Source organism: Streptomyces sp. P6-2-1, from assembly GCF_050613165.1.
In the GTDB taxonomy this organism is placed as follows: Bacteria; Actinomycetota; Actinomycetes; order Streptomycetales; family Streptomycetaceae; genus Streptomyces.
Genome location: NZ_CP192513.1, coordinates 4,590,343 through 4,816,666, shown reverse-complemented (window position 1 = coordinate 4,816,666; position 226,324 = coordinate 4,590,343). Strand labels below are relative to the sequence as shown.

Annotated in this window: 192 protein-coding genes, 5 tRNA genes, 2 pseudogenes and 1 riboswitch (1 of these 200 cut by a window edge); of the genes and pseudogenes, 89 read left to right on the top strand and 110 right to left on the bottom strand. The window is 73.1% G+C overall.

Translation table 11 applies throughout. The features are described from left to right. Positions 1-992: the 3' portion of a GH39 family glycosyl hydrolase gene (locus ACQYWQ_RS20670; protein WP_431036518.1), read on the top strand. Its footprint begins 877 nt before the window's first position; the window shows 992 of its 1,869 coding nt (coding positions 878-1,869); the start codon falls outside the window, past its left edge; it ends in the stop codon at positions 990-992. A gap of 115 nt (positions 993-1,107) precedes the next feature. On the opposite strand, the gene ACQYWQ_RS20665 is transcribed toward ACQYWQ_RS20670, so the two are convergent. From ACQYWQ_RS20665 to ACQYWQ_RS20635, 7 genes are all read right to left on the bottom strand, one after another. Next, complete coding sequence (locus ACQYWQ_RS20665; protein WP_431036517.1) at positions 1,108-2,070, bottom strand: hypothetical protein; 963 nt, start codon at positions 2,068-2,070, stop codon at positions 1,108-1,110. 65 nt (positions 2,071-2,135) lie between these two features. Then, entirely contained in the window at positions 2,136-3,245 is a 1,110-nt protein-coding gene (locus tag ACQYWQ_RS20660) for a hypothetical protein (protein ID WP_431036515.1), read from the bottom strand. Positions 3,246-3,339: 94 nt separating this feature from the next. After that, positions 3,340-6,303: a SpoIIE family protein phosphatase gene (locus ACQYWQ_RS20655; protein WP_431036514.1), complete on the bottom strand. Its 2,964-nt coding sequence runs from the start codon at positions 6,301-6,303 to the stop codon at positions 3,340-3,342. 599 nt (positions 6,304-6,902) lie between these two features. Continuing rightward, positions 6,903-7,310 (bottom strand): ATP-binding protein, encoded by a 408-nt coding sequence (locus tag ACQYWQ_RS20650; RefSeq protein ID WP_431036512.1) that lies wholly within the window; start codon positions 7,308-7,310, stop codon positions 6,903-6,905. A 182-nt stretch (positions 7,311-7,492) separates the two neighbouring features. Then, complete coding sequence (locus ACQYWQ_RS20645; RefSeq protein WP_431036511.1) at positions 7,493-7,885, bottom strand: NUDIX hydrolase; 393 nt, start codon at positions 7,883-7,885, stop codon at positions 7,493-7,495. 165 nt (positions 7,886-8,050) lie between these two features. Beyond that, positions 8,051-8,338, bottom strand: coding sequence for a hypothetical protein (locus ACQYWQ_RS20640; RefSeq protein ID WP_431036509.1), 288 nt, complete (start codon positions 8,336-8,338; stop codon positions 8,051-8,053). Positions 8,339-8,499: 161 nt separating this feature from the next. Next, entirely contained in the window at positions 8,500-9,255 is a 756-nt protein-coding gene (locus ACQYWQ_RS20635; RefSeq protein WP_431036508.1) for a GntR family transcriptional regulator, read from the bottom strand. A gap of 227 nt (positions 9,256-9,482) precedes the next feature. Between ACQYWQ_RS20635 and ACQYWQ_RS20630 the strand changes: the two genes are divergently transcribed. Then, positions 9,483-10,580 carry a threonine synthase gene (locus ACQYWQ_RS20630; RefSeq protein ID WP_431036506.1) on the top strand — a complete coding sequence of 366 codons (1,098 nt, stop codon included), beginning with the start codon at positions 9,483-9,485 and terminating at the stop codon, positions 10,578-10,580. Between the two features lie 70 nt (positions 10,581-10,650). Here ACQYWQ_RS20630 and ACQYWQ_RS20625 read toward each other — a convergent pair whose 3' ends face one another. Next, positions 10,651-11,868, bottom strand: a complete 1,218-nt coding sequence (locus ACQYWQ_RS20625) for a pyridoxal phosphate-dependent aminotransferase (protein ID WP_431039270.1) — start codon at positions 11,866-11,868, stop codon at positions 10,651-10,653. Between the two features lie 82 nt (positions 11,869-11,950). On the opposite strand from ACQYWQ_RS20625, the gene ACQYWQ_RS20620 reads away from it, so the two are divergent. The 5 genes from ACQYWQ_RS20620 to ACQYWQ_RS20600 all read left to right on the top strand — a co-directional run bounded on the left by ACQYWQ_RS20620 (position 11,951) and on the right by ACQYWQ_RS20600 (position 18,940). Then, positions 11,951-12,637, top strand: a complete 687-nt coding sequence (locus tag ACQYWQ_RS20620) for a winged helix-turn-helix transcriptional regulator (RefSeq protein WP_431036504.1) — start codon at positions 11,951-11,953, stop codon at positions 12,635-12,637. A 125-nt stretch (positions 12,638-12,762) separates the two neighbouring features. After that, positions 12,763-14,130: a capsule biosynthesis protein CapZ gene (locus ACQYWQ_RS20615; protein WP_431036503.1), complete on the top strand. Its 1,368-nt coding sequence runs from the start codon at positions 12,763-12,765 to the stop codon at positions 14,128-14,130. 232 nt (positions 14,131-14,362) lie between these two features. Next, on the top strand, positions 14,363-15,739 hold the full coding sequence (locus ACQYWQ_RS20610; protein ID WP_431036501.1) for a capsule biosynthesis protein CapZ: 1,377 nt from the start codon (positions 14,363-14,365) through the stop codon (positions 15,737-15,739). A gap of 234 nt (positions 15,740-15,973) precedes the next feature. Continuing rightward, positions 15,974-17,350 (top strand): capsule biosynthesis protein CapZ, encoded by a 1,377-nt coding sequence (locus ACQYWQ_RS20605; protein ID WP_431036499.1) that lies wholly within the window; start codon positions 15,974-15,976, stop codon positions 17,348-17,350. A gap of 234 nt (positions 17,351-17,584) precedes the next feature. Next, the gene (locus ACQYWQ_RS20600; protein WP_431036497.1) at positions 17,585-18,940 is read left to right on the top strand and encodes a capsule biosynthesis protein CapZ; all 1,356 of its coding nucleotides are present in this window, start codon (positions 17,585-17,587) and stop codon (positions 18,938-18,940) included. A 59-nt stretch (positions 18,941-18,999) separates the two neighbouring features. Here ACQYWQ_RS20600 and ACQYWQ_RS20595 read toward each other — a convergent pair whose 3' ends face one another. The 4 genes from ACQYWQ_RS20595 to ACQYWQ_RS20580 all read right to left on the bottom strand — a co-directional run bounded on the left by ACQYWQ_RS20595 (position 19,000) and on the right by ACQYWQ_RS20580 (position 22,347). After that, the gene (locus tag ACQYWQ_RS20595) at positions 19,000-20,172 is read right to left on the bottom strand and encodes an MFS transporter (protein WP_431036495.1); all 1,173 of its coding nucleotides are present in this window, start codon (positions 20,170-20,172) and stop codon (positions 19,000-19,002) included. A gap of 283 nt (positions 20,173-20,455) precedes the next feature. Then, positions 20,456-20,824 carry a VOC family protein gene (locus ACQYWQ_RS20590; protein WP_431036493.1) on the bottom strand — a complete coding sequence of 123 codons (369 nt, stop codon included), beginning with the start codon at positions 20,822-20,824 and terminating at the stop codon, positions 20,456-20,458. A 126-nt stretch (positions 20,825-20,950) separates the two neighbouring features. Then, the gene (locus ACQYWQ_RS20585) at positions 20,951-21,682 is read right to left on the bottom strand and encodes a VOC family protein (RefSeq protein ID WP_431036491.1); all 732 of its coding nucleotides are present in this window, start codon (positions 21,680-21,682) and stop codon (positions 20,951-20,953) included. Further along, positions 21,679-22,347 (bottom strand): TetR/AcrR family transcriptional regulator, encoded by a 669-nt coding sequence (locus ACQYWQ_RS20580; protein ID WP_431036489.1) that lies wholly within the window; start codon positions 22,345-22,347, stop codon positions 21,679-21,681. Before ACQYWQ_RS20580 ends, ACQYWQ_RS20585 begins: the two co-directional genes overlap by 4 nt. Positions 22,348-22,466: 119 nt before the next feature. On the opposite strand from ACQYWQ_RS20580, the gene ACQYWQ_RS20575 reads away from it, so the two are divergent. Then, positions 22,467-23,648, top strand: coding sequence for an MFS transporter (locus tag ACQYWQ_RS20575; RefSeq protein ID WP_431036487.1), 1,182 nt, complete (start codon positions 22,467-22,469; stop codon positions 23,646-23,648). Positions 23,649-23,694: 46 nt separating this feature from the next. Here the strand turns inward: ACQYWQ_RS20575 and ACQYWQ_RS20570 are convergent, their stop codons facing one another. Continuing rightward, positions 23,695-26,121 (bottom strand): DEAD/DEAH box helicase, encoded by a 2,427-nt coding sequence (locus ACQYWQ_RS20570; protein WP_431036485.1) that lies wholly within the window; start codon positions 26,119-26,121, stop codon positions 23,695-23,697. Positions 26,122-26,198: 77 nt separating this feature from the next. On the opposite strand from ACQYWQ_RS20570, the gene ACQYWQ_RS20565 reads away from it, so the two are divergent. The 3 genes from ACQYWQ_RS20565 (at position 26,199) to ACQYWQ_RS20555 (ending at position 28,650) form a co-directional block, all read left to right on the top strand. Beyond that, positions 26,199-26,579, top strand: a complete 381-nt coding sequence (locus tag ACQYWQ_RS20565; protein WP_431036483.1) for a hypothetical protein — start codon at positions 26,199-26,201, stop codon at positions 26,577-26,579. A 140-nt stretch (positions 26,580-26,719) separates the two neighbouring features. Beyond that, a complete protein-coding gene (locus ACQYWQ_RS20560) occupies positions 26,720-27,670 on the top strand; it encodes an SDR family NAD(P)-dependent oxidoreductase (RefSeq protein ID WP_431036481.1) in 951 nt (316 codons plus the stop codon). A 65-nt stretch (positions 27,671-27,735) separates the two neighbouring features. Then, positions 27,736-28,650 (top strand): SDR family NAD(P)-dependent oxidoreductase, encoded by a 915-nt coding sequence (locus ACQYWQ_RS20555; protein ID WP_431036479.1) that lies wholly within the window; start codon positions 27,736-27,738, stop codon positions 28,648-28,650. Between the two features lie 50 nt (positions 28,651-28,700). Here ACQYWQ_RS20555 and ACQYWQ_RS20550 read toward each other — a convergent pair whose 3' ends face one another. Then, positions 28,701-29,519, bottom strand: a complete 819-nt coding sequence (locus ACQYWQ_RS20550; RefSeq protein WP_431036477.1) for a helix-turn-helix domain-containing protein — start codon at positions 29,517-29,519, stop codon at positions 28,701-28,703. Continuing rightward, positions 29,516-30,592 carry a helix-turn-helix transcriptional regulator gene (locus ACQYWQ_RS20545; protein WP_431036475.1) on the bottom strand — a complete coding sequence of 359 codons (1,077 nt, stop codon included), beginning with the start codon at positions 30,590-30,592 and terminating at the stop codon, positions 29,516-29,518. The genes ACQYWQ_RS20550 and ACQYWQ_RS20545 overlap by 4 nt, the downstream gene beginning before the upstream one ends. Positions 30,593-30,840: 248 nt before the next feature. On the opposite strand from ACQYWQ_RS20545, the gene ACQYWQ_RS20540 reads away from it, so the two are divergent. After that, on the top strand, positions 30,841-31,587 hold the full coding sequence (locus ACQYWQ_RS20540) for a restriction endonuclease (RefSeq protein ID WP_431036473.1): 747 nt from the start codon (positions 30,841-30,843) through the stop codon (positions 31,585-31,587). A gap of 135 nt (positions 31,588-31,722) precedes the next feature. Here ACQYWQ_RS20540 and ACQYWQ_RS20535 read toward each other — a convergent pair whose 3' ends face one another. From ACQYWQ_RS20535 to ACQYWQ_RS20520, 4 genes are all read right to left on the bottom strand, one after another. Continuing rightward, positions 31,723-32,739, bottom strand: a complete 1,017-nt coding sequence (locus tag ACQYWQ_RS20535; RefSeq protein ID WP_431036471.1) for a cation diffusion facilitator family transporter — start codon at positions 32,737-32,739, stop codon at positions 31,723-31,725. 184 nt (positions 32,740-32,923) lie between these two features. Then, positions 32,924-33,805, bottom strand: coding sequence for an acyl-CoA thioesterase (locus ACQYWQ_RS20530; RefSeq protein WP_431036469.1), 882 nt, complete (start codon positions 33,803-33,805; stop codon positions 32,924-32,926). Positions 33,806-33,910: 105 nt separating this feature from the next. Then, on the bottom strand, positions 33,911-35,068 hold the full coding sequence (locus tag ACQYWQ_RS20525; protein WP_431036467.1) for an acyl-CoA dehydrogenase family protein: 1,158 nt from the start codon (positions 35,066-35,068) through the stop codon (positions 33,911-33,913). A gap of 207 nt (positions 35,069-35,275) precedes the next feature. Further along, positions 35,276-35,461, bottom strand: coding sequence for a hypothetical protein (locus tag ACQYWQ_RS20520; RefSeq protein ID WP_431036465.1), 186 nt, complete (start codon positions 35,459-35,461; stop codon positions 35,276-35,278). A gap of 156 nt (positions 35,462-35,617) precedes the next feature. Here ACQYWQ_RS20520 and ACQYWQ_RS20515 point away from each other — a divergent pair, with 156 nt between their 5' ends. Next, on the top strand, positions 35,618-36,250 hold the full coding sequence (locus tag ACQYWQ_RS20515) for a nucleoside/nucleotide kinase family protein (RefSeq protein ID WP_431036463.1): 633 nt from the start codon (positions 35,618-35,620) through the stop codon (positions 36,248-36,250). Between the two features lie 141 nt (positions 36,251-36,391). On the opposite strand, the gene ACQYWQ_RS20510 is transcribed toward ACQYWQ_RS20515, so the two are convergent. Continuing rightward, on the bottom strand, positions 36,392-37,204 hold the full coding sequence (locus ACQYWQ_RS20510; RefSeq protein ID WP_431036462.1) for an alpha/beta fold hydrolase: 813 nt from the start codon (positions 37,202-37,204) through the stop codon (positions 36,392-36,394). Positions 37,205-37,783: 579 nt separating this feature from the next. Between ACQYWQ_RS20510 and ACQYWQ_RS20505 the strand changes: the two genes are divergently transcribed. After that, entirely contained in the window at positions 37,784-39,301 is a 1,518-nt protein-coding gene (locus tag ACQYWQ_RS20505; protein WP_431036460.1) for an MDR family MFS transporter, read from the top strand. 187 nt (positions 39,302-39,488) lie between these two features. On the opposite strand, the gene ACQYWQ_RS20500 is transcribed toward ACQYWQ_RS20505, so the two are convergent. Next, positions 39,489-40,076 (bottom strand): SACE_7040 family transcriptional regulator, encoded by a 588-nt coding sequence (locus ACQYWQ_RS20500; RefSeq protein WP_431036458.1) that lies wholly within the window; start codon positions 40,074-40,076, stop codon positions 39,489-39,491. 176 nt (positions 40,077-40,252) lie between these two features. On the opposite strand from ACQYWQ_RS20500, the gene ACQYWQ_RS20495 reads away from it, so the two are divergent. From ACQYWQ_RS20495 to glmS, 7 genes are all read left to right on the top strand, one after another. Next, a complete protein-coding gene (locus tag ACQYWQ_RS20495; RefSeq protein WP_431036456.1) occupies positions 40,253-41,983 on the top strand; it encodes a carboxyl transferase domain-containing protein in 1,731 nt (576 codons plus the stop codon). 68 nt (positions 41,984-42,051) lie between these two features. Then, positions 42,052-44,058 carry a biotin carboxylase N-terminal domain-containing protein gene (locus tag ACQYWQ_RS20490; RefSeq protein ID WP_431036454.1) on the top strand — a complete coding sequence of 669 codons (2,007 nt, stop codon included), beginning with the start codon at positions 42,052-42,054 and terminating at the stop codon, positions 44,056-44,058. Then, complete coding sequence (locus ACQYWQ_RS20485) at positions 44,055-44,996, top strand: hydroxymethylglutaryl-CoA lyase (protein ID WP_431036452.1); 942 nt, start codon at positions 44,055-44,057, stop codon at positions 44,994-44,996. The genes ACQYWQ_RS20490 and ACQYWQ_RS20485 overlap by 4 nt, the downstream gene beginning before the upstream one ends. A gap of 158 nt (positions 44,997-45,154) precedes the next feature. Beyond that, on the top strand, positions 45,155-46,327 hold the full coding sequence (locus tag ACQYWQ_RS20480; protein ID WP_431036450.1) for an acyl-CoA dehydrogenase family protein: 1,173 nt from the start codon (positions 45,155-45,157) through the stop codon (positions 46,325-46,327). A gap of 166 nt (positions 46,328-46,493) precedes the next feature. Continuing rightward, positions 46,494-46,898, top strand: a complete 405-nt coding sequence (locus tag ACQYWQ_RS20475) for a hypothetical protein (protein WP_431036448.1) — start codon at positions 46,494-46,496, stop codon at positions 46,896-46,898. A gap of 480 nt (positions 46,899-47,378) precedes the next feature. Then, on the top strand, positions 47,379-47,663 hold the full coding sequence (locus tag ACQYWQ_RS20470; protein WP_431036446.1) for a hypothetical protein: 285 nt from the start codon (positions 47,379-47,381) through the stop codon (positions 47,661-47,663). Positions 47,664-47,909: 246 nt separating this feature from the next. Continuing rightward, the gene (glmS, locus tag ACQYWQ_RS20465) at positions 47,910-49,733 is read left to right on the top strand and encodes a glutamine--fructose-6-phosphate transaminase (isomerizing) (protein WP_431036445.1); all 1,824 of its coding nucleotides are present in this window, start codon (positions 47,910-47,912) and stop codon (positions 49,731-49,733) included. A gap of 117 nt (positions 49,734-49,850) precedes the next feature. Here glmS and ACQYWQ_RS20460 read toward each other — a convergent pair whose 3' ends face one another. Then, positions 49,851-50,375 (bottom strand): universal stress protein, encoded by a 525-nt coding sequence (locus ACQYWQ_RS20460; RefSeq protein ID WP_007822581.1) that lies wholly within the window; start codon positions 50,373-50,375, stop codon positions 49,851-49,853. A 1,175-nt stretch (positions 50,376-51,550) separates the two neighbouring features. Between ACQYWQ_RS20460 and ACQYWQ_RS20455 the strand changes: the two genes are divergently transcribed. The 3 genes from ACQYWQ_RS20455 (at position 51,551) to ACQYWQ_RS20445 (ending at position 53,545) form a co-directional block, all read left to right on the top strand. Then, entirely contained in the window at positions 51,551-52,735 is a 1,185-nt protein-coding gene (locus ACQYWQ_RS20455; RefSeq protein ID WP_431036443.1) for a helix-turn-helix domain-containing protein, read from the top strand. 25 nt (positions 52,736-52,760) lie between these two features. Beyond that, positions 52,761-53,357, top strand: coding sequence for an oligoribonuclease (gene orn / locus ACQYWQ_RS20450; protein ID WP_431036441.1), 597 nt, complete (start codon positions 52,761-52,763; stop codon positions 53,355-53,357). Between the two features lie 115 nt (positions 53,358-53,472). Next, positions 53,473-53,545, top strand: a tRNA-His gene (locus ACQYWQ_RS20445). 240 nt (positions 53,546-53,785) lie between these two features. Here ACQYWQ_RS20445 and ACQYWQ_RS20440 read toward each other — a convergent pair. After that, positions 53,786-55,222, bottom strand: coding sequence for an LCP family protein (locus tag ACQYWQ_RS20440; protein WP_431036440.1), 1,437 nt, complete (start codon positions 55,220-55,222; stop codon positions 53,786-53,788). Positions 55,223-55,573: 351 nt separating this feature from the next. Between ACQYWQ_RS20440 and ACQYWQ_RS20435 the strand changes: the two genes are divergently transcribed. Beyond that, the gene (locus tag ACQYWQ_RS20435) at positions 55,574-56,128 is read left to right on the top strand and encodes a peroxiredoxin (RefSeq protein ID WP_030996777.1); all 555 of its coding nucleotides are present in this window, start codon (positions 55,574-55,576) and stop codon (positions 56,126-56,128) included. 3 nt (positions 56,129-56,131) lie between these two features. Further along, a complete protein-coding gene (locus ACQYWQ_RS20430) occupies positions 56,132-56,665 on the top strand; it encodes an alkyl hydroperoxide reductase (protein ID WP_431036438.1) in 534 nt (177 codons plus the stop codon). 134 nt (positions 56,666-56,799) lie between these two features. Here ACQYWQ_RS20430 and ACQYWQ_RS20425 read toward each other — a convergent pair whose 3' ends face one another. The 4 genes from ACQYWQ_RS20425 to ACQYWQ_RS20410 form a co-directional block, all read right to left on the bottom strand. Then, a complete protein-coding gene (locus tag ACQYWQ_RS20425) occupies positions 56,800-58,158 on the bottom strand; it encodes an AI-2E family transporter (protein WP_431036437.1) in 1,359 nt (452 codons plus the stop codon). A 122-nt stretch (positions 58,159-58,280) separates the two neighbouring features. Further along, entirely contained in the window at positions 58,281-59,021 is a 741-nt protein-coding gene (locus ACQYWQ_RS20420) for a lytic transglycosylase domain-containing protein (protein WP_431036435.1), read from the bottom strand. Between the two features lie 469 nt (positions 59,022-59,490). Continuing rightward, complete coding sequence (locus ACQYWQ_RS20415; RefSeq protein WP_431036433.1) at positions 59,491-60,813, bottom strand: PhoH family protein; 1,323 nt, start codon at positions 60,811-60,813, stop codon at positions 59,491-59,493. 500 nt (positions 60,814-61,313) lie between these two features. Further along, on the bottom strand, positions 61,314-62,075 hold the full coding sequence (locus ACQYWQ_RS20410) for an isoprenyl transferase (protein WP_037869300.1): 762 nt from the start codon (positions 62,073-62,075) through the stop codon (positions 61,314-61,316). Positions 62,076-62,187: 112 nt separating this feature from the next. Here ACQYWQ_RS20410 and mgrA point away from each other — a divergent pair, with 112 nt between their 5' ends. Together mgrA and ACQYWQ_RS20400 are read left to right on the top strand one after the other, a co-directional pair. Then, positions 62,188-63,195 (top strand): L-glyceraldehyde 3-phosphate reductase, encoded by a 1,008-nt coding sequence (mgrA, locus tag ACQYWQ_RS20405; protein WP_431036431.1) that lies wholly within the window; start codon positions 62,188-62,190, stop codon positions 63,193-63,195. Positions 63,196-63,690: 495 nt separating this feature from the next. Further along, positions 63,691-64,170, top strand: a complete 480-nt coding sequence (locus tag ACQYWQ_RS20400; RefSeq protein ID WP_431036430.1) for a DUF192 domain-containing protein — start codon at positions 63,691-63,693, stop codon at positions 64,168-64,170. 243 nt (positions 64,171-64,413) lie between these two features. Here ACQYWQ_RS20400 and ACQYWQ_RS20395 read toward each other — a convergent pair whose 3' ends face one another. From ACQYWQ_RS20395 to ACQYWQ_RS20335, 13 genes are all read right to left on the bottom strand, one after another. Next, positions 64,414-65,181 (bottom strand): SAM-dependent methyltransferase, encoded by a 768-nt coding sequence (locus ACQYWQ_RS20395; protein WP_431036429.1) that lies wholly within the window; start codon positions 65,179-65,181, stop codon positions 64,414-64,416. Positions 65,182-65,611: 430 nt separating this feature from the next. Next, a complete protein-coding gene (locus ACQYWQ_RS20390) occupies positions 65,612-66,220 on the bottom strand; it encodes an OmpA family protein (protein WP_431036428.1) in 609 nt (202 codons plus the stop codon). 620 nt (positions 66,221-66,840) lie between these two features. Continuing rightward, positions 66,841-67,437 carry a pilus assembly protein TadG-related protein gene (locus tag ACQYWQ_RS20385; protein WP_431039269.1) on the bottom strand — a complete coding sequence of 199 codons (597 nt, stop codon included), beginning with the start codon at positions 67,435-67,437 and terminating at the stop codon, positions 66,841-66,843. Then, positions 67,434-67,625, bottom strand: a complete 192-nt coding sequence (locus ACQYWQ_RS20380) for a hypothetical protein (RefSeq protein WP_431036427.1) — start codon at positions 67,623-67,625, stop codon at positions 67,434-67,436. Before ACQYWQ_RS20380 ends, ACQYWQ_RS20385 begins: the two co-directional genes overlap by 4 nt. 86 nt (positions 67,626-67,711) lie before the next feature. Beyond that, complete coding sequence (locus ACQYWQ_RS20375) at positions 67,712-68,359, bottom strand: response regulator transcription factor (protein WP_431036425.1); 648 nt, start codon at positions 68,357-68,359, stop codon at positions 67,712-67,714. Beyond that, positions 68,340-69,746 (bottom strand): sensor histidine kinase, encoded by a 1,407-nt coding sequence (locus ACQYWQ_RS20370; RefSeq protein ID WP_431036424.1) that lies wholly within the window; start codon positions 69,744-69,746, stop codon positions 68,340-68,342. Before ACQYWQ_RS20370 ends, ACQYWQ_RS20375 begins: the two co-directional genes overlap by 20 nt. Positions 69,747-69,753: 7 nt before the next feature. Continuing rightward, positions 69,754-70,656, bottom strand: coding sequence for a DUF5936 domain-containing protein (locus tag ACQYWQ_RS20365; protein ID WP_431036422.1), 903 nt, complete (start codon positions 70,654-70,656; stop codon positions 69,754-69,756). A gap of 37 nt (positions 70,657-70,693) precedes the next feature. Further along, positions 70,694-71,638 carry a type II secretion system F family protein gene (locus ACQYWQ_RS20360; protein ID WP_431036420.1) on the bottom strand — a complete coding sequence of 315 codons (945 nt, stop codon included), beginning with the start codon at positions 71,636-71,638 and terminating at the stop codon, positions 70,694-70,696. A gap of 46 nt (positions 71,639-71,684) precedes the next feature. Next, complete coding sequence (locus ACQYWQ_RS20355; RefSeq protein WP_431036419.1) at positions 71,685-73,025, bottom strand: CpaF family protein; 1,341 nt, start codon at positions 73,023-73,025, stop codon at positions 71,685-71,687. Beyond that, positions 73,022-73,606, bottom strand: a complete 585-nt coding sequence (locus ACQYWQ_RS20350) for a TadE/TadG family type IV pilus assembly protein (RefSeq protein WP_431036418.1) — start codon at positions 73,604-73,606, stop codon at positions 73,022-73,024. Before ACQYWQ_RS20350 ends, ACQYWQ_RS20355 begins: the two co-directional genes overlap by 4 nt. Further along, a complete protein-coding gene (locus ACQYWQ_RS20345) occupies positions 73,603-75,216 on the bottom strand; it encodes a TadE/TadG family type IV pilus assembly protein (RefSeq protein ID WP_431036417.1) in 1,614 nt (537 codons plus the stop codon). The genes ACQYWQ_RS20350 and ACQYWQ_RS20345 overlap by 4 nt, the downstream gene beginning before the upstream one ends. A gap of 10 nt (positions 75,217-75,226) precedes the next feature. Next, on the bottom strand, positions 75,227-75,937 hold the full coding sequence (gene cpaB, locus ACQYWQ_RS20340; RefSeq protein ID WP_431036415.1) for a Flp pilus assembly protein CpaB: 711 nt from the start codon (positions 75,935-75,937) through the stop codon (positions 75,227-75,229). A 140-nt stretch (positions 75,938-76,077) separates the two neighbouring features. Beyond that, positions 76,078-77,172, bottom strand: a complete 1,095-nt coding sequence (locus ACQYWQ_RS20335) for a hypothetical protein (RefSeq protein WP_431036414.1) — start codon at positions 77,170-77,172, stop codon at positions 76,078-76,080. 551 nt (positions 77,173-77,723) lie between these two features. On the opposite strand from ACQYWQ_RS20335, the gene ACQYWQ_RS20330 reads away from it, so the two are divergent. Continuing rightward, on the top strand, positions 77,724-78,764 hold the full coding sequence (locus tag ACQYWQ_RS20330) for a chitinase (RefSeq protein WP_431036413.1): 1,041 nt from the start codon (positions 77,724-77,726) through the stop codon (positions 78,762-78,764). Between the two features lie 73 nt (positions 78,765-78,837). Here ACQYWQ_RS20330 and ACQYWQ_RS20325 read toward each other — a convergent pair whose 3' ends face one another. The 4 genes from ACQYWQ_RS20325 to ACQYWQ_RS20310 form a co-directional block, all read right to left on the bottom strand. Further along, the gene (locus ACQYWQ_RS20325; protein ID WP_431036412.1) at positions 78,838-79,527 is read right to left on the bottom strand and encodes a hypothetical protein; all 690 of its coding nucleotides are present in this window, start codon (positions 79,525-79,527) and stop codon (positions 78,838-78,840) included. A 329-nt stretch (positions 79,528-79,856) separates the two neighbouring features. Further along, positions 79,857-80,273, bottom strand: a complete 417-nt coding sequence (locus ACQYWQ_RS20320) for a RidA family protein (RefSeq protein WP_431036411.1) — start codon at positions 80,271-80,273, stop codon at positions 79,857-79,859. A 7-nt stretch (positions 80,274-80,280) separates the two neighbouring features. Next, entirely contained in the window at positions 80,281-81,072 is a 792-nt protein-coding gene (locus tag ACQYWQ_RS20315) for an IclR family transcriptional regulator (protein WP_431036410.1), read from the bottom strand. After that, entirely contained in the window at positions 81,069-82,280 is a 1,212-nt protein-coding gene (locus tag ACQYWQ_RS20310; protein ID WP_431036409.1) for a sugar kinase, read from the bottom strand. Before ACQYWQ_RS20310 ends, ACQYWQ_RS20315 begins: the two co-directional genes overlap by 4 nt. 230 nt (positions 82,281-82,510) lie before the next feature. Between ACQYWQ_RS20310 and ACQYWQ_RS20305 the strand changes: the two genes are divergently transcribed. The 3 genes from ACQYWQ_RS20305 (at position 82,511) to ACQYWQ_RS20295 (ending at position 86,409) form a co-directional block, all read left to right on the top strand. After that, a complete protein-coding gene (locus tag ACQYWQ_RS20305; protein ID WP_431036408.1) occupies positions 82,511-83,857 on the top strand; it encodes an amino acid deaminase in 1,347 nt (448 codons plus the stop codon). 182 nt (positions 83,858-84,039) lie between these two features. Then, complete coding sequence (locus ACQYWQ_RS20300; protein ID WP_431036407.1) at positions 84,040-85,689, top strand: N-acyl-D-amino-acid deacylase family protein; 1,650 nt, start codon at positions 84,040-84,042, stop codon at positions 85,687-85,689. A gap of 105 nt (positions 85,690-85,794) precedes the next feature. Next, positions 85,795-86,409 (top strand): DUF4232 domain-containing protein, encoded by a 615-nt coding sequence (locus tag ACQYWQ_RS20295; RefSeq protein ID WP_431036406.1) that lies wholly within the window; start codon positions 85,795-85,797, stop codon positions 86,407-86,409. Between the two features lie 220 nt (positions 86,410-86,629). On the opposite strand, the gene ACQYWQ_RS20290 is transcribed toward ACQYWQ_RS20295, so the two are convergent. Then, positions 86,630-91,726, bottom strand: coding sequence for a hypothetical protein (locus tag ACQYWQ_RS20290; RefSeq protein ID WP_431036405.1), 5,097 nt, complete (start codon positions 91,724-91,726; stop codon positions 86,630-86,632). A gap of 350 nt (positions 91,727-92,076) precedes the next feature. Here ACQYWQ_RS20290 and ACQYWQ_RS20285 point away from each other — a divergent pair, with 350 nt between their 5' ends. The 4 genes from ACQYWQ_RS20285 to ACQYWQ_RS20270 all read left to right on the top strand — a co-directional run bounded on the left by ACQYWQ_RS20285 (position 92,077) and on the right by ACQYWQ_RS20270 (position 96,969). Then, positions 92,077-93,015: a 5-dehydro-4-deoxyglucarate dehydratase gene (locus ACQYWQ_RS20285; protein WP_431039268.1), complete on the top strand. Its 939-nt coding sequence runs from the start codon at positions 92,077-92,079 to the stop codon at positions 93,013-93,015. Next, complete coding sequence (locus ACQYWQ_RS20280; protein WP_431036404.1) at positions 93,012-94,337, top strand: glucarate dehydratase family protein; 1,326 nt, start codon at positions 93,012-93,014, stop codon at positions 94,335-94,337. The genes ACQYWQ_RS20285 and ACQYWQ_RS20280 overlap by 4 nt, the downstream gene beginning before the upstream one ends. 68 nt (positions 94,338-94,405) lie before the next feature. After that, a complete protein-coding gene (locus ACQYWQ_RS20275; RefSeq protein WP_431036402.1) occupies positions 94,406-95,620 on the top strand; it encodes a hypothetical protein in 1,215 nt (404 codons plus the stop codon). After that, entirely contained in the window at positions 95,617-96,969 is a 1,353-nt protein-coding gene (locus ACQYWQ_RS20270; protein ID WP_431036401.1) for an aldehyde dehydrogenase family protein, read from the top strand. Before ACQYWQ_RS20275 ends, ACQYWQ_RS20270 begins: the two co-directional genes overlap by 4 nt. Positions 96,970-97,061: 92 nt before the next feature. Here the strand turns inward: ACQYWQ_RS20270 and ACQYWQ_RS20265 are convergent, their stop codons facing one another. The 3 genes from ACQYWQ_RS20265 to ACQYWQ_RS20255 all read right to left on the bottom strand — a co-directional run bounded on the left by ACQYWQ_RS20265 (position 97,062) and on the right by ACQYWQ_RS20255 (position 99,510). Further along, positions 97,062-98,099 carry a hypothetical protein gene (locus tag ACQYWQ_RS20265; RefSeq protein ID WP_431036400.1) on the bottom strand — a complete coding sequence of 346 codons (1,038 nt, stop codon included), beginning with the start codon at positions 98,097-98,099 and terminating at the stop codon, positions 97,062-97,064. Then, positions 98,096-98,734: a hypothetical protein gene (locus ACQYWQ_RS20260; protein ID WP_431036399.1), complete on the bottom strand. Its 639-nt coding sequence runs from the start codon at positions 98,732-98,734 to the stop codon at positions 98,096-98,098. The genes ACQYWQ_RS20265 and ACQYWQ_RS20260 overlap by 4 nt, the downstream gene beginning before the upstream one ends. 341 nt (positions 98,735-99,075) lie before the next feature. Then, the gene (locus ACQYWQ_RS20255) at positions 99,076-99,510 is read right to left on the bottom strand and encodes an ATP-binding protein (RefSeq protein WP_431036398.1); all 435 of its coding nucleotides are present in this window, start codon (positions 99,508-99,510) and stop codon (positions 99,076-99,078) included. Positions 99,511-99,605: 95 nt separating this feature from the next. Here ACQYWQ_RS20255 and ACQYWQ_RS20250 point away from each other — a divergent pair, with 95 nt between their 5' ends. Together ACQYWQ_RS20250 and ACQYWQ_RS20245 are read left to right on the top strand one after the other, a co-directional pair. Further along, a complete protein-coding gene (locus ACQYWQ_RS20250) occupies positions 99,606-100,421 on the top strand; it encodes a helix-turn-helix domain-containing protein (RefSeq protein ID WP_431036397.1) in 816 nt (271 codons plus the stop codon). After that, positions 100,418-100,603, top strand: a complete 186-nt coding sequence (locus tag ACQYWQ_RS20245; protein ID WP_431036396.1) for a DUF397 domain-containing protein — start codon at positions 100,418-100,420, stop codon at positions 100,601-100,603. The genes ACQYWQ_RS20250 and ACQYWQ_RS20245 overlap by 4 nt, the downstream gene beginning before the upstream one ends. A 140-nt stretch (positions 100,604-100,743) precedes the next feature. Here the strand turns inward: ACQYWQ_RS20245 and ACQYWQ_RS20240 are convergent, their stop codons facing one another. Both ACQYWQ_RS20240 and ACQYWQ_RS20235 read right to left on the bottom strand, forming a co-directional pair. Then, positions 100,744-101,445, bottom strand: coding sequence for a hypothetical protein (locus ACQYWQ_RS20240; RefSeq protein ID WP_431036395.1), 702 nt, complete (start codon positions 101,443-101,445; stop codon positions 100,744-100,746). 4 nt (positions 101,446-101,449) lie between these two features. Continuing rightward, positions 101,450-102,853, bottom strand: coding sequence for a DHA2 family efflux MFS transporter permease subunit (locus ACQYWQ_RS20235; protein ID WP_431036394.1), 1,404 nt, complete (start codon positions 102,851-102,853; stop codon positions 101,450-101,452). Between the two features lie 134 nt (positions 102,854-102,987). Here ACQYWQ_RS20235 and ACQYWQ_RS20230 point away from each other — a divergent pair, with 134 nt between their 5' ends. Both ACQYWQ_RS20230 and ACQYWQ_RS20225 read left to right on the top strand, forming a co-directional pair. After that, positions 102,988-103,689 (top strand): TetR/AcrR family transcriptional regulator, encoded by a 702-nt coding sequence (locus ACQYWQ_RS20230; protein WP_431036392.1) that lies wholly within the window; start codon positions 102,988-102,990, stop codon positions 103,687-103,689. A 179-nt stretch (positions 103,690-103,868) separates the two neighbouring features. Beyond that, a complete protein-coding gene (locus ACQYWQ_RS20225) occupies positions 103,869-104,615 on the top strand; it encodes a dienelactone hydrolase family protein (RefSeq protein ID WP_431036391.1) in 747 nt (248 codons plus the stop codon). Between the two features lie 44 nt (positions 104,616-104,659). Here the strand turns inward: ACQYWQ_RS20225 and ACQYWQ_RS20220 are convergent, their stop codons facing one another. The 3 genes from ACQYWQ_RS20220 to ACQYWQ_RS20210 all read right to left on the bottom strand — a co-directional run bounded on the left by ACQYWQ_RS20220 (position 104,660) and on the right by ACQYWQ_RS20210 (position 107,286). Continuing rightward, the gene (locus tag ACQYWQ_RS20220; RefSeq protein ID WP_431036389.1) at positions 104,660-105,133 is read right to left on the bottom strand and encodes a carboxymuconolactone decarboxylase family protein; all 474 of its coding nucleotides are present in this window, start codon (positions 105,131-105,133) and stop codon (positions 104,660-104,662) included. A 233-nt stretch (positions 105,134-105,366) separates the two neighbouring features. Further along, entirely contained in the window at positions 105,367-106,461 is a 1,095-nt protein-coding gene (locus ACQYWQ_RS20215; protein ID WP_431036387.1) for an LLM class flavin-dependent oxidoreductase, read from the bottom strand. A 111-nt stretch (positions 106,462-106,572) separates the two neighbouring features. After that, positions 106,573-107,286 (bottom strand): maleate cis-trans isomerase family protein, encoded by a 714-nt coding sequence (locus ACQYWQ_RS20210; RefSeq protein ID WP_431036385.1) that lies wholly within the window; start codon positions 107,284-107,286, stop codon positions 106,573-106,575. Between the two features lie 380 nt (positions 107,287-107,666). On the opposite strand from ACQYWQ_RS20210, the gene ehuB reads away from it, so the two are divergent. From ehuB to ACQYWQ_RS20180, 6 genes are all read left to right on the top strand, one after another. Then, on the top strand, positions 107,667-108,569 hold the full coding sequence (gene ehuB / locus ACQYWQ_RS20205; RefSeq protein ID WP_431036383.1) for an ectoine/hydroxyectoine ABC transporter substrate-binding protein EhuB: 903 nt from the start codon (positions 107,667-107,669) through the stop codon (positions 108,567-108,569). A 90-nt stretch (positions 108,570-108,659) separates the two neighbouring features. After that, entirely contained in the window at positions 108,660-109,394 is a 735-nt protein-coding gene (gene ehuC / locus ACQYWQ_RS20200; protein WP_431036381.1) for an ectoine/hydroxyectoine ABC transporter permease subunit EhuC, read from the top strand. Then, complete coding sequence (gene ehuD / locus ACQYWQ_RS20195; RefSeq protein WP_431036379.1) at positions 109,391-110,032, top strand: ectoine/hydroxyectoine ABC transporter permease subunit EhuD; 642 nt, start codon at positions 109,391-109,393, stop codon at positions 110,030-110,032. Before ehuC ends, ehuD begins: the two co-directional genes overlap by 4 nt. Next, entirely contained in the window at positions 110,022-110,915 is an 894-nt protein-coding gene (ehuA, locus tag ACQYWQ_RS20190) for an ectoine/hydroxyectoine ABC transporter ATP-binding protein EhuA (protein WP_431036377.1), read from the top strand. Before ehuD ends, ehuA begins: the two co-directional genes overlap by 11 nt. Before the next feature lie 277 nt (positions 110,916-111,192). Then, positions 111,193-111,915: an IclR family transcriptional regulator gene (locus tag ACQYWQ_RS20185; protein WP_431039267.1), complete on the top strand. Its 723-nt coding sequence runs from the start codon at positions 111,193-111,195 to the stop codon at positions 111,913-111,915. 61 nt (positions 111,916-111,976) lie between these two features. Continuing rightward, positions 111,977-112,050 (top strand) — tRNA-Lys (locus tag ACQYWQ_RS20180). A gap of 89 nt (positions 112,051-112,139) precedes the next feature. On the opposite strand, the gene ACQYWQ_RS20175 is transcribed toward ACQYWQ_RS20180, so the two are convergent. Together ACQYWQ_RS20175 and ACQYWQ_RS20170 are read right to left on the bottom strand one after the other, a co-directional pair. Further along, a complete protein-coding gene (locus ACQYWQ_RS20175) occupies positions 112,140-112,901 on the bottom strand; it encodes a hypothetical protein (protein ID WP_431036375.1) in 762 nt (253 codons plus the stop codon). A gap of 2 nt (positions 112,902-112,903) precedes the next feature. After that, positions 112,904-113,653: pseudogene (locus ACQYWQ_RS20170) on the bottom strand (peptidoglycan-binding protein); the annotation flags it as partial. Positions 113,654-114,482: 829 nt separating this feature from the next. Between ACQYWQ_RS20170 and ACQYWQ_RS20165 the strand changes: the two are divergent. From ACQYWQ_RS20165 to ACQYWQ_RS20155, 3 genes are all read left to right on the top strand, one after another. Then, positions 114,483-114,556 (top strand) — tRNA-Lys (locus tag ACQYWQ_RS20165). Positions 114,557-115,113: 557 nt separating this feature from the next. Further along, positions 115,114-117,063, top strand: a complete 1,950-nt coding sequence (locus ACQYWQ_RS20160; protein ID WP_431036373.1) for a glycosyltransferase family 2 protein — start codon at positions 115,114-115,116, stop codon at positions 117,061-117,063. Beyond that, positions 117,060-118,997 (top strand): galactose oxidase-like domain-containing protein, encoded by a 1,938-nt coding sequence (locus ACQYWQ_RS20155; RefSeq protein WP_431036371.1) that lies wholly within the window; start codon positions 117,060-117,062, stop codon positions 118,995-118,997. The genes ACQYWQ_RS20160 and ACQYWQ_RS20155 overlap by 4 nt, the downstream gene beginning before the upstream one ends. A 60-nt stretch (positions 118,998-119,057) precedes the next feature. Here the strand turns inward: ACQYWQ_RS20155 and ACQYWQ_RS20150 are convergent, their stop codons facing one another. After that, the gene (locus ACQYWQ_RS20150) at positions 119,058-120,089 is read right to left on the bottom strand and encodes a glycoside hydrolase family 6 protein (protein WP_431036369.1); all 1,032 of its coding nucleotides are present in this window, start codon (positions 120,087-120,089) and stop codon (positions 119,058-119,060) included. A 145-nt stretch (positions 120,090-120,234) separates the two neighbouring features. After that, positions 120,235-120,639: a hypothetical protein gene (locus tag ACQYWQ_RS20145; protein WP_431036367.1), complete on the bottom strand. Its 405-nt coding sequence runs from the start codon at positions 120,637-120,639 to the stop codon at positions 120,235-120,237. A 442-nt stretch (positions 120,640-121,081) separates the two neighbouring features. Here ACQYWQ_RS20145 and ACQYWQ_RS20140 point away from each other — a divergent pair, with 442 nt between their 5' ends. Then, the gene (locus ACQYWQ_RS20140) at positions 121,082-125,545 is read left to right on the top strand and encodes an FtsK/SpoIIIE domain-containing protein (RefSeq protein WP_431036365.1); all 4,464 of its coding nucleotides are present in this window, start codon (positions 121,082-121,084) and stop codon (positions 125,543-125,545) included. 307 nt (positions 125,546-125,852) lie between these two features. Here the strand turns inward: ACQYWQ_RS20140 and ACQYWQ_RS20135 are convergent, their stop codons facing one another. Next, on the bottom strand, positions 125,853-126,173 hold the full coding sequence (locus ACQYWQ_RS20135; protein ID WP_431036363.1) for a hypothetical protein: 321 nt from the start codon (positions 126,171-126,173) through the stop codon (positions 125,853-125,855). Between the two features lie 161 nt (positions 126,174-126,334). On the opposite strand from ACQYWQ_RS20135, the gene ACQYWQ_RS20130 reads away from it, so the two are divergent. After that, positions 126,335-126,601, top strand: a complete 267-nt coding sequence (locus ACQYWQ_RS20130) for a WXG100 family type VII secretion target (RefSeq protein WP_431036361.1) — start codon at positions 126,335-126,337, stop codon at positions 126,599-126,601. A gap of 129 nt (positions 126,602-126,730) precedes the next feature. Here the strand turns inward: ACQYWQ_RS20130 and ACQYWQ_RS20125 are convergent, their stop codons facing one another. The 3 genes from ACQYWQ_RS20125 to ACQYWQ_RS20115 all read right to left on the bottom strand — a co-directional run bounded on the left by ACQYWQ_RS20125 (position 126,731) and on the right by ACQYWQ_RS20115 (position 129,996). Further along, positions 126,731-127,510 (bottom strand): HAD-IIA family hydrolase, encoded by a 780-nt coding sequence (locus tag ACQYWQ_RS20125; RefSeq protein ID WP_431036359.1) that lies wholly within the window; start codon positions 127,508-127,510, stop codon positions 126,731-126,733. 99 nt (positions 127,511-127,609) lie between these two features. Then, a complete protein-coding gene (locus ACQYWQ_RS20120) occupies positions 127,610-128,671 on the bottom strand; it encodes an alcohol dehydrogenase catalytic domain-containing protein (RefSeq protein WP_431036357.1) in 1,062 nt (353 codons plus the stop codon). Between the two features lie 128 nt (positions 128,672-128,799). Continuing rightward, complete coding sequence (locus tag ACQYWQ_RS20115; RefSeq protein WP_431036355.1) at positions 128,800-129,996, bottom strand: ROK family transcriptional regulator; 1,197 nt, start codon at positions 129,994-129,996, stop codon at positions 128,800-128,802. 67 nt (positions 129,997-130,063) lie between these two features. On the opposite strand from ACQYWQ_RS20115, the gene ACQYWQ_RS20110 reads away from it, so the two are divergent. Together ACQYWQ_RS20110 and ACQYWQ_RS20105 are read left to right on the top strand one after the other, a co-directional pair. Then, entirely contained in the window at positions 130,064-131,206 is a 1,143-nt protein-coding gene (locus ACQYWQ_RS20110) for a Gfo/Idh/MocA family oxidoreductase (protein WP_431036353.1), read from the top strand. Next, complete coding sequence (locus tag ACQYWQ_RS20105) at positions 131,203-131,688, top strand: heme-degrading domain-containing protein (RefSeq protein ID WP_431036352.1); 486 nt, start codon at positions 131,203-131,205, stop codon at positions 131,686-131,688. Before ACQYWQ_RS20110 ends, ACQYWQ_RS20105 begins: the two co-directional genes overlap by 4 nt. A gap of 49 nt (positions 131,689-131,737) precedes the next feature. Here ACQYWQ_RS20105 and ACQYWQ_RS20100 read toward each other — a convergent pair whose 3' ends face one another. Both ACQYWQ_RS20100 and ACQYWQ_RS20095 read right to left on the bottom strand, forming a co-directional pair. Then, positions 131,738-132,523, bottom strand: coding sequence for a YidC/Oxa1 family membrane protein insertase (locus ACQYWQ_RS20100; RefSeq protein WP_431036350.1), 786 nt, complete (start codon positions 132,521-132,523; stop codon positions 131,738-131,740). A gap of 170 nt (positions 132,524-132,693) precedes the next feature. Continuing rightward, complete coding sequence (locus tag ACQYWQ_RS20095) at positions 132,694-132,972, bottom strand: DUF6412 domain-containing protein (RefSeq protein WP_431039266.1); 279 nt, start codon at positions 132,970-132,972, stop codon at positions 132,694-132,696. A 111-nt stretch (positions 132,973-133,083) separates the two neighbouring features. Here ACQYWQ_RS20095 and ACQYWQ_RS20090 point away from each other — a divergent pair, with 111 nt between their 5' ends. From ACQYWQ_RS20090 to ACQYWQ_RS20070, 5 genes are all read left to right on the top strand, one after another. After that, positions 133,084-134,148 (top strand): hypothetical protein, encoded by a 1,065-nt coding sequence (locus tag ACQYWQ_RS20090; protein ID WP_431036348.1) that lies wholly within the window; start codon positions 133,084-133,086, stop codon positions 134,146-134,148. Positions 134,149-134,191: 43 nt separating this feature from the next. Then, complete coding sequence (locus ACQYWQ_RS20085; protein ID WP_431036346.1) at positions 134,192-134,647, top strand: very short patch repair endonuclease; 456 nt, start codon at positions 134,192-134,194, stop codon at positions 134,645-134,647. A gap of 429 nt (positions 134,648-135,076) precedes the next feature. Further along, positions 135,077-137,998 (top strand): Z1 domain-containing protein, encoded by a 2,922-nt coding sequence (locus tag ACQYWQ_RS20080; RefSeq protein ID WP_431036344.1) that lies wholly within the window; start codon positions 135,077-135,079, stop codon positions 137,996-137,998. A gap of 85 nt (positions 137,999-138,083) precedes the next feature. Next, positions 138,084-139,058, top strand: a complete 975-nt coding sequence (locus ACQYWQ_RS20075; protein ID WP_431036343.1) for a DNA cytosine methyltransferase — start codon at positions 138,084-138,086, stop codon at positions 139,056-139,058. Between the two features lie 50 nt (positions 139,059-139,108). Continuing rightward, positions 139,109-140,341 carry a DNA cytosine methyltransferase gene (locus ACQYWQ_RS20070; protein WP_431036341.1) on the top strand — a complete coding sequence of 411 codons (1,233 nt, stop codon included), beginning with the start codon at positions 139,109-139,111 and terminating at the stop codon, positions 140,339-140,341. A gap of 12 nt (positions 140,342-140,353) precedes the next feature. On the opposite strand, the gene ACQYWQ_RS20065 is transcribed toward ACQYWQ_RS20070, so the two are convergent. From ACQYWQ_RS20065 to ACQYWQ_RS20055, 3 genes are read right to left on the bottom strand one after another with little or no spacing between them, the layout of a single operon-like run. After that, a complete protein-coding gene (locus ACQYWQ_RS20065; RefSeq protein WP_431036340.1) occupies positions 140,354-141,226 on the bottom strand; it encodes a DUF6339 family protein in 873 nt (290 codons plus the stop codon). Then, positions 141,223-142,191, bottom strand: a complete 969-nt coding sequence (locus ACQYWQ_RS20060) for a hypothetical protein (RefSeq protein WP_431036338.1) — start codon at positions 142,189-142,191, stop codon at positions 141,223-141,225. Before ACQYWQ_RS20060 ends, ACQYWQ_RS20065 begins: the two co-directional genes overlap by 4 nt. Further along, positions 142,188-144,287 carry a helix-turn-helix transcriptional regulator gene (locus ACQYWQ_RS20055; protein ID WP_431036336.1) on the bottom strand — a complete coding sequence of 700 codons (2,100 nt, stop codon included), beginning with the start codon at positions 144,285-144,287 and terminating at the stop codon, positions 142,188-142,190. Before ACQYWQ_RS20055 ends, ACQYWQ_RS20060 begins: the two co-directional genes overlap by 4 nt. A gap of 321 nt (positions 144,288-144,608) precedes the next feature. On the opposite strand from ACQYWQ_RS20055, the gene ACQYWQ_RS20050 reads away from it, so the two are divergent. Beyond that, on the top strand, positions 144,609-144,809 hold the full coding sequence (locus tag ACQYWQ_RS20050; RefSeq protein WP_431036334.1) for a hypothetical protein: 201 nt from the start codon (positions 144,609-144,611) through the stop codon (positions 144,807-144,809). Positions 144,810-144,875: 66 nt separating this feature from the next. Here ACQYWQ_RS20050 and ACQYWQ_RS20045 read toward each other — a convergent pair whose 3' ends face one another. Continuing rightward, positions 144,876-145,184, bottom strand: coding sequence for a hypothetical protein (locus ACQYWQ_RS20045; protein ID WP_431036332.1), 309 nt, complete (start codon positions 145,182-145,184; stop codon positions 144,876-144,878). A 305-nt stretch (positions 145,185-145,489) separates the two neighbouring features. Between ACQYWQ_RS20045 and ACQYWQ_RS20040 the strand changes: the two genes are divergently transcribed. Beyond that, positions 145,490-147,280: a discoidin domain-containing protein gene (locus ACQYWQ_RS20040; RefSeq protein WP_431039265.1), complete on the top strand. Its 1,791-nt coding sequence runs from the start codon at positions 145,490-145,492 to the stop codon at positions 147,278-147,280. A 212-nt stretch (positions 147,281-147,492) separates the two neighbouring features. Here ACQYWQ_RS20040 and ACQYWQ_RS20035 read toward each other — a convergent pair whose 3' ends face one another. Continuing rightward, positions 147,493-148,404 (bottom strand): AraC family transcriptional regulator N-terminal domain-containing protein, encoded by a 912-nt coding sequence (locus ACQYWQ_RS20035; protein WP_431036331.1) that lies wholly within the window; start codon positions 148,402-148,404, stop codon positions 147,493-147,495. A gap of 134 nt (positions 148,405-148,538) precedes the next feature. Here ACQYWQ_RS20035 and ACQYWQ_RS20030 point away from each other — a divergent pair, with 134 nt between their 5' ends. After that, the gene (locus ACQYWQ_RS20030) at positions 148,539-149,336 is read left to right on the top strand and encodes an SDR family NAD(P)-dependent oxidoreductase (RefSeq protein ID WP_431036329.1); all 798 of its coding nucleotides are present in this window, start codon (positions 148,539-148,541) and stop codon (positions 149,334-149,336) included. Between the two features lie 202 nt (positions 149,337-149,538). On the opposite strand, the gene ACQYWQ_RS20025 is transcribed toward ACQYWQ_RS20030, so the two are convergent. Beyond that, the gene (locus ACQYWQ_RS20025; protein WP_431036327.1) at positions 149,539-151,065 is read right to left on the bottom strand and encodes an MFS transporter; all 1,527 of its coding nucleotides are present in this window, start codon (positions 151,063-151,065) and stop codon (positions 149,539-149,541) included. Positions 151,066-151,368: 303 nt separating this feature from the next. Then, entirely contained in the window at positions 151,369-152,925 is a 1,557-nt protein-coding gene (locus tag ACQYWQ_RS20020) for a DUF445 family protein (RefSeq protein WP_431036326.1), read from the bottom strand. Positions 152,926-153,313: 388 nt separating this feature from the next. Here ACQYWQ_RS20020 and ACQYWQ_RS20015 point away from each other — a divergent pair, with 388 nt between their 5' ends. Then, on the top strand, positions 153,314-154,639 hold the full coding sequence (locus ACQYWQ_RS20015) for an SGNH/GDSL hydrolase family protein (RefSeq protein ID WP_431036324.1): 1,326 nt from the start codon (positions 153,314-153,316) through the stop codon (positions 154,637-154,639). An 82-nt stretch (positions 154,640-154,721) separates the two neighbouring features. Here the strand turns inward: ACQYWQ_RS20015 and ACQYWQ_RS20010 are convergent, their stop codons facing one another. From ACQYWQ_RS20010 to ACQYWQ_RS19995, 4 genes are all read right to left on the bottom strand, one after another. Then, the gene (locus tag ACQYWQ_RS20010) at positions 154,722-155,408 is read right to left on the bottom strand and encodes a DUF1707 SHOCT-like domain-containing protein (protein WP_431039264.1); all 687 of its coding nucleotides are present in this window, start codon (positions 155,406-155,408) and stop codon (positions 154,722-154,724) included. A 70-nt stretch (positions 155,409-155,478) separates the two neighbouring features. After that, positions 155,479-156,471: an ABC transporter ATP-binding protein gene (locus ACQYWQ_RS20005; protein WP_431039263.1), complete on the bottom strand. Its 993-nt coding sequence runs from the start codon at positions 156,469-156,471 to the stop codon at positions 155,479-155,481. A 126-nt stretch (positions 156,472-156,597) separates the two neighbouring features. Next, on the bottom strand, positions 156,598-157,446 hold the full coding sequence (locus tag ACQYWQ_RS20000) for an ABC transporter permease (RefSeq protein WP_431036323.1): 849 nt from the start codon (positions 157,444-157,446) through the stop codon (positions 156,598-156,600). Next, a complete protein-coding gene (locus ACQYWQ_RS19995) occupies positions 157,439-158,248 on the bottom strand; it encodes an ABC transporter permease (RefSeq protein WP_431036322.1) in 810 nt (269 codons plus the stop codon). Before ACQYWQ_RS19995 ends, ACQYWQ_RS20000 begins: the two co-directional genes overlap by 8 nt. Positions 158,249-158,468: 220 nt before the next feature. On the opposite strand from ACQYWQ_RS19995, the gene ACQYWQ_RS19990 reads away from it, so the two are divergent. After that, positions 158,469-161,567 (top strand): transglycosylase domain-containing protein, encoded by a 3,099-nt coding sequence (locus tag ACQYWQ_RS19990; RefSeq protein ID WP_431036320.1) that lies wholly within the window; start codon positions 158,469-158,471, stop codon positions 161,565-161,567. Positions 161,568-162,042: 475 nt separating this feature from the next. Here the strand turns inward: ACQYWQ_RS19990 and sugE are convergent, their stop codons facing one another. The 3 genes from sugE to ACQYWQ_RS19975 form a co-directional block, all read right to left on the bottom strand. Then, positions 162,043-162,363 (bottom strand): quaternary ammonium compound efflux SMR transporter SugE, encoded by a 321-nt coding sequence (gene sugE, locus ACQYWQ_RS19985; protein ID WP_431036319.1) that lies wholly within the window; start codon positions 162,361-162,363, stop codon positions 162,043-162,045. 34 nt (positions 162,364-162,397) lie between these two features. Continuing rightward, positions 162,398-162,458, bottom strand: a riboswitch (guanidine-III (ykkC-III) riboswitch). Between the two features lie 112 nt (positions 162,459-162,570). Beyond that, complete coding sequence (locus tag ACQYWQ_RS19980; protein WP_050776883.1) at positions 162,571-162,873, bottom strand: GroES family chaperonin; 303 nt, start codon at positions 162,871-162,873, stop codon at positions 162,571-162,573. A gap of 156 nt (positions 162,874-163,029) precedes the next feature. Next, the gene (locus tag ACQYWQ_RS19975; RefSeq protein WP_431036317.1) at positions 163,030-163,359 is read right to left on the bottom strand and encodes a DUF3618 domain-containing protein; all 330 of its coding nucleotides are present in this window, start codon (positions 163,357-163,359) and stop codon (positions 163,030-163,032) included. A 231-nt stretch (positions 163,360-163,590) separates the two neighbouring features. Between ACQYWQ_RS19975 and bcp the strand changes: the two genes are divergently transcribed. The 5 genes from bcp (at position 163,591) to ACQYWQ_RS19950 (ending at position 167,377) form a co-directional block, all read left to right on the top strand. Then, positions 163,591-164,070 carry a thioredoxin-dependent thiol peroxidase gene (gene bcp, locus ACQYWQ_RS19970; protein WP_431036315.1) on the top strand — a complete coding sequence of 160 codons (480 nt, stop codon included), beginning with the start codon at positions 163,591-163,593 and terminating at the stop codon, positions 164,068-164,070. Between the two features lie 122 nt (positions 164,071-164,192). Continuing rightward, positions 164,193-165,692: an MFS transporter gene (locus ACQYWQ_RS19965; protein WP_431036313.1), complete on the top strand. Its 1,500-nt coding sequence runs from the start codon at positions 164,193-164,195 to the stop codon at positions 165,690-165,692. 135 nt (positions 165,693-165,827) lie between these two features. Next, positions 165,828-166,466, top strand: coding sequence for an HNH endonuclease (locus ACQYWQ_RS19960; protein WP_431036311.1), 639 nt, complete (start codon positions 165,828-165,830; stop codon positions 166,464-166,466). Further along, positions 166,463-167,287, top strand: a complete 825-nt coding sequence (locus ACQYWQ_RS19955) for an HNH endonuclease signature motif containing protein (RefSeq protein WP_431036310.1) — start codon at positions 166,463-166,465, stop codon at positions 167,285-167,287. Before ACQYWQ_RS19960 ends, ACQYWQ_RS19955 begins: the two co-directional genes overlap by 4 nt. Positions 167,288-167,302: 15 nt before the next feature. Next, a tRNA-Leu gene (locus ACQYWQ_RS19950) sits at positions 167,303-167,377 on the top strand. Between the two features lie 50 nt (positions 167,378-167,427). On the opposite strand, the gene rdgB is transcribed toward ACQYWQ_RS19950, so the two are convergent. The 4 genes from rdgB to ACQYWQ_RS19930 form a co-directional block, all read right to left on the bottom strand. Further along, the gene (gene rdgB / locus ACQYWQ_RS19945; RefSeq protein ID WP_431036309.1) at positions 167,428-168,030 is read right to left on the bottom strand and encodes an RdgB/HAM1 family non-canonical purine NTP pyrophosphatase; all 603 of its coding nucleotides are present in this window, start codon (positions 168,028-168,030) and stop codon (positions 167,428-167,430) included. A 34-nt stretch (positions 168,031-168,064) separates the two neighbouring features. Beyond that, positions 168,065-168,457 carry a hypothetical protein gene (locus tag ACQYWQ_RS19940; protein ID WP_431036308.1) on the bottom strand — a complete coding sequence of 131 codons (393 nt, stop codon included), beginning with the start codon at positions 168,455-168,457 and terminating at the stop codon, positions 168,065-168,067. A 150-nt stretch (positions 168,458-168,607) separates the two neighbouring features. Further along, positions 168,608-169,333 carry a ribonuclease PH gene (gene rph / locus ACQYWQ_RS19935; RefSeq protein ID WP_431036306.1) on the bottom strand — a complete coding sequence of 242 codons (726 nt, stop codon included), beginning with the start codon at positions 169,331-169,333 and terminating at the stop codon, positions 168,608-168,610. A 75-nt stretch (positions 169,334-169,408) separates the two neighbouring features. Then, positions 169,409-169,642, bottom strand: coding sequence for a glucose PTS transporter subunit EIIB (locus tag ACQYWQ_RS19930; protein WP_008745947.1), 234 nt, complete (start codon positions 169,640-169,642; stop codon positions 169,409-169,411). 147 nt (positions 169,643-169,789) lie between these two features. On the opposite strand from ACQYWQ_RS19930, the gene ACQYWQ_RS19925 reads away from it, so the two are divergent. After that, complete coding sequence (locus ACQYWQ_RS19925) at positions 169,790-171,082, top strand: PTS transporter subunit EIIC (RefSeq protein ID WP_431036304.1); 1,293 nt, start codon at positions 169,790-169,792, stop codon at positions 171,080-171,082. Between the two features lie 129 nt (positions 171,083-171,211). On the opposite strand, the gene ACQYWQ_RS19920 is transcribed toward ACQYWQ_RS19925, so the two are convergent. Next, positions 171,212-171,964 (bottom strand): MBL fold metallo-hydrolase, encoded by a 753-nt coding sequence (locus ACQYWQ_RS19920; protein ID WP_431036303.1) that lies wholly within the window; start codon positions 171,962-171,964, stop codon positions 171,212-171,214. 219 nt (positions 171,965-172,183) lie between these two features. On the opposite strand from ACQYWQ_RS19920, the gene ACQYWQ_RS19915 reads away from it, so the two are divergent. Further along, positions 172,184-172,630 carry a type II toxin-antitoxin system PemK/MazF family toxin gene (locus ACQYWQ_RS19915; protein WP_431036302.1) on the top strand — a complete coding sequence of 149 codons (447 nt, stop codon included), beginning with the start codon at positions 172,184-172,186 and terminating at the stop codon, positions 172,628-172,630. A 58-nt stretch (positions 172,631-172,688) separates the two neighbouring features. Here the strand turns inward: ACQYWQ_RS19915 and ACQYWQ_RS19910 are convergent, their stop codons facing one another. From ACQYWQ_RS19910 to clpS, 11 genes are all read right to left on the bottom strand, one after another. Beyond that, positions 172,689-173,639 carry a PLP-dependent cysteine synthase family protein gene (locus ACQYWQ_RS19910; RefSeq protein WP_431036300.1) on the bottom strand — a complete coding sequence of 317 codons (951 nt, stop codon included), beginning with the start codon at positions 173,637-173,639 and terminating at the stop codon, positions 172,689-172,691. Continuing rightward, a complete protein-coding gene (locus ACQYWQ_RS19905) occupies positions 173,639-173,917 on the bottom strand; it encodes a MoaD/ThiS family protein (protein WP_431036299.1) in 279 nt (92 codons plus the stop codon). Before ACQYWQ_RS19905 ends, ACQYWQ_RS19910 begins: the two co-directional genes overlap by 1 nt. Before the next feature lie 120 nt (positions 173,918-174,037). Beyond that, positions 174,038-174,142, bottom strand: coding sequence for a putative leader peptide (locus ACQYWQ_RS19900; RefSeq protein WP_010295339.1), 105 nt, complete (start codon positions 174,140-174,142; stop codon positions 174,038-174,040). 158 nt (positions 174,143-174,300) lie between these two features. Beyond that, entirely contained in the window at positions 174,301-174,723 is a 423-nt protein-coding gene (locus ACQYWQ_RS19895) for a Mov34/MPN/PAD-1 family protein (protein ID WP_431036298.1), read from the bottom strand. Positions 174,724-174,805: 82 nt separating this feature from the next. After that, complete coding sequence (locus ACQYWQ_RS19890) at positions 174,806-176,269, bottom strand: amino acid permease (RefSeq protein ID WP_431036296.1); 1,464 nt, start codon at positions 176,267-176,269, stop codon at positions 174,806-174,808. A gap of 207 nt (positions 176,270-176,476) precedes the next feature. Further along, positions 176,477-176,782, bottom strand: a complete 306-nt coding sequence (locus ACQYWQ_RS19885) for a hypothetical protein (RefSeq protein ID WP_431036295.1) — start codon at positions 176,780-176,782, stop codon at positions 176,477-176,479. Positions 176,783-176,938: 156 nt separating this feature from the next. Then, entirely contained in the window at positions 176,939-180,382 is a 3,444-nt protein-coding gene (locus tag ACQYWQ_RS19880) for an ALF repeat-containing protein (RefSeq protein ID WP_431036294.1), read from the bottom strand. 293 nt (positions 180,383-180,675) lie between these two features. Continuing rightward, positions 180,676-181,185: a hypothetical protein gene (locus ACQYWQ_RS19875; protein WP_431036292.1), complete on the bottom strand. Its 510-nt coding sequence runs from the start codon at positions 181,183-181,185 to the stop codon at positions 180,676-180,678. Between the two features lie 28 nt (positions 181,186-181,213). Continuing rightward, positions 181,214-181,750: a hypothetical protein gene (locus tag ACQYWQ_RS19870; RefSeq protein ID WP_431036290.1), complete on the bottom strand. Its 537-nt coding sequence runs from the start codon at positions 181,748-181,750 to the stop codon at positions 181,214-181,216. Between the two features lie 290 nt (positions 181,751-182,040). Continuing rightward, a complete protein-coding gene (locus ACQYWQ_RS19865) occupies positions 182,041-182,628 on the bottom strand; it encodes a DUF2017 domain-containing protein (RefSeq protein WP_431036289.1) in 588 nt (195 codons plus the stop codon). Further along, positions 182,628-182,918: an ATP-dependent Clp protease adapter ClpS gene (gene clpS, locus ACQYWQ_RS19860; protein ID WP_431039262.1), complete on the bottom strand. Its 291-nt coding sequence runs from the start codon at positions 182,916-182,918 to the stop codon at positions 182,628-182,630. The genes ACQYWQ_RS19865 and clpS overlap by 1 nt, the downstream gene beginning before the upstream one ends. Positions 182,919-183,252: 334 nt before the next feature. Here clpS and ACQYWQ_RS19855 point away from each other — a divergent pair, with 334 nt between their 5' ends. Both ACQYWQ_RS19855 and ACQYWQ_RS19850 read left to right on the top strand, forming a co-directional pair. Further along, the gene (locus ACQYWQ_RS19855) at positions 183,253-184,596 is read left to right on the top strand and encodes a nicotinate phosphoribosyltransferase (RefSeq protein WP_431036288.1); all 1,344 of its coding nucleotides are present in this window, start codon (positions 183,253-183,255) and stop codon (positions 184,594-184,596) included. 146 nt (positions 184,597-184,742) lie between these two features. Further along, on the top strand, positions 184,743-185,327 hold the full coding sequence (locus tag ACQYWQ_RS19850; protein WP_431036287.1) for an isochorismatase family protein: 585 nt from the start codon (positions 184,743-184,745) through the stop codon (positions 185,325-185,327). 164 nt (positions 185,328-185,491) lie between these two features. On the opposite strand, the gene ACQYWQ_RS19845 is transcribed toward ACQYWQ_RS19850, so the two are convergent. Together ACQYWQ_RS19845 and ACQYWQ_RS19840 are read right to left on the bottom strand one after the other, a co-directional pair. Beyond that, positions 185,492-185,980 carry a hypothetical protein gene (locus ACQYWQ_RS19845; protein WP_431036286.1) on the bottom strand — a complete coding sequence of 163 codons (489 nt, stop codon included), beginning with the start codon at positions 185,978-185,980 and terminating at the stop codon, positions 185,492-185,494. A gap of 115 nt (positions 185,981-186,095) precedes the next feature. Further along, complete coding sequence (locus ACQYWQ_RS19840; RefSeq protein ID WP_431036285.1) at positions 186,096-188,465, bottom strand: immune inhibitor A domain-containing protein; 2,370 nt, start codon at positions 188,463-188,465, stop codon at positions 186,096-186,098. A gap of 418 nt (positions 188,466-188,883) precedes the next feature. On the opposite strand from ACQYWQ_RS19840, the gene ACQYWQ_RS19835 reads away from it, so the two are divergent. Beyond that, complete coding sequence (locus tag ACQYWQ_RS19835; RefSeq protein ID WP_431036283.1) at positions 188,884-189,132, top strand: hypothetical protein; 249 nt, start codon at positions 188,884-188,886, stop codon at positions 189,130-189,132. Positions 189,133-189,263: 131 nt separating this feature from the next. Here ACQYWQ_RS19835 and ACQYWQ_RS19830 read toward each other — a convergent pair whose 3' ends face one another. Together ACQYWQ_RS19830 and ACQYWQ_RS19825 are read right to left on the bottom strand one after the other, a co-directional pair. Continuing rightward, positions 189,264-190,151 (bottom strand): RDD family protein, encoded by an 888-nt coding sequence (locus tag ACQYWQ_RS19830; protein WP_431036282.1) that lies wholly within the window; start codon positions 190,149-190,151, stop codon positions 189,264-189,266. A gap of 57 nt (positions 190,152-190,208) precedes the next feature. Further along, positions 190,209-192,296 (bottom strand): RDD family protein, encoded by a 2,088-nt coding sequence (locus tag ACQYWQ_RS19825; protein ID WP_431036281.1) that lies wholly within the window; start codon positions 192,294-192,296, stop codon positions 190,209-190,211. A gap of 165 nt (positions 192,297-192,461) precedes the next feature. Between ACQYWQ_RS19825 and ACQYWQ_RS19820 the strand changes: the two genes are divergently transcribed. Continuing rightward, on the top strand, positions 192,462-192,941 hold the full coding sequence (locus tag ACQYWQ_RS19820) for an SsgA family sporulation/cell division regulator (RefSeq protein ID WP_431036279.1): 480 nt from the start codon (positions 192,462-192,464) through the stop codon (positions 192,939-192,941). A 107-nt stretch (positions 192,942-193,048) separates the two neighbouring features. Here the strand turns inward: ACQYWQ_RS19820 and ACQYWQ_RS19815 are convergent, their stop codons facing one another. Next, entirely contained in the window at positions 193,049-194,443 is a 1,395-nt protein-coding gene (locus ACQYWQ_RS19815; protein WP_431036277.1) for an FAD-binding oxidoreductase, read from the bottom strand. A 552-nt stretch (positions 194,444-194,995) separates the two neighbouring features. Between ACQYWQ_RS19815 and ACQYWQ_RS19810 the strand changes: the two genes are divergently transcribed. The 7 genes and pseudogenes from ACQYWQ_RS19810 (at position 194,996) to ACQYWQ_RS19780 (ending at position 201,311) form a co-directional block, all read left to right on the top strand. Continuing rightward, on the top strand, positions 194,996-195,469 hold the full coding sequence (locus ACQYWQ_RS19810; RefSeq protein ID WP_009068340.1) for an Lrp/AsnC family transcriptional regulator: 474 nt from the start codon (positions 194,996-194,998) through the stop codon (positions 195,467-195,469). A 261-nt stretch (positions 195,470-195,730) separates the two neighbouring features. After that, positions 195,731-196,378: an ABC transporter permease gene (locus tag ACQYWQ_RS19805; RefSeq protein WP_431036275.1), complete on the top strand. Its 648-nt coding sequence runs from the start codon at positions 195,731-195,733 to the stop codon at positions 196,376-196,378. After that, a pseudogene (locus tag ACQYWQ_RS19800) lies at positions 196,371-197,684 on the top strand (betaine/proline/choline family ABC transporter ATP-binding protein); the annotation flags it as partial. The gene ACQYWQ_RS19805 and the pseudogene ACQYWQ_RS19800, both read left to right, overlap by 8 nt. A gap of 326 nt (positions 197,685-198,010) precedes the next feature. Next, positions 198,011-198,970 carry an ABC transporter permease gene (locus ACQYWQ_RS19795; protein ID WP_431036274.1) on the top strand — a complete coding sequence of 320 codons (960 nt, stop codon included), beginning with the start codon at positions 198,011-198,013 and terminating at the stop codon, positions 198,968-198,970. Continuing rightward, positions 198,967-200,031, top strand: coding sequence for a glycine betaine ABC transporter substrate-binding protein (locus ACQYWQ_RS19790; protein WP_431036273.1), 1,065 nt, complete (start codon positions 198,967-198,969; stop codon positions 200,029-200,031). The genes ACQYWQ_RS19795 and ACQYWQ_RS19790 overlap by 4 nt, the downstream gene beginning before the upstream one ends. 117 nt (positions 200,032-200,148) lie before the next feature. Next, positions 200,149-200,772: a helix-turn-helix domain-containing protein gene (locus ACQYWQ_RS19785; RefSeq protein WP_431036272.1), complete on the top strand. Its 624-nt coding sequence runs from the start codon at positions 200,149-200,151 to the stop codon at positions 200,770-200,772. Positions 200,773-201,029: 257 nt separating this feature from the next. Next, a complete protein-coding gene (locus ACQYWQ_RS19780; RefSeq protein WP_431036271.1) occupies positions 201,030-201,311 on the top strand; it encodes a hypothetical protein in 282 nt (93 codons plus the stop codon). A gap of 44 nt (positions 201,312-201,355) precedes the next feature. On the opposite strand, the gene ACQYWQ_RS19775 is transcribed toward ACQYWQ_RS19780, so the two are convergent. The 3 genes from ACQYWQ_RS19775 to ACQYWQ_RS19765 form a co-directional block, all read right to left on the bottom strand. Then, the gene (locus tag ACQYWQ_RS19775) at positions 201,356-202,147 is read right to left on the bottom strand and encodes a S16 family serine protease (protein ID WP_431036269.1); all 792 of its coding nucleotides are present in this window, start codon (positions 202,145-202,147) and stop codon (positions 201,356-201,358) included. Between the two features lie 219 nt (positions 202,148-202,366). Continuing rightward, entirely contained in the window at positions 202,367-203,011 is a 645-nt protein-coding gene (locus ACQYWQ_RS19770; RefSeq protein ID WP_431036267.1) for an IclR family transcriptional regulator, read from the bottom strand. A gap of 394 nt (positions 203,012-203,405) precedes the next feature. Then, a complete protein-coding gene (locus ACQYWQ_RS19765) occupies positions 203,406-205,196 on the bottom strand; it encodes a DEAD/DEAH box helicase (RefSeq protein ID WP_431036266.1) in 1,791 nt (596 codons plus the stop codon). Positions 205,197-205,460: 264 nt separating this feature from the next. Between ACQYWQ_RS19765 and hemC the strand changes: the two genes are divergently transcribed. Continuing rightward, positions 205,461-206,387 carry a hydroxymethylbilane synthase gene (gene hemC, locus ACQYWQ_RS19760; protein WP_431036264.1) on the top strand — a complete coding sequence of 309 codons (927 nt, stop codon included), beginning with the start codon at positions 205,461-205,463 and terminating at the stop codon, positions 206,385-206,387. A gap of 148 nt (positions 206,388-206,535) precedes the next feature. Then, positions 206,536-206,865: a divalent-cation tolerance protein CutA gene (cutA, locus tag ACQYWQ_RS19755; protein ID WP_431036262.1), complete on the top strand. Its 330-nt coding sequence runs from the start codon at positions 206,536-206,538 to the stop codon at positions 206,863-206,865. Positions 206,866-207,350: 485 nt separating this feature from the next. Here cutA and ACQYWQ_RS19750 read toward each other — a convergent pair whose 3' ends face one another. Beyond that, positions 207,351-208,076, bottom strand: coding sequence for a 2'-5' RNA ligase family protein (locus ACQYWQ_RS19750; RefSeq protein ID WP_431036260.1), 726 nt, complete (start codon positions 208,074-208,076; stop codon positions 207,351-207,353). Between the two features lie 441 nt (positions 208,077-208,517). Between ACQYWQ_RS19750 and ACQYWQ_RS19745 the strand changes: the two genes are divergently transcribed. From ACQYWQ_RS19745 to ACQYWQ_RS19735, 3 genes are all read left to right on the top strand, one after another. Then, positions 208,518-209,267: a class I SAM-dependent DNA methyltransferase gene (locus tag ACQYWQ_RS19745; protein ID WP_431036258.1), complete on the top strand. Its 750-nt coding sequence runs from the start codon at positions 208,518-208,520 to the stop codon at positions 209,265-209,267. A gap of 51 nt (positions 209,268-209,318) precedes the next feature. Further along, the gene (locus ACQYWQ_RS19740; RefSeq protein ID WP_431036256.1) at positions 209,319-209,462 is read left to right on the top strand and encodes a hypothetical protein; all 144 of its coding nucleotides are present in this window, start codon (positions 209,319-209,321) and stop codon (positions 209,460-209,462) included. 721 nt (positions 209,463-210,183) lie between these two features. Then, positions 210,184-211,005 (top strand): SAM-dependent methyltransferase, encoded by an 822-nt coding sequence (locus ACQYWQ_RS19735; protein WP_431036254.1) that lies wholly within the window; start codon positions 210,184-210,186, stop codon positions 211,003-211,005. A 218-nt stretch (positions 211,006-211,223) separates the two neighbouring features. On the opposite strand, the gene ACQYWQ_RS19730 is transcribed toward ACQYWQ_RS19735, so the two are convergent. Further along, positions 211,224-212,693: an MFS transporter gene (locus tag ACQYWQ_RS19730; RefSeq protein WP_431036253.1), complete on the bottom strand. Its 1,470-nt coding sequence runs from the start codon at positions 212,691-212,693 to the stop codon at positions 211,224-211,226. Between the two features lie 252 nt (positions 212,694-212,945). Here ACQYWQ_RS19730 and ACQYWQ_RS19725 point away from each other — a divergent pair. After that, positions 212,946-213,017 (top strand) — tRNA-Cys (locus ACQYWQ_RS19725). Positions 213,018-213,356: 339 nt separating this feature from the next. After that, positions 213,357-215,960, top strand: coding sequence for an InlB B-repeat-containing protein (locus ACQYWQ_RS19720; RefSeq protein WP_431036252.1), 2,604 nt, complete (start codon positions 213,357-213,359; stop codon positions 215,958-215,960). 139 nt (positions 215,961-216,099) lie between these two features. Here the strand turns inward: ACQYWQ_RS19720 and ACQYWQ_RS19715 are convergent, their stop codons facing one another. The 6 genes from ACQYWQ_RS19715 to ACQYWQ_RS19690 form a co-directional block, all read right to left on the bottom strand. Continuing rightward, positions 216,100-218,391: a xanthine dehydrogenase family protein molybdopterin-binding subunit gene (locus ACQYWQ_RS19715; protein ID WP_431036251.1), complete on the bottom strand. Its 2,292-nt coding sequence runs from the start codon at positions 218,389-218,391 to the stop codon at positions 216,100-216,102. Further along, positions 218,388-220,100 (bottom strand): 2Fe-2S iron-sulfur cluster-binding protein, encoded by a 1,713-nt coding sequence (locus tag ACQYWQ_RS19710; RefSeq protein ID WP_431036250.1) that lies wholly within the window; start codon positions 220,098-220,100, stop codon positions 218,388-218,390. Before ACQYWQ_RS19710 ends, ACQYWQ_RS19715 begins: the two co-directional genes overlap by 4 nt. Continuing rightward, positions 220,097-220,984 carry an FAD binding domain-containing protein gene (locus ACQYWQ_RS19705; RefSeq protein ID WP_431036248.1) on the bottom strand — a complete coding sequence of 296 codons (888 nt, stop codon included), beginning with the start codon at positions 220,982-220,984 and terminating at the stop codon, positions 220,097-220,099. Before ACQYWQ_RS19705 ends, ACQYWQ_RS19710 begins: the two co-directional genes overlap by 4 nt. A gap of 299 nt (positions 220,985-221,283) precedes the next feature. Continuing rightward, positions 221,284-223,017: a beta-N-acetylhexosaminidase gene (locus tag ACQYWQ_RS19700; RefSeq protein WP_431036246.1), complete on the bottom strand. Its 1,734-nt coding sequence runs from the start codon at positions 223,015-223,017 to the stop codon at positions 221,284-221,286. A 183-nt stretch (positions 223,018-223,200) separates the two neighbouring features. Further along, complete coding sequence (locus tag ACQYWQ_RS19695; protein WP_031000749.1) at positions 223,201-223,497, bottom strand: DUF3039 domain-containing protein; 297 nt, start codon at positions 223,495-223,497, stop codon at positions 223,201-223,203. A gap of 61 nt (positions 223,498-223,558) precedes the next feature. Next, a complete protein-coding gene (locus tag ACQYWQ_RS19690; RefSeq protein WP_431036244.1) occupies positions 223,559-224,140 on the bottom strand; it encodes a YqgE/AlgH family protein in 582 nt (193 codons plus the stop codon). Positions 224,141-224,382: 242 nt separating this feature from the next. Between ACQYWQ_RS19690 and murA the strand changes: the two genes are divergently transcribed. Continuing rightward, on the top strand, positions 224,383-225,723 hold the full coding sequence (gene murA / locus ACQYWQ_RS19685) for a UDP-N-acetylglucosamine 1-carboxyvinyltransferase (protein WP_431036243.1): 1,341 nt from the start codon (positions 224,383-224,385) through the stop codon (positions 225,721-225,723). Between the two features lie 190 nt (positions 225,724-225,913). On the opposite strand, the gene ACQYWQ_RS19680 is transcribed toward murA, so the two are convergent. Beyond that, positions 225,914-226,195, bottom strand: a complete 282-nt coding sequence (locus ACQYWQ_RS19680) for an HU family DNA-binding protein (protein WP_008745984.1) — start codon at positions 226,193-226,195, stop codon at positions 225,914-225,916. Between the last annotated feature and the right edge of the window lie 129 nt (positions 226,196-226,324).

Here is a 226,324-nt window from a genome sequence, read left to right as displayed (position 1 = left end):
CCGGCTGGGAGTTCGAGGTGTGGAACGAGGCGAACCTCGAAGTCTTCTGGAACGGTACGCAGGACGACTACCACCGCCTGTACGCGTACGCGGTACGCGCCGTGAAGGCGGCCGACCCGCGCATCCGCGTCGGCGGGCCCTCCTCGGCGGCGGCCGGCTGGGTCGGCGCGCTCCTGGAGTACTGCCGCGCCGAGGACCTGCCCGTCGACTTCGTCTCGACGCACACGTACGGGAACGCGCCGCTCGACTTCCGGCCGCTCACGCGCGCCTACGCCGAGGCGACCGGGCGTCCCGAGCCGGAGATCCTGTGGACCGAGTGGGGCGTCACGCCGACCCACTTCAACCCCGTCAGCGACTCCGTCTTCTCCGCGCCGTTCGTGCTGCGCGGCATGAAGTCGGCGCTCGCGTCGACCGACGCGCTCGCCTACTGGGTCGCGACCGACCAGTTCGAGGAGCTGGGCTGGCCGCCGAAGCTCTTCCACGGCGGCTTCGGGCTGCTCACCGTCGGCAACCTGCGCAAGCCGCGCTTCTGGGCGCTGTGGCTGCTCAACCAGCTCGCGGGCGACCGCGCCCCCGTGGCCGTGAGCGGGGACGGGGCGGACGCGACCGTCGAGGCGCTCGCGACGCGCGCCGAGGACGGCTCCGCCGTGGACGTGCTCGTGTGGAACGGCACGCTCGACCAGTCGAAGGTCGCGGGCGCCGCCGCCCTCGACCGCGCGACGACGGTACGGGTCACGGGACTTGAGCCGGGAGCGCGCTACACGGTGCACGCCTACCGCGTGGACGAGGAGCACGGCAACATCAAGGCCGTGTGGGACGGGATCGGCGGCGGCGACTGGCCGGACGAGACCGAGTGGGCGAAGCTCCGCGAGGCCGACCGGCTGCCCGCCGAACCGCTCGCGCCCGTCCTCGCCGACGCGCGGGGCACGGTACGCGTGGAGGCCGGGCTGCCCATGCCGGGCATCCGGCTCGTGCGGCTGCGCCGCGCCTGAACTAGACCGCTCCGGCGGCCCGTCGACTCCGGGGGCCGTGCACCGCGACCTGACGGTGGTGCACGGCCCCCGGCTCATGCCCGCGCGCGGTGCCGCGTACCGGCGGCGCGTGGTGTCACTGGGCGCCGTGGGCGCCGGTGGGCCGCCGGTACCTGGCGCTCATGGCGTGGAAGACCTCTTTCGGCTCCCAGTGGGTCGCGTCGAGCATGCGCACGACGCCGTAGGAGGCGAGGTCGCGGTCCAGGGGCTTGTCGTAGTTGGCGAAGGAGAACCACAGGGCCGTGTCGACGCCCTCGTCCTCGAAGATGTCGAGCAGTTCGTCGAGGTAGCGCACCTGCTCGCCCTCGTCGGGGACCGCTCCCTCCGGCGGCTGCCAGGCCATGCCACCCAGGTCGCCCGCGCCCCGGTAGGCGCATGTGCCGTACTCGGTGACGGCGAGCGGCTTGCCGTGGGAGCGAAGGGCGCGCAGCCCGGCGCGGAAGTCCCCGGCGTTCCGCGCGGTGCGGTAGGCGTCGACGCCCACGAGGTCGAACGGTGTCCAGTCGACGGGTTCCCAGGCGCCGGACGCGTAGGTGACCTTCCCGCCGAAGTGGGCCCGCACGGTCGTCGCCGCCTCGGCGAGGAAGGCGTTGAGGCGCTCGGGGACCGGCCCGAGCGAGGTCCACCAGGCCAGGTCGGCGGTGGCCATCGCGTGCAGGCGCTCGCGGTGGGTGTCGCCGGGGAGGAAGCCGTCCGCGAAGGCGCTGAGTTCACAGCCCGTGACGAACACGACCTGTGCGCCCTCCGCGCGCAGGGCCTCGGCGCGCCGCGCGCAGTCGGCGAAGAACGCCAGGACGCGCTCGGGCGGGAGGTCGACGGGGAACGGCGAGAACCACACTTCGAGGCCCGCGTCGGCCGCGTGCCGGGCCGCGACACCGAGCCGTTCCGCGTCGCGGCCGGTGACGCGCACGGCGTCGCAGTGCAGGTCGCCCGCGATCACCGCCATGTCGTACCGCACGTGCTCCGGGTCGAAGGTCTTCCGGGTGAACAGGTCGCCGGGGAAGGTCCCGGTGTCGTAGGTGATGCCTCGTGCGCGCACGTCAGTCCTTCCTCAGGGGGGTGGGTCCGTGTGTCCGGCAGGCCGAAGACGCCTCTCGCGCGGCGCTACCCGAGCCCGTTGACCGGGGCGCCCCAATTGTCGCGGTACGCCTTCCAGTCGGCCTCGGTCGCGGCGAAGTCCACGTACAGGGCGAGGCCGAAGCGGATGCGCTCGCGGTCGGTGCGCGCGAGGCCGAGCCGGGCGCCGCGCACGGCGGCGGGGACGGTCTCGGCGGCGGCGCGGTGGCCGGGCTTGTTCTCGTGGAAGAAGGGCATGCCCATGAGCAGGTCGGTCTCCGGCGGGGTGACTTCGAGGGCGAGTTCGGTCTGCTGGGCGACGTAGCCGCCGTACAGGCTCTCCAGGGGCATCGCCGTGTCGTACGACATGACGGCGATCTGGTCGACGCGGCGCGCGACCTGCCCGAAGTACGCCTGGCTCCAGTACTTCTCGTGCCCGCTGACCGCGCCGAAGGCGGTGTGCAGGTCGGGGAGCGGGTCGATCTGGTGCGCGGCGACGGAGAGCGGGGCGTGCCGCGCCGCCGTGAGGGTGTGCAGGCGGGTGAGCAGGCCGAGGAAGTCGCTGTCGCCGGAGTGCAGGGGCTCGAAGTCGAAGTGCAGTCCCTGGAATCCGGCGTCGAGTATCTGCCGCGAGGAGGTGAGGATCGCGGCGCGGGTCGCCGCGTCCGCCATGTGCAGCCCGTCCGGTGTCTCGGTGTCGAGCACGTCGCCGAGCCAGGCCTGCACGCGCAGCCCCGGCAGTCGCGCGTGGAGCCCGTCGACGAGCCGGCCCGCCTTCGGGTACAGCTTCTTCGGCAGCGTGCCGTCGTGCTCCAGAGGGCCCGCGTGCACGTAGAGATCGCGGATGCCGGTGTAGCGGAGCCGTTCGGCGAGCCGGTCGAGGTCGCCCGCGTCCTTGCGCCCGTCCACCCACGCGTGCCCGAGCCACAGCGCGTCCCTGCCGCGCGTGCGGGTCCCGTCCCCGGGTTCCCCCGCGTACGAGAAGCGCAGCCAGGTCCCGGCGGCGAGCACGGGCAGCAGCACGAGCAGGACGACGACGAGCGCGGCCCACCGCAGCGCCCGTACCCAACGGGCCCTCGGCGCACGCGTCTTCGGGTGCGGCCCCGAGGGGGCGTCCCCGGCCCCGCCCGCGTCCCGCTCCACGGTCTCCGTCTGCATCCGCCCGCCTCCCGGCCCACCGAGCCCGGAGCGACCCCCCGGCACGTCGCACAGAGTAACCGACATGCCGAGGGGCGACGGTCACGCGCCGCCGTCAGAAGAGGCTCAGCAGCGCCTCCGCCGCGTCCACCCCGCCCGACTCGCCGTCCGGCAGCCCCAGCTCGAACCACACCGTCTTGCCGTGCGGGGTCCTGCGCGAGCCCCACGAGGCGGCGAGCAGCCCGACGAGCTGGAGTCCCCGTCCTCCCTCGTCCGTGTCCTTGGCCCGCCGCCGCCTCGGCTGCACGAGCCCTTCGTCCCACACCTCGCACACGAGCGTCCTGTCGAGGAGCAGCCGCAGCCTGATCTCCCCGTCCCCGTACCGCAAGGCGTTCGTGACCAGCTCGCTGACGAGGAGTTCCGTCGTGTCGGCGAGGGCTTCGAGTCCCCAGCCGGCGAGCCGTTCGCGCGTGTACTCGCGTGCCTTGCCGACCGATTGCGGGTCGCGCGGCAGCGTCCAGTCGCCCACGTTCTCCTCGGGCAGCCCCTGCACGCGCGCCATGAGGAGGGCGATGTCGTCCTCGCCGTGGTGCGTGTCGAGGCGCCGCAGGACCTGGTCGCAGATGTCCTCCAGCGGGCGCCCGGGGTCGGTGAGGGCGTTGCGGAAGGCGAGCAGGCCCTCGTCGAGCGGCTGGTGCCTGGACTCCACGAGCCCGTCGGTGTACAGCGCGAGCAGCGCGCCCTCGGGGAGTTCCACGGTGACCTCATCGAAGGGCTCCCCGCCGACACCGAGCGGCATCCCCGGGGGTACGTCGAGCAGCAGCGCGGGCCGGTGCGCGCCGCTCGGCTCCAGGAGGACGGGCGGCAGGTGGCCGGCGTTGGCGAAGGTGCAGCGACGGGTCACGGAGTCGTACACCGCGTACACGCACGTGGCGAGGTACACCTCGGCGAGGTCGGTGTCCTGGTCCTGGCGGGCCGCGCGCGTCGTCTGCTGCGGCGAGCCGAGCCCTTGCGCGATCTCGTCCAAGTGCGAGAGCACTTCGGCGGGTTCGAGGTCGAGGAGCGCGAGGGTGCGTACGGCGGTGCGCAGTTCGCCCATCGCCGCGGCCGCGCGCAGCCCGCGTCCCATGACGTCCCCGACGACAAGTGCCGTGCGGTGCCCCGGCAGTTCGATGACGTCGAACCAGTCACCGCCCACCTCGGTCGCCTCGTTGCCCGGCAGGTACCGGCAGGCGATGTCGAGCCCGGCGGCCTCCGGCTCCCCGGGCGGGAGCAGGCTGCGCTGGAGGAGCAGGGCGCGCTCGTGCTCGCGCCGGTACAGGCGCGCGTTGTCGATGAACACGGCGGCGCGCGTCGCGAGTTCGACGGCGAGCGCGCGGTCGCGTTCGCCGAAGGGCTCGCTGCCCTTGGTCCTGGCGAACTGCGCGAGCCCCACGACCTTGTCGTGCGCGACCATCGGCACGGCGAGCGTGGACTGCACGAGGTCGCCGTCCGTGCCGGGGAGCAGTTCGGGCCGCGCGGTGCGCAGCACGCGGGAGCGCGGCGAGTCGGACGGGTAGCGGTGCACGGCGCCGACGTCGACGGAGCCCGCTCCGGCCCCGTGCCGCCGCGCCTCCTCCGGTCCCGGCCCGTAGCCGTACCAGGGCCGTCCCCGTTCCCGCCGTCCCTCACCCGGCGCGCTGGGCCGCCCGACAGTGAACGGCCCGGCGGGCGAGGCGCTCCACTCCCGCATCCGGTCCTCGGGGCTCGCTTCGGTACGGGCCTGCGGCGGCGCGGCCACGGCGGGCGGTACGGACCGCGCGGGGGCGCCCGCGCCCGTGGCAGGAGCGCCCGCACCCGTGCCGGGGGCTCCGCTCGCCGTGCCCGGGACCGCGCCCCCCTCGCGCTGGCGCAGGAACGGCAGGACGTCGGCGACGGCGCTCGCGAAGGCGACCCGCCGCAGCTCGGCGCTCCCGTCCGTCATCCCCGGCGCCTGCTCGTCGCCGCTCAGCAGCGCGTGGTACAGGTCGACAGAGGCGAGGTCGCAGAATCCCGGGACGGCGACGTCGAGGAGTTCGCGCGCCGTGGTCTCCAGGTCGAGCGAGTTGCCGATGCGCGAGCCCGCCTCGTTGAGCAGGGCGAGGTTGCGCCGCGCGCTCGCGGCCTCGCGCGCGGCGGCCTGGCGCCTGGTCACGTCGGTCGCGAGGGCGGCGACGCCGAGCGGGCGGCCGGTGCCGGTGTGCACGCGGTAGAGGTCGATCGACCAGTGCTTGGGGTGCGGCTCACCGGGAGGTGTCCCCGTCAGGCTCAGGTCGTTGAGCGCCCCGCCCTTCTCCAGGACGTGCCGCAGCGCGGTCTCCAGGCGCTCGCACTGCGCGGGCCCGAGGTAGTCCGCGGCCCCGCGCCCCTGGTGGGCCTCGGCCGGGCGGCCGAAAACGGAGGCGAACCGCTCGTTGACCCTCCGTATCCGCAGATCCGTTCCGAAGAGCACGAAACCGAAGGGAGATTGGCCGAAAATCGCCTGCGACGCGGCGAGGTCCGTCTCGATCCCGCGCAGGGTGCGGACGTCCACGGCGATACACACCGCGGCGGGATCGCCGAGTTCGGTACGCGTGGGCATGACGTAGATCTCCGCGACGCCCTCCTGTGCCGGAAGGTGCCCCGAAGCGGAATCCGGGGTGCCGGAACCGGCGCCCGAGGGAGCGGGACCGCCGCTCGCGGGGTCGGGTTCGGGCCCCTCACCGTGCGTGTCCTCGCGCGGGCCACCGCAACTCGCCGGGTCCCGTCTCGCGGGCAGGCGGAAGGGGACGATCCCCGTCCACTCGCGGCCGTCGAGGATCTCGGCGAGCTTGCGATGTCCCTGGCCGCGCAGCCTGGGCGGCACGAAGACCTCGACGGGATCGCGGCCCACGACGTCCTCGGCGCGGATGCCGAAGAGCCGTTCGGCCCGCTCGCTCCACTGGTCGACGGTGCCGTCCGGCCCTATCGAGAAGGCGGCGACCTTGATGTAGTCGTAGAGGGAGCCCGGCGGGCTGCTCTGCCACACGATCTCGTCCGGGGCACGGCGGGAGGCCGCCGTCCTCGCAGGTATCTCGCTCACGCGAACCGTCCCCTCCAGCCCACCGCGACCGGGGGGCGCTCCGGGCGGCGGCTTCCCGCAGTATCCAGCACAGCGGCGCCACACCCAACGGCCTTCACGATCACTGGCCGATCACGACGCTTTCCGGCCCCCGTCACACGCGCCCCCGCGCACACCGACGCGCACGCGGAAGGAACCGCACCCGCCCACGCGCGCGCGGCCCCGACGGCTGCCCTGGGCCCTGACCTGGAGATCGACACTTCCTCTCTCCTAACCAGCCGCCCCCACCTCTAATCCGCCTCGTACGTCCGGGCTGCGCCCCGCGCCGCCCGGCGGCCCCGCCGCGCGCGCGGGCGGGTACGGCGGCGGGCCCGGCGGCCGGTACGCAGGCGGCGCGAAGCGTACGGGTCGCACAGGAGCGAGAACGGGCGCGCGGGGCGGCAAGCGCGGAGGCGTGCGGGAGCACAGGGGCGCACACGGAGCCCCGTACCACCGCTTTCGCGCCGTACGGAAGCGACAAACGCCCGGAATTCGTACGGAGGTTCAGGCGAAGGGCGCGCGCGGGCGGGAGGCGCGAGGGGAACGTGCGAAAGGGCCGCGCGAGAGGGGACGTACGTGGCTCAGGCGACCGGGATCGGGAGTTCGCACCACACCGTCTTGCCCGCCTGCGCGGGGTCCACGCTCGTGCCCCAGTTCCGCGACTGCCTGCTCAGCAGGCGGATGCCGCGCCCGCGTTCCTCGTCGGGTCTGGGTCTGCGTTCGCGCGGGCCCTGCGTGACGGGATCGGACACCTCGACGAAGAGGCTGTCCCTGCGGCGCGAGAGGCGCAGGCCGATGGGGCCGTGGGCGTATCTGAGGGAGTTGGTGACGAGTTCGCTGACGACGAGAATCGTCACGTCGGTCATCGCGGCGAGGCCCCAGTCGGTGAGGCGCTCACGGGTCAGGTCCCTGGCCCTGCGCGCCACACCGGGCTCAGCCGGAAAGGTCCACTCGGCGCACACGCCCTCGGTGTCGATCAAGACGATCACTTCCCCAGAAAGACCGTAGAAGACCCTTGGCGGAGAATCCCTTGCGCCATCAATAGCCCCAAGCCGCGCCTTTCAGACGGAATCACGCGTACTTCCCTGCGGGTTGGCACGAATGGCGCAGCACGGGGAGCCCGCCCGGCGGACGGGGAGGAGGGTGGGGAGGAAGGGCCCGCGCGGACCGCTCAGCCGAGGAGTCCGCGCCGCGCGAGTTCGTCGAAGAGGAGGCGGTCGACGGGCGGGACCTCGGCGCGCTCGGCGAGCGTGAACCAGGCGATCTCCTCGATCTCGCCGCTCGGCGCGATCTCCCCGCTGTGCTCGGCGGTCCAGCAGCTCATCCGCACCCGCGTCCCGGGGGACTCGGGGACGTCCGCCTCGTACGTGCCGAGGTGGCGCGCGCTCGCCGCGTCGAGCCGTACGGTCAGCTCCTCCTCCGCCTCGCGGACGAGGACCTCGACGTCGCTCTCGCCGGGCTCGCGCTTGCCGCCGGGCACGTAGAAGACGTCCTTGCCGCGCGGGCGCGCGCACAGCACGCGCCCGCCCTCGATCCGTACCCAGGCCACCGTGTCGATCAGCACCGCTCGCGCCCCTCGTCGCCGGTCCGCACGCCGGTGCGCGCCATCCGTCCGGCGGACGACTCTAGAGGCTGCTCCGCCGCACGGAGGAGGCCGTCCCGCGAGAGGGGAGTCCCGCCGGAGGAGGTCTTCCCGCCGGGGGGCCGTCCCGCCAGGGGGGCCGTCCCGCTACAGGAGGTCGTCCCCCAGGCTGGGGATGCCCTCGGGGCGGGGGCGGTCGTCGGCGTGCTCGACGACGTAGAGCGCACGGGGTGCGGGGACACGGGCGTTGAGGCCGTCGGCGCGGCGCTCGGCCTCGGCGCGGGTGGCGTAGCTGGCGACGCGGTAGCTGTCCTCTTCGCCGTTGTCACGCCGTATCAACTGCCAGGGCAGCGAGGCGACGGGATCGGCCGTGCCGGCCTTGCGCACCTGGCGTCCCACCCTGGCGACGCCCCCCGTGGAAACTCCGTTTCGCATATGCCCGACCCTACCCCCCGCCTTCACGCACCGCATACGAGTTGGCACGATGCGAGGGGACGAACCGGCCACCGCGGGCCGCGAAGCCGGGGGTGGCAGGGGGGCGCACACGCCCAACGCGCCCCCCTGCACGCGCAGGTGGCGCGCGCGAGGGGCGGAGTCTAGCGAACGGGGAGGTGGTACGCGAGGCGGTAGCGGTCGGCGGGGACGACGAGGTCGGCGGTCTCCACCGCGCGCTGCGAGGCGTAGTACGTACGGGAGATGACGATGACGACGTGTCCAGGGACCCCGCCGAGCAGGCCCAGTTCCTCGGCGAGGCCGGGGCGCGCGCCGACCTCCTCGACCACGTTGTCGACGACGGTGTCGATCGCCGCCATGCGCTCGACGACGCCGCAGCCGCCCAGCGGACCCTCCTCGGGAAGCATGACGGGGGTGCGCCCCGTGAGCGAGAGGGGTTCCCAGGAGGTGGAGAGCATCAGGGGCCGCCCGGACTCGCGGAACACGTACCGGGTGCGCATGACGCGCTCGCCCGCCTCGATCCCGAGCCGCTCCGCGATGTCCTCGGGCGCGACGTCCTGCGCGCTGTGCGCGTCCCAGGAGCCCTGCGCCCCCTCGGCGGCCTGCTCCTGCCGGAAGGCCGTCGACGCCCCGGCCGGGGCCCGGAACCCGGAGCGCGCGATCCGCCGCGGTTCGAGCCGCTCGCGTACGTAGGTGCCCGAGCCCGAGCGGCCCTCCACGAGCCCTTCGGCCATCAGCACCTTGCGCGCCTCCAGGGCCACGGTGTCCGAGACGCCGTACTCCTTGCGGATGCGCGCCTGCGAGGGAAGGCGGGTGTGCGGCGGAAGCGAACCGTCGACGATCTTCTGACGGAGATCACCCGCGACACGCAGATACGCCGGCTGCTCACCGAAAGTCACAAGCCACTCCGATCAGGTTGACAGACGGCCACAGCGTGACAACCGAAAGTTGTCGCCCGCAAGCGGAGGCCAAAGTTTCACCCGATGTGATGAAGAGGCTTTGCGCAGGGACTTCCTGTCCGCTAAAGGCCCCGGGAAAACCCGGCCCCCCGAAGTTGTCCCTCACGCAGCGTGCGGCCCGCACGCCTCGGGGAACCCCGGCGCTCCCAGACCCTAGGCTCACCCCCATGACAGCCACCGCGCTCCCCGACCGCCTGTGCCCGAGCGAGGGCACCCGCGTCCCGCTCGCGGACCCCGCGTGGTGCTGCCCCGTCTGCGCGGGCCCCCTGGATCTCGACTTCCACCCCGTCCCCCGGCCCGCCGCCGGACCCGTGTCCTCACTGTGGCGGTACGCGGACCTCCTGCCGCCCGCCGCCCCCGCGCTCTCGCTCGGCGAGGGCGGCAGCCCGCTCGTCCCGCTCACCGAACGGGTCTCGGCGAAGCTGGACTTCCTCATGCCGACACTGTCCTTCAAGGACAGGGGCGCGGTCCTCCTCGTCGGCCTGGCCAAGCGCCTCGGCGCGGGCGGGGTCCTGGCGGACAGCAGCGGCAACGCGGGGACGTCGGTGGCGGCCTACTGCGCCCGCGCGGGACTGCCGTGCACGGTGTACGTACCGGAGTCGACGTCCCCGAAGAAGACGGAGCAGATCGCCGCGCACGGGGCCCGCGTCGTCCGCGTCCCCGGCGACCGCGAGGCGACGGCGCTCGCGGCCCGCGCCGCCGCGGGCGAGCCGGGCGTCTTCTACGCGAGCCACGTCTTCCACCCGTACTTCACACAGGGCACGAAGACGTACGTGCACGAGCTGTGGGAACAGCTCGGCGGGCGTCTCCCCGAAGCGCTCGTGGTCCCTGTCGGCAACGGCACCCTGCTGCTCGGCGCGGCGCTGGCGATCGAGGAGTTGCACGGAGCGGGCCTGATCAGGCGCCGCCCCGCCCTGCACGCCGTCCAGGCCGCCGCGGTCCCGCCGCTGGCGCGGGCGTGGCGCGAGGGACGCGACGACCTCGCCGGGCACACCCCGGCCGCCCCGACCCTGGCCGAGGGCATCGCGATCCCCCGGCCGCCCAGGGCGCGGCAGATCCTGGCGGCGGTACGGGCCACGGGCGGCGCCTTCCACACGGTCCCCGAGTCCGCGATCCGCCCGGCCCAGGAGGACCTGGCGAAGCGGGGGTTGTACGTCGAGGCGACGGGGGTGGCGTGCTGGGCCGCGGTACGGGAAGGGGCGGTGGGGGACGCCGAGGCGGTGGTACCGCTGTGCGGGGCGGGGCTGAAGACGGGCATGGCCTGAGCCGCCGCACGGGCCGCCGTCGCCCCGCGCGAAGGGCCCCGCCCGGGCCGCCGTCGCCCCCCTGCCCCGTTCAGCCCGCCTGCCGGTACCCGGCGAGGAAGCGGCCGATGCGGCCGATCGCCGACTCCAGGTCGTCGGCGTACGGCAGGGTGAGAATCCGGAAGTGGTCGGGCCTGGCCCAGTTGAACCCCGTCCCCTGCACCACCTGGATCTTCTCCCGCAGCAACAGGTCGAGGACGAACCGCTCGTCGTCCACGATCGGGTGCACCGCCGGGTCGATCCGCGGGAACGCGTACAGGGCGCCCTTCGGCTTCACGCAGCTCACCCCGGGGATCTCGTTCAGCTTCTCCCAGGCCCGGTCCCGCTGCTCGCGCAACCGGCCGCCCGGCGCGGTGAGTTCGCGAATGGACTGCCGTCCGCCCAGGGCCGCCTGAATCGCGTACTGCGCGGGCGCGTTGGCGCAGAGCCGCATCGAGGCGAGCATCTGGAGCCCCTCCAGGTAGTCCCGCGCGTGCTGCCGCGGCCCGCTCACCACGAGCCACCCGGACCTGAACCCGGCCACGCGGTACGTCTTCGAGAGCCCGCTGAAGGTGAGGACCACCACGTCGGGGCCCAACGCGGCGGCGCTGTGGTGCACTTCGTCGTCGTAGAGGATCTGGTCATAGATCTCGTCGGCGAGGACCATGAGCCCGTGCCGCCGCGCGAGGTCGAGCACGCCCTCGACGATCTCCCGCGGATAGACCGCCCCCGTCGGGTTGTTGGGGTTGATGAGGACGAGCGCCTTCGTGCGGTCGGTGATCCGGGACTCCATGTCGGCGAGGTCCGGGTTCCAGTCGGCCGACTCGTCGCACACGTAGTGCACCGCCTTGCCGCCCGAGAGCGTGACGACGGCGGTCCACAGCGGGAAGTCGGGGGCGGGCACGAGGACTTCGTCGCCGTCCTCGACGAGCGCCTGCACGGCCATCGTGATGAGTTCGGAGACCCCGTTGCCGAGCCACACGTCATCGACGGTGACGCCCTCGACGCCGAGCGCCTGGTACCGCTGGGCGACGGCGCGGCGCGCGGAGAGGATGCCGCGCGAGTCGGTGTAGCCGTGGGCCTGCGGGAGCATCCGGATCATGTCCTGGACGATCTCCTCCGGCGCCTCGAAGCCGAAGAGCGCGGGGTTGCCCGTGTTGAGCCGCAGCACGCTGTGGCCCGCCTCCTCCAGCGCGTTCGCCTGCTCGATCACCGGGCCCCGGATCTCGTAGCAGACCCCGTTCAGCTTGTTCGACTGCCGGAACTCCATCGGTGCCTCCACGGAAACTGTGATGCTTGGTTTTACCAAGCGGGCACTTGGAAAGTCCAACCCTGTGTCTAGACTGCGGCTCATGCCACGTCAGACGCAGCCCCGCCGCCGAAGCTACGACCAGTACTGCGCGGTCTCGCGCGCGCTCGACGCGGTCGGCGACCGCTGGAGCCTGCTGGTGGTACGGGAACTGCTCGCGGGCCCGCGCCGCTACACCGACCTGCTCGCCGACCTCCCCGGCGTCAGCACCGACATGCTCGCGACCCGGCTGCGGGACATGGAGCGCGACGGTCTCGCCACCCGCCGCAAACTCCCGGCCCCCTCCGCGGCGTCGGTGTACGAGCTGACCGACCGGGGCCGTGCGCTGCTGCCCGTCCTCACCGCGCTCGCGGCCTGGGGCGCCCCCGACCTCACGAGCCGCCGCCCCACCGACGCGGTCCGCGCCCACTGGCTCGCGCTCCCCCTCATCGCCCCGCTCGCCGCCGCGCTCCGGGGCCCGGCCGTCATCGAGGTCGAACTCCCCGAGGGCCTCTTCCACCTCCGCCCCCACACCCCCCAGGCGCACCCCCCGTACGGCGAGGGCCCCGCGCAGGACCCCGACGCGCGCCTGCACATGAGCGCCGAGACGTGCCGCGCCCTGGCCGAGGGCACGCTGACGCTGTCCGCGGCGGTCGACGAGGGGCTGGTGCGGATCACGGGCGAGAGCGGGACGGCGCGGGCGCTGGCCGGCTCCCGGCAGGGCGGCGCCGTCGGACGTACCAGGGCCTGACCTGCGGCGACAGCCCAGGAGGCATCGGTAAAAGTCAGACAAGACGGCCAGATATATGCTGTCGGCTCGCTTGGCGATGCTCAACGGACACAAGCGGTCAACCACCCTCGGAAACGGGAGCGAAAGTGACAGAAACCGTCGACAGCGCGTACGCGGCACACGACGCGGACTCCACCGAGCAGCTCAGGTCGGAGATCGCACGGCTCGATCGCCGCATCGCCTGGCTGGAGTCGGAACGTGCCACGGCCCGGCGCGCCGCGGGTGCCCTCACGATCGACGAGTTCCTGGAACCGATACGTGTCCGCAGACAGGCCGCGGACCTGCGCCGCGCCACGGGCGAACCGCGGCAGAAGGTCATCAAGGTCGTCCAGCCCTCCGGCATGACGCTCCCCGCCCACTCCCCCCTGCGGCGCGTCCCGCCCCGTAAGCCGGAGGACATGCAGCCCGACTACCTGGAGAAGTACGACAGCCACACCGTCTTCTACGACGTCTTCCAGTCGGGCGACGACATCTGGCTCTGCGGGCCGCCGGTGAGCAACCTCAAGGAGCCGCTGAAGAAGGCGGACTGGCGCGTGGACGGCACCGACGTCGGCCACGCCGTGGAGCTGAACGACTGGGGCCGCACCCAGCGCTCGCGGATCACCGGCGAGGGGCACGGCAGGCACCTCACGCTCGACCTGGGCAGCACCGGGTTCAGCGCGGTCATCGCGCCCGACGAGTCCGACCTGTTCGCGGGCCAGCGGACGATCATCACGAAGTCCCAGGACAACGACCTCGTCTGGATTCAGGACTACCTGCGCTACTACCACGTCGTCCACGGCGTGACCGGCGTCGTGTTCTACGACAACAACTCGACGAAGTACACGCCGCAGGACGTCGCGGACGCCATCGCGCAGGTGGACGGGATCACGACCGCCGTGGTCGTCGACTGGGCCTTCCCCTTCGGCCCCAACGGCGGCCCCCACAAGGTCTGGGACTCGGACTACTGCCAGTACGGGATGCTGGAGCACGGCCACTTCCGCTACCTGAGGAAGGCGGCCGGGGTCATCAGCACCGACATCGACGAACTGATCCTGACCGAGGACGCCCGCACCGTCTTCGAGCACGCCGCCGAGGCGGAACAGGGCGTCGTGGCCTTCTCGGGGGTCTGGATGGCCAAGGCGACGCGGACGCCGATGGACCCGCACCGGCAGCGCCGCTTCTCCGACTACCACCACCGCGTGAAGGGCACGACCACGGTGAAGTGGGCCCTCATCCCCGCGATGGTCGACGACCAGTCGACGCAGTGGCGCATCCACAGCGTCGCGGGCGCGCCCGTCGCCAACACCGAGAAGATCCACCACCGGCACTTCCAGGGCGTCAACAACGGCTGGAAGTACGCACGCGCCGAGACCGTCGTCACGCCGGGGACCCACACGTACGACCTCCGGATGAGCCGCGTACTCGACCTCGTCTTCGGCCCGTCCCCCGAAGGGTCGCCCACGCACCCCTGAGGCCCGCGCCGCGCCTCCCGGGGCCCGCGGCGCACGGCCCCCCTGCGGGCCCGGCACGGCGATCGTTCCGTGACGGGCCCGCTCGCGTCATCCGATCAGCCCCGCGCGTCACCCGTGCGACGTGCCGCGTCCCCGCATCGGCGCTATCAATGGGACCAGTGCGGCAGCGCCCAGGCCCCGCGCCCGGCGCTCCCGTCACCGGAACCCGCACACCGAACCGGCAGGAGCGATCGTGAGCACTGGAACCGACACCGGATCAGCGAACGGGGCCGGACGAGGGGACATACCGCACCCGGACCTCGCGGCGATCGAGCGCAGGCTCGCCCGCGTCGAGGCGGCGCGCGACAGGCCGGCGGGCGCGCGCACGCTCGACGAGTTCCTCCGGCCGCTGCGCGAGGCGCGCGCCGCCTGGGACGTGCGGCGCTCGGTCGGTGAGCCGGAGCAGAAGACCGTCAAGGTCGTACGCCCCTCGGGGATCACGCTCCCCGAGGAGGCGCCGCTGCGCCGCGTACCGCCGCGCAAGCCCGAGGACCAGCAGCAGGACTACCTGGAGAAGTTCGACAGCAGGACGCTGTTCTACGACGCGTTCCGCCTCGGCGAGGACGTCTGGCTCTCCGGGCCGCCGCTCAACAACCTCAAGGAGCCGTTGGAGAAGGCGGACTGGCGCGTGGACGGCACGGACGTCGGCGCCCGCGTCTCGCTCTCGGACTGGGGCAGGACCCAGCGCTCCCTGATCAGGAACGCGGGCCCGGGAGAGCGCCTGACGCTCGGCCTCGGCGACACGCGCTTCAGTGCCGCGATCGCGCCCGACGAGTCCGGCCTGTTCGCGGGTCAGCGGACGATCATCACGAAGTCCCAGGACAACGACCTCGTCTGGATTCAGGACTTCCTCCAGTACTACCACCTCGTGCACGGCGTGACGGGCGTCGTCCTCTACGACAACAACTCGACGAAGTACACGCCGCAAGACGTCGCCGACGCCATCGCGGCGGTGGAGGGCATCACGACGGCCGTCGTCGTGGACTGGCGCTACCCCTGGGGCCCGAACTGCGGCCCCCACAAGGTCTGGGACTCGGACTACTGCCAGTACGGAATGCTGGAGCACGGCCGCTTCCGCTACCTCTCCCGGGCGGCCGGGGTCGTCAGCGTCGACATCGACGAACTGGTCCTGTGCGACGACGCGCGCTCCGTCTTCGAGCACGCCGAGGAGTCGCCGACAGGGACGGTGATGTTCGAGGGCAGCTGGATCGCGAAGGCGACGGCGGAGCCGATGGACCCGGAGCGGCAGCGGCGGTTCGTCGACTACCGGCACCGCGTCAAGGGCACGACCACGGTGAAGTGGGCGGTCCTGCCCGCCCTCGTGGACTGGCGGTCCACGCAGTGGCGGGTGCACAGCGTCGCGGGCTCGAACGCGGAGAAGAACGAGCGCATCCACCACCGCCACTACCAAGGCGTCAACAACGGCTGGAAGTACGACAGGACCGAAGAGGTCGTGCGGCCGGGCACCCACACCTTCGACCTCCGCATGAGCCGCGTCCTGGACGTGGTGTTCGGGCCTCCGGAGGACTTCGAGCCCGCCCCGGCGGACGTGCGGGAGGCGGCCTGGTAGGGGGGCGGGGCGACGGGGGACGGGAGGGTGCCGGGGGGGCGGGGTGGTACAGGGGCGGGGCGGAGGCGGTGCGGGGGCGGTGCGGTGAGGCGGGCGGGCGGTGCCGGAGGGGCGCGGAGCTGTCATATGCTCATCACTTGATCAACTGCGAACCGTCCCCCACCGGCGCGCGCTGCTGCTGGCCGTGACCCGGCGACGCCGAACCGGAGGGCGCGCTCGGAATCGGGAGCAAGAATGCCAACTGGAGCCGCCGGGAACGCCCACGAGCAGGCGCGGCCCTCGCGGGCCGAGGTCGCTCGCCTGAGCCGCCGCGTCGCCGCGCTGGAGTCGGAGCACCGCAGATACGCGCTCGGCGCGGGGGACCTCAGCCTCGACGAGTTCCTCGCACCGGTCCGTGCCGCACGCGGGGCCTGGGACAGGCGGCGGGCGAGCGGGGAGCGTTCACCGAGGACGATCAAGGTCGTCCGGCCCTCCTCGGTGACGCTGCCCGCCACGTCCGGCTTCCGCAGGGAACCGCCGCGCAAGCCCGAGGACAGGCAGCCCGAGTACCTCGACCAGTTCGACGACCGCACCCTCTTCTACGACGCCTTCCAGTACGGCGACGACGTGTGGCTGAGCGGCCCGCCGGTGGGCAATCTCCGGGAGCCGCTCGCCAACGGGACCTGGCGCGTCGACGGCGCCGACGTCAGCGGCGACCTCAGGCTCCACGACTGGGGCCGCACCCAGCGCTCGGTCGTCGCCGGGGCGGGCGCGGGCCGCGAGCTGACCTTCGGCCTGGGGTACGACCGGTTCAGCGCCCTCATCGCGCCCAATGAGTCGGACCTCTTCGCGGGGCAGCGCACGATCATCACGAAGTCCAAGGACAACGACCTCGTCTGGGTCAAGGACTTCCTGCGCTACTACCACCTCGTGCACGGCGTGACGGGCGTCGTCCTCTACGACAACAACTCGACGAAGTACACGCCGCAGGACGTCGCCGTCGCCATCGCGGCGGTGGAGGGCATCACGACGGCCGTCGTCGTGGACTGGCGCTACCCCTGGGGCCCGAACTGCGGCCCCCACAAGGTCTGGGACTCGGACTACTGCCAGTACGGAATGCTGGAGCACGGCCGCTTCCGCTACCTCTCCCGGGCGGCCGGGGTCGTCAGCGTCGACATCGACGAACTGGTCCTGTGCGACGACGCGCGCTCCGTCTTCGAGCACGCCGAGGAGTCGCCGACAGGGACGGTGATGTTCGAGGGCAGCTGGATCGCGAAGGCGACGGCGGAGCCGATGGACCCGGAGCGGCAGCGGCGGTTCGTCGACTACCGGCACCGCGTCAAGGGCACGACCACGGTGAAGTGGGCGGTCCTGCCCGCCCTCGTGGACTGGCGGTCCACGCAGTGGCGGGTGCACAGCGTCGCGGGCTCGAACGCGGAGAAGAACGAGCGCATCCACCACCGCCACTACCAAGGCGTCAACAACGGCTGGAAGTACGACAGGACCGAAGAGGTCGTGCGGCCGGGCACCCACACCTTCGACCTCCGCATGAGCCGCGTCCTGGACGTGGTGTTCGGGCCTCCGGAGGACTTCGAGCCCGCCCCGGCGGACGTGCGGGAGGCGGCCTGGTAGGGGGGCGGGGCGACGGGGGACGGGAGGGTGCCGGGGGGGCGGGGTGGTACAGGGGCGGGGCGGAGGCGGTGCGGGGGCGGTGCGGTGAGGCGGGCGGGCGGTGCCGGAGGGGCGCGGAGCTGTCATATGCTCATCACTTGATCAACTGCGAACCGTCCCCCACCGGCGCGCGCTGCTGCTGGCCGTGACCCGGCGACGCCGAACCGGAGGGCGCGCTCGGAATCGGGAGCAAGAATGCCAACTGGAGCCGCCGGGAACGCCCACGAGCAGGCGCGGCCCTCGCGGGCCGAGGTCGCTCGCCTGAGCCGCCGCGTCGCCGCGCTGGAGTCGGAGCACCGCAGATACGCGCTCGGCGCGGGGGACCTCAGCCTCGACGAGTTCCTCGCACCGGTCCGTGCCGCACGCGGGGCCTGGGACAGGCGGCGGGCGAGCGGGGAGCGTTCACCGAGGACGATCAAGGTCGTCCGGCCCTCCTCGGTGACGCTGCCCGCCACGTCCGGCTTCCGCAGGGAACCGCCGCGCAAGCCCGAGGACAGGCAGCCCGAGTACCTCGACCAGTTCGACGACCGCACCCTCTTCTACGACGCCTTCCAGTACGGCGACGACGTGTGGCTGAGCGGCCCGCCGGTGGGCAATCTCCGGGAGCCGCTCGCCAACGGGACCTGGCGCGTCGACGGCGCCGACGTCAGCGGCGACCTCAGGCTCCACGACTGGGGCCGCACCCAGCGCTCGGTCGTCGCCGGGGCGGGCGCGGGCCGCGAGCTGACCTTCGGCCTGGGGTACGACCGGTTCAGCGCCCTCATCGCGCCCAATGAGTCGGACCTCTTCGCGGGGCAGCGCACGATCATCACGAAGTCCAAGGACAACGACCTCGTCTGGGTCAAGGACTTCCTGCGCTACTACCACCTCGTGCACGGCGTGACCGGGATCGTCTTCTACGACAACGGCTCCACGCGCTACACCGCGCAGGACGTCGCCGACGCCATCGCCGAGGTGGACGGGATCACGACGGCCGTCGTCGTGGACTGGCCCTTCCCCTTCGGCCCGCAGGGCGGCCCGAAGAAGATCTGGGACTCGGACTACTGCCAGTACGGGCTCCTGGAGCACGGCCGCTTCCGCTACCTCTCCCAGGCGGCCGGGGTCGTCAGCGTCGACATCGACGAACTCGTGCTTGCCGACGACAACCGCCCGGTCTTCGAGCACGCCGCCGAGTCGGAAACGGGCGTCGTGATGTTCTCCGGCTACTGGATGGCGAAGGCGACGCGCACACCGATGCCCGCCGACCGCCAGCGCCGCTTCGTCGACTACCACCACCGCGCCGAGGGGACGACCACGGTGAAGTGGGCCGCCGTGCCCGGCCTGCTCGACGAGCCGACCACGCAGTGGCGCGTGCACAGCGTCGCGGGCGCGGAAACGGCGCCGACCGACAAGGTCCACCACCGCCACTTCGAAGGCGTCAACAGCGGCTGGCGGTACGACCGCGCCGAGTCCGTGGCCCGGCCCGGCGTCCACGCCCACGACCCGCACATGAGCGGAGTGCTCGACCTCGTCTTCGGCGCCTCGCCCGGAGACGTCCCGGGCCCCCGCTGACGCGCCTCACGCCTGACGCGCCTCACGCCTGAGGCCGCGCGCCTGACGCCGCGCGCCCCTCACGCCGCCGCTCGCCCGCGTGCCCCGAGCAGCACGCGGGCGAGTACGCACAGGGCGGCGCCGCACCAGAAGGTCCCTCCGTACCCCGCCAGGGCGGCGACGAGCCCGGTGAGGCCGCCCGAGAGCAGCTGGGCGAGCGGGAAGGTCGCCGAGAAGAGCGCGGCCGCCGTACCCGCGCCGCCGGGGATCTCGCGCTGCACGAGCACCATCGGCAGGCTCACGAGCACAGCTGTCCACAGCGCGTTGGGCACCTGGAGGAGCAAGAGGTACGGGCCGGTCGCGGCGAAGGGCATGAGCGCGAAGAACGCCGCGGCGAGCACGGCGGCGGCCCGTACGAGGCGCTCCTCGCCCCACCGCCCCGCGCACCTCCCCACCCCGATGAGCAGCGGGATCTCCAGCGCGGCGCACGTCCCCGCGAGCACGCCGACGAGCGCGGGGCTCAGGCCGAGGTCACGCGTGGCGTGCGGGGCGAGCGCGATGAGGTACATCTGGTCGGCGACGTTGACGGCCGTCGCCGCGCCGAGCAACAGCCAGGTGCGGTACGGAACCCGGGCGAGCGCGTGGCGCAGGCCCGTGGGAGGTGTCCGCGCGCGGGGCACGCGGGGCAGCACCCGGCGGGCGAGCAGCGCGGCGAGCAGGAGGAGCGCCGCCAGGCTCGCGTACAGCGTCCCGAAGCCCGTGCGCGTGAGAAGGAAGAGCCCGGCGGGCGGCCCGAGCACCCACCCGGCCGAGAACACGGCCCGCACGGCGGCGGTCCCGCGCGCGAGCGGCCGCCCGGTCAGCTCGGACAACTCCCGCGAGTACGCGAAGACTTGCGAGGCGTATGTACTGGCGAGGCCACCGAGCAGGGCGCCCGCGGCGCACACGAGCGCGTACTCCCGTACGAGCGCGAAGCAGCCCGCGCCCGCGACTCCGGCGAGCGCCGCCATGACGAGCACGTTCCTGCGGTCGGTGAGCCGGTCCGACCAGCGCCCCACCGCGAGCCCGAGGCCCACGGAGACGAGGGCGCTCAGCACGAAGTACAGACCGACCCGCCAGGGACCGGCGTCCGCCTCGTCGGTGAGGAAGAGGCTCGTCGTGGTGCCGAAGACGGACATGGCGAGCGCGTAGCACGCGGTGGCGGCGCCGAGTGCGGTGTTCGCGCGGCGTGTTCCTGCACGCACGGTCGTCACAGCTCTCCCCTGCCGCTCGGCGCAGCCGGGCGCTGAGGCACCGGCCCCTACGGCAGTCGGCTCTGCGGAGAGAGCGGGCATGCCCTGTCTCACGTGGAGACTAACAAGCGGCGGGGCGGGGACCGTACGGGTTTTCCCCACCGGGAGACCCGCACGGCCCGGTCCCGTACGGTCCATGCGGCGGCGATGCCGTCCGCGAGCGGCAGCCCGCCTCCCCGACCGGCAGCCTCCGGCGGGGGCCGTCCCCGCAGGGGACCTGAGCCGCCGGGGACGCCCTTCGCCGCTACCGCTCGGCGTCCCCCCGCAGCACGCACAGCTCATTGCCCTCGGGGTCCGCCAGGACGACCCAGCCCGAGCCGTCCGGCTCCCGGTGGTCGGCGAGGAAGGCGGCCCCGAGCGCGAGCAGTCGCTCGACCTCCGCGTCCCTGGTGGTTCCGGGCCGCAGGCACAGGTGCACGCGGTTCTTGACGGTCTTGGGCTCGGGCACCTCGTTGAAGTACAACTTCGGCCCCTCCGCGAGCGCCACCGCCGTCTCCCGGTCCCCCGGCGCGCACTCCGGGTCCAGCGGACGTCCCGTCACCTCGCTCCAGAAGCACGCCAGGGCGTACGCGTCCGCACAGTCGATCGCCACGTTCTGCACCACAGAGACCATGCGGGAGAGCCTAAGCAAGCGGGCAGCGCACCGTCACCGCTCCGGCGCACGGCCACCACCCCGGCGCAGGCCACCGCTCCGCCGCACGGGCACCGCTCCGCGCACGGGCACCGCTCCGCCGCGCCGTCACTGCTCCGGCGAGCGGTCCGTCAGGCAGTATTCGATGCCCGCCGTGTCGCGCATCACGTGCCACTCGGCGCCTTCCCGCACGTAGGTGGCGCCCGCGAGTTCGTGGCGCGCGCGGGCCGCCTCGCGGTCGGCCGTGGCGAAGTCGACGTGCGCGCCGGGCGGGCGGTCGGCCGCGAGGCGCTGGGCGAGGACGCGGAAGGGGAACTCCCTTGCCGTACGCAGGTGCTGGTACTCGGGGCGGTCCGTGGGCTCGGCCTCCCAGCCCGTCATCCGCGTCCAGAAGAGCACCTCGTCCTCGTACGCCGAGGGGCCGATGTCCAGCGTCACCTGGTCCAGGCGCGCGCCGCCGAAGCTCGGCGGGGGCACGTTGAGGCCGTCGTCCCGGACGACGCAGAAACCGAGCCCTGCCGGGCTGCGGAGCACGACGAGGCCCGGTTCCTCGTGCTCCGTGAGGGCGCCGAGGCCGGCCGCGTGGCGCGCGAAGCCCTCGACGTCCGCGACGCCGAGATCGAGGTGCGTACCGCCCCTGCCCTCGCGCAGCGACTGGTGCTTGAGCACGGCGTCATAGGGCTCGGGGGGCAGGAAGGTGACGAACTCGCCTTCCGCCCCGCGCGCCTCGGAGATCTCCGTACCGGTCACCGCCGCCCAGAAGGCGCGGTCGCGGCCCTCGCCCGCGCGGGGGCGGTCGACGAAGGCGTACCCCCAGCGAACGGGGCTCTTGCTGCTCATGCGATCGGCTCCTCGGTCGGGTTCTCCGGCGGGCTCTCGGTCCTCGGTCGCGTCGTGAGGTAGAGGGCCATCATGCGGGCCGCCTCCGCGAGGACCCAGTCATCGCCGCGCGGGTCCTCGCGAAAGGCGCGCTGGAGCAGGTCGTCGAGCGCGTCGACGGCCATCGCGACGCGCCGCTCCGCCACCTCCGTCGCGGGCAGCCCGTGGTGCGCGACGAGGGCGCGGTGCACGAGGGCGGCGATGCGCGCGTTCGCGCCGTCGCTCGGCTCGGTGTGCTCGGGGAGGCGGGGCGGCCCGGCGAGCCACAGGCTGCGGAACCCCGGCTCGGTCCTGAAGCGCTCGGCGAAGGCGTCGACGAGACGGCGGATCAGGCCCTCGACGGTCTCCCCCGGCGGGTGCACGGCGGTGTGCCCGGCGACGAGCGCGACGTGGCTGTCCTGGAACTCCCGGGCGAGCGCGGTCGCGATGGCTTCCTTGTCCGGGAAGTACCGGTAGAGGAGCCCGACGGAGATCCCGGCCTCCGCGGCGATGTGCTTCGTCGTGATCTCGCCGTACGGGCGCGCGTCGAGCAGGCGCATCGTCGCGGCCTTGATCCGGGCGACCTTCTCCTTGCTGCGGCGCTGCTGGGGGCGCTCGCGGGCGGCGGGGGGTGCTGTCTCGGCCATGAGGCCAGCGTGGCACAGGGCGGGGGTTGACGGAGCACGGGAAGAGGTCAAACATGAACGCGAGTCACGTTCACCTTTGTGCGCGTGCTCCGCTTCCGTGCTTGATCCAGGGGGGAATCATGGCCACGCTCGCTCCACCACGCTCCCGCGTCCTCGCCTTCCGGCTGCTGTGGGCGTCCGTCACCGTCTCCGCGCTCGGCGACGGCATCCGCTTCGTCGCGATGCCACTGCTCGCCTCGCGCGTCACCGGCGATCCCCGGCTCATCGCCCTGGTCGCGGTCGCCGGGCACGTCTCGTGGCTCCTGAGCCCGCTCGCCGGGCTCCTCGCCGACCGGCTGCCCAGGCGTCCCGTGATCGTCGGCGTCGACGCGGGCCGGGCGCTGCTCGCCGGACTGCTCGCGTGGGCGGTCGCCGCGGGTCAGTCCTCGGTGGGACTGCTCACGGTCGCGACGTTCCTGCTCGGCTGCGGCGAGGTCCTGTACGCGGCGGCCTGCGCGGGCACGGTTCCCGCGCTCGTCGGCACGGAGCGGCTCGCCGCGGCCAACGCCCGTGTCCAGTCCTCCGCGATCCTCAGCGACACGCTGCTCGGGCCGCCGCTCGGCGCCGTCCTGCTCGGTGCGGGCGCCGCGGTGCCGCTCGGCGCCGACGCGCTGAGCTTCGCGCTCGCCGCGGGGCTCGTGGCCTGCGCGACACTGCCCGGCAGGCGCCCTGCCGCACCGCTCAGGGGCCGCGTACGGGCGGAGGCGCAGGCGGGCCTGCGGCTCGTGGCCCAGGACCGGGCCATCCGCCGCTCGCTCCTCGGCAGCGCCGTGTTCTCGCTGGTCACGGACGGTCTCGCGGCGATGCTCGTGGTGTGGACGGGGCGGGTGCTCGGGCTCGGCGACCTCGGGTACGCGCTCCTGGTCGCCGCCTTCGCCGTGGGCGGGCTCGCCGGCGCCGCGGCCGCGCCCCTGCTGCCGGTACGGGTCGTGCTGCGCGCGGCGCCGTGGTGCGCGGCGCTCGCCGCCGCGCTGGCAGCGACGGCGCACGGTGTGTTCCTCGCGGGCCTCACGCTCTTCGCGTACGGCCTCGGCTTCGGCGCCTGGAACGTGCACGCGCAGACGGAGCGGCAGAAGCGGACGCCGGTGGAGCTGATGGGCCGCGCGGGGGTCGCCGGTGCGGCCGTGTGCGGGCTGGCGAGCGCGACGGGAGCGGTCCTGGCGGGCGCGCTGACGTCGGCGGCGGGGCCGCGCGCGGCCTTCGCGGCGGGCGGGGCGGCGCTGGGCGCGCTGGCCCTGTGGTGGGGGCGGCGGGGACGGTGAGGAGGGCGCGGGGCGGGCGGGTGGGCGGCGCCCCGCTCCGTATCCCTCACCCGTCGCCGTCGCCCCGGCCGGTCCCGCCCCCGTTCCCCTCGGCTTCCGCCACGCCGAGCCGCCCCCGTTCCTCGGCCACGATCCGGCGGGCGATCTCGGCGTCGAAAGTGTCCGTCGCCTCCGGGATGCTCTCGGCGATGACGCTGCGGCGCGCGTGCGTGTCGAAGAGGTGGGTGCGCTCCTCCTGCACGCCGAGGAGGTGCGTGTCGATGCCGCCGGGGGTGAGGAGGTGGTGCACCCGTACGGAGCGGGCCTGGCCCATGCGGTGGGCGCGGGCGACGGCCTGCGACTCCAGGGCCGTGCTCGTCTGGGGCTCGCACAGGACGACGACGGAGGCGGCCTGGAGGTTGAGGCCGAGCCCGGCGACGCGGATCGGGGCGAGCAGGACGGCGGGGCCGTCCGTGGTCGTGAAGGCGTCCACGAGGTCCTGGCGCGCGCGGGCGTCCAGCGTGCCGGTGACCGGGCCGTGCACGGGCACGTCGGGGGGCAGGTGCGCGCGTACCGCGTCGAGCACGTCGGGGAAGTACGAGAAGACGAGCGTCTTGCGGCCGTTCGCCGCCGCCTCGGCGACGAGGTCCCGCAGCCGGGCGGCCTTCGCGGAAGGCTCCGGACCTGCGAAGGCCGCCCGCCGCATCGCCGGGAAGCTGCCCGCGACGACGGCGGCGCGGTAGGCGGCGTTCTCGGCGGGGCCGGGCACGAGCCACTCGCGGGTGTGCTGGACGCCGGGGAGTTCGGCGAGGACGTCGGCTTGTTCGCGGCGCAGGTAGACCGGGGCGAGCGCGGCCCTGAAGGCGTGCGGGCTCTCGGGCGCGTACGGCCCGGTGAGGTGCGGCGTCTCGTCGAGGAGGCCGACGAGCGCGGCGAGTTCGGCGGGGCGGTGCTCCATCGGCGTACCGCTCAGGAGCAGCACGCGGCGCGCCTCCTGGCGGGTCCACTCGCGGGCGGCCCCGGCCCGCTGGGTGCGGTGGTTCTTGACGTACTGCGCCTCGTCGAGGACGACGGTCGCGACCTGGGAGGCGTCGGCGAGGGGCAGTTTCGCGAGCGTGGTGTACGTCGTGAGGCCGACCCCGGCGCCCGCGCGCCACTCCTGGTAGGCGTGGGCGCGCCCGGGTCCGTACAGGACGTGGACGGGGAGCGCGCTGTGGGCGGCGAATTCGCGCTGCCAGTTGACGAGGAGGCTCGTCGGGCAGACGACGAGGGCGCGGGTCCCCGCGGCGGAGGGCGGACCGCCGGGGCCGGTGGCGGGCGGCTCGCCGGAGGCGCCGGGCGGGGCGGCCGGCGGCGGGTCCTCGCGGCCACCGGGAGGGTCAGTGGGCGGCGGGTCCTCGCGGGCACCGGGGAAGCCGGTGAGGCGGCGCTCGGTCCCGGTGAGGGCGCCCGCGTCCACCGGCGGCCGCGGCTCGCGCCGCCGGTCCTCGGCCTCGGCCATGAGGTGGGCGAGCACGGCGATGGCCTGCACCGACTTGCCGAGCCCCATCTCATCGCCGAGCAGGACGCGGCGGCGGGCGAGCGCGAAGCGGGCGCCGAAGGACTGGTACGGGCGCAGCGTGACCCGTACGTGCCGCTCGTCCAGGGGCTGTCGGCGCACCTCCTCGGCGATCTCCGCGGGGAGGTCCCCCGCGGCCGCCGCCGAGCCGGGGTCGAGACCGGCGGCCGCGGCGAGCACGGCGTGGTAGTCGGCGGCGCGCAGGGCGAAGTCGAGCCAGGCCGCCGCCTGCGAGCCCGGGGTACGGAGCAGGTCGGCGGAGGTCTGCGCGAACCGTTCGCCGAGCCCGGCCCCGGCGGCCTCGGCGACGAGCGCCCGCAGCTCCGCGAGCGCGGCCCTGGCCGCCTCGCGGGCCCTGCCCCTGGCGGGCACGCAGCGGGCGGCGAGGGAGCGCGCCGCGGCGCGCGGCCAGGCCGCGTCGAGCGGCGCGGCGACGGCGAGCGGTTCGCGCAGCCGCGCGGCCCACTCCTCGGCCTCGGCCACGGTGGCCCGCCCCGCGGTCCCGACGGTGACGAGCGGGTGCAGGGCGTGGAGCAGCGCGGTCGTGCCGGGCGTGGGACGGTCGGCGTCCAGCCGTACGGTCAGCGCCTCGCGCACCGTATCGGCGAACCGCCCGGCGGCCGCGGCGAGCTGCCGCGCGCGCCCCGCGCCGACGCCGGGGACGCGGCGCAGGGCGTGTTCCCCGGCCTCGCGCAGGGCGCCGATCGTGGTGTACCCGGCGGCCTCGACGTCGGCGGTGCGCAACCGGCCGCGCGTGACCTCCTGGAGTCGCGCGAGCGGTACGGGGGCGAGGAGCGCGGCGACTTCGGCGTCGAGCAGCGGGTCGACCGCCGCCCGTACGGAGGTGACGGCGCGGTGCCAGTCGGCGCGCACCGCTTCGGCGGCCCGCGCGAGGCTCCGTGCCCGCGCGTACGCTTCGCGTTCCTCACGTCCCACCGGGCGCTCGCCCCCCGTCTCGCGGGCGGGCGCCCGCGTAGACTCGCATCATCCATGCCGGGCGGGGGGTTGGGCACATGAGTACGTGGTTGTGGGTGCTGTTCTTCGTGGTCGTCTTCGGAGGCGGCGGCATCGGTGAGCGGGCGCGCAGGGCGCTGCGCACGCGGCACCAGCGGCGGCTCGAACTCACGGAGGCCAAGGCGCGGGCCGAGCGGGCGCGCGTCGAGGCGGGGCGGCCTCCCGAGCCGGTGTGCGGCTGCGGCCACCACCTCGCGACGCACGACACGGGGGGCCGCTGCCACGAGACGGTACGGACGGCCGTCGCCTGGGACGCGGAGAGCAGGCCGGAGCGGTACGAGGCGCGGGACTGCCCGTGCCAGCGGTACGTGGGCCCCGAGCCGCTCAACCTGACCTTCGCCCAGGAGCTGACGGATCTGGACCACCACCCGAAGGACTAGGGCCTCCCGGACCAGGGCCCGTCCGGAGGTGTATTCCGAGCCTGGCCCCCGTACTACCCCCCTCGGTGGAGCACTGGCACGCGGCCCGCGGCCGCCGCACGGTGGAGCGACCAGCTTCCCGACTCCGCGAGGACGTACGCATGCCGCTCCTGACCACCCCCTTCGACCGCGATTCCACCGCCGACGACGTGCTCGCCGGTGTGGACCTGCACGGCCGCACCGCGCTCGTCACGGGCGGTTCATCGGGCGTCGGCGCGGCGACGTCGCGCGCCCTCGCCGCGGCGGGCGCGCGGGTCGTGCTCGCGGCGCGCGGCCTCGCGGCGGCCCGTGAGGCCGCGGCGCGTATCACCGCGGAAACGGGCAACGCGCTCGTGACGGCCGCGCCGCTCGACCTGAGCGACCCGGGCTCGGTGCGCGCCTTCGTACGGGCCTGGGAGGGCCCGCTGCACCTGCTCGTGAACAACGCCGGGATCATGGCGCTCCCCACGCTCGACCGCACGCCCAGGGGCTGGGAGCGCCAGTTCGCGACGAACCACCTCGGGCACTTCGCGCTCGCGACCGGGCTGCGGCCCGCGCTCGCCGCGGCCGGGGGCGCGCGGATCGCCGCGCTCTCCTCCACGGGCCACTTCGCCTCGCCCGTCGTCTTCGACGACATCAACTTCGCGCACCGCCCGTACGACCCCTTCGCCGCCTACGGCCAGTCGAAGACCGCCGACGCGCTCTTCGCCGTCGGGGCGGGCAGCCGCTGGGCGGCGGACGGGATCGCGGCGCACGCGGTGATGCCGGGCGGCATCAAGTCCCCGCTCCAGCGGTACGCGTTCGGGCCGGACATGGACGAACAGGCGCGTGCCGTCTACACCTCGTACCCGTGGCGCCGCGCGGACCAGGGCGCGGCGACCTCGGTGCTCGCTGTCGCCTCTCCGCTCCTGGACGGCGTGACGGGCCTGTACCTCCAGAACTGCCAGGAGGCCCCGGTGATCGACCCGGCGCGGGCGGCACGGGAGCCTGAGCCGTTCGGGGTGGCGGCCTGGGCGCGGGACACGGAGGCGGCCGAACGGCTGTGGGACGTGTCGACGGCGGCGGTCTCCTGACCCCGCGGTTTCCCGAACCCGCCCGAACCCATCCGGAACCACCCGACCTCATCCGAGGAACAGACATGATGAAGACACCTTTCGGCTTCTCGTCGACGACCGACGACGTCCTGGCGGGCGTGTCCCTCGCGGGCAGACGGGCCGTCGTGACGGGCGCGACGTCCGGGCTCGGCACGGAGACGGCGCGCGCCCTCGCCGCGGCGGGGGCCGAGGTCGTACTGGCCGCGCGCAGACCGGACGCCGCGGCCGAAGCGGCGGCGGAGATCACCCGTACGACGGGGAACGCGGCGGTCTCGGCGGCCCGCGTCGACCTGGCGGACCTCGCCTCCGTGCGGGAGTTCACCGCGACGTTCGGCGGGCCCCTGCACATCCTCGTGAACAACGCCGGGATCATGGCCCTCCCGGAGCTGCGGCGGACCCCGGAGGGCCGTGAGTCGCAGTTCGGCACGAACTTCGTGGGGCACTTCGCGCTGGTGTCGGGGCTGTACCCGGCGCTCGCGGCGGCGGGCGGGGCGCGGATCGTCTCGGTCAGCTCCCTCGCGCACCTCATGTCCCCCGTGGTCTTCGACGACGTGGACTTCCGTTTCCGCCCGTACGAGCCGTGGGCCGCGTACGCGCAGTCGAAGACGGCGAACGTGCTGCTCGCGGTCGGCGCCGACCGGCGGTGGGCGGGCGAGGGCATCCGCGCGAACGCGCTGCACCCCGGCGCCATCGCGACCCACCTCCAGCAGCACACGGGCGGCCTGCGCACCCCCGAGCACCTGCGCAAGACGGTGCCGCAGGGCGCGGCCACGAGCGTGCTCCTCGCGGCCTCGCCGCTCCTGGACGGCGTCGGCGGCCGCTACTTCGAGGACTGCGCCGAATCCCCGGTCGTGGCACGGCCGGGACCGCTCGGCACGGGCGGAGTCGCCCCGTACGCCCTGGACCCGGCGAACGCGGACCGCCTGTGGACGCTGGCCGAGGAACTGATCACGCCCTGACGCCTGCGGGCCTCGTCGTGGGCGGTCCGGAGCGGGTCGGCGGGGGCCGGTCAGCTCCTGGCGTCGGTCGCGTCCGCGACGAGGCGGCGCAGGGACCGCTCCGACGTGGTGCCGGGGCGCGCCGAGTGGGTCACCAGGAGGGTGCCGGGGTGGGCGGGGACGGCGAAGCGCTGGTACGTGAGGGTGAGAGGGCCGACCAGGGGGTGGGTGAGGGTGAGTTCGCCGACGGGGGGCGGGTTGACCTCGTAGCGCCGCCACATCGCGCCGAAACCGGGGGACTTGGCGAGGAGTTCGTCGCGCAGGGCGCGCACGCGGGGGTCGTCGGGGGTGTGGTCCGCCTGGGCGCGGAGGGTGGCGACCGCGCGGGCCACGAGGGTGGGGGCATCGGCGTAGAGGGTGTTCACCCCGGGTGTCAGGAAGGCCGCGCGGAGGAGGTTCACGCCGGGGCGGTAGAAGGGGGCCAGGGCCGTCGCGGACGGGGTCGCGGCGAGGACGTCCAGGGTGGAGGTCTGGACGACCGCGGGGACGTCCCGCCAGACCTTCAGCAACTCCCCGAGACCCGCGGGGAGTTCGGTGGCCGGGGCCGGCGCCGGGGACAGGTGGCCCGCGAGGTGGTGGAGGTGGCGGCGCGTCGCCGGGTCCAGGCGCAGGGCGCGGGCCAGGGCGTCCAGGATCTCCGGGGAGGGATGCCGGTCGCGGCCCTGCTCCAGGCGTGTGCAGTAGTCGACGCTGATGCCCGCGAGGTCCGCCAGCTCCTCGCGGCGCAGGCCAGGCACGCGGCGCGGGCCCGGACCGGGGTCGATACCGGCGGCCCGCGGCGTGAGGGCGTCGCGGCGGGCGCGGAGGAAGGCGGCGAGGGGGGTGCTCATGGGCGGCCCGGGCCCGCCTCGACGAGCGTGCGGAGGAGGGACTCCGTACGGCTGCCGGGCGCGGCGTGGTAGACCACGAGCAACTGCCCCTCGTCGGGAAGGATGGTGAGCTTTTCGTACGCCAAGTCCAGGGGCCCTGCGCACGGGTGGAGGACACGGGTGCGGCCCGCCGTGCGGGCGCGGACGTCGTGCCGGTCCCAGAGCGTCCGGAACTCCTCGCTCCCCTCCCGCAGTTCGTCGATGAGCGCGGCAAACCCCGGGTCGGCGGGAGCCGGCCCCGTCTGTGCGCGCAACGAGGCGACGACGGAGGCGGCCACCTCGGGCCAGTCCTCGTACAGCGGTCGCACCGCCGTGCCGAGGAACGTCGCGCGCAGCAGGTTGACGCCCTCGCGGTAGCTCGGCGAGAGCGCCGTCGCGAGCGGGTTGGCCACGAGGACGTCGTGGTAGCGGCCCTGCACGAAGGCGGGGGTGTCGTGGCGCGAGAGGACGAGGCGGCGGACCGGCTCGGGAACGGTCTCGGGGGCGTACGGGGCCTGGGCGGCCGGGCGGCCGACGGCGAGGGCCCGCAGGTGGGCGCGGGCCTCGGCGTCGAGCCGCAGCACGTCGGCCAGGGCCTCCGTCACCTCCGGCGACGGGTGCCGGTCGCGGCCGCGTTCGAGCCGCAGGTAGTACGCGGCCGAGATCCCCGCGAGCGCCGCGACCTCCTCCCGCCGCAGCCCCGGCAACCGCCGCCGCCCCGACCCCACGAGCCCGACGTCCTCGGGCCGCACGAGCGCCCGACGCGCACGGAGGAAGGCGGCGAGGGGGGTGGGCGCCGGGGCCGCCGGGGCACGGTGGGCGGCGGGCGGGGTGGCGGCGGAGGCGCGGGGGGCCGCGGGCGCGTGGGCGGCGGGCCGGGTGCGCCGGGGCGTGTGCGCGGGGGCGTTTCGCCCCGTACGCGTACCGGCTTCCGCCGAGGCGCCCCGCGCGCCGCCCGGGCCGCCCCGCCCGCCGCCGGAGGCGTCCGGCTCACTGCCGAAGGCGGCCCGCGCGGGGCCGCGCTCGGGCTCGGGGGTGCGGGCGGAGGGAGGCATTGCCCCAGCGTATGCCGAGGTGGGGGGGGCGGGGAGCGGCAAGGGACCGCGGCCAGGCGGGCGCGTCGGAGGGCATGGCGCCACCGGCCCGAGCCGCCTCGTACGCGCGCTCTCCCGGCCATCCGCACCGGGAACCGGAATCACGGTCACCTACCGCTGTGCCACCTACACGTGGTGTCATGGCGGGGGTGTGCTGTCAGGCGAGGGGGACTCGTGGGCTGGATCGGGAGCTACGTGCGGTGGGACCGGTGACCCGGCACACGCGCACCCGCCGCACACCCGCCCGCCGCCCTCCGGCCCGCCGTGCCCCCACGCGCCGCCGCGCCCCGGCACCTCGCCGCGCCCCCGCCCGCCGTCGGCTCCCCCGCCATGACGACGCCCTCGGCCGCGCCGGTCTCGCCGTCCTGGCCCTCGCGCTCCTCCTCGCCCTTGTCCGCTGGCTGGCCGCCCACTGGTGGGTGCCGCTGGGGCTCGCACTCGCCGGGGCCGCCGCCTGGGCCTGGTGGCTGCGGAGGCGGGCCGAGCGGACACGGGGGGAACGGGCGCGGCAGCGGGCCCTGCGGCTCGGACTCGGCACGCTCGACGCGCTGGATCACCGGCAGTTCGAGTACGCGGTCCGGGACCTGCTGCGCCGTGACGGCTGCCTGGACGCGGAGCAGGTCGGCGGGGCGAACGACCGCGGCGCCGATGTGCTCGCCACGGACCCGTACGGGCGCAGGTGGCTCGTGCAGTGCAAGCACCGCAGGGACGGGGCCGCCGGACCCGCCGTCGGCACCCCCGACCTCCAGCGCGTCAACGGCACGGCCCGTCAGCTCCACGGCGCGGACGTCGTCCTCGTCGTCACGAACGGCCGGTTCAGCGGCAAGTGCCCCGAGCTGGCGGGGGCCTTGCGGATGCACCTGGTCGGCCGGGAGCTTCTGGGCACCTGGGCGAGCGGGTCGCGCCCCCTGTGGGAGCTGCTGCCGCGCGTGCCCGCGCCGCGCCGGGGGGCGTGAGCCGTGGGCCGGGGGGCGCGAGCCGTGGGCGAGGGGCGCGAGCCGTGGGCGAGGGGCGCGAGCCGTGGGCGAGGGGCGCGAGCCGTAGCCCTCATGGCTCACGCCCCTCGCCTTGGAGGCAAGGCCGCTCGGCCATCACGCGCCCGCGTCCCCCCACGGATTCAGCCCCTCCCTCCGCCGCTGTCCCGCCCCCGGTGTCGGGTCCAGGTAGACGCGGGTCACGCGGGGGAAGCGCTCGCGGATGCGGCGTTCGGCGTGTTCGCAGGTCCACTCGATCTGGGCCGCCGTCGACGCGTCGCGGAAGTCGATCTTCGCGGCGATCAGGGCCTCGTCGGGTCCCTGGACGAGCGTGACGAGGTCCAGGACGGCCTCGATGTGCTCCGTGGCGAGGAGTTCGGCGCGGATCGCCGCGCGGTCCGCGGGCGGCAGGGCGCGGCCGGTGAGGAGTTCGGCGTTGGAGCGGCCGAGCACCCACGCGACCCAGACGAGGAGCAGGCCGATGAGCAGTGAGGCGATGCCGTCCCACGTGCCGTCGCCCGTCGCGTGCGCGAGGGCGACGCCACCGGCGGCGAGGACGAGGCCCGCGAGCGCCGCCGAGTCCTCGAAGACGACGGCCTTGACGGTCGTGTCGCTCGTCCACCGCAGGTGCCTGAAGAACGTCGTACGGGCCGCGCGCGCCTCCCCCGCCATTTGCCGGAGGCCCGTCCGCAGGGAGTAGCCCTCCAGGAGGAAGGCGATGGCCAGGACGATGTACGACAGGAGGGGGTTGCCGAGGGTCTCGCCGTGCGTGAGCGTGTGGATGCCGTCGTACACGGAGAAGACCGCGCCGCCGACGAACGTCGCGACGGAGGCGAGGAGCGCCCAGACGTAGCGTTCGTGGCCGTGCCCGAGCGGGTGGTCCTCGTCGGCCGGCTTGGCGCTGCGCCGCAGCGCGAGCAGGAGGAGCAGCTCGGTGACGGTGTCCGCGAGCGAGTGGGCGGCCTCCGAGAGCATCGCGGACGAGCCGCTGACGAGACCGGCGAGGAGCTTCGCCGCGGCGATCCCGAGGTTGGCCCCGGCCGCGACGAGAACGGTGACGGTGCTCTCACCACCGCCGTCGGGCGCGGGGGCGGGCGGCACGGGGGGCTGCGGTACGGGGTCACTGCTGCTCATAGCGGCGCAGTATGCCGAGCGGTACGGGCACGGGCCGGTACGCCCCGCCCGGCGGTACGGGTACGGGCCCGGCGAAAACGCCCCGCCGGACCCGTGCCCACGACACCACCCCTCACGACGCCACCGGGCGGACACCGCGCGCCGCGAACCCGCCCACCACGACACCGCGCACCGCGTTGTCGCGTCACCGCTCGCGCGGCACCCGCATCAAGCCCTCCTGGATGACCGATATCGCGAGCCGTCCGTCCTGCGTGTAGATCCGGGCCTGGCCGAGGCCGCGGCCGCCCGAGGACGACGGGGACTCCTGGTCGTACAGGAGCCACTCGTCGGCGCGGAAGGGCCGGTGGAACCACATGGCGTGGTCCAGGCTCGCGCCGACGATGTCGCCCGTGACCCAGCCGCCGCGCCCGTGCGCGAGGAGGACGGAGTCGAGGAGCGTCATGTCCGAGACGTACGTCGCGAGGACGACGTGCAGGAGCGGGTCGTCGCCCGCGAGCTTGCCGTTGGTGCGGAACCACACCTGCGAGCGCGGCTCGCGCGGCTGCCCCGCGGTCGCGTACGGGGGTGCGTCCACGTACCGCAGGTCGACCGCCTCGCGGGCTTCGAGCAGCTTGCGCACGACCTCGGGGCCGCCGACCGCCTCGCTGTACCTGGGCAGGGCCTCGGGTGCGCTCGGCAGCGACTCGGGGTCGGGCGCGGGCGGCATCGGCGCCTGGTGGTCGAGCCCTTCCTCCCGCACCTGGAAGGAGCACGAGAGGTGGAAGATCGGCTGGCCGTGCTGGATCGCGACGACGCGCCGGGTCGTGAAGGAACGGCCGTCCCTGATGCGGTCCACGCGGTAGACGATGGGCGCGCCGGGGTCCCCGGCGACGAGGAAGTACGCGTGCAGCGAGTGCGCGTACCTGTCGGCGGGCACGGTGCGGCCCGCGGCGACGAGCGCCTGGGCGGCGACCTGCCCGCCGAACACCCGCGGGACGAGCGTGGGCCGGGACTGGCCCCGGAAGATGTCCACCTCGATCCGCTCCAGGTCGAGGAGGTCGAGGAGGTCGTCGAGTGCTTCGCTCATACGGCGTACTCTCTCGTACTCGCGACGGAGCCCGTCGTACGGGAGGCGGCGTCCCTCGTGCGCGCGAGGGACGCCCCCGTCGGTCCCGTCGGTCCGGTCACCGGCTCAGAGCCCCATGCTCTTCGCGATGATCATCTTCATGACCTCGCTCGTGCCGCCGTAGATGCGGTTGACGCGGTTGTCCGCGTACAGGCGGGCGATCGGGTACTCGTTCATGTAGCCGTAGCCGCCGTGGAGCTGGAGGCAGCGGTCGATGACGCGCGAGGCGACCTCGGTGCAGAAGAGCTTCGCGGACGCGGCCTCGGCGGCGGTCAGCTCGCCCTTGTCGTGCGCTTCGAGCGCGCGGTCGCACACGGCCTCGGCCGCGTCGACCTCGGCCTTGCAGGCGGCCAGCTCGAACTTGGTGTTCTGGAACGCGGCGACGGGCTTGCCGAAGACGGTGCGGTCCTGCACGTACTGCTGCGCGAAGCGGACCGCGGCGGCGGCCTGCGCGTAGGCGCCGACGGCGATGCCGAGGCGCTCCTGCGGGAGGTTCTGGCCGAGGTAGGAGAAGCCCTTGTTCTCCTCGCCGAGGAGGTCGCCGACGGGCACCTTGACGTCGGTGAAGGAGAGTTCGGCGGTGTCGGAGGTCTTGAGGCCGAGTTTGTCGAGCTTGCGGCCGACCGCGTAGCCCTCGGACTTCGTGTCGACGACGAGGAGCGAGATGCCGAAGCGGCGGTCGTCCTCCTTCGGCGGCGCGGTGCGGGCGCAGACGATGACGCGGTCGGCGTGGACGCCGCCCGTGATGAAGGTCTTGGCGCCGTTGAGCACGTAGTGGGTGCCGTCGGCGGAGAGCTTCGCGGTCGTCTTCATGCCCGCGAGGTCGGAGCCGGTGCCGGGCTCGGTCATCGCGATGGCGAACATCGTGCGGCCCGAGACGAAGTCGGGGAGCCAGCGCTTCTTCTGCTCCTCGGTGGCGTACGCCTTGAGGTACGGCAGGCACAGCGCGACGTGCACGCCGCTGCCGCCGAGCGAGACACCTGCGCGGGCGGTCTCCTCGGAGAGGATCGCCTGGAACTTGAAGGACTCCTCGCCCGCCCCGCCGTACTCCTCGGGCACCTCGATGCCGAAGATGCCCAGCTCACCGAGCTTGTAGTAGAAGTCGCGCGGCGCCTGCCCCGCGGCCACCCACTCCTCGTGCTGCGGCACGACCTCGGCCTCGATGAAGGCGCGGATCGTCTCGCGGAACGCCTCGTGATCCTCGTTGTAAACGGTACGGCGCACTGACGCCACCCTCCTTCGGCGGCCGGTGCGGGCCGGTCCGCGCGGTACGTACGAAGGCGGGGCGCCGGACATACTAAGCGCCCGCTCACCCTTGAAGTTACCCGCACGTATGGCGGGTGTCCAGATGGGACGGGGAGGTCTGGGGGCGGGGGCACGCGCCGCGCGGGAGCCGGGGCGCGAGGGGGCGCGCGGCGCGGGAACGCGGGCTCAGACCGCGCAGGAGCCGCCGCCCGGGCGCCCGCGCTGGGCGCGCGTGGAGACGAGGAGCGCCGCCATCTCGTCCGGGTCGAAGTCGTCCTCGCCCTCGACGGCGGGGTCCATCCCGACCGGCTCGGGCTCGGCCACGGGAGGCGGCCCGGACTTCAGCTGCCCGAGCGGGAAGAAAGCGGTCATGGGGCACCTCCGGTCGATCGTGCGCGCACAGAACTGACTCGACTGTACGCGGGGTGGCGGGGGGCCGGTACGCGGACCGGGAGCGCGGTACGGCCCGGCGCCGGGCACCCGGCCCGGGCGCACCTTCCCGACCCGGCCGCGGGGCCCGGAGGCACAATGCCCCGCATGGACACGCTCCCGGCCCCCGAAGCGCTCCTCGCCCGCGCCCGCCGCCTCTCCGTCCCCGGCCGCCGGAGTCTGCTGGGGATCGCCGGGGCTCCCGGGGCGGGGAAGTCGACGCTGGCGGAGCGGGTCGTCGCCGCTGTGCCCGGCTCCGTTCTCGTACCGATGGACGGATTCCACCTGGCACAGGCGGAGCTGGAGCGGCTCGGGCGGGCGGGCCGGAAGGGGGCGCCCGACACGTTCGACGCGGCCGGGTACGTGGCGCTCCTGCGGCGGCTGCGGACCCCTGTCCCGGGCGAGGTCGTGTACGCGCCGCTCTTCCGGCGGGAGGAGGAGGAACCGCTCGCCGGGGCCGTGCCCGTCCCGCCGGACGTGCCGCTCGTCGTCACCGAGGGCAACTACCTGCTGCTCGGCGAGGGCCCGTGGTCCGCGGTACGGGACCTGCTCGACGAGGCGTGGTTCCTCGCCCCGGACCGGGAGACGCGCGTGCGCAGGCTCGTCGAACGGCACGTGCGGTACGGGAAGTCCCGGGCGCGGGCGGAGCGCTGGGTGGCGGAGTCGGACGAGGTCAACGCGCGCCTGGTGGAGGCGAGCCGGGGCCGGGCGGACCTGCTCGTCCGGGAGTGAGGCGGGCGGAGGCGTACGCGGGAGGGGAGCACGGCCGACGCACGGGGAACCGGGGAGCAGGGCCGACGCGCCGCGTGCGGGGGCACGGCGAGTCCCCCGCACGCGGCGCCGGGAGCCCGCTGTCCCGGGGAGCGGGTCTCCTCAGCTCCCCGTCTCGCGCAGGAAGTCGGCGGCGACCTGTCCCCAGCCCCGGACCTCATCCGCCGTCCGTGCCACGGACAGGCGGGCTCCCGGGACGCGCTCGGCGACGGTCTCCGCGGAGGAGACGGGGTGGCCGGGGTCGGTGTCCCAGGCGAGGACGAGGGTGGGCACCGTGACGCGGGCGAGGGCCTCGGGGTCCGGGAGGTCGGAGCCGGCGGCGCCCTCCAGGACGGCGGGCAGCAGGGCCGCGCGCACGTCGGCGCCGCCCCCGTCGAGCCCGTCGAAGATCGGCGGGCCCGGGACGGCCGCGAGCAGGGCGGCGAGTCCGGCGGGGTCCTCCGCGGCGAGCGCCGCCATCCGGCGGTAGAGCCCGGCCTGCGCCGCGCGGGTCTCCCAGGCGGTGGGAACGGCGGTGAGGACCAGCGCGGAGAAGCGCTCGGGGGCGCGCAGCGCGGCGTGGAGCGCCGTCGCCGTGCCCATCGACGTGCCGATCGCGGCGACGGGGGCCTCCGGCGAGAAGTGGTCGGCGAGGGCGAGCATGTCACCGGCCAGGGCGCCCCACTCGTACGCGGCCGGTTCGGGCCTGCCCCCGCTCTCGCCGTGCCCCCGCGCGTCGTAGGCCACGAGGCGGTGGTGGGCCGAGACGGGTGTGTAGTCGGCGAGACCGTACCGGGCGTCGTGGGCGCGGCTGCGCGTGATCCCGTGCGCGAGCAGCGCGACGGGCCCCGTACCGCGCACGGTGCAGGAGAGGCGGGCACCGGGGAGGGGGACGACGGGGAAGTCGGCGGCGGGCGCGGCGGGTTGCTGCGTCATGGGGGCGGCTCCTCGGCGAAGGCGAAGGCGAAGCGAAGCGAAGTGACGTGAAGTGAGACGGGGACAGGGCGGGGCGGGCAGGGCCGAAGGTACACCTGCGGGGCGGGGCGGCGCCTTCGCGCGTACGGGGCCAGGGCGCGTACCTGTCGGTGCCGTCGCGCCGGCTTCGGGCGCGGTCACGTAACCGAGCGTGGCACGCGACCGCGCGTGCGGGTCGGCCCGTTGGGGCCGAGGCCGGTACGGGCGGGCGTGGGCGGGCGGGGCGGTGCGCGCGGCCGCTCGGCGCGGGGTGGTTCGCGGGGAGGACGCCGGTGCGGGGCGGTTCGCGGGGAGGACGCCGGTGCGGGGCGGTTCGCGGGGAGGACGCCGGTGCGGGGCGGTTCGCGGGGAGGACGCCGATGTGGGCGCGCGGGCGCCCCCTCGCACGCCTGCGCGTACCGCAGCGAGGTGCGGCGTCGTTCACCCGAGGGAAGCCATTGCCACAGATCCACCAAGGGGGGCGGGCCCACGGGACGGATGCCGACGCCCGCGCCCGTACCGGCGCCGCTCCCCTGCCCGAGAACGAGAAAGGGGGACGTCATGGCCGACACCCCGCGCCAGGACCCCTCTCCTGCCGCCCAAGCCCCCGCCCCTGCTCCCGCCCGCCGCCCCGTGCCCGTCCGCTGGGTCCTGCTCGGCGTCCTCCTCGCCCTGCTCCTGTCCATGCTGGATGGCCTGATCGTCGGCACCGCGATGCCGACCGTCGTCGACGACCTCGGCGGGCTCGACCGGATGTCGTGGGTCGTGACCGGCTACACGCTCGCGACGGCGTGCTCAACGGCCGTATGGGGCAAGCTCGGTGATCTCCTCGACCGCAAACGCGTCTTCCTCGCCTCGGTCGTGCTCTTCCTCGTGACCTCGGTGGCGTGCGGGCTCGCGCCCTCGATGGACGCGCTCATCGCCTTCCGCGTCGTGCAGGGACTCGGCGCGGGCGGCATGGGCGCGGGGGCCTTCGCCCTGATCGGCGCGCTCGTGCCGCCGCGCGAACGTGGCAGGTACCAGGGCATGATCGCCGCCGTCATGGCGGTCGGGCAGCTCGGCGGGCCGCTCGTCGGCGGCTTCGTGACCGGGCATCTCGGCTGGCGCTGGGCGTTCTACGTGAACGTCCCCGTCGGTCTCGTGTGCCTCGCGTGGTGCGGCCTGCTGCTGCGGCTCCCGGCGCGGGAGCGGCAGGGGGCGGTACGCATCGACTGGGCCGGGATCGTGCTGCTCAGCGGGGCCATCTCGGCCTTCGTGATGGCGGCGACGTGGGCGGGCAGCACGTACGCGTGGGGCTCGTGGCGGATCATCGGCCTCGGCACGCTCGCCTTCGCGCTCCTCGCGGGCTTCGTCGTGACCGAACACCGCGCCCCCGACCCGTTGATGCCCCCGCGTGTGTACACGGCCCACCGCAACTTCCCGCTCACCGCTGTGCTGTTGACCGTGACGGGCATGACCCTGTTCGGGGCGACGCTCTATCTCCCCCTGTACCAGCAGGTGGTGCAGGGCGCGACGGCCTCGCACTCGGGCCTGCTGCTCCTCCCCATGATGATCGCGACGCTCCTCGCGACGAGCCTCGCGGGCAAGGTCATGTCGGCGACGGGCCGCTACAAGCTCTTCCCCGTCGTGGGCGCGGCGAGCATGGTCGCCGGAATGGGCCTGCTGTCGACGGCGGGCACCGACACGCCCCACACCGTGACGACGGTCTCCATGATCTTCCTGGGCATCGGCAGCGGCTTCGCGATGCAGATGGCGAACACGATCGCGCAGAACTCGGTCTCGATGCGCGACATGGGAGCGGCGTCGGCGGCGACCAACCTCTTCCGCACCCTGGGCGGCTCTCTGGGCCTCGCGCTCTTCGCCTCGCTCTTCACCTCGCGCGTCCACGGGGCCCCCGCGACAGGCCCCGCCTACACCGAACACGTGGCCCAGGCCACGCACTTGATCTTTCTGGTGGGTGCCTGCGCGGGCCTGGCGGCCGTCGCGGCGGCCCTGGCCATCGAGGAGGTCCCACTACGCGGCCAGGAGCCCCCGAAGCGGGCGCCCGAGGGCGGCGAGGAGGCAGTGAAGGCGGCGTGAGGCGGCAGGCGGGGTGGCGGAGGCGGCAGGGGGGTGGCGTGAGGCGGCAGGGGGGCGGTGGAGGAGGCGTGAGGCGGCAGGGGGCGGAGGCGTGAGGCGGCAGAGGGGGCGGCCCACCGCGACGGCCGGGTCCGGTCCGCGCCGTGCCGCGCGCCGCCGGACACCGACACGCCCCCGAGGGCGGGACTCAGGCCGCCCCGAAGGCCCCCCGCGCCAGCCGGAGCAGCAGCGTGCCCATCTCGGCCCGCCCGATGCCGTCGGCCACCTGGTGCGGGGTCGAGTTGAGGAGCCCGAAGACCGCGTGGACCGTCGCGCGGGCCGTGGGCTCGTCCGTCGTGGGGCGGGCCTCGCGGAGGGTGTCCACCCAGAGTTCGACGTACTCGCGCTGGAGGCGGCGGACCTTGCGGCGGTCCTCGTCGCGGAGGCGGTCCAGTTCGCGGTCGTGCAGGACGATGAGGGCGCGGTCGTCGAGCGCGAAGTCGATGTGGCCCGCGAGGAGCGAGTCGAGCACCGCTTCCGGAGGCCCCTCCGTCGCCGCGAGGCGCGCGCGGCCGCCCGCGAGCAGGCGCTCGCTGATGCCGACGAGCAGTTCCGCGAGCATCGCGTCCTTGCCGGGGAAGTGGCGGTAGAGCCCGGGGCCGCTGATGCCCACGGCCGCGCCTATCTCGTCCACTCCGACCCCGTGGAAGCCGCGCGCGGCGAAGAGGCGGGCGGCCTCCCGGAGGATCTGGACCCGTCTCGTCGGCGCGTCTGCGCTCGCGGGGCTGGTGCTCATGGGAAGTCATTCTAGACAAGGTCGTTAGCGCTCGTTAACCTGAACGGCAGACGTTAACGCTCACTAACAAGCTCGGTTCCGTACGTTCGGTTCCGTACGTTCGGCTTCATACGTTCAGCTTCATACGTTCAGCGACCGCCGGGCGACGGAGCCCGGCCGGCGAGGGGATCGACCGCATGGCGGACCAGATGACGGCGACGAGCGGCGGCGGCACGGGCGGCACGGCCCCGCACCTCCACCGGGCCCACTCCTCCGGGCCCGCGCCCTCCGGCGTCCACCCCACGGCCCCGGCCCAGCTCGCCCCCGTACTCACGACGTCCGCCGATCCCGGCTCCGAGACGTGGCGCGCCAACGTGGCCGCGCACGCGAAGCTCGCCGACGAGCTGCGCTCGCGCCTGGAGCGGGCACGCCTCGGCGGTGGCGAGCGGGCACGCGAGCGGCACGTCTCGCGCGGCAAGATGCTGCCGCGCGACCGCGTCGACGGGCTGCTCGACGCCGGTTCGCCGTTCCTGGAGCTGGCGCCGCTCGCGGCCGAGGGGCTGTACGAGGGCGCCGCGCCCGCCGCCGGGGTGGTCGCTGGACTCGGGATGATCTCGGGCCGGTTGAGCGTCGTCGTCGCCAACGACGCGACGGTCAAGGGCGGTACGTACTACCCGATGACCGTCAAGAAGCACCTGCGCGCGCAGGAGGTCGCCCTGGAGAACCGCCTCCCGTGCGTGTATCTCGTCGACTCGGGCGGCGCGTTCCTGCCGATGCAGGACGACGTCTTCCCCGATCGCGAGCACTTCGGGCGGATCTTCTACAACCAGGCACGCATGTCGGCCGCCGGTATCCCGCAGATCGCCTCGGTGATGGGCTCGTGCACGGCGGGCGGCGCGTACGTCCCGGCGATGAGCGACGAGGCGGTCATCGTGCGCGACCAGGGCACGATCTTCCTCGGCGGGCCGCCGCTCGTGAAGGCGGCGACGGGCGAGGTCGTCACGGCCGAGGAGCTGGGCGGCGGCGAGGTCCACAGCCGCGTGTCGGGCGTCACCGACCACCTCGCCGAGGACGACGCGCATGCGCTGCGGATCGTCAGGAACATCGTCGCGACACTGCCGGAGCGCAAGGAACTCCCCTGGGCGGTACGGGAGCCGGAGGAACCCGCGGTCGATCCCTCCGGGCTGTACGGGGCCGTGCCCGCTGACTCGCGCACCCCGTACGACGTGCGCGAGGTCATCGCGCGGATCGTGGACGGCTCGCGCTTCCAGGAGTTCAAGGCCGAGTACGGGCAGACACTCGTGACGGGATTCGCGCACCTCCACGGCCACCCGGTCGGGATCGTCGCGAACAACGGCATCCTCTTCTCCGAGTCGGCCCAGAAGGGCGCGCACTTCATCGAGTTGTGCGACCAGCGCGGTATCCCGCTGCTCTTCCTCCAGAACATCTCGGGCTTCATGGTCGGCCGCGCCTACGAGGCGGGCGGCATCGCGAAGCACGGAGCGAAGATGGTCACGGCGGTCGCGACCACGCGCGTACCGAAGCTGACCGTGGTCATCGGCGGCTCCTACGGGGCGGGCAACTACTCGATGTGCGGCCGCGCCTACGGGCCCCGCTTCCTGTGGATGTGGCCCAACGCGAAGATCTCCGTCATGGGCGGCGAGCAGGCCGCGTCGGTCCTCGCGACCGTCAAGCGCGACCAGCTGGAGGCACGCGGCGAGGAGTGGCCGGCCGAGGACGAGGAGCGTTTCAAGGCGCCGGTCAGGCAGCAGTACGAGAAGCAGGGCGACGCCTATTACGCGACCGCGCGCCTGTGGGACGACGGCGTGATCGACCCGCTCGACACGCGCCGCGTCCTCGGCCTCGCGCTCACCGCGTGCGCCCACGCGCCGCTGCCCGAACCGCGCTTCGGCGTCTTCCGGATGTGATCCCGGTGCGACGACCCTCCGTACCGAACCCGACTCCCCCGACGTCAAAGGCGACTTCGAAGGTGCCCATGCCAGGAACCGCTCTGTTCGACACCGTCCTCATCGCCAACCGCGGCGAGATCGCGGTCCGCGTCATCCGCACCCTGCGGGCCCTCGGTATCCGCTCGGTCGCGGTCTACAGCGACGCGGACGCGCGCGCCCGGCACGTACGGGAGGCCGACGAGGCCGTCCGCATCGGCCCGGCGCCCGCGACCGAGAGCTACCTCTCGGTGCCGGCGCTCCTGGAGGCGGCCCGGCGCACGGGCGCCCAGGCGGTGCATCCGGGGTACGGCTTCCTCGCCGAGAACGCGGCGTTCGCGCGGGCGTGCGCGGAAGCGGGCCTCGTCTTCATCGGGCCCCCCGCGGACGCCGTCGACCTCATGGGCGACAAGATCCGCGCGAAGGAGACCGTGAGGGCGGCGGGCGTCCCCGTCGTACCGGGGTCGAGCGGCAGCGGCCTCGATGACGAGGAACTCGCGGACGCGGCGCGGGAGATCGGGATGCCCGTGCTGCTCAAGCCCTCGGCGGGCGGCGGCGGCAAGGGCATGCGCCTGGTACGGGACGCGGCGCTGCTCGCCGAGGAGATCGCGGCGGCGCGGCGCGAGGCCCGCTCCTCCTTCGGCGACGACACGCTCCTCGTCGAACGGTGGGTCGAGCGGCCCCGGCACATCGAGATCCAGGTCTTCGCCGACCGCCACGGCAACGTCATCCACCTGGGCGAGCGCGAGTGCTCACTCCAGCGCCGCCACCAGAAGCTCGTCGAGGAGGCCCCCTCGGTCCTGCTCGACGAGGCGACGCGCACGGCGATGGGCGAGGCGGCGGTCCGCGCGGCCAGGTCCTGCGGCTACGAGGGCGCGGGCACCGTCGAGTTCATCGTCCCCGGTCCCGACCCGGACGCCCCGGCCGGGACCGTGCCCGAGGCGTACTACTTCATGGAGATGAACACGCGTCTCCAAGTGGAGCACCCGGTCACCGAGTTGGTGACCGGGCTCGACCTCGTCGAGTGGCAGGTCAGGGTCGCGGCAGGGGAACGCCTCCCGCTCGCGCAGGAGGACGTACGGCTCGAAGGGCACGCTGTCGAGGCGCGCGTCTGCGCCGAGTCGGTGCAACTCATCGACGGGACACCGGCGTTCCTGCCGAGCGGCGGCACAGTGCTGCGGCTTGAGGAGCCGGTGGGCCCAGGGGTACGGGTCGACTCGGGGCTCAGCGAGGGCGTCGAGGTCGGCAGCGCGTACGACCCGATGCTCGCCAAGGTCGTCGCGTACGGCCCCGACAGGGACACGGCCCTGCGGCGCCTGCGCGGCGCGCTCGCCCGTACGGTGACGCTCGGCGTGCCGACGAACGCGGGCTTCCTGCGCCGCCTGCTGGCCCATCCGCAGGTTGTGGCGGGTGAGTTGGACACGGGGCTCGTGGAGCGCGAGGCGGCCGGGTTCGTGGAGCCCGAGGTACCGCGCGAGGTGTACGCGGCGGCAGCGGCGGTGCGCAGGGCGGCGGTCAGGGCGGGCGCGGAGGGCCCAGGCTGGCGTGATCCCTTCGCGGCCGGGGACGGCTGGCGGCTCGGCGGGACCCCCGCGCCCCTGCGCGTACCGCTGCGGGTCCCCGGCCACGAGCCGGTCGAGCGGACGGTGCCCGCGGACGCCGAGGTGAGCGAGGAGGCCGTGACGGTCACCGCGGTGGGACGGCGGCTGCGCTTCGTACGGGCAGGGGACTGGCTCGGGCGCGACGGCGACGCGTGGGAGGTGCGCGACCACGACCCGGTCACGGCCGCCCTGCGCGCGGCGGGGGGCGCGGGCGGCACGGGCTCGCTCACCGCGCCGATGCCGGGCACGGTCACGGTCGTCAAGGCCCAGGAGGGCGACACGGTACGGGCGGGTGAAGGCCTGCTGGTGGTGGAGGCGATGAAGATGGAGCACGTCATCACCGCGCCGCACGACGGGACGGTGACCCGCCTCGCCGTACGGCCCGGCAGCACGGTCGCGATGGACGAAGTCCTCGCGGTCGTCGAACCGTCGACCGCCGAGGAGGCGCGGGCATGAGCACCGGACTCCCGATGGCGTTCCCGCTCGACGGGCTCCCGTCCCGCGTCCGCATCCACGAAGTGGGCGCGCGCGACGGGCTCCAGAACGAGAAGAGCACCGTACCCGTCGATGTGAAGGCCGAGTTCGTGCACAGGCTCGCGGCCGCGGGGCTCACGACGATCGAGGCGACGAGCTTCGTGCACCCCAAGTGGGTGCCCCAGCTCGCCGATGCCGAGGAGCTGTTCCCGCGCCTCGCGGACCTGCGGGAGCAGGGCCTGCGGCTGCCCGTGCTCGTACCGAACGCGCGCGGCCTGGAGCGGGCGCTCGCGCTCGGCGCCGACCGCGTGGCGATCTTCGCGAGCGTCACGGAGAGCTTCGCGAAGGCCAACCTGAACCGTACGGTCGACGAGTCCCTCGCGGTCTTCGCGCCGGTCGTCGCCGAGGCGAAGGCGGCGGGCGCGCACGTGCGCGGCTACCTGTCGATGTGCTTCGGCGACCCCTGGGAGGGCCCCGTGCCCGTCGAGCGGGTCGTGCGCGTCGCGCGGGCCCTCGAAGCGATGGGCTGCGACGAGCTGAGCCTCGGCGACACGATCGGCGTCGCGACGGCGGGGCACGTACGGGCGCTGCTCACCGCGCTCACGGAGGCGGGCGTGCCGCTCCCGACGCTCGGGGTGCACTTCCACGACACGTACGGGCAGGCGCTCGCGAACACCCTGGAGGCGCTGCGTATGGGCGTGACCACGGTCGACGCCTCGGCGGGCGGGCTCGGCGGCTGCCCCTTCGCGCGCAGCGCGACCGGGAACCTGGCGACCGAGGACCTCGTGTGGATGCTGCGCGGTCTCGGCGTCGAGACCGGCGTCGACCTCGATTCCCTCGTGGAGACGAGTACGTGGCTGGCGGGCCACCTCGGCCGCCCGTCCCCGTCCCGCGCGGTCCGCGCCCTGGCCACTTCCTGACCCCGTACGCCCGCCCCGTGCGCACGCGCCACGCCGTACGCCCGCACCACCCCGTACCGCCCCTGCCCGCCCCGCCGCCCGACCGGCGGCGGCGTCCCCTCCCCCGCGTCCCGGCACCCCGGGCGCGCCCCGCTCACCCGTACCGAGGAGTGACCCCCATGCCCCTGGACCACAGGCTCACCGAGGAGCACGAGCAACTGCGCTGTACCGTCGAGGAGTTCGCGCACGACGTTGTCGCGCCGAAGATCGGCGACTACTACGAACGGCACGAGTTCCCTTACGAGATCGTGCGCGAGATGGGCCGCATGGGGCTCTTCGGGCTGCCCTTCCCCGAGGAGTACGGCGGGATGGGCGGCGACTACCTCGCGCTCGGCCTCGCGCTGGAAGAACTCGCGCGCGTGGACTCCTCGGTGGCGATCACGCTGGAGGCGGGCGTCTCGCTCGGCGCGATGCCGATCCACCTCTTCGGCACCGAGGAGCAGAAGCGCGAGTGGCTGCCGCGCCTGTGCACGGGCGAGATCCTGGGCGCCTTCGGGCTCACCGAGCCGGGCGCGGGCTCGGACGCGGGCGGCACGCGCACGACGGCGGTGCTCGACGAGGCGACGAACGAGTGGGTCATCAACGGCTCGAAGTGCTTCATCACCAATTCCGGTACGGACATCACAGGTCTGGTGACGGTGACGGCCGTGACCGGGCGCAAGGAGGACGGCCGCCCGCGCATTTCCTCGATCATCGTGCCCTCGGGGACGCCCGGCTTCACGGTCGCGGCGCCGTACTCGAAGGTCGGCTGGAACGCCTCGGACACACGCGAGCTGTCCTTCCAGGACGTACGGGTCCCGAAGGCGAACCTGCTGGGTGAACTCGGGCGCGGCTACGCGCAGTTCCTCCGTATCCTCGACGAGGGGCGGGTCGCGATCGCGGCGCTCGCGACGGGGCTCGCGCAGGGGTGTGTGGACGAGTCGGTGGCGTACGCGAAGGAGCGGCACGCCTTCGGGAAGCCGATCGGGGCGAACCAGGCACTCCAGTTCAAGATCGCGGACATGGAACTGCGCGCGCACACCGCGCGGTTGTCGTGGCGGGACGCGGCGAGCAGGCTCGTCATGGGGGAGCCGTTCAAGAAGGAGGCGGCGCTCGCCAAGCTGTACTCGTCGACGATCGCGGTCGACAACGCGCGGGACGCGACGCAGGTGCACGGCGGCTACGGCTTCATGAACGAGTACCCGGTCGCGCGCATGTGGCGCGACGCGAAGATCCTGGAGATCGGCGAGGGCACGAGCGAGGTCCAGCGGATGCTGATCGCCAGGGAGCTGGGGCTGCCGACGACGGCCTGAGCGAGCGCGCGAAGCGGGCGGGGCCCCGCCGCGTGGCCGTCACGCGTCTCGGGTAATGTGCCGAGGTTCCGCTCCGTACACCCCTTCGGGAACCGTCCGGGCGTGCGGAGCGAACTTACTGGAGAGGCGCCGCAGGGGGCGGCGCCCACTACCCGGGGGGATCTCCATGCACACCCGACGCCGCACCACCGTCGCCGCCGCTTCCATCGGCCTCGCGCTCAGCCTGTCACTCACGGCGTGCGGCAGTGGCGGGCAGAAGGCGGTGAGGGGGACGCTCGTGCGGACGACGAACACCCCTTCCTCGCTCTACTGCGTCCAGCTCGACGACGTCAACGGGAAGTCGGACCAGGACGGCCGGTGGTACGAGGTGAAGCGGCAGGACTACACCAAGGCGAGCGCTTCCGAGCCGGGCGCCCGGCTGAAGTTCACGCCGAAGGACGACGACTGCCAGAAGTCGTCGAAGGGCTCGTCCTCCTCGTACTCGGGCGGCGGCTACAAGAAGAGCCACAAGAGCGGTTCGAGCAAGAACAGGAGCCGCAGCCGCAGCGGTACGAGCAAGAGCCGCCACTGACGGGAGAGCGGGCCGGGCGTGCGGGGCCGCCCGGCCCGGCGCCGCCCGGCCCGGCCCCCGGCACGTCGTCCGGCCCCGCACGCCCGGCCCCGCACGCCCGCCCCGCCCGGACCGCACGCCCCGCCCGGACCGCACGCCCGGCCCCGGTCCCCGTCCCGGCGCCGTCCGGCGCCGCCCGGCCCGCGTGCGGCGGGCGTCGGGTCCGCGCCGCACTACCCGTTCTCACCCTGTGGACAAACACGGTCGCGCCGCACAACGGCTCACTCTTCGGAGTGAGCCGTTGTGCGACTTCCGCGAAGTTATCCACAGATTCGGGTGCGGAGGGCTCTGGGGGCGTTACGGAGGGTGGGGGGTTGGGATGATGGTGTAGGGGTCGTCCCCCCGGGCGGGAGGGGGCCACCCCGAGCCCACCCACCAACTCCTGCCCGATATCGGGCACATTTCTTGCGAAACCCCACCCCCCTCCCCCAATATCAACGAGTGCAAGAACGCCGGACCGACCCCGACCCGCTCGACGAGCTGCTCGACCACCTCACGCGGAGTACCCCGCTGAGCCGTGGCGAGGCCCACCGCGTGGTGATGGACGTCCTGGCGTTCTACGACGAGACCACCGAGGAGTGGGTCCGCAGGCGGCACCGGGAACTCCAGGCCAAGGGCCTGACCAACCCGGCGATCTTCACGCGGATCTCCGAGGAGCTGCCGCACCGCGCGGTGGCCCCACCCCGGCTGTCCCTGCGGCAGCTGCGGCGCATCGTCTACGGCTGAGCGCGCCCCGGGACGCGCGGGGCCGGACCGGACCACCGAACGGGCCCGGACCCGCGCAAGGGCACGCACCACCCGAGAGGGCCCGGACCACCGGACCCACCCGGACCACCGGGACCCACCCGGACCACCCGGACCACCCATAGGGGCCCGTACCACCGGACCGCCCGTACGACCCGACAGGGCCCGTACCACCGGACCGGCGGGTACCACCGAGGGGCCCGTACCACCACAAGGGGCGGAAGCAATATGTGCGGAATCGTGGGATACGTGGGGCGGCGCGACGTCGCTCCGCTGCTGCTCGAAGGGCTCCAGCGCCTGGAGTACCGGGGTTACGACTCGGCGGGTGTCGTGATCACCAGCCCGAAGGCGAAGACCCCGGGCCTCAAGCTCGCCAAGGGCAAGGGCCGCGTCCGAGACCTGGAGGCGCGCATTCCCAAGCGCTTCGCGGGCACCACCGGCATCGCGCACACCCGCTGGGCGACCCACGGCGCCCCCAGCGACCACAACGCGCACCCCCACCTCGACCCCGCCGAGCAGGTCGCGGTCGTCCACAACGGCATCATCGACAACGCCGACGAGCTGCGCGCCCGCCTCACCGCCGACGGCGTCGTCTTCGCCTCCGAGACCGACACCGAGGTGCTCACCCACCTCATCGCCAGGGCCCCGCACGAGACCCTGGAGGACAGGGTCCGCGCCGCGCTCGGCCAGATCGAGGGCACGTACGGCATCGCGGTGCTGCACTCCGACTTCCCCGAGCGGATCGTCGTGGCCCGCAACGGCTCCCCCGTCGTCCTCGGCATCGGCGACAAGGAGATGTTCGTCGCCTCCGACGTCGCCGCGCTCGTCGCCCACACCCGCCAGATCGTCACGCTCGACGACGGCGAGATGGCGACCCTGACCGCCGACGACTTCCGCACCTACACCACCGAGGGCTCGCGCACGAACCCCGAGACGACCACGGTGGAGTGGGAAGCCGAGTCGTACGACATGGGCGGCCACGACACGTACATGCACAAGGAGATGAGCGAGCAGGCCGAGGCCGTCGACCGCGTGCTGCGCGGCCGGATCGACGAGCGCTTCTCGACCGTACGGCTCGACGGGCTCAACCTCGACGCGCGCGACGCCCGCACGGTGCGCCGCATCAAGATCCTCGGCTGCGGCACCTCGTACCACGCCGGGCAGATCGGCGCGCAGCTCATCGAGGAGATCGCCCGCATCCCCGCCGACGCCGAGCCCGCGAGCGAGTTCCGCTACCGCAACCCCGTCGTCGACCCCGACACGCTCTACATCGCCGTCTCGCAGTCCGGCGAGACCTACGACGTGCTCGCGGCCGTGCAGGAGCTGAAGCGCAAGGGCGCGAAGGTCCTCGGCTTCGTCAACGTCGTGGGCTCCGCGATCGCCCGCGAGACGGACGGCGGCGTCTACGTGCACGCCGGGCCCGAGGTCTGCGTGGTCTCGACCAAGTGCTTCACCAACACGACCGTCGCCTTCGCGCTCCTCGCCCTGCACCTCGGCCGCATCCGCGACCTCTCCGTCGCCGACGGCAAGCGCCTTCTCGACGGGCTGCGGCGGCTGCCCGGGCAGATCGCGGAGATCCTGGAGCGCGAGGACGAGGTCAAGGAGCTGGCGAAGCTGTACGCGGGCGCCCGCTCGATGATGTTCATCGGGCGCGTGCGCGGCTACCCGGTGGCACGCGAGGCGAGCCTCAAGCTCAAGGAGGTCAGTTACGTGCACGCCGAGGCGTACCCGGCCTCGGAGCTGAAGCACGGCCCGCTCGCCCTCATCGAGCCGGCGCTGCCGACGGTCGCGATCGTCCCCGACGACGAACTCCTGGAGAAGAACCGGGCCGCGATCGAGGAGATCAAGGCGCGCGAGGGCCGCGTACTCGCCGTCGCCCACCAGCCGCAGGAGAAGGCCGACGACACCTACGTCGTGCCGAAGAACGAGGACGAGCTGGACCCGATCCTCATGGGCATCCCGCTCCAGCTCTTCGCCTACCACACGGCTCTCGCGATGGGCCGCGACATCGACAAGCCGCGCAACCTCGCGAAGTCGGTGACGGTGGAATAGCAGGGGACGGCGGTACGGGCCGGGGGCGCGTACGGGCCGGGGCCCGCACGGGCCCTGCGGTACGGGGCGTCCCTCGCGAGGGGCGCCCCGTCCGCGTATCCGCCCGGGCGCGTCCCCTCAGGGGATGACGATCACCGGGCGCTGGGCTCGGCGGGCGAGGCGGCCCGACACGGAGCCGAAGATGCGGCCCACGACGCCGTGTGTCGTGCCGACGACGATGGCGTCCGCCTCGTACTCCTTGCCCACTTCCTCCAGCTCGTGACAGATGTCGCCGCCCCGCTCCACCAGGACCCAGGGCACTTCGGAGAGGAAGTCGGCACAGGCCAGCTCCAGGCCGAGCACCTCGGTGCGGTGGTCGGGGACGTCGACGAAGACGGGTGGCTCGCAGCCCGCCCACACCGTGGTGGGCAGCCTGTTGGCCACGTGGACGATGATCAGCGCCGACGCGGCGCGCAGCGCGAGCCCCACGGCGTAGGAGAGAGCCCGTTCACTGGAGGTCGAACCGTCGAAGCCGACCACGACGCCGTGCCGGAAGGCCGGATCGCAGGACGGGCGGTTTTCCTCCAGCGCGAGGGGATCGGCCGCCGTTTCGGCGGTGGGCCGCTTGCGGTCCGCTGGTTCGGGGAATTCGTGACCGGCCATCGGTGTCTCGGCGAGTGAGTCCTCGTGACAAGGAAGACGGAAGAAGGAATCAGGGGAAACGAATCAGGGGGAAACTCGGGGGAAGCGGTGCACGGGGAGGAACAGGGAGCGGCGCGATCACCGGATCGTGCGACTGTCCGGGAATCGCCTTCCCCAGCGCATACCCCCAAGGGTACGACCTCACTCCTCCCCGAAGGGTCCGCCCGAGGCGGTCCGCCGACGCGTTCCAGGGAGCATGCCCGAGTTCCGCCCTCTCTGGCAATGGCCAGTGGCGCGTGCCGCGTTCGGACGCCGGGCGGCAGTGCCGCCACGGGGCGGGGCAGCACCGGTGGGCGGGGTGGGTACGGGGCGCGGGCGGGCGGGAGAGGGACGGGGTGTACAGGAGGGCGCGCGGGCGATGCGGGCGCGCGCTCCGGCGTACGGGAGTGACCGCCCGCGCGGCCGCGCACCGCACCGCCCCCGCCCGCCGTGACGCCGGTCGCGCCGCAGCGCACCGCACCGCCCCCGCCCGTGCCGCCGCCCCGCACCCGGGCCGTCTTCGGCGGCGTCCTGTTTACGGCGGTCCCGCTCGGCCACGGGCCGCGCGCGAGTGGGGGCAGGGGCGCGGCTCCCCGGCACGCGGCGGTGAGCGGCCGTCCTCGCCTGACGCGCCGTCAGCTTGAGCGCCAGTCCGCTCATCTGACGAGGTACGGGCCCCGTACGCCGGGGTGCGCCCCGGCGCCCCGCGCCCTGCGGGGAGCACGGTGCGAGCAACGCACGCCGGGGGCGTGCGCCCTGAGGGAGTGACGCATTCCCGCACACGCCCCCCGTAGCTTTTCAGCCAACTTATCGGTCAAGCGGCCGCGCGCCCCTTACCCCCGCCAACGCCCCGTCCGAGCAGGGTGGAAAGCCTCACGCGGGCGCCACGCACCCTATGGGGATTGGCCACCGGCGAAAGGCGCACTTCCCAGCCGGGCCGCCAAGTGCAACGCTTCGTGATCGAATGCTTTACGCCACGTTGCCATGTCGACATAGTGGCCGGTGGCGAACAGGTCACGCGGGCACCGCGGGACACAGTAGATTCGATCATGACTGTCGTACGGCGGGGGACTCGTGCCGGACCGAGGGGACAAGGTGCAGGAGCGGAACGCCCGACAAGGACGGGGTGCGTCGAAGACCGAGGGGGGCTTAGCGCCATGAGCCAGGATGTCACTGTCGCACCGGAGGCGCCGGGCCGCAGGCTCGCGGGCCGCAGACGTCGCGAGATCGTCGCGGTGCTCCTCTTCAGCGGCGGTCCCATCTTCGAGAGCTCCATCCCGCTCTCGGTCTTCGGCATCGACCGGCAGGACGCCGGGGTGCCGCGCTACCGCCTGCTCGTGTGCGCCGGTGAGGACGGTCCCCTGCGCACCACCGGCGGCCTGGAGCTGACGGCGCCTCACGGCCTGGAGGCCGTCTCGCGGGCGGGCACCGTCGTGGTCCCCGCCTGGCGGTCCATCACGGCCCCGCCCCCCGTCGAGGCGCTCGACGCGCTGCGCAGGGCGCACGAGGAGGGCGCGCGGATCGTCGGCCTGTGCACCGGTGCCTTCGTGCTCGCCGCCGCCGGCCTTCTCGACGGCCGCCCCGCCACGACCCACTGGATGTACGCCCCGACGCTCGCCAAGCGCTACCCCTCGGTCCACGTGGACCCGCGCGAGCTGTTCGTCGACGACGGCGACGTCCTGACCTCGGCCGGTACCGCGGCCGGCATCGACCTGTGCCTGCACATCGTCCGCTCCGACCACGGCAACGAGGCGGCCGGGGCGCTCGCCCGCCGGCTCGTCGTGCCCCCGCGCCGCACCGGCGGCCAGGAGCGCTACCTCGACAGGTCTTTACCGGAGGAGATCGGCGCCGACCCGCTCGCCGAGGTCGTCGCCTGGGCGCTGGAGCATCTTCACGAGCAGTTCGACGTGGAGACCCTCGCCGCGCGCGCGTACATGAGCCGCCGCACCTTCGACCGCAGGTTCCGCTCGCTGACGGGCTCGGCCCCGCTCCAGTGGCTGATCACGCAGCGGGTGCTCCAGGCGCAGCGGCTCCTGGAGACCTCGGACTACTCGGTGGACGAGGTCGCCGGACGCTGCGGCTTCCGCTCCCCCGTCGCGCTGCGCGGGCACTTCCGCCGCCAGCTCGGCTCCTCCCCCGCCGCGTACCGGGCCGCCTACCGCGCCCGTCGTCCGCAGCAGGAGCGTGCCGAGCAGCCGGCGGCCGCGCTCGCGGTCGAGCGGGTGCCCGCGCCGAGCGCGGTCCCCGCCCAGCTGCGGCGCCAGGGCGAGGAGCGCGCCGAGGCGCTCGCGGGGATACAGGGCCGCGGCGTACTGCCCAGTCAGCGGGAGCGTCCGGCGTAGAGGGTCCCCGCGTAGGCTGGGACATATGAACGATCGCATGGTGTGGATCGACTGCGAGATGACCGGTCTCTCGCTGGCGAACGACGCGCTCATCGAGGTGGCCGCACTGGTCACCGATTCCGAGCTGAACATTCTCGGGGACGGGGTGGACATCGTGATCCGCCCGCCCGAGCAGGCGCTCGCGACGATGCCGGAGGTGGTGCGCGACATGCACACCTCCTCCGGCCTCCTCGCCGAGCTGGACGGGGGCACGACCCTCGCCGACGCGGAGGAGCGCGTGCTCTCGTACGTACGGGAGCACGTGAAGGAGCCCCGCAAGGCGCCGCTGTGCGGGAACACGGTCGGCACCGACCGGAACTTCCTCGCGCGCGACATGGCGGAGCTCGAAGGCTTCCTCCACTACCGCATCGTCGACGTCTCCTCCGTCAAGGAGCTGGCCCGCCGCTGGTACCCGCGGGCCTACTTCAACGCCCCGGAGAAGAAGGGCAACCACCGCGCCCTGGCCGACATCCGCGAATCCATCGCGGAGCTGCGCTACTACCGCGAGGCCGTGTTCGTCCCGCAGCCGGGACCCGACTCCGAGACGGCGAAGGCCGTGGCCGCGAAGTACCAGCTCTCCTGACCCCTCTCCACCGGCCCCCGCCGGGGCTCCCGGGCCGCCCGGAAAAAGGTGTGCGCGAGCACCCCCCAGAACCCTGTACACTTTTTCTCGGCCGGTCGGAAAAGCGCCGGTCATGGTGGGTGTAGCTCAGTTGGTAGAGCACCTGGTTGTGGTCCAGGTGGCCGCGGGTTCAAGTCCCGTCACTCACCCTCTCGAAAGAGGCCCCTCACCTGCGGAAACGCAGCTAGGGGGCCTCTTCGTCGTACGGGACGAGGCGGGAAGGGACGAGGCGGGGCGAGGCGGGACAGCGCGCAGCGCCCCCGCGCCCGTACACTCCCGCCCGCACTCCCCGCACTTCCACCGCACCCCACGCGCCCCTCACGCCCCCGCGTGACCCCCATCACCCCGTCACCCCCGTCCGCACTGTCCCCCCCGTCACCGCCCAGTGGTCACCACGTGAACCCCTGCTGCACCGCCATGCACGCCCCCTTGTCCTCGCCGTTGAGCACCGCGGCCGATTCCGGGGCCTTCTTCGGCTGCTTCTCGGCCGGGTAGGCGGTGTCCTCGCGCCAGTCGGTGCCCACGAGCACGGTGATGCGCGAGACGTCGGCCGATTTGCGCAGGAGGTCCGCGGGGATGCCGAGGGCGTGGCCCGCGGCCTGCGCGTCGGCCTTGGGGACCGAGGCGGGGAAGAGGACAGCGGTCTCCTGGCCCGGGGTGAGCTGCGCGTTGATCTCGGCGCCCGTGTAGCCCTTCGCCCTGAGCCGCGCGACGACCTGCCCCGCGCGTCCCTGGACGGGCGCTTCGGCGCCGGCCCCGGTGGCGTTGAGGACCTGGATGTCGAGCGAGGCCGCGGGGTGGGAGGGCGCGGGTTCCTTCTTCGGCCGGGGCTTGGTGCCGCTGCCGTCGAGCGCCTGGTCCTTGCGGACGAGGGAGAGCAGTGCCTCCGCGTCGCCCGGTTTGGGCACGAGCCGGTTGTGGTCCTCGGACCACTGCGCGGTCGGCAGCGTCGTCATGGTGATGTGCTTGCCCGGGACCTTGCGCAGCTCGTTCGAGAGGTCGTAGAGCTTCTTGACGGTGTCGAGCTGGTCGTCGACCGTGAGGGCCTTCGTCGCGGTCTCGGCGAGCGAGCGCATCCTGCCGGGGTTGGTGAGCGTCGCGTTCTCGCGCAGTTCGCGGACCATCGAGGTCATGTACATGTGCTGGGCGTGGGTGCGGCCGAGGTCGGTGCCGTCCTCGAATCCGTAGCGGGTGCGGAGCCACTGGAGGGCCTGCTCGCCCTTGACCGAGGTCGTGCCCGCCTTGAGTTTGAGTCCCGAACCGTGGCCGTCGGGGGTGCGCGAGTACACGTTCTGCTCGACGCAGACGGGGACGCCGCCGATGGCGTCGGCCATCGAGACGACCCCGGTGAAGTCGACCATCATGAAGTGGTCGATGTGGGTACGGGTCAGCGCCTCCCACGTCGCGACGGAGCAGCCGGGACCGCCGTGCGAGAGCGAGGCGTTGGCCATCTCCAGGTCGGCGGCCGGGTAGGTCTTGCTGGTCTCGGGGTCGGTGCACTCGGGGATCGGGATCATGGTGTCCCTGGGCAGGCTCACGACGCTCATGTTCTTCCGGTCGGCCGAGAGGTGCAGGAGCATCTGCACATCGGCGAGCGCGGCCCGCCCGACCTCGTTCTTCGCGCCGCCGAGCTTGAGGTTCTCCGCGCTGTTGCGGTCGTCGGAGCCGAGCAGCAGGATGTTCATCGGCGTCTGGCCCTCGGCGTTGGGCGCGGCCTTCGCGATGCCGTGCTTGCCGAGGTTGAGCTGGTCCTTCTTGATGTTGCCGTTGAGGTGCTCGTAGTACGCGTATCCGGCGGCCCCGCTGCCGAGGACGAGTACGGTCACCGTCCCGGCCGTCCAGCGCAGTACGCGTCCGCCCTTCCTCGCCCCGGTCGCTCCCCTACGCGCCCGCTGCCTGTGCCCGCCGGTCACCCGGTCTCCCCCTCGCGCCGCACTGTCAACTCCCGCCCGCACCCGAGGAGTCGGGCGCGGGACACCTGAGCGTACAGAACCCCCGTTCGAAGCCACGCGGGCCCGGTGGCGACGGAACGCTTCGGTCCTGTTCGGAAACGGACCGTTATTGATCGCCTATTGATCGGTCGCACCTATCGACACGAACCGACTGATCGATTTCCCTGCTAGATCGGCTGTGTGGCACGCTGTGCCCTGTCCAACCCCGCACCATCGGAGGCTTTTGTGCTCACTGTCGGTGACCAGTTCCCCGCGTACGACCTCACTGCTTGTGTCTCGCTCGAAAAGGGCAAGGAGTTCGAGCAGATCAACCACAAGTCCTACGAGGGCAAGTGGCGCGTCGTCTTCGCGTGGCCGAAGGACTTCACCTTCGTGTGCCCGACCGAGATCGCCGCCTTCGGCAAGCTGAACGGCGAGTTCGCCGACCGCGACGCGCAGATCCTCGGCTTCTCCGGCGACTCGGAGTTCGTGCACCACGCCTGGCGCAAGGACCACCCGGACCTGACCGACCTCCCCTTCCCGATGATGGCCGACTCGAAGCACGAGCTGATGCGCGACCTCGGCATCGAGGGTGAGGACGGCTTCGCGCAGCGCGCGGTCTTCGTCGTCGACCCCAACAACGAGATCCAGTTCGTCATGGTGACCGCCGGTTCCGTGGGCCGTAACCCCAAGGAGGTCCTGCGGGTCCTCGACGCGCTCCAGACCGACGAGCTGTGCCCGTGCAACTGGAGCAAGGGCGACGAGACCCTCGACCCGGTCGCGCTCCTGGCCGGTGAGTGACTCATGGCCATCGACGAGCTGAAGTCCTCGATACCCGACTACGCCAAGGACCTGCGCCTCAACCTGGGCTCGGTCATCGGCAATTCGCCGCTGCCCGCCCAGCAGCTCTGGGGCACCGTACTGGCCTGCGCGATCGCCTCGCGCTCGCCCAGGGTGCTCGCCGAGCTGGAGCCCGAGGCGAAGGCGAACCTCTCCCCCGAGGCGTACACGGCCGCCAAGTCGGCCGCCGCCGTCATGGCGATGAACAACGTCTTCTACCGCACCCGCCACCTCCTCTCGGACCCCGAGTACGGGAACCTGCGGGCCGGTCTGCGGATGAACGTCATCGGCAACCCGGGCGTGGAGAAGACCGACTTCGAGCTGTGGTGCCTCGCGGTCTCCGCCATCAACGGCTGCGGCCAGTGCCTCGACTCGCACGAGCAGGTGCTCCGCAAGGCCGGTGTCGAGCGCGAGACGATCCAGGAGGCCGTCAAGGTCGCCTCGGTCCTCCAGGCCGTCGGAGTCACCATCGACGCCGAGGAGCGCATGTCCGCCTGAGGCGGCACGCGGATCGGACACGTACGTGAGAGGGGCCCCGTGGATCGTTCACGGGGCCCCTCTCACGTGTGCGGGTACGCGGCGCGTACGTGGGTACGCGGGCGGCGCGTACGGCGTGTGCCGCGGGTACGGGCCTACTCGGCCGGTACCGTCCCCGCCTCCTCGGCCTTCGGCAGCGGCCCGGCGCCCGGGGCGCCGCCGGGCGCGGGCGGGTGCGCCTCGTGCGCGTACCGCCGCAGGTAGCCGACGACCGTGTTGAGAACGGCGACGAGCGGCACCGCCACGACCGCGCCCCCTATCCCCGCGATCATGCCGCCCGCCGCGACGCTCAGGACGACCGCGAGCGGGTGGACGCGCACCGCGCGGCCGAGGATGAACGGCTGGAGGATGTGCCCCTCGATCTGCTGCACGGCGAGGACCACGGCGAGCACGAGCACGGCCGTGAAGACGCCCTGCGTCACGAGCGCCACGACGACGGCGAGCGCCCCCGAGACGACGGCGCCGACGAGCGGCACGAAGGCCGCGAGGAAGATGATCACCGCGAGCGGGACGGCCATCGGCACGTCGAGGAAGTAGATCCCTATCCCGATGAAGACGGCGTCGATGAGCGCGACGATCACCGTGCCCCGCACGTACGCCGTCAGCGTGCCCCAGGCGCGCGGGCCGGCGCCCGCGACGCCCTCGCGTGCCGCTGCGGGGACGAGCTTGAGGCACCAGCCCCAGATCTTCTTGCCGTCGTAGAGCAGGAAGATCGTGGAGAAGAAGGCGAGCAGCAGCCCCGTGAACAGCTCGACGATGACGGTGACGCCCTCGATGCCCGCCGAGGTGAGCTGTTCGGTATTGGTCCCGACCGCATCGCGCAGGTTCTTCGCGACGTCGTTGATCTGTTTCTCGGTGACGTGGAAGGGGCTGTCGAGCAGCCAGCGGCGCAGGTCCTCGATGCCGTCCTGGACCTGCCGCGAGAGCTGGTCGACGTTCTCCATGATCTGCCAGACCACGAACCAGCCCATGAGCCCCATCATGGCGAAGCCGAAGAGCGTGGTGAGCGCGGTCGCGAGGCCGCGCGGGACGCCGTGGCGGGTGAGCCGGGCGACGAAGGGCTGGAGGAGCGCGCTGACGAGCAGGGCGACGACGAAGGCGAGCACGACGAGCCGGACCGCGCTGATGACCTTCATCAGGACCCACACGGTCGCGGCGAGCACGAGCAGCCTCCACCCCGCCTCGGCGGCCACGCGCACACCCCAGGGCACGGCGGCCGCGGGCTCGGGGCGCGGGGTGGCGGCGGGCGCGTAGGCGGGCGGCGGCGGTACGCGCGCCGAGGTGTCGTCGGCGGGCACGGCGGCCTCCTCGCGGGCGGCGGGCACGGCGGCGACGGCGCGCGGCGGCGGCGGTTCGTCCGGCTCCTCGGCCGCGGCGCGTCTTTCGTCGAGTCTCTGGCCTATGTGTGAGATCCGCGCGCTCGCACGCCCGAACCACTCCGGCATCTTCGGCATGTACGTCCCTGTTCCCCGTCAGTCCTGGGCCACCCCCGAGGTCCCGGGATCAGACCGTACACGGCGGAACCCCCCGCCGGGGTGGGCGAGGGGTTCCGGGGTACGCGCGTACGTGAGCCGGTCTAGTACCAGCTGTTGGCCTGCCAGAAGGACCAGGCGCCGCAGGGGCTGCCGTAGCGGCCGTCCATGTAGTTGAGGCCCCACTTGATCTGGGTCGCCGGGTTGGTCTGCCAGTCGGCCCCCGCGGAGGCCATCTTGGAGCCCGGAAGCGCCTGGACGAGGCCGTAGGCACCGCTGCCCGCGTTGGTGGCGCGGTAGTTCCAGCCCGACTCGTGGCTCACGATGTTGCTGAAGCACTGGAACTGGTCCGCGGGCACGATCTGGCGTGCCATCGCCTGGACATCGGCGACCGAGTAGGAACTCTGGACCGCGAAGGAGGAGGCGTCGCGGGTCGCCGAACGGCTGGCGGCCAGCTCCTTCTCCTTGGCCTCCTGCTCGCGCTGCTTCGCGAGTTCCTCGGCCTTCTTCTTCGCCTCCTCCGCCTTCTTGACCGCCGCTTCCTTCTTGGCGGTCGCGGCCTCGGCGGCGCTCTTACGGGCCGCTTCCTCCGCGGACTTGCGGGCGACGGCCTGGGCTGCGTCCGCCTGGGCGTCGGCCTGCTGGGTCAGCGTGGCGGTCTGTACGCGGGCCTGCTGGCCCGCCGGGATGTCCGCGAGGAGGGTGGCGTCTTCCGCCGCGGTCGCCTCGAAGTCGTTCGAGGTCTGCTGAGGGGTGCTGCCCGAGGCAACGCCCACCACGGCTCCGACGGTGGTGACCGCGGTGGCCGAAGCCACCGCGAATCCCCGGACCGAGATCCGGCTCACACGGTTTCCTTCCAGCGTCGCCCGCTTAGGTGACCTCGCGGGCGCGATCGTGCCCCTGACACTGGCTCCCCCTTGCTCGTGGTCACGGGAAGCACGGACCCGGGGGACGCTGCCCGGCTGCTTCTTCACAGTGGGGCGCCCCGTGGAACACGGGTGGCACACAGCTTCTCTATGGAGTTGCGGGGCCCGGTGCCTCACCCGTGAAGCGGGTGCGGTCCCGAGGCCGTGGAGACACAAGCTGTGTGCGGGGCCTGACGGCTGAGAACTCTGCCGGAACTGGACGCCGCAAGGCAATTCTCCGTTGCGTGGGATAGGTCACACGCCGTTTGGGTGATGTTTCTGCGGGATAAGGCCGCGCGCACGGACGCCGCCCGGCTAGGCTCCTTGGCCTTGTGCCGGGCGGCGTCCTCGGGTCGCTTCGGGTGTGCGGTCAACGCCCCCGCTCAGGGGGCGTGTTGCCGCGTACGGCTCACAGCTCGCGGTCCTCCAGGAGTTCGGTCACGAGCGCGGCGATCTGGCTACGCTCCGAACGGGTGAGGGTCACGTGTGCGAAAAGCGGATGCCCCTTCAGCTTCTCCACGACGGCGACGACCCCGTCGTACCGCCCGACGCGGAGGTTGTCGCGCTGCGCGACGTCGTGCGTGAGGACCACACGCGAGTTGGCGCCGATCCGGGAGAGCACGGTGAGCAGCACGTTGCGTTCGAGTGACTGGGCCTCGTCGACGATGACGAAGGCGTCGTGCAGCGAGCGGCCGCGGATATGGGTGAGCGGCAGGACCTCCAGCATCCCGCGCGAGACGACTTCCTCGATGACGTCCCTGCTGGTGACGGCGGAAAGGGTGTCGAAGACCGCCTGCGCCCACGGGTTCATCTTCTCGGACTCGCTGCCGGGCAGGTAGCCGAGTTCCTGGCCGCCGACCGCGTACAGCGGCCGGAAGACCATGACCTTCTTGTGCTGACGGCGCTCCAGGACCGCTTCGAGGCCCGCGCACAGTGCGAGCGCCGACTTGCCGGTGCCTGCCCTGCCGCCCATCGAGATGATGCCGACCTCGGGGTCGAGGAGGAGGTCGAGCGCGACACGCTGCTCGGCGCTGCGCCCCTTGAGCCCGAAGACCTCGCGGTCGCCCCGTACGAGCCGGATGTCGCCCGAGGCCGTGACACGGCCGAGTGCCTTGCCGCGCTCGGACTGGAGGGTGAGCCCCGTGTGCACGGGCAGTTCGGCGGCCTCGGGGACGCTGACCCGCTCGTCGTCGAAGAGGCGGTCGACCTGTTCCCCGGTCAGGCTCAGCTCCGCCATGCCGGTCCACCCCGAGTCGGTGACGGCGAGTTCCGCGCGGTACTCCTCCGCGAGCAGGCCGACCGATGAGGCCTTGATGCGCAACGGCAGGTCCTTGGAGACGACGGTGACGTCGTACCCCTCGGCCTGGAGGTTGCGGGCGACGGCGAGGATGCGCGAGTCGTTGTCGCCGAGACGGTACCCGGAGGGGAGCACCGAGGGGTCCGAGTGGTTCAGCTCGACGCGGAGCGTGCCGCCGATCTCGCCGACCGGGAGCGGCTCGTCGAGCCGTCCGTAGCGCACCCGGTAGTCGTCCAGGAGGCGCAGGGCCTCCCGGGCGAAGTAGCCGAGTTCCGGGTGGTTGCGCTTGGCCTCCAGTTCTGTGACCACGACGACGGGGAGCACGACCTCGTGCTCGTCGAAGCGGTGCACGGCGTTGGGGTCGGCCAGCAGGACGCTGGTGTCGATGACGTAGGTGCGCCGGTCGGGCTTGCGGCGCTGCGTGCTGGTCACCACGGAGAGACATACCCCCTCGGACGAGGACGGGGAACGGCCGCTCCGCACACCGCCGCGCCGCACACGCGGGCGTGCGGGGTACGGGGAGGAGGAGCGGCCGGGGAATGGGGACCGGGAGAGGCGGTGACAGACGCCAGGGGGGTGACCCTCCGGCCGCGCGGGCCGGTGGTCGGGCCGCTGGGGCCGGTGAGGTGAAGACGTACCGCTCGGTCGTCCTGGCGCAAGGGCCCTCCCGGGCGGGCGGCACCCTGCCACCCGCTGAGATCCGGTGTCCGTGGGTCGGATACCGGCCTGGGTGAGCTATTCCCGGCGCGGAAGCCGGTCATGCGCGAGCGTCTGACGACACGTGGGGGAACGAGGGGTGAAGCCGGGGAGCGACGGGGTGCGCCCGGGGCGTGCGGGACGGGGTCGCGCGAGCGGACACGCGGCGGCGTGAGCGCGACACGCGAGGCCGCGCGGTGCGGCGCGCGGCCCCTCGTACCGGGCGACGGCCCGCCCGCTCAGCCTCCGTAGCGGCGGTGGCGTGCCGCGTAGTCGCGCATCGCGCGCAGGAAGTCGACCTTGCGGAAGGCGGGCCAGAAGACCTCGCAGAAGTAGTACTCCGAGTGGGCGCTCTGCCAGAGCATGAAGCCGGAGAGGCGCTGCTCGCCGCTCGTGCGGATGACGAGGTCGGGGTCGGGCTGGCCGCGCGTGTAGAGGTGCTCGGAGATGAGGTCGATGTCGACGGCCTCGGCGAGTTCCTCGAAGCTCGTGCCCTTGCGGGCCGCGTCGTGCAGCAGGGAGCGGACGGCGTCGGCGATCTCCTGGCGGCCGCCGTAGCCGACCGCGACGTTGACCAGTATCCCCGTGTTGTCCGAGGTCGCGGCCTCGGCCTCCTTGAGGGTGGTACGCGTGTTGTCGGGCAGGATGTCGAGCGCGCCCACGTGGTGGACGCGCCAGCGGCCGTCGGCGGCGAGGGCCCGCACCGAGTCCTCGATGATGCCGAGGAGGGGGATCAGCTCGGACTCGGGGCGGTCGAAGTTGTCCGTGGAGAGCATCCACAGCGTCACGACCTCGACGTCCGTCTCGGCGCACCAGCCGAGGAACTCCTCGATCTTCTCGGCGCCCGCGCGGTGGCCCTGCGCGGTCGTGCCGCCCGAGGCACGCGCCCAGCGGCGGTTGCCGTCGAGGATGAGGCCGATGTGCTTGGGGACCTGCGCGTGGTCGAGGCGCCCTCGCACCCGCCGTGCGTAGAGTCGGTACACGAGGTCGCGCATGTTCACGTCTGTCAGCCCCTCCGTGCGGCAGGCAATGCACTCCGGAAGGCGCCACCCTACCGCCGTTCGAGGGCGGCCCCCGACGCCGGGTCACACGGCTCTCACGTACCCTTCGCGCATGTCAGACAACGCTTTCTTCCAGGCGGCGGACGGCCGTTACGACACCATGCGGTACCGGCGCACGGGCCGCAGCGGCCTGCTGCTCCCCGCCGTCTCGCTCGGCCTGTGGCACAACTTCGGCGACGACCGCACCCTGGACTCGCAGCGCGAGATCCTGCGGCACGCCTTCGACCTCGGCATCACGCACTTCGACCTCGCGAACAACTACGGGCCCCCCGCGGGCTCGGCCGAGCTGAACTTCGGCAAGCTCCTCGCGCAGGACTTCGCCCCGTACCGCGACGAACTGGTCCTCTCGACCAAGGCGGGCTACCGGATGACCCCGGGCCCGTACGGCGAGTGGGGCTCGCGCAAGTACCTCCTCAACTCGCTCGACGCCTCGCTGCGCCGTATGGGCACCGACTACGTCGACATCTTCTACTCGCACCGCTTCGACCCGGACACGCCGCTCGAAGAGACGATGGGCGCGCTCGCGACCGCCGTCCAGCAGGGCAAGGCGCTGTACGTGGGGGTCTCCTCCTACTCCTCGGAGCAGACCGCCGAGGCGGCCCGCATCCTGCGCGAGCTGGGTGTCCCCGCGCTCATCCACCAGCCCTCGTACTCGATGATCGAGCGCTGGACGGAGAAGGACAGCCTGCTCGACACACTGGAGACGGCGGGCATGGGCTGCATCTCCTTCGTGCCGCTTGCGCAGGGCGTGCTCACGGGCAAGTACCTGGGCGGCATCCCGGAGGGCTCGCGGGCCACGCAGGGCAAGTCCCTGGACCCGACGACGCTCACCGAGGAGCGGATCAAGAAGCTCAACGAGCTGAACGAGATCGCCTCCGGCCGCGGCCAGACCCTCGCGCAGCTCGCGCTGAGCTGGGTCCTTCGCGATCCCCGGATGACCTCCGCGCTCATCGGCGCGTCCTCGACCCGGCAGCTCGACGAGAACGTGGCGGCCGTGTCGGCGCCCGCGCTCACGGCGGAGGAGCTGGGGCGGATCGACGCACTGACCGTGGAGTGGTGAGCGGTGGCAGGTGAACGGTGACCGGTGGCCGGTGGCGTGGTGACCGGCTGAGTGGTGAGCTGACGCGCTCGGCGGTGTGACCGCAGGAAGAGCCGCGACGAGGCCGGTGGGGTGCCGTGCCGCCCGGGTCCGCGAGGACCTTGCGGGGCCCCGCCGGCCTCCGGCGTGTCCGGGCAAAGAAAACGGGCCGGTCCGTGGGGGGGGTTACGGACCGGCCCGAGGGGGGGAGTCCCACCATAACCCTTCGTGAGGGAAGACGGCGACATTCACGCCGTACAACTACTCTCCGGGTTCGCGCGGCGACGTGGCGCCGATCGATTCGCTCGCTTCCCGACACCTTGATGCCCGTTTCCGCCGTTTTCTCTCCGAGGGGGGACGGGGCGGGATCGCCGTACGGCGATCCGTGGCGCTTCCCACTCACACGGGCGAAGCCGGTGCGTCCGGTTTGACGAGACGGCGGTACGCGGGCCGCGCGGGGGCATTACGGTCGCCGGTATGACGAGTACGGAGTCTCAGTCCGGCGGCCGTCCGGGCGGGCCCAGCGCCCGGGGGGCCGTGCTGCGGGTCCTCACGCCGGGCGGCGCGCCTGGCCCCGCGGTGCCCCTGGAGGTCGCGCGGACGGCGCGGGAGCGGGGGCGCGGACTGCTGGGGAGGGACACGGTGCGGGGCGCGCTGCTGCTGAGCCCGGCGAGCGCGGTGCACACGCTCGGGATGCGCTTCGCGATCGACGTGGCGTTCCTCGACCGCGAGTGGCGCGTGCGGTCCGTCCGGACGATGCGCCCCGGCCGTCTGGGGCTGCCCCGCCCGTGGGCCCGGCACGTCCTGGAGGCGGAGGCGGGCGCGATGACCCGCTGGGGCCTGGCCCCCGGGGCCCGTATCACCGTCGAGGACGCCGGGAGCGGCGGGAATGGCGAGGACGCCGGGAGCGCTGGGAACGGCGAGGACGTCGGGAGCGACGAGCACGCCCGCGGCTGAGCCCCGCGAAGCCGGACCGGTACCGCGCGGCCCCCTCCACCGCGCGGTACCGGAGTTCGCGTGTTTGCGCACGCGATTTCCGTTGGTCTGAACTTAGGTGATGGATGCCGCCTGCACGAGACCCGCACGATAACGATGCGGAATCAGGCGGTTGTGGGGAACGCCCTGAGCGCCGCGGAGCGCCCGGAGCGCCCGCAGGTGGCCCGCTCCCTCGTACCCGCACTCCCCCGGACGGTCCCAGGATCAGGACGGCTTGCGGGCCTCGATGAGGAAGCGGCTGCTGTGGGCGAGGAAGCGGCCCTCGGCCTCGATCAGCTCGTGGAGGGCACGCAGGCGGTCCTCGTACCGCTCGACGGTGAAGCCGGGGACCATCCACACGACCTTGCGCAGGTAATGGACGACCGCGCCGATGTCGTGGAACTCCATCCGCAGCCGCGCCGTGCGCAGGCCCACGACCTCCAGGCCGGCCGCCTCGGCGGCCGTACGCGCCCTCTCGGGGTCGCGGGCGTTCCACGTCTCCTCCGGCTGCGGCCCGAGGAACCACTCGCTGACCTCGGCGCCGCTCCACGGGCCGACCTCCTGCGAGACGTACGTGCCCCCGGGGGCGAGCACGCGCGCGACCTCGTCCCAGTCCGTACGGACGGGGTGGCGCGCGCTCACGAGGTCGAAGACGCCGTCGGGGAAGGGCAGCGGCCCGCCCTCCCGGCTCGCCACCACGACGATGCCGCGCGGCGCGAGGAGCACGGCAGCCTTCGCCGCGTTCGGGGGCCAGGACTCGGTCGCCGCGGCGCACGGCGGTACGGAGGGGGCCCCTGCCAGGACCTCTCCCCCGCCGGTGTCGATGTCGAGGCTCGCCCGCGCCCGTCCCATCCGCTCGCCGAGCAGCCGCGCGTACCCCCACGGGGGCCGTTCCTCCGTGGCACGCCCCGCGAACCAGGAGAAGTCCCAGCCCTCGACGGGCGAGGTGGCGCCGTCCCTGACGAGGGCGGCGAAGTCATGCGTGGTGTCCATGAGGCGAGCATGTCGCGCGGGGCGCGCGGCGGCCAGCGGATTGCGGGCGGGCCGCTGCCGGTGACCGGCGGAGCGGGGCGCGGCATGGCGTGTGTACGGCGCGAGGCGGAGGAGCGGTCGCGTGGGCGACGTGCTGCGCACGGCCCGGCGCCGCGCCCGCCGCCCTGGCGCAGGCGCGGGCACGGCTGACGGGGAGGGCCGTGGCGGCGTCGGCTGCCTCGAAGCGGATGCCCGGGAGCCGGACACGGTCCTCGCGGCAGCGCGTCGCGCCCCGGACCCCCGCCACCCCCTCGCGCTCCCGCGGACGCGGGAGGACGTGCTCCGCTTCTTCGACGGGGCCGATCTGCTGGGGCCGGGGGCGGCGCCGGGGGGCGCGGGGGTGTACGCGGGGGTGGGGGTCAAGTCCCCCGCGCAGACCTGGGTTCCGTTGTCATCCGGTGCGGGGGAAGGAGACCTCGACGCGGCGGTTCTTGCGGCGGCCCTCCTCCGTCGAGTTGTCGGCGATGGGGTAGTCCTCGCTGTAGCCGCGGACCTCGAAGGTGACTTCGGGGCCGAGGTACTGGGCGAGTTCGTCGTGGACGATGTCGGCGCGGCGTTTCGAGAGCGTTTTGCCGTGGGCGTAGCTGCCGAGATTGTCGGTGAAGCCGAAGACGCGGACGGTGCGGGCCCTTTGTTTCTTCGCCTCGTCGGCGATGGCCTTGATACGGGCCCTGCCGGAGGGGTCGAGTGCGAACTTGTCCTTGTCGAAGAGAACTTCGGCCTGGAGGGCGAATTTCACGTCGGTGTTGGTGTCCTCGCGGCGTTCCTCGCCGCCGAGGTCCTCGACGACGGACTTGATGTCGAGCACTTTCGCGGGGGCGAGCTGCGCGCCGTCGGCGAGACGAAGTCCGGGACTGCTCGAATCGACGTCGGGGGGCGGCGAGGTGGTCACGCTCCCCGGAGGCACGGTGGGCCCGTCATCGGCCGCCGCCACGCCCCCGTTCAGCCCGAACACCAAGGTGGCCGAGGCCACCACCACAGCCACCCCCGCCCGCCCCATCACTGCGCCTCACTGAGCGGAATCTCGGCGGGCGGCATACTCCCGACCTGAAACGTGACCTTCTTGGTGGAGGCCGGAGGAGCAGGAAACTGAGCGAACCAATCGACGGTTTGACCAGCCTTGATTCCCCCAGTGAACTGAGTGCACAAGCACCTGCCCTGCGTGTCACGGAGAATCAAGTACCGCTTCTTTCCGGCTTGATCCACGAGACTCGCACCGGCAATGGAGGATGCATTCTTCGCTAGCTCCGATTCATCACTCTTCCACTCCGTCGGCACCCAAAGATCACCACCCCCATTTGTGACACTACCCTCCACGGTCACAAATCCCGCATGATCACGCAGAGCCGTTTTGACCACGAGGGAAATATCGCCATCTCGACTCTCGGCGAGAGCGGTGTCTCCTGATGGGCTTTCCTGCGGTGGCGAACTCCCTTCGCGGGGAGTATCAGGCCGTGGTGCGGACGCCGAAGGTTTCGAGTTCTCCGACGTCGACCCGTCACCCCCACCACACGAAGTCGCCCCGAGGCCGAGGACGACAAGCAGTGAAGCAACCGCCAAGCGGCGAAGGCGAAATCCCGTCACACCCATTTAGCTCCCCTTTCACAGCAGATCCCTACGTCAAGAAGCAAGGTAAACGTCAAAAATCTTTGACGGGGCCGGGAACTCCAGCCCGCTCAAGTCGGAGGCAGGGAACCGCCGTACTGAGCCGACGCCACAGTCGAGGGTGATATCTCCACCATCTTCTCCGTCCAACGCGCACTGCGACCGCAGGACAGCAGTGGCTGAAGCCTTGGCCTTTCGCGAGGCTGCTCCAGGAATGACCGATGTTCCCGTTGCATAGTTGGTTTCAACAGTGACCTTGAACGCAGGGCTTCCATCGACTGTCGTCCGAGCGAAGGAAGTGACCCGCGAGTGGTTCCGGGCTGCCAGTTCACCAGCGGCGTCGGCCGCTCCCCGACCGACGAGGTTGTCGGCGTCCAGCCATCGCCCCCACCCCTCCATGCCCGGCTCGGCGGCCAGCAAGCCCTGCACCATCTCCTCGCGGCCTGCCTGCGCAGCCGCCAGAGCGGCGGCATCAGCGGCTGTCTGCGCTCCGTTCCTCACAGAGGCAGCCTGCGCGAAAGCAAAGAAGGCAAAAGAAACGAATAACAGAATGCCCGCTACCCACACGAACAAGGGAAGCGTCTGCCCAGCATCGCGCGTCGCTCTCGTCAGCCGCCGAGGACGTTCGACACGGCCCTTCCGACTGCCCCGGAAATCTGACCGTCGAGACCCAGCGCGTCGATGGCGAGGAAAATCCCCGCGATGATGATCAGCAGGCCCGCGTATTCCACGAAACCCGCGCCGTCGTCCCTGCGGAGCTTGTGCAGGAGGGTGGGGAGCCAGGTGGTGGGTTTGGGCATGGTGGTCTCCCGGGTGGGCCGGTGTGGTGGTGTGACCGTAGGGCGACGGAGGGTGGTGGGGGGAGGGTCCGTGGGCCCAAGGGGGGTTAGGCATGGGGGCCTCCCAGGGCGGGGTGGGCCGTGCCGAGCCAGCGGGCTATGGCCTCGCTGCGGGTGGTCGTCTGGAGCTTGGCGAAGATGCGGTTGATGTGGTTCTTCACCGTCTTCTCCGTGATGAAGCACGCCGCCGCGATCTGCCGGTTGTTCAAGCCCGCAGCGATGAGGTTCATGACCTCTTCCTCCCGTGCGCTCAACGGCCCGCCCCACGAGGGTCGCACAGGTGATTGCTTTTGCGAAGGGGTGGGGACCGCAGGCGTCCCGGCACGCAAGTGCCGAACCGCACCGACCAGTTGAGGGACCGTGAAATCCCCGTGCACCAGGCAGCCTGCCGCGCCCATCCGCCGCGCCCGCGCGTGGAGTTCCGCGTCGCGCCCGTACGTGATGACGAGGACGGGCGCCAGGCGGGCGAGGCGGGGCAGGACGGTCAGCCCGTCGACGACCGGCATCCGCAGGTCGAGGAGGACCCCGTCGGGCCGGTGGCGTTCCGTCGCGGTGAGGGCCTGGCGGCCGTCCGCCGCCTCGGCCACGACGACCGCGTCGGCGCGGCCTTCGAGGAGGGCGCGGAGTCCGGCCCGTACGACCGGATTGTCGTCGGCCACGACGAGCCGCAGCGGTTCAGGCGGAGCGATGGGCATGGTCCTCGGGCTCCTCTCGGGCGGGTGGAAGGGTCAGTTCGGCGCGGACCTCGGTACCGGGGCCGCGCGGCGGCGCGCCGATCGTGAGGCGTGCGGGGCACGGCAGGCTCGCGAGGCGTTCGCGCAGGCCGAGCAGTCCGTAGTGGCCGCGCGCGGCGAGTTCCTGGGGCTCCGGGAGCCCCGGCGGCAGCCCGCGGCCGTCGTCGCGTACGGCGAGGAGGAGGCGCCCTGTGGCCGGCTCGGTGCCGTACACGAGGGACACGTGGCGGGCGTCGGCGTGGCGGGCCACGTTCTCCAGGGCCTCCGCCGTCACGAGGAGCAGGGTGCGGGCCGTGGCGGGGGCGAGGAGCGGGGCGGGGGTGGCGGCCGGGCGCGTCGCCGGGGTGCCGGTGCGGCGGGTGTGGGCGGCGAGGAGCGCGTCGAGTTCGGGGGCGAGGTCGACGGGTCCGCCGGGGTCGTCGGTGCGGCGGCGCAGGCCGCCGAGGAGGACGCGGGACTCGGTGGCCGCGCGGCGGGCCGCGCGCGCGACGTGGGCGGCGTCGCGGCGCACGACGGCGGGGTCCTCGGTCGTGGAGAGGGCCTCGGCCGCGAGGGCGACGCCGTGCAGGGTCTTGGCGACGGTGTCGTGCATGTCCCTGGCGAGGCGGGCGCGTTCGGCGGCGAGCGCCTCGGCGACGGCGAGGCGCTCGCGGGTCTCGGCGAGGGTCGTGCCCGCGGCGAGCAGGCGCAGGACGAAGGCGCGCAGCGTCGCGCCGGCGACGGCGGCGGCGAGGCAGAAGCCGCCGACGAGGAGGGCCCCGGGGCGGGCGGCGGGCACCGCGGCGAGGATCGCGAGCTGGAGGGCGGTGAAGAGGACGGCCCAGCGGCGCGTGTACAGGAGGGCGGCCAGGAGCGGGGTCGCGACGGCCGCGTAGCCGAGGGGCGAGGCGGGGGTCGCGACCAGGAGGAGGACGGTCGTCGCCGCGAGGTCGACGGCGAGGAGCGTGGGGTGGGCGAGCAGGAGCGGGACGACACGCTCCCAGTGACGCAGCACCGCGTAGGAGCCGAGCAGGCTCAGGACGGCGGCGGTGACGGCGAGGGCGCGCGAGGCGCCCGGCCCCGCGGCGTGCAGGGCGAAGGGAATGCCGAGGACGAGGACGGCGAGGCGGGCGCCGATGACATGGCGGCAGAGCGCGGCGAGGGCGTGGGCCGGAGCCCGGGAGGGCGGGACGGCGGTGGACGCGGGGCCGGGGCCGGGGCTGCGGGGCGCGCGCGGGTCGGGCTCGTACGGGCTCGCGTACGGGCCCCCGTACGGGTCGTGCGCGCCGTCCGTCTCGTACGTGCCGTCCGTCTCGTACGTGCCGTACCGGCGTACGTGCCGTTCCGGTGTCCCTGTCAGGGGGGTCACGTGTCGCTCACCCGCCCAGGATCGATCCGAGGTCGGACCCGGAGCCGAGGAACATGCCCGTGGCGATGAGGATCATCGTGGCGGGGAGCATGAAGACGAGGGTCACCATCGTGGCCTTGGGGATGGTCTTGGCGGCGCGGCGGCGGGCCTGCTGGGCGTCGGTGCGGCGCATGTCGTTGGCGATCTGGATGAGGGTCTCTGCGATCGGGGAGCCGAGTTCCTCGCCCTGCTGGAGGGCGGAGACGAACTGGGCGACCTGCTCGGAGTTGTTGCGGCGGCGCAGTTCGTCGAAGGCCTGGCGGCGGCTCACGCCCATGTCCATCTGCCGCAGGGTGATGCGGAGTTCGTCGGCCCAGGGGCCCTCGTACTTCTCGGCGACGCGTTCGAGCGCCTGCCGGAAGCCGAGTCCGGCGCTGACGACGACGGCGAGGACGTCGAGGAAGTCGGGGAGGGTCCGGTCGATGACGTCGCGGCGCTCCCGTACGGCCTGCCAGATGGTGGCGTCGGCGGCGACGAGGCCGAAGCCGAGTGCCAGGAAGGCGAAGAGCGGGGAGCCGTAGCTCGCGAAGATCGCGGCCATGAGGAGCCCGAAGACGCCGTAGACGGCGCGGCGCGCGGCGTAGCGGTCGAGGGTGAGGCCGCCGGGGTTGCCCGCCATGTCGATGCGGCGGCGCTTGGCCTCGACGCGGCGCGGGCCCATGAGCTTGAGGACGTACGGGGCGAAGCGCAGGCCGAGGCGGTCGATCGCGGAGTCGGTGGTCCTGACGCGCGTGGAGCCGACCTCCAGGGCGAGTGCGAGGTCGTCGGGCAGCTTGGTCTCGCTGCGGTACATGCGCAGCCCGATGAGGACGCCGCCGACGCCGGCGGCCATGAGGAGGGCGAGGAGCACGCCGAGGCTCGCGGTGCTCATGCGGCGGTCCTTGGGGTCGGGTTTCCCGGTCGGCTGCTCATACGTCGATCCTTCCGAGGCGGCGGATGACGAAGAAGCCCACGGTGTAGAGGCCGAGGGAGAGGAGGATGAGGAACTGGCCGAGGCCCGAGCCCGTGACGCGGTGGAGGGCGCCGTCGTTCTGGGCGTTGACGAGGAGGAGCGAGCCGAGGCCGAGTGCGGGCACGGTGAAGGCGGTCGCGTTGACCTCGGAGAGCATCGTGCGGACCTCGCGCCGGGTCTCCTTGCGCTCCTCCAGGGTGACGGTGAGGTTGCGCAGGGAACCGACGACGGTGCCGCCCGCTTTGTTGGAGAGGACCAAGGTCGTGACGAGGACGACGAGTTCGCGCGAGGGGAGGCGCTTGGAGAGTTCGTCGAGTGTCTCGTCGATGGAACGGCCGAGGGCCAACTGGTCGGCCACGCGGCTCAGTTCCTCGCCCGCGGGGTCCTCCAGTTCCTCGGCGGCCATCGCGAGGGCGGTGCGCAGGGCGAGTCCGGCGGCGGTGGCATTGGCCAGCAGGCGTGCCACGTCGGGGAGTTGGCTGATGAAGGCTTCTATGCGCTTGGCGCGTTGCCAGTTGAGGAAGGCGTAGGCGGACCAGGCGCCGACGAAGGCGGCGATGGGGCCGAAGAACGGGGCGAGGACAGTCGCGGCGACGGTCCACAGGAGGGTGAGCCCGGCGACGGAGTAGAGGGTGAACTCCCCTGCCGAGACGGGGAGTCCCGTCGCGGAGAGGCGGCTGTGCAGGGCGCGGCCCGCGCGGGTGCGGCGCACGGCGCTGTCGAGCCCGGCGAGGCGGCGGGAGCCCTTCGTACGGGCGCCGAGGTGGCTCTCGCCCGCGAGCCGGTCGACGAGGGCCTCGCGCTCGGCGCGACCCCGTGACCACAGGCGTGCGGCGGCGATGAGGAGGACGCCGGCGAGGAGGGTCGCGCCGAGCGCGAGGAGGGCGGGACCGTTGCTCATGCGGGCGCCTCCTCGTACGGGGATGCCGGGTGTGTGGGCGGCTGGTTCATCCGCGCGCCTCCCTCGTGTGGCGGGCGAGTACGTCGTCGGGGGCGACCCCGTAGGCCGCGGGCAGCACCTCTCCGGCGAGGTGCAGTTTCTCGGCGGCCGAGCGGGGCAGCGGGAGGTGCCGGTAGGCGCCGCGCACGACGCGGTCGGCGGTGAGCGGGGCCGATTCGAAGCGGGTGACGGTGGTGATGCGGAAGGGGTCGTGGCCGCGCGAGGTGAGGAGCGCGATCTCGGTGATCTTCCGGGAACCGTCGGCCTGGCGGCCGAGCTGGACGACGACGTCGACGGCGGAGTTGATCTGGTCGCGCAGGGCCTCGAAGGGGATGCGGACCTCGGACATCGAGCCGAGCGTCTGGAGGCGCATGAGCGCGTCCTCCGCGGAGTTGGCGTGGACGGTCGCGAGGGAGCCGTCATGGCCCGTGGACATGGCCTGGAGCATGTCGAGCGTCTCGCCGCCGCGCACCTCGCCGACGATGATGCGGTCGGGGCGCATACGGAGCGAGTTGCGCACGAGGTCGCGGATGGTGATGCGGCCCTTGCCCTCGACGTTGGGCGGGCGGGACTCCAGGCGGATGACGTGGGACTGCTGGAGCTGGAGTTCGGCGGAGTCCTCGATGGTGATGATGCGCTCGTGCGCGGGGACGATGCCGGAGAGCGCGTTGAGCAGCGTCGTCTTGCCCGTGCCCGTACCGCCCGCGACGATGATGTTGAGCCGGGCGCGGACGAACGCGGCGAGGAGCAGCAGCATTTGCTCGTCGAGCGAGCCGAGGCCGATCAGTTCGGGGAGCGTGTAGACGCGCGGGAAGCGGCGGATGGTGAGCGTGGCGCCGGTGAGCGCGAGCGGCGGGATGATGACGTTGACGCGCTCGCCGCTCGGGAGGCGCGCGTCGACCATCGGATTCGACTCGTCCACCCGGCGGTTGACCGTCGAGACGATGCGCTCGATGGTCTGCATGAGCTGGTCGTGCGAGGCGAAGCGGAGCGGAAGGCGCTCGACGCGGCCCGCGCGCTCGACGAAGATCGCGTCGGGTCCGTTGACCATGATCTCGGTGATCGAGGCGTCTTCGAGGAGCGGTTCGAGGATGCCGAGGCCGAGGGCCTCGTCGACCACGCGCCGGATGAGACGGCTGCGTTCGGAGGTGGAGAGGACCGGGCCCTCGCGGCTGATGAGGTGACCGAGCACGCGTTCGAGGCGGGTGCGGCGCTCGCTCGCGGAGAGCGCGGACATCTCGGCGAGATCGATCTCCTCCAGGAGCTTGGCGCGGTATCCGGCCACGAGGCGGCCATCCTCCAGTACGCCCTCGTCCTCGGGCGCGGAGATGCGGGAGCGCAGGCTCACGGCAGGGTCACCTCCCCGGTGTCGTCGTTGGGCATGGTCGCCGAGCGGGTGACGGTCCAGCCCTTGCCGACGAAGGGCAGGAGGGTCGGTACGCGGACGGCGACGGTGTACGTGGTGGTGTCGGCGCCGCCGCCGGGCGTGACGGTGGCGTCCAGCCCGTCGGTCATGGCGGCACGTGCGGCCGCGACCCCGTTGCCGCCCTCGGCCTGCGAGGCGACGCGGGCCCCTGCGCGGGCACCGGTCCCGGCCTGGTTGGCGGCGAAGCCGACGAGGCCGAGCTGGATGGCGGCGAGCCCGATGAGGAGGAGGACGGGGAGGAAACCGGCGAATTCGAGGATGGAGCTGCCGCGGTCGTCGCGGGGGTGGCCGGTGCGGGAGCCGGCCACGCGGGTGCGGGCCACGCGGGAGCCGGCCACGCGGGTGCGGGCCCCGTGGGTGCGGGCCCCGTGGGGGTGGCCGGTGCGGGGGCGGGCCTCGCACAGGTGGCGGGTCGTGCTCGTACGGGCGAGGGGGCGCCCCGTGCCCGTACCGGTGGGGATGCCCTCCTGGCCGCGTGCCGTCGCGAGCGCCGCGCCCCTCACCGGTCCCCCTCCGTGGCCGCGCCCGCCTTGCCCTTGACCGTCCAGCCGCCGTCGACGCCGGGGAAGAAGAGGGGGACCTTGGCCCGGACGGTGGTCCGGTAGATGTCGCCCGCGCTACCGCAGTCGATGGCGGCGCCCTTCCAGGCGCCGGGCAGGTGGCGGGTCGCGGCGGCGCGGCAGGCTCCGGCGCCGTCCTCGCCGGACGCGACGGCGGCGGTGCCCGCGCGGGCACCCTCGTCGGCCGCGTTCGCGGCGAGGCTGAAGGTGTATCCGTACAGCGCGCACTGCCACATGAGGCCGATGACGACGAGGACGAGCGGGAAGATCCCGGCGAATTCGAGGGTGACGGCGCCGCGGTCGCCGCGGCGCGCGAGGGCCGTGGACGCTCCGGTGTGAGCGCCCTTCCTGCGGCGGCGGCCACCGGTGGGCCGCTCGGGCACCTGGACGAGGCCGAGTTCGCCCGCGAGGGCCCACAGGCCCTGCCGCACGCTGCCGCGCGCGTCGAGTTCGTGGACACGGCCCGCGTCGATGGCTCCGGCAAGCTCCTTGTAGGCGGCGGGGATGGTGGTGCGTGCCGTGCTGGTCCCCGTGATGCGCGAGACGAGGGGCGGCTGGATCTCGCCGGAGCGGGCGTGGCGGTTGAGGACGGTGAGGGTCTCCTCCGCCTTGCGGATCTGGAGGCGTTCCCACAGGCGTACGGTGCGCTTGGCCGCGCGTACCGCCATGACGTCGGGGGTGACCAACAGCAGCGACTGATCGGCGAGTTCGACGGCTGCCGCGCTCGCGGCGGTGAGCTGGGAGCCGCAGTCGACGACCACGAGGTCGTGGCGGCCGCGCAGGGCGCCGAGGATCTGGCGCGCCGCGCGGTCGGTGACCTCCTCGCCGCGTTCGCCGTCGGCGGGGGCGAGGAGGAGACCGAGGCCGCTGGGGTGCGGGAACATCGCGTCCTGGAGCACGCGCGGGGTGAGGTCGGCGATACCGGCGAGGTCCACGCTGGAACGGCGGAACCGCACGTCGAGGAAGGCGGCGACGTCCCCGCACTGGAGATCGAGGTCGACGAGGGCGACGGTGCTGCCGGACGCCTGTGCGGCGAGGGCGAGTTGTACGGCGGCGAGGGTCGTCCCGACGCCGCCCTTGGCGCCGCTGACGGTGAGGACCCTGCCGCCCCCCGAACCACCGTGTCCCTCGGGGTCGTTGCCGAGGTGCCGGCGCATTCCGGCGGCCCATTCGGCGGCGGCGCGGACGCGTTCGGACAGGGCGTCGTAGGTGAGCGGGAGCGGGAGGATGCCGCGCGCGCCCGCGTCCATCGCCGCGGTGAGGACGGTGGTTCCCGTATCGGCGGTGACGAGGACGACGCCGACCTGCGGGAAGCGCCGTACGACCTCGTGGACGAGGTCGAGCGCCGGTACGGGCCCCACGCGTTCGTGGACGAGGACGACTTCGGGGAGTTCGTCCAGCGATGCGGCGGCGATCCGGTCGAGCGCGTCGAGGAGCGCGGTCGAGTCCGGTACGGGCAGGGCGGGTTCCGCCTCGGGGAGCTGGCTGAGCAGGGAGCCGAGGGAACGGGCGAGGTCGGGATCGCCCGCCACCGGGAGGATGCGCGTGCTCATGGCCGCCGCCTCACTTGTCCTTGTCCAGGGTGTACGTGCGATCGGGGCCCGCCGCCGCGGGCGGCTGCTCGCCCGCGCCGACGAGCGCGAGGCGGACGTGGGTCGCGAACGACTCGGCGTAGGCGACGCGTTGGGCGTCGGCGGTGCCGAGTCCGAAGGTGATGGGGACGGCTTCGGTGGAGCGGTTGCGGTTGTCGTCGTTGTTCTGGTCGAAGGGCGTGAGCTTGCCGACGTCGAGGACCTGGGCGCGTTCGACGATGAGCCTGGACTCATCCTTCTGGTTGTCGTTCTGCCCCTTGAAGGTCGCGTAGATGTTGACCGCGGAGCCGGGGGTGATCTTCCCGGCGACGCCGGTCGCCGCGTCTATCATGATCGCGATCTCCTGCTCGCCCGCCTTGAGCGCGGGGCGGTTCACGATCATGTCGTCCTGGAGCAGCGAGCCCTTGTGGAGCGTGGTGACGGCGATCTTGCCGCGCAGGGCGCCGAGTTCGGTGACGGCGGTGTCGGGCAGCCAGCGCTTCGGGATGGACACCTCCTCGAACTGCGAGGCGTCGAGGCTCTTGTACGGGGCGATGTCGCTCTTGAGCCGGTACGCGGTCGTCTCCTTGCCCACCTTGGAGTTGACGTTGCGCACGACCCCGAGCACCCCGACGAGCGCGATGAGGGCGCACACGGCGGAGAGCACCATCAGGACGACGCCTCGGCGCTGGCGTGAGTTCATGGCCGGAGTACCTCGATCGGGGGCGGGGGTCGGGGCGGGAGCGGGGCGGTGCTGGTGCCGCCTGGGCGGTGCCGCGCGGGGCGGGACCGGCGAGGCGCGGGACCGGCGGTGCGGGACCGGCGGTGCGCGGGACCGGCGGGTCAGGGGTACGGGGGGTGCCGCGGGGCCGTCCCCGAGGGGGCGACGGGGCCCAGCTCGCCGGGTGGGCCGGGGACTCCGGTGCCGGGTCCGGCACCCGCCTCGGTCCCTGGGCGGGTGCCCGCGTGCGGGAGGGCGGCTGCCGCGCGGCGGGCGGCGGGGAGGTCGCGTACGGGCTCGCGCGTGCCGTCACGACCGGGAGCACGCGGGGTACCGCGGGCCGTGTCGCGGCCGGGATCGCGGCGCGGCTCGCGACTCGTGGACGGGACGCGGAAGGCCGGTGGGGCGAGGGGGGCGCCGCAGAACCCGCAGCGGTCACCGAGGAATTCGAGCCCGCACCAGCGGCAGCGTTCGCGGCGCACGGAGGAGACGAGCTGGTAGAGGACGGATATGTCGGGGATGCCCGCGGCGAACTCGGTGAGTTTCCCGGTGCCCCACCAGGCGACGGAGTCCTTGGGGAGGGGCACCTCGGTGACGGACTGGACCTGCCAGGTGCGGGCGAGGGTCTCGCCGAGCCAGGCCGAAGGGCGGTCGCCGTGCGCGAGGTAGAGGCGGGTCGCGAAGTCAGGGCCGGGGAGTTCGGCGCCCGGCACGGCCTTGACGAGGCGCGGTTCGGGGTGCGCCTGGACCGCGTACTGCGTGCCGGGCAGCCGGGAACGGGCGTGCGAGCCGAGTGGGACGGGCACGCGGTCCAGGCGCGCGAGCGAGCCGAGTACGGCCCCCGCGTGCACGTAGTGGGCGAGGAGGCGCGCTGCCGAAGCGAGGACGCCCGGAGTGAAGTCGCAGACCGAGAGCTGCCGCAACTGGAGCGCCACGAGGGCGAGTCCGAGCGGCGGCAGGTCGAGCCCGACGAGAGTGACGCGGTCCGCCTCAAGCGCCGCGCGGGCGGTGCGCACCCGGCGGATCGTCTCCGGGGCCGCGGCGGTGGAGTGCAGCACGATGAGCCAGCCGTGCTGCTCCAGTAACGCGTGGAGTTCGGCGAGGGATTCGGCGAGCGGAGCACCCGTCGCGGCCCCGAGCGGCACCGCGCCGGGGGTGTGGCGGTCAGGCGAGGGGAGCACGAGGTCGCTCCCGGTCACGGCGACAGCGGTCGGCACGGTCCCACCCCCTACATTCCCCCGAGCGCGTACGCGCGAGCGCGCGACGCCCGGTATTCCGCATTCCGCGAGCGTGTACGCGCGAGCGCGCCGAGCCCGGTCGAGCGGCACGCCGCCTCTCGCTCCTGCACCATATCCAGCCGCAGCACCCTCAACACCCCACTTCGCAGGGTTCGTAGGGCCTTACGACTGCGCGGGGTTTCCACGACTGAAAGCCGGATCTTGGCCGGAAAGAGGCGTTACGTGGGGAGAGTTGAACCCATTGTGTCGGCTTGCCCGTCCTCGCCGACCGTTTCGGTGACCGGATGCGCCGCATGAAAGGGGGCCTTCGGGCCCTTGCCGAAACATGTGTCCACACGCGTCGGGGGCCGCAAGGAGAGGCTCGCGGGACGACGCGCGCGGCCGGGGGCGCGTCGCGAGACGGTGGCGCCGTGCCGCGTACCGGCGGCGACAAGTCCCGTACCGCCTCTTGACAGCGCATATTGGTCTGGACCAGCTTGGAGGGCGTTGGCGCCCCACCGTCATCAACTCCCCCCACAGGAGGCACTTTCATGCTGCATTCCCCCCACCACCGGTCCCCGCGCGCGAGCCGCAGGCGTGGCGGAGCGGTCGGCACGGCGCTCGCCACCGTCGCCGCGCTCGCGCTCGGCGCCACGGCGCTCACGGCCGGGATCACCCCCGCGAGCGCGGCGGAGCAGGAGGCGGCCGCCGTACCGGCGCACGCGCTCACCGGCTACTGGCAGAACTTCGACAACGGCGCGACGGTCCAGACCCTCGCGGATGTCCAGGACCAGTACGACATCATCGCGGTCGCCTTCGCTGACGCGACGGCGACGCCGGGCGCGGTCGACTTCACGCTCGACTCGGCCGGGCTCGGAGGGTACTCCGAGGAGCAGTTCAAGGCGGACGTGAAGGCGAAGCAGGCCGAGGGGAAGAGCGTGGTCCTCTCGGTGGGCGGCGAGAAGGGCACGGTGAGCATCAACGACGCCGCCTCGGCAGGGGCGTTCGCGGACTCGGTGTACGCGCAGATGCAGGAGTACGGCTTCGACGGCGTCGACATCGACCTGGAGAACGGCCTCAACTCCACGTACATGTCCCAGGCCTTGCACGATCTGGCCGCGAAGGCGGGATCGGGCTTCGTCCTGACGATGGCCCCGCAGACGATCGACATGCAGTCGCCGTCGAACGAGTACTTCAAGACGGCGCTGGACGTGAAGGACATCCTGACGGTCGTCAACATGCAGTACTACAACAGCGGTTCGATGCTCGGCTGCGACGGACAGGTGTACGCGCAGGGCACGGTCGACTTCCTCACCGGGCTCGCGTGCATCCAGCTCGAAGGCGGTCTCGACCCGTCACAGGTCGGCCTCGGTGTCCCGGCGTCGTCGAGCGCCGCGGGCGGCGGCTACGTCGAGCCGAGCGTGGTGAACGCGGCACTCGACTGCCTGGCGAAGGGCACGAGTTGCGGCAGCTTCAAGCCGGACAAGACGTACCCGGGCATCCGCGGCGCGATGACGTGGTCCACCAACTGGGACGCGGCCGCGGGGAATTCGTGGTCCGACGCGGTGGGAGAGCACGTCCACGGGCTGTAGCAGGGACGAGCACGCGCGTGCTCGGGGCGGGGTGGCGGGCCGTGTGTGCGGACCGGCCGCCCCGCCCTCGGCGTCACTCCTCGAAGTGCGCGTCGAGCGCGGTGTCCAGCTCCTCGGTCCAGCGGGTCAGGGTCGCCTTGTCCGGGGCCTGGATGTCGTGCGGGTACCAGCGCTCGTCGGGGGTGTGCACGGTGACGGTGAGACGGCGGCCGAGGCGTGAGGTGCCGTACTCGACGGCGGCCACCTCGCTCCAGGTCCACTCGCACGCCTGGTCGTCGAGCGCGTAGCGGACCCCGTCGCGGTCGAGGGTCACGGAGCCACGCCGGTCGGCGGCGGTGAAGGCGGCCTCGGCACGGAAGTCCTCGGACTCCTCGGACTCCTCGGGCTTCCCGGGCTCCTCGGCTTCTTCGGCGGTGGGGTCCGGGTGGGGGGCGGCGGCCGCGGCGGCCTCTCCCGGTTCGGAGTCTGCCCCCGGGCCGGCGTCGGCGCTCGTGTCGCCCTCGGCGGCCGCGGCGTCCGGTTCGGCCGCGGAGGGCGGGGCGGCGTCGGCCTGCTCCGCTTCCGGCTCGGGTGCGGGCGCGGCGGCGTCCGGGCCGGGGTGGGCCCCGGGGGCGGCTGCCTCCTCCGTACCGGCCGCGTCGGGCTCCGTACCGGCCGCGGCCGTCCCCGTACGAGGACTCGGCACCGTGAGGCCGGGGATCAACGCCGGATCGGCGGCGGCGCCGATGGGCGGAAGGTTCGCTTCACTCTGCTTCTGCTCCACGGGGCGCAGTATGACGGACGCGCCTGTGGAACGCAGGTTCGGGTGCGCGAGACACGCAGATCCCACCACACCCGGGCGCCACGAAGGCCCTGCCTGTGGACAACTCGGGTGCTGCTGAGAATCCGCTCACTCGATGGGGTGAGGCGGTGCGCGGGTTTGGTGGGGTTGTCCACAGATTGGGGTGGGTGGGGTGGGGAGGGGTGGATTGGCTGGAAGACTTGAACGCGTGGAGGTGGCCCCCCCTTAGGGAGGGTGGGTCATGCCCTGGGGGACGCTGAAGCCGTACCGCACAACCCCACCCCAGCCCCCCCCAGAGCCCCCCGCCCCCCTCACCCCCCCAGCACAGCCAAGGCGTCGATCTCGATCAGCAGCCCCTTCGGCAGCCCCACGTACACCGTGGTGCGCGCGGCGGGAGGCTGCGTGAGGCCCTGCTCCTCGAAGTAGGCGTTGTAGATCTCGTTCATCTCGGCGAAGTGGTCGACGTCCGTCAGGTAGACGCGCATCATCATCACGTCGTCCCAGCTCGCGCCGCCCTCCTCCAGGATCGCCTTGACGTTGGCGAAGGTCTGGAGGGTCTGCTCGCGCAGGGTGGGACCGGCGGGGGTCGGGGCCTGGCCTTCGACGGCGGGCAGGAAGCCGACCTGGCCGGCGACCTGGAGGATGTTCCCCTTCTTCACGCCGTGGGAGAACTTCGCGGGCGGGACGGTGTGCGTGGCGGGGGTGAGGGCGGTCTTCTCGGTCGGCATGACGGTGTCAGGCTTCCTTGTTCGGTGTGTCACTGGCGGCAACGGGCGCGCCCGGTTCGGGCGTTCCCGCGTACTCCCGGCTCACGGCGTCGGCGGTGCGGCGCACGAGCGGGAGAAGACTGAGCATGTCGTCCGCGCTGACGACGACGTTCGGCGCGGAGACGGAGAGGGCGGCGACGACGCGCCCGTCGGCGCCGCGCACGGGCGCGGCGACGCAGTTGATGGACTCCTCGTGGCCGCCGAGGTCGGTGGCCCAGCCCTGGTCGCGCACGCGGGCGAGTTCCTTCAGGTACGCGGCGGCGTCCGGTGTCGAACGGGCCGTGTAGCGCGGGTAGTCGAGGCGTTCGGCGACGGCACGGCGCTCGGGCTCGGGGAGGTCGGCGAGGATGAGTTTCGCGACGGCGGCGACGGTCATAGGGACGGTCTTGCCGACACGCGAGTACATGCGCACCGGGTAGCGGCTGTCGACCTTGTCGAGATAGACGACCTCGCCTTCCTCGTACACCGCGAGGTGCACGGTGTGCCCGCAGGTCTCGCCCAGGCGGACGAGGTGCGGGTGCGCGATGCCGCGCACGTCGAGGTGCTCGACGGCCTGCGCGGCGAGCGAGAAGAGGCGCGCGCCGAGCCGGTAGCGGCCGTCGTGCTGCCGGTAGACGAGGCCGTGTTCGGCGAGGGTGCGCAGGAGGCGCAGCGCCGTGGACTTGTGCACGTCGAGGCGTTCCGCGACGCCGCCGAGGTCGGCGGGGCCCTCGGCGAGCAGCGGCAGGATGCTCAGTGCGCGGTCGACGGTCTGGCTCATGCCCCGGCCCCCTCGGCCCAGCCAGGGCCCAGCGCGAGCCCGCCCCACGCCTCCGCGCCGAGCGCCGCGAGGCGGTCGGTGAGGGCGCGCGGCGGGGGCGTGGTGAGGTCGGCCGCGACGGTGAGGACGTTGGCGGCGAGCAGGTGCCCCTGCCGCAGCCGCGCGGCGACGGGCAGTCCGCGCAGGAGCCCGGAGAGGTACCCGGCGGCGAAGGCGTCGCCCGCCCCGACCGGCGCGACGACGTCGACGCGCGGCGCGGGCTCGTGGATCACGACATCGGGCGTACGGGAACCTGCGGACGCCCCCGCCGCACGGGAACCCCCCGCCGCCTCCGCCGCACGAGAGCCGTGTCCCGGGCCGTCCCCGGGTCCGTCCCCCGGGCCGCCCTCCGAGTCGCCCCTCGCGGCCTCCCCGCGCGTGAACACCGTCGCCCCGGCCGCGCCCCGCTTCACGACCAGCGTCGCCGGTTCGGGCAGCGCGTCCCGTACCGCCTGCGGGCCGCCCGTGATGCCCCAGGCCGTCTCCGCCTCGTCCTCGCCGACGAAGACGAGGTCGGCGCCGCGCGCGAGGCCGAGCAGGACCTCGCCCGCCGCCGCCCTGTCGGGCCACAGGCTCGCCCGGAAGTTCACGTCGAACGAGACGAGGGGGCGGCCCGCGCGGCGCTCGGTGAGCGTGCGCAGGAGGGAGAGGCAGTCGGGCGAGAGCGCGGCGGTGATGCCGGTCACGTGCAGGACGCGGGTGTCGCGCAGCGCGTCGAGCGGGACGGTGTGCGGGGACATCGCAGAGGCGGCGGAGCCCGCGCGGTAGTAGACCACCTCGAACGCGGCGTCCGCGTCGCGGTCGGCCGCGGTACGGAAGTAGATGCCGGTGGGGCGGGACGGGTCGCGTGTGACGGCGCTCGTGTCGACGCCGTACGCCGCTATCGCGTCCGCGAGGTGCTCGCCGAAGCCGTCCGCGCCGACCCGGCTCACCCAGCGGGCGCGGTGCCCGGCCGCCGCGAGCGCGCAGGCGACGTTGGACTCGGCGCCGCCGATGGCGCGCGTGAAGGCGGGCACGTCGGCGAGAGGGCCCGTGGTCTGCGGGACGAAGGTGACCATCGACTCGCCGAGGCAGACGACGTCGGCGCCGGGGCCGCGCTCGTCGAGACCGGAGCCCTGGGCCTGGGCCTGGGCCGGAACGGTGGCGGCTGCGGTGTCGGTCGCGCTCACGGTCTGCCTCTCGTCGTGCGTACGGGGTAGGAGCCCCTGGGCGGGGGCCTGGGGCCTTCCCGATGCGGGGCTCGGGGGCGCCCCCACCGCCTCATTGACCCCGACTCGTCCAGGATGTTAGACACCTTGAAGCGACATACGCAATGAGCGTTGCACCCTGCGCAACGAATTTCCGCAACTGCGGATTCACGCGCGGGGTACGCGCCGCCTCGCCCCCTTGGGAGTACGCCATGACCGCTGGGCACAGCCGCCCCGCCCCCGCCGGGCACAGCCGCCCCGCCGCACTCGACCGGCTCGCCACGACCCGCGTGGACAGCCGTTTCAAGGGGCTGCCCCCGGACGCCGAAGGGCTGACCGTCGCGGAGCTGGCGGGGCAGCGCAGGAACCTCTTCACCGGCGGTTTCACGACCCCCGTGCTCGCGCTCTCGGCCGAGGCCCTGGAGCACAACCTCGCGCTCATGGAGACGTACACCGAGCGCCACGGCCTCGATTTCGCCCCGCACGGCAAGACGTCGATGGCCCCGCAGCTCTTCCACCAGCAGCTGGAGCGCGGCGCCTGGGGCATCACGCTCGCGGTGCCGCACCAGGTCCGGGTCGCGCGCGCCTTCGGTGTGCCGCGCGTCTTCCTCGCCAACGAGCTGGTCGACGCGGCGGCGCTGCGCTGGCTCGCCGCCGAGCTGGCCGCCGACCCGGACTTCGCCTTCGTCTGCTACGTGGACTCGGTACGGGGCGTGGAACTCATGGACGCGGCGCTCAGCGAGGCCGCCGAGGCCCTGCCCGGGGGCCCGTCGAGCGCGCGGCGCGTGGACGTCGTCGTCGAACTGGGCGCGGGCGAGGGCGCGCGGACCGGGGCGCGCACGGAGGCGGAATGCGCGGCGGTCGCCGACGCGGTCGCCGCGACGGGCACGCTGCGGCTCGTGGGGGTCGCCGGGTACGAGGGCGAGGTGCCCGAAGCGGACCCGGAGCGCGTGCTCGCGTGGCTGCGGAGGCTCACCGCGCTCCTCGTGGACTTCGACGCGGCGGGCAGGTTCACGGCGGCAGGCGCCGACGACATCATCGTGAGCGCGGGCGGCAGCGCCTGGTTCGACGCGGTCGCGACCGCCTTCGCGGAGATCGGCGAACTGAGCGCCCCTGTGCGGAAGGTGCTGCGCTCCGGCGCGTACGTCTCGCACGACGACGGGCACTACAAGCACCTCACGCCGTTCAACCGCGTCCCTGACGAGGGCGCCCTGCACCCGGCGTTCCGGCTGTGGGCGCAGGTCGTCTCGCGCCCGTCCGCCGAACAGGCGTTCGTCAACGCGGGCAAGCGCGACGCCGCCTACGACCTCGACCTGCCCAAGGCGCAGGCGGTACGCGACGCGCGGACCGGTGAGGTGCGCGGCGCCGACGGCATCGCCGTGAGCGGGCTCTCGGACCAGCACGGCTGGGTGCGTACGGACCCGGGCGCGGACCTGGAGGTCGGGGACTGGCTCGGCCTGGGCCTCTCGCACCCGTGCACGTCCTTCGACAAGTGGCAGCTGATCCCCGTCGTGACGGCGGACGGCACGGTCACGGACTACGTGCGGACCTTCTTCTAGACCCGTACGGGGCGTCCCCGCCGCCCGCTCGTACAGGGCGTCCCCGCCGCCCGCCCCATACGGGAGGTCCCGTCGCCCGAGCCGTACGGCGCGTCCCGCCGCGCGAGCCGTACGGGGCCGGGTGCCCCGCCCGAACCGTACGCGGCCTCCCACCGTCGCAACTCCCCGAACAGGAAAGCCCCATGCCCGCAGTCCCCGCCGCCTCGTCGGAGCCCGCCCCCGAACTCCTCGTCCGTGACGCCCTCGTGGTCGACGGTTCGGGCGGAGAGCCGTACCGCGCGGACGTGTTGCTGCGCGAGGGCAGGATCGCGCGCATCCGCCGGGAGGGCGACGGCGAACGGCTGTCCGCCGCACGGGTGGTGCACGCGGACGGGCTCGCGCTCTCGCCCGGCTTCATCGACATGCACGCCCACAGCGACCTCGCCGTGCTCCGCGATCCCGCGCACACGGCGAAGGTCGCGCAGGGCGTGACGCTCGAAGTCCTCGGCCAGGACGGCATCTCGTACGCGCCCGTGGACGGGCGGACGCTCGCCGAGGTGCGCCGCACGATCGCGGGGTGGAACGGCGGCGGGCCAGGGGACGACTCCGTGGACTTCGACTGGCGCACGGTCGGCGAGTACCTGGACCGGCTCGACCGGCAGGGCCTCGCCGTGAACGCCGCGTACCTGATCCCGCAAGGCACGGTCCGGATGCACGCGATGGGCTGGGAGGACCGCCCGCCGACGCCCGCCGAGCTGGACCGGATGCGCGAACTCGTCGCGCAGGGCATGCGCGAGGGCGCCGTCGGCATGTCGTCGGGGCTCACGTACACGCCGGGGATGTACGCGAAGGACGCCGAACTCACCGAGCTGTGCCGGGTGGTCGCCTCGTACGGCGGCTACTACTGCCCGCACCACCGCTCGTACGGCGCGGGCGCGCTCGCCGCGTACGAGGAGATGGTCGCCCTCGCGCGCGAGGCGGACTGCCCGCTCCACCTCGCCCACGCCACCATGAACTTCGGCGTGAACAAGGGCCGCGCCGCCGAGCTGATCTCGCTGCTCGACGGGGCACTCGCCGCCGGTGCCGACCTGAGCCTCGACACCTACCCGTACACGCCGGGCTCGACGACTCTCGCCGCCGTGCTGCCCAGTTGGGCGAGCGAGGGCGGCCCCGAAGCGACCCTCGCGCGGCTCGCGGACCCGGAGACCGCCGAGCGCATCAGGTACGACCTCGAAGTCGTCGGCTCGGACGGCTGCCACGGGGTGCCGATGGAGTGGGAGACGATCGAGATCTCCGGCGTCACGAGCCCCGAACGCGCGGACGCCGTGGGCCGTACGGTGGCCGCTTCCGCCGCGGCGCGCGGGGTCAGTCCGTGGGCGTACGCGCGTGAACTGCTCCTCGCCGACCGGCTCGGCCCGACGATCCTCCAGCACGTCGGGCACGAGGAGAACGTCCGCGCGATCATGCGCCACGCCGTCCACACGGGCGGCTCGGACGGCATCCTCCAGGGCGCGAAGCCGCACCCGCGCGCGTACGGGACGTTCCCGCGGTATCTGGGCACGTACGTACGGGAGCTGGGCGTCCTCTCGCTCGCCGAGTGCGTCCAGCACCTCACCTCGCGCCCCGCGGCGCGCCTGCGGCTCGCCGATCGCGGCCTCGTGCGCGAGGGCTACCGCGCCGACCTCGTCCTCTTCGACCCATCCACGGTCGCGGCGGGCTCCACCTTCGAGAACCCGCGCACGCTCCCCCTCGGCATCCCGCACGTCCTGGTCGACGGCCACTTCGTGCTGCGCGACGGGGCCCGCACGGAGGCGACGCCGGGGCGTTCCGTACGGGGGAAGGGGCGCCGTTGAGGCCCTTGCCCGGCAGCCCGCGAAAAATAATCTTCGCCCATCCGTGAACTTTCCGCCGGACCCCGCCATCGAACCTCGTACACGCACGAGGAAAGGACGTTGGCCATGACCGGCAGCCCGAACGAGATCACCGACACCGGCTCGACCGTCGCAGCGGAGGCGAAGCCCGGTCGCAAGGGCCGGCTCGCGCGGCGCATAGCTCTCCCGTTCGCCGCGCTCGCGCTCACCGGCGCGGTCGGGGCCGTCACGATGGCGCAGGCAAGCGCCTCGGGGACGAACGCGAAGGCCGCGACGCCGACCTGCACGACCGCCGGGCTCAGCGCCTCGCTCAGCAAGCGCCTCGCGGGCGGGATGAACCACGCGGGCGCGGTCCTGGACCTGAAGAACACGAGCGGCCACACGTGCGCCCTGCGCGGCTACCCGGGTCTCGGCCTCCAGGACGCGAAGGGCAAGACACTCACGTCCAAGACGACGTGGGGCAGCACCTGGTACGCGAAGGACCCGGGCAAGACCACGCTGACCCTCAAGAACGGCGAGCGCGCCCAGGCCGTCATCGCCTGGACCCACGCCAACACCGGCACGCCGGACGCCCAGCACGCCGCCAAGCTCATCGTGACCCCGCCCGCCGCCACGACCCACAAGACGCTGAAGCTCGACGAGTGGGTCGACAACGGCCAGTTGAGCGTCACGCCGGTCGCCTACGCCTACAAGGTGAGCTGACCGGGGGCGCCGGGGCGGTACGCGCACCAGTACGGCCAACGGGTCGGGCCCGGCGGGAGGAACGCCGGTGAGGGGCCGGAGCACGCCGGGGGGCTTGCTCCGGCCCTTTGCCGCACCCGGCCCCCTGCCCTGCCCGGCCCCGTACCCGGCCCTCCGCCGTACCCGGCCCCGGCCCCGGCGCCGTCATACCCGAGCCGCAGCCGCGCCCCTCCCCCTCGGCTCACGTGCCCGCCCGCTCCCACGCTTCCCCGAACATCTCGTGCGGCGGCGCGGGCGGCAGCAGCCGGTGGTACGGGGAGATCAGCTCGGTGCCGTACAGGTGGCGCACCGCGTACGGGCCGAGCTTCGCCGTCTCCAGCGGCAGGTGCGGCGCCCGGAACGCGGTCCACTCGCCCGGCAGGAACAGCGTGCGTCCCGCGCGGGCGCGCCTGTCCGCCACGACGGCGCCCGTGGCGAGGAGTTCGGCGGCGACCGCCTTGTGGTGCGCGGCCGTCCAGCCGTTCCAGCGGCGTACCGCCTTGTCGGTGGGCGCGGCGAGGGCAGCGAGCTGGAGGTACAGCGCGGCGGCGTCGTCACCGGTGCCCAGGGCGCGGGCCGCGCGGGTCACGAGCGCGGGGACGGAGTGCCGGGGGTCGGCCTCGTACGCCCCGGGCGGCACCGCGCCCGACTCGGCGCGCTCGCGCATCCGGTCCAGACCGCCGCCCGGCAGCAGCGGTGCGAGCCAGTCGAGCGCGCCGACGAGTTCGGGTGCGAGCGCCTCGGCCGCGCGCCGTGCGGCCGGTTCGCCGAGGAGGGCCGGCCGCAGGAACAGCTGCGTGTGCCTGCCGCTCGGCACCACGACGAAGGCGCCCGCGTCGAGCGCGACGGGCGTGTCCTGCGCGTCGAGCGCGACGGGCGTGTCCTGCGCGTCGTGGGGCGCGCGGGGGCTGTGCGGCGGCGCGTCGTGCGGGGCGCGCCCGCCCGTGGGTTCCTCCGGGACGACCGGGAGCCGCCCGGGCCCGAACCGCGCGGCGAGTTCCGCGGCGGGCCCGGCGAACGGGGACTGCCTGGCCTCGACGAGCAGCTCGGGGCGGGCCAGTTCGGCCCGCAGCCGGTCGTGGAGGTCCTTCGCGCCCGCGCGGGCGGGGTCGGCCACCGGGCACTCGGTCCAGGCCCAGGCGAGCGCGGTGGCGGCGCCCTTCAGGTCGAGCGCGGGTTCCGCTCCGTCCGGAATCCACGGGTCCCTTCCGGGTTCCGTGCGGTAGCGCCCCCAGCCGTCCCAGGCCGGCTCGACCCTGAGCCGCACGGAACTCCCGCGCGCGTGCAGCTCCCACCGCGCGGCCTTCCTCCCGCCCGTCGTTCCCGCTCCGTACCCGTGCGCGAGGCGCCGGGCCCACACCTCGCCGAGTCCCGCTGCCTGCTCCAGTTCCGCGGCCGCCGTGTCGTCCACGGGCCCGAGCGCGCCGAGCCGTTCGTTCCACGCCGCGGCCATGCGCGCGGCGGCCTCGCGCGCCCCGCCGGGCTGCCACAGTGCCGCCGGGTCAGCGGGCACGGCTGCCGCGAGGACGGCGCCGCGGCCCTCGGAGCCGAGGCGGCGCAGCGCGGCGCCGTAGCTCTGCGCCGTCGCGGGCGAGGCGCGGAAGGGCGCCTCGCGGACGAGGGCCTCGTGCGCCCGTACGTCGTCGGACGACGGGAGCCCGGCGAGCGCGAGCGCGGCCACGGGCAGGCGGACGCCCGTGAGCGCGGCGAAGAGCGCGACGGCCCTGTGAGGCAGCGGTACGGGGCCGTGCGCCGCGCGTGCCGCGAGGAGCGCCCGCAGACGTGTCGCGTCGTCGCGGTCGATCCGGATCTCGCGGGCCCCTGCGAGGGGGGCTTCCCCTGCGCGCGTCGCTCCGGTCACGTACACGCACAGCGTCTCCTCACCGCGTACCGGCCACGAGGCGACCGGACTGCCGCTCGCACGCGCCTCGTCGGCCTCGGCGGCTGGTGCGGTGCCCGCCCACCAGCGGCTGCCAGGGCGCGCGAAGGGCTGGTCGGCCCATGTGTCGAGCAGCGCGGCGAGCGCGGCTCCGCCCGGGTCGCCCTCCGGTGCGACGGCGGCGCGCCAGGCGACGGCGTCGATCGCGCCGAGCAGCGGCGTCCAGTCGCGCGGCTGGGCCGTGGGGGTGTGGCGGCGTGCCTCGTCGGCGAGGTGCCCGGCGAGGCAGGCGCCGTCGGCGGCGAGCGCGGAGAGTGTCGCGGGGCGGGGCGAAGCGGGCCAGCGGTGCTCGATGTGCGGGGGCCTGGGAGGCAGGAGTCCGTGCAGGGCGGGCAGGAGCGCGGTGTCGGGGACGGGGGTGCGCGGGGCCGGGTCCACGGCTTCGGCGAACCCGCGCACGCGCCGTACGAGTGCGGCCCCGCGTTCCTCGACGGCGGCGGCCCGCACCGCGAGCGCCACGAGCGCCGCGCGCAGCCGGGGAGCCGTGACCTCGGGCAACTCGCGGGCGAGGACCGCGCGTACGGCCGCCTCGCGCGCGTCGGCAGTGGCGCAGGTACGGGCCGCACGCAGCAGGGCGTCGGCCGCGGCGGGCGAAGCGGCGCGCAGCGCGCGGGAGCCCGCGGGGTCCCTGGTCGTGAGCAGGTACCAGAAGGCGGGCGGCACGGGGAGGCCGTGCGACAGGACGCAGTGGCCGGAGCGGCGGCGCCGCGTGTCCGGCACCGGGTGTCCGGCCTGTTCCCACAGGAGGGCGCCGTCGGCCGCGTAGGCGCGTACTCCGGTGTCGGTCCCGGCATCGGCGAGGAGGACGTCCTGCGCGAGATCCCCGGTCCCAGCGGGGTCCGCAGGCCGGACGGGGTCCGCAGACCGGGCGGGGTCCGCAGACCGGGCGGGGTCCCCGAGGTGGCCGGAGTCCCCGAGGTGGCCGGGGTCCCCGAGGTGGCCGGGGTCCCCGAGGTGGCCGGGGTCCCCGAGGTGGCCGTGGTCCCTGGGGCGCGGGACGTTCCCGGGCTCCCCCGCGGAGTCCGCGCCGCGCGCAGCCGCCCTCCCGGGCGGTGCCCACAGCCCCCACGGCCTCTGCCCCGGCCTGTCGACGGCGAAGGATGCCCTGCGCCCGTCGATGCTCTCCACGACGTACCGTTGCGGCGCGTTGCCCTCGTACCGGGTGTCCAGGAGCACGCGGGTCCCCGTGTGCCCCTCGCGGGTGCCGAGCGGGGATTCCGGCACGCCGGGCGGGAGCGGGGCGAGCTGGAGCAGCTCGGTGGCGAGGGCGTACGTGCCGTCCGGGGCTGGGGCGGCGCCGGGGAAGCCGGGGAGCGGGGTCGCGCCGACGGGTGCCCCGCTCACGGGATGGACCTCCTGCCAGGGCCTGTCGCCGAAGACGTCGTTGGCCCACGTCCGGGTGCCCGCGCGCAGGCCCAGGCTGCTCCGGTGGCCGATGCCGTCGCGAGCCCCCGCGCGCAGCACGCGCTCGCCGTCGTGCCGTCCGCCGCCGTCGGCGCTCGCGAAGTGGAAGCCGTACGCGCCGCCGGTGAGCCCGCCCAGCGGGTGGAGTCCGCCCACGGCCTCCGGCGTGAACACGTCGGCGGGCCGGTCCGCCCAGCAGGCGGTGTCGCAGTAGTACGGCCGGGGCTCGCGCGTCCAGCTCACGAGGAAGGAGCCGCCGACGTGGTGCACGGTGAAGAGCGTGGCGTCATCGGGCACCGTGAACCGGCACTCGCCGCGTCTGCCGTCCGGGGCGAGTGCGACGGCCCGGTCCCTCCCGAAGACGGTGAGCACGGGCCAGGTCGCCGTCATCCCCACGACGCCCGCGGGCCCGTCTTCCCGAACGCCCTGCCGCGCGTCCTCCCTCGCGTCCTCCCGGGCCTCCTCCCGCGTTTCGGCGTCGCGCGCGAACTCGTCGAGCACGGCCTCCAGTTCGGGCCACCCCAGTTCCTCGGGGATGCCCGCCACGAGCGAGCGCCGCAGCGCGCCCGCCGCGTTCATCCCCTCCAGGGCCCCGCCGAGACCGCCGAGCGCGGCGGCCGTCGTCCTGTCGAGCATCGTCTCCAGCTCGGTCACCGCCTCCTCCGCGCCCGCCATGCCCGCGCCCGACACCGCGTCCACGAGCGCCCCGACGCGCGCGGCGACCGACGCGGCGATCCCCGGGTTGCCGGGCAGCAGCGAGACCGCGGAACCCGCACCACGCGGAACGGCGTGGCCGGGCAGCAGCTTCGCGTGCGCCGTGCCTTCCAGGCGGGGCCCGAAGACGGGGTCGGCGGCGAGCGCGGTGAAGTCCCGCCGTGTGTCGCCCTCGCGGAACCGCAGCGCGGTGCCCGGCCCCGGGTCGAAGACCTCGGCACCCGCCGCGAGGCACACGTCGAGCAGCGCGGCGTCGATCCCCCCGTACCTGAAGCGGCTCGTGTGCACGCGCAGCGGCCTGCCCTCCGCGCGCAGGCGCGGCCCGAGACGCGCCACGAGGTCGAGGAAGACGCCGGGCAGGGGCTGTGCGGTGACCCCGCTGCCGCCGCGCACGTACTGGTACGTGTGCGCGTAACGCCCCACCCACTCCGCGAGGCCGCCGTCCGGGACGAGGCCGCCACGTGTCACCTGCTCGGCGACGCCGCTCGCTTCGAGCAGTCGCAGCCACGCGGCCCCGTCGGTGGCGCCCGCGGGGAAGAGGACGGCGAGCGCGGCGGCGGCACCGGCGGCGGGCGGGTGCGCGGCGAGGAGCGGAGTCGCCGCGCCGAGCAGCGCGTCGGGTACGTCCTTGCCGCCGCAGGCCGCCAGTACGGCGGTGACGACACGGGCCGCCTCGGGGCCCGCCGCTTCGTGCCCGGCCGCGGCGGCGGACTTCCCTACGTGACGCACGAGGCCGGCGGGCGGGCCGGCCGGGGAGGCGGCCCAGGCGGTGAGGAACGCGACGAGGGCGGCGTGCGCCTCGCGCGGGCCGAAGTGCGCTGCCAGGAAGTCCGCGTGGGCGGCGAATTCCTTGGCGGGCAGGGCGCCGTACCCGGCGAGGAGCAGGGCGTTCGCGCGGCGCCACTCGGGTGCGACGGGCAGGCGGTGCGTGGTCTCCGCCTTGCGCGCCTCCGCCCACGCCCTGCCGGTGTGACGGCTGCCCCGGGAGCTGAGCCAGTGCCCCACGGTGTCCCACAGCCACGGCAGGTGCGCGGGTGGCAGACTCGCCGCGCGTGTGGCGACCGCCGTGAGGAAGCGTCCGGGCTTCTCCCCCTCGCGCCGCAGCCGCCCTGCCAGCTCCTCGGCGAGCGCGCGGGCGGTCCCGAGCGCGGCGGGATCGTGGACGGCCACCCAGTCGGTGTAGGTGGTCGACGCGTGCGCGCGGCCCTGGGCGGGAGCGAGGGAAGCGGTCGGAACAGTCATGACGGAGACAGTGGCACACATCACTGACAGTCACTTCTGACCTGCGGTGATCCCGGTCCCCTTCCGGCCCGTCCCGGTCCGGGGCCTGGCGCTCGGCACACTCGTCGTCCGGCCGGTCGCCGTCGCGGTCGTCGCGCCCTGACCGCCCGCCACCCCCGCGACCTGCCCCCTTCCGCCCCCGTGCGGCCGCTCGCCCCCTCGGGGAAGAGCGGCGGTTCCGTGTCCCGGGCGGGTCTCTCGTATGACAGGGCGCCATTGACCCGCCGAATTCCGGGGATTACCTTGACGCTGCACATCGATCACATACGAGCACACCGTTCACGTACATGAACGCATCTGCGAGGACACCCATGCTGCCCGAGGGCCTGTACTCCTTCCCGCTCACTCCCTTCACTCCACAGGACACCTTCGCGCGCGACGTCTTCGCCGAGCACGTCGAGCAGCAGGTGGCCGCCGGTCCCGCCGCGCTCTTCGTCGCGTGCGGTACGGGGGAGTTCTCGGCGCTCGACACGGCGGAGCACCGCTCCGTGGTCGCGACGGCCGTCGAGGTCACGGCCGGGCGCGTCCCGGTGTACGCGGGCGTCGGGGGCGGCCCGCGCCTCGCCGCCGCCTTCGCGCGCGGCGCGGCGGACGCCGGTGCCGACGGACTGCTCCTGATGCCCCCGTACCTCGTCGAGTCCACACCCGAGGGACTCGTCGAGCACGTGCGGTACGTGGCGGGGGCGACCCCCCTCCCGCTCGTCGTCTACCAGCGCGCCAACGCGGTGCTCGACCCGCCGTCCGCGCTCGCGCTGCTCGACCTTCCGACCGTCGCCGGGATCAAGGAAGGTCGCGGCGACGTGGACGCGATGCAGCGCATCATCGCGACGGTACGGGCCTCGGGACACCCGCGCGCGGAGAGCTTCGCCTTCGTCAACGGCCTGCCCACGGCAGAGGTATCGGTCCCCGCCTACGAGGCGATCGGCGTCACGGGCTACTCCTCGGCCGTCCTGTGCTTCGCCCCGGACATCGCCGTCGCCTTCCACCGCGCGAGCACGCGCGGCGACGTCGCCGCCGTGCGCACCCTGCTCGCGGAGTTCTACGTGCCGCTCGTGCGCCTGCGCGACAAGGCGCCCGGGTACGCGGTCGCCCTCCCGAAGGCGGGGGCGCGGCTCGCCGGGCTCGACGTCGGCCCCGTACGGCCGCCGTTGCGCGACGCGTCGGAGGAGCACGTGGCCGAACTGAAGGACATCATCGCCCGCGGGCGCGCCGCGCTCGCCGCCATCGAGAAGCGGGAGCAGGCCGCATGAGCGCGACGACGCGTCCGGCGGGCCCGCACCCGGCTCCCGCGACCACCCCCACCGCACGCGGTCCGCGCGTGGCCGAGGTCGTCGTCACGCCGGTCGCCTTCCCCGACCCGCCCCTCCTCAACGCCTCCGGCGTGCACCAGCCGTGGGCCCTGCGCACGATCGTCGAGATACGCACCGACGAGGGCCTGTACGGGCTCGGCGAGACGTACGGCGACGCGGCCCATCTCGCCCTGGTCCGCCGGACCGCCGCGAGTCTTCGGGGACTTGACGTCTTCGACCTCGCTGACGCCTACCGCAGGACCGCCGCCGCGCTCGACGGCGCCGCCGCTTCGGGCGACAAGCACGGCCTCATCGGGCCCGCCACGCGTGAGAAGACGCTGCTCCAGGTCTACTCGCCCTTCGAGGTCGCCTGTCTCGACGTCCAGGGCAAGGCGCTCGGCCGCCCCGTCTCCGATCTGCTCGGGGGCCGCTTCCGCGACGAAGTCCCCTTCTCCGCCTACCTCTTCTACAAGTGGGCGGGCCATCCAGGCGCGGCGCCCGACTCCTTCGGCGAGGCACTCGACCCGGACGGGATCGTGGAGCAGGCCCGGGCGATGACCGAGCGCTACGGCTTCGAGTCGATCAAGCTCAAGGGCGGCACGCGCGCGCCCGACGAGGAGATCGCCGCGATCCACGCGCTGCGGGCCGCCTTCCCCAGGCATGAACTGCGGCTCGACCCCAACGCGGCCTGGACCGTGGAGACTTCGCTCAGGGTCGCGAGGGAGACGCGCGGCCTCCTGGAATACCTGGAGGACCCGGCGCCCGGCATCGACGGGATGGCGGAGGTCGCGCGCGGCGCGGACATGCCGCTCGCGACGAACATGTGCGTCGTGGCCTTCGAGCACATCGCCCCGGCCTTCACGAAGAACGCGGTGCAGGTCGTCCTCGCCGACCACCACTACTGGGGCGGGCTGCGCCGCTCGCTCGAACTCGCCGCGATCTGCCGCACGTTCGGTGTCGGCGTCTCGATGCACTCCAACAGCCACCTCGGCATCTCGCTCGCCGCGATGGTCCACCTGGCGGGGGCCGTCCCCGTCCTGGACCACGCGCTCGACACGCACACCCCGTGGCAGGACGGCACGGACGTCGTGGCCGACCCGCTGACCTTCCACGGGGGGAAGGTCAGCGTGCCGAGGACGCCGGGGCTCGGCGTCTCGCTCGACCGCGACGCGCTCGCGCGCCTGCACGAGAACTACACGCGCTGCGGCATCACGGAACGCGACGACACGACGTACATGCGGCAGTTCGAGCCGGACTTCACGGTGGGACGGGCGAAGTGGTGAGCCGAGAGCCGGGCGCACAGGCCCAGGAAGGCCCCGGCACGGAGGGCCCGCGCCCGGGTGATCCCGGCATGGGCGGCCCCGCTCCGGGTGCCCCCGGCACGGACGGCCCCGTCCTGCCCCCGCGCACCGCACCCGCGAGCCTCTCGGGCCACGCGTATCCCTGGGACGTCCTCGGCGATCCGGGCTTCCCCGCCCGCGTCCGCGCCGCCGGTCTCACCTCGGTGACGCTCGCGGCGACCTACCACTCCACCCGTGCGGCGACCCCGCACCACCCCGCGCGCCGCCTCGTCGACGCCGCGCACTCCGCGCTCTACCGCCCCTCGCCCGACCCCGGTGCGCCCCGCTGGGCGGGGACCCGCCTGCGCCCCGCCGCACCCTCGTGGACCGGGGACGACCCCGACCCCTTCCGCACCGCTGCCGACCTTCTGCGCGCGGAAGGTATCGCGGTGACGGCGTGGCTCGTGCTCGGCCACGACACGCGGCTGGGCAGCGCGCACCCGGATCTCACCGTCGTCAACTGCTTCGGCGAGCACTACCGTTACGCGCTCTGCCCCTCGCACGCCGAGGTCCGCGCGTACGCGGCCGCGCTCACCGCCGAGGCCCTGGCCGGCGTCCGCGTGGACGGCGTCTCGCTCGAAGGCTGCGGGCAGCTCGGCGTCGTCCACGCGGGCGTCCACGAGAAGACGGAAGGCGCCTGGACGGCGGACGAGGCCCGCTGGCTCTCGGTGTGCTGCTGCGCGGCCTGCGCCACCTCCTGGTCGGCGCGCGGCCTCAACCCGGGCGCGGTGCGCGAGGCCCTGCGCACGGCGGTACGTGCGGGGCTCCCCCTCTCCGACGACCTCGCCCGGGCCCTCCTGGCCGTGCGCCACGAGGCCACCGACGCCCTGCGGAGCGGGGTCCTCGCCGCCGTACGCGCCCAGGCGCCGACCGCGCCGGTGACGCTGCACGCGCACCCCGATCCGTGGGCGACGGGGCCCTCGCCGGGGCTCACCCCGCACGCGGCCGCCGAGGTCGACGCGCTCCTCGTCCCCGTGTGGCCGGTGGGCGAGGCGAGCGAGCGGGCGATCGCCGCGGCGCAGGGCTGCGGCACTCCCGTACAGGCGTACGTGACGGCGCTCCCGCCCGTACGGGCCGAGGAAGTACCCGCGCACGCGCGGCGCTTGCGGGCCGCCGGAGCGAGCGGGCTCGGGCTCTACCACCTGGGGCTGGCCCCCGCCGCGCGCCTGGGGGTCCTGGGAACAATCGTGCGCGAGTGGCAGCAGACGGAAGGAACGAAGACATGACGGACACGCATTCCGTTGCGGAGGCGGCTCGCGGGGCGGGGGCGGCCGCGGAGGGCTTCGGCGCGCTCGCGCCCGCGGCGCGCCGCGAACTGCTCGACGCCTGCGCGGCCGCGCTGGAGGCGGCGACGGAGGAGATCGTCGCCCTGGCGGCCCGGGAGAGCGGCCTCGCCCCGGACGCCCTGCGCGGTGAAATGGCACGCACGACGGGCCAGTTGCGCTTGCTCGGCGCGCACGTGGCCGCGGGGCGGCACGCCCCTGAGCAGGTCTCGGCCGGTGTGGCGGCCGGGGGAGCCGACGTCCGTACGGTGCGGGTCGCCGTGGGCCCGGTCGCGGTGTTCGCGGCGTCCAACTTTCCGCTCGCGTTCGGGGTCGCCGGGGGCGACACGGCGGCCGCGCTCGCCGCGGGCTGCCCGGTCGTGGTGAAGGCGCATCCGGCGCAGCCCGAGACGGGCAGGGCGGTGGCGCGGGTGCTCGGCGGGGTGCTCCCCGAGGGAGTGTTCGCGCTGGTGGAGGGCGGTGCGGACGTCTCGCTCGCCCTCGTACGGGCCCCCGAGATCCGTGCCGTGGGCTTCACGGGCTCCCTCACCGGGGGCCGCGCCCTCATGGACGCGGCGGCCGCCCGCCCCGAGCCGATCCCTGTCTACGCCGAAATGGGCTCCCTCAACCCGGTGTTCGTCCTTCCGGACGCGGCCGCCGACGAGGAGTGGGCGACGGCGCTCGCGGGCTCGGTGACCCGCGCGATGGGGCAGTTGTGCACGAAGCCGGGGCTCGTGATCCTTCCGGAGACGGCGGAAGGTGAGAAGCTGGCGCGGCGGCTGGCCGAAGCGGTGGCCGCCGCCCCGAGCCACCGCATGCTGACCGAGCCGATGGCGCGCGCCCACGAGGCGTGGGGCGCGGCGGCTCGCGCCCTGCCGGACGCGAGCGTCACCGCCTCGTCCGGCACCCCGGGCCCCTTCGCCGTGCGCGTCCCGGCCGCCCGCCTCGACGGCCCGCTCCTCGACGAGCACTTCGGCCCCGCCGTCGTCCTCGCGTCGGCCCCCGTGGCCTCGTACGCCGCGCTGGCCCGTACCCTCCCGGGCAGCCTGACGGCGACGCTCATCGGCACCCCGGCGGACGAGTCCGTGGCGGCCCCGCTCCTGCGCGCCGTGGCGCTGCGCGCGGGCCGCGTCGTGTGGAACGGCGTCCCGACAGGCGTCGCGGTCTGCGAGGCGATGGTCCACGGCGGTCCCTGGCCGGCGACCTCGGCCCCCTGGTCCACGAGCGTGGGCACGGCGGCCGTCGACAGGTTCACGCGGCCCGTCGCCTTGCAGGGGGTGCCGGAGGGGCTGCTCGGCGGATTCGCCGGATAGCCGGAGGCGGGACAGGACGGGGGCCGTCGGCGGTGAGCCGCCGGCCCCCGGCGTTCCGCGCCCGGGGCGCGACGGTCGCCCGGCCGCTCTCCTCAGCGGTTGACGGACTGCACCTCGCGCACCACCACGTCCTGCTCCGCGCCGAACGTCCCGTCGGGCAGCGGCTGTTCGCCGTTGACGCCTGTTCCCGTCCAGTGCACCTTCCACGTCACGGTGGCACGCAGCGGGAAGCTCCCGTCGCGCGAGGAGCGCAGGTAGGTGACGCCGCACGGCGGCGTGCGCTGCGCCTTGCCCGGCGCGTACGGCTCCCCGATGGAGCCGTCGTCGCGGATCGGGCAGGTGCCGGACGCGGGCAGCGTACGGGCGTCCGCCGTGCCCGGCTCGATACGAAGCGACACGGGCTCGGCGGTCGTCGTCGCCTCGATCCCGAGCGCGTCGACCCGCGCCGTCACGGAGACGTCCTTGAACGTGGCCTTGTCCAGCCACACCCAGGTCGGAAGGTTCACCTTGGAATCCCCGGCGGGGGCCAACTCCACCTCCGTGCCGGGAACCCGGATCTCCCCGTACGCCAACTGGGCGAGGATTTCAGGGGTGATGGCCTGCGGAATGTTCGCGGGCGGCGGATCGCCCTTGTCCACCCAGAAGATCTCCTCCTCGCACGCGAGCGAGGCCGGGTCGCCCTCGGCCCCCGGCGTCACGTACGAGTCCCACCAGAAGCCCTTGCCCGCCTTGTCCTTGTTGAAGTCCTTGTACGGCTCGCCGTCCTCGTACTTCTTCTTCTGGCTGAGGTCCCACTCATGCCCGGTCGACTCGGCCTGCCAGATCGGGACAAGGGTGTCCTCCAGCTGCTGAGGCGTGTACTTGGGCGCGTAGTAGCAGGGCGGGGGCGTCCAGTTCCCTGCGGCGGTGAGCGGCGCGACCTTGTTGCCGCCGCCCCCACCCCCGGACCGCGTGTACGAGATCCCGGCGGCCCCCGCCGTGAGCGTGTCCCCGTCCCGGCCACCGGTGGCCCCGGGGGGCGATTCGCCGTCGTCGTCGCCGAAGCCCTTCTTCGCGTACGCCTGCCCCCCGGCGGCGAGGGTCAGCACGAGCGACGCGGCCAGTACGAGCGCGGCGCGCTTTCTCCTCATGGCCTGCACTGCGCCGCGCCCCTTGTCGACAGCAGGCGTTCGGTCACCCACACGCCTTCGGTGTTCCTCGTCAGCGAACTGGAATAGAGGACATAGCTGTCCGGTCCCGCCTCCGACACGTCGACCTTCCCCGTTTCGAGAAACTTGTTGTACGCCTTGCTCTGGTCCTCGCAATACACCAGGCGGGCCTTCCCCGGCCCCTTGTCGACCTCGATCTTGGCGTTGTAGATGCGGGTCAGTCCGGTCGTACGGGCTTTGTGGTCCACGAACGACTGGATGTACTTCTGGCTGTCGGCGGCGGCGACGCCCTCGGAGTAGAACCGGTACGCCGCGTGGAGCGGGTCCTGCTCCGCGATCGCCATCTCCACCGCCTTGACGCGCTGTTCGGCGTCGCCCAGCACTTCGTCCTTGAGTTTGTCCCCTGTGTGCCAGTCGAAGGAGAACTTCACGTCGGCGGGCAGCTTGATCTCCGGCCGTCGCACGGCCGACTGCGACGGGGTCGCCGAGGGCGAGGGGGCCGGGCGGGCCGTCTCCTGGTCCGCGCCCGCCACCGCCTTGTCGTCCTTGCCTCCCCCGCCGTCACTGCCGCAGGCGACAAGACCGGCCCCGCAGACGAGAGCGGTCAGGACATACACGACCGAACGGCACTTCACAGGTCAACCCCCGTAACGGCAAAGGCTCAGAGCACGACCAACGTACCGAGACAGACACACGGGACACCAGGCCCGCCCCCGCACCCACCCCCATCCGGCCCCCGCATCTCCTGACATGTCCACGATTCCCCCCGCACTCCACCCCGGGTCGTCACGGCGCGGCTCCCGAAGCGTCCACCGGCTCCGTGGTCACGCACCAGGGCCGCCCCCGCCGCGCCGCAAGCCGGATCATCGCGGCCCGCCCGTCACGCACCGCACCCGGCACGGCCCCCCGTCCGTACGTCCCTCGCGGGGCGACGCGGTACGGGTACCCGCGCCCCCGCTCACTCCGCGCACGCCGCGTCGAACTCGCACCACACCCGCTTGCCCGCCGCCCGCTCCCGCGTCTCGGCGTCCCACCGGTCCGCGAGCGCCCCCACGAGCCACAGCCCGCGCCCGCCCTCGGCCTCCGGCCCGGGCAGCTCCGCCGCCCCCAGCGGCAACCTTCCGTCACCGTCGAGGACTTCGATCCGCAACGGCCCGCCCTCCCACACCACGCACCGCACCCACACCTCCCGCCCGGCCGGCGCCCTGCCGTGCACGACGGCGTTGGCGACCAGCTCCCCCACGCACAGCTCGGCGGCCTCGGTCACCTCGTCCCGCACCTTCCACACAGCGGCCTGCTCCCGGAACGAGGCCCGCGCGCGGGAGGGCGTGCGCCGGGAGCGCGGAAAGCGGAACTCAATCTCCCCCGAGGGGAGGGAACGTACGTGATTCATGTCTCACAGCGTGCAGCACTTCCCTTACGGTGCGTAGTGGCATCCCGCGTACACGAACCGCTGTACCCGGGCAGTGACCGGAAGCGAGTGGAGCGATGAAGCAGGCGAGCGCGACCGTGCCGATGGCCTGGCGGTACGCGGGGGACCAGGTGCGCCTTTGGCGGGACGGGGCGAGGGTCAGCAGAGACGCCCTCGCCACGGAGGCCGGGTACAGCGTCGACTACGTGAAGTCGATGGAATACGGACGCCGGAAACCGACAACCCACCTCTTGCAGGTTGCCGACCAGATGTGCGGCGCTCACGGAAAGCTGCTCGCGGCGACGCAATTCCTGGCGCCGGAGAAATACCCCGCGCGGTCCGCCCAGTACATGGCCGCCGAAGCGGAGGCCGTGGCGGTCTTCTGGTATGAAGTCCTGCTGATTCCAGGCTTGTTGCAACACGAGTCCTACGTGCGCGCGCTCATGGCGGAGAACTGTCCGCCGCTGGAGGACACGGAAATCGAGTCACGAGTCCGGGCCCGCCTGGACCGGCAGGAGGCGATGAAGAGCCGCCGAGCGACTATCTACACCTTCGTCATTCACGAAGGTGCGCTGCGCTCGGGAATCGGCGGGCCCGATGTGATGCGCAGGCAGTTGGAGCACCTGCTGGTCCTCGCGGACCTTCCCCATGTCTCGATCCAGGTCGTCCCCCACGGGCGCGGCAACGGTATCGTCCTGGGCGGCCCCTTCGTGCTGCTCGACAATCCGGATCACACGCGCTACGCGTACATCGAGGGCCAGAGCACCAGCGTGCTGCACAGTGATGCCGACGCGGCACTCCCCCTGGTGCTCAAGCAGACGGTGATCAACCGCCATACACTCAGTGCGACGCAAACGGCCTCATACCTTGGAAAGGTGGCCTCAGAGCGATGACTCGCGGGCTGACGTGGATCAAGTCCAGCTACAGCGACTCCGAGGGCGGCGCCTGCCTCGAAATGGCCCGCACCCCCCGCACCATCCACATCCGCGACTCCAAGACCCCCACCACCCCCCACCTCCGCCTCACCCCCACCGCCTGGACCCGTTTCCTCTCCTCGGCGGCGGACCCGCGCTGACGCGTCCGCCCTCGCCGCGCTCCGGGTGCGGTACGGGGCCGGTGGCGGTGGGCAGGCCGGTCACCCACCCGGCGTGCGCACGGAGTGCCCCCGTACCGCCGGGTTTCCGCGCACCGCGCCGCCACCCCGTGCCCCTCCCGTCACAGCCCCCGCTTCCCCTCCGCCCAGTACGCCCGCACCGTGCACGCCCCCCGGTCGAGGCCCGCCGCGAGGAGGGTCCGCCTCGCACGCTGGACCGTGCCCGCGTGGCCCAGCAGTACCGCCCCGTCCACTTCCGTGAACGCGCCCTCACGCAGCTCCCGTTCGAGTCGGCGCAGCAGCTCGGCGCCCGGGTCGGGGGCCGCCGCGAGGACGTGGAAGGCGGGGCGTGTCTCCGCCACCCATGCCGCCGCCCGTGCCGGTACCTCCACCACCACGGTCGGCGAACTCCCGCCGCCCGCAAGGGCGTCCAGCGTGCCGAGGGCCGAGGCGTCGCCCGTGTACAGGCGCCGCGCCCCGCGCTCGCGCAAGGGGCGGTGGCGGCCCGCAAGGACCGTCGTACGGTCACCGGGGCGCAACCGGCGCAGGAAATCCGTACCGGGGCCGTCGGCCGCCGTCGCGGCGAGCAGCCCGATGCGGCGCGCGTCGGGGCCGCTCACGCTCCGTACCGTGTAGCGGCGGCCCTGCGTGGGTGTCACGCGGAACTGGACCTCGTGGCCCGGGTGCCAGCCACCGGGCGGCGCTTCCGCGTCCATCTCGACCTCCAGGAAGCCGGGCGCGGGTGCGCGGACGGACGTGACGCGGGCGCTACGGCCGATGCGGCCTTCGACGAGCCTGCCGAGCGCGGCGGGAGCGGTGGGCACGCGATCACTTCCTCGGGGCGGACGGGACGAGGCAGGCGAGCAGCAACGGCAGCGCGCTGAGCCCGAGCACCCACCGGAAGGTCCCGGAGAACGCCGCCGCCGTGGAGCCCGCGCCGTTGAGCAGGTGTTGCAGGACGACGGCGACGACCGCGACACCGAAGGGCGCGCCGACACGTTGCACGACGCTGAACGCCGCGCTGCCCCCCGCCGTTTCCCCGGGGCCCAGGCTGGCGAGGGCGAGCGTCATCACGGGGAAGGTCGTCGCGGCGAAGCCGATCCCCTGCGCGAACTGCCCCGCGAGGAGGAGCGCCGTGTCGCCGTGCGCGCCCGCGAGCGCGAAGGGCGCGGTGCCGAGCATCGTCAGCGCCGCGCCCGCGCCGATCACGAGCCGGCTGTCGACGCGCGCGGCAAGCGGGCGCAGGCCGACGACGAAGAACATCGTGCCGAGGCCCTGCGGGAGGAGCAGGAGGCCCGTGCGGAGGACCGAATCGCCGTGTACGCGCTGGTAGTAGAGGGGCAGCAGGAAGGAGAGCGCGTACGTCGAGAAACCGGCGGCGAAGGTGATGACGCTGCCGAGCCCGAAGCCGCGCCGCGCGAAGACGCGTACGTCGATGAGCGCGGAGCGGCGGGCGCGCAGCGCGTACGCGACGAAGCCGGCCAGGAGCAACACGCCGAGCGCGAGCGGGAGTCCGGCGCGCGCGCCGCCGCCGGGCAGTTCGGCGACCCCGTACGCGACGGCGACGACGCCGGGGGTCAGCAGGAGGAAACCGCGTACGTCGAAGCGTTCGCCGCGCCGCCCCCGGCTCGCGGGCAGCAGGAGCCGCCCGAGTACGAGCGCGGCCAGGCAGACGGGGACGTTGACGAGGAAGAGCCACCGCCAGCTCAGCGCTTGCGTGAGCGCGCCCCCCGCCACCGAGCCGAGCAGCGGGCCGAGCAGTCCGGGCAGCGCGACGGCCGCCGTGGCTTTGCCGACGCGATCGGGGCCGGCAAGGCGCGTGGCGAGGGCGAGGGTGAGGGGCATGACCATGCCGCCGCCGAGGCCCTGGAGCACCCGGCAGGCGACGAGCGCGGGCAGCGAGCCCGCGAGCCCGCACAGGAGCGAGCCGACGAGGAAGGCGGCGACGGCGCACAGCCACGCGGTGCGCGCGCCCACCCGCTCGGCGAGCCAGCCGCTCACCGGGATGACGGCGACGTACGCGAGCAGATAGGCGGTCGCGATCCACTGCGTCCCGGCGACCGAGGTGCCGAAGACGGCGCGGAGGTGGTCGAGGGCGATGTTGACGATCGTCGTGTCGAGCAGCGTCGTGAAGACACCGAGGGCGAGGACGAGGCAGAGCAGGGTCAGACGGCGGTCGGTGACGAGGGCCGGTGGTGGCGCGGAAGGCGCGGCGGCGGTGGTCGTATCCATAACGAAAACACTACACCGTGCAGTGCAGTTCTGGACGCGGATCGCGCCGCTGGCTGTACTGCACGGTGTAGAGTGACCGAGAAGACTGGGCCGGACACAGTGCGTGCACGGGCGGAGACAAGGGGACGACGAGAGTGGTGAAGGCGGCGGAGACGACGGCGCACGCGCCCGAGAAGACGGCACAGGCGGCAGCCGACGCACCGAAGAAGGCGGTGCGCGCGGGGTCCTCGCCCAAGCGGGCCGCGATCCTCGCGGCCGCACGCGAGTTGTTCGTACGGCAGGGCGTGGACCGGGTCAGCATGGACGCCCTCGCCACCCGCGCGGGCGTGTCAAAAAGGACTGTGTACGACTACTTCGGCGACAAGCGCTCGCTGTTCCTCGCGATCCTCGCCGACGCCTCGGCCTCCCTCCACGACACGATGAGCGGGGCGCTCGACCGTCACCTCCCCGCCGACGCGCCTCCCGCCACGCTGCGGCACCTCGAAGACGCGCTCACCGCGCTGGCCGTCGAACTGGGCACCTCCGTCGTCGGCTCGGCCGACTTCGCCACGGCCTTCGGGCTCGTCGCCCAGGAACGCCTGCGCAACCCCGCGACCGAGGACGACCTCACCACGGCGGCCGCCGAGGAACTCCTCGCGGAACGCGTGGCGCGCTACACCGAGGCGGGCCTCCTGGAGACGGACGATCCGCGCGTGGCCGCCACCCACTTCTACGCGCTGACGGTCCTGCTCGCCTACGAGCGCCAGCCCGTCCCCTCGCAGTCCGACCCGGAGCAGGTCCGCGCGATCATGACCCAGGGCGCGCACGCCTTCATCCGGGCGTACGGGGTTCGTTAGGGGATTTCCGCTGGGCGGCACGCCGGTCGCGTGTTGACGTCGGCGCCGCCGTGCGTCAGCCGCTGCCCGAGGAGGTGAGTCCGATCAACGCTGTGTCCGTAGTGACGGAAGCCGGGACTCCCTCGTCGCCCCCGCATGGCCGAGGGAGCGCCCGCACAAGCCTGTGAGGACGGCTTGCCATGCGTTTCACCTCTTCCGCGACGCCCCGTGAGGGCGTACGCGAACAGTTCTTCTCCCTCGGCGAGGTTCCCGGGGTGCTGTGGACCCCGCAGGAGGCCGAAGGGCCCCGGCCGCTCGTCCTCTTCGGGCACGGGGGCGGTCAGCACAAAACGACCGCGCGTGTACGGGAGGTGGGGATGCGGCTCGTCCGCGAGGCCGGGTACGCGGCGGTGTGCGCCGACGTGCCCGGGCACGGGGACAGGCCCGTCGATCCCGCGAACGACGACCTCGCCCGCGCCGATCAGCGACGCGTCGCCGCAGGCGCCGAACTCGCGCCGCTCGTCGCCGCGTTCCAGGCGACGGTGGCGCGGCGGACCGTGCCCGAGTGGCGGTCCGTGCTCGACGCGGTACGCCAACTCCCGTACGTGGGCGAGCGGCCCGTCGGCTACTGGGGCGTCTCGCTCGGCTGCGGTCTCGGCGTTCCCTTCGTCGCGGCCGAACCCCGCGTGCGGCCCGCCGTACTGGGCCTCGGCGGCGCGGCGGTCAACACGGCCGAAGCCGGGCGCGTCTCCGTACCGGTGCGCTTTCTCCTGCGGTGGGACGACGAGCGCGTGCCGAGGGGCGACAGCCTCGCGCTCTTCGACGCCTTCGGCTCCGCCGACAAGAGCCTGCACGCGCGGCCCGGCACGCACTCCACGCCGCCGGACGCACCCGAACGCGACGGCGACGTACGGTTCCTGACCCGCCACCTCGGCGCGGCCGCCTGACGGCGGGAGTGGGGCCCGACCCCCGTACGGGCCCCCCGCCCCGCTCAGCCGAACTGCCCCGGCTGGTAGTCGCCCGCCGGCTGGCGCGTGATGACGTTGAGGCGGTTGTAGGCGTTGATGATCGCGATGAGGGCGACGAGTCCGCTGATCTGCTGCTCGTCGTAGTGCTTCGCGGCCTCGGCCCACACCTCGTCGGGAACGCCACCCGCACCGTCGGCGATACGGGTGCCCTCCTCGGCGAGCGCGAGCGCCGCGCGCTCCGCCTCCGTGAAGACGGTCGCCTCGCGCCACACCGCGACGAGGTTGAGGCGCAGCTGCGTCTCCCCGGCGGCCAGTGCGTCCTTCGTGTGCATGTCGGTGCAGAAGCCGCAGCCGTTGATCTGGCTGGCCCGGATCTTCACCAGCTCTACCGTGGCGGCGGGCAGCCCGCTCCCGTCGATGACGGGCCCCGTCCTGGCGAGCAGCCCCACGACCTTCCCGGCCACCGCGTTGCCGAACACATCGAGTCGCGCGTCCATGCCGTACTCCCTGATTCCTCGTGCGTATCGCGTTCTCACCCCTATGACCGGACGGCGACCGGAAGTGTGACAGCGGGCAGCGGGGGCGGGAAGGAGGTGGCCCGAGCGGGGCAGGGCAGGGCGGTGGGGAGCGGAGCGGGGTGAAGCGGGGCGGAGCGGGCGGGGGTGAACGCCGCGTGACGCTCGCCCGCCGGGCTCCCCGGTCCCCGCCGGGCTCCTCGGTCCCCGCCCGCCTACTCGCCCCCGCCGAAGCCGTACGCCTGCGCGATCAGCTCGTAGGAGCGGCGGCGTTCCTCGCCGCCGTGCGCGTTCGCCGTGATCATCAGTTCGTCGGCGCCCGTGCGCTTCTGGAGGTCGTTGAGGCCCTCGCGGACCGCGTCCCGGGTGCCGTGGATGATGTTCGCGAGCCAGCCGTTGACGAACTCCTCCTCCATCGGCGACCACTCGTACGCCTCCGCCTCCTCGGGGGTCGGGACGAGGCCGGGGCGGTTCGTGCGCAGGCGGAGCATGCTCAGGGCGCCCGTCATGACCTGGCGGCGTGCCTCGCGCTCGTCGTCCGCGGCGAGCGCGGCGACGCCGATCAGCGCGTACGGCTCGTCGAGCACGGCCGAGGGGCGGAAGTTCTCGCGGTAGAGGTCGAGCGCCGGGATCGTGTTCTGCGCGGCGAAGTGGTGCGCGAAGGCGAAGGGCAGGCCGAGCATCGCGGCGAGCTGCGCGCTGAAGCCCGAGGAGCCGAGGAGCCACAGCGGCGGGCGGTGCGGGGACTGCACGCCGCCCGCCGAGGTGGCCTGGACGGGACCGGGGACCGCGTGGATACGGCGGTAGGGGTGGCCGTCGGGGAAGTCGTCGTCGAGGAACCGGGCCAGCTCGGCGACCTGCGCGGGGAAGTCGTCCGCGCCCTCGCCCGGGCGTTCGGTGCGGCGCAGCGCCTGCGCCGTCGCGCCGTCGGTGCCCGGGGCGCGCCCGAGGCCGAGGTCGACGCGCCCGGGGGCGAGCGCCTCCAGCGTGCCGAACTGCTCCGCGATGACGAGCGGCGCGTGGTTGGGCAGCATGACGCCGCCCGAGCCGAGGCGGATGCGCTCGGTGTGGGCGGCGAGGTGGGAGAGGATCACGGCCGGTGAGGAGGAGGCGATGCCGGGCATCGAGTGGTGCTCGGCGACCCAGTAGCGGTGGTAGCCGAGCCGCTCGGCGGTCTTCGCGATCTCGACGCCGGTCGCGAGCGCCTCGCTCGCGGTGTGCCCGGCACCGACGGTGACCAGGTCGAGTACGGAGAGCGGTACGGGAGCGCTTCCCTGCGCTGTGCCTCGGATCTCGTCCACGTCGTCCACCGGTCATGCCTCCAGGTCGTGCGGGTGCTGCGGGTACTCCGGCGCACAACAGGAGGGGTCCGCCGGTTATTCCCGCAGGGGCCGGCGGCGGAGCCCGCCGCGGCCGCCCGCTCACCCCACGACGGGCGGCTGCACGGTGAAGAGCGTCCCGAGCGCCGGTTCCCGCACCCGCCGCTCCGCGAGCCGCAGCGCCTCCCACACGCTCACCTGGTTCGCGGTGAGGACGGGCCGGCCCGCGGCGACCTCCAGTTGCGGGATGTGCGCGGCGGTGCGCAGCGCCGTGCAGGCGAGCAGGACGCCGTCCACGCCGGGCTCGGCGGCGTCCCGTACGAGCTTCGCCTGCGCGTCCGCGTCCCAGGCGGCGGCCTCGGCGGGGCTCGCGGGGCCGCCGGCGACGGCCCGTACGACCTCGAAACCCGCGGCCCGCACATAGTCGGCGAGCGTCTCGGTCTGCGCCTCGCCGTAGGGCGTCGCGAGGGACACGCGCCGCATGCCGAGTTCGCTCGCCGCGTTGACGAAACCGGCCGCGGTGCCCGACGCCGGGGCGCCCGCGTCCTTCGCGAGCCGGTCGGCCTGCCGCAGGGCCTCGTCGGGCCCGCCGCTCGCGCTGCCGAGCGTCGAGGCCCAGACGACGGCCTCGGCGCCCGAGAGCCGCAGCTCCTCCGCCGCCTCCCCGGCGAGCACCTCGCCCGGCCAGCCCGCCTCGCCGCCGCGCGCGGGCACGTGCACGAGCGGCAGGCGGATGTCGCTCGCGAGCATCTGCTCGATGCGCGGGTAGTCGTCCTCCGCCGCGTGGCCGGGATAGAGAAAGCCGAGTGCCGTCACGTCACTGCTCCCTTGCTACGGGTACGGATGCGGGTACGGGGAGCGATACGGACGCGGGTACGGGGACCTGCCCCGCGCCCTGCGCCGCGCCGCGCGCCCTGCCTGTGTGCGTCTGCCCGCTCACCGCCCGCCACACCTGCCCGTACCGGACTTTTCCGGCCTTGCCTCCAGAGTCGCGCGGACGGGAGCGGCCCGCACGGCGAGGACACGGCGAGAGATAGGTCCGCAAATCTCCCTTGTATGACAACAGGAAGGTCACCCTCAGGCCACCATCGCATCACAGCCGCCGGGGCATCCGCATAACTTCGGCCGCTCGGGAAGGCGACCCCCTCGTATCCATGCGCTGTATCCATGCGCTGTACGACGCGGAGGTAACACACATGGCCGAGTTCCCCCATCTCTCCCGCCGGGGCTTCCTGACCCGTACGGCGGCGGTCGGAGGCGCCCTGACGGTGTCCGGTTTCCTCGCCGCGTGCAGCAAGACCGACTCGGGCGGCTCAGGGGGCGAGTCGGGCCTCGCCAAGCTCAAGAAGCAGGGGTACGTGAAGGTCGCGTACGCCAACGAGGCGCCGTACGGGTACAAGGAGGACGGCAAGCTCAAGGGCGAGGCCCCGACGCTGCACGCCGAGATCTTCAAGGCCCTCGGTGTGCCCGAACTGCGGCCCACCTTCACGGAGTTCGACGGGCTGATCCCCGGGCTCCAGGCCGGTAAGTACGACGTGATCAGCGCGGGCATGGCGATCACCCCCGAGCGCTGCGAGAACGCCCTGTTCTCCGAGCCCGAGTTCATCTCGCCGACCGCGATGCTCGTCAAGAAGGGCAACCCGAAGAAGCTCACCGACCTCGCTTCGGCGAAGGAGTCCGGGGCGACGCTCGGCGTCATGTCCGGTGCGGTGGAGAAGAGTTACGTGGAGGGCGCGGGCATATCCGGCGGCAAGATCAAGTCGCTCCAGAAGCAGCAGGACGGCGCCGACGCGGTCAAGTCGGGCCGCGTGGACGCCTTCGTGCTCACCGGGATCTCGCTGCGCTGGCTCGTCAAGAACAACCCGGAGCTGGAGGTCGTCGCCCCCTTCGTGCCCGAACTCGACGGCAAGAAGCAGTACTCGCCGGGTGGCGCGGTCTTCCGCAAGGGCAGCGAGGAGCTGCGCGACGCCTTCAACAAGGAGCTGAAGAAGATCACTTCGAACGAGGCCGAGTTCGTGCGGCTGCTCAAGCCCTACGGCTTCGGCGCGAGCGAGGTGCCTCCGGCGAACCTGCGGACGGCGACCCTGTGCAAGGCGTGAGCTACCCCGTACCGGCGCACGCCGCCCCCGTACCGACCCCGCGCACCGGCCACGGACGGCGGCGCGCGGCCCGGACAAAGGCCCTGATTCATGGGTGACTTCTTCTCCCTCTTCTTCGACAGCCTCGACGACGTCGGCTCCGGGCTGTGGGTGACCGTGCAGGCGACCGTGCTCGGCGCGCTCGTCGCCTTCGTGCTCTCCTTCGTCTTCGGCTTCATGGCGAACAGCAAGTACCTCCTCGTACGCGGGATTTCGCGGGTCATCGTGGAGTTCTTCCGGGGGACCTCGCTGTACGTGCAGGTCTTCTGGCTCTTCTACGCGCTGCCGCTGATCACCGGCTACGAACTCAATCCGCTCTTCTGCGGCGTCGTCGCCTTCGGCATCAACTACGGGGCGTACGGCTCCGAGGTGGTGCGCGGGGCGCTCAATGCCGTGCCGCGCGCGCAGTTCGAGGCGGCCGTGGCGCTCAACTTCTCGCCCGCGCAGCGGATGCGGAAGGTGATCCTGCCGCAGGCCTGGGTGCAGATGATCCCCTCGTTCACCTCGCTGCTCATCATGCTGCTCAAGGCGACGCCGCTGCTGTGGCTCATCACGGCCGTGGACATCACGGCGGTCGTGCAGCAGATGCGTGACCGCACGGGTGCGACGGCACCCGCGTACCTCACGCTTCTCGTCATCTACTTCGTCCTCGCCTACCTGCTCACGCTCGGCATGAACGCCCTGGAGCGGGCGGCGAAGAAGCGGCTCGGGCAGCACGAGGGCGCGCGCGGTGTCCTGCGCAGCCGCAGCGCGGAACCGGCTCTCGCGGGCGGAGGCGCGAAGTGAATTACGAATGGAAATGGGACGCGGTCTCGGACTCGTTCCCGCTCCTGCTCGACGGTTTCTGGACGACACTGCTCGCCACCGTGCTCGGCTCGCTCGTCGCCGCCGTGCTCGGCCTTCTCGTCGCGATGGCGAGCCGGGGCCCCGGCTGGGTGCGGCTGCCCGTGAAGGCGGTCACCGAGTTCATCCGCTCGACACCGCTGCTCGTGCAGCTCGTCGGCGTGTACACCCTCTTCGGCTCGGTCGACCCGCTCACGCTCGGCATCATCGTGCTCGGCGTGCACTACGCCACGTACATGGGCGAGGCGTACCGCGCCGGGATCGACGCGGTGCCGAAGGGGCAGTGGGAGGCGGCCCGCGCGCTGTCGCTCTCGCCCGGACGCACGTGGGGCGCGGTCGTCCTGCCACAGGCGGTCCGCAACGTCCTCCCGGCGCTCGGCAACTACGCGATCGCCATGTTCAAGGAGACCCCGTACCTCGCCGTGATCACGGTGGGCGACATGGTCCTGAACGCCCGCGAGTACGGCTCCGACCACTTCGCGTACGCGGAGGTCTTCACCCTCGCGGGCCTGATCTTCCTGGTGGCGAGCTACCCGACGTCGCTGCTGATGAGAAAGCTGGAGAAACGCCTTGGCCACTGAACCGCAGCCGACCCCCGCGCAGCCGGCCGACGAACAGCCCGTACCCGCCGCGCGGCAGGAGGCGGGACCGCTCGACAAGACGCGTGACGTGGCCGTCGACGACGCGAAGCCCGGCAGCGCCGAGCTGATCCGTTTCGACAAGGTCGTCAAGCGCTTCGGCGACAACACCGTCCTCGACCACCTCGACTTCTCCGTGCGCAAGGGCGAGCACGTCACGCTCATCGGCCCTTCGGGTTCGGGCAAGACGACGATCCTGCGACTCCTGATGACCCTGGAGCAGGTGAGCGAGGGCGTGATCCGGGTCGGCGGGGAGCCGCTGAGCCACGAGCGCAAGGCGGACGGCTCGTTGAAGCCCGCCTCCGAGAAGTACCAGCGCCAGGCGCGCAAGAAGATCGGCATGGTCTTCCAGCAGTTCAACCTCTTCCCGAACATGAACGTGCTGCGGAACATCACCGAGGCGCCCGTCACGGCGCTCGGCGTCCCGAAGCCCGAGGCCGAGGCGCGCGCCCGTGAGCTGCTCGACCTCGTGGGGCTCGGCGACAAGGCCGACGCGCACCCGACGCAGCTGTCCGGCGGACAGCAGCAGCGCGTCGCCATCGCCCGCGCGCTCGCGATGAAGCCGGACATCCTGCTCCTGGACGAGGTCACGTCGGCCCTGGACCCGGAGCTGGTGGCGGGCGTGCTGGACGTCCTGCGCGACATCGCCCGTACGACCGACATCACGCTCCTGTGCGTGACCCACGAGATGAGCTTCGCGCGCGACATCTCCGACCGCGTCCTCATGTTCGACGCGGGCCGCATCGTCGAATCGGGGCCCCCGTCCCAGATCTTCGGCGAACCGAAGGAGGAGCGGACGCGGGAGTTCCTGCGCGCGGTGCTCTGAGCGTCCCCGGGTCCGTGCCGGGCCCCGCCGGGGAGGGGTCTCGCGGCTTCGGCCGCGGGACCCCTTCGCTGGCATATGCCGCAGCCATATCCCCAGGCCACGGCCGCCCCGGCCCCTGCGGCCGCCGGCCCTCAATCCCCCCAAGTACCACCCCCGCGCGCCCCCACCGCACTATCGTGACGGGAGTCGGGAATCGACCGGCCCACCACGCCGCCGCCAGGGGGACCCCGTGCCTTCGACCTCCGTACCGCCGCGCAGGACCCGCGCCCAGCAGTCCGTGCAGGACGCCCTGCGGGTACTCGAAGCGCTGTCGCGCCGTACGGGCGGGGCCCGCGTCCCCGAGCTGGCGGCGGATACCGGGCTCGACGCGGACCGGCTCGGCGCGCTCCTCGCGATGCTGTGCGGCCAGGGCTACGCGCGCCGCGCGGACGACGGCGGGTACGTGACGGGCGAGTCGCTCTCGCTGCTCGGCGGCTCCTCGCTCAACAGCGAGTTCGCGATCCGCAGCCACCTCCAGGGGCTCCTCGACCGCCTGCGCGACGAGGTGAACGCCGCCGTGTACGTGGGCCGCTACGTCGACGGCGAGATCACCGTCACGACCGTCGCCGACGCCCCCGAGACCCCGCGCGTCCACGAGTGGGTCGACTTCCGCTCCACCGGCCACGCGAGCGCGGTCGGCAAGGCGCTCCTGACACAGCTCGGCCCCGACGCACGCCGCGAGCACCTCTCGCGCCACCGCCCCGCCCGCTTCACCGCCCGCACGATCACCGATACGCGCGCCCTGTTCCGCAGGCTGGAGGCGCAGACGCCCGTCGTCCCCGTGCTCGATGTGCAGGAGTACGCGGTCGGCACGGTCTGCGCGGCCGTCCCGATGAGCACGGGACCCACGGTCGGCTGTCTCGCCGTCTCGCTGCCCGCCGCGCACGCCCACCGCCTCCACGCGGCCGCCGCCGCGCTGAGCAGGGGTTCGACCCCCGTCCTGCTCTCCCTGACGATCTGAGCAGCGGGCCCGGGGTGGTCGGGAGCACACGAAACCTTGGGTATGATTTCCGAGTCAGCAGGCGCCGCTAGCTCAGTTGGTTAGAGCAGCTGACTCTTAATCAGCGGGTCCGGGGTTCGAGTCCCTGGCGGCGCACCGACAGAGAAAGGCCCCCCGAGCGATCGGGGGGCCTTTCTCGTACCCTGCCGGGGCCTTCTTCGTACGCCGCCGGGGCCTTTCCGCGCCTAGGACTTGGCCGACAACGCCACCGTCAGCGCCCTGACCATCGCTCTGCGCTCCGACGGGTCCTCGCCCAGCAGTCCCCGTTCCGTGAGCCCCGTCACCGTCCGCTCCACCGCGTCCAGGACCGCCGCGTGCGGCGCGGGTTCGGTGCGCAGCGGGCGGACGGTGTGGACCGTGAGGCCCACGGTGGCGGCGTCGGCGGCGACACGTGCGGTGAGCGCCGTCTCGTCCCGCACCGCGCGGGCCGCGGCCTCCACCGCGTCGCGCAGGTACTCCGCCGCGTTCTCGACGGCGAAGGCCGCGCGGGCGGGCGCGGCGACCTGCCACACGACGAGCAGCTGGACCCGCTCGCCCCCGCCCACCGGGAAGGGACCGCCGCGCCAGTGCCGCAGCGTGAGGTCCACGGGGACGCGGCGCGGCAGCGGGTCGGCCCACACGAGCCCCGTGCGCCGCACCGTCCCCCGGTAGCGCCCGGCGAGCGTGAGCACGTGCGCCGTGCCGGGGCGTACGCGTTGCAGCCCGGCGCCCGCGTACACGGAGAGCAGCCCGCAGCCGAGCGCGAGCGCCGCCGCGGGCCGGGAGCCCGTCGCGGCGACCCGTGCGAGCGCGCCGAGCGCGACGGCGGCGGCGAGCGCGGCGACGAGGACCACACCCCACCCGGGGAGCGTGCGCGCGGGCCGCTCGGCGGGCACGGAGGGGCGGGGAGCGAGGGGGTGCGGGGCCGTGTCCTCGCGCGCCGCAGGAACCGCGGGTGTCGTCGTCATCGCACGTCCTTGCCCTTGCCGCCGACGAGGTACTCCCACGTGCGCGGGCCCGGGATGCCGTCGGCGCCCGCGCCGCGCCAGCCCTGCGCGCGCTGGAAGGCGGCGGTCGCACGGCGGTCGGCCTCGGTCCAGCGCGGGCCGGGGCCGACCTTGTAGGCGCCGCCCGCGCCGCGCGCGACGAGCAGCTCGCCGAGCCGGGTCACGTGCGGCCCGGCCCGGCCCGGCCCGAAGGCGGCGGCGCCGGGGAAGGCGCTCGACTCGGGGCCCGCGCCGCCGCTCGCGAGGTTCTTCGCGCGGTACGGCACGTAGCGCGAGGAGTTGGTCCAGTACGCGTACGGCGTGGTCCGGCCACGCGTGCGCGGCGGCGTCTGCTCGTACGCCATGTACTTCGTGTGCGCCGCGTCCGCCCAGCCGCCGAAGAGCGTGACGTGGGAGCCGTCCGCCGGGTTCTTCGCGTTGTGGAAGAGGAGCATGTCCCCGGGCTTCAGCTCGTCCTTCGTGATGCGCTCGCCGAAGGAGGCGAGGGAGCCGGTCCACTGGTTGGAGCGCAGGTCCCAGGCCATCGAGACGAAGCCGGAACAGTCCTGCCTGTACCCGTCCGAGTGGTATGCGCTCATGCTGTACGGGACCTTCGCGGCGAGCCAGGTACGGGCGCGGTCGATGATCTGCGCGCGCGTGACGGTGCCCGGCGCGGCCGCGCCCCCCTCGCCGCCCGTGTGCAGCGGCTCGGCGCTGCCCTGCGGGGTGCGGGGCCCTTCGGACGGGTCGTCGGGGTCGCCGTAGCCGCCGGGAAGACTGCTGGGACGACCGCCGCGAAGATCGCCGGGATGTTCGCCCTCCTGGGTGGCCGAGGGCTCGCGGGGCGCGGCGGCGGGGCGGGCGGGCGTGGCGGTACGGGGCGCCGCGGCCCGGTCGGCCGCGTCGGCGGCGGCTCCCGTGCCGGTCTCGCGCGGCGCCGCCGCGAAGCCCGCCTCGCGCCGCGCCCGCGCCTCGTCGGCGCCCGTCGCCCCGCGCCCGAGCGCCGGGGCACCCGCCGTGACCTCCCTCGTCCCCGCCGCCTCGCGCCGCGCCTCCGCCTCGTCGGGCCCGGTCGCCTCGCGCCGCACGGCGGGAGCTTGGGGCGCTCCCGGCCCGTACGCACCGGACGGTCCCTCGGGGGCGGTGGCGCCAGGTGGCTCCGGGGCAGCGAAGGCGGGGGGCGCGAAGGGGGCGGCTCCGAGCACGGAGGTCGCCGCGGCGGCGAGGGCGAGCACGGCCCGTACGCCGTACGCCCCCGTACGCCCGCGACGCCGCCGCGCGCCCGACGGGACGGCGGGGGCGCGCTCGGCGGCGCACCCGGGGCACGGGCAGGCAGCGCCCGGCTGGAACTCCTCGAAGACGGGACCGGCGATGAGATTCACGTCACACCCTCTGGGACAAATCAGCCGAAATCTGTACAGACATCAGTTTCCCAACGCCGGGGCGGGCCCGCATGTTGACGACCCGAATGCCGCATCACCCCCGGTCAGGGGCGTGCGGATGCGGGGCCGCCGTGGTTTGGGAGCACCCCTGGGGATCGGGTAAAGTTCTCGACGTCAGCAGGCGCCGCTAGCTCAGTTGGTTAGAGCAGCTGACTCTTAATCAGCGGGTCCGGGGTTCGAGTCCCTGGCGGCGCACCGACAGAGAAGGCCCCCCGAGCGATCGGGGGGCCTTTTTCGTATGGGCGCGCAGCGCCTTCGCCCGAGGAGCACCGGCGCGTCCGCACATCCCGCGCGCCTCCGCGCACGCGCCCACCCCCTCGCGCGCTCCCATCCCCCGCGTCCCGTGCCCCTCATACACCCGTTCGGACGGTCAACCGTTCAGTTGTACCGATTGGCGGATATGCACGGTAAACACATTGTTTCGCCCTTGCGATCATGGCCGGTGGCGTAGAACTCTTTTCGAGTCGTCGAGAGGGGGCGCCGGGCGGCGGGGGGTCGTGCCGGGAGGGGCATCGCGCAACCGGCGCGCCGGAAAAAGCATCATTTGTCGCGACGAACTTCGTGACGAACATGGCGAAGTTCATGACGAACGTCGTGACGAACACCGCCAGGGACGCGCGGCCCGGCACACCCACCCGGCCACCGCACCGGCGGTGACGACAGCACGCGCCCGCGACGGCCGGAGGGGGCCGCCGCGGGCGAGGGAGAACGAGACCACGCGGCCCGGCGGCCGCGTGCGGGGGGAATGACTCATGACGCCGACCGGTGACGATCCGGCGCGCACGACCCAGCTCAGAGTGGAGCAGACCAGGACCGGCACTTTCCGCCGGTTGCGCGGCAAACTGCCCCGCTACGACTACGAGCACTACAGCCGGCTCGCCGGACCGCTCACCGAACCCGATCCATCCCGCCCCTACCGCGTCCGCTACCGCAGCCTGATCGGCCAGGAGACGCACCGGGTGCGGGCCACGCTGCTGCTCTGCGCCGCGCCCGTGCTCTCGCTCGGCCTGCTCGTGTGGCTGCTCCAGCCCGCGCACTGGACGGAGCGCGACTACCCCGCGTACGACTTCCTGCCGGTGCTCGACGTGGTGATGCTCGTCGCGATCGGGCTCATCGAGTTGTTCCGCTGCCTCAACGTGCTCTCCAACGCGCACGCGACACTCGTCGCGCGCGACCCCGTGCCCGTCGTCCCCGAGACCGGGACGCGCGTCGCCTTCCTCACGTCCTTCGTGCCGGGCAAGGAGCCGCTGGAGATGGTGACGCGGACCCTTGAGGCCGCCGTCCGCATCCGGCACCGGGGCGTCCTGCACGTGTGGCTGCTCGACGAGGGCGACGACCCCGAGGTGCGCGCGGTGTGCGCGCGGCTCGGGGTGAAGCACTTCTCGCGCAAGGGCGTCGCGCGCTGGAACCAGCCCAGGGGCCCGCACCGCGCGAAGACCAAGCACGGCAACTACAACGCCTGGCTGGACGCGCACGGCGACGAGTACGACTACTTCGCCTCGGTCGACACCGACCACGTCCCGCTCCCCAACTACCTGGAGCGGATGCTCGGTTACTTCCGCGACCCGGACGTCGGCTTCGTCATCGGACCGCAGGTCTACGGCAACTACGACAGCTTCGTGACCAAGGCCGCCGAATCGCAGCAGTTCCTCTTCCACGCGCTCATCCAGCGCGCGGGCAACGCCTACGGCGCCCCCATGTTCGTCGGTACGTCCAACGCCGTACGGATCGCGGCGCTGCGCCAGATCGGCGGCCTGTACGACTCGATCACCGAGGACATGGCGACGGGCTTCGAGATGCACCGCGCCCGCAACCCGCGCACGGGCCGCAAGTGGAAGTCGGTCTACACCCCCGACGTGCTCGCGGTCGGCGAGGGCCCGGCCGCCTGGACGGACTTCTTCACGCAGCAACTCCGGTGGTCGCGCGGGACGTACGAGACGCTGCTCAAGCAGTTCTGGAAGGCGCCGTTCACGCTGCCGTTCGGGCGCTTCTTCAACTACACGATGATGGTCGTCTTCTACCCGATGTCCGCGCTCAACTGGATTCTGGCCGCGCTGAGTTGCGCGCTGTTCCTCGGGCTCGGGGCCTCCGGGGTCAACATCGACCCGTCCGTATGGCTCATGCTCTACGGCAACGCCTCCGCGCTCCAGATCGGGCTGTACATCTGGAACAGGCGGCACAACGTCTCGCCGCACGAGCCGGAGGGTTCCGGCGGGGTCGCCGGTATGGCGATGTCCGCCATGTCGGCACCGCTGTACGCGCGTTCGCTCATGGACGCGGCACTGCGCCGCAAGAGCCGCTTCGTCGTGACACCCAAGGGCGACTCGGCGAGCCCGGACACGCTCTTCGGGACCTTCCGCGTCCACCTCTTCTTCATCGCCGTCTTCGGCGGTTCCCTCGCGGCCTCCTTCGCACTCGGCCACCACCACCCGGCGATGATCGTCTGGGCCTCGCTCGCGCTGCTCATCACGGCGGCACCGATCCTGCTGTGGCGATGGTCGCTGCGGCACGAGGGGACGGCGGCAGGGCCCGTACGGGAGCCCGGGGCCGCCCCCGTACCCGTAGTGCCTCCGCCCGCGCCCGTGCCCCCGCAGGCGTCGGTGCCCGGGCAGCCCACGGGCTCGGCGCGCGATCCGCGGCCCTCGTGGGCCGCCGCGGACGACGACGGCGAGACCGTGCGGATCGGGGGGCGTGAGGCATGACGGACCGCGCCAGGCTGCGCCGGATGCGCCGGGTCGGGGTCGGGGCCGTCGTCGTGATCGCGATCGCGGGCATGAACGCACCGGCCATGTACCGCTTCGGCTCCGAGCGCTACCACCACTACAAGATCAACAGACCCGAGTACAAGGAGCGCAACGGGCACTGGGACATCCTGAACTTCCCGAAGGAGTACCGGCAGAACACGATCCACGCCGCACTCCTGCGCACCGGGAAGGTGCTGCTCATCGCCGGTTCGGGCAACAACCAGGACAACTTCGACGCGAAGAAGTACGACACGCGCATCTGGGACCCCGCGAGCAACACCATCAAGAAGGTCCCGACCCCCGACGACCTCTTCTGCACCGGGCACACCCAGCTCGCCAACGGCAACCTGCTCGTCGCGGGCGGCACGAAGCGCTACGAGAAGCTCAAGGGCGACGTGAAGAAGGCCGGGGGCCTCATGATCGTCCACAACGAGGACCCGGACGCGCCGAAGACGATCAAGGCCGGGACGAAGTTCACCGGCAAGGAGTCCGGCAAGACCTTCGTCGCGAAGGACCCCGCGGTCGTCGAGCGGGCCAAGAAGATCTTCGACAAGAAGACGGGGAAGTTCCTGCGCACCGAGCCCGGGCTCGACCGCATCTACGTCGAGGCCGAGAAGGAGGGCGCGAAGTACGAGACGGGCTCGCAGGACAACTACCGCGTCGAAGGGCTCACGGGCGCGGACCGCCACAACGTGTACGGGATCGCCGAGAAGCTCGCGCTCGACAAGAAGGACTTCCAGGGCATCGACGACGCCTTCGAGTTCGACCCGGTCGCCGAGAAGTACATCAAGGTCGACCCGATGCACGAGGCCCGCTGGTACCCGACCCTGACGACCCTCTCCGACGGGAAGGTCCTCTCCCTGTCCGGGCTCGACGACATCGGCCAGCTCGTCCCCGGCAAGAACGAGGTCTTCGACCCGAAGACCCGCACCTGGACGTACACGAAGAAGGAGCGGCAGTTCCCGACGTACCCGGCCGTCTTCCTCCTCCAGGACGGGCGGCTCTTCTACTCGGGCTCCAACGCGGGGTACGGGCCCGCCGACGAGGGCCGCGAGCCGGGCATCTGGGACCTGGAGTCGAACCGCTTCGACAAGCTCGCGGGCCTCAGCGACCCCGACCGCATGGAGACCTCGGGCACGGTCCTGCTGCCGCCCGCGCAGGACGAGAAGTACCTGGTCATCGGGGGCGGGGGTGTCGGCGAGTCCACGAAGTCGAGCAGCAGGACACGGCTCATCGACCTCAAGGACCCCACCCCCCGCTTCCACGACGGGCCTTCGCTGGAGAAGGGCACCCGCTACCCGCAGACCTCGGTCCTGCCCGATGACAGCGTGCTCGTCTCCGGCGGGTCCGAGGACTACCGGGGACGCGGCGACTCCAACATCCACCAGGCCCGCCTCTACGACACGAGGACCAACACCTTCCGCCGCGTCGCGGACCCCGAGGTGGGCCGCAACTACCACTCCGGCTCGCTGCTCCTGCCCGACGGGCGCGTGCTCTTCTTCGGCTCCGACTCGCTCTACGCGGACAAGGCGAACAGCAAGCCGGGCACCTTCGAGCAGCGCCTGGAGATCTACACGCCGCCGTACCTCTACCAGGGCGCGCGCCCGGGCCTCGGCAAGGGCCCGGCCGCCGTCGAGCGCGGTGGCACCGCCAGGTACCCGAGCAAGCACGCGGCCGCGATCCGCACCGCGCGCCTCATCCGCCCGAGCGCCTCCACGCACGTGACGGACGTCGACCAGCGCTCGGTGGCCCTCGACGTGAGGCGGAGCGCGGGCGGCATCGAGGTGACGATCCCGAAGAACCGGAACCTCGTGCCGAGCGGCTGGTACATGCTCTTCGTCACGGACGACCAGGGGACACCGAGCAAGGCCCAGTGGGTGGAAGTGAAGTAGCTACCCTGGGACGTGAGTTGGGGTGGGGTCCGGCGGGACCCCACCCCAGCTCGTCCGGTGTCAGCGCTCTTTCGCGAGCCCGAGCGCGTACTCCGCCCACCAGTCCCCCGCCTGGGGCCCGCCCTTGCACGTCCCGTCCGACTCGCCGGGCCGCTTCACCCACAGGTACGCGTCCACGAGCGGGTCGTCCGTCCTCGTCGTCGGCGGCTCACCGAGCGCCCGCCCCGGCGGATTGCACCACCGCTCGCCCGGATCGCCTTGCGTATAGGGCCCGTTGCCGTTGCGGCTCGTGTCGACGACGAAGTGCTTGCCGCCGACGAGACGGGACAGCTCCTTGCCGTAGGCGACGCTCCGCGCGGTCGTCTGGAAGTTGGAGACGTTGACGGCGAAGCCGTCGGCCGCCTCGATCCCGGCACGCTTGAGCGGTTCGGCGAGCGCTTCGGGGCGCTGCCAGCCCGGGTTGCCCGCGTCGAGGTAGACCGTGGTGTGCGGGAGCGCGCCGAGCTTCTCGATGGCGCCCTTGAGGAGGTCGTACCGCTCCTCGTGGAACTCCTGCGGTGTGCAGCCGTCCACGAGGTGGAGCAGGGCGTCCGGTTCGAGCACGACGGTCGCGGGCCCGTCGCCGATGCCTGCGGCGACCTTGTCGATCCAGGCGCGGTACGCGTTCCCGTCGGCCGCGCCGCCGCCCGAGTACTGGCCGCAGTCGCGGTGCGGGATGTTGTACAGGACGAGGAGGGCGGTACGGTCCGCCTGCGCGGCGGCCTCCGTGAAGCCGCGCGCCTCCTCCCCCGCGCCCTCCGGGGTGAGCCACTGCCCGACCGGCTCACGCGCGATGCGCTCCACGAGCCCGGCCTCGGTCTCCTTGCCGTCCGCGCGGTACCCGGCGAGCGCGGAGGCCGCCTTGCCGCGCGGGTTGACCCAGTACGGGTCCTGGCCCTTGGGGCGTTGCCCCACCGCCGTGTTCGTGTCGTGCGGCTTGGGGTCCTCTCCCCCCTTGTCGCCGCCGCCCGAGGAGCACCCCCCGAGCACGGCCGCTGCCACGAGCACGCCGACCGCGACTCCGCGCCATCCACGTGCGTCACTGCCGTACATCCACTCCCCCTAGGGTGTACCGGTGAGGCTTCAATCCTGACATAGCGGGACGCCCCGCCGGGATATCCGCCCCGATTCGCCCGGGAAGCGCGGGAGTTGGCCGGAACGAGCAGAAGCGCCCCCGGCCGTGCCGCCCCGGACGGCTTCAGCGGCGGCCGCGGCGCAGGACACCGAAGGCGACGACGAGTGCGGCGGTCGCCGCGAGGAGGAACCCCACGACGGCCTGTGCCGCGCTCGGGCCCGCCGCGCGTGCGGCGGGGACCGCTGCGGGCCGCTCGCCCGCGCGGCGCTCGGCGGGCTCGGGGGCGTGGGCCTGACGGGCGGCGCCCGGGGGCGGCGGGCCGTTCGTGTCGCGCGGCGGGCAGGAGCGCGAGGGGGACGGGGTGGGGAAGAACCCGGCGTCCGGGGTGCCAGGGCGGGCCAGGCACGCCTCGGCTCGCACCGCGGGCCGCTCCGGGGCGCCGCTCGCCGCCGACGCGGCCCCCTGCGGACCGAGTACGGCCGCCAGCAGCGCGGCCGTGACACAGAGCGTGACGCGTGACGAACCCATAGTGCACCTCCCTCACACAGAGGGTGCTGCCCCGGTGCCCGCTGCGCATCCGCTGCGCGCGTGGCGTTCCCCCGGCCGGGTGAAGGAACGTACGCGCGAAGGGTGAAGGAACCGGCGCGCGATTGCCGCGCAAGGTGAGCGGCCGGTCGCGGAACACCGCCTGCGAGGTGCACGGGCCCGCACGTACCGCCCCACGCGAGCCGTCCCTCACGTACCGCCCCACGCGAGCCGTCCCTCACGTACCGCCCCACGCGGGCCGCTCCACGCGGGCCGTCCGGCCTGCCCGGCACGTACCGCCGCGAATCGCCCGTACCTCCGCGCTTCCCCGCACCCGCACCGGCCGCCCACCTCCCGCCACCCCGGGATGCGGCATCATTTCCGTACCGCGCAAGGAAGTTCGATGGCGAGCGCGGCGTGAGCCGGGCAGGGGGAGACGGTACGGATGCGCGTGAGGATGACGCTCGTCGAGGAGGGCGCGCCGGGGCAGGACGCGGTGGTCACCGTGGACAAGCGGACGACGGCGGCCGAGGTCGCCGTGGCGCTGCGCCGGGCCGCGCGGCAGGGGGGCCTGTCGGCCACCGGCCTGCCGGGAGGGCTCCCGGCAGCGCCGGGCGGCGGACTCGGGAGCGGTGTCCCCGCGCAGGTCACGCGGCTGCACGAGGCGCCCCCGAACCTGTGGGTCGACGGGCGGCGGTGCGCGCCCGACGAGCCGGTGGGCCCGCTCCTGCGGGACGGCGTCAAGGTCTCGACGGACGACACGATCGGTCCGTGGGTCGGGCACGCGGAGCCCGGCGGGCGCTTCGAGGTACGGGTGTGCGGCGGCCCGGCGGCCGGGCGCGTGGCCCGGGTCGCGCTCGGCGCGAGCACGCTCGGCTCGGGCCCGGCGGCGACCCTGCGCGTCGAGGAGCCCACGCTGCCCGCGCTCGCCGCGCGCCTCACCGTCGACCACGCGGGCGCCGTCACCGTCGAACCCGCCCCCGGGGTGACGCTCACGCTCGACGGCGAGGAGATCGGGAAGGCGACCGCCTGGCCGCCCGAGGCGCTGCTCGCCTGCGGGGACTCGGTGTTCGCGCTCGCCGAACCCGGCCCGCCCGACGCCCACCTGACCCCGACGGACGAGGGCGGCCTCGCCTACAACCGCCCGCCGCGCCTGACCTCACCGCGCGCCAGGCCCCGGCTCGCGATCCCCGAGGAACCGGTGAAGGGCGAGGGGGCGCGGCTCCAGGTCCTCTCCATGCTGCTGCCGCTGTTCTTCGGGCTCGGCATGTACTTCATGATGAAGTCGGCGTACATGCTGCTGTTCTGCTTCATGTCCCCGGCGATGATGTTCGGGCAGTGGTGGAGCGACCGGCGGCACGGCAAGAAGCGGCACCGCACAGCCGTCAAGGAGTACAAGGCCGCGCTCGCCGCCCACGAGGAGAAGCTGACGGAGCTGAGCGCCGACGACCAGGCGCGGCGGCGCGAGGGCTACCCGGACCCGGCGCAGGCGCTCCTCTTCGCGACGGGCCCGAGGCGGCGCCTGTGGGAGCGGCGGATCACGGACGTGGACGCCCTGCACCTGCGGGTCGGGCTCACCGACCTGCCCGCCGAACTGGACCTCGTGCACGAGCGCGCCGGTTCGTCGGGCGCCGATCCGGACCCGCCCGTCGTGGCGAGCGTGCCGCTGACGCTGCCGCTCACCGAACTGGGGGTCGTCGGGGTCGCGGGCGACCGCGAGCGCGCGGTGGCCTCGGCGCGGTGGCTCGCCGCGCAGGCCGCGATCCTGCACTCGCCCCGCGACCTCTCGCTCGTCGTGCTGTCCTCGGCGAAGGACGCGGCCGAGCGCTGGGAGTGGGCGCACTGGCTGCCGCACGCGGCGCCCCGCCAGGGCCAGGGCTGTGTCGCGCTGCTCGGCACGGACGGCGAGACGGTGAGCCGCAGGATCTCCGAGGTGACGGCCGAGCTGGAGCGCAGGCAGGAGGCCGCGCGCAACAACGCCGCGCAGTACGCGCTGCGCCCCGACGCGCACATCCTGCTCGTCCTCGACGGGGCGCGCCTGCTGCGCAGGGTCCCCGGGGTGCCGCGCCTGCTCCAGGAGGGCCCCGCGGTCGGGATCTACGCGATCTGTGTGGACGAGGACCAGCGGGTGCTGCCCGAGGAGTGCCGCACCGCGGTGTGCTGGCCTGCCGAACCCTCCGCGCACGTACGGCTGTTCGGGCACGGGTACGAGTCGGCGGGCGAGGTGCTCGCCGACCAGGTGAGCACGGCGTGGTGCACGCGGGTCGCGCGCGCGCTCGCGCCCGTACGGGACATCAGCCGCGACGACGCGGACGCGGCGCTGCCCACGGCGGCCCGCCTCCTGGACCTCGTCGACCTCCCCGACCCGGAGGGCAAGGACGTCGCCGCGCTGTGGCGGCGGGGCGGGTCCACGACCTCGGCGGTCATCGGGGTCGGCGCCGACGGGCCCTTCGTGCTCGACATCCGCCGCGACGGGCCGCACGCGCTCATCGCGGGCACGACAGGCGCGGGCAAGTCCGAGCTGTTGCAGACCATGATCGCCTCGCTCGCGCTCAACAACACGCCCGACAGCCTCAATTTCGTCCTCATCGACTACAAGGGCGGCAGCGCCTTCCAGGACTGCGCGCGGCTGCCGCACACGGTCGGCATGGTGAGCGACCTCGACGCGCACCTCACCGAGCGCGCGCTCGACTCGCTCGCCGCCGAGTTGAGGCACCGCGAGGAGATCCTCTTCCACGCGGCGACGAAGGACATCGAGGACTACAACGACGCGCGGCGGCTGCGGCCGGAACTCGAAGCGATGCCGCGACTCATGCTGGTCATCGACGAGTTCGCCTCGCTCGTCGCCGAACTGCCCGACTTCGTGGCCGGGCTGGTCGACATCGCACGGCGAGGCCGTTCGCTCGGGGTCCACCTGGTGCTCGCGACGCAGCGCCCCGCCGGTGTCGTGAGCCAGGACATCCGCGCCAACACCAACCTGCGGATCGCGCTGCGCGTGACGAACGCGGAGGAGTCCCGGGACGTCATCGAGGCGCCCGATTCGGCGCTCATCTCCAAGTCCACGCCCGGGCGTTGCTACGTCCGCTCGGGTTCGCAGTCGCTCACGGGGGTGCAGTCGGCGCGGATCGGGGGCCGCAGGCCGGGTGACCGGAGCGCGGCGGCGGAGGTCGCTGTCCGGCTGGTCGACTGGACGGACTACGGGCGGCCGCTGCCCGGCGGCGGGGACGGGGAAGGCGACGACGGCACGATGGTGACCGACCTCGCCGTGCTCGTGGACGCGATCGCGGAGGGCGCGCGGCTCCTGGGCTGCCCCGAGCCGCGCAAACCGTGGCTGGAGCCGATCCCGGAGCAGACCACCCTCGACGAGCTGCCCGACACGGGACGGCCCGCGCTCGGTCCCGGCGAGCTGCCGCCGCTGCCGTTCGGCATCACCGACCTGCCCGCGCGCCAGGCGCGGGAGGTCCTCGCGCTCGACCTGCTCGACGGCGAGCAGGTCATGGTCGCCGGCGGTCCCCGCTCGGGCCGCTCGACGGTGCTCCGCACGCTCGCGGGCTCCCTCGCCCGTACCTGCTCGCCCGAGGACGTGCACCTGTACGGGATCGACTGCGGCGCCAACGCGCTCCTGCCGCTCACCGCGCTGCCGCACTGCGGCGCCGTCGTCACGCGGGACGAGACCGCGCGCGTGGACCGGCTGCTCGGGCGGCTGCTCGCCGAGCTGGCCAGGCGGCAGACGCTGCTGGCCGAGCGCGGGCAGTCGAGCGCGGCCGAGCAGCGGGCGAGCGCCCCCGAGGGCGAACGGCTGCCGGTCGTGCTCGTCCTCGTGGACGGCTGGGACGCCTTCCGCGCGGCCTTCGAGAACTACGACTACGGGCGGCTCGTCGAGGGCGCCAGGCGGCTGTTCCGGGAGGGTGCGGCGCTCGGCATCAAGGTCGTTCTCGCGACCGACCGCACAGGCCTGTCGGGGGACGTCTCGGCGTCGTTCGGGGAACGTCTCGTGCTGCGCCTGACCGACGTCAATGACTACGCGCTCGCGGGCATCCGCTCGGCCGACGTGCCGAGCGAGGTGCAGCCCGGCCGCATCCTGCGCCCGACCGACGAGGGCGTACGCGAATCGCAGGTCGCGCTCCTCGCCGCCGACCGCTCCGGGCAGGCGCAGGTCGCCGAGCTGCAACGCCTCGCGCGAGCCGTCGAGCCGCCGCGCACGCGTGGCCTGCGGCCGCTGCGCGTGGACATCCTGCCGACCCGTATCGACGCGCGCGCCGCGCGGGAGCTGGTCCCCGACTTCGTGCCGCCCGCCCCGCTGTGGGCCCTGTTCGCCGTGGGCGGCGACGAGCTGGAACCGCTCGGCATGGATCTCGACGCCAACGGCCCCGGCTTCGTCGTGACGGGCCCGCCGCGCTCGGGCCGCTCCAGCACCCTCGTCACGGCGGCGCGCTCGCTCCTCTCCCAGGGCACCGAGGTCCTGGTCATCGCGCCGCGCCGCTCCCCGCTGCGTGAACTCGCCGGAGAACAGGGCGTCCTGGCCGTCCTCGACGGCTCGGCGTCGTCGGAGGACCTGAAGGCGTACACGGAGAGCGCTTCGGGCGCGTACGTGATCGTCGTCGACGACGCCGAACTCCTCTACGACACCGCGCTCGACGAGACGCTGGAGGAACTCCTCAAGGAGGGCATGGACGGCGGACTCGGGCTCATCGCCGCGGGCGCGTCCGACACGTTGTCCTCGCAGTACCGGGGCTTCGTCGTCCAGGCGCGGCGCTCGCGCAACGGCCTGATGCTCTCGCCCTCGGGCTCCCAGGACGGCGAGATGTTCGGCGTCCGCGTCCCCGCCAACAGCGGCGGCGGGCCCACGGGCCGCGGCCTGTTCGTCGTGAGCGGCGAACTGACGCCCGCACAGGCGGTGTTGCCGTAGCCTCCCGCGCCACCACGAGGACGGCGGGCGCCGCGGTCCGCCGCCGCCACGACAACGGGGGCCTCGCACGGGCCGCTCGGGCATCGCCCCGGACCGTCTCGCCAGGACGATCACCTCGCTCGACACCGGCGAGCAGGGATGCCGCCGCCCCTGCGGTGACCGCGGTGCGCGGGTGGCACCTATCAACCGCCCGCGGTTGTCCCGCACTTGGGGCCGCGGCGTGCGCGGCGGCCGTGGTGGGCGCGGCGGCCGTGGTGGGCGTGGCACACGGCCGCGGTATGCGTGTCCGGCTGCCGCGAGGGCGGCGTCACCGCATGTCGATCCGCATCATCTTCGCCTCGTTGGCAGGCACTTTGTCCGGCATGCTGTCGAGCTTCCGCTGGATCGCGGGGACGAGTTTCTTGAGTTCGCGCAGCATGCGGCCGCGATTCCCCTCGATCTCCGTATGCCAGTTGTCGGCGGTCTTGCCTATCCAGGACTTGCCCTCGCTCTTCCCGCCCACGTCCTGGGAGGCTTTCTTGAGGTGTTTCTCCATTTTCCCCACCTCGTCCTGAACATTTCCCTTCAAAGTTTCGAGGCGGGTTTTCATCGGGTTGTCCACCTTGGGCTGTTCTGCGGGCGTTCCCATGACATCCGTCCTGTTCAGAGGAGTGTGCCCCGTCACGCTACGAAGCAAATACTGCCCCCAGCAAGCACGTTGCCCCCTTTTCCACGCCGCCTCCATTGAGCCGTGCGCTAGGGTCGACGCGCCGGGCGGAGAGGCCGCCCGAGGACACGGGGAGGTGCCGTATGACGCTCAAGGGCGCGGACACCACACGACTGCGGGAACTGTCGAAGATCTTCAAGACCCAGCACGGGAACCTGAACGATCTCATCACCGCGATATCCAACGGCACGCGCGGCAGCGACGACTTCTGGAAGGGCCCGCGCGCGAACCGCTTCCGGGACGACTGGGAGAAGCTCAAGCCTTCGCTCACGAATTTCGTCGACTCCCTGGAGCGCGCGCGCAAGGAGACCTCGGACGCCGCGGACGCCAACGACCGCATCAACGACTGAGGCGCGTCGGGCACACCGGTGCCGGTTCTTCCCCTCCGCCCCACCGGGGCGGCCGGGGAGAGCCGGCACCGTCGCTGTCCGGGGGCGCCTGGGGCCGGTCGGCCGCTTCCTCGCCCGTCCCGCCCCCGCTCAGATCCGGTCCACCAGATCCGCGATGGAGTCGACCACTTCGGTCGGCCGGAACGGGTACGTGTCGATGTCCCCGACCGTCGTGAGCCCGGTCAGGACCAGGAAGGTCTCCATCCCGGCCTCCAGGCCCGCGAGGACGTCCGTGTCCATCCGGTCGCCGATCATCGCCGAGGACTCCGAGTGCGCGCCGATCGCGTTGAGCCCGGTGCGCATCATGAGCGGGTTCGGCTTCCCGATGAAGTACGGGTCCTTGCCCGTCGCCTTCGTGATGAGCGCGGCCACCGAGCCCGTCGCGGGCAGCGCGCCCTGCGGCGAGGGCCCCGTGTTGTCGGGGTTGGTCGCGATGAAGCGGGCGCCGTTGTTGATGAGGCGGATCGCGCGCGTGAGCGCCTCGAAGGAGTACGTACGGGTCTCGCCGAGCACCACGAAGTCGGGGTCGGCGTCGGTGAGTACGTACCCCGCCTCGTGCATCGCCGTCGTGAGCCCGGCCTCGCCGATGACGTACGCGGTGCCGCCCGGGTGCTGCGTGTCCAGGAACTTCGCCGTCGCGAGCGCCGAGGTCCAGATGTTCTCGACCGGCACGTCCAGGTCGATGCGCCTGAGCCGCACGTGCAGGTCGCGCGCGGTGTGCATCGAGTTGTTGGTGAGGACGAGGAAGGGGCGCCCCGAGTCGCGGAGTTTGCGGATGAACGCGTCCGCGCCGGGCACGGGCACCCCCTCGTGCATCAGCACGCCGTCCATGTCGGTGAGCCACGACTCGATGGGCTTGCGCTCTGGCATGGGCGGTACTCCTGGCTGCTGCGGGGCGGACGGGACCGGTACGGCCATCCTATGCGGCGCTTCCGGCCCGTTTCCTGATCAGGTACGACCGGACCGGCCTCAGGCACCCGGGTCGATCCCCACCAGGATCTTCACGTGCCCGTCCGCGTACGCCAGCAGCTCCTCGTACCCCTTCTCCCGCACCTCGTCGAGACTCAGCCGGTCCGAGACGAGGCCCTCGGTGCGCAGCCGCCCGTCCGCGAGCGCCGCGAGGACCGCGGGGAAGTCGGGGCCGTTGTACGCGAAGCTGCCGGTGTAGCCGATCTCGGTGAGCATCAGCAGGTTCGGGTCGAACTCGGCCGTACGGCCCTGGGCGACCGTCACCGCCGTACCGCCCTTGCGCACCGAGCCGAGCAGCGCGCCGACCGCCGCTCGCCCGGCCCCGCTCGCCTCGAAGCCCGCGTCCACGCCGCCGGGCACCGCGGCCCGTACGCGCGCGACGACGTCGTCATCGGCCGGGTCGAGCACGAGGTCGGCGCCGAGAGCGGCCGCGAGCCGCTTGCGCGCCGCGCTCATCTCGCTCACCGCCACGGACGCGGCCCCGCGCGCCTTCGCCGCGAGCAGCAGCCCGAGCCCGATCGGGCCCGCGCCCACCACGAGCGCCGTGCCGCCCGTGCCGAGACCGCCGCGGCGCACCGCGTGCCACGCGACGGAGAGGGGTTCGACGAGCGCGCCCGTCTCCGCGTCCACGCCCGCGGGCAGGACGTGCGCCTTCGCGGCCGGTACGACGACGTACTCCGACATCCCGCCGCCCCCGCCCATGAGCCCGATGAAGCCGAAGCGCTCGCACAGGTGGTAGTCGCCGCGCAGGCACGCCGCGCACGTCCCGTCCGCGATCAGCGGCTCGACGGCGACGAGCGCCCCGAGCGGCACGCCGTCCACGTCCGCCGCCACATCGACGACCCTCCCGGAGAACTCGTGCCCGAGCACGAAGGGCCCCGGCTCGCCGAAGAGCGGGTGCACGAAGTCGGCGGGGAAGGCGGGACGCGCGTACTGGTGCAGGTCCGAGCCGCAGATCCCGGCCCAGGCGACCTTCACCTTGACGGTTCCCGGGCGCGTCTCGGGCTCGGGGATCTCGTCGATCCGCACGTCATGGGCTCCGTACAACCGCAGGGCACGCATGGGGAACGCTCCGCTCTCCCCCGGTCACCTCGTACGACGTGCGACGCCTCGCCGGCCTTCGGCCTTCGGCCCCCGCCTTCCGGCCTCCGTCCGACGACGAGCGCCACGGTACGTCAGCGCCGTCGCGCTCACCCCTCGGCGGGGAGCCGTCCGAACAGCGGCGCCAGGACGAGCTGCGCGGCCCCCTCGGCGATCACGCGGTCACCGCCCCCCGCCACACCGCCCGCCGCTTCGGCGCCGTCCGCCCCCTCCGCCAGGCGCACCCGTACCCGCTCCGTCCCCGTCCGGCTCGCGCGCGCGTCCACGGCCGCCCGCACCCCCCGTACGAACGCGTCGGGAGCCGCGGCGATCCGGTGCCCGCCGAGCAGGATCAGCTCGACGTCGAGCAGACCGGCGAGGTTCGCCGCCGCCGTGCCGAGCACGCGCGCCGCCCCTGCCGTGTCCCCCGCGGCGAGCGCGGCGAGGCACAGCGCCTCGACGCAGCCCCGGTTCCCGCACACGCAAGGCGGCCCGTCGAGCGCGACGACCTGGTGCCCCAGCTCGCCCGCGCCCGTGCGCGGCCCCCGGTACAGGCGCCCGTCGAGCACGAGCCCGGCCCCGAGCCCCGTACCGAGATGGAGGTAGGCGAAGGCGCGCGCGTCACCCGCGAGCGCGCGCCCGAGCGCGGCCGCGTTGGTGTCCTTGTCGAGCACGACGGGCAGCCCGAGCCGCCCGGCGAGCGCGGCGGCGAGCGGCAGTCCGTCGAGCCCGGGGAAGCCGCTGACCTTGTGCAGCACGCCCGTACGGTGGTCGAGCGGGCCCGGCGCCGCGAGCCCGGCACCGAGCAGGAGCGGCGCGAAGCCCTCCTCGTCGGGCGGGCGCTCCCCCTCCCCGCCCGTTCCCCCGCGTACGTCCGCCATCGCCCCCGCGACCGCGTCCACGACATCGCCCGCCCCCCGCCCGAGGTCGACAGGGACCCGCCGCTCGGCGAGGGCGCGCCCCGTGAGGTCCGTCCGGACGACGAGCACGCCGTCCCTGTCGATGTGCACCCCGAGCGCCTGCACGGCCCCGCGCGCGAGGCGCAGGGCGGTGGCCGGTTTGCCGCCCGTGGACTCCTGCCGCCCCGCGGCGGCGAGCAGGCCCCCCTGCCGCAGCCGTCCCGTGATCTTGCTGACGGCCTGCACGGTGAGCCCGGTGCGGCTCGCCAGTTCGGGGCGGCTGATCCCCTCCCGGCCCGCGCCGCGCACGAGATCGAGCACGAGCGCGGTGTTGTGTCCCCGCAGGTCGGCGAGGCGGACGCCGCTCCGCCCGCCCGCCCGTCCCGGTCCCTCGGCCACGCCGCCCACCCCTTGCCTCCTGTGTCGTGCCGATGCGTGCTTGCACTTATTCAACACTGTTGCCAAAGTGGCGTGCATGAGCGGCCCGACCTCTTCCCCCAGCACCCCCGTACCCGGCGCCCCCGCATCCGGCGCCCCCGAACCCTCGGCCCCCGTCCCCGTCGCCCTGATCGGCTACGGCCTCGCGGGCTCCGTCTTCCACGCCCCCCTCATCGACGCGACCCCGGGGCTGCGCCTCGACACGGTCGTCACCCGCGACGAGGAGCGCCGCGCGCAGGCGCGGGCGGAGTTCGCCGGGGTGCGGTTCGCCGACACGCCCGAGGAGGTCTTCTCCCGCGCGGGTGAATACGGCCTCGTCGTCATCGCCTCGCCCAACAAGACGCACGTCCCGCTCGCGCGCGCCGCGCTCGACGCCGGTCTCCCCGTCGTCGTCGACAAGCCCGTCGCGGGCACGGCGGCCGAGGCCCGCGAGCTGGCGGCCCTCGCCGAGCGGAGCGAACTGCTCCTCTCGGTCTTCCAGAACCGCCGCTGGGACAACGACTTCCGCACCCTGGCAGGGCTCCTCGCCTCGGGCGCGCTCGGCGACGTGCACCGCTTCGAGTCGCGTTTCGAGCGCTGGCGGCCGCAGCTCAAGGGTGGCTGGCGCGAGTCGGGCGACCCGGCCGAGTACGGCGGTCTCCTCTACGACCTGGGCAGCCACGTCGTCGACCAGGCACTCGCCCTCTTCGGCCCGGTGACGCGCGTCTACGCGGAGTCGGACGTGCGGCGCGCGGGCGCCGCGGCCGACGACGACACCTTCCTCGCGCTCACGCACGCGTCGGGCACCCGCTCGCACCTGTGGGTCTCGGCGACGACGGCGCAGCTCGGCCCCCGTTTCCGGGTCCTCGGCTCGAAGGCCGGGTACGTGAAGTACGGGCTCGACCCGCAGGAGGCCGCGCTGCGGGCCGGCGAGCGCCCGGGCGGCGCGCGGCGCTGGGGTACGGAGCCTGCCGAGCTGTACGGCAGGCTGGGCGCGGGCGAGTCCCCGCTGACCGGCGGCGGCGAACCCGTACCGACCGAGCCGGGCGACTACCCGGCGTACTACGCGGCGGTCGCCGCAGCCCTGCGCGAGGGCGCCCCGAACCCGGTCACTGCCAGGGAGGCAGCGGCCGCGCTCGACGTCATCGAGGCGGCCCGCCGCTCGGCCGCCGAAGGCGTCACGGTGGAGGTGTCCCGATGAGCGCCCTGCCCGCCACGGCCGAGGAGGCCGCGGACCTCCTCGCGCAGCAGAACCGCCTCGCGCTGCCCACGTACACGCACCAGGACGCCTGGGACCTGGGCAGCACCCTGGTCCGCCTCGCGCGCGAGAGCGGCGCCCCCGTCGCGATCGACCTGCGGCGCGGTCTCCAGCAGGTCTTCCACGCGGCGCTGCCGGGCTCGACGGCCGACAACGACGACTGGCTCGCGCGCAAGCGCAGGGTCGTCGAGCGGTACGGCGAGAGTTCCCTCCTCGTCGGCACGCGCTTCCGCGCCAAGGGCACGACCTTCGAGGACGCCTCCCGCCTCGACCCGTCCCGCTACGCGGCCCACGGCGGGGTCCTGCCGATCCTGGTGCGCGGCGTCTCGGGCCCGGTGGGCACGATCGGCGTATCGGGGCTGCCGCAGGTGGAGGACCACGCGCTCGTCGTGGCGGCGCTGGAGGAGTACCTGGCGGGGCGGTGACCCGGGCGGGCGGGGCGGTCGGGGACCGTGACCCGCCCGCGCGGGCGGGTCATCCCGCGGCGGTTGCTTCCGGGGCCGCGCGCGGGCGCTCCCGGTACAGCACCGCCCGCTCCGCGGCGCTCCACGTCGTACTCGTGACGAGGTAGAGCGCCCCGGCGAGCGGGACGACGGCGACGCTGACCAGCGTGAAGTAGGCCGTGTACGGCATGAGCCGGGTGAGTGCGGCGGCGCCGGGGACGCCCTCGGCCGCCTGCGCCTGCGCCCGCGCGCCGGACCGCCGCGTGTTCCAGCGGCTCGTGAAGGTGGCGACGGCGGCGACGAGCACGAAGAGCACCACATACACGAGCCCTCGCGCGCCGAAGAGCCCGCCGTGCGCGAGCGCGTCGGCCCAGCGGTCGCCGAGCGGGGCCGCGAAGAGGCGGTGGCCGAGCAGGTGGTTGGGCTCGCCGCCGATGCGGGAGCTGGAGAAGACGTGGAAGAGCACGAAGAAGAAGGGCAGCTGGCACAGCGTCGGCAGGCAGCCGCCGAGCGGTGAGACGCCGTGCCTGGCGTGCAGGTCCATGAGAGCGCGGCGCAGCCTCTCGGGGTCCTTGGCGTACTTCTCGCGCAGCGCGGCGGCCTCGGGCGCGAGCCGGGCGCGTTCCCGCCCGCCGCGCGCGGCGGCGCGCGAGAGCGGCAGCAGGAGGAGCCGCACGCAGGCGGTCAGGACGACGATCGCCGCGGCGGTGGCCGCCGGACCGGCGAGGGGCTGGAGCAGGTCGGCGAGGTAGCCGACGACGCCGGCGCTCAGGCCGAACAGGCCGGAACCGGACGCGTGGAATGCGGGCAGGGACATGAGTCCTCCGGGGCCTCACAGGGGAAGGGAGCGGACCTGTGCGGCGGCGCGGCTGACCCCCGTACGAGCGCGTCTCGTACGGAGACGGGCGGGGTAGGGGCGCGGAGTACGCGTACGGGGCACGCGCGGAGTGCCCCGTACGGGGTACGTCCGCGGAGTACGGGCGCGGGTCAGCCGGCCGGCGCGGTGAGGCGGCGGCCGGGTGCCCGGGGACGTGGTCGCCCGGAGGCGTCGGGATCGCGCTGGGGCAGGAAGGCGGTACGGCGGGCGCGCTCACGGATCGTGGTGCGTACCGCGGTGGGCGCGACGAGCGGGACGCCGCGCGCGGTGCTCAGGAGGCAGACGGCGAGGGCCGCCGCCGTGACGGCGACGGCCGCGGGCAGCAGCCCGGGCTCCGCGCCGAGGGCACCGGCGAGGACGAGCAGCACGAGCGCGAGCAGGCGCGGCATACGCATCCCCCCTCCGGTGGCACTGACACCCCTCCAGACGAACCGGGTCGCCGAAAGGTTCCCTGCCGGTTGGTACTCCGTTCGGGGCGTGCGCGGCGCTACCGTGTGGCCATGCGCCCCGAAACCCCTGCCGAGACCACCCAGGCCCCGCCCGCCGCGCCCGTACCGGCGGCGCGGCAGGGCGAGAGCGACCGCGAAGCCCACCTGGAGCAGGCCCAACGCCTGGAACGACTGGCCGAGCGCCACCCGGAGGACGCCGAACAGCTGCTCCTGCGCGCGGCCGCGCACTTCGAGCTGGCCGACGACCGCACCCGCGCGAGCACCCTGTACGACGGTCTGCTCGCCGGTGCGCCCGAGGACCCGGCGCTGATCCGGGCGCTGAAGGCGGCGAACCTGTGGGAGTACGGGCACGAGGCGGAGGCCCAGGCGATCGTCTCGGGCGTACGGGCGACGGCCCCGCGCACACCGGCCCCGTGGATCGTGGTGGCGCAGGCGCTGGAGGCGCACGACGAGCTGGAGGAGGCGCACGCCACGTACGAGGAGGCGGTGGCGCTCCTCCTGGACGGCTCCACGCCGCCCCCGTACGAGGCCCGCCCGCTCCTCATCGGCAGGCACCGCGTCCGGCGCCTGCTCGGCCTGGAGCACGACGCCTGGGACGCGATGGCGGACGCGCTCAACCCGGCGACGGTCCCGCTCGACGAGCTGCACGACCCGAAGCGCACGTGGGTGCTCGGCTCCGACAGCCCCGAGGAGCTGCGCGCCGAGATCACCCGCCTGCACGCCGAACTCGCCACGTACCGCGCGGCCCTGTCCCGCCCCTTCCCCGTGGCGGTCCTGCACTGGCCGGAGCCGGAACTGACCGAACTCCTCGCCTCCTACCCCGCCCTCGCCACGGAGTACCCCTCGTACGAGGCCCACACGAGGTCGATCGAGTCCGCCCTCCGCGACCTCGCCGCCTCCGGCATCCCCAACCTCGGCATCGTCCGCGCCACGGTCCCCTCCTACGAGGCCTTCGCCGCCGCCGAATCCACCGACCCCACCACCCCAACCCTCCTCCCCCTCTACACCACCACCCTCGCCACCCGAGCCCTCGCCACCCCCTGGCCCCCTCACCCACGAGCGGAATGCTGGTGCGCATCCGGAACCGAGTACGAGCGATGCCACGGGGCGGGGTGAGGTGCCCGCCAAGCCCCTTCGGGGAACCGCGCGCGCCGGCACAATGGCACGCGTGCCGGATTCTCCCGTTCCGTCCTCGGTGGACGTGTCGCGTCGGATGAGCCGCCAGCGCTCCAGGGACACCGACCCCGAACGTGCCGTGCGGCGACTCGTGCATGCCGCTGGATTGCGCTACCGCCTTCACCTGCGTGTTCCCGGACTGGCACGACGCACGATGGACTTCGGCTTCCCGCGTGAGCGCATAGCGGTCTTCATGGACGGCTGCTTCTGGCACGGGTGCCCCGACCACGCCACCAGCCCTCGCAGCAACGCCGCCTGGTGGCGCGAAAAACTCGACCGCAACACGGCCCGCGACGCCGAGACCACCGCCCATCTCCACGCCCTCGGCTGGACGGTCCTCCGCTTCTGGGAACACGAGGAGCCGGAGCGGGCAGCGGCGACCGTGATCGCGGAGCTGAGGCGGAGGAAGGGGGAGCGTCCCGCCCGGCCCTCGCCCTGAGGCTGCCACCTCACCCGTGTCCCTTCCCCTGTCACTTCCTGCCTGCTATCGAGGTCGCATGGCACCGGTTTCCCCTTGGGAGTTCGACGTCCCCGCGGACGGCGCTCGCTTGCCGCCGCCCGCGGCCCGCCGCATGGAGGCCGCGGCCGGTCGGGGGCGGCGTCGAGGTGGCGATCACCGACCTGGTGGACGGCGGCAAGGGCGTGACCGGGAAGGAGCTGGGCGCCGGACGACGCACGCCGGCGCACCCGTCGGGCCTTCCTGCTCCTCCTCGTCACCTCCATGTCCCCCGCACGGGACCGACAACCTGCCTCCGGGGATGCGGCAACGGATTCACGACGTCGGATACGACACGGACCTCTCCGGCCTGACTCGCGCGCGGAACGCACCGGCCTCGCTCACCGACGTCCGAATCCCCCTGACTGGACCATGACGCACACCGATACGCTCCGCCTGCAACTGCACCGTTCCGCCCTCGCCGGCATGGTGAACCGCCCCAAGAAACTTTCGCGCGCACTCGCGTACCAGGCCGAGGACGAGGGGCCGGAGGCGGAACCGCTGACCCGGGACGAGGACTTCCGGTCCGTACTGCGCAACGCCGCGAGCACGGATCAGCTGGTGGAACTGTGGCGCAAGCACCTCACGCACTGGGACGACGCGGAGAAGGCGGAGTGGAGCGACACGGAGCCCGGGACGGACAGCCGACGCGAGGAGGTGCTCTCCTCGCTCGGCCTCGCGCCGGAGACAGCCGGCCTCCTGACCTCTCTCATTCCGGTGCCCAAGGCTTCGTCGACCGTCGTCATCAGTGACACCTTCACTCCCTGGTACACCCCGCAGTCCGCGCAAGGCCGCAGTTGGTACTGGTCCGCCTACAGCCGGGTCCTGGAGGACAAGGGGTGGTCCGCCGAGGCCGTGGCCGGGCTCGACCAGGCGACGGACCGCGTCGTGGAACGTCTCGCCGATCCGACGGCGGAGGCCGCCTATCAGTCGAAGGGGCTCGTCGTCGGACATGTGCAGTCCGGCAAGACCGCGAACTTCACGGGCGTCGTCGCCAAGGCCGTCGACGCGGGCTACCGCCTCGTCATCGTGCTCGGAGGCACCCTGAACCTGCTTCGTGCCCAGACGCAGCGTCGCCTCGACATGGAGTTGGTGGGGCGGGAGAACATCCTGCGCGGCGCCGCGCAGAGCGAGTCGGACTACGCGGACGACCCTGCCTGGATCAACGGCGGATTCCTCTCGCACGGCGCCATGCCCTCGGCGCTCGGAGGATTCGACATCGTACGCATGACCACGAGAGACAAGGACTACCACAGCCTCGACCAGGGCATCGCGGCCCTGGAGGCCGAGAAGCAGGAACCCTCGCTCCCGCTTCACGATCCCCGCAATCTGCACCGCTCGCACGCCCGCCTCATGGTCGTCAAGAAGAACAAGTCGGTGCTCGACAAGCTCCTCCGCGACCTGAACAAGATCAGAACCCCGCTGTCCGAGATCCCCGTTCTGATCATCGACGACGAGTCGGACGAGGCGTCGGTGAACACGGCGAACCGACGCAAACCAGACGCCACCCGTACGGCGATCAACCACCGGATCGCCGAACTGCTCCGCATGCTGCCCCGCGCCCAGTACGTGGGCTACACGGCGACGCCGTTCGCCAACGTCTTCATCGACCCGAGCGACAGTGAGGACATCTTCCCCAAAGACTTCATCGTCGCCCTCCCCCGTCCCGAGGGCTACATGGGAGTCCAGGACTTCCATGATCTCGACTCGCCCGTGGCCCCCGAGGACCGCACCGTCGCGAACTCGAACGAACTCGCCCACGTGCGGGACATCCGGCTGAGCGACGACGGCCGCGCCGGCCTGCGCGAGGCGATCGACATGTTCGTACTGACCGGGGCCATGAAGCTCTACCGCATCGACCACGACGCTCTCGACGACCGCTTCCTCCTCCACCACACGATGCTCGTCCACGAGTCGGTGAGGACCAAGGACCACTACGAACTGAGCGAATTGATCAACCGCTTGTGGGAGGGATCGGGTTACAACGGGGCGAGCGGTCACGAACGGCTCCGGAAGCTCTTCGACTCCGACGTCGCTCCCGTGTCGCGCGTACGGGCAGGCTCCTGGTCGGTGCCCGAGACGTACGACGACCTCGCGCCGTACGTCGGGGCTGCCGTGATGAGGGTGGGGGGGGACGAACAGCCGACGATCGTCGTCAACGGGGACAAGGACAAGGAGTACGGAGAGGCCGACTTCGACCGGCGCCCGCTGTGGAAGATCATCGTGGGTGGGCAGAAACTCGCCCGTGGCTTCACCGTCGAAGGACTCACGGTCACCTACTACCGGCGGCGCGCCAACAATGCCTCCACCTTGATGCAGATGGGTCGTTGGTTCGGCTTCCGCGAGGGCTACCGGGACCTGGTGCGCCTCTACGTGGGCCGCGGGGAGAAGGCGGGTTCCAGGGAGATCGACCTCTACGAGGCGTTCGAGGCGATCTGCCGGGACGAGGAGTCCTTCCGCTCCCAGTTGGAGCAGTACGCGACGTGGGTGGACGGTCGCCCCCAGGTGACCCCCGCCGATGTCCCACCGCTGGTCGCCCAGCATCTGCCCTGGCTCCTGCCCACGAGCAAGAACAAGATGTACAACACGCGAGTCGTCGAACTCGCGAGTCCCGGCAAATGGGAGGAGCCGACCGCGTACCCGACGGACAGCTCCGACCTCGCCCACAACACCGGGCTGTGGCTGCCGGTGCTGGAGTCCCTCGATGCGGCGTCGACCTTCTCGTACCACTTCGACACGGAGGAGCACGAGCGCAGCTTCGATGCCCGCACCGGGCTGCTCGGGCCGGCGCAGTTCCTGGAACTGGCGGACTCCATGCGTTGGACGACCGATCAGCAGTTCGCTCCCCTGCTGAAGTACCTGCACAAGATCAGCAGGCCGTCCGCCGGCATGCTGGACGACTGGCTGGTCCTGGCACCGCAGCACACCACGGGCAGGCGCAGTGCACATCTCGGCGGTTCCTCGCGCACCTATTCCTGGTTCGCTCGTGCCCGACGGCGCGAGGCGGCGTTCGGAGCCGTCTCGGAGCCCAGGCACCGTGCCGCCGCCCTACGGATCGCCGGCGCTCTCCCCCTGGGCGGCAACAGGACCACCGAGGCATTCGTTCGGGAGCGACGCGGCGTGGTGACCCTGTACCCGGTGGTGGAGTCCCGGCACCGGGAAGCGGCCGAGGAGAGCAACCGCATCAGCCCCGAGAAGGTGGTCCTCGCCTTCTCGTTCGTGGCCCCCGCCTCGGCCCGCAGCAGCAACGGGAAGGTCGTGTGGTTCACCACCGTCGACTCCGCGAAGGAGTGACGGCACGTGTCGGTACGATGACACATCGGTTCGAACATCATGCGATCACGCCCTTCAGGGGTTGGGAGCGGAAGGCGGGAAGGCAGTGGGGACAGCGACGGCGATCGACCTGTGCGCGGGTGTGGGTGGGCAGGCGTGGGGCCTCGAACAGGCCGGGTTCCGCCTTGCCGCCGCCGTGGACGTGGACAGTGACTCCTGCGCGACGCTCAAGGCCAACCGCCCCCGATGGGAGGTGATTCAGGGCGACCTCAAGAAGATCGAACCCGTCGGGTACCCGAGCCTGGACCGGGCGGACCTGCTCGCCTGCGGACTGCCCAGAACCCCGTACACGATCGGTGGGAAGCAGCGGGGAACCGCCGATCCGCGGGACGCGCTCTCGGCCGTGCTGGACATGGCCTCGTTCGTTCGCCCCACAGCCCTCCTCCTGGAGAACATTCCTGCCTTCCTCACCTCCGACCGTTTCGCCGGGATGCGCCGGAAGGTGGGGGAGACGATCGAGGACCTCGGCTTCGTGTCGAGCACCGCCGTGCTCGACGCCACGGACTTCGGGGTTCCGCAGCGCCGGGCCCACGGCTTTCTGGTGGCCATGCCGCGTGAGCGCATGGCGCGCTTCTCCTGGCCCACGCCCTTGTCCGGCCCGTGCCCGACGCTCGGCGAGACACTTCGTGCCTCCATGGGCGCGCGGGGGTGGCCTGAGGTCGATGACTGGGCAGACGCGGCGAACGAGCCGGCGCCACTCATCGTGGGAGGCGCCACGGGACGCGGCGGAGCCGACCTCGGCCCCACCCGTTCGAAGGCGGTGTGGCAACGGTGGGACGTCTACGGCGGCAGCCTGGGCAACGAGGTCCCCGGCCCCGGGTTCCGCATCGACAGGGAAGCACCGGTCAATGAGGGGCTGGTGAGCCTCACCGTCCCACAGGTCGCCCTGCTGCAGGGCTTCACCCCCGAGTGGCGGATCGTCGGCCGCAAGACGTCCGCCTATCGGCAGATCAGCCAGACCACGCCGCCCCCCGTGGCGGCGGCAGTGGGTCGACAGATACTCTCCGCGCTCGGCCACTGATCCCCGGGTCCCCCTCATCCGCCTCCTGGCGCGCATTAAGCTTCCGTCTCATGTCCCTCACCACTGATACCGTGGCCGGCTTTCCAGCGACTCCGGCCTCCGCCGCCTCGGGCATCACTGTGGTCGACCTCTTCTCCGGGGCCGGAGGATTCTCGGCGGGCTTCCACGCCTACCGTCCGCACGGGGCCGTGCCCTCGCCGTTCCGGTCCCTGGCGGCCGTCGAGATGGATGCGGCGGCCGCGGCCACGTACGCGGCGAACTTCCCCGGTACGCACGTGAGCGCGATCAAGATCGAGGACTGGGACCCGACCCCGTACGAGGGCGTGGACGTCATCATGGGCGGTCCACCCTGCCAGGGGTTCTCCGGGCTGAACCGCGACGGCCTGAAGAGGCCCCCGAAGTCCGAGGACCCCCGGAACAAGCTGTGGCGCGAGTACGTCCGCGTGGTGCAGGCCATCAAGCCGAAGATCTTCGTGGTCGAGAACGTCGACCGGTTCCTGCGCTCACCGGAGTACGTGGCGCTGTCGGCCGCCACCGAGGACGGTGGCCCGCTCGCGGACTACCACCTCACGGAGAAGATCCTCAACGCGGCCGACTACGGGGTACCGCAGGCCCGCCGGCGCGCCATCGTCATCGCCACGCGCAAGGACCTCGGCGAGCCCTTGCAGCATCCGGCGCCCACGCACAGCCGCACCGCCGAGCAATTGGCGCTCGGAGAGGTGGAGAGGCAGCCGTGGGTCACGGTGTGGGATGCGGTTTTCGCACGTACCGCACGCGTCGGGCTCCGAAAGGATCTCGCCGATCGCGCCTCGGAGGTCCTCGGTACGACTCTCCCCGGCCCCTTCGTCGGCGCGGATCTGCACATCGGAAGAAATCCGACACCGCTCTCCCTCGCCCGCTACGAGGCGATTCCACCGGGTGGCAACCGCCACGACCTGGTCGGCCGGACAAGGATCATCAACGGCGAATCCGTCTACCTCTCGACAGAGAGCTGGGACAACCACACGTCGGGGTCCGGTGACGTCATGGGCCGCCTGCACAAGGACCGTCCGTCCGTCACCATCCGTACGGAGTTCTACAAGCCGGAGAAGGGGCGGTACCTGCATCCCACGAAGAACCGCCCCATCACCCACTGGGAGGCCGCTTTGATCCAGGGCTTCCCGGACACCTTCAAGTGGCACGGGTCCAAGATCCAGATCGCGCGTCAGATCGGCAACGCCGTCCCCGTCGGGCTCGGCCGGGCACTGGCGGAAGCGATCCATCGCAAGCTCGCGGAGGGTTGAGCGGCAGCACCGTCACTTCTCCCGCTTCTCCTTGCCCCGTACCGCGGCGTACGCGAACAGCTCCCCGAACCAGTCGGTGAGCGCCTCGACAGAGGCATCACGCACCCGGCCGTCCCGCGGTCCGCGCGGGAGGACGTTGTCGTAGCGCACCACACCCTCGCCCGCTTCTTCGAGCCACTCCGCGTACGCCTCGGAGTCCGGGGGCTCGTCGGGCGCGAGCGCCTCGTTGACGAGCATGGTGGCCGCGTTCGCCGCCTTGACCGCGGCATTGGTGTCACGCCCCGTACCCACCGTCCCCCGCGCACGGAGACGAAGAAGTGCCTGCGCCGCAGGCCGATGCTGGATCATCCGGAAACGCAGCGTCGTGTTGAGAATGTCCTGGTCGGAGCAGGCCAACTCCACCGGCGCGTAGTTGTCCCCGTCGCGGAACAGTTCGGCCGCCCACCACAGGCGCGAGAGCGCCTGGGTGGCCCAGGGTCCGGTGAAGCGGGCGATCTGCCCGACGGAGCCGTCCTTGCCACCCCACCGCCACAACACGTACTCGGGACGCAGACACAGTGCGAGGAAGTTCCAGAGCCCCGAGTCGGCCGCCTCGGCGCGGGTCAGGCGCAGGGTCCAGTGCAGTCGGGGAGCCAGCCAGGCATCGCTCTCGGTGGGCCGCCGACCGCCGAACCTGGCCTCGGCCTCCTTCAGCAACTCCGCCACCGGCTCCGCCGCCCAGCGAGCCCCACCATCACCTACGGGTTCGGCCCGGCCGAGCAGCATCGCGGAGGGTACGGGTTCCAGACCGCGCAGCACGGCCGGTGTGACCACCCGGGCCGCCACGGCATCGGGCAGCCGTCCCAGCCTGCCCGCTCCCGGCCCGTTCACCTCGGCCGTGCTCATGCCTTCCCCTCCTCGTCCCGCCGGCGCAGTGCGCGCACCGTCTCGTTCACCGTCCTCGGCACACGGGTGCGCCTGCCGACAGCGTGCAGCAACCGGGCCTGCAGGTCGGCCCCACCCTCCCCGCTCTGTCGGCGTTCGACCGCCTCACGGAGCGCGTCGTCCGGCGACATGTCGGGCCACAGATCGGGCAGCATGCTCCGCAGCACTTCCTCGTGCCAGCCTCCCGGCCACTCCGGTCGGTCGCCGTCCTTCACCGCGCCACAGGCGTAGAGCGCTGTGTGGAACAGTGCTTCCCACGCCTGCCCGGCGATCTGCGCGGCCAGAAGCTCCCGCACGACGCGCTGCTCCGCACCCGACGCCTTCTCGATGAGCGCGCGAAATCCCTCCAAGGAGGAGTTGAGGTACAGCACGGGCTCCCCCGCCTGCGCATCGACCATCCACGGATCGTCCCGGAACTCCTCCAGCGCCGGCGTGTCGGTGAAGTCCCTCCACACCATCTTCAGGGTGCGCTTGCGCGTGGGCCTGGCAGACTCGAAATCGACTCTCCAGGGCGCTTCCGCTCGCCCGATCAACCTGGCAGGGCCGTCGTCGAGATCGGCGGTGAACACGGCGTCCACCTGGCAGTGCCCGATGTGGTCGGTGCGATTGAGCACCGCGTCGCCCCGCCATTGCCCCGGCTTCTCGGCAGTCGCCGGAAAGGAGTGGTGCACGCGTGTGCGCAGGTTGGTCACCGTCAACAGACAACGGACGTTGCGCCAGGGGCCGGTGGCCAGCTCCCCCTCGTCGATGTGGACCTCCATCGTCAACCGCGCCTCGCGCCAACGCCTGTCGATGCCGTGCAGCGCCACGACGTTCTCGCGGTCCGAGACACGGGACAGGTCGACGGGCAGGTTGTCGAGCCGCACGCGCGAGGGCCGCAGCCGCACTTCTCCCACGAGTTGGGGGTGGGGGTAAAGGATCTTCACGCCGGAACCCCCTCGGCGACACGCGCGCGCGGCAGCTCGACCACGAGGGATGCAACCTGGGCAGGTACGGGGTGCGTACGCACATCCGTCAGACCCCTGAAGGTCGCGGAGCGCGCTCCCGCTTCGAAACGGAGATGGCCCTCCGGGGTGAGTTCGCAGTTCGATGCCGGGACGAGGAAGCCGGCCCAATCCACGGGTATGCCTCCGCCTTCGCGTGTGGCGAACGAAGCCGAGGGAGCCAGCACCCAGGGCGTCTCGCGTTCCGGAAGACGTACAGTCACCTCGATCCGCCAGGCGCCGGTGCCGGTGATCTCGCCGGTAAGCGCCCGCACCGTGGGGAAACCGACGGTGCGCTTCCTGCCGGCCGAGGCCGGGGACGCCTCGATCACGAGGAGATCTCGCAGCACGGCGGGGCCCTCCTCGCCCTCCTTGTCCGGGATCTCGACCCGCAACAGGTCACGGATCGCCTGCTCCGCCGCGGCTTTGAAATCCAGGACGCGTCGACGGGCTCCCCGTACGTAGGTCGCCGTGAGGTCGTCCGTGCCGGTCCAGTCGTCGTGCTCGGGCGGTTCGGAGGCCCGCAGCAGCAACTCGGCGTCCGTGACGTCCTGCCCCCGCCTGCCGGTGGCCGCGCCGGCGAGGAGCACTGCCTGGAAGGGGGTGTGGCCCAGCGGCAGGTCGCTGACCCTCTTGCTCTTCACAGCCATCCGCGTGGCGCGCATCATGGTCAGCCTGTCCGTGGGTTCGTCACCGTCGGCGGCGGGCGTGACGAGCAGTACCGCCTCGTGCGCTCCTGCCCCCTTGGCCGGTGGATCGCCCTTGCGTCGGGCCAGCTCCAGCGGAACGCTCAGTTCCACGACGTCGGTGCGTGCGGTGAGACGCTGGACGGTGCGGCCGTCGAGGAACGCGCGTACGGCATGCGCCTTGGCCGGAGCCGCTGCGTGCGGGTCGATCTCCGTGCGCGCCTCCACGAGTTCCCCGTTGCGCCATGCCTCCACGGAGGCACGCAGCAGTGCCGGACGTTCTTCGCCCGCGACCATGGCCGCCCAGAAGTTGGCCCCCAACTCCTTCACGAGCCGCTGGTGCATCTCGTCGAGTTCGGCGCTGACTCCCGATCCGTCGTAGGCACCGACGACGAGGAAGGAGGTACCCGGCAGACCGCTCTCGCGTTCCAGAAGGAGCTCGCGTGCGGATGCCTCGTCGGCCCACCAGGACCGGACGGAGCTTCCCCTCTCCTGGTCGCGTACGCCGAACCAGGCCGGTCCGGCGTACTCGGCCCCGTCGTCCGACACATGCCACGGCAGCTCCAGCCGCCCGGCGAGACGGCGTTCGGTGCGTCCCGCCTCCTGCTCGGCCAGGGTGCTGTTCACGAGGACGAGCCCGAACCTGCTCGCCGCCCAGAGTGCGGCCTTGCCGAGCCCGTAGGACCCGCCCTGAGCGCCGGCCTTGCCGCTGTCGAGAGTGCGGCGGACGACGCGGGCGAAGCGACCGTCGTCATACTCCGGGCCGGTGAGTCCGTTGGCGTTGTAGTCGTCCACGCGCAGGAGGTGAAGTCGTTGTGTTCGCTCCAACTCCGCGAGACCGTCTGCCAGTACGCGACCCGCCTTCTGCGAGCGATCGGCCGCCGCGTCCAGGTGCGGCCTGAGCAGGTCCCAGCGGAGGGAGTCGAGGAACCGCTGCAGGGCGGCTCCGCTGAGTTCGTGGAGTACGTATCGGGCCAGGACGGGCTCGCCGGGGACGAGTTGTTCGTCGAGGCTGTTCTGGGTGGCCTCACGCGCGAGGACGCCCAGGTCGGCCGTGAAGGCGAAGGCCGCGGCGTTGCCGCCGCTGCGACTGCCATCGGTCGGGGCGGGCTGGAACACCCATTCCGCCTCGCCCCGGTCCGCCTGGGGAGCCCGCCGCTCGACCGCGTCGATGGTCGGCACGCCAAGGGCCCTGGCCACCTGCTCTATCTTGGCCAGTCGCGGCACGGAACGCCCCTTCGTCCACGCGTTCACGGCAGCAGGGGTGACATCGGCGGCCTCGGCGAGTTCTCGCTGAGTCATCCCCTTCTGCGCCAGTTGATCGTTCAGCCACTCGCTGAAGTCCCTGATCACTCCCGCCCCACTTCATCGCTCGCACCGGGCCAAAAGTTAACCAAGCGCGGTTCGATTAACCTAACTGATTCGCATTCACGGCAAATTCAGACATAAGCCCCTTCCGTCGACCTACTCTTCCTCGCGCAGCTCAAGTCAATCACGTCGCACGGGCGTTCGTGTACGCTCCGGGACAACGCGCGCCTCACGGGGCGCCGAGGAAACGACACCCGCGAACACTGCGGAGCGGCGGGGGAACGGGGACGGAGGCGGGCACGACAACCCCGCTCGACGAGCGAAACGGATACGTCAAAAGTGGCTTTATTTATAGAAAGGCATTAAATGCCCGACTTTGCGCAGCGTGAAAGCGCCCGGCCCGAGTGCACGGAGCCCGGCACCTCCGTCGAGTACACGGTGAGCGTTCGGGAAGGCCGGCACGTCGCCCTGTCCGCTCTCATCGGCACGGACGGGGTCGTCACGAGGTTCGAGGGCTCAGGGATCGTGGAGATGGCGCACCAGTTCACCAAGCCTCCCACCGCCTGATACGCGTGATGGGTGGCCTCCCCGGGGAGGCCACCCATCACGCGTACGCCCTGCGGCGAGGAGCGCTCAGCCCTTCCGCTTCCTGTCCGCCATGATCCATGCCGCTCCCGCCGTGGCCGCCGTGACGACCGCTACCGAGGGCCAGGCGCCGAGTTTTTTGGCGAGGGGGTGGGAGGCGCCGAAGGCGGTGAGGTAGGTGGCGGTGAGGGCGGTGGCGGTGCGGGGGGTGGTGGTGCGGCGCCACTGGAGGTGGGTGACCGTGCCGGCGGCGGCGAGGACCGCGCCGCCCAGGCGGCGGTTCTTGGTGAAGCGGGCCGTGGCGTAGCCGCCGAGGAGGCCGGCGGCGGCTATGGGGGCGGAGGGGAGGGTGGGCATCGGGTGACCTCCTGGGTCGGTGCGGTGGTGGATGTCTGCTTTGTTCAGTGTTCGAGGTTAGTCCTGGGGGTCCGGGGGTCCGGTCCCGGGTGCGGGGGCGGGGGGCGCGGGGAGAGGGTGCCGGTTCCCCAGAGAATTTGCGTGTTGGCATCGGAAAGTTGTGGCATGCAGTCATGAATTTGCGTACCGCCGTCTTGTCGGTGGGTCGCGGGGGTCGTACGGTCACCGGCGGAGCCCGAGCCGCCGCGTGCTCTCCCCGCAGGTCCCCCACCGCCGAGCCGCATTGCGAGGAACGCATGTCTGACATGCCCATGTCCGCATCAGTGCCCACGCCCGCGCCCCCGTCCGAGACCGCGCACGAGCCCGCCACCGCTCCGTCCTCCGGTCTGCGCCGCCGCACCTTCGTCGCCGGCACGCTGGTCGCGGGCGCCGTCGCCGCGGCGGCGGGCGGCACCGCGCGTGCCGCCGAGGACGCTCCCGCCGCCGCGCCCCTCGCCTCGCCGCCCGGGGACGTCGTCGGCAAGATCACCGTCGGCTATCAGGGCTGGTTCGCCTGCTCGGGCGACGGCGCGCCCATCGACGGCTGGTGGCACTGGTCGCAGAACTGGGGCCAGCCGCCGTCCCCGAGCAACACCGCGATCGTCAGCTGGCCCGACGTGAGCGAGTACGCGCACACGTACCGCAGCGCGTATCCCGCGCTCGGCAACGGCAAGCCCGCGAACCTCTTCTCCTCCTACGACCAGCAGACCGTGGACACGCACTTCCGCTGGATGCGCGAGTACGGGATCGACACCGCCGCGCTCCAGCGCTTCAACCCCAACGGGGGCGAGGGTGCGACGCGCGACGCGATGGCCGAGAAGGTGCGGCTCGCGGCCGAGGAGCACGGGCGCAAGTTCTACATCATGTACGACGCCACCGGGTGGACGAACATGCAGCCGGAGATGAAGGCCGACTGGCTGAGCAAGATGAGGGCCTACACGGACTCCTCGGCGTACGCGTACCAGAACGGCAAGCCGGTGGTGGGCATTTGGGGCTTCGGCTTCAACGAGCCCAATAAGACGTGGTCCGCCGAGGTCTGCCTCGACGTCGTCAACTGGTTCAAGGACCAGGGGTGTTACGTGATGGGCGGGGTGCCGACGCACTGGCGGCGCGGCGTCGAGGACTCGCGCGCCGGGTACATGGACGTGTACCACGCCTTCGACATGCTCTCGCCGTGGATGGTCGGGCGCATCGGCTCGGTCGCCGACGCGGACAACTTCTACGCGAACGTCAACACCCCCGACCAGGCCGACTGCACCGCGAACGGCGTGGACTACCAGCCGTGTGTCCTGCCGGGGGATCTCCAGGGCGGGGCGCGGGCCCACGGGGACTTCATGTGGCGGCAGTTCTACAACATGAAGCGCGTCGGGGTGCAGGGCATCTACATCTCGATGTTCGACGAGTACAACGAGGCGAACCAGATCGCGAAGACCGCGGCGACCGCCGCCGACGTGCCCGCGGGCTCCGGGATCAAGGCGCTCGACGAGGACGGCACGCCCTGCTCATCGGACTACTACCTCCGGCTCACCGGTGACGGCGGGAAGCTGCTCAAGGGCGAGATCCCGCTCACCGAAACACGGCCCACGCCGACCGTCGTCGGCAACGGCGGCGGCGAGCCCGAACTCCCCACCGGTGACCTCGCCCTGCTCCGCGGGGCGACCGCGAGCGGGCAGACCCAGGGCTACGGGCCGGGCAACGCCGTGGACGGTGACCCGCGTTCGTACTGGGAGAGCCCCAACAACAGCTTCCCGCAGTGGATTCAGGTCGACCTGGGCGAGAGCCGGCCCGTCCGCAGGCTCGTGCTCTCGCTGCCGCCCGACACGGCCTGGGAGAAGCGGACGCAGACCGTCGAGGTACTCGGCTCGGCCGACGGCTCCGCCTTCACCTCGCTCTCCGCACCGGCCGGACGCGTCTTCGACCCGGCCAAGGACGCGAACAGCGTCACGGTCACGCTCGCCTCGACGGCGAACGTCCGGTACGTACGGGTACGGATCACCGCCAACACGGGCTGGCCCGCAGGGCAGTTGGCGGGACTCGCGGTGTACGCGACGAGCTGAGGCGAGAGGGTAAGGGGCGGGTACGGAGCGGGCGGTACGTACGCGGACGGGGCGGCGCCGGACACGTACCGCCCGCCCGGCGGCCGCACCCTCCGGCCGCCGGCCGCCCGCCCGCGTACCGCCGCCCCGCCTGCCGTCCGTACCGCCTGCCGTCCGCCCCGCGGCCCCGCGCACCGCCGCCGTCGCCCCGTCTCCCCTCGCCCGCCGCCGCCTCAACTCCGCCAGTCGCGCAGCTCCTCGCGCGCGCGGGCCGCGTCGGCGGCCGGTGAGTCCCCGTACACCTGGCGGTAGTCGCGCGAGAAGTGCGGGGCGCTGCGATAGCCGACCGCCGAAGCGGCGCGCGCCGCCGCCTCGCCGCGCACGACCATGCGGTGGCGCGCCTCGCCGAGGCGGAGCCGCTTGAGGTACTGCATCGGCGTCATGGACGTGGCCCGTTTGAAGCGCCGGGACAGGGTCGCCCTGCTCGCGCTCACCTCGGCGGCGAGGACGTCGAGCGTCCACGGCTCGGCCATGCGTTCGGTGAGGAGACGCACGGCGCGGGGCACGACGGGGTCGTGCGCCCCGATGGCGGCGAGGACGCGTGGCGCCTGCGCGGTCCCGAGGAGACGCAGCACGGTCTCGCGCGCGAACTGCGGGGCCAGGAGACGGATGTGTTCGGGCTCGTCGAGGAGCCCGAGCAGGCGGGCGAAGGCGTCGGCGAGCGCGGGGGTCCAGGTGCCGAGCCGGTCGAGCGGTTCCGCCGCGCCGCCGTCGGCGGGCCCGCCCGTACGGGGCGCCGCCGCCGCGACCTCCGTGACGAGGGCGGGATCGAGCTGCCAGCGCGCCGACAGGAACCCGTACCGCTCGTCCGTCGCGACGACGCCCGAGAGGACGGGCAGGTCGACGGGCGTGATGAAGAACCGCTCGGGGCCCCAGACCCGGTCGTCGTCCCCGACGACCGAGCGCTTGCGGCCGGCGAGGACGACCGAAAGCGACGGCGTGTACCGCTGGTAGGCGAGTCCGCGCGGGATGGTCCGCAGGCGGCTGAGCCGGAGCCCGAGCCGCTCCGCCGTCGCCTTGTCGTCCGCGCGCCGCGCCACGACGTCCGCCGCGCGGCCGAGGCTCCGGGCAATCGCTTCGTCCATGCGCCGACCGTATCCGGGCCGCACGCCGTATCCGGGCACCCTCCCCCGCCGTGCGGGGGCCGGTGGCGTGATCCGGCAAGCCGATGAGCGGTTCAGGCAAGGGAAGCGTGGGCCTGGGGGGAAAAGCTGGAGGTATGCGTACGAACGAAGAAATCCTGGCATCGCTCCCCTCCGACTCCGCCCTCTCCGGGCGCACCGCGCTGGTCACCGGCTCGACAGGGGGGATCGGTGAGGCCGTCGCGCGGGTCCTGGCCGCCTCGGGCGCCGAGGTCCTCGTGAGCGGCAGGAACGCCGGGCGCGCGCAGGGGGTCGTGGACGCGATCACCGCGAGCGGCGGGCGCGCGCACGCGCTCACCGCCGACCTCGGCGCGGCGCCCGGCGAGATCCGCGCCTTCGCGGAGCGGGCCGAGGAGACTCTCGGCGGCCGGGTCGACATCCTCGTCAACAACGCGGGCGTCTACCCCGGCTTCCTCACTCCCACCGTCACCGACGAGGAGATGGAGGCACTGTGGGCGACGAACGTCCGCGCCCCGCACGTCCTCGTCGCGACTCTCGCGCCGCGCATGGCCGAGCGCGGTACGGGCGCGATCGTGAACCTGGGCTCGTGGATGGCGCGGGTCGGGGTCCCCTACAAGGCGCTGTACCCGGCGACGAAGGCGGCGGTCGAGCAGCTGACGCGCGCGTGGGCGGCCGAGTTCGGGCCGCACGGGGTACGGGTCAACGGCGTGGCCCCCGGCGCGACGGCGACGCGCGGCACAGCGGCGAGCGCCGATTCGCTCGCGGAGATGACGAAGGGGACCCCGGCGGGCGAGCCCGTGCGGCCCGTCGACATCGCGTACGGGGTGCGGTACCTCGTCTCGGACGAGGCGGCGTTCGTGCACGGCACGACGCTCGACGTGGACGGCGGTATCGCGGCGACGCGGATGCGGTGAGGGGGCCCGGGGGGCTCAGGGGCTCGGGGGCCCGGGGGGCTCGGAGCCCCGGGGGGGGGCTCGGTGGGCTCAGGGGCGGGGGCGCTCGGGGCGCTCGGGGGAAGGAAGGGCGGCCCCCGTACCGGTCGGCGCACCCAGCTCCCGTACCGGTCGGCGCACCCGGCCCCCGTACCGGACCGGCCGGCAGCCGCCCCCGTACCCCCTACGCCGCCTTCTGCGGCTGTTCCGTCTGCGAGAGCGGTGCCGCGATGTCCTCCAGGCCGCGGCCCTCGGCATCGACCGCGAGGAAGGCGGCGACGAGTCCCGCGGCGCACATGAGGCCCGCGCCGATCGAGAAAGCGAGCGCCGTGTCGCCCGGGACGCCCGACTCGGTGAGGTCGGCGAAGATGAGCGGGCCCGAGATACCGCCCGCCGCCGTGCCGATCGCGTAGAAGAAGGCGATGGCCATCGCGCGGGTCTCCATCGGGAAGACCTCCGAGACGGTGAGGTACGCGCTCGACGCGCCCGCCGAGGCGAAGAAGAGGACGACGCACCAGCAGGCCGTCAGGGTCGTCGCGTTGAGCGAGCCCCGGTCGAAGAGCCACGCGGTGAGGAAGAGCAGGATGCCGGGGAGGATGTACGTGCCCGCGATCATGACGCGGCGGCCGATGGTGTCGAAGAGGTGGCCGAGGACGAGCGGGCCGACGAAGTTGCCCGCGGCGATGACGGCGAAGTAGTAGCCCGTGTGGCCGCTCTGGACGTCGTAGAACTTCGTGAGGATCGCGCCGAAACCGAAGGTGATCGCGTTGTAGAGGAAGGCCTGCCCGATGAAGAGCGACAGGCCGAGCACGGCGCGCTTGGGGTAGTGCGCGAAGACGGTCTTGGCGATGAGGCCGAAGCCGACGCTCTTGCGTTCGTGGATCGTGATCTCGCCCGCCGGGGACGGCAGTTCCCTGCCCTTCTCGGCCTCGACCTCCTTCTCGACGCCCCCGACCAGGCCCTCCGCCTCGTCCCCGTGCCCGTGGATGAACTGCCAGCGCGGGCTCTCCGGGACGTGCCGCCGTACGAGGAGGATCACGAGGCCGAGCACGACGCCGAGCGCGAACGTGAGCCGCCAGCCCACGTCCTTCGGGAAGATGCCCGTGTTGAGCGCGAGGATCGAGAGGAGCGCGCCACCGATCGCGCCGAGCCAGTAACTGCCGTTGATGATGAGATCGACGCGGCCCCGGTACTTCGAGGGGATCAGCTCGTCGATCGCCGAGTTGATCGCCGCGTACTCGCCGCCGATGCCGAAGCCGGTCAGGAAGCGGAAGAGGAAGAACCACCACGGCGAGAAGGAGAGCGCGGTCATCGCGGTCGCGCCGAGGTAGACCGCGAGCGTCACCATGAAGAGCTTCTTGCGCCCGAACTTGTCCGTCAGCCAGCCGAAGAAGAGCGCGCCCGAGCACGCGCCCGCGACGTACAGCGCGGCTCCGAGCCCGGTGACCTGCGCGGACGTGATCGGCAGTCCTGACCCCGGCTCGGAGAGACGGCCCGCGATATTGCCGACCGTCGTCACTTCGAGGCCGTCGAGAATCCACACGGTGCCGAGGCCGATGACGATCATCCAGTGCCAGCGGGACCAGGGCAGGCGGTCGAGCCGGGCGGGGACGGACGTGGTGATCGTGCCGAGCCCCGAATGGCCGGGGGCCGCGATGTCGGCCGCGTCGTCCGGCTCCCCGGAAGCCCGCTCATCGGAAGGCTGGGCCATGATCCGGTACCTCCTCGTGAGCGGCGGCCGCGACGGGTGCGCGGTCGCACTCTGCGCCGGGTGCCCGCACGGCGCACGCTCATACGGGGCGGGGGGAGGCCGACCGGGTGGCGACGGGGACCGGGTGGGCGCACGAGGCGGGGCGGTACGGGGACGGGCACCCCGGGGTACGGGGACGGGCGCGGTACGGGGACGCGCACCCCGCGCGGTACGGGGACGGGCGCGGTACGGGGAGGGGCACCCCGCGCGGTACGGGCACGGGCGCCCGGTACGGGACGGCCGGGCGCGCCCGTACGGGGCCGGTCAGGCCCCCAGCGCGTGCGAGACCGTGTAGATCACCAGGCCCGCGAGGGAGCCGACGACCGTGCCGTTGATGCGGATGAACTGGAGGTCGCGGCCGATGTTCGCCTCGATCTTGCGCGAGGTGTGCTCGGCGTCCCAGCCCGCGACCGTGTCGGTGATGAGCGAGGTGATCTCGGTGCGGTACGTCGAGACGACGTGGACGGCGGCGCCCTCGACCCAGCCGTCGACCTTCGCGCGCAGCCTGTCGTCCGCGCTCAGGCGGCCGCCGAGCGAGAGGAGGGCGCTGCGGGCGCGCAGGCGCAGTTCGCTGCGTTCGTCCTCGGCGGCGGCGACCATCATGGCGCGCACCGTGCCCCACACCGTCGCGATGAGGTCCTGCACCTCGGCGCGGCCCAGGATGTCGTTCTTGAGGCGCTCGACGCGGGCGCGGGTCGGGCCGTCGGCCTGGAGGTCGGCAGCGAAGTCGGCGAGGAAGCGGTCGACGGCGTCGCGGGCGGGGTGGTCGGGCATGTCGCGCATCTCGGTGACGAAGCGGAGCAGTTCCTTGTAGACGCGCTCCCCGATGCGCTTGTCCACGAAGCGCGGGGTCCAGCCGGGGGCGCCGCCCTGCACCGCGTCCATGACGGAGTCGCGGTGGGTCACGAGCCAGTCGTGCGCGTGCACGCACACGAGGTCAACGAGCTTGCGGTGCCCGCCCTCGCTCACGAGGCGCTCCAGGAGCCGCCCGAGCGAGGGCGCGACCTCCGCGCTCTTCGCCCGCCGCGTGATCGCCTCGCCGACGACGGCCTGCACGTCGCTGTCGCGCAGCACCGTGAGCGCCCCGCGCAGCGCCGTCGCGGCCTCGGCCGTCACGCGGTCGGCGTGCGCGGGCTCGGCGAGCCACTCGCCGAGGCGGCGCCCGATGCCGATCCCGCGCAGCCGGTCCCGTACGACGTCACCGGAGAGGAAGTTCTCGCCGACGAAGCCGCCGAGCGCGGCGCCGAGCTGGTCCTTCTTCTGCGGGATGATCGCGGTGTGCGGGATCGGCAGCCCGAGCGGGTGCCGGAAGAGCGCGGTCACGGCGAACCAGTCGGCGAGCGCGCCGACCATCCCCGCCTCGGCGGCCGCGGCGACGTACCCCGTCCAGGAGCCCGCGCCACGGTGACCGAGCCACGTCGCGAGCGCGTAGACGACCGCGACGAAGAGCAGCAGCCCGAGCGCGAAGGACTTCATGCGCCGCACGCCCCGGCGCTTCTCCAGGTCGGCGGGGGTGAGATCGACGGGGCTGCGGGCACCGCCGAGTACGCGGGCGACGGAGCCTCTACGGGGCGGGACGCCCGGGTCCGCGGGGACGCCCGGGCCAGCGGGGAGGCCCGGGTCCGTAGGAGCGCCCGGGTCCGCGGGGACGCCCGGCCCACTCGGGGCACCGGGACCGGCGGGGACACCCGGACGCGCGGGGCCGCCCGAACCCCTGTCGGCGCCCGGACCCCTGTCGGCGCCCGGACCCGTACCGCCGTCCGCTCCCGCCTCCGGCTCCGTACCGCCGCCGCTCGCCGGCCCCCCAGAAGCTCCGCCCATGCCGTCCTCCGCTCCCGCTCCGCGTCCCGGTTCCGGCCCGGGTCCCGCTCCCGCTCCGCGTCCCGGTTCCGTTCCCTGGGCCGGGTCCGCCCCCGTGATTTTCGCCTCACCCTCCTCCTGCGTCCCCATCGCCCCGCCGCCCTTCCCTCGCCCTCGTGGCCGGTCACTGCCTGCTGTCGCGGGCCCGGGCGCATCGCCCGGAGCTGGGCTTCGGGGGCGCGGGGGCCGTTCCCCATTGTCCCCGTCCCGTTCGCCGGGGGAACGGATCTGCGATTCCCGGCGTCTGTCGGGACGAAGGGCGCGCACAGCCCGACCCCCACCCATGTCGCATCATGGGATGGTCCGACCGGAGCCTCGGGCTCCCGCTGTCCGAGGAGAAACCCCGCACATGACCAAGCGTCACGGTTATGGCGTGCTCGCCGCCGTCACAGCCCTCGTGGTGCTGTGCTCGACCGCGATCTTCCTGCTCGTGACCGGCTCCGGGCGGAGCAAGAACGAGGACACCGTCACCGCGGCCCCGCGCGCCGCGCGCGGCTCGGCCGCCCCGGCCTCTTCGGGCACCTGGGTCGGTACGTGGTCGGCGCCGCCGAGCGGGGCCGAGCCCGGCACCCTGATCGACGGCCTCGCCGGCCGCTCGGTGCGCAACGTCGTGCACACGTCCGTCCCCGGCGAGGCGACGCGCGTCACGCTCTCGAACCTGTACGGGCAGCAGCCGCTGTCGATCACGAGCGCGACCGTCGCGCTCGCCGCCGCGCCCGGCAACCCGACCGCGGCGGCGGGGACGCTGCACCGCCTCACCTTCGGCGGCGGCACCACCGTCGTCATCCCGGCGGGCGGCCAGCGGGTGAGCGACGCGGTGCGGATGAGGGTCCCCGGCGACGCGGACCTCCTCGTCACGACGTACTCACCGCTCGCGAGCGGCCCCGTCACCTTCCACGCGCAGGCCCGCCAGACCAGCTACCTGGCCGAGGGCGACCGCACGACCGACCCGGACGGCGCCGCGTACACGGCGCAGTCCGCGTACTGGCGGTACGTCACCGCCGTGGACGTCCTCAGCCACCGCCTCGCGGGGACCCTCGTCACGCTCGGCGACTCGCTCACCGACGGGCTGCGCTCCACGAGCGGCGCCAACCACCGCTGGCCCGACCGCCTCGCCCGCCGCCTCGCCGCCGAGCAGGGCGCCCCGCGCTACAGCGTCGTCAACGCTGGTATCAGCGGCAACCGCGTCCTGCTCGCGGGAACGGGCCGCCCCGCCGACAACCCGGCCGCGCTCGACCGCTTCGACCGCGACGTCCTCGGCCGCTCCGGCGTCAAGGCCGTCTTCATCGACCTCGGGATCAACGACATCCTGCGCGCCCCGCAGCAGTACGACGCCCAGCGGATCGTCGACGGGCTGCGCGAACTCACCGCGCGCGCCCACGCCAAGGGGCTGCACGTCGTCGGCGCGACGCTCATGCCGTTCGAGGGGCACCGGGGGTACACGCCGCGCGGGGAGCAGACCCGGCAGGCGGTCAACGCGGCGATCCGCGCGGGGAACGTCTTCGACGCCTACGCCGACTTCGACCGGGCCCTGCGCGACGCGGCGCACCCGGGACGGCTCGCCCCCGCCTACGACTCCGGCGACCACCTGCACCTCAACGACGACGGCTACCGCCGGATGGCCGAGGCGGTGAACCTGGCGGACCTGAAGGGGGCCGCGCCCGCGCAGTTGTGAACCACCGGGGCCCCGCCCAGGGGCCCCACCCGCCCCGCCCGGGGGCCGCACCCGCCCCGCCCAGGGCCCCGCTGCTCGCTCCTCAGTCCTCCCCGGTCTCCGGCCGGGAGCCGCCCCCGGAGGGACCGAGCTGCTCACGCCGCTTCTTCTCGCCCTTCCGCCGCTTGCGCTGGACCCCCACCCCGCCCATCAGGGCGAAACCCGTCACCGTCACCTGCGGCGAGTCGGGCGGGCCGTCGAAGAGCTGGTCGCCGCCGAAGCCGCCCATGATGCCGAAGCCCGTGACCCGTACCCGCAGCTCGGGCGGGACCACGACGCCGATGCCGCCCCAGATCGTGAAGCAGCGGATCACCGTCTCGCGGTCCTCGAAATCGGCCTCGCGCAGGTCGATCTCGCCGCCGCCCCACATCGCGAAGGCCGTGAAGACCTTCCCGACCACCCAGCGGCCCCTGCGCGCGAAGCCGCCGAAGAGCGCGAAGGCCCCGCGCGAGGTCGCCTCCGCGCCGACCCGCCCCACCCGGCCCGTCCCCTGGGCGGGCGCCACGCTCCCCGCGCCCCCCGTGCTCTCCGGCAGGTCCCGCGTGAGCGGCACCAGCTCCCCGTACGTCCTGGCCGCGTAGGCGGCGCCGAGCCGCGTGTCGAACTCCTCCATGTCGATGCGCCCCTCGGCGACGGCCTCGCGCAGGCGCTCGGCGACACGCTCCCGATCGGCGTCCGAGGCGCGCAACTCCCCCTGGGCGAGCGGCACATCCGCGCGCGCTTTGGTCATATCCGTTTTTCTGGGCGGAAGTTCGGCCCGCTCGTCAGTCATGCGACCAGCCTACGAGGTGACCGCCGCCCTACGAAGCGACCGCGTCGCTCCTCCCTCGCGCGTACATCCGCGCGATGACGGACTCGATGTCCGGCTCCCGCACCGAGAGATCGGCGAGCGGGTAGTCGGCCGCGATCCGCGCCACGAGCGGCGCGGCCGAGGCCCCGGCGGGGAAGGCGAGCCACTGACGCGGCCCCTCGACCCGTACCGTACGGGCGCCCGGCACGTCGACCGCGGGCAGCTCACGCTCCAGGTCCAGGACGAGCATCCGTTCGCTCTCGCCCTGCGCGTGCAGCGCCGCGAGGTCCCCGTCGTGCACGAGCCGCCCGTGGTCGATGACCATCACCCGCGAGCAGACCTGCTCGATATCGGTCAGGTCGTGCGTCGTGAGCAGTACGGTCGTGCCCTGCTCCGCGTTCAGCTCGCGCAGGAACTCGCGCACCCGCGCCTTCGAGAAGACGTCGAGCCCGATGGTCGGCTCGTCCAGGTACAGCACGTCCGGCGAGTGCAGCAGCGCCGCGCCGATGTCCCCGCGCATCCGCTGCCCCAGCGAGAGCTGCCGGACCGGTACGTCGAGCAGGTCGCCCAGCTCCAGCTGCGCCACGCAGCGGTCGAGCGTCTCGCGGTAGCGCGCGAGCGGCACGTCGTACAGGTGCCGCACGAGCCGGTAGGAGTCGATGAGCGGCAGGTCCCACCACAGCGTCGTGCGCTGCCCGAAGACCACCCCGATCCGCCGCGTCAGCGCGAGCCGCTGCCGCGAGGGGTCGAACCCGGCGACCCGCAGCCGGCCGCCCGAGGGCGTGAGGATGCCGGTGAGCATCTTGATCGTCGTCGACTTTCCCGCCCCGTTCGGCCCGATGTACCCGACCATCTCGCCGCGCCGCACCCGGAACGAGATGCCGTCGACGGCCCGCACCTCCCGCTTCTCGTACCGCAGGAACGCGGTCTTCCGCCGGAGCGTGAACTCCTTCCGCAGGTCGTCGACGACGATGACGTCCTCGTCCCCCGGCTCGCTCTCCACCACCTGTTTCCTTCCTTCCGTACCCGTAGCGTGCCCGTACCCGTACCCGTGCCCGTGCCCGTATCTGTGTCCGTGCCCGTACCTGTGCCCGTGCCTGTGCCCGTGCCCGTGGGCGCCACGTCTTCCTCAGCTCCCCGTCGAGCGGTAACCCCGCAGCCCCGCGCGCCACGCGAGCCCCGCGAGCGCGAGCGCCACGACGGCGACGAACGGGGGCAGCAGCGCGCACCAGGCGGGCAGCCCGAGCGGCGCGGGACGGCCCAGGAGGTACGCGCCGGGCACCCAGTTGACGAAGGACAGCGGCAGCACGAAGGTCACCGCGCGCACCACTTCCTTGGCGAACACCGTCGGCGGGTACTGGAGCATCGTCTGCCCGCCGTACGTGAACGCGCTCTCCACCTCGGCCGCGTCCGTCGCCACGAACTGGAAGGCCGCCCCCGCCACGTACACGGCCGCGAAGATCGCCGCCCCGCTCAGCACCGCGTACGGGACGACCAGGACCCGGCCCGCGTCCCAGTCGATGCCCGCCGCGCACAGCCCGTAGACCAGCACAGCGAGGCCCTGCACGGTCCGCCCGAGCCTGTTGAGCGAGAAGCGGTCGGCGGCGACCTGCGCGAGCACCGGGGCCGGGCGGACGAGCAGCGCGTCGAGCGTGCCGTCGCGCACCCGCCTGCCGAGCCGCTGCGTCGAGCCGATGAACAGGTTGCACAGCCCGAAGGAGACCGAGGAGAGCCCGTACAGGACGGCGAAGTCCGCGAGACGGTAGCCGCCCAGCGCGTCGACGTGCGAGAACATCAACAGGATCACGACGAAGTCGAGGCCCGTGATCGCGGCCTGCGCGAAGACGTTCAGGACGAAGGAGAGGGGATACGCGAGCATCGAGCGCACCCACATCAGGCTCACGAGCCGGTACGCGCGCAGCCCCGCGCGCAGGGCGCCCCGCTCCCGTACCGCCGTGTGGCCGTCCGTCTCAGCCACCCTGGACCACCACCCTGCGTGTCGCCGCGGACTGGAGGACACGGCCGAGAGCGAGCAGCAGCACGGCCCAGCCCGCCTGGAAGCCGTACACGCCGAGCAGCTCGCTCCCCTGGTACGTACCGAGGAGCACATCGGCGGGGACCTGCACGAGCGAGGACCACGGCAGCGCGCGGGCCACCTCGCCGAGCGCACCGGGGAACACGTTGAGCGGCAGCGCCATCCCCGAGAAGAACATCGCCACGAAGGCGTGCAGCCCCATGATCCCCTCGCCGTGGAGCAGCCAGAACGCCGCGAGCCCCACGAGATACCGCAGCGCGAAACTCACCACGACCCCGAGCAGGATCGCGCACAGGAAGGCCAGCCAGCGCACGGGCGAGGACGGCACCGCCAGGTCGAAGAGCAGGGCGCCCGCCGCGAAGGGCACGATCCCCCGCCCGAGCAGGTGGAACCCCGCCCGCCCGAGGTCCCCGGCGAGCCACCACGTCTGGAGATCGACAGGGCGGTAGAGGTCCACGGCGATGTCGCCGCCGCGGATACGGTCGATCAGCTCGGCCTCGAACCCGTTCCCCATCACCATCGACGTCATCAGGATCGCCTGCCCGATCCACACGTACGTGAGGGCCTGCGGGAGCGTGTAGTCGCCCAGGTGGGGGCGTTCCTGCCACAGCGCCTGATACGTATAGGCGAGAATGACGCCGAACACCGTGTTGGTGAACACCCCGGCGAAAGTCGCCCAGCGGTACGTCGCGTAGCGGCGGAACCCACCGGCAGCGACTGCCGCGTAGAGCCGAACGGTGCGCACGACACCTCTCTTTCGGTGCGGATTTTCCGCGCGAATGGTGTGGATTCGGCCTCTCGGGCCAAAGTCACGAGCCTAGAGGGGAGCCGTACACGCGCGCCACGCGTTTTACACGGGGGAGGAATCACGAGCCGCAGAGGCGGGCACCGTGTTCCGACCGCCCCGCGCCTCGGTGCGTACGTGGGCACCGGGTGCACGAAGCGAAGCAGGAGTTCCGCACAACATGACCGACGAGCCGCAGCAGCACGGCGACGGCGACCACACCGGGGACGGTACGACATCCCGGCCGGAAGAGACCGGGGCAGCCCGGCGCGACGAGGGGAACGAGGGCACGGAGGGAAGCGGCGGGGAACGGGACAGGGAGAAGGGCGGCGACAGCGGCGAGAAGGCGGCGCGCAAGCCGGGCGAGGCGAAGCCGGGCGCCGTGAAGCCGCAGCCCGAGGGAGTCGAGCCGGACGGCGGGAAGTCCGACGGCGCGAAGGTCGACGGCGCGAAGGTCGACGGCGCGAAGTCCGACGCGGTGGAGCCGGACGGTGAGGGCTCGGACCGTACGAAGCCTGACGGCAAGGAGTCCGGCGGTACGAAGCCTGACGGCAAGGCGCCCGGGCGTACGAAGCCTGACGCCGTGAAGCCCGGGAGAGCCGAGCCCCCCGCCGCCGAGACCGCCGCGGGCGCGAAGCCCGGCCGGGACGCCGGGCCCACCCCGGCGGACGCCGAGCACACCGCGCACGCCGGGCCCACCGCAGACGACAAGCCGGCCAAGCCCGCCGCCGACGCCAAGCCCTCCCCCGCCGATCCCCCGAAAGAGATCCCTGCCGAACGCACGACCCAGCTGCGGGTCCCCGGCGACACCCCGCGCCCCAGGAAAACCCCGAAGACCGGCCCCGCGGCCGCCGCGGCAGGCGCCACCCCCGCGGGCCCGCCCGGTCCCCCGCCCCCCGGCGACACCAACGCCACCGCCCTGTCCACGGGCGACGGCGACGGCGAGGAACCGCCCAGGAAGAAGGGCCGCAAGTCCCGCAAGCGCAAGGGCTGGCGCCGCCTCTTCCCGACCTGGCGCATGACCCTCGGCGGACTCGTCCTGCTGATCCTGCTCCTCGGCGGCGCCTTCGCCGTCGGCTACGCGACCACCGACATCCCCGAGGGCAACCAGGACGCCCAGCTCCAGAGCAACGTCTACTACTACGCGGACGGCACCCTCCTCGCCCGCGACGGCACCGTCAACCGCGTCAACGTCAAGCTGAGCGACATCCCCAAGCCCATCCAGCGCACCGTGCTCGCCGCCGAGGACCGCGACTTCTACAGCGAGTCCGCCGTCGACCCCGCGGCCATGATCCGCGCCGCGTGGAACACCGCGACGGGCAAGGGCAAGCAGTCGGGCTCGACGATCACGCAGCAGTACGTCAAGAACTACTACCTGGACCAGGACCAGACCGTCACGCGCAAGGCGAAGGAGTTCTTCATCTCGCTCAAGCTCGACCGCGAGAAGAGCAAGGACGAGATCCTGGAGGGCTACCTCAACACGAGCTACTTCGGCCGCAACGCCTACGGCCTCCAGGCCGCCGCACGCGCGTACTACGACAAGGACGTCGGCGCCCTCACCGTCCCCGAGGGCGCCTACCTCGCCTCACTGCTCAACGCCCCCTCCGCGTACGACGTCGTCGCCTACCCCGAGAACAAGCGCGCCGCCGAGGCCCGCTGGTCCTACGTGCTCGACGGCATGGTCAAGCAGCACTGGATGACGAAGGCCGAGCGCGCGCGGGCGACGTTCCCGACGCCCAAGCAGCCCACGAGCACCAATTCCTCGCTCTCCGGGCAGCGCGGCTACCTCGTCGAGGCCGTCAAGAACTACCTCGCCGAGAACGGCATCGACAAGAACCACCTCGCCAACCAGGGCTACCGCATCACCACGACGCTCAGGAAGAGCAACCAGGACGCCCTGGTCGATTCGGTCAACGACAACCTCGTCGACAAGCTCGACAAGAAGAACCGCCCCGCCGACCGCAACGTCCGCGCGGGCGCCGTCTCCATCGACCCGAAGACCGGCCAGGTCCTCGCGATGTACGGCGGCATCGACTGGGTCAAGCAGTACACGAACAACGCGACCCGCGCCGACTTCCAGGTGGGCTCCACGTTCAAGCCCTTCGTCTTCACCTCCGCGCTGGAGAACCACTCCACGACGCAGAGCGGCGAGACGATCATGCCCGCCACGATGTACGACGGCACCAGCAAGCGCCCCGTCAAGGGCAGCGCCATCCCCTTCAGCCCCGAGAACGAGGACCAGCGCGACTACGGGCAGATCCCCGTCAGCGTCGCCACCGACAAGTCCGTCAACTCGGTGTACGCGCAGATGGCCGTCGACGTCGGCCCCGCGAAGGTCAAGAAGACCGCCGAGGCCCTCGGCCTCGCCAAGGGCACCCCGTCCCTGGAGCCGTACCCCTCGATCGCGCTCGGCACAGCGACCCCGAGCATCCTGCGCATGACCGAGGCGTACGCGACCCTCGCCAACCACGGCAGGCACAACCCCGCACAGCTCGTCCTCAAGATCACCGACCGGGACGGCAAGCGGGTCGAGCTGCCCGGACGCCACTCCACGCAGGCCGTCAAGCGCGAGGCCGCCGACACCACGACGTCCATCCTCCAGAGCGTCGTCGAGAAGGGCACCGCGATGGCCGCCCGCGGCGCGGGGCGCCCGGCGGCGGGCAAGACCGGCACCGCGGAGGAGGACACCGCCGCGCTCTTCGCCGGGTACACCCCCGACCTCGCGACGGTCGTCTCCGTCATGGGCCAGGACCCCAAGACCGCCAAGCACGTCCCGCTCTACGGAGCGCTCGGCGTCGCCCGCATGAACGGCGGCGGGCCGCCCACCGAGATCTGGGCGCAGTACGTCAAGCAGGCGCTCAAGGGCACGAAGGCCCACGACTTCGACCTCAAGCTCGCCAAGGGCGCCAAGCGCAAGCCCCCGGTCTCGCAGGCCCCCAGCAGCAGCACCAGCCCTGACACGGGGACCGGCCGGAGCAGCCCGCCCCCGTCGGCCCCCGCCGACGACCAGAACGGCACCGGCGAGCAGAACGGCACCGGCGCCACGGGCAGCACGCCCCCCGGCGGCACCGCGACACCCCCCGGCGGCGGCGAACCGACCGGCGGCGGCACGGACCCGGGCGGCGACAACACCGGCACCGGGCCCGGCGGCACGGACCCCGGCGGCGACAACACGGGCACCGACCCCGGCGGCACCGACCCCGGCGGCGCGAACGGCGACCCGGGCGGCGGCGAACAGCCCGGCGGCGGCACTCCGGGCGGCATCCTGGGCGGCGGCTGAGAGCGCGGGAGCGGGCGCCGTCCACCCGGACGGCGCCCGCTCCCGTACCACTGTGTGCACACGGCCTGATCACCTGGGACGTGCGCGTTCCCGAGGTGGCCCGACGACGAAGATCCGCCTCGTGACCGAGCAGGCGCAGAGGCCGCCGGCCCTGCGGATCACCGCGGGCCACCGCCACGACAGCCCGTGGTGCCGGCCCGCCCCTGCCGACCGGGTACACGAGCGCCAGAAGCTCGGCTCCCGGGGCGACGTGCTGGTCGCAGCCCTCAACGAGCGGCGGTGTCCAGCGCTTCCGGGTCCGGCTCCAGGCGTGGAATGTGTGGTCGCCTCCAGGGCCGCCCGGCCGGTCGCTACCCGCTTCACCGGCGCCTTCTCGTGGGCGTAGCCGAAGGGGAGGGGATACGCGCCGACACCGCCCGGGACGTGTCCGACGATCCCCGGCACCGCGCGGCAGACGGGAATTGCCGGACCGGCCTCAGTGACCCGACGTGACCTTCAGTCCCACCACCGCCACCACGAGCAGCGAGACGAAGAAGATCCGCGCGGCCGTCGCGGGCTCGCCGAGCACCACCATGCCGAGCACGGCGGCGCCCGCCGCGCCGATCCCGACCCACACACCGTAGGCCGTGCCGATCGGCAGCGTCCTCGCCGCGTAGGCGAGCAGCAGCATCGACGCCGCGATCCCGGCGCCCGTGAACAGGCTCGGCACGAGCCGTGTGAAACCGTGCGTGTACTTCATCCCGACGGACCAGGCCACTTCCAGCAGACCCGCGACGATCACAGCGATCCACGCCATGACGGGGCACCTCCGAACGAAAGAGCGCGAACAGGGTGCGTCGTCTTTCGTGACCCGGTACGGCGCGTCTCGTCGGGATGCCTCCGAGGCTAGCAACACCGAGGGCCCCGGGCCGGTGACTCCTGTCACCATCCCGGGGCCCTCAAGACGGGCGTCCCAAACGCGGGCGCCAGAGACGCGGGCGCCGGAAACGCGGGCGTTGGAGATTCAGAGGTACAGCCCCGTCGAGTCCTCCGCGCCCTCGAACCTGTCGGCGGCCACCGCGTGCAGATCCCGCTCCCGCATCAGGACGTACGCGACGCCCCGCACCTCCACCTCCGCGCGGTCCTCCGGGTCGTAGAGGACCCGGTCCCCCGGCTCCACCGTCCGCACGTTCTGCCCGACGGCGACCACGCGCGCCCAGGCGAGCCGCCGCCCCACGGCGGCCGTCGCTGGAATCACGATCCCGCCGCCCGAGCGGCGCTCCCCCTCCGGGTTGTCGCTCCGCACCAGGACGCGATCGTGCAGCATCCTGATGGGCAGCTTGTCGTCGTGCACCTGCGCGTCGTGGGCCTGGTTCGTGCCGTGGTTCTCGCTCACGCCAGGAAATCTAACCCGGGGCCCCGCACGGCCGGTACGGAACCCCGGTACCCGGGGCACGGAACGGCGCCGGGCCCCCGGATCGCTTCACTTCTTCCTGCTCCTGCGCCCCGAGGCCACCACGAGCCCGACCACGCCCACCGCGAGCAGCGCGACCGGCACGATCCGCTCCGGGCGCGGGCTGCCCTCCTCGTCCACGAACCGCGCGCGCACCCCGCTCAGCGCGCGGTTCGCCTCCACGTACGCCCGCCCGAGGGTCTGGTCGACCTTCCCCCTCGCCTTCGCCTTGGCATCGCCCACGATCGTCTTCGGGTGCACACGCACCCCGATCTCGTCGAGGGTCTCGGCCAGCAGCACACGCCGGCGCCTGATGTCCGCCTCGATCTCCGCAGGGGTCCTGGCATCCGCTTCCGACACCGCGTTGCCTCCGTCGTCGTGTCCCGGGGCCCTTGATCGGGGACACCCGTCGCTCCTGTGCACTCTCCGCACCCCTGCTCGGGGCCCGTAGCACGACAGTCTGTCAGCTGTACGGGCCGCGCACCCCTCGGCACCCCCTGTACGGGCCCACGCGCGCGCCGGGCCCCGCCCGCGCGCTGGCTTAGGCTCGGCGATGTACCCCGTGAACCACCCCGGAAACAGGAGCACCCCATGAGCGAGCGCCTTCAGCCCGGCGACCCCGCCCCCGACTTCACCCTTCCGGACGCCGACGGCAAGGAGATCTCGCTCTCCGCCCATCGCGGACGCAAAGTGATCGTCTACTTCTACCCCGCCGCGCTCACCCCCGGCTGCACCAAGCAGGCGTGCGACTTCACCGACAACCTCGACCTGCTCGCGGGCGAGGGCTACGACGTCATCGGCGTCTCGCCCGACAAGCCCGAGAAGCTCGCCAAGTTCCGCGAGAAGGAGAACCTGCGGGTCACGCTCGTCTCCGACCCGTCGAAGGCGGTCATGGAGGAGTACGGCGCCTTCGGCGAGAAGAAGCTCTACGGCAAGACCGTCACCGGCGTCATCCGCTCCACGATCGTCGTGGACGAGGAGGGCAAGATCGAACGCGCGCTCTACAACGTCAAGGCCACCGGCCACGTCGCGAAGATCATCCGTGACCTGGGTCTCACCGAAACCGCCTGAAACCGGGCACGATCGTCACTGTCGGTAGCCGATCCGCTGCCCGCTGAACGAGTGGGTTTGAGCGCGGCGGAAGCGCGCAGGTGTTCAGCTTGGCAAACAGGACCGGCGAAAGGAACACCGTCATGGCGGCGACCGACAACGACGAGCCGGTGGTGGACCCCGCCGCGGTCAGACGCCACCGGGTGCTCTTCCGCGCGATCGACAAACGGCGCCACCCCAGGCTGCGCCGCAGCGACATCACCGTGACCGACGAGGCCGCGGTCAAGAGGGCCACCAAAGCGGCCATGCTCGGCAACGCGATGGAGTGGTACGACTTCGGGATCTACAGCTATCTCGCGTCGACGCTGGGCAAGGTGTTCTTCCCCTCGGGGAACGACACCGCCCAGCTCCTCTCCTCCTTCGCGACCTTCGCCGTGGCCTTCCTCGTCCGGCCGATCGGCGGCGCCGTCTTCGGCCCCCTCGGCGACAAGATCGGCCGCAAGTCGATCCTCGCCATCACCATGATCATGATGTCGATCGGCACCCTCGCGATCGGCCTCATCCCCTCGCACGCCACGATCGGCGTCTGGTCCCCGATCCTGCTCATCTTCTTCCGCCTCGTCCAGGGCTTCTCGACGGGCGGCGAGTACGGGGGCGCCTCGACGTTCATCGCCGAGTACGCGCCCGACAAGCGACGCGGCTTCTTCGGCAGCTTCCTCGAATTCGGCACCCTCGCCGGATACGTCGCGGCCTCGGGCCTCGTCGTCCTCCTGACCACCTTCTTCAGCGATGACCAGATGCTCCACTGGGGCTGGCGCATCCCCTTCCTCGTCGCCGCCCCGCTCGGCTTCATCGGCCTGTGGCTGCGGATGAAGCTCGACGAGACCCCGGCCTTCCAGAAGCTGGAAGGCGGTCAGGTGCGGGCCAGCGAGGCCGCCGACGCGGTCGAGACCTCGGCCGCGGCCGACCTCGGCAAGATCTTCACGCAGTACTGGCGGCCGCTCGTGCTGTGCCTGGCCCTGGTGGCGGCGTACAACATCACCGACTACATGCTGCTGTCGTACATGCCGACGTACCTCTCCGACGAACTCGGCTACGGGACCAACAAGGGGCTGCTGATCCTGCTCCTCGTGATGGTCGTGCAGATGTGCCTGCTCCAGCAGGTGGGCCGCCTCTCGGACCGCGTGGGCCGCAGGCCGCTCCTGATGGCGGGGATGATCGGCTTCCTGGTCCTGTCCCTCCCGTCCTTCCTGCTCATCCGCGAGGGCAGCGTCATCCTGATCGCCCTGGGCCTGCTCCTCCTGGGCCTCTCGCTGGTCTGCCTCCTCGGCACGATGTCGGCGGCGCTCCCCGCGATCTTCCCGACCCAGGTCCGCTACGGCTCCCTCTCGATCTCCTACAACCTGGCCACATCGATCTTCGGCGGCACGACCCCCCTCGTGATCACCGCCCTGATCAGCGCCTTCGGCACGAACCTGATGCCGGCGTACTACGCGACGGCCGCGGCGGTGGTGGGCGTGATCGCCGTCCTGTGCCTCAAGGAAACGGCGAACCTCCCCCTGGCGGGCTCCCCGCCGTCGGTGGAGACGGAGGAAGAGGCGGTCGAACTCGTGCAGGCCCAGACCCCGGAACCGAAATTCTGACGAGCCGATGACCTGATTCGTACGAAGAGGAACGCCCCGTACCGGTGAAGGTACGGGGCGTTCCGCCGTCCGGGGTAACCGGACTCGAACGGGTGTCGTTGCACGAGGTGGACGCTCGGTCGAACGGGAGTGGGAATGAGGTCCAGGTACACGGACGAGGAACTACGGGCGGCCTTCGAGGGGGCCCTGACACTGCGGGAGGTGATGACGCGGCTGGGGGTGGACCTGGAGAACCGGGAACGGCGCACGTATCTGCGGCGCCGCATGAACGCGATGGGGCTCGACCTGAACCGCTTGGAGGACGAACGCGGGCGGTGGACACGCGCGGAACTCGCGGAAGCGGTGGCGGCCTCGCACACCATGTACGAGGTGCTGTCGCGCCTGGGGGTGGACCAGGTGGGTGGCTGGCACACGCACCTGAGCCGTCGCATCGCGAAGCTGGGTATCGATACGTCGCACTTCGTGCGCAGCAGGGGCAGTGTGCCCCGCCACGGCGTCCGAAGGCGCACGACTGCCGAACTCCTGGCCAAGGAGGCGGGCAGGACGCGCCGGGTGCCCGGGGAGAGGCTGAAACGGGCGCTCTTGAGCACCGGTCGGCCAGAGGTGTGCGCCGACTGCGGCATCGGCCCGGAATGGATGGGCGAGCCCCTGCGTCTGGAAGTCGACCACATCAGTGGCGACTGGCGGGACAACAGGGGCGAGAACCTGCGATTGCTGTGCCCCAACTGCCACTCGATGACGGACACCTTCCGCCGCAAGAAGCGCACGCGGTGAGCGCCGTGAAATACCCCAGGTCCGTCCTCGCCGCCGAGGCTCCTGCCAGCGACAGCTTGCTGGACCTGCTGGACCGGATCGAAGCCCCGCGCTCCAGGACGGCAATGCGGTACGTGGAGCGGCGGCTGCGGCACTACGGCATCGACACCAGCCACTTCCGGCCTAGCGCCGTTCCAGCGCGAAAACCCATCGCGTACACGCGAGAAGCGCTGGCCGAAGCGGTCAGGGGGGCCGGCAGCCTGCGCGAGGTGGGCACTCGGCTGGGGCTGCCGGACGGCGACGTTCCGTACAGCCTCGTCCGTCAGCGCATCGCGCAGTTCGGCATCGATATTTCGCACCTCCCGCGCACGAAACCCCCGATCGCGGAGCTGCCACCGGAGAGTGTGCGCAAGGCGGTCGCCGAGGCCAGGTCCGTCGCGGAGACACTCCGGTCGCTCGGCCTGGAGCCCCGTGCAAGCGCACGTCGAATGCTGCGGAGCGCATGCGAGCGCTACGGCATCTCCACGGCCCACTTCCTGGGTCGGGCGAGCAGGAAAGGCGTTCCGCAGCCCCGCAAACCGGCCTCAGTGGTGCTCGTCCTGAAACCACCGACGGCAGGGCGCACCCCAGGGGCAATGCTCCGACGCGCCCTGGACGACATCGGCCGCCCGCGCGTCTGCGAAAAGTGCGGCCTAAAAGGGGAGTACCGGGGGCGCCCGCTGGCGTTGGAGATCGACCACATCAACGGCGACTGGCGGGACAACCGGGCGGAGAACCTGCGCCGCCTGTGCCCGAACTGCCACAGCCAGACCGCCACTTTTGCCGGTAGGGTCGGGAAGTGATACAAGTCTGACGCTGGACCCGTACCCCAGCTGGCTAGAGGGACTGGGTTTAGGTCCCAGGTGTCATGGGTTCGAATCCCATCGGGTTCACCCGCGGAAGGGGCGCCCCCGCCGGGGCGCCCCTTCCCCGTTCCGCCCCCTCAGCCCACCAGTTCCCGTACCACCGGTACCAGCGCCCTGAACGCCTTGCCGCGGTGGCTGATCGCGTTCTTCTCGGCCGGGGTCAGTTCGGCGCAGGTGCGGTCCAGGCCCTCCGGCTCCAGGATCGGGTCGTAGCCGAAGCCGTTCGTGCCGGACGGGGCGAGGCGGAGGGTGCCTCGGAGGTGGCCCTCGACCACGCGTTCCGTGCCGTCGGGGAGGGCCAGGGCCGCCGCGCAGGCGAAGCCGGCGGCGCGGTGGGGCGGGGCGATGTCGGAGAGCTGGGCCAGGAGGAGGTTCAGGTTCGCCTCGTCGTCGCCGTGGCGGCCCGCCCAGCGGGCCGAGAAGATGCCGGGGGCACCGTTCAGGACGTCGACGCACAGCCCGGAGTCGTCCGCCACCGCGGGGAGGCCCGTCGCCCGGGCGAGGGCGTGCGCCTTCAGGAGCGCGTTCTCGGCGAAGGTGACGCCCGTCTCCTTGACGTCGGGGATCTCCGGGTACGCGTCGGCACCGACGAGTTCGTGCCCGAGCCCCGCCTCGCTGAGGATGGCGTGCAGCTCGGTGACTTTGCCCGCGTTGCGCGTGGCGAGGATGAGACGGCTCATGCCCGTCAGTATTCCGCAGCCCGGGAGCCGCAGGTCACGGGGTGCAGACCTTCGTCAGTTCGCCCGCCGCGTCGGTGAGCGGGGCGAGGTCCGGGGTCTTGTCGCCGTCCGCGACGTCGGCCCGCACCGCGTCGACCGCCTTGCCCAGTCCGTCGAGCGCCTGCTTGAGGTCCGCGTCGCCGGCCTTCTTGCCGAGGGCGTCGAGGTCCTTGTCGATCGCGGCGAGTTCGGCGTCGGGGTCGAGGGGGTCGTCGCCGAGGCTGTCGGCGGACTGCTGGAGGTTGGTGACGTGGTCGGCGATGGTGTCGGCGGTGTGGACGCAGTCGAGCGCCTTCTGCGCGGCGTCGCAGGCGGTGAGGCCGAGCAGCGGGAGGGCGGCCAGGAGGAGAGCGGCGGCGGTGCGGCGGGCTCGGCGGTGCGCGGGCATGAGCGGGCGGTCCCTTTCGTCCACGGCGGGTCGAGACCCGGAGGAGTGGACTCCCCCGGGTCTCCGTCATGCGGGATGACGCCGCGGACGGTTGTTCGGTTGCCCGTCGCCCGTACTTCGCTTGGGGTTTTCTTTACCCTGGCGCGCGGTTCAGCCTTCGAGCGCCTCGCGCTGAAGGGCCGCCAGGTCCGCGCAGCCCGCGCTCGCGAGGTCGAGGAGCGCGTCGAGTTCGGCGCGGTCGAAGGGCGCGGCCTCGGCGGTGCCCTGGACCTCGACGAAGCGGCCGTCGCCGGTGCGGACGACGTTCATGTCGGTCTCGGCGCGCACGTCCTCCTCGTACCGCAGGTCCAGGTAGGGGACGGAGTCGATGATGCCGACCGAGATCGCGGAGACGGTGTCGCGCAGCGGGACGCGTCCGGCCTTGACGAGCTTCTTGCCCTGCGCCCAGCGGACGGCGTCGGCGAGCGCGACGTACGCGCCGGTGATGGCGGCGGTGCGGGTGCCGCCGTCGGCCTGGAGGACGTCGCAGTCGAGTACGACGGTGTTCTCGCCGAGGGCGCGGGTGTCGACGACGGCGCGGAGGCTGCGGCCGATGAGGCGGGAGATCTCGTGGGTGCGGCCGCCGATCTTGCCGCGTACGGACTCGCGGTCGCCGCGGGTGTTGGTGGCGCGCGGGAGCATCGCGTACTCGGCGGTGACCCAGCCCTCGCCGCTGCCCTTGCGCCAGCGCGGCACGCCTTCGGTGAAGGAGGCGGTGCACAGGACGCGGGTGTCGCCGAAGGAGACGAGTACGGAGCCTTCGGCGTGCTTGCTCCAGCCGCGTTCGATGGAGACGGGGCGGAGCTGGTCGGGGGTGCGGCCGTCGATGCGTGACATGCGGCTGAGCCTAGTTGGTCGCGGGGAACGCCCGTGACGCCCGGTCGGCGTCCCCCGTGCCGTCCGGCGGGCCCGTCACATCATGTCCTCGATGTCCGCCGCGATGGGGTCGGCGTCGGTGCCGATGACGACCTGGATGGCGGTGCCCATCTTGACGACGCCGTGGGCGCCCGCGGCCTTGAGCGCGGCTTCGTCGACCTTGGAGGCGTCGTAGACCTCGGTGCGCAGCCGGGTGATGCAGCCTTCGATGTCGCTGATGTTGTCGAGGCCGCCGAGTCCGGCGACGATCTTCTCCGCCTTGCTGGCCATGCGCCACGCTCCTTGTGCCCGGTGCTCCGTGTTGGGGGTTTTGTCACGTTAACTCACCGTTGGCCCATCTTCACGGGCGGCGGCGGCCGGGGTGCCGAATCATGACGCTCAGCAGGGGCGCGGCCCGGGCGGCACGGGAGGTTGTGGATGAGCGCGGCGACGAGTGCGGCGACGGCGGGGCCCGGGCCCTGGGGGAAGTTCTTCCAGGGCTTGCAGAAGATGGGGCGTTCGCTCCAGTTGCCCATCGCGGTGCTGCCTGCGGCGGGGATTCTCAACCGGCTGGGGCAACCGGACGTCTTCGGCGACGACGGCCTGGGGTGGACGAACGTCGCGAAGGTGATCGACGCGGCGGGCGGGGCGCTGCTCGACTCGACGCTGGGGCTGCCGCTGCTGTTCTGCGTGGGCGTCGCGATCGGGATGGCGAAGAAGTCGGACGGCTCGACGGCGCTGGCGGCGGTGACGGGATTCCTGGTCTTCTACGCGGTGCTCCAGGCGTTCCCGGTGGATTGCCCCCAGGGGCAGCAGGCGGTGGACGGGGGTTGCGTCGACTACGCGGGCAGGGCGTTCACCGCGGCCACGTACCAGAATCCGGGGGTGTTCGGCGGGATCGTGATCGGGCTGATCTCGGCGTACGTGTGGCGGCGGTTCTACCGGACGAAGCTCGTGGACTGGCTCGGTTTCTTCAACGGGCGGCGGCTCGTGCCGATCCTGATGGCGTTCATCGGGCTGCTGCTCGGGGCGCTCGCCGCGTGGACGTGGCAGCCGATCGGGAACGGTCTGACGAACTTCGGGGAGTGGCTCTCGGACGCGGGGGCGTGGGGTTCGGGGGTCTTCGGGGTCGCGAACCGTGCGCTGCTCGTGGTGGGGCTGCACCAGTTCCTGAACACGTTCCTGTGGTTCCAGTTCGGGGACTACCGGCAGGCGGACGGGACGGTGGTGCACGGGGACGTGACCCGGTTCCTGCACGGGGACCCGACGGCGGGGCAGTTCATGACGGGGTTCTTCCCGATCATGATGTTCGCGCTGCCGGCCGCCGCGCTGGCGATCACGCACTGCGCGAAGCCGCACCGGCGCAAGGAGGTGGGCGGGCTGATGCTGTCGGTCGCGCTGACCTCGTTCGTCACGGGGATCACGGAGCCGATCGAGTACTCGTTCCTGTTCGTGGCGCCGGTGCTGTACGCGGTGCACGCGGTGCTGACGGGTGTGTCGATGGCGGTGTCGTGGGCGGTGGGGGCGAAGGACGGTTTCAGTTTCTCGGCGGGGCTGATCGACTACGTCATCAACTGGTCGCTCGCGACGAAACCGTGGCTGTTGTTGATCATCGGGGCGGGGGCGGCGGTCGTGTACTACGCGGTGTTCCGCTTCGCGATCACGCGGTTCGACCTGAAGACGCCGGGCCGGGAGCCGGAGGAGGAGCGGGAGGACGAGACGCGGGCGTGAGGCCGGGGGACGGCGAGCGGCGCGGGCCGGTACGGGAGGGGCGGCGGTACGGGGGCGAGCACGGTGAGCCTCGCCCTCGTACCCCCGCCGCGGCCCGTACCGCTCAGACCTCCGCCGGGCCCGTACCGCTCAGATCTCGTACACCGCGCCCGGGTGGGCCAGCTCGACCGGGCCCTCGTAGGCCGCGCGGGCGGCGGTGAGGTTGAGTTGGGGGTCGGTCCACGGGGGGATGTGGGTCAGGACGAGGCGGCGGGCGGCCGCGCGCTGGGCGCTCTCGCCTGCCTCGCGGCCGTTGAGGTGGAGGTCGGGGATCTCCTCCTTGCCGTCGGTGAAGGCGGCTTCGCACAGGAACAGGTCGCTGTCGGCGGCGAGTTGGTCGAGTGCGGCGGCGGGGCCCGTGTCCCCGGAGTACGTGAGGGAGCGGCCCTCGTGCTCGACGCGGAAGCCGTACGCCTCGACGGGGTGGCGGACCTGCTCGGCGTGGAGGGTGAAGGGGCCGATGCGGAAGCTGCCGGGTTTGAGGGTGTGGAAGTCGAAGACCTCGGCCATCGCGGAACGCGTGGGGGTGTCGCCGTGTCCCGCGGTGAGGCGTTCCTCGGTGCCCTCGGGGCCGTAGACGGGCAGCGGCCGGGTGGTGAGGGGGTCGGCGTTGTAGTAGCGCACGACGAAGTACGCGCACATGTCGATGCAGTGATCGGCGTGCAGGTGGCTGAGGACGACGGCGTCGAGGTCGGTCAGGCCGATGTGACGCTGCAACTCGCCGAGGGCGCCATTGCCCATGTCGAGGAGCAGCCGGAAGCCGTCGGCCTCTACGAGGTAGCTGGAGCAGGGCGAGTCCACGGACGGGATCGAGCCCGAGCAGCCGACGACGGTGAGCTTCATGAAGCGGGAACCTCCGCGCGGACGGGGTGAGCGGGGTGCGGGTGCGATCCGTCGAGCGTACGGGGAGTGCCGGTGGCGGGCTTCACGCCTGCGGCGGGTTGTGGGAGAAGTCACCGGCAAGACCACCCGTGAGGGGTGGGGTGGTCCCCTGGGAGTGGCCCGTGCCACGTGGCACGGGCCGGGCGGGATCGCCGCGTCGTTCGCGGGTACGTTCGCCGTATGGGTGTGTCGTGGTGGTGGTTGCTCGCGGGTGTCGTCGTGCTCGGGCTGCTCGTGTCGCTCGTCGACGCGTGGGGGCGCAGTGACCGGGGGCCGCGCGGGCGGCGGCGGCCGCCGCGCGGGCCCGGCGGTGCGCGGGCGCGGGAGCCGCGGCCCGGGGAGATCTGGTGGGCGCTCGTGCCGTTCGAGGACGGTCCGGGGGCGAAGGACCGGCCGTGCCTGGTGCTGTCGGTGGGGCCGCGCGCGGCGCGGGTCATGAAGATCACGAGCCGTCAGCACCCGGAGCGCGGCGGGGTCGTGGCGCTGCCGCCCGGTGCGGTGGACGATCGCGAGGGGCGGCGCAGCTACCTGGAGACGGGTGAGCGGCGGAAGGTGCCGCTGCGGGATTTCCGGCGCAGGGCGGGTGCGGTGGACGCGGGGCTGTGGGAGCGGGTGCGGAAGGGGTGAGAGGGCGCGGCCCCGCCCCTCGCCCCTTCCGCGTCCGCTCCGCCGGGCCCTGTGCCGCTCAGGCCCAGAGCTGTCCCTGCAGGGTGGCGATCGCCTCTTCGGTCGTCGGGGCCGTGTAGACGCCCGTGGACAGGTACTTCCAGCCGCCGTCGGCGACGACGAAGGCGATGTCCGCCTCCTCGCCCGCCGTGCGGGCCTTCTTGCCCATGCCGATGGCCGCGTGGAGCGCGGCGCCGGTGGAGATGCCCGCGAAGATGCCTTCCTCCTGGAGGAGTTGGCGGGTGCGGGTGACGGCGTCGGCGGAGCCGACGGAGAAGCGGGTGGTGAGGACGGACTCGTCGTACAGCTCGGGGACGAAGCCCTCGTCGAGGTTGCGGAGGCCGTAGACGAGGTCGTCGTAGCGCGGTTCGGCGGCGACGATCTTCACGTCGGGCTTGTGCTCGCGCAGGTAGCGGCCCACGCCCATGAGGGTGCCCGTCGTGCCGAGCCCGGCGACGAAGTGCGTGACCGAGGGGAGGTCGGCGAGGAGTTCGGGGCCTGTCGTGGCGTAGTGGGCGCCGGCGTTGTCCGGGTTGCCGTACTGGTAGAGCATGACCCAGTCGGGGTGCTCGGCCGCGAGGTCCTTGGCGACCCGTACGGCGGTGTTGGAGCCGCCGGCGGCGGGGCTGGAGATGATCTCGGCGCCCCACATGGCGAGGAGGTCGCGGCGTTCCTGGCTGGTGTTCTCGGGCATGACGCAGACGATGCGGTAGCCCTTGAGCTTGGCGGCCATCGCGAGCGAGATGCCGGTGTTGCCGCTCGTGGGCTCCAGGATGACGCAGCCCGGGGTGAGACGTCCGTCCTTCTCGGCCTGTTCGACCATGTGGAGCGCGGGCCGGTCCTTGACGGACCCCGTGGGGTTGCGGTCCTCCAGCTTCGCCCACAGACGCACGCCGTCCCCCGGCGAGAGCCGGGGGAGCTGGACGAGCGGGGTGTTGCCGACGGCGGCAAGGGCGCTCTCGTACCGCATCAGCGGGCGCCACCGGCGACGGCGGGGAGGATCGTGACGCTGTCGCCGTCGCTGAGCTTGGTGCTGATGCCGTCGAGGAAGCGGACGTCCTCGTCGTTGAGGTAGACGTTGACGAAGCGGCGGAGCTTGCCGTCGTCGACGATGCGCTCCTGGATGCCGACGTGGCGGCTGTCGAGGTCGGCGAACAGCTCGGCGAGCGTGTCCCCGCTGCCCTCGACGGCCTTGGCGCCGTCGGTGTAGGTGCGGAGGATGGTCGGGATGCGGACCTCGATGGCCATGTCGGTCTCCTTCTCGGAGGTCAGGGGCGCGCGGCGGCGCCTCGGAGCGGCGGTACGGGGGTGGGGCGCCGTGGTGCGTGCGCGCGCCGGGAGCGGCGTGGCGCGCGGGGGGATCGGCGCTCAGCGCGGACAGAGCGCCCCTGCGACGCGGCAGAGGTCGACGTGGCGACGTGCCGTGAGCAGCGGGGTGCCCGGCTCCTGGGTGCGCACGTCGAGGTCAACCATGCGGTCATCGTAACGATTCCCGCCCCGGTACCCGGAGGGGTGTCCCGAGGCGCGGACGCCCCGCGTTCACATGGTGGCGGCGAGGGCGCCCGCCGGGGGCGCGGCGGGGTGCTCGCGCGGAGTCTCGGCTCGCGCGGAGTCTCGGCTCGCGCGGAGTCTCAGGAGGCGGGGACGACCTTCACGTCCTCCTCGGTGACCACGCCGTCCACGATGCGGTACGAGCGGAACTGGAAGGGGCCCGCGTCGTCGGTGTCGGCGGTGGAGACGAGGACGTAGTGGGCGCCCGGCTCGTTCGCGTAGGAGATGTCCGTGCGCGAGGGGTAGGCCTCGGTCGCGGTGTGCGAGTGGTAGACGATCACGGGTTCCTCGTCGCGGTCGTCGAGGTCGCGGTAGAGGCGGAGCAGGTCGCCGGAGTCGAACTCGTAGAAGGTGGGCGAGCGGGCCGCGTTGAGCATGGGCACGAAGCGCTCGGGGCGGTCGCTGCCCGCCGGTCCCGCGACGATGCCGCACGCCTCGTCGGGGTGGTCCGCGCGCGCGTGGGCGACGATCTGGTCGTACAGCTCCTGGGTCAGGGTCAGCATGCGGCCAGCCTAGACGGACCGTACGCGTGTACGGGCGGGTCCGTCCCGCGGAGTGGGACGGACCCGCCCGGCACGTGGACGCTCAGACCTCGGCGGGGGCCGTCTCCTCCGGGTCGGCGGGGCGCGCGTACGGGGCGCGGGCGAGGTGGACGCGGTAGGCGCCGACGAGGAGCGCGCCCCAGACGGGGGCGGCGTAGAGGGCGACGCGGTTGTCCTTGTCGATGCCCATGAGGACGAGGACGAGGAGGAGGAAGGCGAGCGCGAACAGGCTCGTGAAGGGGGCGCCGGGGGCGGGGAAGGAGGAGGCGGGGAGTTCGCCGCGCTCGGCCTTGCGGCGGTAGCGGAGCTGGCAGACCAGGATCATGATCCAGGCCCACACGCCGCAGATGGTGGCGAGGGACATGACGTACTGGAACGCCTTGCCCGGCCACTGGTAGTTGATCCACACGCCGACGAGCATGAGCGCGGCGGAGAACGCGGTGCCCAGGAGCGGGGTCCCGGCGCGGGTGAGGCGGGCGAAGAGGGTGGGGCCCTGGCGGTTGAGGGAGAGGTCGCGGAGCATGCGGCCCGTCGAGTACATGCCGGAGTTGCAGGAGGAGAGCGCGGCGGTGAGGACGACGAAGTTGACGATGGCCGCGCCGACGCCGAGGCCCATCTGCTCGAAGGCGGCGACGAAGGGCGAGACGTCGGGCTGGAACTTCGTCCAGGGGACGACGGACAGGATCATGAGGAGCGCGCCGATGTAGAAGACGGCGATGCGCCAGGGGACGGTGTTGATCGCCTTCGGGAGGTTCTTCTCGGGGTCCTCGGACTCGCCGGCCGTGACGCCGACGAGTTCGACGGCGAGGAAGGCGAACATGACGATCTGGAGCGTCATGAGGGTGCCGCTCAGGCCGTGCGGGAAGAGGCCGCCCTCGTCCCACAGGTGGGCGACGCTCGCGGTCTCGCCCGCTTCGGAGAAACCGAGGGTGAGGATGCCGAGGCAGATGAGGATCATGCCGACGATCGCGGTGACCTTGACCATCGAGAACCAGAACTCCAGCTCGCCGAAGACCTTCACGGAGATGAGGTTCACGCCGAAGAGGAGGACGGTGAAGGCGAGCGAGGAGGCCCACTGCGGGATGGCCCACCAGAAGGTCATGTACTTGGCCGCCGCCGTGACCTCGGTGATGCCGGTGATGACCCAGCCGAGCCAGTAGGTCCAGCCGGTGACGAAGCCGAAGAAGGGGCCGAGGAACTCGCGCGCGTACTCGGCGAAGGAGCCGGACACCGGGCGGTAGAGCAGGAGTTCGCCGAGTGCCCGCATGATGAAGTAGATGACGAGCCCGGCGGCCGCGTAGGCGAGGACGAGGCTCGGGCCCGCTTTCGCGATGGCCGTCCCCGCGCCGAGGAAGAGCCCGGTGCCGATCGCGCCGCCGATGGCGATCATCTGGATCTGCCGGGCGCCGAGCGCCCGGTGGTACCCCTCGCCGTTCTCGGTCTTTGCCACCGCCGCCAAGGGCTCCGCCGGCTCCTCGCCCGGCGTGCCGACCTGCGTGGACGTCATGTATCGCGCCTCTCTCCCGCGTGAGAGGACAGGAAACCACTTCCTGTGGCCGGATCGTGACACGACGTGACGGTTGCACCCGTACGCGTGACGCGACGACGGGAGGCTGTGCCCGGGAAGGTCGCTTCCCGGGCACAGCCTCCCGTACGTCACCACGCGGACGTCACCACGCGGACGTCACCCACGCGGACGTCACCCGCGCGGACGTCACCGCGCGAGCGGGCTCAGCAGGACCACCCCCACCAGACACGCCAGGAGGGACACCACGAGCCACCCCGTCGAGACGGGGTTGAGCGAGACCTTCGTCCAGGGGTTGCGCTCCTGTTCCAGGATGTCGGCCGCCGTCCGCCTCCTGACCGGTACGAGCATGACCAGGATGCCCAGCAGGGCCCAGCTGTACAGGTAGAGGCCGTAGGACAGGGAGTGGCCCCGTACGAGGGCGAGGAGTGTCCCCGCGAGTACTCCCCCGAGGGGGACCAGGGAGACGCCTCGCTTGGCCTTCGGTGTCGGCATGCACCACCGCGCCACGGGAACGTAGACGGCGGTGGTCGCGCCGGCGACGACGGCCCAGCTTTCGGCAGGCAGACGGGGGAGCAAGGGAGAGGCCTTCCCACACTGGTCGGGACGGACGGCGGTGGAGCCGCCGCGGCCGGGCCGCGGCGGCGCGCCTCACCAGGGCGTCAGGTCGTGCCACGCGCTGCTGACGGCTCCGCCCACGGACTTGCCGGCGCTGACGATGGTGCTCGTGGCAGGCGAGAGGACGGACGCGCCGATCCGCTGGGCCTGGACGCCCACCGACATGACACCGCCTTCCAGCCCCCGGAAGGCGTCGTCGATCAGGCCGACGGTGCCGCCGAACTTGGTGAAGGGGATTCCGGTGGTGAAGACGCCCACGGCCACGCCGAAGGCGGACGTGACGAACTTCGAGGAGTTCCAGCCGTCCGTGAAGAGGGTGATGGTGGCGCTCGCGATGCCCGTCACCAGGGAGACGGCCCCCGCGGCCCCGTACAGCGCCTCGCCGAACGGCGGCGGGCAGAGCAGCCCGATGGTGGCGAGGTATCCCGCGTACGTGGAGACGTTGCCGAGCGCGTCGGCGACCGCGGACCACTGGTCCTTGTCGAGGCCGAGGAACTCGCCCGGGTCCTTCGTGGAGTCGTTGTCGGCGTTGTCGGCCTGATCGATGCTCTGCTGTTTGGCCTTCGCTGCCGCCTCGGCCGCCTTCCTGGCGGCCGCCGCCTGTTCCTCCTTGCGCTTGGCGGCGACGATCTGCCTGGCCTCGGATGCCGCCTGCGCGGCCGTCCTGGCGTCCTTGCCCGCCTGGGCCGCCGAGGCGGCTGCGGCGTTGGCGGAACTCTGCGCGTTGCTGGCGGAGACCATCGCGGACGCGGCCGCCGACGTGGCCTGGTTCGCGCTGTAGTTGGCGCGCCGGGCAGCGGAACGGGCGTTCAGCGCGGCGGCCTTCGCCTTGTCGGCGGATGCCTGGGCGTCCTTCGCCGACTTCTCGGCCGCGTCCGCGTGGGCGTCGGCCTGCTTCTTGTAGTCGGCGGCCTTGTTGGCGGACTCCGTCGCCGCGGTGGCCCACTTCTGCGCGTCGGAGGCGGCCTTGCGCGCCTCGGCGGCGACCTTCTGCGCCTTCGCCGCGTTCGTGACCGCGTCCTGGGCCCGCTTGGCGGCGTGGGCGAGCATCGCCTGCATCGCGGAGGTGTGGGCGGCCAGATCGGCGTCGAGCTGGATGACCCTGGGGTAGGCGGAGGTGACGAAGGTCCGGCGCAGCCAGCCGGGCCCCTCGACGGCCACACTGGCGGCCATCTTGGTGTACGGGCCCGCCGATTCGATCGCCGAGAAGACGGCGACGTTGTCGTCCTCGGCCTGCGCCGGGCCGTAGGCGACCGTGAAGAAGTCGTGCACGGCCTTGGCGGAGCCGTCCGCCAGGGCGTCGTTCGCCGCCTTCGTCACCGCCTTGCCCGGGTTGTCGGCCAGGACGCGGAAGATCGCCGCTGTCTGCTCCTGCCGGGCCGCCTCGATCGCGCCCGAGGTGAGGAAGGCGGCAGGGGCCGCCTCGTCGGAGGATTCCAGGGCCGCCTGGGCCGCCGCCGCCACATCGGCGGAGGAGACCTGGCTGACGTAGAGGACAGTCTCCCGGTCGTCCTGCTGCTGGGCGAGCGCGCGGTCGGCGTCGATCCAGTTGAGCATCGACTCGGTTCCTGCGGCCAGCGCGAAGCCCGCGGCCTCCCTGGTCCAGGTGCCGTGCGAGGACAGCAGTTCCAGGCACGCCGCGCGGCCGTGCCCGACGGCGGCCGTACGGTCCCCCGCGGCCAGGGCCGACTCGGCAGCCGCGATGAGATCGAGCGTGGCGGAGTCCGTCGCCTGCTGCTGGCTGAGCTGATCGCGGTAGTCGGCGAGGTCCTGGGCTTCGAGCGCGGCGAGCGCGGCGGCCTCCGCCCTGCCCTGCTCGGTGTACTCGTCGAGTTTGGCGAGTTCCGCCTCGCGGGCCGTCTCCTCGACGGACTGCGCGTCGAGTACGGCCTGCACCGCGGCGTCCGCGGCCTTCTGCGCGTCGGCGGCCCACTCGGTGGACTTGTTGGCGAAGTCGACGGCCTGGCCCGCGGCCTTGACGGCCTCGTCGGCCGCCGCGGCGGCCTTGTCGGCGTGGTCCGCGGCGGAGTTGGCCGCGTCGCGGGCCGCGGCGGCGGCCGTCGCCGCGGTGTTGGCCAGCGACTGGGCCGTTCCGGCCGCCTTGGTGGCGCGGGCGGCCTGGGCGTCCGCCTCGGCGGCGGCGGCGCGGGCAGCGGCGGCTTCGGAGGCCGCCGCTCCGGCGGCGCCCGCCGCGGTGGCGGAGGCGTTGGCCGCGGCCGCCGCGTCCCGGGCGGCCGCAGCGGCGGAGTTGCCCGCGGCGACGGACTGCGCGGAGGCGACGCGCGCCTGGTCGGCGGCCTTGGCGGCCGTACGGGCCTTGCTCGCGGCGTTGCGGGCGGCGATCGCGGCGTCCTTCGCCGCGGCCGTCTTGGAGGCGTCCTGGGAAGCGGCCATCGCGGCCTGGTAGGCGGCGGACGCCGCGTGCGCGGCGGTCGCCGCCGCCGAGGTCGCGGCGTGCGCGGCCCAGGCGGCCTTGCGGGCCGCTGTCTGGGCGGCGTACGAGGCGGAGATGGCACTGGACGCGGCGTTGGCCGCGCCCTTCGCCGCACCGGCGGCCTTGCGGGCGGCCGCTGCGGACTTGGCGACGTCCTCGCGTGCCGCCTGGGCCTCGGCCGCCGCGTCCTGGGCCGCCTTCTTGGCCTGTGCCGCGGCCTCCTTGGCCTTGTCCGACTCCTCCTTCGCCTTCTCCGTCGACAACTGCGCGCGCTGCGACTGCCGTTCGGTCACGGCGACGAGCTGCTCGATGCTCGCGGCCTCCTCGTCCCTGGCCCTCGCGATGTTCTGGCCGATCTCCAGGAACCAGCGGATGGCCTCCTCGCCACCGTCCGACAGGGCGCTCTGGGCGAAGGTCGTCAGCTGCGGTCCGGCGCCGTTGAGGATCTTGAAGACCTCGGCGGTCTCGTCCTCCAGGCGCGCGGGGAACTGTGCGTCGGTGATGAAGTCCAGGAGCGCGTCGCCCGAGCCGTCGCCGAGCGCCTTGTCCGCCGCGGCCTGCACGCTCTTCCCGCCGAGGGCCTTGATGCTGAAGGTGAGGACGCTCATGTCCTCCTTCTGCACCGCCTCGTATCCCTCGCCGAGGAACGCCGCGATCTCGTCGTCCCCGGCGGCGAGTACGCGGGAGATCTCGGCCGTGGTGCCCCTGCCCGACATGGCGAGACCGCGGAACAGCGCGAGGCGGTTGTCCTCGGCGACGGCGGCGGGCAGCTTCGTGGCGACGAAGTCCGCGACGTCGGCGTCGCTTCCCGTCAGGGCCGCCGCGGCGGCGGCGCGGGTCGCCTTGCCGCCCGCCTGGTAGGCGGTGACCGCCTTGGCCCTGGGGGTGTCCGGAAGGGAGGGGAGCTGCGGAGCGTCGTCCGCGGCGGGCGCGCCGCCTGCCGCGAAGGCTCTGGAGGTGAGGTTGAGGGGCAGGGCGGCGGCCGTCGTCGCGGCTGCCGTCGCGGTGAGCAGGCGGCGCCTGCTCCAGTACGTGGTGTTCACAGAACGAGTCCCAATCGGTCTGCGGCAGACGGGCCGGCCGGCTCGGGCGGACCGTCTTCCATCGTGGATGTGGAGGTGGCGAGCCGAGCGGGATCACCACACCCCGGCACGTCGCGCGTGCGGACGTGCCAGGACGGACGTGCTCCGCGGTGTGGCGGGTGCGCTCGGTGAGGTCGCGCCCCGGGCAGGGGGCACCGCCCCTGGGAGGCGGCGGCCCTGGGGGCGGCGGCCCCGGGGGGGCGGCGGCCCTCCCGCGCGGGAGCGGGACGGACCGGTACGTGAGGGTGGGGCTGTCAGCCGTCGTCGTCGGGGATCGCCGCGATCCCGGGATGACCCTCATGGCTGAGCCGCCCGGTGGTGAGGCGCGTGCTCCGGTCCGGGGCGTGGGCCGTGGGCCGCTTCCTCGCGGTCCGGCCGGCCCCGTCGCCGGCGCACGGGGCGAGGCCGTGGGCGCGCGGGGCGAGGCCGTGGGCGCGCGGGGCCTGCCCGTACCGCCCGTGGAGGCCGATGTCCCTGGCCTGGACGGCGGCGGCGAAGGGGCCTGCGTGCGGGCGCAGAGGGGCCCTTTCGGTCCTCCTCCTGCCGCATCCCGGCGCGAGCGCGCGGAGTTCCGCTTCGGCCACGGCACCGGGACCGCTCCGCGCGGTGTTCCCGCCGTCGGGGCGGACAGCGAAGGAACGCCAACTGTCCCGCGCCTTGGTACCGGTGGTGGCGCTCGCCGGAGCGGCGACCACGCGGGCCGACGCGGCGGACCCGGCCGCCGGCGGGGCCGTCCCCCGGTCTTTCCTGCTTCTCTTCTTCACTGACTGCACTCCCCCCGTACGCACACACCTACTTGGTGGTGGATATCTCGACAAGCGCGTAGTCGTTCCCGGGGTCGACGCTTTCCCCCACGGGGGTGATGGTGTTCTTCGCGATGTCGTAGTGCGTGGTCTTGTCGTCCGTGGTCATGGTCACGTCGGCGCTCTGGTCGGCGGCGCCCTTGATCCCGTAGACCGCGGGGATCTCCAGGCTGAGATAGCCGCTGGTCCCCGTGACCCGGAAGCAGATGTGCTCCGACCGGTTGCGCTCCCAGATCTCCAGCAGGCCGTCCTGGCTGCCGCAGTCGGCGAGCACGATGTGCCCGTCGCCCCGCTTGAGCGTGATGCCCTGCTCCTCCTTGATCTTGGCGGCGTTGGGGTAGTCGAAGTCCTCGACCAGGTACCCGGGCGCTTCGTCCGCGACGGAGGCGGCGGACGTGGCGGACGTGGCGGACGTGGCGGACGTGGCGGCAGCCGCCCCGGAGTGACCGGCCGAGACGGACGTCCAGACCAGGGCGGCGGCCCCGGCAGCGCACGCGGTGACCACCACGCGAGAAGCAAGCTTCATTTCCATCCTCGTCATCTCGTTGCGAGAATGCCCATACCGGACACGAGCGAGGTGTGAAGCCCTTGCGCACCCACCCCCGCGTCATCCTCTGATGGGCAATCAACCACCCACATACAAACCGCAGTTCCTCCACATGTCCACCTGGACAAATGAGGGGTACACGGAAGTAGCGTGCGGAATCAGTTCCCCCACTCCGGCCCGCGACGAGGGCGCGGGGAAGGGATGCGGGCACACGCCGGAAACCCCTCCGGCAGGAGCCCGAGGGGTTTCCGCACGTCCGGCGGGATCGATTACGGGAGCAGTGTCTCCACGAGCGTCTCCTGCAAGCCGCCCAGCCACAGGTACGCCATGACCATCGGCTTGCGCGGGTCGCTGTCCGGGAGTTCGTAGAGGAGTTCCGTGTCGCCCTCGGCGGTGATGTCGAGGCGGGTCGAGAGGGCGAGGCGGAGGTCGTTGAGGGTGCGCAGCCAGGTCTGGGCCGCGACGCCGGCGAGCTGGAGGCGGGCGTTGCCGCGGGCGTCGGTGCGCAGGTCGTCGAGGGTGCGGACGACGGTGAGGGCGTCCTCACGCTTGCGGGCGCGCAGGTCGTTCTCGGTGTAGCGGCGGAACTCGGCCGAGGCGGCGTGGAGTTCGGGGCCCTCGTCCTGGCCGGGGCGGGTGTAGGCGTCGGGGAAGAGGCGGCGCAGGACCGGGTCGGACGGCGGCTTGCTGGGACCCTCGGCGAAGAGCCCGGCGAGCGGGTCGTCGTCGTCACCGCCGGGGCCGGGCCCGACGAGTTCGAGGAGCTGTACGGCGAGCGAGCGGATGATGCTGGTCTCGACCGCGTCGAGGGTGACCTCGGCGGCGCCGTCCGGGGTGCGTTCGAAGAGGCCGGGCATCAGTCGCGGTCCTGCTGGAGCGTGGCCCACAGTCCGTAGCCGTGCATCGCCTGCACGTCGCGCTCCATCTCCTCGCGGCTGCCGCTGGAGACGACGGCGCGTCCCTTGTTGTGCACGTCGAGCATCAGCTTGGTGGCCTTGTCCTTGGAGTAGCCGAAGTACGACTGGAAGACGTACGTCACGTAGCTCATCAGGTTGACGGGGTCGTTGTGGACGAGCGTGATCCACGGGAGGTCCGGCTCCGTCGCCGCGGAGGACTCGGCCGCGGCGTCGGGCCGCTCCACCTCCATCGGGGCGGGGGTCGCCAGGCGGGCCGCCGGGCGGGCGGCACCGCGCCCGGATACGGGGGCGGGCGAAGGGGCTGGGGAGACGGACGGCACACTCACGGGGGCCATGCTGCCACTGTCCGGGGCACGTCGCACGAACGGCCCCTTCGGGGTCGCGCGGTCACGCCCCGTACCGGCGCACCGTCACGCCCCGTACCCCGTCCGTACCGGCGCCCCGTCATGCCCCGTACCCGCCCGCACCGGCGCACGGTCACGCTCCGTGCCCGTCCGTACCGGCGTGTCCCACGCCACTCCCAGAAATCGTCAGAGTGACGCTAACTGGGGTAGCATCCCCTCCATGAACACAGCGGACCTTGGCCTGCCGGTGGACGTCCCGTCGACAGCGCTCTTCACGGATCACTACGAGCTGACGATGCTCCAGGCCGCGCGGGCCAACGGCACGGCCGAGCGGCCCTGCGTCTTCGAGGTCTTCACGCGCCGGCTGCCCGAGGGGCGCAGGTACGGGGTCGTGGCGGGCACCGGGCGCGTGCTCGACGCGGTCGCGAACTTCCGTTTCGACGCGGACCAGCTGGAGTACCTGCGCGCACACAAGGTGGTCGACGGGGACACCCTCGCGTGGCTCGCCGACTACCGCTTCTCCGGCGACATCTGGGGCTACCCCGAGGGCGAGGTGTACTTCCCGGGCTCTCCCCTGCTGCGCGTCGAGGGGACCTTCGCGGAGTGCGTGCTCCTGGAGACGGTGATCCTCTCGATCCTCAACCACGACTCGGCGATCGCCGCGGCCGCCTCGCGCATGGCCTCGGCCGCCGGGGACCGCCCGCTCATCGAGATGGGCGCGCGCCGCACCCACGAGCTGGCCGCCGTGGCCGCCTCGCGCGCCGCCTGGATCGGCGGTTTCTCGACGACGTCCGACCTCGCCGCCGGTTACCGCTACGGCATCCCGACGACCGGCACGAGCGCGCACGCCTTCACGCTCGTGCACGACGACGAGCGAGCGGCCTTCGAGGCGCAGGTGGCCTCGATGGGCCCGGACACGACGCTGCTCGTCGACACCTACGACGTCGAGAACGCGGTCCGCACGGCCGTCGAGGTCGCGGGCCCCGGGCTGGGCGCGGTACGCATCGACTCGGGCGACCTGCTCCTCGTCGCCCACCGCGTGCGCGACCAGCTCGACGCCCTCGGCGCACGGAACACGCGGATCGTCGTCACCTCGGACCTGGACGAGTACGCGATCGCCTCGCTCGCCGCCGCGCCGGTGGACGCCTACGGGGTCGGCACGCAGCTCGTCGTGGGCAGCGGTCACCCGACGTGCTCGATGGTCTACAAGCTCGTCGCCCGCGCGCGCACCGCCGAGCCGGGCGCGCCCCTGGAGCCGGTCGCGAAGCGCTCGGTGGGGGGCAAGGCGTCCGTCGCGGGGCGCAAGTGGGCGGCGCGGCGCAGGGACGCGGCGGGGATCGCCGAGGCCGAGGTCGTCGGCACGGGCGAGGTGCCCGCCGCGCTGCGCGAGAGCCAGCTCCTGGTGCCGCTCGTGACGCAGGGCGAGGTCGTGGGCCGGGAGCCGATGAGCGCGGCGAGGGACCGCCACAAGGCGGCCCTGGAGGGGCTGCCGCTCTCGGCGACACAGCTCTCCCGCGGCGAACCGGTGATCCCGACGGAGTACCACCTGGACACGAAGGGCTGAGAGGAGAAGCCTCTCAGGGGGTACCGCCCGGCCGTAGGCTGGGGGAGCTTGAGGAGCGGGGTGCGGGGCGGAGGCCCAGCTACGGCGCCCCGTAAGCACGCCGGACCACCCGCCCCGCCCACCCGCAGAGAGCCGAGGAATCCGCCATGCCACGCGCCTTGATCGTCGTCGACGTCCAGAACGACTTCTGCGAGGGCGGCAGCCTCGCGGTCAGCGGCGGGGCCGACGTGGCCGCCGCCGTCACCGAGCTGATCACCCAGGGGACCCGCTTCGACCACGTCGTCGCGACGCGGGACGCGCACATCAACCCCGGGAACCACTTCTCGCGCAACCCCGATTTCGTGCGTTCGTGGCCGCCGCACTGCGTGCAGGGCACCGAGGGCATCGGTTTCCACCCCAACCTCGCGCCCGCGGTCGCTTCGGGGGCGATCGAAGCGGTCTTCGACAAGGGCGCCTACGAGGCCGCGTACAGCGGTTTCGAGGGCACGGACGAGAACGGCGCGCCACTCGCCGCCTGGCTGCGGGCGCACGACGTGGACGCGGTCGACGTGGTGGGCATCGCGACCGATCACTGCGTGCGCGCGACGGCGCTCGACGCGGCGAAGGAGGGCTTCCGCACCCGCGTCCTGCTCGGCCTGACGGCCGGGGTCGCCCGCGCGACGACGGACAGAGCGCTCACCGAGCTGCGCGAGGCGGGTGTCGAACTGGACGGGAAGCCGGTGGTGGCCTGAGCGGCCGGTACGGGCGCGGGGCGGGCCGGTACGGGCGCGGGGCGGCCGGGTACGGGCGGGCCGGTACGGGCGCGGGCGGGCCGCAGGGCGTGGCGCGGGCGAGCCGTGGGGCGTGGCGCGGGCGGTCCCGTACCCCGCGCGGGCATGACAAGCCCGTAGGGACGTCAGGCCGCCTGCCCCCGCAGACCGGCGCCCTGGGGCCGCAGGAGGGCGGCTATGGGGTGCCACAGCTCGTAGGGGTCGTCCGGGGTCGCGCGCCACAGGAGGCCCTCGGGGTGGTGGAGCACGGCGGTGATCTCGTCGGGGGTCGGCGGGGCGGTGTTGCCTCGCAGGTAGACGGCGCGCAGACCGAGGTTGCGCAGGCGGGTCAGGGCGCGGGAACGGTTCTTCGCGCGGACGAGCACACGGACGCTGGCCTCGGTGGCGGTGGCGGTGGCGGCGCGGGGTGCGCTCGCGCCCGTACGCACCGCACCCGCACCCGCACCCGCACCCGCACCCGCACCCGCACGCACCGTCCCCACGCCCGTGCGTCCCGCGCCCGCGTTCGCGCCCGTGCCCGTACCGCCGCCGAGCGGGCCGCACGGCGGTCTGGGGAGGGTCAGGGCGACGATCACATCGCCCCCCGGCAACACGCAGTAACCACTTCCGGTCATCGTTGTCACACCCCCGTGAGACGTCGTGTCAATAAGGACCGCATGGACGCATCTAAACGCGATCGGCCGCCGCCCGCTAGAGGGCGACGGCCGATCATGCTCTGACCTGCGGTGATTACTTCTTCAGTGTGGCGCGGTCCACGTGCACGGTGATCGTCGAGCCGCTGAGCGGCTGGCTCAGGATCGAGATCGTCGTGTTGGTGTCAGTAATCTTCACGCTCCCGGTCGGGTTCGCCGGGTCGTAGTAGGTGTTGCGGTGGTCGTCGAAGATCGGCACGCCGAGCTTCGCCTTGACCTTGGTGGCGACCCCGTCCTTGTGGAGGGTGAAGCCCGCCGAGGGGTACCACGAGAACGCGGCGTCGTAGGGCTGGATGCGGTTGCGCATCACGGTGCCGTCCGCCCACTTCTCGGCCTTCGGGTGAGCGTCCACCGGGAGGATGAGGCCCTCGCCCGGGTGGGCGGTCGTGTTGTTGTCCGCCTGCGAGGTGTCCCACTTCCAGATCACGAGACCCGGGTTGTAGGAGAAGTGCTCGACCCAGTCGGGACGGGTGGTCGGCCAGCCGAAGTTGTACGGGCCGGTCTTGAGCGTCGTGTCGTACGAGACGTACTGACGGTTCTCGGCGATGTAGTACTGCGGGTAGTCCTTGGTGAAGGACTCGCCGACCCGGCTGAAGCCCTTCGCGGTCCAGCCGTTGTCACCGTTCTCGACGTCGTCGCTGAACAGCTCGGCGCCGTCCGCGACGACCTTGATGTCGTCGGCGGTGAAGCCCTTCATCGCCAGGCCGCCGTCGGTGAGGTACCGGAAGCGGATGTCGATCTTCTTGCCCGCGTAGGCGTCGAGCGGGTACGAGACGTCCTGGTACGCGCCGGAGGGGCCGGAGAGCGCGGGCTTGTCGCTGCCGTCGCGCGGGATGGCCGCGCCGTTCGCGGTGCCGTCCAGCGGCTCCCAGTTCGCGCCGCCGTCCGTGCTGGCCTCGGCGTACAGGAAGTCGTACTCGGCCTCGATGTCCCACCAGGCCTTGAGGTCGAGGGAGGCGGAGGTCTTGCCGGTGAGGTCGACCGAGCGGGTCAGCGTGTTGTTCAGGTTGTCGCCGCTGCCGGACCACCACTGGCTCTCGCCGCTCGCCGGCTTGACGATCGTCGTGGTGACCGCCTTGTCGGGCAGGTTGACGACGAGGCCCTGCTTGTCCTTGGTGTTGTACTCGGCGACGCCCAGCTTGTGCGTCGAGCCCTTGGAGGCGTTCGCGGTGGCGTAGTTGAGCCAGCCGAGCTGGAGCTTGTCCCAGGCGTTCATGTCGCCGGGCAGGTCGCCGATCGCGTCCTTGCCGCGGCCGAGCCAGGAACCGGAGGACATGAGCGACCAGAACGCGACGGAGTTGTCGCCCGTGTTCGTCGTGTCGTACAGGTCGGGCAGGCCGAGGTCGTGGCCGTACTCGTGCGCGAAGACGCCGAGGCCGCCGTTCTCGGGCTGCATCGTGTAGTCGCCGACCCAGATGCCCGTGTCACCGATCTGCGTCCCGCCGGCCTTGTTCCCGGCCGGGCCGGTACGGCCCTGGTCGGTGCCGTACGCGTACCAGCGGTGCGCCCAGATCGCGTCCTCGCCCTGGACGCCGCCGCCCGCGGACTCGTCCTCACCGGCGTGGACGATCTGGAAGTGGTCGATGTAGCCGTCCGGCTCGTTGAAGTCGCCGTCGCCGTCGTAGTCGTAGCGGTCCCACTGGTCGTACTGCGCCAGGTCCGCCTTGATGTCCGCGTCGGACTTGCCGGCCGCCTTCTGGTCGGAGACCCACTGCGTGACGCCGTCGCGGACGAGGTCCCAGACGGTGGAGCAGGTCGACGCACCGCACTTGTTGCTGCCGTAACGGGCCTCGTTGGACTTGACCTTGACCCAGTCCGTGACCTCGCCGTCGACCGAGTAGCGGCCCGAGGACTGCTTCTCGTAGTACTTCTTCAGGGACTGGACGTTGTCGTCCTTCGAGTCCGAGAAGTACAGGTCCTGGTAGTGCTTCTGGTCGAAGTCGGCCTGCCAGTCCGTCGAGTTGTCGTTCTTCGGGTCCGGCTTGGCGATCTGGTTGTGCAGCGGGCCCGGCTGGCCGCCGTAGTTCGGGTCGACGTCGTCGCCGAACTCGACGAGGATCGTGAAGATCTTGTCGGTCTTCTCGCGGCCCAGCTCGACGTACTTGCCCTTGTCGAGCTTGAGGACCCTCGAACCGCCGTGCTCGGTGGCCTTCTTCTTGCCCGTCAGAAGCTGGTTGAGCGCCTCCTGGCGCTGCGCGTCCTGCTTCTCGCTGAAGGGGCCCTGAAGGTTGTGCTCGGCGCCCTTCTTGCCGAGAGCCGGGTCACGGCGCTCGATCTTCTGGCCGTCCTTGCCGCTCACCTGGCCGTCGGCGGCCTGTGCGACCCCGAACGAAGCGGCGGTGGCCCCGATCAGGCCCGTCGCCACGGTAACGGCGGCCGCTCTGAGGGCTCTCCGTTGTCTGCTCACCTGTGCGCTGTCCTCCCCGGAAGCGGGTCCCGGTCCTGGCTGACGGAACATCACTCGTTCCGCTGAATTCCGGAACACACGTGCGGATACACGTGGTTCGCTATTCGACCGGAGAGACGGAAGAAAAACCAGATCTTGACTTGGGCATCACACATGCGTTAGCGCGGCGGAGGAGAATTCAGCCCCTTCGGAGATCCTGCGGGTCGCAGGCCGGGGGGCCGAGGAGCGGGGTGCGCTGCCGAGCCCCGCGAGGGGCCGCCACGCGGGAACGTGAATCCATGCGCCCCCTGTGCCCCCACGCCTCCCCGTCCTCCGCGCTTACCGCCGGGAGCACGGGGCATGGAGGCGGTGAGAGCCGACCGGCACGGGGGTTCACGGGCGGCTCGGGCCCTCGTACCCCGTCACAGGACGGTCCCTCATGTCACGTCCGCGCCTCGCCCAACTCGCCAGCGGTTCCGCGACCGTGCTCCTCACGGTGCTGCTCGTCCTGCTCCTCTCCGGGACCACGTCGACCGCCTGGATCGCGCTCACGTGTGTGGCCGCGCTCGCCCTCGGCGTCGCGGTCGCCTACGCCCTGCGCCCGCAGCCCTCGCCCCGGCCACCCGTCGGCAGGGCGCCCGTCGGCGTCCCCGCCGGCAGGCCCACGGCCTCCTCGTCCCACCGCTGAGGACCAGCGGGGGGCCGCCGCCACGGGGCCGCCGCCGGGGGTCCTCGGGGGGCGGCCCTCGTGGGGTTTGCCGTCGTGGGGTCCGCCGTCGTGCCGTCCGCCGCCGTGGGGTCCGCCGTCGTGGGGTCCGCTCAGACCACGACCACCACGGTCTTCGCCGCCTTGTCGTGCAGGCCCTGCTTGTAGGGGCGGTCGATGAACGACCAGCCCCCGCAGATCGCGGTCCACACGCAGGCGCAGCAGAAGGCGAAGGGCAGCCACAGCACGGCGGCCCGCACGAGGAGCGTGCGTGTGTCCGGGGTCAGTCCGTTGTCGAGCCTGGCCACGCGCAGGTTCATGAGCCGCTTGCCGAGCGTCTGCCCGCGCCGCTGGCTCATGAGCACGTCGTAGCCGATGTAGAGGATCGCGGCGACGACGGACTGGCCGATCGAGCGGCCCGCGTCGGCGTTGTCGAAGTTGGTCTCGGAGACACGGAAGAGCAGCGTCAGCAGGAAGACGACGACGCCGACGAGGACCATGTCGATCACGCGCGCGAGCACGCGCTTGCCGCTCGGGGCGAGCGGCGCCATTCCGGCGAGCGGATCACCGGGGTACGGGCCGCCGGGGCCGCCGGGGTACGGGCCGTAGGGGTTCTGGCCCTGATCGCCGTACGGACCCTGGCCCCCGTACGGGCCGCCGCCCTGCCCGCCGTAGGGGCCTCCCTGGCCGTCGTACGGGCCGCCTGCCTGCCCGCCGTACGGGTTGTTCGCCTCGTTCCCGTACGGGTCGCCGCCGGGCGGGGGCGGGTTCGTGCCGCCGTACGGGGGCCGCGCGGCGCCCGGGGGCGGCTCGTACGGGGGCTGCGCGGCGCCCGGCGGGTCGTAGGGGGAGCCCGTGCGGCCCGGTTCCCCGGGGGGCGGCTCGCCGCCGGGCGGGTCGTAGGGGGAGCCGCCGCCCCGGCCTGCGGGGGGCTGCCGCTTGCGGAAGGGGTCATCGCCCGGGCGGTCCTCGTCGTCGGGCGGAGGCGGTGCGCTCGTCATGGCCCGAGTCGAGCGCGGGGCCGGGGGCCCCGCCACGGGACCTGGGCCGGTCGGACCTCAGCGGGCCACGAAAGTATGAGCCGCCTTGTCGTGCCAGCACTGCCGCCAGGGCCGGTCGAAACACGCCCACAGCACGCCCACGACTCCGATCCCGAGCAGCCCGGGCACCGCGTACACGAGCCAGCGGCGCAGCGCGGCGCCGAAGCCGGGCGGCTCGTGCTCCTCGATGTCGCGCACCCGCAGGCCGAGCAGCTTCTTGCCGAGCGTACGGCCGAAACGGGCGGTCGGCAGCGCCTCGTAGAGGAGACCGAGGACCAGGAGGGCGCCGACCGAGGCGATCAGGTAGCTCACGGTCGTCGTGTCGATGAGCCAGACCTCCACCGTCTCACCGCTCAGTTTCGCCGCGTCGACCTTCGCCTGCACGTGGTCGGCCGCGCGGCCCGCGAGCGGGACGACGGCGGCCCCGGTGAGCGCGCCGAGCAGCAGGCTGTCCACGATCCGCGCGAGCAGGCGCCGCCCGAGCCCGGCGGGCCGCGCCGCCGCCTGCCGCCGCGCGGCGGCGGTGAAGGGGTCCTCGCGCACGGGCTTGAAAGGGGTGAGCGGCACATCGGAACCGCCCGTGCCGGGACCCGTTCGGGCGGGCTGGGCGAGGGCGGAGACCTGGGCGGCCCAGGACCGGGCGGGGGCAGCGGGGGCGGAGGCTGAGGGGCCCGGGGTGCCGGAGGCGGCGGGTGGGGTGGCGGGGGTGGCCCTTAGGGGACGGTCGAACGCATCACCTAGGGGACCGGTGGGCCCCCCGACGGGCCCAACGCGCGGCGCGGCGGCGTGGTTCCCGGGAGTCGCGGAGACGTTGCTCCCCGGCACAGCAGGGCCACCGGACGCACCGGGGCCACCGGACGCACCAGGAACACCAGCCCCGCCCGCGCCACCGGGCGCGCCAAGGCCGCCAGCCCCGCCCACGACACCGGACGCACCTGGGCCACCGGGCACACCAGGACCGCCCGCGCCACCGGGCACACCAAAGCCACCAGCCCCGCCCGCGCCGCCTGGCGCGTCCGGGCCTGCCCCGGCGGGTGTGCCCGGCAGGGGGTCCGCTGACGGCGCGTTCGCCTCCGCGAGGCGCGCCGCCCGGGCCCGTACCGTGTCGTCCATGCCCGCCGGTTTGCCGAAGGCGACGCCGCCCCGCGCGGAGGCACCGGGCTCGGGGGCACCGGGCTGGGGTGCGCCGGACTGAGGCACGCCGGACTCGGGCACGCCGGACTGGGGCGCGCCGGGGTCCTGGGCGCGCTGCCCCTGCTCCCACTCCCCCGCGGCGGCACCGGCGGCACCGCGCGGACGGATCGAGAGGGTGCCCTGGCCGTCCCTCGTGGGGCCGCCCGCGGCCGGGAGGGCGGGGTGCGCGTCGGGGGCGTCGAGCGCGGGACGCTCGCCGGGCCCCGTACGGCCGCCCGGCCCCGTACCCGCACCCGGCCCACCACCATCGGCACTCGGACCGGCACCGTAGCCCTGCCCCTGCCCCTGATACGGCGTCATGGGTCCCTGCGGGCGCAGGTTCACCGTGCCGGTGCCCTCGGGGCGGGGCGGGGCGGGCTGGGGGCGGACGGGTTCGAGCGGGGGGCGGGGGTCGAGCGGGGGGCGGGGGGTGTCGCGGTAGGGGTTCGGCTCGGCCACGCCTTCGGGTGCGGCGGCGGGGCGCGGGACGCGGGGGTCGTCGCCGGGCTCGGGGCCCGTGCCCCAGGAGACGCGCGGGGGCTGGCCCTGCGGTGTGTTCGCGCCCCAGGGGCCGGGCTGCCGCTGGGGCGGGTCGGTGGGCTCCGGGCCGTAGAGGACGGGCGAGGTGGCGGTGCGGGGGCCGTCGAAGAAGAGCGGCCCCGTCTCCTCGGGCGCGCTTCCCGCGGGAGCGGGCGGCGGCTGCGCGGCCTGGCGCGGGTAGCCGGGAGGCGGGGGCGGGAGCGAGCCGTCGGGCGGCGCGGGGCGGCTCGTACCGGGGACCCAGCCCGTACCGCTCCAGTAACGCAGGTAGCCGGGGATGGAGGGATCGGGGTAGTACCCCTCGCCGGGGTACGCGTCGCCTGCTGCCGGAGTGGGGGCGCTCATCGTCCGCTCGTCCCGTATCTGCTCGGTGAGTGGGGTGGGCGTCCACATTTACCAGAACTCGGGCGTGTTGCGGGCCGGTCCGGCAGAGGTCGGGGCAATCCCGGCGGTTGACCAAAAATCTTGCCGCAACCCGCGTAATGCTGTGCTGCGACCGCCCTCTCTCCCGGTACGGGCCTCCAGGTGGGCCGTCGCAGAGGCAGAAAGGGACCAGCCGTGGCGCACTCCGTCGTGGAACGTGAACTCGAACTCCAGCTCCTCGTCTCACCGGAACGCACCGTCGCGGTACCCGCACGGCTGACGTACCGCACGGACGACCCCTACGCCGTGCACATCCTCTTCCACCTCAACTCCGAGTCCCCGGTGGCGTGGACGTTCTCGCGCGAACTCCTGATCGAAGGCGTCTTCCGGCCCTCGGGGCACGGTGACGTGCGGGTGTGGCCGGCGAAGGAGGACGGGCGCGAGACGGTACGGGTCGCGCTCACCTCACCGGACGGCGAGGCGCTCATCCAGGCGCCCGCGCTGCCGATGACGGCGTGGCTGGAGCGCACGCTGCGGCTCGTACCCCCCGGCACGGAGGCCGAGTTGCTCGGTATGGAGGAGGGGCTGCGGCACCTGCTCGCGCCGATGCCGGTGGAGGAGCTGTGGCAGCGAGACCGCGATCCGTGGCGGGAGGAGGGGTACGAGGGCGAGTGAGCCGCCAGGACGCGGGGCGCGCCCGGACGCGGGGGCGGTCCCGTGCGCGGGGGCGGTCCCGTGCGCGGGCACGCGGCCCCGTCCCCGTACGGCCCCCTCGCCTCCGTCTACAGCACCTTGCCGGGGTTGAGGATGCCCAGCGGGTCGAGCGTGGCCTTGAGCGCGCGCTGCACCTCCAGGCCCGTTTCGCCCAGTTCCCGCGCCAGCCACTCCTTCTTGAGGAGTCCCACGCCGTGCTCGCCTGTGATGGTGCCGCCGAGTTCCAGGCCGAGGGCCATGATCTCGTCGAAGGAGGCGCGGGCGCGGCGGGACTCGTCCTCGTCGGCGGCGTCGAAGCAGACGGTGGGGTGGGTGTTGCCGTCACCGGCATGGGCGCAGACGCCGATGGTCAACTCGTGTGCGCCGGCGATGCGTTCGATGCCTTCGAGGAGTTCGGCGAGGCGGGAGCGGGGCACGCAGACGTCGTCGATCATCGTGGTGCCCTTGACGGCTTCGAGTGCGACGAGGGACAGGCGGCGTGCGGCGAGGAGGAGTTCGGACTCGGCGGCGGTCTCGGCGGGGACGACCTCGCTCGCTCCCGCCGCGCGGCACAGCGCAGCGACGGCGGCCAGGTCGGCCGCGGGTTCGGGGGTGTCGAAGGCGCACAGGAGAAGTGCGGCCGTGGATTCGGGGAGGCCCATGCGGGCGTGCGCGTTGACGGCGCGGACGGTCGTACGGTCCATGAGTTCGAGCAGGGACGGGGTGTGGCCGCCCGCCATGATGGTCTGAACGGCCGCGCAGGCGGCGGCCGTCGTGCCGAACTCGGCGGCGAGGACGAGTTGCGGCGCGGGGGCCGGCTTGAGCGCGAGCACGGCCCGTACGACGATGCCGAGGCTGCCTTCGGAGCCGACGAAGAGCCGCGTGAGGTCGTACCCCGCGACGCCCTTCGCGGTGCGGCGCCCGGTGCGCAGGAGGCGGCCGTCGGCGAGGACGACGTCGAGCCCGAGCACGTACTCCGCCGTGACCCCGTACTTGACGCAGCAGAGCCCGCCCGAGCCCGTGCCGATGTTCCCGCCGATCGTGCACATCTCCCAGCTGGAGGGGTCGGGCGGGTAGTTGAGACCGTGCTCGGCGACGGCGCGGGAGAGCGTCGCGTTGATGACGCCCGGCTCGACGACGGCGACGCGTTCGCCGGGATCGATCTCGATGATCCGGTCCATCTTGACGAGTGAGACCACGACGCATCCCTCGATCGCGTTCGCGGCCCCGGACAGCCCACTGCGCGCGCCCTGCGGCACGACGGGCACGCGGTGCGCGCTCGCGGTGCGCATGACGTGCTGGACCTCTTCGACGGTACGGGGCAGCACGACGGCGGCCGCCCGCCCGGCCGCGCAGAAACTCGCCATGTCGTGCGCGTACGAGGCGATCACCTCGGGATCGTCGAGCACGGAGCCGCCGGGCAGCCCGGCCCGGAGATCATCGAGAAGAGCGGCAGGCACGTCCTCACGCGGCAGGTCGGTCATGATCCCCACAGTGGCACCGGGGAGCGGCGGGAGGGAAGACCCCGGGTGGGCGCGGTCCCGGGCGGACCGTACGGCGGCGAGGGGGCCCGCGCGACGCGCACGCCCTCGTCGAGGTGCGGCGGGGGCGGGCGGGGCGGGCGGGGACGTGGCGCTCGCGGCGAGGTGGGGAACCGGTCTCGTCATGCGGGGAGTTCACACCGATGAGGCCGTTGTTTCGCGCCGGGTGCGGGGCCTCGTCGGCCGGTTCCCGGCTGGTCGGCGGCCACGGCGACCGGCACGGGTACGGGGCCCGGCACAGGTACGAGGCCCGGCAGGGTACGAGGCCCGGCGTCCCCGTACCGCCGCGCACGAGGCCACGGCGGTCGGGCCGCACCCCGCCGCGGCGTGCGGCACCGCACCGCGCCGGGTCGGCCCGCTCTTCCCGGCGGACTCACCGCACCGCTCCTCGCCGGGGTGGGTCGGCCCGGCGAGGGAGGGGCCTTGTCCATCCCCGCCCCCGGATGACTGAATTGGACCGCTCGTCTTCGTCACCCGTTCGGCCGGGAGCCCCTCATGATCGACGCCCTCGACGCCCGTCTCCTGCTGCTGCTCGCGCGCGAGCCGCGGATCGGGGTGCTCGCGCTGTCGCGGCGGCTCGGGGTCGCGCGCGGGACGGCGCAGGCGCGGCTCGACCGCTTGCGGGCGCGGGGGGTGATCCGGGGGTTCGGGCCGGAGGTGGACCCGGCGGCGCTCGGGTATCCGGTGACGGCGTTCGCGACGCTGGAGATCCGGCAGGGGCGCGGGGAGCAGGTGCGGGCGCATCTCGCGCGGGTGCCCGAGGTGCTGGAGCTGCACACGATCACGGGGCAGGGCGACATGCTGTGCCGCCTGGTGGCCCGGTCCAACGCCGATCTGCAACGGGTCATCGACCAGGTCGTGGGCTTCGAGGGGATCGTACGGGCGTCGACGGCGATCGTCATGGAGAACCCCGTACCGCTGCGGGTCCTCCCGCTCATCGAGCAGGCGGCGCACGCGGCTCGCGACTGACCGCGGAGCCCTCGGCCGCCCGGCCTCCCCCACCGCCGGGCCTCCCCACACCCCGGTCACCGCCACCGCCCGGCCTCCCCACACCCCGGCCTCCCCCGCCCCCCGCGTACCCCACGCCCCGTATCCCGTGCGGCCGGATGGCCGTACCCTGCGGGCGCGGGCCGGGCCCCGCCGCCACTGTGGAGCGGTACGGCACGTACACGTACCGCCCGCGCGCACGGCGGGCCCGCCCGTACGGCGTCGGGAGTCAGGAGCGGTGGCGTGAATTTCTGGACCTACATCGGCAACCGGCATGAGCAGTTGCTCTCGGACGCCTACCAGCACGCGAGCGCCGTCTTCCAGTGCATGGTCATCGCGACCGTCATCGGGGTGCTGATCGGCGTCTTCTGCTACCGCTCGGAGTGGGCGGGCAACCTCGCCACGACCGCGACGTCGACGATCCTCACGGTCCCTTCGCTCGCCCTCATCGGTCTGCTCGTGCCGATCGTGGGGCTCGGTGTCGCGCCCACGGTGATCTCGCTCGTGCTGTACGGGCTGCTGCCCATCGTCCGGAACGCGATCGTGGGCCTGCGCGGGGTCGACGCGACGCTCGTGGACGCGGCGAAGGGCATCGGCATGTCGCGTACGGCCCGGCTCCTGCGTGTGGAGCTGCCGCTCGCGTGGCCCCCGATCCTCACCGGCATCCGCGTCTCGACGCAGATGCTCATGGGCATCGCCGCGATCGCCGCGTACGCCTCCGGGCCCGGGCTCGGTAACGAGATCTTCCGCGGCATCGCCTCGCTGGGCAGCAAGAACGCGCTCAACCAGGTCCTCGCCGGCACCGTCGGCATCGTCGTACTCGCCCTGCTCTTCGACTTCGCGTACGTCCTGATCGGCAGGCTCACCATTCCGAGGGGTATTCGTGTCTGACGCCTCCACACCGTCCCCGGGCGCCTCGGCGCCCTCAGCGACCGCCGCGGACGCGCCCGGCGCGGGTGCCACGAGCGGGGCCACGATCGAGCTGGAGAACCTCACCAAGATCTACGCGGGCACGTCGGTCCCCGCCGTCGAGAACGTGAGCCTGGAGATCAAGGCGGGCGAGACCGTCGTGTTCGTCGGTCCTTCCGGCGGCGGCAAGACGACGCTGCTCAAAATGATCAACCGGCTTATCGAACCGAGCAGCGGGCGGATCAGAATCGGCGGCGAAGACGTCACCGACATGGACCCGGTGAAGCTGCGGCGGAAGATCGGGTACGCGATCCAGTCCTCCGGCCTGTTCCCGCACCTGACCGTCGCACAGAACATCGCGCTCGTGCCGAAGATGATCGGCTGGTCGAAGAGCCGCGTGAAGGACCGCGTCGAGGAGATGCTCGACCTGGTGGGGCTCGACCCGGCCGAGTTCAGGGGGCGTTATCCGCGACAGCTCTCCGGTGGTCAGCAGCAGCGGGTCGGCGTCGCGCGGGCGCTCGCGGCCGACCCGCCGGTACTGCTCATGGACGAGCCCTTCGGCGCCGTCGACCCGATCACACGCGATCATCTCCAGGATGAACTGATCAGGCTTCAGCACGAGCTGCACAAGACGATCGTCTTCGTGACGCACGACTTCGACGAGGCGATCAAGATCGGTGACCGCATCGCGGTCCTCCGTGACCGTTCGAAGATCGCCCAGTTCGACACTCCCGAGGCGATTCTGACCAATCCCGCGGACGACTTCGTCTCCGGTTTCGTCGGCGCGGGCGCGGCGCTCAAGCGCCTCAACCTCACGCGCGTACGGGACGTGGGGATCACGGACTGGCCGACCGTGTCCGTGGATGATCCCCTCCAGACCATCTTCGACCGCTTGCGCGACGCCGGTGCCGGGCACAACGAACTGCTCATGCTCGACCGCCGCCACCGCCCCTACAAGTGGCTCAGGCGCGGCGACCTCAGCCGCGCCAAGGGCTCGCTCTCGCGGGCCGGGGCGCTCGTGCAGGACACGGTGACGCGGGACGCGACCCTGCGCGACGCCCTGGAGGCGGTGCTCACGGACAACGCGGGGCGCGTCGCCGTGACCGGCCGGCGCGGTGAGTACGAGGGCGTCGTCGACATGCAGACGCTGATGAATTCGGTGCATGAACTGCTCGAAGAAGACCGATTGGAGGCGATCGAGCACCGGCACGAGCTGGAAGAACTCCAGGAGGAGCAGGACCACGCGGGGCACGGTCGCGTACCCCCGGTGGGGACGGGCGAGCAGGGGACGGGGACCTCGGGAGGCGCGGCGGGCGGCGCGGGGAACACCGGTGGCGGCACGGGCACGGGCGGCGCGCCCGGCGGTACGGGCACGGGAGGCGCGCCCGGTGGTACGGGCACGGGCGGCGCGCCCGGCGGCACGGCCACGGGAGGCGCGCCCGGTGGTACGGGGACGGGGGCCACGTCGGGCGGTACGGGGGGCGCCGTGCCCGGTGGGTCGCCCGAGAACCCGGGCGGGCTGCGCCCCGGCGGCTCGGCCGTGAGCGACGCGGGACCCGAGACCGGGCGGGGCGAGTCACGGCCGGGTGACCCGCGCAGGGGTGGTGAGGCCGGATGAGCGAGCAGGACCCCCGCCGCCGCCCGCGCGATCCGGCCGAGGACCGCGAGACGGCACGCGGCCACGACCCGGCGCCGGAGCGTCTCGCCCGTACCGCCACCAGGTACGACGGACCGCACCGCGGGCGCGAGGGCGGCACAGCGGCGGACGGCCGCGAGGACGACGGGCCGCGCGACGAGCGCGACGCCCCGCGCGGCGGCCGCGTCGAGGGCGCCTCGCGCCGTATCGGCTGGCGCAAGCTCACTTTCCTGCCGTTCGTGCTCGCGCTCGCGCTGCTCGCCACGTGGATCTACTACGACACGGCGACGCTCGACGTCATCGCCCGCAACTCGCTCGGCGGCGGGAACATCTGGCTGCGCGTGCGCCAGCACATCCAGCTCACCGTCATCTCGACGTTCTTCGTGCTGATCATCGCGATCCCGCTCGGCATCCTGCTCACCCGGCAGCGGCTGCGCAAAGCCGCCCCCGTCGCTGTCGCCTTCGCCAACATCGGGCAGGCGACTCCGGCGCTCGGGCTGCTCGCGCTCCTCGTGATCTGGCTGGGCACGGGCGAGTTCCCCGCACTCGTCGGCATCATCATCTACGCGATCCTGCCGGTCCTCTCGAACACGATCGCCGGCCTGCGCGCCAATGACCCGACGCTCCTCGAAGCCGCGCGCGGTATCGGGATGTCACCGCTCATGGTGCTCGGCAAGGTCGAACTTCCGCTCGCTGTCCCGCTGATCCTCTCGGGCGTCCGCACCGCGCTCGTCCTGAACGTCGGCACGGCGACCCTCGCGACGTTCGGCGGCGGAGGCGGGCTCGGCGACATCATCACGGCGGGCATCACCAACCAGCGCATGTCGGTCCTCGTGATCGGCTCGGTCCTCACGATCGTGCTCGCCCTCCTCGTCGACTGGCTCGCCTCACTGGCGGAACTGCTCCTGAGGCCGCGGGGACTGGAGGTCAGCTCATGAAGGCGGGTGTCATCCGTACGGGTGAAGGCGGGCGCGGGGGCCTCCCCAGGCGGGCGCGTGGCGGCGGTTTCCGTACGGGCCCGAGGTACCCGCGGACCGTTGTCGCCACGCTCGCCGGGGTGCTCGTGATCGGGGCGGCGGGATGCGGGCTCACGAGCGGCAGCCCGCTCGTGGACGACGTGGGGCCGGGCTCCGTGGGCAGGGGCGAGCCGCTCAAGGGCGCGAAGCTCACCGTCACGTCCAAGGAGTTCACCGAGCAGCTCGTGCTCGGCGCCATCATGGGCATCGCCTTCAAGGCGGCGGGCGCCCAGGTCCTGGACCGTACCGGCATCCAGGGCTCGATCGGCGCGCGCGAAGCCGTCAAGAGCGGGACGGCGGACGCGATGTACGAGTACACGGGGACCGGCTGGATCACGTACCTCGGCCACACGAAACCGATCGTGGACCCGCACGAGCAGTGGGTCGCCGTGCGCGACGCCGACCGGAGGAACGGCATCACGTGGGGTCCGCCGGGGCCGCTCAACAACACGTACGCGCTCGCGCTCAACCAGAGGAACGAGAAGAAGTACCGCACGAAGACGCTGTCCGACGTCGCCGCGCTGTCGAAGAAGAACCCGGGCGCGGTGACGCTGTGCGTCGAGGGCGAGTTCGCCGCGCGCGAGGACGGGCTCAACGGCCTCAAGAAGGCGTACGGGATGAACATCCCGAACTCGCGCATCACCAAGATGGCGGGCGGCATCGTCTACACGCAGACCGCGAAGGGCGCGTGCGTCTTCGGCGAGGTCTTCACGACGGACGGCCGCATCAAGGCGCTGAACCTCACGGTCATGAAGGACGACAAGCACTTCTTCCCGAACTACAACGTGGCGCCCGTCTTCCACACGAAGGCCCTGGACGAGCACCCGCAGATGGAGAAGGTGCTCGCGCCGATCACGAAGAAGCTGACGAACGCGGTGGCGCAGGAGCTGAACGCGAAGGTGGACGTGGACGGCGAGGACCCGCACGACGTGGCGCGGGACTGGCTGGAGGAAGAGGGGTTCGTGAAGAAGGGCGGGGACTGAGGGAGGCGCGGCCCGGAAGGTTCCGTCGTGGGACGGGAGTTCACCCGTACGAATGAGTGCAAAGATTTTTTGCAAAAGGGCGTTGCAAAGAAATTTTGCACGCCCTATCGTAGGGGCATGAACGAGGAAGACCCGGACCGCCTGACACCCGCCGAGCGGGCCATCGAGCGCACGACACGCCAGCTGGACGCGCGCGGGCTGCGCGGCTTCGCCCACCCGCTGCGCATGCAGCTGTTCAACTCCCTGCGGCGCGGCGGGCCCGCCACCGCCTCGCAGCTGGCCAAGGAACTGGGCGAGTCGAGCGGGGCGACGAGCTACCATCTGCGCCAGCTGGCGGAGTACGGCTTCGTCGAGGACGACCCGGAGCACGGCAGGGGGCGCGAGCGCTGGTGGCGCACGGTCCCCGGCTCGATCACCTTCGACGCGGGCGAGATCGACCAGGGCAATCCCGAGCTGCGGGGCGCCGCCGACGTCCTGCTCCACGAACTCGCCTCGTCGCACTACCGCGAGACGACCGCCTGGATCGCCGACCGCGACCGCTGGCGCCGCACACCGTGGAACGAGGCGGGAACGTTCAGCGACATGAGCCTGCACCTGACCTCCGAGGAGCTGACGGAGCTGAGCCAACGCCTGCACGCCCTCGTCGACGAGTACGAGGGGCGGGACGCGACGGAGGAGGGGCGGCGAGAGGTACGGGTGCACCTGCACGCCCTCCCGGTCCACAGGGAGGCCCGCACCTGAGAGGTCCCGCGAGCTGGACGCGGACCCGGGGGTCACGCGCGAGGGGTCCCGCGGCCGCACACGGGGGCATGGCGGGCGTACGTGAGAGGCGCGGCGACCGTACGCGAGAGGCGCGGCGACCGTACGCGAGAGGCGCGGCGACCGTACGTGAGAGGCGCGGCGGGGCGCGACACTGTCCGCGCGCGGCGGGGCCTCGCACACCCCTTTATTCGAACACACGTTCTTTTTCAGTCATCGCAGAGAGGCAGGCAGCAGTCATGTCGTACGAGATCTACGGAAAGCACGTCCTCATGGGAGCCTTCGGCATCCTGGAGACCGACCACCAGTTGCTCCACACCTACCGGGCCAGGGACCTGCGAGCGGAGGCCGCGGCCGATGCGCGGGCCCGGGAGCGGGGTCCGCGCGGGGAGCGGGTGCGGCGTGCGGAGCGAGCGCTGTACGCGGGGGAGATACGGGGGCTGCGGGCGCGCTTCGGGTGGTCGCTCGTCGGCCTGGGGCTGCGGCTCGCGGTGCCCGGTCGCACGGTGGTGCGCACGTGAGCGGGGCGCGGGGGTGGCTCAGGCTGTCGGCAGAGGTCGCGCGGTCAGCAAGTCGGTACCTTGCCGCCGTCGTTGAGCGCCCGGAGCGCGGAGACCGCGCCCTTGAGCGTCGTGACGGGGACGAGGCGGAGTCCCTTGGGAAGTTCGGAGCGGGCGTCGGAGCACTCGCCCTGGGGGACGAGGAAGACCGTCGCGCCGTCGCGCCGGGCGGCCTTCGTCTTGAGCGCGACACCGCCCACCGCGCCGACCTCGCCGCTGTCGGTGATCGTGCCCGTACCTGCGACGGTGCGGCCCCCGGTGAGGTCGCCGCCCTTGCCGTCGCCGTCGAGCTTGTCGATGATGCCGAGCGAGAAGAGGAGTCCCGCGCTGGGACCGCCGACGTCGGCGAGGCGCAGCGTGACCTTGACGTTCTCGTCGGAGCGGCCCAGGTAGGAGAGGGCGGCGTTGGTGGCGTGGTCCTGCGAGGAGCGCATATCGGCGAGGTTGTGCTTCTCGATCTCCTTGACGTCCCCGCCGGGGTAGACCGAGTCGCGCGGCATGACGGCGCGGTCGGTGCGGAAGTAGCCGTCGATGACGTCACCGAGCTTGACGGTCGCGTCGGGCGCGGTGGCGAGGATCGTCGTCATCCTGAGCTGTCCGCTGGTACGGCGTTCGGGGGCGCCGCTGATCGTGATGACCTTCTGCCCCTTGTCCGCACCGAGCACGTTCGCCGTGGTGCCCGGCTGGGCGACGGTGAACGGCAACGGCGCGAGCGCGGCGACGAGGATCAGCGCGAGCACCGGCAGGACGCACAGGAGGAGGACGCGGGGGCGCCTGAGACGGAGGGACACGCCCACAATCTAACGCGAGCCACTCGGCCCCCGGCCTCCCCACCCGCACGACGGCGCGGGGTCCCCTGCGGGGACGGGGATCAGGGCGTCGAGGACGGGGGCGCGGGGCGGGTGGTCGCGCAAGCGGGCGCGGCCGGCGCATCGCGGGGCGTCCTGCGACCGGCACCCGACGTCCTGCGACCGGCACCCGGCACCCTGCACCCGGTGCCAGCCGCTCCCCTCCGGTCAGCGCAGGGCGTCCGCGACCTCGCGGGCCGCGTCGACGACACGTTGGGCGACGCGTTCGGGGACCGAGTCGGGGAGCATCACGACGCCCACGCTGCCTTCGAGGCCCGTGACACCGAGCAGGGGGGCCGCGGCTCCGCAGGCGCCCGCGTCGAGTTCGTCGCGGGTGAGGGTGCAGGTGGGCACGGTGCGCCCGGCGGGGGTGCGCGCGGCGAGGATGGCCCGGCCGGCCGCTCCCTGGTCGAGCGCGTGGCGGAAGCCGGTGCGGTAGGCGACGTGGAAGTCGGTCCAGGTGGGCTCGACGACGGCGACGGCGAGCGCGTCGCTGCCGTCGACGAGGGTGAGGTGCGCGGTCGCACCGATGTCCTCGGCGAGGGAGCGCAGCGCGGGCAGCGCGGCCTCCCGTACGAGGGGGTGGACCTGCCGGCCGAGGCCGAGCACGCCGAGCCCGATGCGCGCGCGGCCCCCGAGGTCCCGCCGTATCAGGGCGTGGAGTTCCAGCGTGGCCAACAGGCGGTAAACCACAGTGCGGTTGACCCCGAGCCGGGCCGAGAGTTCGGTGACGGTGAGACCGTGATCGGTCTCGGCGAGCAGTTTGAGGACCTTGAGTCCCCGGTCGAGCGTCTGAGAAGTCTCCGCGGTCACGACGCCCACTCCTTCGATGAGGTGCGGCGGTGGCCTGCCGTACGGGTCCTGGGCCACCGGTCCCGTCCGGCGCACGGCACCTCGTACCCGGTCCGCCTGCGAGTCGCACCGGCTGCGCTCCGGGGCGACGCTGCCACGGGGCGTGTGCGTTGCCCGGACAGTAGCGAGCGGTCCCCGCTCAGCGGAAGGCGTTGTCCAGTATCCGGGCGGTAACGGAGCCGAACCGTCCGTATTGACCCCTGAGGAACTCAGCATGTACACGAAACACACACAGGAGGAGGTGGAGCGGCGGCGCCCGAACACCGGCCGCTGCCGCGAGCGCGGCGCCCTCGCCGGGTCCCGCGTCCGCTCCCCCGCCCGCTCCCGCGTCCGCCTCCGCCGCTCCCCCGCCCGCTCACTTCATCCGCGTGGCCCACTCCCGCACCTTGTCGATGCGCTGCCGGATCTGCCCCGCCGTCGCCTCCGCGCTCGGCGGCCCCCCGCACACGCGGCGCAGTTCGGTGTGGATGACGCCGTGGGGTTTGCCGCTCTGGTGGGTGTACGCGCTGACGAGGGTGTTGAGCTGCTTGCGCAGTTCGAGGAGTTCCTTGTGCGAGACGACGGGCCTTCGCTCGGCGGGGAGTTCGAGCAGGTCCGCGTCCTCGGCCGGTTTCTTGCGGCTCGTCGCGATCTGTTTGGCCTGCCGCTTCTGGAGCAGCATCTGCACCTGGTCGGGTTCGAGCAGACCGGGGATGCCGAGGTAGTCCTGCTCCTCCTCGCTCCCCGGGTGGGCCTGCATCCCGAACTCGGCGCCGTCGAAGAGGACGCGGTCGAAGACCGCCTCGGACTCCAGTGCCTCGAAGGAGAACTCCTCCTGCTCGCCGGTGTCCTCGTCCTGCTCCTTGTTCGCCTCGTCCATCTCCTTCTCGGACTCGGCGTACGGGTCCTCCTCGCCGTTCTTCTTCGGCTTGTCGAGGACGTGATCCCGTTCCAGCTCAAGGGCGTTGGCGTGGCCGAGCAGGTCGGGGACGGTGGGGAGGAAGACGGAGGCGGTCTCGCCGCGCCGGCGCGAACGCACGAAGCGGCCGACGGCCTGGGCGAAGAAGAGCGGGGTGGAGATGGTGGTGGCGTAGACGCCGACGGCGAGGCGCGGCACGTCGACGCCTTCGGAGACCATGCGGACCGCGACCATCCAGCGGTCGTCGTTGTGCGAGAAGGTGTCGATGTTGTCGGAGGCGCCGGAGTCGTCGGAGAGGACGAGCGTCGCCTTGGTGCCGGTGATCTCGCGGATGAGCTTGGCGTAGGCGCGGGCCTGGTCCTGGTCGGACGCGATGACGAGGCCACCGGCGTCGGGGATGCCCTTGCGGACCTCGGTGAGGCGCTGGTCGGCGGCGCGCAGGACGTTCGGCATCCATTCGCCGCGCGGGTCGAGCGCGGTGCGCCATGCCTGCGAGATCGCGTCCTTGGTCATCGGCTCGCCGAGCCGCGCGGCGATCTCGTCGCCCGCCTTCGTGCGCCAGCGCATGTTGCCGCTGTACGAGAGGAAGATGACGGGGCGCACGACGCCGTCGGCGAGGGCGTTGCCGTAGCCGTAGGTGTAGTCCGCCGCGGAGCGCCGGATGCCGTCGTTGCCCTCTTCGTAGGCGACGAAGGGGATGGGGTTGGTGTCGGAGCGGAAGGGCGTGCCGGTGAGGGCGAGGCGGCGGGTCGCGGGTTCGAAGGCTTCGAGACAGGCCTCGCCCCAGGACTTGGAGTCACCCGCGTGGTGGATCTCGTCGAGGATGACGAGGGTCTTGCGCTGCTCGACGCGGTTGCGGTGCAGCATGGGGCGCACGCCGACGCCCGCGTAGGTGACGGCGACGCCCACGTACTCCTTGGAGACGGGGCCCGCGCTGTAGTCGGGGTCGAGCTTGATCCCTATGCGCGCGGCGGCCTCCGCCCACTGCTTCTTGAGGTGCTCGGTCGGGGCGACGACGGTGATCTGCTGCACGACGTGGTGGTGGAGCAGCCAGGAGGCGAGCGTGAGCGCGAAGGTCGTCTTCCCGGCGCCGGGGGTGGCGACCGCGAGGAAGTCGCGCGGCTGTTCCTGGACGTACCGCTCCAGCGCGCCCTGCTGCCAGGCGCGCAGCTTCCCCGCCGTACCCCAGGGGGCCCGGCCGGGGAAGGCGGGAGAGAGGTGTGAGGAGGAGGTGGGGGTGGTAGTCACGTTCTCCGCTGAATCAGGCTCGGCTGCGTGGACGAGCAGCCACCCTATCCCCGGCCGGAGCACGGGCAGGGCGCTCGGCACGGGGCGGGGGCGCGGGTGCGACGGGGGTCACACCGGGGAGCCCGGGGGCACCGGCAGGTGCGCGGGAACTCCCGCGCCTCGCGCTGGGTGTCCCTTTGGCGACAGCGCGTTGGCATGGGTGGGTGTGGGCCGTACCTAGACTCGGACGGCTTGGTGAACGGACCGGTGAGGGAGTCGAGCGGCATGGCGGAGAGCGTGGTGACGGTCGGCTCGCGCGGGAGCGCGCTGGCGCGGGCGCAGGTGCGGGAGATGGTGGAGCGCTGGGAGCGCGAGGTCCCGGGGGTCCGCTTCGTGCGGCGGGTGATCACGGAGGCGGGGGACGCGGACCGGAGCACGCCCACGGTCGCCGGGGTGACGCGACGGGCCGGTGTCTCGGCCTTCTCCTCGCGGCAGGAGGCGGCTCTCGTGCGGGGCGAGGTCGATGCCGTCGTGCACTGCCTCAAGGACCTTCCGACGGCCCCGGCCCCGGGGACGGTGCTGCTGCGGACGCCGGGGCCGCGCGAGGACCCGCGCGACGCGCTGTGCGGGGCGACGCTCGCGGGACTGCCCGAGGGCGCCAGGGTCGGTACGGGGTCGACGCGGCGGGTCGCGCAGCTCCTCGCGCTGCGCCCCGACCTGGAGGTGGTCCCGGTCCGTGGCAACGTCCCGGCCCGCCTGGCCCGTACCCGTACCCTCGACGCGGTCGTGCTCGCGGCGGCGGGACTGCACCGCCTCGGGCTCGCCGAGGAGATCACCGAGTACCTGGACCCGGAGGCGTACCCGCCCGCGCCGGGGCAGGGGGCGCTCGCGATCCAGGTGCGTGAGGACAGCGAGGCCGCCCGGCTCCTCGCCGCGAGCGGGGACACCGTGACGGACAACGAGGTGCGTGCCGAACGCGTGTTGCTCGCCGAACTCCACGGCGGGTGCTCCGTTCCCCTCGGTACGTACACGAGCCGCCCGTCCCCCACTCGCCTCCGCCTCCACGCGGCCGTGACCACCCCCGACGGCACCCACCAGCTCACCGCGGCGGCGGAGGGCCCGTTGACGGAACCGGAGAAACTGGCCCTGACGGTGGCCGAATCCCTCCTCACGCAGGGCGCGGCCCGCATCCTGGAGGCGGCGACACCCTGAAGGCGGCGCCGGGCGGGGAAAGGGACCCGCGCTCTCCGGGCGGCGCGCCCGGCTCATGCGGAGGGCGAGGGCCGGTCCGTGGGCGTGGGCGCGGGGCGCCGGGCGGACCGCACGGCGCCTCCCCCTCCGCGTGGGTACCGTTCCCCGCATGACCGCATCCCCCCGTTTCCTCACGGTGCTCACCACCACCGACTCCGAGGACCGCGCCCGCCGTCTCGCCGCGCGGGCCGTCGAACTGCGGCTCGCCGCGTGCGCGCAGATCGACGGGCCGGTCGTGAGCGTGTACCGGTGGGAGGGCGCCGTCGCGACGGACACCGAGTGGCGCGTCACGTACAAGACCACGGCGGCGCGGTACGCGGCACTTGAGGCGCACATCAAGGCCGAACACACCTACGACACACCGGAGATCATCGCGCTGCCGCTCGTGGACGGCAGCCCGGAGTACCTGGAGTGGGTGACGGCGGAGACGCGGGGGTGAGACCCGTCGTCGGCTCCTTCCTCCGCCGTCCGCCGCACGCCACCCGCCACCCGCCACCCGCCACCCGCCACCCGCCACCCGCCACCCGCCACCCGCCACCCGCCGATCCGAGCACACCCCACCCTGCCCGCGTCCACGGCTCCTCCCTCGAATCCGGCGGTCAACTCGTCGTACCGCAGGCCGGTTTGAGAGCGGACGACCCGCGCGCGGACGAGGCCGACGCGCGGTACGGCGCCGGGCGGACCACCCTCGCCACGCCCCCCACGAGGAGATCACCCGTTTCTCCGACGCCTCCGCCTTCGTATCCGTCACCCCCGGCCTCGCGGGCCCGGACGACCGGCCCTCGACGACCGGCCCTCGGCGACCGGCCCTCGTCGACCGGCCCCTTGACGAGCGCCGGACCGGAGCCGTGTCCGGCCGCGAACGCCGTCCGAGCGCGTCTCCCGTCGCCCCGTCCGCGGCCGGTGCCCCGTCGCCGCCGGATCTCACCGCCCGCAGCCGACGGTGGCGAGGCGGCTCATCGTGATCTCTGCGCCCGCCAGGTCGTACCGGACCAGGTCCAGCGCCGACGGCCGTATCGTCCCGTAGTGCTTCGTGCGGCGGGCCGAGACGACTCCGGCGATCGAGCGCTCCGGGACGACCGGTGTCCGGAACACCGCGACCGAGACGTGGGCGATGTCGCGCACGGCCGCGTAGTCGTTGCTGGCGAACGCCCGCGGGCCATTGGCGGCTCCGGCCTCGTGCAGCGCGGTCCGCAGCCGTACCAGCCCCTCGCCGGGGACCCCGCACACGAACAGCCCGCCGCGCGATCCGCCCAGTCCGCGGAGTGCGATCTCGATCGGCGGGCAGCTCTTCAACACGGTGTCGACGAGGTCCGCGTAGTGGTCCACCTGGTCCTGCGGCACCTCGTCCTGGTAGCCCTCCAGGCTGCGCACCGTGCAGTGCAGGTTCTCGGGCAGGTAGGTGACGTGGTGCGGCGACAGGGCCTCGGCGATCGGGCCCAGGTCCCGCGTGATCGCCTCGCCGACCGCACCCCGGACCGGCACGACCAGGCTCAGTCCCCAGCGGGGATCGCCGTGGCGGGGGCGGGGGTCCGCGCGGTACGTGCCCTCCGCGAGAGCCGCCTCGGCGTCACCCCACATGGCGTCGAACTTCGCGGCCAGGCCGGGCGTCCGCCAGGAATCGGCGGTCCGTGGCATCGGCTCGGACATCTGTCGCTCCTCTGGGTGCCCGGCGACGTCCGGCGGCGTCCGGCGGCGTCCGGCGGCGTCCGGCGACGGCGCGGCCCGCGGGCAGGGCGTCGTGAGTGCTCGGCAGGCCGTCGCCGTCGGCGCGTACGACGAGCACGGTGGCGGAAGACGGACGGTACCACCACGTACTCACGTGAGGCGGGCCGAGGCGTTCCCCGGGCCTTCGGTCCCTGGACCATCGGAGAGGGCGCGCACCCCGCACCCCCTCGGCGCCGTCGTTCCTCCGGCTGGTCCGCACCGGCGGCCGTCCGCGCCCCTGCCGTCATCACGCGGACCGGCGGCCGTCAGAACCGCTGCCCTTGTCCGGCGGCCCGGCGGCCGTCAGAACCGCTGCTCTTATCCGGCGGACAGGACGCCTCCGGGCCCGTACCGTCGCCTGCATGGACCACTTCGGGGGAAGCGGTGGCGGCGCGGTACGACGACGGCGAAGGGCCCGAGTTCGTGCCGGGGACGATCGCGCGGACGGTGGACTTCCTGTACGCGGCCTCGGGCGGCGGCGCGGCCCTGGAATTCGGGGTCGGTACGGGGCGGATCGCGCTGCCGCTCGCCGGGCGCGGGGTCCCCGTGCGCGGGATCGACCTGTCACGGGCCATGACGGACCGCCTGCGCGCGAAGCCGGGCGGCGCGGAAGTACCCGTCACCGTGGGCGACTTCGCGCAAACCGTCGTCCCCGGCACGTACGCCCTCGTGTACCTCGTCTTCAACACGCTGATGAACCTGCCGACGCAGGAGGCGCAGCTCGCCTGCTTCCGCAACGCGGCGCGGCACCTCGCCCCCGGCGGCCGCTTCGTCGTGGAGGTCATGGTGCCCGAACTGCGTGGCCTCCCGCACGGCCGGAACACCGTCGTCTTCGGCACCGGCCCCGAGGGGTGGGCGTACACCGAGTACGACACCGTGACCCAGCGCGCCGACTGCCACTACCTCCGCGTCACCCCTGACGGCCGGGGCAGCCACCGCACCGTCCCCTTCCGGTACGTGTGGCCCGCCGAACTGGATCTCATGGCACGTCTCGCCGGTCTGCGGGCGCGGGAACGGTGGGGCGGGTGGGGGCATGAGCCCTTCACGGAGACCAGCCGGGCACACGTATCGGTGTGGCAGAAGCCCGTCGGGACCGAGGAGCGGGTCGCTCCCGGCAGCCCCACGAGCGCCTGACGACCCGCCCGGACGCGGCTGCGCACCCGCACCGGGCCCGGCCCCCTCCTCATGGCCGAGGAGCCGCCCGTCGACGAGCGCTTCGAGACCCGAACGGAACAACTCCCCGACAGCGCCGTCGACATCGTCGCGGAGGGGACCGGGACGGCGCGGCTGTACGGCCCTGTGGCCGCACCCGGCGAGCCCCGAAAGTAATCGCAGGGCATGCACGGGAACGCCGAGGACCGCCACCCGCACCGCACGGTTCCTGGTGCAGCACGCGTACCCGTTGTTCCTCGACGACCGGCGACGCGCGGTGTCAGGACCGCGCCCGGCCGAGCGACCGGCCACGGATACGCGGCATGCGAAGGCGCCGCAGGCGCAGCGACGCGCCGCACGAGGTGCCGGTGCCGCCCGTCCCCGGCTCCATGATCACCGCCGTCGACGTGCTTCCCTTCGGGGCGTGGGCCTTCCGGCCGGGAAGTTCGGCCTCCCGCCCCAGGGGTGAGTGCCCTGTGGGCGCGGAAGGGCGCCGCCGCGCCCGTCGTCGCCGACGACCGCAAGTCCGTGATCCTCTACGGGCTCGTCCTCGCCGTCCGCACGCTCCTCGTCACGGGTGCCGCCTCGGCCACCGGCGCGGGGGCGGCGACCGCCTCGACGGTCCTGCCGCGCACGCCGAAGGGGTCCACGCGGGAATCGGCCCCACGCGCCGACGACCGCGCCGACGACCGCCCCACCCGCACCCGCCCGGCACGCCGTCGCGGCCCGCCCGCCGGACGGCGAAGGGCGCCTACCAGAGGCGATCCCATCACGACAGGGGCAGGGAACCGGCCCATGAAAAAGGAGAATTGCTCCCTCCCCGCGTGTACTCCTTCGATAGATTCCCTGCGTTGGCCAACGATTGACATCACGTTCCGTCGTCCCACGAGGAGTTGCCATGCCCGACACCGGTGAATCCGCCGTCCCGCCCTACGTCGACACCACCCGGCCCCACCCCGCCCGCGTCTACGACTACTGGCTGGGCGGAAAGGACAACTACCCGGTCGACGAGGAACTGGGGGCGCGCATCCTTGCCCTGGAGCCCGGTGTGCGGGATCTGGCGCGTGCGAACCGCGCTTTCATGCGGCGTGTGACGGGGTGGGCCGCGGGCGAGGGGATTCGGCAGTTCCTCGACATCGGGACCGGTATCCCCACCGAGCCCAACCTCCACCAGGTCTCCCAGGCGATCGCGCCGGAGTCGCGTGTCGTCTACTGCGACAACGACCCCATCGTCCTCGCCCACGCCGAAGCCCTCATGACCGGCACCCCGCAGGGCGCCACGGCCTATATCCAGGCCGACTTCCGCGATCCAGCGAAGATCCTCGAACAGGCCGCGGAGACCCTCGACCTCAGCGAGCCCGTTCAGCTCTCACTCATCGCGCTGCTGCACTTCGTCAGCGACGAGCAGGGGGCACGCGAGGTGACCGCGCGGCTCGCCGATGAGCTGGCCCCGGGCAGCACCCTCGTGATCACGCACGCCAGTTACCCCCCTGGCGCCGAGTGGAAGGAGGACACCGGCAAGCTGTACGAGGGCTCGCGCGTGATGCCCGCCCTGCGGAGCGAGGAGGAGATCAGGACGCTGTTCAGGGACTTCACCCTGGTCGAACCCGGGCTCGTGCACGCGAGTGCGTGGCGCCCCGAGCTGGACGGGTCCGCATCGGAGGGGGCGGGCCTCGCGGCCTCCCTGCCCTTCTACGCGGGCGTCGGCCGCAAGGGCTGAGCCTCCCGGGGGCGCCCGACCCCGGCAGCGAGGGCCGAGCCTCCCTGCGCGGGCGCCCCCGGCGGCACGCGCCCCGGCCTCCCCGACCCCCGAGCCGCACGGGCCCCTGGGCTCCCCAACCTCCCGGGCCCCCGACCTCCACGCCCCCGGCCAGGGAGAGCCCCGCTCCCGCCTTCACCCCGAGCAGCCGCCGCCCCCGCACCGCCCGCCGGTTCCCCTCACTCCCGCGTCCGCCGCGCCACCCCCACCCCCGCCGCCGCCACCAGCGCCAGTGGCAGGAACACCGCGGCGAAGGCCGCCGGGTGGCCCGGGTCCGTGCCGCCGGCCGTCAGGTCGTGGGCCGCGCCCACCGCGCCGCCACCCGCCGCCGCGAACGCCGCGCCGCCCAGTGCGAGCAGCAGCACGTTCGAGAGGCCGTCCGACATCTGGAGTGCCGCCGAGTTCGTGCCCGCCTCCTCCGGTGCCGAGAGTTCGAGCAGCAGCGTGCTCGTGCCCGAGGTGACGATGCCCATGCCGAAGCAGCCGAAGCCCCACGCCACCGCGACGATCCACACCGGCGTCCAGGAGAGCAGCACGCCGGGGGCCGTGGCGATCGCCCCGGCGACGAGCACCATGCCGAAGGTCATGAACGTCCTGCGATACGCGGACCAGGCGGGCCGCGCCTGCACCCAGCTCCCGAAGGCCCACGTGCTGCCGCCGAGCGCGAGCGAGAGGCCCGCGAGCGTCGGGCTCAGGCCCCGCTGCGTCACGAGCATGAGCGGTACGAAGGACTCGGCGGCGATGAACGCACCGGCAGCGACCCCGCGCAGCAGCACGACGGCGGGGAGCCCGCGCGCCGCGCGCCACGTCCCGCGCGGCAGCAGCACCCGTACCGCGAGAGCGAGCAGTACCGCGCCCACCAGCGCGGGCGGCAGCGACCACCGGTTCAGGTCGCCCGCCGCGTACTGGAGCAGCCCGGCGGCGAGCGAGAGCGCGAAGGCCCAGGCGAGGCGGCCCCGGGGCGCGGGGGCGGCGTCGGACAGGGGCCCGGCGGCGCGGCGGCGGATCTGCGGCAGGGCGATCAGGAGCGGGAGCAGGATGAGGAGCGGGATACCGAGGAAGACCCAACGCCAGCCGAGGTGTTCGGTGACGGTCCCCGCGATGAGCGGCCCGACGACCGAGGGCACGACCCAGCACGCCGAGAAGGCGGCGAGGATCGCGGGCTGGAGCCTGCGCGGGTACGCGCGGCTGACGACGACGTACAGCGCGACGATGACGAGCCCGCCGCCGAGCCCCTGTACCGCCCGCCCCAGCACGAAGACCCACATGCTCCCCGCCGTGCCGCACAGGAGCAGCCCGGCGGCGAAGCCGCCGATGCCGAGCGTGATCGGCGCGAGGGGGCCCGCGCGGTCGGCCCACTGGCCCGCGAGGACCATCGCGAACAGGCTCGTCGTGAAGTACGCGGAGAAGGCGAAGGCGTAGAGCGGGACGCCGTGCAGCTCGCGCGCCGCGACCGGCATCGCCGTGCCGACGGCCGTCGCCTCGAAGGCGATGAGCAGGACGACGGAGACGATGCCGAGGCTGAGGGCGAGGTACGGGCGGGAGAGAACACCGCCCGCCGCGGCGGGCACGGGTGCCGGTTCGACGAGTACCGGTATCGGGACGGGGCCCGCGGCTTCGGCGCCGTCGGGCTGCTGGCTCGTACTCACCGGCCCAGGGTAAGGGGCGAACGCGGTATACGCCCCTGTCGGGAGCCGGGCAAGGGCTCGTCCTTTGGGCGTACGACTCCGGGGGGACGAGCACGGGGCGGGGATACCCCCGTGTGGCCCCCCGTGAACGCCGTATGTCGGCTCCGTGGCAGGGGCGGCGACCCCCTTGCCCGCGCCGCGCGCCCGCTCGTACGGTCGGGGTACCGCACAGCACACGGCGGGTCATGGACAGCGGTCCGTACGTGTGCGCGTGGCCGTGTGCCCGAGTGGCTCAGGGGCCGGCCTGCAAAGCCGGTTACGTCGGTTCGAATCCGATCACGGCCTCGGCCGAGCGCAGGGCCGGGCGTCCCAGGAGAAGGGGACGCCCGGCCCTTTCGCGTCCGCGCCGCCGCACCCCGCGCCGCGCGCCCCCGCACCCCGCACCCCGCACCCCGCACCGCCCAGGCGCACCACCGCGCCCCGCGCCCCCGTGCCCCACACCACCGCGCCCCGCGCCCCGCGCCCCCGCACCCCGCGCCCCGCGCCCCGCCGTTCGGGCGGTAGCGCCCCGTCGCCCGGGGAACACGCACCCGCACTCCGCATCGCACTCCCCACCTCACGGTATGGAGGTACGCAAATAAGACAAACGGGACCGGCTCCTCGGTCCCCCGCCGAGGAGGATTCATGCCGCCGTCGCTCGCCCGCCGCCACCGATCCGGACCACCCGGCCCCCGCCGCGCCACCGCGCTCCTCACCGCGGCTCTCGCCCTGGCTCTCGCCGCGAGCGGCCAGGCCCGCGCGGCCGAGCCCCCCGTGGACCCGCACGCGAACGGCACCCCGATCGTCCTCGGGCAGCCGGCGAACCCGCCCACCACGTACGACTTCACGCGGAGCCCCCTCTACGGCGGCGGCAACAACATCACGCCCCCGCTCACCTCGACGCACCTCACCGTCGGCCCGACCGCGCGCACGGGCTCCTTCAGCATCTACGGCGGCAACGAGCAGGGGCCGCTCAACGGCGACGCCCGCCTCACCTACCGGGGCAAGCGACCCGACCCGACGAGCACGGCCGCCCCCTCCTTCCAGGCGTACCACCTCTACGGCGGCAACCAGAACGGACCGCTCACGGGGAACACCTACGTCGCCATCGACGACGGCCAGGTGCGGGGCTGGGCGACCGGCGGCGGAGCCTCCCCGACGGTGGGGAACACCCACGTCACGATGAAGGCCGGTCTCATCGGCCCCACCATCGGCACGGGCGAGACCGTGGGCCAGGCGGAGCTGTACGGCGGCGGCACCGGCAGCAACGGCACCGTCCAGGGCGATACGTACGTGACCGTCGAGGGGAACATCTTCGACGAGACGACGTACGAGCCGGGCGACGAGGTCACGCTCGTCCGTCAGCACGTGCTCGGCGGTGGTCAGTCGGGCGCCGTCGTCACCGGTGACACGCACGTGGACATCAAGGGCGGCACCGTCGAGGGCATGGTGCAGGGAGGCGCGGGCGGCGGCGGCCTCCCGAACAACGTCATCGGCGACACGCACGTGCACGTCAGCGGCGGCAAGCTGACCTGGCGCACGAACTCCACCGCGGGCGGCAGCGTCTTCGGCGGCGGTTACGCGGCCAACCAGAACGTCACCGGCAACACCCACGTCCTCATCAGCGACAAGGCCGACATCCGCGGCAGCGTCTACGGGGGCGGCAACGCAGGCTCGCTCGGCATCCAGCCGAACCGGACGACCGGCGACGCGAACACCGTCGTCACGAACGGCCACATCGGCACCAACATCTACGCGGGCGGCCGGGGCACCTCGTACGTCCAGGGGGCGTCGACCGTCCGGCTCAAGGACATCGGCCCCGACACCTTCTTCGGCAAGGACTTCTCGCGGCAGGTCCTGCGCGGCGCGATCCTGCCCGCCACCGGCACCGCGCACACCGTCTTCGACCACTGGACGGCGCCGACGTACCTCGGCAGGATCGGGGCCGCCAACACCGGCCAGATGGACACGATCCGGTTCGAGAACGGCAGCCGCCTCGCCCTGGACCCGGCCCAGTACTTCGGCCGCGCCTGGTACGTCGACGCGGGCAACCGCATCGACATCCAGGGCCCCGCCACGATGTCCACGGTGAGCTTCGTGGACGCGGGCACGGTACGGCTCGACTCGCCCGAGTCCCCCGACCAGCTGCACGCCACGGTCGGCCAGCAGTGGTACTCGGACGGCGGCACGCTCACGATGAGCGCGAACACCGACACCGACAAGAACTTCCTGACGGTCAACGGCGCCGCGCTCATCAAGCCCGCGACGGTGCCGGACCACAAGGCGGCGAAGCGGGCGAAGGGCGCCGAGGCGGCTCCCCGGGCGGGCGGTACGGGCGCGAGCCCGGCCCCCGGCGTGAAGCCCACCGCCCCCACCGGGCCCAGCGCCACCCCCAGCATCGCCGCGCCCGGCGCGACACCCGGCCCCACCGGGCCCAGCCCCACCCCCGCCAGCGCCGCGCCCACCACCCCCGCCAGCGCCGTCCCCTCCGCCTCGCACACGGCGGGCCGCGCCCTCCCCGCCGCGCTCCGCGCCGCCGCAGCGCCCCGCGCCGCAGCGCCCCGCGCCGCGGGGTCCCCCGTGACGATCGACCTCGATCTCAACCAGAACTGGAACGGCGACCGGATCAACCTCGTCCGTTCCGCGGCCCCGAGCGACGCGAACGCCTTCCGCATGGACCCGATCAGGATCGTGAACGAGCAGTTCCGCGGCCAGGCGGTGCTCAAGAACGAGCTGAACCCGGACAACCAGGGCCGCACCTGGTACATCGAGGGCGAGAAGGAGACCCCGTACCGCGTCACGGTCCACCACGGCACGCTCCCCGGCGGCCTCACGACGGACCTCTTCTTCGCCGACGACCGCGTCACGGTGACGGCCGACGCGCCGGCCGACGGCATGCGCTTCAAGGGCTGGGAGATCAACGAGGGCGGCCCGCTGACGGGCTTCGACCCGACGGAGGCCGATACCTCGTTCACGATGCCGGCGCGTGACGTCGTCCTGACGGCGCTCTACGAACCGGTCCCCAGCCCCACCCCGACACCCACACCCACCCCGACGCCCACGCCGACCCCGCACCCGACCCCCACGGACACCGCGAGCCCCCACCCCGCCCCGAGCCACTCCCCCGGCACGGGCGGCATGGCGAGCACGGGTTCCACCTGGATTCCCGCCCTCGCCATCGCGGGCGCCTCGGTCCTCGCGGGCCTCGTCCTCTTCCAGATCCGCCGCAAGAACCTGCGCCGCGGCTGAGCGCGGCCGCTCGGCAGGGCGTCCGGCACGCCTGACCACACGTGAGGGGCCCGGTCCACCCAGGACCGGGCCCCTCACGCGTACCGACGAAGCGCGCCCCGTATCCGTACGCGCGCCACCGGCCCCCGCGACCGCGTGACTACGGGTTCGCCACCGCCTGCTGCGGCCTGATCGGGAGCCTGTTCACGAGGCGGCCCGTCGCCGCGCGGACCGCCGAGGCGATGGCGGCCGGGGTCGTCACGACAGGGACCGCGCTCGCGGCCTTCGCGCCGAACGGGGCGATGACGTCGCGTTCCTCGACGAGACGGACGATGCGGATGTCCGGCGTGTCGAGGGCCGTCGGGAGCGGGTAGCCCGTCAGGTCGGGGTGGCGGACGAGACCGCGCGGGGTGCGCAGGTTCTCGGTGAGCGCGGCGCCGACGCCCTGCGCGACACCGGCCTCGATACGGGCGGCGAGTTGCGCCGGGTTGAGGACCCTGCCCACGTCCTGCGCGACCGCCAGCTCGACGACCCTGATCGCGCCCAGCTCGATGTCCACGTCGACGACGGCCCGCACCGCGCAGAAGGCGAGCCCCACGAAGGCGTCGCCCTGGCCGTCCGCGTCGAGCGGCTCGGTCGGGTGGGGCCGGCACTGCGCCGTCGCCCACAGCTCCTTGCCCTCCAGGGTCTCGGCGACCGTCGTGGAAAGCACCCCGTCGTAGCTCGTGATCTTGCCGTCGGCGATCTGGAGGAGTTCGGCGGACATGCCGAAGGTGTGCGCGAGCGGCTGGAGCAGCTGCGTACGGACCATCTTGGCCGCGCGCTCGACGGCCCCGCCCGAGACCCACGTGTGGCGCCCGTGGCACGCGGGCCCCGCGGGCGGCTGGTCGGTGTCGACGGCGGCGACGCGCACGTCCTCGATGCCGAGCACGTCCTGCACGATCTGCCGCGCGAGCGTCGAGAAGCCCTGCCCGGTCTCGACGGCGGCGCAGATGACGGTGGCGACGCCGTCGTGGACCTTGACCGTCGCCGTCGCGACCTCGTCCGCGCCCTCCGCGCCGAGCATGTGCACCATGCCGACCCCGTAGCCGACCCCGCGCCGCACGGCCGCGGGATCGCCCGCGCCCTCGGGCCCGCCCGGCAGCAGCCACTCGTCCTCGGGGGTGTCCTTCGGCAGCGGCGGCAGCTCCTCGTCCCGTACGGCTTCGAGGAGTTCGGCGACGGGCGCGGGGCACGTCACGGACTGCCCCGTCGGCAGCACGTCGCCGGTCGCGAGGACGTTGCGCAGCCGCAGCTCCGCCGGGTCCACGCCGAGTTTCTTGGCGAGCTTGTCCATCTGCGCCTCGTACGCGGCACACACCTGCATCGCGCCCTCGCCGCGCACGTGCCCGGACGGCGGGTTGTTCGTGCGCACCACCCAGCCCTCGACGAAGGCGTTCGGGACGACGTACGGGCCGCAGGCGAAGGAGACGGCCGCGGCGAGCGCGTCGCCCGAACTGCCCGCGTACGCACCGGCGTCCATGAGGATCTGCGCCTCGACCTTCACCAGGCGGCCCTCGGCGTCGGCGTGGTGGCGGTAGCGGAGCAGGGTCGGGTGGCGGTGGGCGTGGCCGAGGAAGGAGTCCTCGCGGGAGGCGGTGAGCTTGACGGGGCACTGGGTGCGCATCGCGAGCAGCCCGAGGGGCAGCGTGAAGCTCTGGTCCTCGCGGTCGGCCGTCGCGCCGGGCACGCCCGTCACGACGACCTTGACCTGGTCGGGGCTGAGCCCGTAGCAGGCGGCGGCGAGGTCGCGGTCGCCGTGCGGGTCGGTCGAAGCGGTGTACAGCTCGACGCCGCCGTCGGGGCGCGGCACGGCGAGCCCGGCCTCCGCCCCTATCGGCGCGGGGTCCTGCCGCCCGATGCGGTAGAGCCCGTCCACGACGATCTCGCCGACCGCGTCGGGGTCGCCCGAGCGCAGCGGGATGTGCCGCACGAGGTTCCCGTCCGGGTGGAGCGGGGCGGCCTCGAAGGACTCCTCGGGATCGGTGACCGGGTCGAGGGTCTCGTACGTGACCTGGACGGCGGCCGCGGCCATGCGGGCCGTGTCCGGGTGGTCGGCGGCGACGGCCGCGAGGGCCTCGCCGTGGTGGCGCACGACCTCGGAGGCGAAGACGGGCCGCTCGCCGCCGAAGGAGTGCGGGGGCAGGTCCTCGTACGTGAGCACCGCGCGCACACCGGGCATCCGCAGGGCCTCGCTCGTGTCGATCGAGACGATGCGCGCGTGCGCGTGCGGGGAGCGCAGGACGGCGGCCCACAGCAGGCCCTCTGCCCACAGGTCGGCGGCGTAGGGGAAGGTGCCCTCGGTCTTGGTGCGCAGCTCGGCGGGGGGCAGCGAGGTCCCGAGGCCGAACGGGGCACGCCGCTCGGCCTGTTCGCCCTCGCTCTCCAGGGCCTCCAGGGTCGACTCGCTCATGCCTGGCCTCCGTCCTGGGGCGCGAAGCGCTCGCCGCCGCCGTAGGTCCGCTGCCCGGTGTCCTCGTACGGTCCCTCGGCGGCGTACGGTCCCTCGGCGGCGTACGTGTCCTCGGCCGCGTACGTGTCCTCGGGCGGTACGGGGATGCCCGCGCCGTACGTGTCGCCGACGTCCCCCGAGTCCGTGCCGTACGGCGGGGCAGGCGCGGGTTCCTGGTCGACGGGGCCCGGCTGGTGCGGGACGCGGGCGTGGGCCTGTCCGGCGGCGGCCTCCGCCGCCTCCTCCTTCGCCGCGGCCCGCTCCTCGCTCGCCTCGCGCCTGCTCGCCGCCACGTCCTTCACGGCGTCGAGCACGCCCCGGTACCCGGAGCAGCGGCACAGGTTCCCGCAGAGCGCCTGCCGCGTCTCCAGCGCGGTCGGCGCGGGGTTGCCCTCCAGGAGGTCGTGCACGGTCATCGCCATGCCGGGGACGCAGAAGCCGCACTGCACGGCGCCGTGCGCGGCGAGCGCGCGCTGCACGTCGGACGCCTCGCCGTCGCGCGCGAGCCCTTCGACGGTACGGACCTCGCTCCCCGCCGCCGTCGCCGCGGGGACGAGGCACGAGGCCACGAGCCGCCCGTCGACCTGGACGTTGCACGCCCCGCACTCGCCCTGCGCGCACCCGTCCTTGGCGCCGGCCAGCCCGAGGCGTTCGCGCAGCACGTAGAGCAGGGACTCCCCGATCCAGGCGGCGTCCACGGGCCGGTCCACGCCGTTGACGGAGAGCGTGTAGGAGGCGAGGGGGTGCTCATCGGGGAGGAGGAACCCGGCTGCTTCCGGGGCGGGTTCGGGCTCGGGCTCGTCCTGGACCTGGGGGGCGGGCTCGGGCGCGGGTTCCCGCGCGGGCCCGGGCTCGCGGGTCTCCTCGGCGGCAGGCTCCGGTACGGGCTCCTGAGCGGCGTCCGGCCCGGGAACGGCCTCCGGCTCCGGCTCGGTTCCCGGCTCCGGTACGGGCTTCTCCCCGCCCGGTCCGTGCCCCGGCGCCGCCTCCCGCCGGGGCTCCGGCACGCCCGCCGTCCCGGCCGCGGGGTCCGCCGCGGCCCCGGGCGCGTCACCGCCGGGCGCCGCTTCGTCCCGTACCGCCGTCCCGTCCCGTACGGCCTCCGTTTCCGCCGTCTCCTGGGCCGCCACCGCCCACGGCGCGATTGCGCCGCCCGGGAGGGTCGCGGGGGCCGTGCCCGACCACTGGGCGGTCAGCGAGGAGCCCTGGAACTCGCCCGACTCCTCGGGGAGGGCGCCCTCGGCGACGGGGATCTGCCATTGCCCCGTCGCGCCCGAGGCGCTGGGCTCGCTCGGCTGCGCGTCGCGCGCCGCCTCGGCGGCGGGCTCGGGCGTGAAGGCGGCGAACTGGACCGTGGTCTCCATCGGGCTGGGCCCGTACGCCGGTTCGCCCGGGGCCTCGGGGCCCGGCTCCGCCTGCTGCTGCGGGAAGTGCCACTGCCCGGTCGCGCCCGGGTCGGTACCCGCCGCGGGGATGCGCGGCGGCACGTAGCCGTGGCCCGGCGCCGCGAGCGGGGCGGCGTCGAGCAGTCCTTCGGGGAGGCTCACGAAGGCGGTCGCGTCGGCGTCGTAGTCCGTGTGCGGGACGGGCTCCCAGCCCCCGTAGGGCCCCGGGCCCTCGCCGTAGGGGTCCTGCGGCGACGGTGTGGGCCTGTCCTGTTCCTCGCTCATGCGAGCGCCCTCCCCAGTGCGCGACGGGCCAGCGCTGCGACGGTGCGGCGCAGGTGCTGAACGGCGGGCGTGAGCGGGGGCACGGCGCCGTCCTCGCCCGCCGGTTGATCGGGTACGCAGGCGGCCGCGACGTACTCGCCGAAGGCGGCGAGTGCCTCGGGCGCGAGGCTGCGGTCACCGTCCCAGTCCACGAGCGCGGAGACCCACGCCTCGGCTTCGAGCGGGCGCAGCGGCATGGGCGCGATCGCGCCGACCGCGCAGCGCACCGCGCGCCTGGCCGGGTCGAGCACGAGGGCGAGCGAGGCGACCGCGCGCCCGGGGCCCGTACGTCCCGTCGCCTTGAGGAAGACCTGCGGGGCGTGCAGGAGCGGTACCCGTACGTGCGAGATGAGTTCGCCGCCGCGCAGCGGGTCCATCCCCGTCAGGAGGTGCGAGACGGGGACCTCGCGGCGCGCGCCGCCCGCGCCCGCGAGGAGCACGGTGGCTTCGAGCGCGGCGAGGACGGGGAGCGCGTCACCCGTCGAGGCGGCGGTGGCGATGTTGCCGCCGAGGGTGCCCGCGTTGCGGATGTGCGGGGGCCCGGCGGCGCGCGCGGCGGCGGCGAGCGCGGGGATGAGGGCGGCGAAGTCGGGGCGTCCCATGCGCGCGTGCGTGAGGCCCGCGCCGAGCAGGGCATGGCCGTCGAGGTACTGCCAGCCGCGGATCTCGGCGACGCGCCCGAGGCCCACGAGGGCGGTGGGGCGCAGGAGTCCGGCGTTGACGGCGGCCATGAGGTCGGTGCCGCCCGCGACGGGCACGGCGGTGGGGGTCGCGGCGAGCGCGGCCACGGCCTCCTCCAGCGTGGCGGGCAGGGAGACCGCCGCATTCGGTGCCTGTGTGGTCAAAGCGGCTGCCCCTTCCCGTTGCCCCGGACGTGTCCCGCCTGTGGCCTGTGCTGCCGTACGGTACGTCGTCACGGGCCGGACGTGGCAACTCTGGCACATCTTCGCCCGGGTGCTAAGCGGGGGTGGGGGCGGGGTACGGCGGGGCCGGAGCGGGCGGGCGCGGGACCGGTGGCAGGGGGCGCGCCGCCACGGGGCGAACGGGGCCGCCTCGCGCCCCCCCGGCCGCCGCGACCCGCGCCCTCGCTCCCTCCGGCCCGCGCCCCGGCCCCCCCGATCCGCGCCCCCGCCGAGCCGTTGCCTCACACGCGCGGCGGCCTGCCCTCCCGCGGGAAGCCGCCGACGCCGGGCCGCCGCTGCCACGGCCTCGGGCCCGTCTTCGGCCGGTAGGCGACGCCGAGCGCGTCGAGCCGCGCGTAGTGCGCCGCATCCATGCGGGCGGCGAAGCCCGCGTAGTCGCGTGCCCCCGGCGCGGGGAGTTCGCTCCAGACGACCTCGGCGAACGCGGCGAGGCGCGGGAAGGTCTGGTAGTCGCGGCGGTCCTGGCTGTCCATCACCTCGGACCAGGAGTTGGCCTGCGCGCCGAGCACGTGGCGCGCCTCCTCCGCGGTCAGCTCCGGCGGTACGGGCTCGAAGCGGTAGATGTCCTCCAGGGTCCTGACCCACCCGATCGGCACCGGCTCCTCCTCGCCCTCCGCCTGCCGGAAGTCGAGGTAGACCTGCTGCTCGGGGCACATGACGACGTCGTGCCCCGCGCGCGCGGCCGTGATGCCGCCCGCGTAGCCGCGCCAGGAGGTGACGGCGGCGCCGGGCGCGAGGCCGCCCTCCAGGATCTCGTCCCAGCCGATGAGCCGCCGCCCGCGCTCCGTCAGCCACGTGTCGAAGTGCCGGACGAACCAGCTCTGCAAGCCGTCCTCGTCCCCGACGCCGAGTTCCGCGATGCGCGCCTGCGCGGTCGCCGACGCCTTCCACTGGTCCTTGGGGCACTCGTCGCCGCCGATGTGGAAGAAGGCGGACGGGAAGAGGTCGAGCACTTCGGTGAAGACGCCTTCGTAGAAGCGCAGGACCTCTTCGGTGGGAGCGAGCACGTTCGGGTTGACGCCCCAGGTGTCCAGGACGCCGAGGGCGCTCGTGTCGACGACGTCGGTGTTGCCGAGGTACGGGTACGCGGCGATCGCGGCCTGCGAGTGCCCGGGCACGTCGATCTCGGGGACGACGGTGACGTGCCGCTCGGCGGCGTAGGCGACGATCTCACGCAGGTCGTCCTGCGTGTAGTAGCCGCCGTGCGGGGTCTCGTCCCACAGCGCGGACGTGCGGTGGCCGCGCTTGGTGCGGGGGCGCCAGGCGGCGGTCTCCATGAGCTTCGGGTAGCGCTTGATCTCGATACGCCAGCCCTGGTCGTCGGTGAGGTGGAAGTGCAGGACGTTGAGCTTGTGCGCGGCGAGCAGGTCGATCGTGCGCAGCACGCTGTCCTTGGGCAGGAAGTGGCGCGCGACGTCGAGGAGGTGGCCGCGCCAGGCGAAGCGGGGGGCGTCCTCGATCTCGGCGTACGGGATCTCCGCGCCGGGGGCGGGTACGGGCGCGGGCGCGGCGCCCGGCACGGTGGGCACGGCGGCGGCGAGCGGGGCGCGGCGCAGGGCGGCGGGCCCGGCGAGCTGGCGGAGCGTCTGGACGCCGTAGTAGACCCCGGCGGGCCCGCCCCCGGTGATCCGCACCCCTTCGGCGTCGACCGTCAGGACGTACGCCTCGGGCTGCGCGCTCGCGTCGATCCGCAGCCGTACGGCGGGGCCGTCCCCGGATTCGGGGAAGTCGAGGCCGAGCGGGACCCCGAGGTCGCGGCGCAGCGCGCGGGCGGCGGTGGCGGTCCCCGGTCCCGCGTCGAGCCGGGCGGAGGCGCCGATACGGAGGGTGCCCTCGCCGGGGGTGACGCGGCGGGGGGCCGGGAGGAGCGTGGCGAGTACGCCGGAGGCGGCTCCCGGGGCGGTTTCGGGCGCGGGGGCTTCGGGCGCGGGGTCCGGGTGGTCCAGTCCAGTCATGAGGTCTAGTCCACCAGATGGCGGCTGACATGCGAAGACCCGGAGCGGGCCCGGTTTCGGAACGGGGAAGCGCCGCGGGGCCCGAGACGCGCGGAACCCCCGCACCGCCCGGTCGGGACCGGTGGTGCGGGGGTCCGTGCATGAGGAGAGGACCCTGGCCGTGCGGGGCGCGGAGGCAGGGGGCTACTTCTTGCCGCCGCCCTTGCCGTCCTTGCCGTTGTTGTCGCCGCCGGGACCCATCGAGTCGTAGATCTCCTTGCACATGGGGCACACGGGGTACTTCTTCGGGTCGCGCCCGGGCACCCAGACCTTGCCGCAGAGGGCGACGACGGGCGTGCCGTCGAGCGCGCTCGCCATGATCTTGTCCTTCTGGACATAGTGCGCGAAGCGCTCGTGATCGCCGTCCCCGTGCGAGGTCTGCGGGACCGGTTCGACGAGAGTTGAGGTACTGCCACCACGCTCGGGCTCAAGAGTGCTCATAAATTCCTAGGGTACCCACGCGGGATGCCCCGGCGGGAACGCCCGCGGCGCCGCCCCGCGCTCAGTTCAGGCTGGGGTCCTCGGCGTACGTGGCCATCATGGCCAGGGACCCCCGCTGCCTCCGCAGCACCTCGCGCCACAGGCCCTCGGGGCGTTCGGCCGAGATGTCCCCCGCCTCCGCGTCGACCACGTACCAGGCCCCCGCCTCCAGCTCGTCCTCCAGCTGCCCGGGACCCCACCCCGCGTACCCGGCGAAGATCCGCAGCGCGCCGAGCGCCGCCGCGAGGAGTTCGGGCGGGGTCTCCAGGTCGACGAGGCCGATCGCCCCGTACACGCGCCGCCAGCCCAGCGGGCTCGTACGGGCCCCGGGCTCCCCCGGTACGACGGCGACGCCGAGCGCGGAGTCGAGCGAGACGGGCCCGCCCTGGAAGACGACGCCCGGCGCGCCCGCGAGCGCGCCCCAGCCCTCCAGGATGTCGTCCACGCCGACGGGCGTCGGCCGGTTGAGGACCACGCCGAGGGTGCCCTCGGCGTCGTGGTCGAGGACGAGGACCACCGCGCGGTCGAAGTTCGGGTCCGCGAGGGCCGGCGTGGCGACGAGCAGTCGCCCTGTGAGCGAGGACACCCCGGTCATGACAGCCATGATCCCGCATGCGCGCACGGGCCGGAAAGTGGGTCACGCCGGGCTCGCCGCCGCAGCTCAGGGCGCACGGAGGCGTCCCCCGCGCACGACACGCGGACAGTGACGTACCGCATCTGGTTCTCCACCGTTCGTGTTGTGGCGAACTCATGACGTTTTGTGTCCCGTTCAGGCACGCCGGACCCCCGCCCACGGCGATTACGCTTTCCCTCGGCCCTGCCCACCTCCTCCGGAACGCGAGATCGATGACCGTCACCGACGATGTACTGCTTGTCCACGGCGGAACCCCGCTGGAGGGCGAGATCCGGGTCCGAGGCGCGAAGAACCTCGTGCCGAAGGCTATGGTCGCCGCGCTGCTCGGCAGCGAGCCGAGCACTCTGGGCAACGTGCCCGACATCCGTGACGTCCGGGTCGTGCGCGGCCTGCTCCAGCTGCACGGCGTGACCGTGCGCCCCGGCGAGGAGCCGGGCGAGCTGGTGCTCGACCCGACGCACGTCGAGAGCGCGAACGTCGCCGACATCGACGCGCACGCCGGTTCCTCGCGCATCCCGATCCTCTTCTGCGGCCCCCTCCTGCACCGGCTGGGCCACGCCTTCATCCCCGGGCTCGGCGGCTGCGACATCGGCGGCCGGCCCATCGACTTCCACTTCGACGTGCTGCGCCAGTTCGGCGCCCGTATCGAGAAGCGGGCCGACGGCCAGTACCTGGAGGCGCCCACGCGCCTGCGCGGCACCAAGATCCGGCTGCCCTACCCCTCGGTCGGCGCGACCGAGCAGGTGCTGCTCACCGCGGTGCTCGCCGAGGGCGTGACCGAGCTGTCGAACGCGGCGGTGGAGCCCGAGATCGAGGACCTCATCTGCGTCCTCCAGAAGATGGGCGCCATCATCGCGATGGACACCGACAGGACCATCAGGATCACCGGTGTGGACCGCCTCGGCGGCTACCGCCACCGCGCCCTCGCGGACCGTCTGGAGGCCGCTTCCTGGGCCTCGGCCGCGCTCGCGACCGAGGGGAACATCTACGTGCGCGGGGCGCAGCAGCGCTCGATGATGACGTTCCTCAACACGTTCCGGAAGGTCGGCGGCGCCTTCGAGATCGACGACGACGGCATCCGCTTCTGGCACCCGGGCGGAAAACTCCACTCGATCGCGCTGGAGACGGACGTCCACCCGGGTTTCCAGACCGACTGGCAGCAGCCCCTCGTCGTCGCCCTGACGCAGGCCACGGGCCTCTCGATCGTCCACGAGACGGTCTACGAGTCCCGCCTCGGCTTCACGGCCGCGCTCAACCAGATGGGCGCGCAGATCCAGCTCTACCGCGAGTGCCTGGGCGGCTCGGACTGCCGCTTCGGGCAGCGCAACTTCCTCCACTCGGCCGTCGTCTCCGGGCCCACCAGGCTCCAGGGCGCCGACCTCGTCATCCCCGACCTGCGCGGCGGCTTCTCGTACCTGATCGCCGCCCTCGCCGCCCAGGGCACGAGCCACGTCCACGGCATCGACCTGATCAACAGGGGCTACGAGAACTTCATGGACAAGCTCATCGAGCTGGGGGCGAAGGTCGAGCTGCCCAGCAAGGGCCTGGCGTAGCGGATACGTGAAGGGGGGCGGTCACCCGGCTGGGTGACCGCCCCCCTTCACGCCGAACTTTCAAGCCCCTCTGGGATACCTCCCGCCCGAAGGCTGGGGGAGACCGAGGAGCGGGGTGCGGGGCGGAGCCCCGCGAAGGGGCCCGCCCCGGCAAAGAGGGTGCGACGACCGCGAACGGCCACCCGCCCCCTTACTTGCCCTTCGCCGCTTCCTTCAGCTTGGAGCCCGCCGACACCTTCACGGAGTAACCCGCGGCGATCTGGATCGGCTCACCCGTCTGCGGGTTACGCGCCGTACGAGCCGCACGGTGCGTGCGCTCGAAGGTCAGGAAGCCGGGGATGGTGACCTTCTCGTCGCCCTTGGCGACGACGTCACCGACCACCTCGGCGAACGCGGCCAGCACGGCGTCGGCGTCCTTACGGGTCACCTCGGCACGGTCGGCCAGGGCGGCCACCAGCTCACTGCGGTTCATGTTGTGTACTCCCGTGTTCTTCTTGCCGTTGAGGCGTGCCACGCGGCGTTGCCGCATGTTGGGCAACAGCGAAGCCGATGCTGCCAGGGTCCACGAGGTCCCCCGGACCCGGGTCCTGCTCTACGAACC

Bases quoted from the DNA above. Each gene is read 5' to 3' on its own strand.
- ACQYWQ_RS20660 (WP_431036515.1), bottom strand. From the start codon at position 3,245: ATGCAGACGGAGACCGTGGAGCGGGACGCGGGCGGGGCCGGGGACGCC.
- ACQYWQ_RS20640 (WP_431036509.1), bottom strand. From the start codon at position 8,338: ATGCGAAACGGAGTTTCCACGGGGGGCGTCGCCAGGGTGGGACGCCAG.
- ACQYWQ_RS20630 (WP_431036506.1), top strand. From the start codon at position 9,483: ATGACAGCCACCGCGCTCCCCGACCGCCTGTGCCCGAGCGAGGGCACC.
- ACQYWQ_RS20625 (WP_431039270.1), bottom strand. From the start codon at position 11,868: ATGGAGTTCCGGCAGTCGAACAAGCTGAACGGGGTCTGCTACGAGATC.
- ACQYWQ_RS20620 (WP_431036504.1), top strand. From the start codon at position 11,951: ATGCCACGTCAGACGCAGCCCCGCCGCCGAAGCTACGACCAGTACTGC.
- ACQYWQ_RS20605 (WP_431036499.1), top strand. From the start codon at position 15,974: ATGCCAACTGGAGCCGCCGGGAACGCCCACGAGCAGGCGCGGCCCTCG.
- ACQYWQ_RS20600 (WP_431036497.1), top strand. From the start codon at position 17,585: ATGCCAACTGGAGCCGCCGGGAACGCCCACGAGCAGGCGCGGCCCTCG.
- ACQYWQ_RS20590 (WP_431036493.1), bottom strand. From the start codon at position 20,824: ATGGTCTCTGTGGTGCAGAACGTGGCGATCGACTGTGCGGACGCGTAC.
- ACQYWQ_RS20585 (WP_431036491.1), bottom strand. From the start codon at position 21,682: ATGAGCAGCAAGAGCCCCGTTCGCTGGGGGTACGCCTTCGTCGACCGC.
- ACQYWQ_RS20580 (WP_431036489.1), bottom strand. From the start codon at position 22,347: ATGGCCGAGACAGCACCCCCCGCCGCCCGCGAGCGCCCCCAGCAGCGC.
- ACQYWQ_RS20575 (WP_431036487.1), top strand. From the start codon at position 22,467: ATGGCCACGCTCGCTCCACCACGCTCCCGCGTCCTCGCCTTCCGGCTG.
- ACQYWQ_RS20565 (WP_431036483.1), top strand. From the start codon at position 26,199: ATGAGTACGTGGTTGTGGGTGCTGTTCTTCGTGGTCGTCTTCGGAGGC.
- ACQYWQ_RS20560 (WP_431036481.1), top strand. From the start codon at position 26,720: ATGCCGCTCCTGACCACCCCCTTCGACCGCGATTCCACCGCCGACGAC.
- ACQYWQ_RS20555 (WP_431036479.1), top strand. From the start codon at position 27,736: ATGATGAAGACACCTTTCGGCTTCTCGTCGACGACCGACGACGTCCTG.
- ACQYWQ_RS20550 (WP_431036477.1), bottom strand. From the start codon at position 29,519: ATGAGCACCCCCCTCGCCGCCTTCCTCCGCGCCCGCCGCGACGCCCTC.
- ACQYWQ_RS20545 (WP_431036475.1), bottom strand. From the start codon at position 30,592: ATGCCTCCCTCCGCCCGCACCCCCGAGCCCGAGCGCGGCCCCGCGCGG.
- ACQYWQ_RS20535 (WP_431036471.1), bottom strand. From the start codon at position 32,739: ATGAGCAGCAGTGACCCCGTACCGCAGCCCCCCGTGCCGCCCGCCCCC.
- ACQYWQ_RS20530 (WP_431036469.1), bottom strand. From the start codon at position 33,805: ATGAGCGAAGCACTCGACGACCTCCTCGACCTCCTCGACCTGGAGCGG.
- ACQYWQ_RS20520 (WP_431036465.1), bottom strand. From the start codon at position 35,461: ATGACCGCTTTCTTCCCGCTCGGGCAGCTGAAGTCCGGGCCGCCTCCC.
- ACQYWQ_RS20515 (WP_431036463.1), top strand. From the start codon at position 35,618: ATGCCCCGCATGGACACGCTCCCGGCCCCCGAAGCGCTCCTCGCCCGC.
- ACQYWQ_RS20510 (WP_431036462.1), bottom strand. From the start codon at position 37,204: ATGACGCAGCAACCCGCCGCGCCCGCCGCCGACTTCCCCGTCGTCCCC.
- ACQYWQ_RS20505 (WP_431036460.1), top strand. From the start codon at position 37,784: ATGGCCGACACCCCGCGCCAGGACCCCTCTCCTGCCGCCCAAGCCCCC.
- ACQYWQ_RS20500 (WP_431036458.1), bottom strand. From the start codon at position 40,076: ATGAGCACCAGCCCCGCGAGCGCAGACGCGCCGACGAGACGGGTCCAG.
- ACQYWQ_RS20495 (WP_431036456.1), top strand. From the start codon at position 40,253: ATGGCGGACCAGATGACGGCGACGAGCGGCGGCGGCACGGGCGGCACG.
- ACQYWQ_RS20490 (WP_431036454.1), top strand. From the start codon at position 42,052: ATGCCAGGAACCGCTCTGTTCGACACCGTCCTCATCGCCAACCGCGGC.
- ACQYWQ_RS20485 (WP_431036452.1), top strand. From the start codon at position 44,055: ATGAGCACCGGACTCCCGATGGCGTTCCCGCTCGACGGGCTCCCGTCC.
- ACQYWQ_RS20480 (WP_431036450.1), top strand. From the start codon at position 45,155: ATGCCCCTGGACCACAGGCTCACCGAGGAGCACGAGCAACTGCGCTGT.
- ACQYWQ_RS20475 (WP_431036448.1), top strand. From the start codon at position 46,494: ATGCACACCCGACGCCGCACCACCGTCGCCGCCGCTTCCATCGGCCTC.
- glmS (WP_431036445.1), top strand. From the start codon at position 47,910: ATGTGCGGAATCGTGGGATACGTGGGGCGGCGCGACGTCGCTCCGCTG.
- ACQYWQ_RS20460 (WP_007822581.1), bottom strand. From the start codon at position 50,375: ATGGCCGGTCACGAATTCCCCGAACCAGCGGACCGCAAGCGGCCCACC.
- ACQYWQ_RS20455 (WP_431036443.1), top strand. From the start codon at position 51,551: ATGAGCCAGGATGTCACTGTCGCACCGGAGGCGCCGGGCCGCAGGCTC.
- orn (WP_431036441.1), top strand. From the start codon at position 52,761: ATGAACGATCGCATGGTGTGGATCGACTGCGAGATGACCGGTCTCTCG.
- ACQYWQ_RS20430 (WP_431036438.1), top strand. From the start codon at position 56,132: ATGGCCATCGACGAGCTGAAGTCCTCGATACCCGACTACGCCAAGGAC.
- ACQYWQ_RS20425 (WP_431036437.1), bottom strand. From the start codon at position 58,158: ATGCCGAAGATGCCGGAGTGGTTCGGGCGTGCGAGCGCGCGGATCTCA.
- mgrA (WP_431036431.1), top strand. From the start codon at position 62,188: ATGTCAGACAACGCTTTCTTCCAGGCGGCGGACGGCCGTTACGACACC.
- ACQYWQ_RS20400 (WP_431036430.1), top strand. From the start codon at position 63,691: ATGACGAGTACGGAGTCTCAGTCCGGCGGCCGTCCGGGCGGGCCCAGC.
- ACQYWQ_RS20395 (WP_431036429.1), bottom strand. From the start codon at position 65,181: ATGGACACCACGCATGACTTCGCCGCCCTCGTCAGGGACGGCGCCACC.
- ACQYWQ_RS20390 (WP_431036428.1), bottom strand. From the start codon at position 66,220: ATGGGGCGGGCGGGGGTGGCTGTGGTGGTGGCCTCGGCCACCTTGGTG.
- ACQYWQ_RS20380 (WP_431036427.1), bottom strand. From the start codon at position 67,625: ATGCCCAAACCCACCACCTGGCTCCCCACCCTCCTGCACAAGCTCCGC.
- ACQYWQ_RS20375 (WP_431036425.1), bottom strand. From the start codon at position 68,359: ATGCCCATCGCTCCGCCTGAACCGCTGCGGCTCGTCGTGGCCGACGAC.
- ACQYWQ_RS20365 (WP_431036422.1), bottom strand. From the start codon at position 70,656: ATGAGCACCGCGAGCCTCGGCGTGCTCCTCGCCCTCCTCATGGCCGCC.
- ACQYWQ_RS20360 (WP_431036420.1), bottom strand. From the start codon at position 71,638: ATGAGCAACGGTCCCGCCCTCCTCGCGCTCGGCGCGACCCTCCTCGCC.
- ACQYWQ_RS20345 (WP_431036417.1), bottom strand. From the start codon at position 75,216: ATGAGCACGCGCATCCTCCCGGTGGCGGGCGATCCCGACCTCGCCCGT.
- cpaB (WP_431036415.1), bottom strand. From the start codon at position 75,937: ATGAACTCACGCCAGCGCCGAGGCGTCGTCCTGATGGTGCTCTCCGCC.
- ACQYWQ_RS20330 (WP_431036413.1), top strand. From the start codon at position 77,724: ATGCTGCATTCCCCCCACCACCGGTCCCCGCGCGCGAGCCGCAGGCGT.
- ACQYWQ_RS20320 (WP_431036411.1), bottom strand. From the start codon at position 80,273: ATGCCGACCGAGAAGACCGCCCTCACCCCCGCCACGCACACCGTCCCG.
- ACQYWQ_RS20315 (WP_431036410.1), bottom strand. From the start codon at position 81,072: ATGAGCCAGACCGTCGACCGCGCACTGAGCATCCTGCCGCTGCTCGCC.
- ACQYWQ_RS20305 (WP_431036408.1), top strand. From the start codon at position 82,511: ATGACCGCTGGGCACAGCCGCCCCGCCCCCGCCGGGCACAGCCGCCCC.
- ACQYWQ_RS20300 (WP_431036407.1), top strand. From the start codon at position 84,040: ATGCCCGCAGTCCCCGCCGCCTCGTCGGAGCCCGCCCCCGAACTCCTC.
- ACQYWQ_RS20295 (WP_431036406.1), top strand. From the start codon at position 85,795: ATGACCGGCAGCCCGAACGAGATCACCGACACCGGCTCGACCGTCGCA.
- ACQYWQ_RS20290 (WP_431036405.1), bottom strand. From the start codon at position 91,726: ATGACTGTTCCGACCGCTTCCCTCGCTCCCGCCCAGGGCCGCGCGCAC.
- ACQYWQ_RS20285 (WP_431039268.1), top strand. From the start codon at position 92,077: ATGCTGCCCGAGGGCCTGTACTCCTTCCCGCTCACTCCCTTCACTCCA.
- ACQYWQ_RS20280 (WP_431036404.1), top strand. From the start codon at position 93,012: ATGAGCGCGACGACGCGTCCGGCGGGCCCGCACCCGGCTCCCGCGACC.
- ACQYWQ_RS20275 (WP_431036402.1), top strand. From the start codon at position 94,406: ATGGGCGGCCCCGCTCCGGGTGCCCCCGGCACGGACGGCCCCGTCCTG.
- ACQYWQ_RS20270 (WP_431036401.1), top strand. From the start codon at position 95,617: ATGACGGACACGCATTCCGTTGCGGAGGCGGCTCGCGGGGCGGGGGCG.
- ACQYWQ_RS20265 (WP_431036400.1), bottom strand. From the start codon at position 98,099: ATGAGGAGAAAGCGCGCCGCGCTCGTACTGGCCGCGTCGCTCGTGCTG.
- ACQYWQ_RS20255 (WP_431036398.1), bottom strand. From the start codon at position 99,510: ATGAATCACGTACGTTCCCTCCCCTCGGGGGAGATTGAGTTCCGCTTT.
- ACQYWQ_RS20250 (WP_431036397.1), top strand. From the start codon at position 99,606: ATGAAGCAGGCGAGCGCGACCGTGCCGATGGCCTGGCGGTACGCGGGG.
- ACQYWQ_RS20245 (WP_431036396.1), top strand. From the start codon at position 100,418: ATGACTCGCGGGCTGACGTGGATCAAGTCCAGCTACAGCGACTCCGAG.
- ACQYWQ_RS20235 (WP_431036394.1), bottom strand. From the start codon at position 102,853: ATGGATACGACCACCGCCGCCGCGCCTTCCGCGCCACCACCGGCCCTC.
- ACQYWQ_RS20225 (WP_431036391.1), top strand. From the start codon at position 103,869: ATGCGTTTCACCTCTTCCGCGACGCCCCGTGAGGGCGTACGCGAACAG.
- ACQYWQ_RS20220 (WP_431036389.1), bottom strand. From the start codon at position 105,133: ATGGACGCGCGACTCGATGTGTTCGGCAACGCGGTGGCCGGGAAGGTC.
- ehuB (WP_431036383.1), top strand. From the start codon at position 107,667: ATGGCCGAGTTCCCCCATCTCTCCCGCCGGGGCTTCCTGACCCGTACG.
- ehuC (WP_431036381.1), top strand. From the start codon at position 108,660: ATGGGTGACTTCTTCTCCCTCTTCTTCGACAGCCTCGACGACGTCGGC.
- ACQYWQ_RS20175 (WP_431036375.1), bottom strand. From the start codon at position 112,901: ATGACGACGACACCCGCGGTTCCTGCGGCGCGCGAGGACACGGCCCCG.
- ACQYWQ_RS20160 (WP_431036373.1), top strand. From the start codon at position 115,114: ATGACGCCGACCGGTGACGATCCGGCGCGCACGACCCAGCTCAGAGTG.
- ACQYWQ_RS20155 (WP_431036371.1), top strand. From the start codon at position 117,060: ATGACGGACCGCGCCAGGCTGCGCCGGATGCGCCGGGTCGGGGTCGGG.
- ACQYWQ_RS20150 (WP_431036369.1), bottom strand. From the start codon at position 120,089: ATGTACGGCAGTGACGCACGTGGATGGCGCGGAGTCGCGGTCGGCGTG.
- ACQYWQ_RS20145 (WP_431036367.1), bottom strand. From the start codon at position 120,639: ATGGGTTCGTCACGCGTCACGCTCTGTGTCACGGCCGCGCTGCTGGCG.
- ACQYWQ_RS20140 (WP_431036365.1), top strand. From the start codon at position 121,082: ATGCGCGTGAGGATGACGCTCGTCGAGGAGGGCGCGCCGGGGCAGGAC.
- ACQYWQ_RS20135 (WP_431036363.1), bottom strand. From the start codon at position 126,173: ATGGGAACGCCCGCAGAACAGCCCAAGGTGGACAACCCGATGAAAACC.
- ACQYWQ_RS20130 (WP_431036361.1), top strand. From the start codon at position 126,335: ATGACGCTCAAGGGCGCGGACACCACACGACTGCGGGAACTGTCGAAG.
- ACQYWQ_RS20125 (WP_431036359.1), bottom strand. From the start codon at position 127,510: ATGCCAGAGCGCAAGCCCATCGAGTCGTGGCTCACCGACATGGACGGC.
- ACQYWQ_RS20120 (WP_431036357.1), bottom strand. From the start codon at position 128,671: ATGCGTGCCCTGCGGTTGTACGGAGCCCATGACGTGCGGATCGACGAG.
- ACQYWQ_RS20110 (WP_431036353.1), top strand. From the start codon at position 130,064: ATGAGCGGCCCGACCTCTTCCCCCAGCACCCCCGTACCCGGCGCCCCC.
- ACQYWQ_RS20105 (WP_431036352.1), top strand. From the start codon at position 131,203: ATGAGCGCCCTGCCCGCCACGGCCGAGGAGGCCGCGGACCTCCTCGCG.
- ACQYWQ_RS20100 (WP_431036350.1), bottom strand. From the start codon at position 132,523: ATGTCCCTGCCCGCATTCCACGCGTCCGGTTCCGGCCTGTTCGGCCTG.
- ACQYWQ_RS20095 (WP_431039266.1), bottom strand. From the start codon at position 132,972: ATGCCGCGCCTGCTCGCGCTCGTGCTGCTCGTCCTCGCCGGTGCCCTC.
- ACQYWQ_RS20090 (WP_431036348.1), top strand. From the start codon at position 133,084: ATGCGCCCCGAAACCCCTGCCGAGACCACCCAGGCCCCGCCCGCCGCG.
- ACQYWQ_RS20085 (WP_431036346.1), top strand. From the start codon at position 134,192: ATGGCACGCGTGCCGGATTCTCCCGTTCCGTCCTCGGTGGACGTGTCG.
- ACQYWQ_RS20080 (WP_431036344.1), top strand. From the start codon at position 135,077: ATGACGCACACCGATACGCTCCGCCTGCAACTGCACCGTTCCGCCCTC.
- ACQYWQ_RS20070 (WP_431036341.1), top strand. From the start codon at position 139,109: ATGTCCCTCACCACTGATACCGTGGCCGGCTTTCCAGCGACTCCGGCC.
- ACQYWQ_RS20065 (WP_431036340.1), bottom strand. From the start codon at position 141,226: ATGAGCACGGCCGAGGTGAACGGGCCGGGAGCGGGCAGGCTGGGACGG.
- ACQYWQ_RS20050 (WP_431036334.1), top strand. From the start codon at position 144,609: ATGCCCGACTTTGCGCAGCGTGAAAGCGCCCGGCCCGAGTGCACGGAG.
- ACQYWQ_RS20045 (WP_431036332.1), bottom strand. From the start codon at position 145,184: ATGCCCACCCTCCCCTCCGCCCCCATAGCCGCCGCCGGCCTCCTCGGC.
- ACQYWQ_RS20040 (WP_431039265.1), top strand. From the start codon at position 145,490: ATGCCCATGTCCGCATCAGTGCCCACGCCCGCGCCCCCGTCCGAGACC.
- ACQYWQ_RS20035 (WP_431036331.1), bottom strand. From the start codon at position 148,404: ATGGACGAAGCGATTGCCCGGAGCCTCGGCCGCGCGGCGGACGTCGTG.
- ACQYWQ_RS20030 (WP_431036329.1), top strand. From the start codon at position 148,539: ATGCGTACGAACGAAGAAATCCTGGCATCGCTCCCCTCCGACTCCGCC.
- ACQYWQ_RS20025 (WP_431036327.1), bottom strand. From the start codon at position 151,065: ATGGCCCAGCCTTCCGATGAGCGGGCTTCCGGGGAGCCGGACGACGCG.
- ACQYWQ_RS20020 (WP_431036326.1), bottom strand. From the start codon at position 152,925: ATGGGCGGAGCTTCTGGGGGGCCGGCGAGCGGCGGCGGTACGGAGCCG.
- ACQYWQ_RS20015 (WP_431036324.1), top strand. From the start codon at position 153,314: ATGACCAAGCGTCACGGTTATGGCGTGCTCGCCGCCGTCACAGCCCTC.
- ACQYWQ_RS20010 (WP_431039264.1), bottom strand. From the start codon at position 155,408: ATGACCAAAGCGCGCGCGGATGTGCCGCTCGCCCAGGGGGAGTTGCGC.
- ACQYWQ_RS19990 (WP_431036320.1), top strand. From the start codon at position 158,469: ATGACCGACGAGCCGCAGCAGCACGGCGACGGCGACCACACCGGGGAC.
- sugE (WP_431036319.1), bottom strand. From the start codon at position 162,363: ATGGCGTGGATCGCTGTGATCGTCGCGGGTCTGCTGGAAGTGGCCTGG.
- ACQYWQ_RS19980 (WP_050776883.1), bottom strand. From the start codon at position 162,873: ATGCTGCACGATCGCGTCCTGGTGCGGAGCGACAACCCGGAGGGGGAG.
- bcp (WP_431036315.1), top strand. From the start codon at position 163,591: ATGAGCGAGCGCCTTCAGCCCGGCGACCCCGCCCCCGACTTCACCCTT.
- ACQYWQ_RS19965 (WP_431036313.1), top strand. From the start codon at position 164,193: ATGGCGGCGACCGACAACGACGAGCCGGTGGTGGACCCCGCCGCGGTC.
- ACQYWQ_RS19960 (WP_431036311.1), top strand. From the start codon at position 165,828: ATGAGGTCCAGGTACACGGACGAGGAACTACGGGCGGCCTTCGAGGGG.
- rdgB (WP_431036309.1), bottom strand. From the start codon at position 168,030: ATGAGCCGTCTCATCCTCGCCACGCGCAACGCGGGCAAAGTCACCGAG.
- ACQYWQ_RS19940 (WP_431036308.1), bottom strand. From the start codon at position 168,457: ATGCCCGCGCACCGCCGAGCCCGCCGCACCGCCGCCGCTCTCCTCCTG.
- rph (WP_431036306.1), bottom strand. From the start codon at position 169,333: ATGTCACGCATCGACGGCCGCACCCCCGACCAGCTCCGCCCCGTCTCC.
- ACQYWQ_RS19930 (WP_008745947.1), bottom strand. From the start codon at position 169,642: ATGGCCAGCAAGGCGGAGAAGATCGTCGCCGGACTCGGCGGCCTCGAC.
- ACQYWQ_RS19925 (WP_431036304.1), top strand. From the start codon at position 169,790: ATGAGCGCGGCGACGAGTGCGGCGACGGCGGGGCCCGGGCCCTGGGGG.
- ACQYWQ_RS19920 (WP_431036303.1), bottom strand. From the start codon at position 171,964: ATGAAGCTCACCGTCGTCGGCTGCTCGGGCTCGATCCCGTCCGTGGAC.
- ACQYWQ_RS19915 (WP_431036302.1), top strand. From the start codon at position 172,184: ATGGGTGTGTCGTGGTGGTGGTTGCTCGCGGGTGTCGTCGTGCTCGGG.
- ACQYWQ_RS19910 (WP_431036300.1), bottom strand. From the start codon at position 173,639: ATGCGGTACGAGAGCGCCCTTGCCGCCGTCGGCAACACCCCGCTCGTC.
- ACQYWQ_RS19905 (WP_431036299.1), bottom strand. From the start codon at position 173,917: ATGGCCATCGAGGTCCGCATCCCGACCATCCTCCGCACCTACACCGAC.
- ACQYWQ_RS19900 (WP_010295339.1), bottom strand. From the start codon at position 174,142: ATGGTTGACCTCGACGTGCGCACCCAGGAGCCGGGCACCCCGCTGCTC.
- ACQYWQ_RS19895 (WP_431036298.1), bottom strand. From the start codon at position 174,723: ATGCTGACCCTGACCCAGGAGCTGTACGACCAGATCGTCGCCCACGCG.
- ACQYWQ_RS19890 (WP_431036296.1), bottom strand. From the start codon at position 176,269: ATGACGTCCACGCAGGTCGGCACGCCGGGCGAGGAGCCGGCGGAGCCC.
- ACQYWQ_RS19885 (WP_431036295.1), bottom strand. From the start codon at position 176,782: ATGCCGACACCGAAGGCCAAGCGAGGCGTCTCCCTGGTCCCCCTCGGG.
- ACQYWQ_RS19870 (WP_431036290.1), bottom strand. From the start codon at position 181,750: ATGAAGCTTGCTTCTCGCGTGGTGGTCACCGCGTGCGCTGCCGGGGCC.
- ACQYWQ_RS19865 (WP_431036289.1), bottom strand. From the start codon at position 182,628: ATGCCCGGCCTCTTCGAACGCACCCCGGACGGCGCCGCCGAGGTCACC.
- clpS (WP_431039262.1), bottom strand. From the start codon at position 182,918: ATGGAGGTGGAGCGGCCCGACGCCGCGGCCGAGTCCTCCGCGGCGACG.
- ACQYWQ_RS19855 (WP_431036288.1), top strand. From the start codon at position 183,253: ATGAACACAGCGGACCTTGGCCTGCCGGTGGACGTCCCGTCGACAGCG.
- ACQYWQ_RS19850 (WP_431036287.1), top strand. From the start codon at position 184,743: ATGCCACGCGCCTTGATCGTCGTCGACGTCCAGAACGACTTCTGCGAG.
- ACQYWQ_RS19845 (WP_431036286.1), bottom strand. From the start codon at position 185,980: ATGACCGGAAGTGGTTACTGCGTGTTGCCGGGGGGCGATGTGATCGTC.
- ACQYWQ_RS19835 (WP_431036283.1), top strand. From the start codon at position 188,884: ATGTCACGTCCGCGCCTCGCCCAACTCGCCAGCGGTTCCGCGACCGTG.
- ACQYWQ_RS19830 (WP_431036282.1), bottom strand. From the start codon at position 190,151: ATGACGAGCGCACCGCCTCCGCCCGACGACGAGGACCGCCCGGGCGAT.
- ACQYWQ_RS19825 (WP_431036281.1), bottom strand. From the start codon at position 192,296: ATGTGGACGCCCACCCCACTCACCGAGCAGATACGGGACGAGCGGACG.
- ACQYWQ_RS19815 (WP_431036277.1), bottom strand. From the start codon at position 194,443: ATGACCGACCTGCCGCGTGAGGACGTGCCTGCCGCTCTTCTCGATGAT.
- ACQYWQ_RS19810 (WP_009068340.1), top strand. From the start codon at position 194,996: ATGATCGACGCCCTCGACGCCCGTCTCCTGCTGCTGCTCGCGCGCGAG.
- ACQYWQ_RS19795 (WP_431036274.1), top strand. From the start codon at position 198,011: ATGAGCGAGCAGGACCCCCGCCGCCGCCCGCGCGATCCGGCCGAGGAC.
- ACQYWQ_RS19790 (WP_431036273.1), top strand. From the start codon at position 198,967: ATGAAGGCGGGTGTCATCCGTACGGGTGAAGGCGGGCGCGGGGGCCTC.
- ACQYWQ_RS19785 (WP_431036272.1), top strand. From the start codon at position 200,149: ATGAACGAGGAAGACCCGGACCGCCTGACACCCGCCGAGCGGGCCATC.
- ACQYWQ_RS19780 (WP_431036271.1), top strand. From the start codon at position 201,030: ATGTCGTACGAGATCTACGGAAAGCACGTCCTCATGGGAGCCTTCGGC.
- hemC (WP_431036264.1), top strand. From the start codon at position 205,461: ATGGCGGAGAGCGTGGTGACGGTCGGCTCGCGCGGGAGCGCGCTGGCG.
- cutA (WP_431036262.1), top strand. From the start codon at position 206,536: ATGACCGCATCCCCCCGTTTCCTCACGGTGCTCACCACCACCGACTCC.
- ACQYWQ_RS19750 (WP_431036260.1), bottom strand. From the start codon at position 208,076: ATGTCCGAGCCGATGCCACGGACCGCCGATTCCTGGCGGACGCCCGGC.
- ACQYWQ_RS19740 (WP_431036256.1), top strand. From the start codon at position 209,319: ATGGCCGAGGAGCCGCCCGTCGACGAGCGCTTCGAGACCCGAACGGAA.
- ACQYWQ_RS19735 (WP_431036254.1), top strand. From the start codon at position 210,184: ATGCCCGACACCGGTGAATCCGCCGTCCCGCCCTACGTCGACACCACC.
- ACQYWQ_RS19720 (WP_431036252.1), top strand. From the start codon at position 213,357: ATGCCGCCGTCGCTCGCCCGCCGCCACCGATCCGGACCACCCGGCCCC.
- ACQYWQ_RS19715 (WP_431036251.1), bottom strand. From the start codon at position 218,391: ATGAGCGAGTCGACCCTGGAGGCCCTGGAGAGCGAGGGCGAACAGGCC.
- ACQYWQ_RS19710 (WP_431036250.1), bottom strand. From the start codon at position 220,100: ATGAGCGAGGAACAGGACAGGCCCACACCGTCGCCGCAGGACCCCTAC.
- ACQYWQ_RS19700 (WP_431036246.1), bottom strand. From the start codon at position 223,017: ATGACTGGACTGGACCACCCGGACCCCGCGCCCGAAGCCCCCGCGCCC.
- ACQYWQ_RS19695 (WP_031000749.1), bottom strand. From the start codon at position 223,497: ATGAGCACTCTTGAGCCCGAGCGTGGTGGCAGTACCTCAACTCTCGTC.
- ACQYWQ_RS19690 (WP_431036244.1), bottom strand. From the start codon at position 224,140: ATGGCTGTCATGACCGGGGTGTCCTCGCTCACAGGGCGACTGCTCGTC.
- murA (WP_431036243.1), top strand. From the start codon at position 224,383: ATGACCGTCACCGACGATGTACTGCTTGTCCACGGCGGAACCCCGCTG.
- ACQYWQ_RS19680 (WP_008745984.1), bottom strand. From the start codon at position 226,195: ATGAACCGCAGTGAGCTGGTGGCCGCCCTGGCCGACCGTGCCGAGGTG.